This is a genomic window from Shewanella sp. AS1 (genome assembly GCF_021412565.1).
Lineage (GTDB): Bacteria > Pseudomonadota > Gammaproteobacteria > Enterobacterales > Shewanellaceae > Shewanella.
On record NZ_JAKCLJ010000003.1, the window covers coordinates 115344 to 334599 of the forward strand.

Here is a 219256-nt window from a genome sequence, read left to right on the forward strand (position 1 = left end):
TGTTCGATCCCACTCGCCCCGATCTTGAGCAGCAGCTCAGTGAAATGACCTGGATGGTGGATACCCTAAGTCAGCACAATAAAATTTTCGGGTTGCGACTGCCCACCCAAACCCTGCTTCCTGGCTGTGGCAATCATCACAGAGTCGCCTGTTTAAAGGCCATCGCTACCTATGGCACTGTCACCCAAGCTGGCACCAAACCACAAACAAAAGTTGAGCCTCAAACAAAAGTTGAGCCTCAAACAAAAGTTGAACCTCAAACAAAAGTTGAGCCTACCCCTGATGAATAGGGCCACAGCAAAGACTCAGACGAAAACTCAGGCGAAGCCTAAGCCGTCCCAGATCATCAGCCGTCATACTCTGATGTGGTTGCTTATCGTTAACCTGAGTGTGTTGCTGCCGCTTTACGATAAAATGACCCCCTGGAGCATGGCGATCTGCGCCATCTGTCTGGTATGGCGCTTTGGGATCTTCACCGGCAAGGTCGCCAAGCCGCCCCGTTATCTGGTCGCCCTGCTGGCTGTCGCCTCGGCGATCACTTTAGCCTTGGTCAGTTCCCAGATGGGCATACTCAATGGCTTGATCAATTTGCTGATTTTGGGTTACGCCCTTAAATACATAGAGGTGAGTGAGCACAGAGATGTACGCGCCGTGGTCATGGTGGGTTTCTTCCTTATCGCCATCACCTTTATTGAGAAACAGAGCCTGTGGTTTACCCTGCAACTCCTGCTGGTTGCCAGCATCAATCTCTCTGTGCTGGTCAGCCTCTATCTGGGCGGCGACAGCTGGGGGCGCACCGCCAGACTCGGCGTGAAACTCATCTTACAGAGCCTGCCGCTGGCGATACTGCTATTTATTGTGCTACCCCGTCTACCGCCGCTCTGGCTGGTGCCTAAGGCCACTACCGCCCAGACAGGCCTGTCTGACAGCGTCGCCTTTGGTGATATTGGCCAGCTGACCCGCTCGCCTGCACTGGCCTTTAGAGTCAGCTTCCAGGGGGTGAACCCCAGTAACCAGCAGCTCTACTGGCGGGCTATCGTGCTGGAAGATTATGATGGCAGCCGCTGGACTCAATCCCAGTCCACTAAGCTGTTACATCAACAACTCAAGTTTCAGAAAGGACGCAATGATTTTCGTCAGCGTCCCTTGGGAAGAAAGTTTCAGTATGATGTGATCAGCGAGCCCACCCATCAGCGCTGGCTATTCGGGTTGGATCAAGCCTTCGGCAGTCATCAGGATGTGATCAATATGCCAGACGGCAGCCTCTACTCCCTGAGCAACCTAGATCAAGAGTATCAATATCATGTCACTACCTACCCGGATGCGCCGCTGAGCCTGAATTTAAGCAGAGAGAGCCGCTGGCGTAACCTCAAACTGCCAAAAGACAGTAACCCAAAAACCGCACAGCTTGCCGAGCAGTTTACCCGCGATTATCCCGATCCCAGTGCACGGCTTAGCGCCATGATGCGGCTGTTTAATCAGTCACCCTATTACTACACTCTTCGCCCGCCCGCTGTCGGGCCCCAGCAAATAGATGATTTCCTGTTTGAAAACAAGGCAGGGTTTTGTGTCCACTATGCCAGCGCCTTCACCTTTATGGCCCGGCGCAGCGGCATACCCGCAAGGCTAGTCACTGGCTATCAGGGGGGCGAGTGGAACCAGAATGCCCAGTACCTTAGCGTCTATCAATACATGGCCCACGCCTGGGTCGAGGTCTGGCTGGAAGATCAAGGTTGGGTACGTTTCGATCCCACGGCTATGATAGCCCCGGGAAGAATTGAGCAGGGTTTCGATGCCGTGTTCACTCCAGAACAAAGCTACCTGATGAACAACCCCTTTAACAGCTTGCGCCTGCGCCAATATCCGCTGTTAAATCAGATCCGCCTCTCCCTTGCCAGCATCAATTTCTACTGGAGTAAGTGGGTGTTGGGTTTCGATAATGACAAGCAGCACGAGTTATTGGAGCGTCTGCTCGGTCAGATCAACATGACTAAGATGGTGCTCTTTGTGGGATCAATCATGGCGCTCATCGCCCTGCTGATCGCCTTCAATGTCGGCCTGATAAGCTTCTCCAGGCGGCAAGATAGCCTAGTGGCCGCATTTGAACAGATAGCGGATCTGCTGGCCAAGCGCGGCCTTGGACGAAAGATCAATGAATCCCCGACCGACTATGGCAAACGCGTCCTCGGTCAGGCTCCGCAGCTTAACATCCCCTTAAGCGCCTTTATCGACAGCTATATGGCGCTCAAATATCGGCCCTTGTCACCCGATGAACGGCAGCGGCATCTGCAGCGTTTTAAGCAGCAAGTTAAGCAGCTAGGCTCGGCCATACACAGGCACCCATGGACAAGCTAACACCAGTGGAACTTGAGATGATTACTATCTGACTTTATTGGATTAAAAATTACTCCAAGGCGCTAACTATCAGAGAGTAAAACCCTAGACATCACAGAGTAAAGCCCTAGAATAGAGGCAAAATTAGATCCCTTAACTGCGGCGCTTCGCATCCGATTAAAGGCAGCCTATGCTCTATTTAGTTCAGTCAAACCGAATGGAATCCCTAGCTAAGTTATTAGCCGATGAACTAACCACACCACTGGCGACTCAATCCCTGTTAACGAGTGAGCAGATCTTAGTGCAAAGCCCTGGCATGTCGACCTGGCTACGATTGGCCATTGCCGAGCATAACCAGATAGCCGCCGCCCTCGAGTTTCCGCTGCCCTCCAGCTTTACCTGGGATCTGTGCCATAAGTTGCTCAAAGATGTGCCCAAGGAGAACGCCTATACCAAGGCGGCCATGACCTGGAAACTGATGGCGCTCCTGCCGGACATGTTAGAGCAGCCGCTTTTTGCCCCGCTGGCAAACTATCTGCAAAATGAAACCGTGACTCAGGACAAGCACGCGCCTCACTCCCTTAAGCTCTATCAGTTAGCCGCCCAGATCGCCGATATTTTCGACCAATACCTTGTCTATCGCCCCGACTGGATCTTGGCCTGGGAGGCCAATGAGCCCCATCTGCCGCCCCATGATGATGCTCTCGAACAGGCGCAATTGTGGCAGCCTGTACTCTGGCGCGCGCTGGTGGAGTATAACGATCACCAGCTGGGATTAAGCCGCTACCACAGAGCCAACCTGATGCAGAGCCTGTTTGACCGGCTAAATGCCCCGAATTGCCCCACAGATGAGCTGCCTGAGCGCCTGTTTGTGTTTGGCATCTCCTCCATGGCCCCCCAAACCCTGCAGGTGTTATATCACTTAGCCAAGCGCATCGATGTGATCATGCTTAGCCTCAGCCCCTGTCAGCACTATTGGGGCGATATAGTCGACCCGCGCCTGCGCGCCAGAATGGCACTGCAATATGAAGGCAAGCAGCAACTGGATATCGACTGGGAAGATAAACTCGAAGTCGGTAATCCGCTGCTGGCCAACAACGGTAAGATGGGGCGGGAACTCCTGGACCTGTTACTGGAACTGCCGGAGCAGGACACCAATTTTAATCTGGAATGCTATGAGACACCGGGCAGCGACAGCCTGCTTCATTCGGTGCAGCAGGATATCTTAGATCTTACCACCCGGGGCGAAAGTCTCGGACCAGACAGCAGCCTCTATCTTAGCCTCAAGGGGCGGCGCGAACTGAAAGCCGACGACAACTCTATTAGCCTTAAAAGCTGCCACAGTCCGCTACGGGAAATGGAGACGCTGCACGATCATCTGCTCAGCCTGCTATCCCAGAAAGATAAAGCGATCGCTCCCCGGGAGATAGTGGTCATGATGCCGGATGTGGCCAGTTACGCGCCTTACATAGATGCCGTGTTTGCCGCCAAAACCGGTGAACACTATATCCCCTACGCCATCGCCGATCGCGGCGCCGCCCAGGAATCGCCACTGATCAACAGCTTTTTACAGTTGCTGACTCTGGATCAGAGCCGCTTCGCCTTGACGGAGATCCTCACCATCTTAGAAGTGCCAGCCGTGCTGCGCCGTTTCGAGATAACAGCAGATGAGCTTGAGCTTATCCGTCTCTGGCTCGAAGAGGCTGGTGTGCGCTGGGGACGCGACAGCCAGTCCCGTCTGGTGCAGCAGCTGCCCGCTTATGAGCAGAACTCCTGGGCCTTTGGTATCAAGCGCCTCATCTTAGGTTACTGTTTCAGTGATGAATCCCCTGTTTATCTGGACAGCCTGGCGCTGCAAGGGATCGAGGGCCAAGGCGCTCAGGCGCTGGGTAAACTGCTGAATTTTATCGAGGCGCTCGATGAGTGGCTCGATAGCCTCAGGCAAACAGTGCCACTCAAACAGAGAATTAGCCAACTGCTGGCCTTAGTGGAGCGCTTTTATCTGTGTGACGATGAGGAGCTGCCTCAGCTTCAGGATATCACCCAGGCCATAGGCAAATTCAGTGACGAGCTCAGTCAGGCGCAATATGAGCATGCACTCGAACTTAAGGTGATCCACAACTGGTTTGTCAGCCACCTGTCAGAGTCCCGAGTCGGCCAGCGTTATCTGGCCGGTAGCGTCAACTTCTGTACCCTGATGCCGATGCGTTCTATCCCCTTTAAGGTGGTGTGTCTGCTGGGAATGAACGATAGCGTCTACCCCAGAGTCCAGCATCCCGTTGGCTTTGACTTGGTGGCTCAGTTTGCCGCCCGTAAAGGGGATCGCTCCCGTAGACTCGATGATCGCTACCTCTTCCTCGAGGCGCTGCTGTCAGCAAGAGAGCAGCTCTATATCAGTTATATCGGCCACAGCGAGTGGGATAACAGCGAGCGCATCCCCTCTATGCTGGTCTCAGAGCTGATTGAATATTGTCAGCTGACCTGTGTGCCCGCAGGCTTTGATTGCCAGACACTCGATGACGGTAAGGCGTGTGACACAAAAATCATAGATGCCCTTGAGCAGGCTATCTTAGATAGGCTGGTGGCGCAGCAACCCCTGCAACCCTTCGATGAACGTCTCTATCAGGAAACTTCGCCCTTAAGCCAGAGCTATATAAACCAGAGCTACAACAGCCAGTGGTGCCCACCCCAGAGCAAAGCTCCTGAGAGTGAAGCTCCTGATAGTGAAGATATAGGCCAAGCCCACACAGACTTTATTACTAAGCCGCTCTCACCACTGCCAACGGATACGGCAGCGGATGAAGCCAGCTTTGATAAGGCCGCTTCCTTGCAGGAGCTGGAACTCTCTGCCCTGATCCGCTTTTTCCGTAATCCGGCGCAGTTTTTCTTCAACCGTGCCCTCAAGCTGGATCTCGCCCTGGATATTCAGGGCGATGACAACGACGAGCCCTTCAGCCTCGATGCCCTGTCCCGTTATCAACTGCAAGCTCAGCTCATAGACAATGCCATCGACGCCAAAAGCGACAGCCCTGAACAGCAGCTTCTTGGCAGACTCAAGCGCTCGGGCAAACTGCCCCTGCAGCCCTTCGATGATCTGCTGCTTAATCAGTACCTTCACGATATTGAGCCGATTGTCGGCAGAGCCAACTACCTCAAGGGGGAGCAGTCTCACACCCTGGAGATAGCGATCGCCCTGCCTGAATGTGCTACTCAGCTCCTTGGACGCATCGATGCCATCTCGGCCAAAGGGCTGGTCAATTACCGCCCCGGCACGGCCAACGCCCGGGATCTTATTCGTGTCTACCTGCGACATCTGTGCCTGTGCTCCATGGCAGACACGCCTCAGGTCGCCCCCAGTTTTATCGGCTCTATGCCGAGTTACCTGCTGGATATCGGCAATTTTTACGCCTTTGCACCTATCACGCCTGAGCAGGCCAGAAACCAGCTCAGCCTCTGGGTTAACTATTTTAATCTTGGCCAATTAACGCCGCTGCTGTTTGTGCCCCGCACGGCCCTGGCCTATGTGGAGGCCGAGGGCGATCATCACGCGCGGCTCAGCCAGGCGCGGGAACAATGGCTCAACGATCAGGAAACCCTAGGTGAAGGGCTCGAGCCTCACTATCGCCGTCTGTTCCGTTTCCCGGGCGATTTCACCGAAGACGCCTTTGGCAAGACGGCTCACACCCTGCTCGACCCGCTGGTTAGCCTGTATCACAAGGCGCGCTTAAGCGAACTCAGCAACTATGTGGAGGGCGCAGATTTTGGAGAACAGCGCGTTGATAGCACAGGCAAGGAGGCAGGCCAATGAGCCAGACACAAGAGGTGAGGAAGATGGCAAAGAGGAGCGAAAAACTTGATACCTTAACTTTGCCCCTCAGTGGCAGCAGGCTAATTGAGGCCAGCGCCGGCACAGGTAAAACCTTCACCATAGCCGGTCTCTATGTGCGTTTGCTGCTAGGCGATGAGCAGACCAGGCCGCTGAGCTGTGAAGAGATCTTAGTGGTAACCTTCACTAACGCGGCGACGGGCGAACTGAGAGACAGGATCCGCAAAAAAATTAAGCTGGCCTACCGCCGCTTTATCGGTATTCCTGTCGATGATGCGCTTATCGAGCAACTCTACCAACAGACCCCGCCCGACAAACTTGCCCTGGCGCGCAAACGCCTAGACTTAGCCCTCAAATCCTTAGATGAAGCCGCCATCTTTACCATACACGGATTCTGCCAACGCATGCTGGCGGACATGGCGTTCGAAGCCTCGCAGCTGTTTGAGTCTGAGTTCACCTTAGATGACAGCGAGTTTTTACACCATGCGGTGCGCGACTTCTGGCGGGAAACCTGTTATCCCCTGCCTGCCTATCTCGCGCAGCTGATCGGCGATAAGTTTAGCGATCCCGATGGGCTGGCGCAGCAGATCCGTCCGCTGCTCGGCGCCGCCCAGGCGACGGTTTACCCGTCGCCGAGAGACTTTACCAAGACAGCCGAGTCTCTGAGTCAGAGCCTGAGCCGCCTTAAATTGATCTGGCCGCGAGAGCGTGATGCCTTAGCGGCGAACCTTTTGCAACTGCCTTTAAACGGCCAGCGTTTTGGTAAGAAGGAGCTTGGCTACCCCAAACTTGCCGATCTGCTCAGCAGCCTGGATAACTGGGTCAGTTTTGGTCACGCCCTGCCCCCAAGCAAAGTGCTTGAACAACTGTCCCTAAACAATCTCAAGCTCAATAAGGGCGGCGTGCTTCCAACCGCCCAAGAGGCCCCCTTGCTGGCGCATATCGAGCAGCTCAATGAACTTATTGGCCAGTTTATCCCAGGTTTTCTCTTTGCCGCAAAGCAAGGCATCGCCAGACGCTTTGCCGCGCAGAAGCAGGAGAAGAATCTACTCACACCGGACGATCTGCTCAGTAAACTCGCCGAGGCGCTCAGCCAGTCAAACACGGCTGCCGATAAGATGAGCCTTGCCAGCGCCATCGCTAAGCGTTTCCCTATCGCCCTGATTGATGAGTTTCAGGATACCGATCCGCTGCAATATCAGATTTTCAGTCAAATTTATCAGCAAAAAGAGAACTGCGAACAACAGATACAAAATCCTAGCCTGCTGATGATTGGCGATCCCAAGCAGGCGATTTACGCCTTTCGCGGCGCCGACATCAACACCTATATCGCGGCGCGCAGCCAGACAGCGCACCACTATAGCCTGGATACCAACTACCGCTCCAGCCGCAACATGGTGGCCGGCGTCAATCGCCTCTTTAGCCAGCATGCAGATCCCTTTATCAGCCAGGCTATCCCTTTTGAGCCAGTCAGCCCCTCGCCTTTTGCCGATAACAAGCGCCTTATCGAGCAGACAGATAACCCCAGCGCCCTGCGGATAAAACTCTTAGGCGAAGATCCTGAACTGGGACTCAACAAGACCACGGCCAGAAAACTGCTGGCTCAGGACAGCTGTAACGAAATCGCCCGACTCTTGAGTGAATCCCAAAAGGGGCACTGTTTTAATGGCGATAAGCCACTCAAGGCCAAAGATATCGCGGTACTGGTGAGAGACAGAAACGAGGCCGCCTTTATCAAAGATGCTCTGAGCGAGCGGCAAATTGGCGCCGTGTTTCTCAGCCGTGACAGCGTATTTTCCACCCTGGAAGCCAGGGAGATGGCGCTCGTGCTTATCGCCATCGCCAATCCCAAGGATGAACGCGCCCTCAGATCGGCCATGGCCACTGAGCTGTTAGGTTACAGCGCCGAGGCGATCAACCAATTTAATCTCGATGAGGAGCACAGGCAGAACCTGTTAGAGGCGTTTGCTCAGCTTAATCAGCTGTGGCTTAAACGTGGCATCATGCCCAGCCTAATGGCCATGGCGCAGACGACTCATCTGATAGAACGTCTGCTGGCAAGCCAGGATGGTGAGCGGCGCCTCACAGATTTCAGGCACCTTGGCGAGCTCTTGCAGCAAAAGTCCACCGAGCTCGATGGCATTCACGCCCTACTTAACTGGTATCAGCAGACCCTGCTGGATAGCCAAAGCGGAGAGGAAGCCCAGCTCAGGCTGGAGAGCGAGCAGAATCTGGTGCAGATAGTGACAATCCACAAGAGTAAGGGGCTTGAATACCCTGTCTGCTTCCTTCCCTTCGTCAGTCTCAGCCGGGATTTTCGCCGAAAACCTGCGCCCATGCTCTATCACAAGGATGATGAGCTTATCTGGGATATAGAGCAGAGCGATGACGGCTGGCTGCAATATAAGCAAGAAACCTTAGCCGAAGATCTGCGCCTACTTTATGTGGCGCTGACCCGCCCAGCGCTCTGCTGCTATCTCTATATCGCCAACCACAGCCGCGTTAACAAATCCGGCATCAGCAGTCAGCTCCATCAGACCGCCATCGGCTACCTGTTAGGGATAGAGGACGCCAACTGCGATCTTGCACTGATCCAAGCCAGGGCAGCTACGCTAATCAATAATGAAATCGCAAGTGACGCAATTAGTGTTCAGACCATCAGCAGCATAGCGCCGCCTGCGCCGCTAGCAAAACAGAGCGATGAGCGGGGCCAACTCAGTGCTAAGCCATTACACAGAGCCGCAACGACACCCTGGCGAGTTGGCAGTTATTCAGGGCTGGTGAAAAATATGCCCCATGAGCGTGTCACGCCCGGCGGCGACGATGAAATCTTCCCAGAGGCAGCGCCATTAGTGTCTGAGCTTCCTCCCAGCGAATCCCGATTTAGTTTCGATCGCGGTGCCAATGCCGGGAGTTTTATGCACCTGGTATTGGAGGAGATTGACTTTACCCAAGCTGAACGCGATCTACCAATCCAGCTGCCCAGAGCGATGGAGCAATATGGTATCGACGATCACTGGCAAGCCATGCTGCTTGACTGGTATCTGGATCTGTTAAAGGCACCGCTCACAGCTGCAATGCAAACAGATAAAAGTCAAGCGCTCAGCCTATGCCAACTGTCACCCAAGCAGACCTTAGTGGAGATGGAGTTTTATATGCCCATCACGCAGCTGCAAGCCAAGGCACTAACAGAGCTGCTCGGCCAATTTGGTTATCCGATGACGCTGGAGTTCGACACCCTGCAGGGCATGCTAAAGGGCTTTATCGATCTGACCTTCGAGCATGACGGCTGCTTTTACATTGCCGACTACAAATCAAATCATCTCGGGAACGATTTTGCCGACTACGACAAGGCCGCCATGGGCCAGGCCATCGCCAGCCACAGATACGATCTGCAGTACATCATCTATAGCCTCGCCCTGCACCGCTACTTAAGGCTACGTCTGCCTGACTATCACTATGAGACCCATTTCGGCGGTTGTTATTACCTGTTTTTGCGCGGCATGTCGGCGGTTCATCCCGGTTGCGGCATCTTCTTCGATAAACCGCCCGAAGCCTTGATAACGGCGCTCGACGATCTTCTCACATTAGGTGAAGCCGTCAGCACCCATAGAAACTCTCCCGATGACGCTCCCTACCAAACGGAGCTAATGCTATGATTAAATTAAATAAGCCGCTTACTGAACTCTTGAAGGAGTGGCAGGAGCAGCGCCTGTTAACGCCGCTCGATCGCCACTTTGCCCTGCAGATGCACTCGCTACATGCAGATAGTCACGATCTCTTCACCCTGATCTGCGCCCTGCTCAGTCGTCAGCTCTCAACCCAGCACACCTGTTTGCCGCTGGATCAGATTGATCTGAGCAACCCTTTAAATGAACAGCAGTCTCAATGCCAGATCCTGTTATCCGTCGATGAAATCACAGCTGAGCTGGCCAAGTTAACGGCTGTGGGCATTGCGCCCCCATCCCATGACGCAGCGCCCCAAAATAAACCCCTTATTCTCGACGGTCACACTCTCTATCTGCAGCGTTATTATCAGTTTGAGTCCAGAGTCGCTGACAAGCTCAAACAGCTGGCCAAACCCATTGACGTTAAAAATATTGAGGACTCAGATGCAGAGCTGGCGGCCAAACGCTTAGCTTGCCTGTTTCCCAGCACAGATGAGCAGGAAAAGTCCGAAAATAACCCAAGGCTTGACTGGCAGAAGATAGCCACAGCGACTGCGCTAACACAAAAACTGGCGGTGATAACAGGTGGCCCAGGCACAGGCAAAACCACCACAGTGACAAAATTACTGCTGCTTTTGTGTCAGGAGCAAGCCATGACCATTCGTCTGGTGGCGCCCACAGGAAAAGCCGCCGCCCGCCTGAGTGAATCGATAAAAGCCTCCAAGGCCAGACTCACTAAAGAATTAGCCGCTTATGGCGATACCCTCAATCTCGATGCCCTAAATCGCATTCCAGAAGAAGCCGCCACACTGCATCGCCTGCTCGGGGTGATCCCCAAGGCGACGGGATTTCGCCATAACAGAGACAATCCACTGCGTCTCGACTTGCTCATTGTCGATGAGGCCTCCATGGTGGACTTGCCCATGATGTACAAGCTGCTCGATGCGCTGCCAGAAAACGCCAGGCTGATACTGCTTGGGGATCAGGATCAGCTCGCCTCGGTGGAAGCCGGCGCCGTACTGGCCGATATCTGTGCCGGACTAAAGGCTCCTTCACAACACCAGAGTCATAGCCAGAGCCAAAATCAGGGCCAGAGCAAACCGCACTGGCAGATGCGCTATTCGGCCACAAAGGCAGCACTCTTAAGTCAGCTGACCATGAGCGATATGAGCCCTTTCGTCTCAGCAGATGCCAAACTCGGCGACAGCTTAGTCATGCTAATGCACAGCCACAGATTCAAGGGCGATGCGGGGATCGGCATGCTGGCGAGCGCGGTGAACCAGAGCGATTTAGGGGAGATCCAGCGGGTCTGGCAGCAAGGTTTTGAAGAGCTGAACTGGATTGAACATGGGTTAAACGAACAGGGGAGCCAATCTTTACTGGCGTTAAGCGTGACGCAATATCGCCCCTATTTAACGGCTATGAGTCAGGCATGCGATCCCCTTGAGATAATCGAGCTGTTTAATCAGTATCGGATACTGTGCGCCATGCGCGCCGGTGACTATGGGGTCGATGGCATCAACCTGGCTGTAACTCAGGCGTTGAGTGCGGCCAAGTTGATCTCACCCAAGGCCGAGTTCTACCCGGGCAGGCCTATCATCATTCAGAGCAATGACTATAATCTTGGGCTGTTTAACGGCGATATCGGCCTGATCTTACAAGACGCACAGAGTCAGAGGCTGATGGCCTATTTCGTTCAGGCCGATGGAGCACTACTTAAAGTGCTGCCTGCACGCCTGCCCCAACACGACACCTGTTTTGCCATGACGGTACATAAAAGCCAGGGCAGCGAGTTTGCAAATGTGTCTCTCGTCCTGCCGCCTAAACCCAGCGTGGCCCAGCAGCAGCTGCTCACCAAGGAGCTTGTTTACACAGCCATCACCCGGGCAAAACAGTATTTTAGCTGCCTTGGCAGCCAGCGTATCTTTGAGGCGGCTTGCACCCAGGCGACCAAACGCGCCTCCGGGCTGGCAAAACGGCTATGGCACTAAGCACTTAACATTAGGCCGTTGACATCAGGCTGTTAACACTAGGCAATAGCCAATACGCATATAAATTGGGCAAACGGGATTTAAGCCAGTTTGCAACCCTTGCATAAAATGAAAAGCGCGGCATAGTGAGCAAGCGACTAACTATCCGACAGTAAACGGAGTTCCAATGAGTTCGATCAATCTTTTACTTATTTGTGGCGGCGGTGGCGACGAACACGCTATTTCCCTGTTATCTGCCAATTATTTTGAAACCTCATTGGCCAAACTGCCACACATCAATCTACTGAGGGTCGAACTGGACGGTAATGGCCATTACCTGACCAAATCGGGCGAGCGCTGCGAGCTAACCAACCGCAAGGAGATCCGCTTCGAAGATGAATCCATCACGCCCTGGCCCGTGGATTATGTGATCCCCTGTATCCATGGCTACCCAGGTGAAACCGGCGATATCCAGTCCTATTTTAACCTGATCAATCTGCCCTACTTCGGCTGTGACTCAGAAAGTTCGAGCAATTGTTTTAACAAGATCACCGCCAAGATGTGGTTCAGCGCGCTCGGCATTCCCAATACCCCTTACATCTTCCTAAACCAGTTGGATGATGCCGCAATAGCAAGCACCGAGCAGGCGTTAGCAAACTGGGGATCTGTCTTTATTAAGGCCGCCTCACAAGGCTCATCGGTTGGCTGCTACAAGGTCAACAAGGCCGAAGATATTGCCAAAACACTGACCGACGCCTTTCAATATTCGCCCTATGTGGTGGTGGAGAAAACCATCAAGGCGCGGGAACTGGAAGTGGCCGTATATCAATATCACGGCAAGACAGTCGCCACCCTACCCGGCGAAGTTATCTGCGCCAGCGATACTTTTTACACTTTCGATGAAAAATATGCAGCCAACAGCAAAGCCACAACCAAAGTGGTTGCCGAGGTTTCAGAGGAGATCGCCAGCCAAATTCAGCAATATGCGATCAAAGTTTTTGATGGCATGAAACTGCGTCATCTGTCGCGCATCGACTTCTTCCTGACCGAAGAGAATGAGATCCTGCTGAACGAGATCAACACCTTCCCAGGCCTCACCCCTATCTCTATGTTCCCCAAGATGCTCGCCAATCATGGCGACGATTTTAGCGACTACCTCAATGAAGCCATCACCCAAGGGGTGACGAAGTTGTAATTGCTAGTGGCTACCGGTTTCGACATGCCTAAGTACCGATGCGAATGAGCTATGGGCAAAATGCGCTGCTGGCCTTCGGCAACAGGAAGTTGCCGTAGAGCGTATAGGGACATATTCACAGCGTGCCCAAAAGCACGATTGCCCATATATCCATCACTTATTCATCACTGATAATGTAAGCTAATTGGGTCAAATTCCGCAAAACGCTCAAGGCGTCCCTGCTCGCTTAACCAAGGCTATCCCTGCCCTTGGATATTTGCTCCATTTGTCCCAATCAGCGTATGCAATACCTTAACCATTCGATATACAAGCCAAAAACAAAATGGGAGCCATTTGGCTCCCATTCATTTCACAATTCGAGTAATCGAATCAATTAACTGACTTATCAGTTATCCAGCAGTTTCGAGCGACTGATCTCGATTTTGCGTGGCTTAAGCGCTTCTGGGATCTCGCGTTTAAGATCGACATTCAAAAGACCATTTTCAAGGTCGGCGCCGATGACAGTCACATAGTCGGCTAGCTCGAAGGTGCGCTCAAACCCGCGCTCAGCAATGCCTTGGTAAAGGTACTTGCGCTCAGTTTCTTGAGCCGCTTTAGTGCCTTTGACCACGAGTTTGTCGCCATCGCTGGTGATATCAAGCTCATCCATACTAAAACCTGCCACAGCCATGGTAATACGGTAACGGTTTTCGCTGAGAAGCTCGATATTGTAAGGGGGGTAACCTGTGTTGCTCTTGTTCGACGCAGCATGCTCGGCAAGCTGGGCTAAACGGTCGAATCCAATGGCACTACGGTAAAGTGGAGTTAAATCATAATTACGCATCTTGTATATCCTCATATTAAGCAATATCAATTTTGTTGGCCGAATCGCGGTGAAAAGTCACCTTTCGCGCCGGGTATTAAGTGTTAACCTATCAGCCCCGAAGGCACTGATTTAACACAAGTCATTTTTTGTAAGTGATGTCGATTTGTCGTCTAAAAATAGAGCCTCATTGAGCACTCCATTATGGTTTTCGCAAACAAATATCGAAACACTTGCGACTTACAATCCAAGGTCGCAATCAGGGAGTGTTGCCCCTTGGTATTAATAAATATGTGGATGCCAAAATGGTTTTCAAGGCTTAAAAACAAAAAATCCCGAATATTTTTGTATTCGGGATTTTCTTAGGGCCAAGTCGCGCTTATTTAGATTTAAGCATCGGCCTCTGGCGTGGCGTATTTCGCCGCTGTTTCGCTGATTAAGGTTTGTAGCTCACCCTTTTGGTACATTTCGGTAAGGATGTCACAACCACCAATCAACTCGCCCTCAACCCATAGTTGTGGGAAGGTTGGCCAGTTAGCGTATTTTGGCAGTTCGCTGCGAATATCTGGATGCTGCAGAATATCAACATAGGCAAACTGGGCACCACAGTTAATCATGATCTGCGCGACCTGTGAAGAGAAGCCACAGCTAGGTAACTTAGGTGAGCCTTTCATGTAAACAATGATTGGGTTTTCAGCAATTTGCTGCTTGATCTTTTCTACAGTTTCGTTGGTTTCCATATGCTTTCCTAATATTACAACTCAAGCGATTTACACAATTGCCCCTATTGTACGCCAGTCTGGGCCAGAACAAAAACCTACTTTTTAAAGGGGCTTTGGTTACATAGAGTTATGAACGATTTAATCTAAAAAATCGGCCAAACAATGATTCACATCACAGTTTTATGAGGTAGAATAAGACCCCGTGAGCAAACAAAATAGACACATGAATGTCAATGGAGAAAAAACATGGCTTTTGAATTACCCGCCCTTCCCTACGCAAAAGATGCTTTAGAGCCCCATATTTCACAAGAAACCATTGAATACCACTATGGCAAGCATCACAACACTTATGTTGTTAAGCTAAACGGCCTGGTTGAAGGTACTGAACTGGCTGAAAAGAGCCTAGAAGAGATCATCAAGACCTCAACAGGTGGCATTTTCAACAATGCTGCGCAGATCTGGAACCACACTTTCTACTGGAACTGCCTATCACCAAACGGTGGCGGCGCAGCAACTGGTGACGTTGCAGCTGCAATCGAAGCCGCTTTCGGCTCGTTCGATGCCTTTAAAGCTCAATTTACCGATATGGCAGTCAACAACTTCGGTAGTGCATGGACCTGGTTGGTGAAAAATGCCGATGGCTCTGTCGCTATCGTTAATACCAGCAATGCGGCGACCCCACTGACAGATGAAGGCGTTACGCCACTGCTGACTGTTGATGTGTGGGAACACGCTTACTACATCGATTACCGTAACGTGCGTCCTGACTACCTAGCCCACTTCTGGGAACTGGTTAACTGGGACTTCGTTAACAGCAACTTCGCTGGTTAATCGACGTTTCTAAGCCTGTAGTTCCGATAAGCCTAAATAGGCCGAATCCTGCGCTTATACCCGCGTCAGATACTCTATAAGGAGCCCTAGGGCTCCTTTATTTTTCCTGCCTGTTTTTACCCATCTCTTTTTGGCTGCCAACAGATGCAATTATTGCAAATGCAATATTTGTCATTGTTTTTATTAATTATTTTTGAAACTTTCCTTTTGTTTTAGGTCTATTATTAAGTAAAGGTCGCAAGAAGATCTGTTATAGCAAACTGAATAATAGGCATTTTTGGGAGGCGGAATATGGGTATATTTGAGCATTATCAGCAGCGCTACGAAAAGAAACTGGATGAAGAGTATTCATTGCAGGAATTTTTGTCCATCTGTAAGGAAGACCGAATCGCTTACGCCTCGGCAGCCGAGCGTTTATTGATCGCTATCGGCAAGCCTGAGGTTATCGACACCTCGAAAGACTCTGTGCTCAGTCGAATCTTCTCCAATCGACTGATCTCCCGTTATCCCGCCTTTAAAGATTTCTACGGCATGGAGGAAGCCATAGAGCAGATAGTCGCCTACCTCAAGCATTCAGCCCAGGGATTAGAAGAATCAAAACAGATCCTCTACTTGCTCGGCCCTGTGGGCGGCGGTAAATCCTCCCTTGCGGAGAAACTTAAATCCCTGATGCAGAAAGTGCCGATTTACGTGCTCAGCGCCGATGGGGTTCGAAGCCCAGTTAACGACCACCCTTTCTGCCTGTTTAACCCCGAAGAAGATGGTGAACTGCTTAAACAGGAATATGGTATTCCTGAACGCTACCTCAAGGCCATCATGTCGCCTTGGGCGGTGAAACGTCTGCATGAATTTGGCGGCGATATTACCAAATTTAAAGTAGTGAAAGTCTTTCCCACCATCTTAGATCAATTGGGGATCGCCAAGACTGAACCTGGTGATGAGAATAACCAGGATATCTCCTCCTTGGTGGGGAAAGTGGATATTCGTCAGCTTGAACATTATGCCCAGCACGACGCCGATGCCTACTCCTATTCAGGCGCCCTGTGCCGCGCCAACCAAGGTTTGATGGAGTTTGTTGAGATGTTCAAGGCGCCTATCAAAGTGCTACATCCGCTATTAACCGCAACCCAGGAGGGTAACTATAACGGCACAGAAGGCTTATCGGCTCTGCCCTTTAACGGCATCATACTGGCTCACTCCAACGAGTCCGAGTGGACCACCTTCAGGAACAATAAGACCAACGAGGCATTTCTCGACCGCGTCTATATAGTCAAAGTGCCCTACTGTCTGCGAGTCTCAGAAGAGATCCGCATTTACCAGAAACTGCTGTTTAACTCTGAGCTGGTCAAGGCGCCCTGTGCCCCTTACACCTTAGAGACGCTGGCGCAGTTTAGTGTGCTGTCTCGGATTAAAACGCCGGAAAACTCCTCCATCTACTCCAAGATGCGTGTCTATGATGGTGAGAGTTTGAAAGATACCGATCCTAAAGCGAAATCCTATCAGGAGTACCGCGACTATGCTGGGGTCGATGAGGGGATGCAGGGACTATCCACCCGCTTCGCCTTTAAGATCTTGTCGAAAGTGTTTAACTTCGACCACAGCGAAATCGCCGCCAACCCTGTGCACCTCTTCTATGTGCTGGAGCGGCAGATTGAGCAGGAGCAGTTCCCCAACGAAACCGCCGAGCGGTACCTTGAGTTCCTCAAGGGCTATCTGACCCCCAAATATATCGAGTTTATCGGTAAAGAGATCCAGACTGCTTACCTCGAGTCCTACTCCGAATATGGCCAGAACATCTTCGACCGCTATGTTACCTATGCCGATTTTTGGATCCAGGATCAGGAGTACCGTGACCCAGAAACCGGTCAACTGTTCGATAGAGCGGCGCTCAACGCCGAACTGGAAAAAATTGAGAAACCCGCCGGGATCAGTAATCCAAAGGATTTCCGTAACGAGATAGTCAACTTCGTGCTGCGGGCAAAAGCCAACAATGAGGGCTCCAATCCCATCTGGACCAGCTATGAGAAGCTGCGCACAGTGATAGAGAAAAAGATGTTCTCCAACACTGAAGATCTGCTGCCGGTGATCTCCTTTAACGCCAAGACCTCGACCGATGATCAGCGTAAGCATGACGATTTCGTCAACCGTATGATGGAGAAAGGCTACACCAAGAAACAGGTACGTTTGCTGTCTGAATGGTATCTCAGGGTGCGTAAATCATCTTGATCAACCGGGGGAGAGTGTCTCCCCCTACGTCCTTGGGAGGTGCGCATGGCTAACTTCATCGATAGAAGGCTAAATACCAAAGGCAAGAGTACAGTCAACCGGCAACGCTTTATTAACCGTTATAAACAGCAGATCAAGAAAGCGGTCAGCGATGCCGTGACACGCCGCAGCGTCACAGATGTGGATAAAGGCGAGAAAGTGGGGATCCCGACTCGGGATATCAGCGAGCCGATTTTTCACCAGGGCAGCGGCGGCCTTAAAGAACGAGTTCATCCCGGCAACGATCAGTTTGCCCGAGGCGATCAGCTTGAACGCCCACCCCGAGGGGGCGGTCAAGGTAGCGGTCAGGGCAATGCCTCCAATAGCGGTGAGGGTCAGGATGACTTTGTGTTTGAGATCTCCAAAGATGAATATCTTGAGCTGTTATTTGAAGATCTTGAGCTACCTAATCTGCAGAAAAATCGTCTCAACAAGCTAGTTGAATATCAAACCTACCGCGCAGGGTTCACCAACGATGGCGTTCCCGCCAATATCAACATAGTCCGCTCGCTGCGCTCTTCACTGGCAAGACGTATCGCCATGACATCCTCTAAACGTGCCCTGCTCGCCGAACTGCAGGCAGAGCTTGAGCGTTTAGAGCAGACGCCGGGTTCTGAGGCCGAGAAGATTATCGCCCTTAAACAGGAGATACAGGAACTTGAAAAACGAATCGCCAAGGTGCCTTTTATCGATACCTTCGATTTGCGCTACAACAATTTTGCCAAACGGGAAGTGCCTTCCAGTCAGGCCGTAATGTTCTGCCTGATGGATGTCTCTGGTTCGATGGATCAAGCCACCAAAGATATGGCTAAGCGTTTCTATATCCTGCTGTATCTGTTTCTCACCCGTACCTATAAGAACCTCGAAGTGGTCTATATCCGCCACCATACCCAGGCCAAGGAGGTGGATGAGCATGAGTTCTTTTACTCCCAGGAGACAGGCGGCACTATAGTCTCCAGCGCGCTGAACCTGATGCACCAGATCCAGCGGGATCGCTACCCCTCGAGTGAATGGAACATCTATGCCGCTCAGGCATCCGATGGGGATAACTGGGCCGATGACTCGCCTATCTGCAGGCAGCTATTAGATAAGAAACTCCTGCCCGTGGTGCGATATTTCAGTTATATCGAGATCACCAACCGGGCTCATCAAACCCTGTGGCGCGAGTATGAACAATTACAAAAAGTACACGACAACATAGCCGTGCAGCATATACGTCAGGCCGAGGATATCTATCCTGTATTTAGAGAGCTATTTAAAAAACAGGCAGTTTAAGGGGCGCTTATGAGTACAAAAAAGATAAAAAGATTAGACGATGGGCCCGATTGGACATTTGAGCTGTTGCAAGAATACCTGACCGAAATTGAGCGTGTGGCCGAGCATTATCGCCTCGATACCTATCCCAACCAGATAGAGGTGATCACGGCCGAGCAGATGATGGATGCCTACGCAGGGATAGGCATGCCCATAGGTTATACCCATTGGTCTTTTGGTAAGAAGTTTATCGAAACTGAGCGTGGTTATAAGCGTGGTCAGATGGGATTGGCCTACGAGATAGTGATCAACTCCAATCCTTGTATCGCCTATTTGATGGAGGAGAACACAATTACCATGCAGGCACTGGTGATGGCCCACGCCAACTTTGGTCACAACAGCTTTTTTAAAAGAAATTACCTGTTTAAGACCTGGACCGATGCCAGCTCCATCATAGACTATCTGGTATTTGCCAAGAACTATATCCGCGAATGCGAAGAACGCCATGGTGTCGAGCAAGTGGAATCCATTATCGACTCCTGCCATGCCCTGATGAATTATGGTGTCGATCGCTACAAACGCCCAAGCGAGATCTCCTTTAAGGAGGAGAAGGTGCGTCAAAAAGAGCGGGAAGAATACTTACAGAGCCAGGTTAACGATCTGTGGCGTACCATCCCCCTACGCCATGCCAGAGAGAAGATAGCCCAACGGGAAAATTTCCCCCCCGAGCCCCAGGAGAATATTCTCTACTTCATCGAGAAAAATGCGCCCCTGCTAGAGCCTTGGCAACGGGAGGTGGTGCGAATTGTCAGAAAGATGGGGCAGTATTTCTATCCCCAGAGACAGACTCAAGTGATGAACGAAGGTTGGGCCACCTTCTGGCACTACACTATCCTCAATCACCTCTATGATGAGAAACGCTTAAGCGATCGCTTTATGATTGAGTTCCTGCAAAATCACACCAATGTGGTGGCTCAACCCAGCTACAACAGCCCCTACTACAGCGGCATCAACCCATACGCCTTGGGCTTTAATATGTTTATCGATATTCGCCGCATCTGTGAATCGCCGACCGAAGAGGATAAACGCTGGTTTCCTGACATTGCCGGTAGTAACTGGTTAGATACAGTGCACTTTGCCATGGAAAACTTTAAGGATGAGAGTTTTATAAGCCAATATCTGTCACCTAATATTATCCGCCAGTTTAAGCTGTTCAGTATCTTAGATGACGATCAGAAAAATTATCTCAGTGTCTCAGCTATCCATGATGAACAAGGTTATCACGATATCCGCCAGAAACTATCGCAACAGTACAATCTGTCGATGAATGAGCCCAATATTCAGGTGCAGAATGTTGCCATATCCGGGGATCGTTCTCTGCTATTGCGTTATATACCCATCAACCGTATTCCGCTTGATGAGAATTACCACGAGGTAGTGAAGCACCTGCACCGGCTGTGGGGCTTCTCGGTGATTTTAGAGGAGCTAAACGAACAGGGAGAAACCAAGGTACTGGCTACCTGCCCCGTGAGGGAAAAGAAAGAGCTGGAGCTGATTTAACCAGATTTAAAGCATAGCCTTACTTGAAGCATGAGTTTAAAGCGCATAGCGTCTTTAACAGATAGGCCCTAAATAGCAAAAAAGCGCCCTTAGGCGCTTTTTTATGACTTCAAATTCGCATTAAGCGTAAGTGAAATCCACGTGCTCGATCATAGGCTTGAACGCATGACGTTGCATAGCTTGAACGCGAACTTTAACTTCTTTACCGTCTAAAACGATAGTCAGATCAGAAGTATAGAAATCATCGTTAGTTTGGATGTTGATGATATCTTTGTGTTCAAATTCAATTGAAACAGCTTCTTTGCCCACGCCGTAGATAACAGCAGGAACTTTACCAGCGTGACGTAGGCGGCGGCTCGAACCTTTCCCTATTTCAGTGCGGGTTTGTGCAGTAATAGTGTAAGACATGATTTTCTCACTTAAATAAATAAAATTGTGTATAGCCAAAGTTTTCGACCAACCAAGGCCTCATTTAAAGCGCGCGAATATTACCATATCCCGCACACTAACACAATCATAACTTATATTCAGTGGTTACCAATGTCTGATAGGACCGGTATCCACATGCACAAAACCAGAATCTGGGTAGTAACCTACACCGCCGAGTTTCAATGACAGCGCCGCATCGCGCAGTGTCTTTAAGTGTACACCTGGGATAGCAATGTCCATCGCCATACCTTTCATGTGATAACTCTTCTTGGCCACACCACTGCTATGAGAAGACAACATATTGTTGGTCTTAGGACAACGGTAACCCGAGATCACATGGATCTCTTTATCAACACTGAGGTTGAGTGTTTGCTTCAATGTAAACAGGAGATCGAATAAGCGCTTATCCATTGGCGCTTCCAGGTTCTCACGATGATCGCGAAGAATATGGTTAAAATGATCTAAGGTGTCAGCTTGATACTGACCATCAATCCAATAGTTACCGTGTCCTCTCTCACCTGTATGTCTGTTATAAAAGCTTAAACTTTTGATCCCTGTAGTCGAACGACTGGCTTTTGCTTTTGGGGATACTAAAGAAATAACTGCTGCACCACTTAAACCTAACATAAACTGTCTACGTGAAGGACAAACTATTGACACTCAACACCACCTATTTGTTTAAAATTTAACCAGAGAGGCGGCAAATTTAAACACTTCCGGGAGAGATTGCAAGTAATAAATTTACAAAATGTGATTAATCTTTAATCTGTTTTAGTGTGTTCTGAGCATGCAATGTGCCACTAAAATCCTGATTTATATTGTATATATCGTCCCTGAACTGGGCGATATTCTGCTCATCCAGCCATGAGGTCCAATAGACTAAATGTAGTGGTAATTTATCATTAAAGGCAAACCATTGGGTTTTTGTACGTTCTATCTGCATATCGACCCAGGTCTGTTTATCGCTAACTAAGTATGAGGCCATCCAGTTTGCAAGCTGCTCGACTTTCTCGACCCGAATACAACCTGAAGAGAGCGCCCTGTCACTACGAGCAAACAGCCCTTTTTCTGTGGTATCGTGCAAATACACACTAAATTCATTAGCAAAGAAAAACTTATAACGCCCTAAGGTATTCCTCTCGCCCGGCTTTTGCACCAGACGATAGGGAAACTGCCCCTTAGCACTATCACTCCACTCCTCAGCGGTTTTCGTGACCCGTTCGCCAGCGTAATTGAACACCTCGAAATTGAGCCGACTCAGATAACTGCCATCTTTACGCACTTTAGGTAAGAGATCGAGTTTGACTAATTTTCGGGGCACATTCCAACTGGGATTAAGCACAAGACTGCTTATCTCTCCTTTAATGATCGGGGTGGGACGGTAGGGTTTACCCACTATGACTCTCGACTGCAGCGCCACTCTATCCTCATCAACCAAAACCATCTCGTAGGCAGGAATATTGATCAACAGATAACGATCGCCGACATCCGCCATATACTTTGCCCGCTCGACAAAATTAAAGGCCAGCATTCGCGCACGTTCCATGGGGGTGAAATTAAGCCAGCGCAGAGTCGCAGGGCCTATGATGCCATCAGCTTTCAGCCCATGCCGGGTCTGAAACCTCAGCACAGCATCCCGCAAGTGTTTATCGTAATAGTCGACACGATCATTTGGCTGGGAATAACCATCACGGTAATCCCTTAACCAGATAAGGCGAGAAGTGATCTCAGGAATATCGGCATGGGAATCACCGGGCTTTAACCACTTATCTGTGGTAAGCGTTTGCCAGCTCTGCTGACTTGCTAACCAGGTAAGGTAACGCAGGCGATTACTCAACCCCAGATATCCCTCGATATCAGGTTCTAACGCCGCGGCGGCAACAAATACATCTTTGTCACTTAGTAACTCAGGCTCACGAATGGCGATACCGTGTCTTTGCCAGAAGTCGCTTATCGACGCACTAAGTTCCTGTAATTCGTTGGTCGTGATTGGGGCAGTAGAAGCTAAACGGGCTTGATAATCTATCAAGTCATTATGGGGCTCAGCCAAGACTATCAGGTTTACCTGCTGTCTTAGTGACGCTATCGCCGCATCCATTCGCTGATCTGCTGCTACAAAAGGGATAAACAGCAGTGCAATCACCGCAACTATAGTTCGCATCATATTACCTCCCTTGGTAATTATGGCGCAAAGATAGGTATCTAGCCTGTGAGAGCAAAGACGGATTTTTTATAAGCTCAGATAATTCTCAAACAAAGGGGTTTTACACTCAGATGAAAACTCAGCATTCAGGGAAATCAAATACAAAAAGATGGTACCCGAGGCCAGACTCAAAGCTTGTATATTAGCGGCACGCCTTAGTGCCATTCGAGTATGGCTTTTAAAATAATTCATATGCAAAAAAGCCCCAACTTAAGTTGAGGCTCTACGCTATTCACTAAGAATAATGGTACCCGAGGCCAGACTCAAAGCTTGTATATTAGCGGCACGCCTTCGTGCCATTCAAGTATGGCTTTAAAATAATTCATATGCAAAAAAGCCCCAACTTAAGTTGAGGCTTTACGCTATTCACTAAGAATAATGCTACCCGAGGCCAGACTCAAAGCTTGTATAAAAGCGGCACGCCTACGTGCCATTCGAGTATGGCTTTTAAAATAATTCATATGCAAAAAAGCCCCAACTTAAGTTGAGGCTTTACGCTATTCACTAAGAATAATGGTACCCGAGGCCAGACTTGAACTGGCACGCTTATTCAGCGAGGGATTTTAAATCCCTTGTGTCTACCGATTCCACCACTCGGGCAAAAGTGTGTTTTAGCATTAACTAGCTCTTAAAGCTTTGACCTTAAAGCAGCTAACAATAAAACTTAATGTGGAGGCGCGACCCGGAGTCGAACCGAGATCGACGGATTTGCAATCCGCAGCATAGCCATTCTGCCATCGCGCCAAATGATGTTTATCCAATAGTTTATATATTTAAAATATTTTATATTGGAGCGACATATCGGGTTCGAACCAATAAAGAACCCATAATCTATACCTTGGAAAGGTATCGCCCATTATCTAAAAAGAGTCAACTGAGCTAATATCGCATCACTTTTAAATATTGGAGCGACATATCGGGTTCGAACCGATGACCTATACCTTGGCAAGGTATCGCTCTACCAACTGAGCTAATGTCGCATCACCAATCAAGAAATCATTTCCCCTGACTGCGGATTGGCATTCTACCGATTTACCCCTAAGTGTCAACGCTCTATTTAGGATAATGAGATCGTTTGGACACTTAGTGATCGCATTGCATTTTAATTGTTCGATTCGTCGGTTAAATCGCTCCACGCCGCCATCACATAGCTGACCATAGACCAGAAAGTGAGGATAGCGGCAATATAAAGCAGCGTCATGGCAACATAGATTAGAAAGTCGTTGGGTTGCCAGATCAAACCAATAATGGCCAGCATCTGCGCCGCCGTCTTATATTTGCCTATCCAAGATACCGCGACCGCACCGCGCTTACCTATCTCGGCCATCCACTCACGTAGTGCGGAGATCACTATCTCACGCCCTATCATAAAGAGTGCCGGTAGTGTCAGCCAGACACTGTCATACTGCTCTACCAACAGCACTAATGCTGTGGTCACCATGATCTTATCGGCGACAGGATCGAGAAAGGCGCCAAAACGGGTCGACTGTTTCAGTTTTCTCGCCGCATAACCGTCCAAGGCGTCAGTGACGGCTGCCAACCAGAAAACAAAGGCAGCAGCAAAGGGCGACCAGGAGTAGTTCGTATAAAAAAAGATCACGAAAACAGGCAGTAACACTAACCTGAATAGGGTTAAGGCTATCGGTACATTAAACGGCATGGGAAAACCAATTATCTATAAGCAGCGCCAATCTTGCCTTAATTTTGTCACCCCCGCAATGAATCATGTATTGTTTGCGCCATTTCTAAGCTAATCCCAGGCACTTTTGCCAATTGTGCCACACTCGCGCCTTTGACCTGTTGCAAGCCACCTAAGTACTGGAGTAAGGCTTTACGGCGCTTAGGTCCCACACCCGCAATCGACTCCAAGCTCGAGGTGTTACGGGTTTTCTGGCGTTTATTCCTGTGGCCGGTAATGGCAAATCGATGAGACTCATCGCGAATATGCTGAATTAAATGCAGCGCCGGTGAGTCTGCCGGCAGATGAAACGCCAGTTCATTCTCACCATAGATTAAGGTTTCCAGTCCGGGCTTACGCCCCTCCCCCTTGGCAATACCAATCAGGGTCGGCGCAACATCCAATTTAGAAAATTTTTCATTGACCACTTTCTGGGCGATCCTAAGCTGACCTATACCACCGTCGATAAACAGAATATCGGGGATCTTACCGTTTGCATCTACCTTATCGAAACGGCGACCTATGGCCTGCTTCATGGCCGCATAATCGTCCCCAGGGGTAATCCCATGAATATTATAGCGCCTATAATCCGCCTTATGTGGGCCTTCTCGATTAAAGACCACACAGGAGGCCACTGTACTCTCACCCATGGTGTGACTGATATCGAAGCACTCCATGCGCTGTATCTTCTGGGTCTGCTCAAGCGCCTCTTCCAGCAGCAGGAAACGCTGCTCGACGGTATTTTGATGAGAAAGCCGCGTCTCGACGGCATTTTTTGCATTGGAATCAGCGATGCGTAGAAAACTGGCGCGTTCGCTGCGCACCTTGGTCTTGATCACAAGATTCTTTGCCAGCGCTTCTTTTATCGCCTGTTCCAGTTCGTGGATATCATCGAACTCGCTGCTGACGATGATCTCGCTCGGCAAAGTGCGGTGGCTCTCGAAATTAAGGTAAAACTGCAGCATAAAAGATCGCAGCACTTCGCTTAGCTCAGTCTCACTGGGCACGGCCGGATAATAGCTGCGACTGCCGAATATCTTGCCGTTTCGAATAAACAGCAGATGAAAACAGGCAATGCCGGAGGCAAAATGTACCCCAATAACATCCATATCGCCCTGATTGCCTGAGACCTCCTGCTGCTCCACAACCCGCCTTAAGGCATTGATCTGATCCCGGTAACGCGCCGCATCTTCATAGTTAAGCGCCGCGGCGGCCTGCTCCATCTTTGCCACCAGACTCGCCATCACCTGTTGATCCTTGCCTTTGAGGAATAGGGTGGCCAGTTTGACCTGCTCCCGATACTCCTCATCGGAGACTTTAGCTACGCATGGGGCGCTGCAGCGAGCAATTTGATACTGCAAACAGGGACGAGAGCGCGCCTTATAGTAGAGGTCGTCACACTGACGCACGGGAAACAGCTTCTGCATCAGATTCAGGCTTTCCCGCACCGCGCCGCCATTGGGATAGGGACCAAAATATTGTCCCTTCTCCCGCTTGGCACCCCTATGGTAAGCCAGCCTAGGATGGGTGTGGTCGCTTAGGAAAATATAGGGATAGGATTTATCGTCCCGCAGCAGCACATTGTATTTGGGCATGTACTGCTTGATGTAATCATTTTCGAGGATCAGCGCATCTGTCTCACTCGGGGTGAGGGTCACATCTATGTCATGTATGTGGGAGACAAGGGCCTGAGTCTTAACATTGTTGAGGTTTTTACGAAAATAGGAGCTAAGACGCTTTTTTAAGTCTTTGGCTTTGCCGACGTAAATCACATTGTGGTCGGCGTCGTACATACGGTAGACGCCCGCCGATGAGGAGACAGTTTTGAGAAAGCGTGTCGGATTAAAAGCGTGAGCAGGCATAAAAGTGCTAAATGCTCATGACGAGCATGAATTAAAATTGACCAGTATCGAGCATCTTATAACGTATGGCCAGACGTGTCAGCTCCACATCACCGCTGATCCCCAGTTTATCGAATAAACGGTAACGGTAACTGTTAACGGTTTTAGGGCTAAGATTAAGCTGCTCGGAAATATCACTGACTTTCTCGCCACTGGTGATCATCATCATGATCTGCAGCTCGCGCTCAGACAGCGATTTAAAGGGGTTTTCCTCTGTCTGATTAAACTGGCTCAGTGCCATCTGCTGGGCAATTTCCGGTGACAGATAACGCTGACCGTGCGCCACCTGCCTGATAGCCTGTAACACTTCCGGCGGGGTTGCGCCTTTGGTCAAATAACCCGAGGCACCGGCCTGCATCACTTTAGTCGGAAAAGGATCTTCGCTGTGAACCGTCAACACGATGATTTTGGCGTGGGACTGATAACGCAGGATTTTACGAGTCGCTTCCAGGCCGCCGATCCCCGGCATATTCATATCCATTAAGATGACATCGGCCTCATTATTACGGCTCCACTGGACGGCGGTTTCTCCATCACTGGCTTCGCCAACCACTTTAATGCCGCGCTCATCCTCTAAAATACGGCGAATGCCGGTTCGGACAAGCTCATGATCATCGACTAAATATACAGATATCAACTTAATTCTACCTAAGGTTAAACGGATTGATTCCGACAATGACTTCCAACAAAGGTTAGCCTAATCTATCCCAAATACAGTGAAGAGAAAAGCAGAAATTGGACACAGCTAACACTGTGATTCATCAATCTTCAATCCATATCACAACTGGATAAAAAGCGAGCTAATTCAGAGTGAAAGCCAAATACACAGCGCCTTGTTCGATAATCCTCTCTCAATAATTCGAGAAGATAAAACAGATATAAAATAAGGGTGCCAAGGCACCCCTATTTTATATCCAGGATCGGACTCTGAGCAGCGGCAACTAGAGCGACTCAAGGGGCGGGATACACACCACACCTTGCATCAATACTCGGGCGCTGCGACTCATGCTGACTTTCGCCACCTGCCAGTTATCACCTTCACACAGGGCGCTCGCCCCGACTTTTAAGGTGCCGGATGGATGACCAAAACGCACCAGCTCGCGCTCACCACCACCGGCGGCCAGATTCACTAAAGTGCCAGGGATCACCGCCGCCGTGCCTATGGCCACAGCCGCAGTGCCCATCATGGCGTGATGCAGCTTGCCCATAGAGAGCGCGCGCACCAGCAGATCCACATCATCGGTGGTGACTTGCTTGCCACTGGAGGCTGCATAGCTTTTCGGCGGCGCGACGAAGGCCACCTTAGGCGTATGTTGCCTTGTTACGGCCTCATCCAGGCTCTTGATAAGTCCCATCTTCAACGCACCGTGGGCACGAATAAGCTCGAAACGCGCCAGCGCATCATTGTCACCATTGATCGCTTCTTGCAGCTCTGTGCCATCGTAACCAAGATCCGCAGCATTTAAGAAGATGGTCGGGATACCTGCGTTGATCATGGTGGCATCGAACGCCCCCACGCCAGGCACCTCCAGCCTATCGACCAGCTTACCCGTTGGGAACATATCCCCTTCGCCATCGGCGGGATCGACAAACTCCACCAGTACTTCGGCGGCTGGGAAAGTCACGCCATCGAGCTCAAAATCCCCCAGTTCCAGCACTTCACCATCGGTTATAGGCACATGGGCGATAATGGTTTTATGGATATTAGCCTGCCAGATCTTAACCACGGCCACGCCGTTATCCGGCACCTTAGCCTTGTCGACCAGTCCTTTGCTGATAGCGAATGCGCCAACGGCGGCAGTTAAGTTACCGCAGTTACCACTCCAGTCGATAAAAGGCTTATCGATGGCCACCTGACCAAAAAGATAATCCACATCATGATCGCCCTGAGCGCTCTTAGATAAGATCACTGTCTTACTGGTACTGGAGGTCGCGCCGCCCATGCCGTCAGTCTGTTTGCCGTAAGGATCGGGACTGCCTATCACTCTTAGCAGCAGCTTATCACGCGCCTCGCCTGGCACCTGCGCCGGAGCAGGCAGATCCGTCAATGAAAAAAATACCCCTTTACTGGTACCGCCACGCATATAGGTGGCGGGTATTTTCATCTGTTTCATTTTCTGTCCTTAAGGGCAAGCAAATGGCTTGCCCTAAGATGATAAAGTTAGACTGAATCTAGGCCTGTTTGGCTTCGAGGAAATCCTGGGCGAAACGCTGCAACACGCCACCAGCCTGATACACAGAGACTTCATCGGCAGTATCCAGACGACAAGTCACAGGCACCTTGACCGACTCGCCATTTTGTCTGTGGATCACTAAGGTCAGTTCGGCTCTTGGGGTTGGCTCGCCAAGCACATCGAAGGTCTCGGTGCCATCTATGCCATAGGTCTTACGCGTCTCGCCAGCCTTAAACTCAAGCGGCAATACGCCCATCCCCACCAAGTTAGTGCGGTGAATACGCTCAAAGCCTTCGGCAACAATCGCCTCTACGCCCGCAAGACGAACACCTTTGGCTGCCCAGTCACGAGATGAACCCTGACCATAATCGCCACCTGCGACGATAATGAGCGGCTGCTTGCGATCCATATAGGTCTCAATTGCCTCCCACATACGCATCACTTCACCTTGAGGTTCAAGGCGGGTTAACGAGCCTTGCTTAACTTCACCATCAACCACAGCCATCTCGTTAATCAGTTTAGGATTAGCAAAAGTCGCGCGCTGAGCGGTCAAATGATCGCCCCTGTGGGTCGCATAGGAGTTAAAGTCAACTTCAGGCAGTCCCATCTTAGCCAGATACTCACCGGCGGCGCTGCTGGCGAGGATGGCATTGGAGGGCGAGAGATGGTCAGTGGTGATGTTATCGCCCAATACTGCCAGCGGCCGCATCCCCTTCAGGCTGCGCTCACCTGCAAGCGCCCCTTCCCAGTAGGGAGGACGGCGGATATAGGTACTCTGTGGCCGCCAGTCATACAGCGGGCTAATCGCATCGCCGTAATCGACGCTGATATCGAACATGGGCGTGTAGATAGAGCGGAACTGCTCAGGCTTGACGCTGGCCTTAACAATCGCATCAATCTCCTCGTCACTCGGCCAGAGATCTTTCAGCAATACAGGATTACCCTCTTTGTCGGTTCCCAGGCTATCTTTTTCGATATCGAAACGTATGGTGCCTGCAATGGCGTAGGCCACGACTAATGGCGGTGATGCCAAAAATGCCTGCTTGGCGTAAGGGTGAATACGGCCATCGAAGTTACGGTTACCGGAAAGCACCGCGGTAGCATAGAGATCTCTGTCTATCACCTCTTGCTGAATAACTGGGTCTAAGGCACCGCTCATGCCGTTACAGGTGGTACAGGCGAAACCGACGATACCGAAGCCTAGCTGCTCAAGTTCAGGCAGCAGGTTGGCATCTTTGAGGTAAAGTTCAGCCACTTTGGAGCCAGGCGCGAAGGAAGATTTGACCCAGGGCTTACGGGTCAGCCCAAGGGCATTGGCTTTCTTGGCCAGCAGACCTGCGGCTATCACGTTGCGAGGGTTACTTGTGTTGGTACAGCTGGTGATGGCCGCGATGATCACCGCGCCATCTGGCATCAGACCGTCTTCATTTTCAACAACGCCCGCGATTCCTTTCTGTGCCAGCTCACTGGTGGCCACACGGCGATGGGGGTTAGAAGGCCCGGCAATATTACGTACAACGCTTGAAAGATCGAAACGCAGCACACGCTGATATTCGGCGCCCTGCATGCCATCGCTCCATAAACCTGTCTCTTTGGCATAGGTCTCGACCAGTTTCACCTGCTCGCTGTCACGGCCCGTGATGGTCAGGTAATCCAGGGTCTGCTGATCTATGTAGAACATACCGGCAGAGGCACCAAATTCTGGTGTCATGTTGGCGATAGTCGCCCTGTCGCCCAGGGTTAGATCGGCCGCGCCCTCACCGAAGAACTCAAGGTAGGCAGATACCACTTTCTGCTCACGCAGGAACTCGGTCAGCGCCAGCACTATATCAGTGGCGGTAATGCCGCTTTGGCGCTTGCCTGTCAGCTCGACACCAACGATATCTGGAAGACGCATGTAAGATGGACGACCTAACATGACGTTTTCTGCCTCCAGTCCACCCACACCAATGGCGATCACCCCAAGGGCATCAACGTGGGGGGTGTGACTGTCTGTGCCAACTAAGGTATCCGGGAAGGCAACACCCTCACGGCTTTGAATAACAGGTGACATCTTCTCAAGGTTGATCTGATGCATGATGCCGTTACCGGGCTGGATCACATCCACATTCTTGAAGGCTTTCTTGGTCCAGTTAATAAAATGGAATCTGTCTTCGTTACGTCTATCTTCGATGGCGCGGTTCTTCTCAAACGCCTCTTTATCGAAACCGGCGTGCTCAACTGCCAGTGAGTGATCGACGATCAGCTGAGTCGGTACCACAGGGTTAACCTTGGCAGGATCGCCCCCTTTGGCGGCGATGGCGTCACGCAGACCGGCAAGATCCACAAGCGCCGTCTGGCCTAGGATGTCGTGACACACCACGCGGGCGGGATACCAGGGGAAATCCAGGGTCTGTTTACCCTCGATGATTTGCAACAGGGCATCGTTCAGCAGGCTGGGTTCACAGCGTCTGACCAGGTTTTCGGCCAGCACTTTGCCTGTATAGGGCAGCTTGTCATAGCTGCCGGGCACCAGCGCCTCCACCGCACTTCTGGTATCAAAATAATCTAATTCGGTTCCAGGCAAGGATTTACGATAATCGGTATTCATAATGCTAATCCCTTCAATCAATTTCACGCCTGCGGGCTAACTTATGCCTCATGCAAGCGCCAATCGCACATCTCTACAATGGCGTCGGGCGAACCTGATCGTTCGCCCTCTTCCTTATTACTCTCTACTTCTCGCTAAATCGCGCAATCATTAACGCTGAGCAATCGGAACCACTTTGCGTGGCGCCGAGCCGGTATAATCGGCACTCGGGCGAATGATACGGTTGTTAGCGCGCTGCTCCATTACGTGAGCCGACCAACCTGTCACCCTTGAGCAAACGAAAATAGGCGTGAACAATTTTGTCGGGATCCCCATAAAGTGATAAGCAGAGGCATGGAAGAAATCGGCGTTACAGAAGAGTTTCTTGGCATCCCACATAAATTCTTCACAGGCCACCGAGATGTCATACAGGGAAGTATCACCAAATTCATGGGCCAGCTTCTCAGACCAAGCTTTGATGATGACGTTGCGTGGATCTGACTCACGGTAAATTGCATGACCAAAGCCCATGATCTTCTCTTTACGCTCAAGCATGCCAGCCATCCGCACCTTGGCATCTTCAGGGGATGTGAATTTCTGGATCATCTCCATTGCCGCTTCGTTGGCGCCGCCATGCAGTGGACCACGTAGCGAACCGATTGCTCCAGTGACACAAGAGAACATATCAGACAGGGTTGATGCGCAAACACGGGCGGTAAAGGTTGAGGCGTTGAATTCATGCTCTGCATAGAGGATCAGTGACACATCCATAACGCGTCTGTGTTGCTCTGAAGGTGTCTTGCCGTTAAGCAGCTTAAGGAAGTGACCGCCCAATGAAGCTTCATCTGTGGTGCACTCAATCTCAACGCCCTCGTGGCTGAAACGATACCAGTAGCACATGATGGCAGGAAAGGCTGCGAGCAGACGGTTTGCCGCTTTGTGCTGATCAGCAAAGCTCAGTTCTGGCTCTAGGTTACCTAGGAATGAACAGCCGGTACGCATCACATCCATAGGATGGGCATCGGCAGGGATGCGCTGCAGCACCTCTTTCAGTGCCTTAGGTAAGTCACGCAGTGACATCAGCTCGGTTTTATAGGTATCTAGCTGAGCCGCATTAGGCAGCTCACCGTTAAACAGCAGGTACGCCACTTCTTCGAAACTGGCGTTATCGGCCAAATCTGACACGTCATAACCGCAGTAAGTCAAACCCGATCCGGATTTACCGACAGTACACAGGGCCGTTTCACCTGCACTTTGACCACGAAGGCCTGCTCCACCTAATTTCTTATCAACCATGATATGTTCCTTCTGGGAATCTATTTTATCGTGAGCCCCAATAATCGGGGCATAGGGTTAGTTTCTTCTGCTTCAATCTTTATGTAGAAATAGGACGCTTACTTGTTTTTGCCTTCGGCAAATAAGCTGTCTAACTTCTGCTCATAGGCGTGATAGCCAAGGTAATCGTACAGCTCCATACGGGTCTGCATGGTATCGACAACCGCCTTCTGATCGCCATCGCGTAAGATCGCCTGATAAACCGTTTCCGCGGCCTTGTTCATGGCACGGAAGGCACTTAATGGGTAGAGCACCATGTCTACGCCCCAGGCGCCTAACTGCTCTGCATTCCACAGTTCGGTTTGACCAAACTCGGTGATGTTCGCCAGCAGAGGTACATCGATAGCCGCAGCAAAGGCGCGGTAATGCTCCTCGGTCTTTACCGCTTCGGCGAAGATGCCATCGGCGCCGGCTGCGATATAAGCCTTGGCACGTTCAATCGCGGCTTCTAATCCTTCCTGAGCAAAGGCATCGGTGCGGGCCATGATGAAAAAGTCAGGGTCGGTGCGCGCATCCACAGCCGCCTTGATGCGATCCACCATCTCTTCGGTTGACACTATCTCTTTATTGGGGCGATGACCGCAGCGTTTCTGCGCCACCTGATCTTCCATATGCACCGCCGCCGCACCGGCTTTTTCCATATCTCGAATGGTCTTGGCAATGTTAAACGCCCCGCCCCAACCTGTGTCGATATCCACCATCAAGGGCAGATCGCAAGCCGCAGTAATGCGCTGCACGTCCACCAACACATCGTTCAGGGAAGTCATGCCCAGATCCGGTAAACCATAAGAGGCGTTTGCCACGCCACCACCGGAAAGGTAGATGGCCTGGTGGCCAATCTGTTTTGCCATCATGGCGCTGTAGGCATTAATGGTGCCTACGATTTGCAGCGGCTTGTTATTGGCCAATGCTTCACGGAATTTCTTTCCTGCACTCATGGTTTACTCCTTAACTTATGAAAGCTTATGTTTGATATTATTTTTTGAATACATGATATGACGACGCATCAGGATCTCTGCCAGCTCTTCGTCGCGGTTCGCAATCGCCTGCACTATATGCTTGTGTTCATCGAATGCTGTTGTCACCCGCGGCCCTGCCATGCCCAGCTGTACGCGGTACATGCGCACTAGGTGATAGATGCCATCGAATAATAGGGTGATCAGGTGTTTGTTTTTACTGCCTAGGATGATGCGGTAGTGAAAATCCACGTCCCCGGCCTCTTGATAGTAGGATTGTCCCTGCTTCACATCTTGAAAATGACTCTGCAGTAGCGACTTAAGTTCGCTTACCTCCTCGTCTGTCATATTCTTCGCAGCGAGCCTGGCGGCCATCCCCTCTAAAGATTCGCGCACCTGATAAAGCTCGAGCAATCCCTCTGTGGTTAATGCCACGACTCTGGCGCCCACATTGGCCTTACGCTCGACGATATGACAGGACTCCAGGCGGTTGATCGCTTCACGTACCACGGCGCGGCTCACCCCATAGGTTGTCGACAATTCGGTTTCACTGAGTTTGCTGCCAGATAGGATCACGCCTTCGACAATATCTTGCCTAAGCTGATAGAAAGTCTTGTCTGCCGAAGTAATCGCCTGTTGTAACTGAAAGCTCATCGAAAGGCTCTAAAATGTGATGTTGTCGACAATATACCCACAAAATGTGACACAAGCAAACCAAAATCGGATATTTTGTCGACAATAATGCCTAACCTAGACTAAGGTCGAGTAACAAAAGGCTGCCCTAGCGGATGCACAAATAATATGCAAGAGGCAGACGGGCAGTTCTGAGCACATTAGTCAGGGACAACAAGGCGCTAGGAAAAACACGAAACATAATAGAGCCAAGATAAACTTGTGCTAACATCTGTCCATGTTTAAACAGATCCCGTCAATAATGAACGCCTATTCCATTCCGACAGCACTGCTGAAACCTGACTTTACACTCCCTGCTATCGCCGATCTTCAACCTTCCTCCCAAGCCAGACTATTAGGCCAGGCGCGCACCCTGGATGCCTTCAGCTTGCTTATCTGCAGCGATAACCAACATATGTATCTTGCGGATCAGGCCGGCATAGACAGATTCGGATTGATGGATGCCTTAGTGGCCAGCCAAAATAGCCCTGAACCTTTGTATCTCAACCGCATCCGGCTCGATCAATCACAGCAAAGGGAATCTGAGCCAGATTCAAGTGAGCCAAATACCCTAACGTCGCCTGAGCAGTTTTTCTGGCAGGACACACAGGGAGAAGCTATCGCCACAAAGGTGAAGCCGTATCGTTATCTGAGCGGACAGATCAACAGGCGAGATTTAATCGGTCATGTCGATGGCCAAACAAGTCAACACTATCATCCCGGCGCACTGGCCGATTGCCATTATCTGTTTATCTGCGCCGAATCACTATGGAAACGAGAAGCCTTATGGGAACTGCTACTGCAGATCCTCGAGCGGGGCGAATATAAAGTACATGGTCACTGGCCTGCACTGCCGCTCAATTGCAAAATTATCCTGGTAGGCAACAGCGCCCTGTACAGCCTGGCCTATGTGGAAGAGCGTTTATTTGCCAGCCACTTTCCCCTGCTTGGGGAATTGGTAGATGAGATCCCCCTTAATCAGTGTGGCGAAGCAGCATACCTGCAATGGCTTATCACTCTGGCAACGGCCCATAAAATTGAACTTGAGCAGTCCGCCATTGCGCCTTTACTGATCCACAGCGCCCGTTTAGCCGATCATCAGCGTCACCTGAGTCTGCTAACACAGCCGCTAAGCCAGCTGTTACAGCAGGCCAGCGCCTATGCCAAAAACAGCAAGTTGGATGATAAGGCAATTGAGTACGCCATAACCAAGCAGACCCAGAGGCACAACGCCTCTCAAGAACTGTCTGCCCAGAGCTTCGATGACAACTTCATCAATCTGCCGACCGAGGGCACTATGGTAGGTCAGATAAACGGTCTTACCGTGCTCGATACCGCCGAATATTGCTATGGCGAGCCTGCGCGTATTACCGCCTCGGTGCATTATGGCGATGGCGAGGTGGCCGATATAGAGCGTAAGTCTGAGCTGGGCGGGAATATCCATGCTAAGGGACTGATGATCCTCTCCTCCTGTCTATATCGCATCTTTGGTAAAGATGCGCCGCTGCACCTCAATGCCAATATTGTATTTGAACAGTCCTATCAGGAGATCGATGGCGACAGTGCTTCCCTTGCCGAGTATTGCGCCCTGATGTCCGCCATCGCCGAGGAGCCAATCGACCAGGGGATCGCCGCTACCGGCGCCATAGACCAGTTCGGTCAGGTTCAGGCTATAGGTGGGGTAAATGAGAAAATAGAAGGCTTCTTCAGTCTGTGTCAGCGCCGGGGGTTAACAGGCACCCAGGGGGTTATCCTGCCTAAGTCCAACGTGCAGCAGTTAAATCTTCATTCTGACGTGATTGACGCTATCAAACAGAAACAGTTCCACCTGTATCAGGTGGAGCACATAGATGAAGCTGTGACTATTTTGATGAAGAAGCCGGCAGGCACTCGAGATGAGAACGGGCAATTTGAAGAAAATAGCCTATATGGCCTAGTACAGACTAGACTTGAAGGGTTAGCCGGTTACCCAGACGAGCAGAGTTCATTTTTTGCCAAGCTGCTCGACAAATTGAAATTTTCTAGCTGATCGGAGTTGTTTGGCGTACACGTGTTCGCTAATCTTTGCAGCTCTTATCGCAGAGTGAAGTAAACAATGAATAAAGCAAACAGTTTCAGCAAAGAAGAATTAGTGGCTTGTGGTCACGGAAAACTATTTGGTGCCAACTCACCTCGCCTTCCTATCGACAATATGTTGATGATCGACCGCATCACCAAGATTAATGATGATGGCGGTGAATTTGGTAAAGGAGAAATTGTTGCCGAGTTGGATATCGATCCTTCACTTTGGTTCTTTGACTGCCACTTTGAAACCGATCCTGTGATGCCTGGCTGTTTAGGCCTGGATGCCATGTGGCAGCTGGTTGGCTTCTTCCTTGGCTGGGAAGGCGCTGAAGGTAAGGGTCGTGCACTAGGCGTTGGCGAAGTGAAATTTACCGGCCAAGTTCTGCCAGATGCGAAGAAAGTGACCTACAAGCTAACCATCAAGCGTAAAGTCTATCGTAAACTGGTGATGGGTATTGCCGATGCGGTAATGGAAGTGGATGGCCGTGAGATCTACTCTGCGACCGATCTGAAAGTGGGTATTTTTACTGACACTTCTACTTTCTAATCTGCTTATAATCCAGAGCCAGATACAAAAATGCCCTCAATCTTGAGGGCAACTTTATTGAGAACAAGTTTGTTCAATTTGAGTTACTTGTTAAACAGTCCATTAAGACGGCCATCGACGCCTTCGCGCCATCCCCCCAGCCATTGGGACCTTGAATCCAAGGTTGAATAAGGACAATTTTCCTTAGAGCGGCCACCAATTCCAGCCTGAAATCCTTTCGAAAAAGCTCTATCTAGACGATCTCTTTTTTGTCTTTTCATGCAAGCATCCTCTGTTCAAAATTCAAAAGAAGCCGAAGCTCCATCAATAGAAATAGAACTTTTTTAAAGCGAGATCAATCAAAAATCGACCATTTCTTTCGGCTATTTTTTAACCTGCTGAGATCCTTATTTAAAAAAAATCGAGGCAATTGCCTCGATTTATATTTCGTTTAGTTCTAACTCTGGTTATCGTTTGACGCGGCGTCTTAACCAAAGTAGCGGCAGCGCAAATAACCAGGCGAAACTGGCGGCACCTTTACGCACATAGTCCTGATCGCTGGTATTATCGTTATCATCGGGTATGGTACAGGCACTGCCTGTCGTAGTCGGCTTAAGCACCACCATACGTGGGATATAAGCCGTGACTGGCTGGCCATTGGCATTAAGCACAAACAGGGGCGACCCGTTAGAACCGAGCACCAGATCGCCATCCTCATCATACTGGTAAGAAGGCTTACGAATAAATGCGGTACCCACTATGGTGCCGTTATCATTAATGCCGTTAGCCTCAACGATACGAATATCGCTCTCATAAGATAGAGTTTCGCCGTTTCCGTCAGTGACCTGCACCTTATAACGCGACCAGTTGCCGTTGGCATCCTGCTCATAACCTTTAGACTCACACACTAACAAGTTATTCAGATCGCTAAATTCATCGCTATTTTTGTCCCATAGGAATCCGGTTCTGAATCTTGGCTTATCTTTCTCGCTGGTGCTGTCGATATAACCAACCACTTGGTCGTTATTATTGATATCCCGTGGACGTGAACTGCGATCCGATAATTTGTCGAAAAAGTCATTGGGGGTTACCACAACAGGATCGGTCGCCTTGGTATCGTAGTAGAAGAATTTATCGCGAACAAAGCCACTGATATAACGTCTGTAGCTACCGACTAAGATACCATTATCGTTGATATCATAGGCGATGGATGACAGCTGATTATTCTCCATCGGCACCCAGTTATAGTGATAATCGCCATTGCTGTCTTTCTGCCAATAGGCGGCATCCAGGGCGAACTTATCTTTATTATCCTTGCGATACACATTGGAGCGCCCCGCCACTGTGCCTTCGCTGTTTAGTCCAAACCCCTGAGCGGTAAATACACGATCCGAGGTTTGATCGAGACTCGCGGGTAACTCAAGCTCAGTTACAGTAACCTGATCGCTGGCATCGAGCTGCCAAACCATGGCGCGCGTCTGATAATTAATGTTGCGATAGCCTCTAAAATCAGGGTATTGATGCCCCTGAACACACACATCCACAGGTAGAGTCGCGTCATTCTCAATACACTTATCTATGCGCGTTGCGCTGCTTTCAACAATCTCGGTTGAGCCGAAACCTGCGATCAGGTTGCTGCTGTTAATGGCCGCTGCAACTGAAGTGCCACCAAGGGTAACATCCTGAGTATCACCGGCATAAACCGAGTAAGGCGGCGGCAGAGGAATATCTGTACCATCGACTTTCTTAACGAAACCACGCTCTTCAAATTCACGGAAATACCAGAAATCAAACTCATCGCTCTCACCTGTGTAAGTGACTTTTTGCTCTGGAGCCGTATAGGCGCCTACACTCAGGCCAGCATCGTTAATGCCATAGAAGAAAGCATTGACTGAGTTAATGCTTGAAGGCACATTTTCATCTGTATCTTTTGGCGCTGTGGTACCAAACACTGATGCAAAGGTCGGTAACCAACTACCTGCGGCGCCATTTTCATCGGAGGTAAAGGTGAAGTTGTTGGCGACTATGGGCGCAACAATCGAGTAGATCACCCGTTGCTCGGTTGGAATACCATCTTCGATATCGATGACAGTGTTATTATTATCTTCGTCGACTTCTATCTTCTTTTTACCCTTAGAGATACCGACAGACTGATCGTTTATGTTGACCGCCATACCATAGCCGTTAACTGTCGATTCTAAAGTACCGTTAAGATCGTAACTCTCTATATTTTGGATCTCATACACTGGGGCGGCATAAGCCGTTTGTAGCGCACCAATTACCCCTAGGGCCACTAACGATAAGGCTCTATCCAACTTCAACTTCATTACTTCATTCCTATTATTTTTATTGCCTATTTAAGGGCTTCAAGCTCTTCCCAACGTTCAAAGCAAACTTCCAGTTCCTGTTCCAACTCGGCAAGTTCATTTAAACGACGACTGACAACATCTTGTTCTTGAGCATAAAAATCGGGCTCATTGACCACCTTTTGCAAGGCATCGATATCCGCTTCGAGCTGCTCCATTTTACCCGGTAGCGCGTCAAGTTCCCGTTGTAACTTATAAGATAATTTCTTCTCTGATTTTGCTTTGTCTGCCTTTATCGCAGCCTTAGTCTCGGCGTTACCCGGCGCCGCAACCTTGGGTTGGACAGCACTATTGGCAACTGGTTCCTCAGAATAGAATTTTGCCCCCTGGGACACAGCATCCTGATAGCCGCCCACATATTCGCTCCAGCCTCCGTTGCCGGTAAACCACCAAGAGCTAGTAACTGTGTTGTCGATAAAAGCCCTGTCGTGGCTGACCAGTAACAGTGTGCCCTGATAATCGGTCAACAGCGACTCTAACAACTCTAGGGTCTCAATATCAAGATCGTTTGTCGGCTCATCGAGAATAATCAGATTAGCGGGACGCAGCAACAAACGCGCTAATAATAAACGGTTTTTCTCTCCGCCCGATAGTGCTTTTACCGGCGTTCTAGCCCGCATTGGCGAAAACAAAAAGTCCTGCAGGTAACTTAAGATATGCCTGTCTTGACCATTGATGGTGACCGTCTTCTTGCCTTCGCCGACGTTTTCTTCGACGGTTTTCTCAGGATCTAAGCCTTCACGGTACTGATCGAAGTAGGCAATTTCGAGCTTAGTGCCGACCTTAACTTCTCCCGATTGCGCCTCAAGCTCACCAATCAATAATTTAATTAGGGTCGACTTACCACAGCCGTTGGGACCGATAAGGGCGATACGATCGCCACGCATCACAGAGGTGCTAAAGTTCTTCACCAGATTTTTATCGGGCAGATTGTAATTTAACTGCTCAATATCGAACACCAGCTTACCCGAGCGCTCAGTGTCGGCCACAGCCATCTTCACTCCGCCCTGGCGGTTTATCCGTGCCATGCGCTCCATACGCAGCGCTTTGAGTGCGCGTACCCTACCTTCGTTACGGGTGCGGCGCGCCTTAATCCCCTGACGGATCCAGGCTTCCTCTTCTGCCAGTTTCTTATCGAACTGGGCGTTTTTCTCTGTTTCGACCCGCAGCCATTCCGCCTTGCCATCCAGATAGGTTTGATAATCGCCGGGCCAGGAGGTAACCACACCGCGGTCGAGATCGACAATTCGCGTCGCCATACGCTGAATAAAGCCCCTGTCGTGACTGATAAACACGATGGCGCCGCGATAGCTGAGCAGGAAATTCTCCAGCCATTCGATGGTATCAATATCCAGGTGGTTAGTGGGTTCATCGAGCAGCAGCAGATCCGGCTCGCTCACTAAGGCTCTTGCCAGTGCTACTTTGCGCTGCCATCCACCCGACAGGCTGGTCAAGCTGGCATCGGGATCTAACCCCAGCAACTCACAAGTCTGATTGATGCGGGTATCGAACTGCCAGCCATTGAGATGATCTATCTCCTCCTGCAAGCGCTCCATCTGTTTGAGCATACGCTCCATTTGATCTGGAGACGCCGTGGCCACATCATGGGACAGCTTATGATAACGCTCAAGCTTATCGCCTAAGGATTGCAAGCCTGCTGAGATATAGGCATAGACAGAGCCCTGCTCCGCCTTGGGAGGATCTTGCTGCAAGCGGCTCACCTTGGTGTCTGTGGCAATATTGAACTCACCGTCATCGAGCAGCACTTCGCCGCCAAGCACCTTCATCAGGCTGGATTTACCGGCGCCATTGCGACCGACAATACAGATCCGCTCCCCTGGCTCCACGGTGAAATCGGCATTTTGCAATAAGGGGGTATAACCGTAGGCGAGTGAGCCGTTGTTAATCCGAACCAGACTCAATTTAAGCTCCTGTAAATTCTTTTAATTGTGCAATATCGAACGGCCAGTCCAGTTCTAACTGATCCTGCTGGCGCAGTAACACAGGAATACGGATCCCGTAGCGCTCAACGAACGTGTCGCTATCGCAAATATCTTCTCTTGTATAAGCTACTGACAAACTATCGAGCAAAGCCTGGGCCTGCTCGCACAGGTGGCAGGCCTCAGTGTGAAACAAAATAAAGGTCTGATCCGCATTCACACTCTGTTGATCCACTCGCTTACTCATGGGTGATAAGCCAGGTATTGTGGATCTGCGGATTACGTTTGTAATCCAGCGGCAGGGTCTGATCGTCTATGTTAGTAACCTTAAGGCCCAGCGCATTGATGGCATCACTGTCCATCTTGAACTTGCGCTTATTGTTAGAGAAGACTATCTCTCCGCCAGGGTTTAGCAGCTTCACCAGACCGGTTAACAGGCTGACATGATCCCGCTGCACATCGAAGGAATCCTCCATCCGCTTGGAGTTAGAGAAAGTGGGCGGGTCGATGAAGATAAGATCGTACTTCTGCTCACACTCGGCTATCCACTGCAGACAATCGCTCTGTATAAACTCATACTGACGACCACTAAGACCATTTAAAGCAAAGTTATCCTGAGCCCACTTAAGATAGGTATTGGACATATCCACTGTGGTCACAGACTTGGCGCCGCCCAAGGCAGCATGCACAGAGGCGCTGCCGGTATAGGAAAACAGATTGAGCACCTTTCTGTCTTTGGCCTTCTGCCCCACCAGTTTACGGGTTAAGCGGTGGTCTAAAAAGAGGCCGGTATCTAAGTAATCCTGTAGGTTTAACTTAAATTTAGCGCCGTATTCCACTGTCACAAGTTCCAGCTTCTTAGTATCCAGCTTCTGATACTGATTCGTGCCCTTCTGGCGCTCACGGGTCTTGAGGATGATCTTTTCAGGATCCGCATATATCGCCTGAGGCAGTACAAGGAGAATATCGGTCAGGCGGCGTTTCGTCACAGCTTCCGGAATCGCTTTGGGCGCCGAGTACTCCTGGATGACGAAATAATCCAGATACTTATCGACCGCCACATTGTATTCGGGGATGTCGGCATCATACAGACGATAGCTGTCTATGCCCTCACGCTGAGCCCACTTGCTCAGCTGTTTCAAATTCTTCTTGATGCGATTGGCGAAGGCAGTGGCAACCTCACTGATCTCGCCACCCTGCGCCAATACCTGGCTGGGCTCGATACGGCGGGTGCTCTGGGCATGCAGCGTATAGAGATTAAAGGCACACTCCAGGGCGCCGTTAAACATCTTCATCTGCTTATCGGCTTTCAGTTTCAGGGCAGATAACAGCTCGATATCGCTGTTAAGCACGGCAATTTTCCAGCCACCAAATTCGCTCTTAAACTTATCGCCCAGCTGATAGTAAAGCTGCAGCAGTGTCGTCACATTGCCAAGACGCTCACCATAAGGAGGGTTAGTCACCAAAAAGCCCTGTTCTACCGGCGGCGTGATATTGAGTGCATTGGAAACAGAGAAAGTGATCAGCTCACCAACGCCTGCATTGGCTGCGTTACGTTTGGCTAATGCCACCAGGCGCGAGTCGATATCTGAGCCAAAAAACTTCAGCTCACAGCGCTTAATGCCTAAAGAAGCACGAGCCTTGGCTTCATCCAGCAGCGTTTGCCACACAGCGCTCTGGTGACGCAGCCACTTATCGAAACCAAATTTGGTGCGCTGCAATGCAGGGGCAATATCACAGGCCATCATGGCCGCTTCAATCAAAATGGTGCCGCTACCGCAGAAAGGATCCAGTAGATCTTGCTTCTCCTGCTGCCAGCCACAGCGAACCAGCATGTTAGCGGCGAGGTTCTCTTTCAGTGGCGCCTCCCCCGTGGTCGAGCGATAACCGCGCTGATGCAGTGCCGGGCCGGAGAAGTTAATCCCTAAGGTGATCTGACCGCGACGATAATGGGCATCAATCTTAAAGTCGGCATCCACCCGCTCCACATTGGGACGGGCAATGCCATCGTCACGGAAACGATCCACCACCGCATCTTTAATCTTCAAAGCCCCGAACTGAGTGTTATTGATAAACCCGCCCGTACCATGAAAATCGATGCTAAAACTGCTCTTATGGGAGAAATGGGTCTGCCAATCCACGCAGTAGGCTGCGTTATAAAGCTGCTCTGAGCTTTCACAGGGGCCTTTATAGATCACCAGCACGATACGGCTGGCAAGACGTGACCAGAGGGTAATACGGTAAGCAAGTTCCAGTGGCGCACTGAAATAGACACCGGCCACACTCTCTTTGATCTCGCTGGCACCGAGTTCGGCCAGTTCCAGAGATAAGGCGTATTCATAGCCTCGGGGGGCTGCAGCAAAAAAATTCAACATGGATAAGGACACACTCATAAAATCAATCCGACATTATACCTTGTCGGGCATCTAAAAGATAAAAAGTTCTGTGCTTAGATAAAGATAAATTTGTGTTCCCGCTCAATAAGTCGGCATTATGCCGCATAAATGAACGCTTAACACACAATTGGTGATAAGTGGCTTGCAATGGTTAATTCATCTCGTTATAGTTCGCTCCGCTTTGAGGCAGATGAGCTTTCATCGAGAGCAAGGCAGAAAGTAAATTACGGACGCGGGATGGAGCAGCTTGGTAGCTCGTCGGGCTCATAACCCGAAGGTCGTCGGTTCAAATCCGGCTCCCGCAACCAATTTATTTTACCTATCATCTTACGGACGCGGGATGGAGCAGCTTGGTAGCTCGTCGGGCTCATAACCCGAAGGTCGTCGGTTCAAATCCGGCTCCCGCAACCACTTCTTGATTTATACAAATTCACTACCCCATAATTTAATCGAACAGTTCAAGAATCAGCTTGATAGCTCGTCAGACTCAACTCTCTATATAAAATCATCGAAGGTCGTCGCCCAGCTTGTATAAATAGCAATCCGGCTCCCGTAAACAATTCTTTCGTAAACAGAATTAAAACAGTACGGCGTCTTTAGTCATCTGACTAATTCAACAATTCGGACGCGAGATGGAGCAGCTTGGTAACTCGTCGGCTCAACTCTCTATATAAAGTCATCGAAGGTCGTCGCCCAGCTTGTAAATAAGTAATCCGGCTCCCGCAACCACTTCTTTTTGTTATCTTTAATTATTTCCCCAAAAATATTTCATAAAAGCGCAATAAACAGCTTAATTCCTCATCGAACAGAGTTTGTCATTTAGCAGCATAATCCCCCACCAAAACTCAACATTGGCTCCTTCTGGCGTGCTTCTGCCAAACACAAAAAAGGAAGCCTAAGCTTCCTTTATTTATGTGGTTATCTTATTGATCGGGACTAAGCCGCCACGACCTGCTTACGGCGTTTGGGTGGATGCAACCTGTCGTTCATCACCTTGATACACTCGAACTGCTCCAATCGCTTATTGTCATTGAGCTCCAATCCTGGTGATAGCAACATCACAAGGGAAGATTGAATATTGCTCTCCACCACCATCACATCGGCCTCGACGCCCTGACACCGCAACTGGAACACTTTAGCCAGCTCGGAATAGACACACACGGCAGACGAATCGAAAAACCAGGAGCGAGGCATCTGTGGCTTCAACAAGAAATTGGCCGCCGTAGCATTTAGACCAAGCTGCACTTTTATGGCATCGGCGACATTCACCGACTTGCACAGGCGCTCGATAAAATGAATGTAGAATTTAGCGTGCTCGACACTAAACTCCATCACAGATTGGGCGTCTGGAATGAGCGTTTTACTTTTATAGGGAGTCAGAAATTCCATATCCGAGCCTAACGAAACGCTTAAAACACCATACGTATCGTTATTTATCCATTGCCAATCCCTTTTCGGCATCAATAACATAACGTGTACCTATATACTGTAAATACGGCTTGATAATAGATGATATTTCAAACAATATCAAAAAAATTGTCAAAATAAAAGTATAGATAACAGTATGTTAGAGTGAAATCACGCGATCAAATTGCGATCGCGCGATCTAAAAAACGATCCTTTCGCGATCGAAAAGATCATCTCACTCGATAGGCATCGACTATCTCTTTGATCAATTCAGGGCCACGATAAATAAAACCTGAATAGATCTGCACCATAGTGGCACCAGCATCGAGTTTATCCATAGCGTCTGCGGCGCTGTTTATGCCGCCCACGCCCAGAATAGGCACCTGGCCTTTTAAACAATCCGCAAGCTGTTTAATAACTTTTGTTGATAATAAATTCAAAGGTTTACCACTTAACCCGCCCGCTTCGCTAGAGTTTTGCAAGCCACTAACACCATCGCGGGTCAGAGTGGTATTGGTGGCGATAGCACCATCAAATTCATTACGGATCAGTGAATCGGCAATTTTCTCAATCTCGTCCGGTGAGAGATCCGGCGCAATTTTCAAAGCGATCGGCACATACTTGCCATGGCGCTCTGCCAGATCTTTTTGCTTGGATTTTAGTGATCCCAATAGATCATCGAGCAGATCCCCATACTGCAGCGTGCGTAAACCTGGGGTGTTTGGCGAGGAGATATTGACCGCAATATAAGCAGCATAGGGATACACTTTTTCCATGCAGATCAGATAATCTTCTTTGCCCTGCTCCACTGGCGTGTCTTTATTCTTACCGATATTGACCCCAACCATAGCGCCAGATTTAGCCGCTTTAAGGTTTTCGACCAGACTGTCGACCCCTTTGTTATTGAAGCCCATGCGATTAATAATCGCCTTGGCAGGCTTTAAGCGGAACAGACGAGGTTTGTCATTGCCAGGCTGTGGCCTGGGGGTGACAGTACCGACTTCGATATGACCAAAACCCATCGCATGAAAAGCATCAATACATTCCCCGTCTTTATCCATGCCAGCGGCAAGCCCCACAGGATTTGGAAATGTTAACCCCATAAACTCCACTGGCGCCGGGTCAAATTTTTGTGCGTAGAAACAATCCAGCGGGGAATTTGAGGTTGATTTCAGACTGCTGATGGCCAGATTATGCGCCTTTTCAGGATCCATCTGAAACATGACCTTTTGTGCGATTTTGTAAAACATGTCTTCTCCTAGACCGAAAAAAGCCCCGGCAATTGCCAGGGCTTATATTTTTAATAATTTTTACGACTGGCCTTCACAATGAAGGATCAGCAGATTCAGTTCACGTAAAGCAACTGAGAACTTCGCAAATTCATGGGTCTGCGAGGTCTTAAAATCTGCCAGCATGTGGAACCATCTCTCCAATAAGCCCTGATTGGATTCGACCCACTGTGCAATAATCGTTTCAGCATCACAGCTCGAAGTACAAGTACGTAACACAGCAGAACTCAAGGAGCGTTGTTGCCAATCCAGATCTTCTCTGAAGGCAGCTCTGGCCAGTGCCTGCCAGTGGTTAGCCACAGGCTGAGCGCTGATCTGCTCGAGGAACCAATGCAGGTCGATGCGTGCACCCAGCTTATAGTATGTCTCAGCTACCAGCGCCACAGGCTTACTTTCTAGCTCAGCTATCTGTGAAATATCCAGCGCTGAGAACAGGGTACTCATATTGACTACATCCGTGGCGACCGCTTCAGGTACGCCCTCTTTCACTAACGCCTCGATTTCACGGCGCAGTCCGTTAACTTCACTCTCGACCATATATTGATGAACATTCTGACGAAGCTCTTCAAACACCGGGCGATATAAAGCAACGGTTTGTTCAATACTTTGACTACGATTGCGATGGCGTAGGAACCAACGGCATGATCTGCGTAAATTACGGCGCAGCTGGTGCAGCATTTCACCCTGAACAATCGCAGGAATGATGCCATTAAGCGCCGTGATCGATTTAGTTAATTCTGCTAAACCAAACACTTCACGCGCCATAGTATAACAAATTGCCGCATCGGCGACTGAGGCACCTGTCTCATCTTGCATACGTTGAACAAAATTTAGCCCCATGTCGTTGACCAACTCGTTGGCCAAAGAGGTGGCAATAATTTCGGCGCGCAGCGGATGGTTAACCATACGTTCGCTGTAACGCTCCTGCAGCTGACGCGGAAAGTATTCAATCAGCAATTGACTTAGGAATGAATCATCAGTGATCTCTGGCGTCAACAGCTGCTCTTTGAGCACCATCTTAGCGTAGGCGACCAGTACTGATAGCTCAGGACGGGTCAACGGCTTACCGTTGGCCAGACGTTCGGCCAATTCATCTTCACTTGGCAGGAACTCTAAGGCTCTGTCGAGCTTATCTTCTTTCTCCAGATAATGGATAAAGCGGATCTGCTCTTTTAACTGTTCGGCGCCATGTACCTGAGTCACAGAGATAGTACGGGTCTGATCCTTACAATCTTGCAGCACGATACGACTGACTTCATCTGTCATCTCAACCAAGAGACGGTTACGCTGTTTCAGCGTCATCTCACCTTCGGCCACCATGGCATTCAGTAAGATTTTGATATTTACTTCGTTATCCGAACAATCCACCCCACCGACGTTGTCGACGAAATCTGTGTTCATGCGACCACCATTGGCGGCGTATTCGATACGACCTAACTGAGTACAGCCTAAGTTACCGCCCTCACCTACAATGCGTGCCTGTACTTCTTTACCGTTAACACGCAGCACATCGTTGGCGCGATCGCCCACTTCGGCATGGGTTTCGCTGCTCGCCTTGATATAAGTACCAATACCGCCGTTCCACAGCAGATCCACCTTCATCTTCAGCAGCTCTTTGAGCAGCTCGTTAGGTGTCATAGATGCTTTCTTAGTATCCAGCATCTTCTTGATTTCTGGGGTCAGCGTAATGGATTTCGCCGAGCGGGAGAAGACACCACCGCCTTTGGAGATCAACTCTTTGTTGTAATCTTCCCAGCTTGAACGTGGCAACTCGAACAGACGTGCACGCTCTTTGTAGCTTGCAGCCGCATCTGGATTCGGGTCGATAAAGATATGCATATGGTTGAAAGCGGTCACCAGACGGATATGCTCAGAGAGCAACATACCGTTACCAAATACGTCACCGGCCATGTCACCTATGCCTAAACAGGTGAAATCTGTGGTTTGACAATCAATACCTATCTCGCGGAAGTGGCGTTTTACCGACTCCCAGGCACCGCGGGCAGTAATACCCATCTTCTTGTGATCGTAACCGTTACTACCACCGGAAGCGAAGGCATCGCCCAGCCAGAAACCATACTCTTCAGAAATCGCATTGGCGATATCTGAGAAGGTTGCCGTGCCTTTATCGGCCGCAACCACTAGATATGGATCGTCTTCATCGTGACGCACCACATTGCTTGGCGGCACGATTTCACCTTCAACTATGTTGTCGCTGATATCCAGCAAACCACGGATAAACAGGCGGTAACACTCTTGTCCTTCGGTAAACAGTGCATCACGGCCACCTTCGGTTGGCAGCTGTTTACACACGAAGCCACCCTTGGCGCCCACAGGGACGATCACGGTATTCTTCACTTGCTGGGCTTTCACCAGACCCAGCACTTCGGTACGGAAATCTTCACGACGATCAGACCAGCGCAGACCACCACGCGCCACTTTACCACCACGCAGATGCACGCCTTCGACTCTGGGTGAGTAGACGAAAATCTCAAACTTAGGCAGCGGACGTGGCATCTCTGGAATATCAGAGGGCGAGAACTTAAATGACATGTATGGCTTGTTATTACCGTCCGGCAGTTGCTGATAGAAGTTAGTACGCAAGGTGGCATTAATCAGATCTAGATAGCGACGAATGATGCGGTCATCATCTAGGCTCGATACCTCTTCAAGGCGCATCTCGATCTGCTCAACAAACTTGCCCAGAGTACGGGTCTTAAGCTTAGGATTGAACTTACGAATAAACATCTTCACCAGCAGATCGGCAATCTGCGGATAGCTACTGAAGGTCTCTTCGATATACGCCTGGCTGAAAGTTGCGTCAATCTGACGCATATATTTCGCATAGGCGCGCAGCACAGAAACTTCTCGGCCTGAGAGGCTAGTTGCCAGCACCAGACGGTTAAAGCCGTCGTCTTCCAGCTCTTTACGCCACACCTGTGACAGCGCGGTCTGGAATCTGTCCTGACTGTCTGCCAGGTTATCTACGGCGGCGCCTTTAACAGTCATCAGGAAGTCGAGGATCCAGTAAGTCGCGCCTTCATCTGTGATCACTTCATAGGGACGCTCGTTAATGACGCGCAGACCGAAGTTTTCCAGCATAGGCAGGACATCAGAAAGATGAATTGGCTCATCCTTATGGAACAGCTTTAAGCGAACCTTATTGTCTTTCAGCACAGTTTCCTGTGGCTGATAGAAAAGCATGCCCAGCTTGTGTTCATCGTCTAAGGCTTCCAGATGCTCCACATCGACTACAGCAGAGCTAGGTAACACATCCTCTTTATAGCTGCGAGGAAACGCATTCACATAGCGTTTGATCAACAGGTTGCCTGACTCTTCACCTTGAGCCGAAAGGAGAGCGCCGCTGAGCTTGTCTTCCCATGAACGCGCCGCTTCAATAAGATTATTTTCAATCGCAGTCACATCGACATCCGTATTATTATTATCAACTTTCACAAAGTAATGGGTTCGCGCCAGGGTTGACTCAGAGAAATAAGTCGTGAACTCAACGTCGGCAGTGGTATTAAAGTGCTGCGCTAAAATTCGCTGAGTGTCCTGACGTAACTTAGTGTTGTATCTGTCTTTTGACACATAGACCAGACAAGAGAAGAAACGGCCAAAACCATCTTTACGCACAAAGAGTTTGAGTTTGTCTCTGTCTTGCATCTCAAGCACGCCGCGAGCAGTGCTAGCAAGCTCAGATTCACGGGCCTGAATAATCTCATCACGGGGTAAGGTTTCGAGAATATTAAGCAGCGCCTTGTAATCGTGTGAACGTGGCGTTAAACCCGAATCATCCAATACTCGCTGAATCTTACCGGCCAGCAATGGGATCTCACGTGGGCTGCGGTTATACAGGTTTGAGGCATACAGACCGATAAAGCGATCTTCGCCAATCACATTGCCCTTCTTATCGAACAGCTTGATGCCGACATAGTCCACATAAGCGGGACGATGCACCCGGCTCTTCTCACTGCTCTTGGTCAAAATAAGCAGGCTCTTATCCAAGGCCTCTTTACGGGCGGTCTGGGACAAAGTCGATAACATCAGCCCCTTATCTGACTTGGGTTTGCCAGGAATATTCATCAGACCCAGACTGGTATCGTTATCCGGCACCAGCTCTAAATCGCCTTCTACCTTGTTCAGGTAATAGCGGCGGTAACCCAATAGGGTGAAGTGATGGTTGTTAAGATAAGTCAGGAAATTCACCGCCTCATCTAATTCAGTTTTTTCACCGGGGAAAGGACGGTCAGCCAACTCAGCAATAGTCTGAGTCAACTTATTGGACATCGCCTGCCAGTCATTGACTGAGGCCGATACATCCACTAATACGGAAGCTATCTCTTTTTCTAATAACTTGATGTCAGATTCGCTGCTTAGGCGATCCACTTCGATTAAAAATACCGCCACCTTTTCAGCATCTTCGCCAGGCGTATTGCCATAGCTGACGTTGACAATTGACTCCCCCTCACGCTTAAGCATCATAGGAGTGTGCAGCATGATGTGCGCCGTCAATCCCATACGATTCAATGCCATGCCGACCGAGTCGACCAGGAAAGGCATATCAGGGTGAACGACCTCGATAATAGAGTGAGACGATTTCCAACCATGCTTAGACTGGCTCGGGTTAAATACCCGAATATGGGTCTCACCTACAGGCGTTTTATTAACGACATTCCAAAGACTTAATACTGCACCATAAAGATCACTGTCATTACGCGCATGCAGATCATCTTTCGACATATGTGCATAAAGGCAAGTCGCGAACTGCTCGACCTGCTTGGCTTGAGAATTAGGAACTTTGGAGTGAATAAGATTAACTACGTTTTCAAGTAGTACAGAAGACATTGCATCGTTCAAAGCCATGTTACTTGTTTCCTTTAGGTCTATGGCAGCATTTTTTATCGTTTTAGGATGCTAAAGAGATGACTGGTCAAAGTCATTGACCCAAGTCATGCGCGAAGTTTATTACTAAATGTGCCATATTTCGAGAACTATTTTAGTGGTAGATCCTCCATGTGTATCAGGCTTTCGGCCAATTTTCAGCCTAAATGAAAAAACAATCGTTAACTTAGCTTTTTTATGCAAAAAAAAGGAGAGCCTAGGCTCTCCTGTTCTATTACTGCTTTAGCTTTCGCCAAAAAAACGCACCTATGGCGGGCAATATAATTATGGCGCCTAACATATTCACTAAAAACATAAAGGTAAGCAAAATACCCATGTCCATCTGGAATTTTAGCGCCGAGAAGAACCAGGTACTGACACCAATGGCTAATGTCAGACCGGTAAAGATCACTGCACTGCCCCGCTCGATTAAGGCCTGATGATAGGCTTGCTGCACAGGCATGCCGCTTCGCAGTTTGAGTGCCATAGTCGACAGTATATAGATACCGTAATCCACCCCTATACCAACCCCTAAGGCGATCACAGGCAAGGTGCTAACCGCAAGACCAATATCAAGCCAGGTCATCAGCGCCTGTGCCAGGGTGGAGACCACATAAAGCGGCAAAATGACAGCGACAGTCGCGCGAATAGAGCGAAAACTGATCAAACAGAGCACAAATACCGCACCATAGACATAAAGCATCATAGGCAGCTGCGCATCGAAGACCGCTTCATTGGTCGCCGCCATCACCCCCACAGGGCCCGATGCCAGCTTAAAGCTCAGCTTATCATTGTCCATCTTAGCGGCCAGGGCTTTCACTTTTTCGACCACCACTTCTATGGTCTGCGCCTTATGATCTTTTAAGAACAGATACACAGGCATCACAGAGCAATCGCCATTGAGTAGCCCAGAAGAGGTCGGGATTTGGCCTACCGCCTGCACCAGACTCGCGGTAGTGCGCGGCAAAATCTGCCACTTAGGATTACCCTCGTTGAAACCGGCATTGACCTGCTTGGCTATGGACGCCAGGCTGGCGGTAGATTCCACCCCTGGCGTATTGGCCACTCGCCACTCAAACTCATCGATTTGCATCAGGGCTTCATGGTAGGTACAGGCCTCAGGATAAGCTTCGACTATGACTGTCATCACATCCGTGGTTATCGAGAAATGATCGGTAATATAGAAGGTATCCTGGTTATAACGGCTGTCAAAATGCAGTGCGGGTGCGCCACCCTGCAGATCGCCAATCTGCATCTTGCTGGCCTGCTGCAGTCCAAAACCATAGAGTAACAAGGTCAAGGCGATCACCCAGATGGCGTATTTCAGGGTCGCAAAATGGGATAAACGCAGCCACAGCTTATCAATGCCCGGATGAGGCTTAGTCTGGTCTGGCTTCACTTCAATGTAGGAGATAAGCAGGGGCAAGAGCACCAGATTGGTTAAGATAATCACGGCCACACCCAGTGATGCCGAAATTGCCAGCTCACGGATAATGCCGATATCGATGGCAAAGAGTGTCATAAAGCCGACTGTATCGGACAATAAGGCTATACCACCGGGAATAAGCAGGCTCCTGAAGGCCAGGCCCGCGGCTGCCTTGGTGCTCTCTCCTTCTGCTACCCTGCGCCGGACGCTGTTAATCATCTGCACCCCATGACTCACCCCTATGGCAAACACCAAGAAGGGGATGAGAATCGACATGGGATCGAGTCCAAAACCTATGACGGTCAACAACCCCAGCTGCCAGATCACGGCAACCAAGCTACACACAAGTGGCAGCACTGTGAGTTTTACTGACTTGGAGAACAGATAGACCATCACAGCGGTCACCAAAATCGCGATCAGGAAGAAGAGCACTACCCCTTTGGCGCCATCGGCTATGTCTCCCGCCATCTTGGCAAAACCAATAATATGGATCTTTATCTGCTCATTCTCATACTGGCCGCGCAGCTGCTGTTCAAGCTGCTGGGCGAAGACCAAGGTATCGAGTGGCTTACCTGTTTGTGGATCGAAATCCATCAACTGTGCAGTCAGCATCGCCGCCGAATAATCTTCTGCAATCAAGCGCCCCACTATCCTCGCCTTCTCGATATTACTGCGTACCACGGCCAGCCCTTGCGGCGTGGTTGAGAAGTCTGCAGGAATCACAGGCCCGCCGGCAAAACCATCTTCCACCACCTCAGTAAAACGGGTTGAGGGCGAATAGAGGGATTTCACCTGAGAACGCTCGACCCCGGGGATAAAGAACAGCTGATCATGCACCTGCTTTAAGGTGTCAAAAAAGTTGGGGTTAAAGATGTTACCACTGGTGTCTTCCACCGCCACCATGATGCTGTTTGCCCCACCAAACTGCTTTTGATGCTTAAGGTAGGTCTGCATGTAACTATGATTGAGCGGTATATTTTTAACGAATGCAGCATCCATTCTCAGCTGGCTGGCCTGATAACCTAAAAAGGCGGTCATGAGCACAAAGAGAAAAACCACCCATCCACGCTGCCTGAACAGGAGTGACTCTAATCCATTAACTAATTTATCTAGCATCTGTGGGCCTTATTATTCTTGTTTTAGCTGGACAAAGCCTTTTGTTCCAACCATCCACTGTTTGCCATCGGGCGTCTTGGCGATCGATACCAGGTTTTCTCCCTGACGCCGGGTGATCAGCTCCGCCTTACCTTCGCTATCGACATCGATAACCGCACCGGCATTACCCACTAGTCTTACCTTGGTATCACTCAGCACCAGACCGCCATTAAGGGTTGAGTCGACCGGTAGTGCTATCTCCTGCCAGGAAGCCGCATCATCTTCACTCTTAAACAGGTGTCCCCTGAGTCCCATCACATATAAGCCTTGCTTAGTTTCTAGGATATTAAACAGTGAACCATCGTAGGGAAAATCCAGTTGCTGCCAGTGCTGACCTAAGTCTTTAGAGATAGCGGCAAGCCCAAGCTCGCCTACCATCAATAAACGCTTGTCATCCAGCTGCACCACACGATTAAAATGGGGCAAAAGCGTGCTACGCTCGCTAAGATAGAGCGCCTCGTCTTCGGCTTTAAGCTCCTCTAAATAGGCAATATCCTCATCGAACAGCAGCTCCCCATGAAACTCTTCATTCCATGTTTGGCCGCCATCAGCGGTGCGATAAAACAGACCATAGGCACCGATGGCAATGCCATTTTTGTTATCGAAAAACAGCATATCCATCAGTGGCTTTTCAATCTCAGCCGAGCGCATCTGCAGTTGCCAGGTCTCGCCGCCATCATCACTATGAATAATGGTGGCGTCATGACCCACTGCCCAGGCAAGCTTGTTATCAAACAGAGTCACCTTAGTGAGTAATGAATTGGTGATTGAGGGGCGCTGCTGCCACGCCTGATGATAAACAAACAGATGCCCACGCTCGCCAACAGCGATGGCGCTATCGCCTCTCGTTGCTATATCCACAAGCAGGGATTTGGCAGCTAAGGGTTGGATCGAATTATCCTGCTCCTGCCCGCTTGCCACAAAAGATGCAACACAAAATGCCAATGGGAGCAGTCGAAGCATGCCTGACCACATACAAACTTCCTTTTATAAGAAGAGGGGCGAAAGCCCCTCATAACAACTGGATTAACGGATACCTTCACGTCTCAATGCCGCTGGAGTGAAGTTGGCTTCACTAAGCTTTGCATCGAAATTGTACATGCGACCTTCATTATCCAGCCCCATCGCCAGATAGCGACGCGATTGCAGGTCGTGGAACACTTCCAGTGTGGTCCAAGGTGTCGGTACTTCATAATAGTTGATTTCATGGGCAACACCCACACGGTAGAGCTCGTCACGATTATCATAGATATCGGTCAGGGCGATCTGCCATGAATCTTCATCCAGATAGAAGACACGTGTTTTATAGATATGACGCATCCCTTCCTTCAATGTTGCCTTCACTACCCATACACGGTGTTTTTCCCAGCGGACATACTCTGGATTGATATGACCGGGTTTTAAGATCTGATCATATTTGAGTTTATCTGAGTGCAACTTGTAATCGTTGTAAGGGATAAAGATCTCCTGCTTGCCCAGCAGCTCCCAGTTGTAACGACTCGGCGAACCGTTGAACATATCGAAATCATCTGTGGTGCGCAGACCATCAGACACAGTACCCGGTGTATCGAACGCGACGTTTGGCGCCTTACGTACCCTGCGCTGTCCTGTGTTATAGGTCCAAGCCTGACGCGGCAGTGCTTCCTGATCCATCGTCTCTTTCACTAACAGCGCCGTACCGGCAAGACGCGCAGGCTGAGTCACCACCTGCTTGAAATAGAACAGGGTATTTTCCGCTTTGAGTTTATCCAGCGTCATCTCTGGACGGGAATACTCGAAACGTATCTCCTCAGACATCTCAATCAAGGTGTAACTACCCGACGCAGTAGGCGAAGCCTGATTACGCTGGGTTTCTATGTCCACACCACGAAATCGCAGAATATGGTTCCAAATTGCCTCAAGGCCACTTTGTGGCATGGGAAATGGGATCCCTTTTTCCGCCCCTGAAATACCGTTACCATCAGCGATCAGTTCAGCACGGGTCGCATTCTCTTTGGTCGCATCATAGATATATTGAGGCACGGCGGCGCTGCGACGAGTCTGATAGACATTCATCTTAAAGCTGTCTGGATAGAGCTCAAACAGCTTGCGCTGACCATCGGTTAAGTTCGCCTGATACTTATCTTTATCGGCATTGGTGATGGTAAATTCTATCTTGTCAGCCACGTAGGGATCGGGATGATGCATCCCCTTCTCATAGCCTTCTATCGGCGCTGAGATCCCACCATTCCAGGCAGGAATAGAACCATCGGCATTCGCTGCCATCTCGCCACCCAGTGGCATTAAACTCTTGCCTAACTTATCCGCTTCGGCCTGTGAGACCTTAGCCCAGGCTTGGGAGGTGCCCAATGCCAGGATCACGGTTGCCGACAATAGTGTTAAATTCTTCATTATTATTGTCCTTGTAAATTAGATTGAGTACTTGATGTTGAAGGACACATAATCCTTGTCTGACATCTGATTGGTTGTACCAACACCACCGAAGAAAGCGTTATAGGAAATATCGGCAGCCCAGCGGCTCTGATAGTCGAAGTTAATCCCTAGCGCGAGCGACTTTTTGCCTTCGGTGAACAGGAACATAGGATCTGGAGTTATCCCTTTCACGTCGTGGGAGAAGATCATCCTTGGCGACATGTTGACCCCGGCAAACAGGTTGTTGTAATCGGCCTTAGCCACTAAACGGTAACCCCAGGCGAAATCGGTCGGGAAAGGATTGGTTTCTACCCCGTTGTGGATACCCTGAATAATCCCAGGCATATTGGGATTTCCGCCGGAGCGAGAAGTACCAGGACCGTTTAAGCGCAGCTCATCAAAACCGGGCATATCGTGGATCCACACCCCGCCCACTTCGGCCAACATGGTCAGATTGCTCATCCCCAAAGTAGGGCCAAACAGGTGCGTCAGCGTAAACTGCGCCTGAGTGGTATCGAGGCGAATAAAGCCTTCTGCAGCGTCACCCGAGCCAATGCCTTGCACCTGAGAAATACCATCAAGATCCGGACGCAGACCCGCATTAGCCAGTTGCTGCGGCATAGCGGCAAAGAGCAATTCCACATCATCTATCTGCAGCGGCTCATCCTGACGGTGAGCAACTTCACCAGCAACTGATGTATCACCTATTAAGGTATTAAAACTAAAGCCGTAAAGCTTAATATCTTCAGGGTATTCGATCTGCGCCTTAGAGAAGGTTTGCAAACCAAGTAAGATTTCCCTGTCTATGCTGCCACCTGTCGCGCCCAGCATGCCTAATGTCGCTAGGTCATTACCAATCGCTTGAGCGGTAAAGTTAGATGCCGTACCGCTGATCAAGGGGCGGCGACTGTGGTAATTCATGTAATACAGGCCAAACTCGGTTTCACCCAGTTCAGGGGCATAATAGGCCAACTTCAAACCATATTGGCCCGAATTGCTGGCACTGGCCTGATCCTGAATTAGCGTCACTTTGGTCGGGTAAGCCAGCGCCAGCGAACCTAAGGTTGCCGCATCCACCTGACCCGAAGCCACCATAGCCGCTAAGGTTTGATATTCAGAGATAAGGAAGTCCAGATTGATATCTGGGTTAGCATTAAAACCTAACTGAGCATTTTGTGCATAACCGCCATAACCGGCAAAATCGTTACTGGAGAAATAGGAGCCTGGCGTGGGTACCCAGATAGGTTCCCAGTCATATTGATAGAAGGCTTCCATCGACAGAGACTCAGTGATCCCCAATGATGCCCACACCATACCCTGAGGTCTAAAGGCTTCTTTTAGCTCGGCGCCCGGTGCATTAAGAATGTTGAGGTCAACTGGGTTAATAACCCCTATCCCGTGGGGAATCAGTGTGCTCTCCCCCCAGGAAACCACCTGATTACCCACTCGAATGGTCAGCGGATTAGCACCATCATTAAAGTCGAAATTAGCATAAACAAAGGCATCGAGCAGGCGCACATCTTTACACTGTACTTTTGAGGCATCCGAGTCATCACAGGGATCATACTCTTTGCCTGTGATCGGATCGCTATAACCATAACTGCCGTTATTAGCCTTCTGATCATAGAAATACATGCCGCGGGCAAATAGACCGTAGTTGTTGTAACTCAGGGATAACTCATGCAGGCCTTTAAAGACCATAGAGGTAATATCCCCTTTTGAATACAGCAGGTTACTTAAGTCGCCGTTGCTGGAATAAGATCCAGACTGAGCCCAGATCTGGGTCGATGTGTATTTGGTATTGCCAAAGGCTGAATAGTTAGACCAATCGAAGCGTGGATGATTAACTTTCCCTATCTGATCATCCCAGTTGCGCTCTTCAACACGCCAGCTGGCACCGGCACTGAATGTTGAATCGAACGAACCTTGCACATCACCCCAATCAAATGACACGGCATTGGCCGTTGTAGTGGTTCCAACATTCAACGCAGCAACGATCCCCAAAGCTAGCGCTGACTTATTAAAGCCATTTCTTAGGTTTTTCATTTTAGATCTTCTCCGTAACCTGCGGATTCTTTGTTATAGGAATAGCGGCTAACATCTTGTTAGCGTACAGGTAACATCATTGTTACAGTATTTATGATAGATGAGCAAGACGAATTAAAAGAAAATTACCTTGTTATTTGGATACTTAACTCCAAATTGCATCGCTTTTTCAAACAGGTGATTTAAATTAAAGGGTAAACAGAGAGGCTATAGCAGTAGAATAAATAAAAAAGTAATAATAAACAGTTGATTACCTAATGTTCTACGCTTTGAATAACTTCGAGTCAAACGATCACTCGTTTGAAGTATTAACTCTAAACTTAATGTTTCAATTTATCCCAATTCACTATCTTTATTTCAAATAGCATCCGAACAGTAAAATGAAGTGAGATCCCAAAGATTAACTTAAGCGAGTCAAACAATGAAACTGCCCATTGGAGTCCAGCTCTAATCTGAACTGGCCCGATAAACCAGCGGATGTTAAGAAAGGCCGAAAGTGACGAGCGTTGATCCACAGGGTCTTTCCCCCCTGCTCTCTTACCTCTACTTTATCTGCATGACATTGATAATAAGGTAAAAAATCTTGATAGCTTATGTTTAAATAAAAAATAAAAACCATCTTGCTCAACATTAGGACGAAGGGAATCGCATCGCCGCGGTAAAAGTGAAGTGCGATGCGCCGGGCTACTTAACCCGGCGCTCAGCTGTAATACTGCCCTGCCTGTTGAGTCAGGGCTTATTGGTTAGGCCAGCGCTAAATCAGTTAAGCTAGCGCTTTAGTCACCTTCTCATACAGATCTTTAGACAAGTCAGGCAGACTCAAAATCTCAGTCAGGCACGCTCTCATCAAGGCCTGACGTTCGGCATCGAACTTCTTAAATTGGATCAAAGGCGTGATAATTCTGGCCGCAACCTGAGGATTACGCTGGTTAAGCTCAATGATCGCCTCAGTCAGCAACTGATAGCCACTGCCATCAATGCAATGGAACACGCAGGTATTTAACGCAGCAAACATACCAAACAAGGAGCGAACACGGTTAGGGTTGCCATAACTGAAGGCACTATGCTCAGTTAAGGTGCGGATTGCCGCAACCCTGTCATCACCCGGACAAGTCGCCTCAAGACCCAGCCATTTATCCATCACCAATGGTGTGGATGACCAGCGCTGCTGGAAATCGGCAAGCAATGTCTCTCGCAGATCACTCGCCTCGCCATTAAGCGCGCTCAATGCCCCAAGACTGTCGGTCATGTTCTGTGCCTGTTTATACTGAGTTTCGGCAAAGGATTGATACTCATCGGACACTTTAAGCAGCAGAGCCAAACAAACATTCTTCAGTGCCCTCGCCGCAGGTGTGTCTATGGCTAACAATTGGCGATAACGAACGGCCAACTCATCTTCGCAATCACAGGCGAGCGTCTCCACCACATAGTTTCTGGCGCAGATAAGCGCATCGAGATCCACACTATCCACCTGCTCGACTAAGGTTGCTACACTGGGGAAACGTAAAATTTCCGCCAGCAGCTCACCATCAAGATTTTCATCCAGCAGTAAACCTCTTACCGCATCACAAAGGCGCGGATCCAGATACATGCTGCTGTGCTCACCCATATTCGCCACATTGTGCCAAACGGCCTGGCTAAACAGGGTCTGCATCGCCTCCCATTTAGCGACTTCGCTGGAGGCAAAACGGATCAGATGCAACAACTGCTCTACTGAGTATTCGAAGCTCAGTTTCACCGGCGCCGAGAAATTCTGTAGCAAGGAGGGAACGGGTTTGGCCTCGATATCGTCGAAACTGAAACTCTGCTCAGGCTGAGTGACATCCAGCACTTTAGTCAGTAGCACTCGACCATCGGCGCCTAACAGCTCAATATCGAAAGGGATATGCAGCGGCAGCTTCTGTGCTTGTTCGGCGGTGGGTAAGGTTTGCTGACTGATGTGCAAACGGTATTGTTTGCTCTTTGCGTCATACTCTTCTTGAACCGCGACCAGAGGCGTGCCCGACTGACTGTACCAGCGTCTGAACTGAGTAAGATCCACGCCACTGGCATCTTCCATGGCGGCGACAAAATCATCGCAGGTCACGGCCTGACCATCATGGCGCTCAAAGTAGCATTTCATTCCTTGCTGGAAGGCTGACTCACCGAGCAGGGTATGCATCATGCGGATCACTTCAGCGCCCTTGTTATACACAGTCACTGTATAGAAGTTATTCATTTCTATCACTGACTCGGGACGAATCGCATGGGCCATCGGGCCGCTATCTTCTGCAAATTGCTGATTTTTCATGACCTTGATTGCCTGAATGCGATTTACAGCACGGGAACCCACATCCGAGCTGAACTCCTGATCGCGAAATACCGTCAGCCCCTCTTTGAGGCTGAGCTGGAACCAGTCACGGCAGGTCACTCTGTTGCCCGTCCAGTTATGGAAATACTCATGGCCCACCACAGATTCGATGCCGTGGTAATCTTCATCCGTTGCCGACTCAGTATCGGCGAGCACAAATTTCGTATTGAAGATATTTAACCCCTTGTTTTCCATCGCTCCCATATTGAAGAAATCGACCGCCACTATCATATAGATATCGAGATCGTACTCGAGGTCAAAACGGCTCTCATCCCAAGCCATGGATTTTTTCAATGATGCCATAGCATGGTGTGCCTTATTTAAGTTGCCCTTATCGACAAACACCTGCAGCGCGACGTCCCGGCCACTCTGAGTGATAAAATTGTCTTCGAGCAGATCAAAATCGCCGGCCACAAGGGCAAACAGGTAAGCAGGCTTGGGAAAAGGATCTTGCCAGCACACATAATGGCGGCCATCGTCCAGATCGCCCGCATCCACTTTATTACCATTGCTCAGCAGATAAGGGAAAGCGGCTTTGTCGGCGCTGATGCGCACATCATAGATTGCCAGTACATCTGGCCTATCGAGAAAATAGGTGATGCGCCTAAAGCCCTCTGCCTCGCACTGGGTACAATAGGCGCCATCTGACATATATAAACCTTCAAGCGCGCTGTTCGCCTCGGGATCTAAGTGAGTCACTATCTTAAGTTCAAAGGCCTCACCGACCCCTTTAAGGCTTAGCTGGCCTTCGCTCAAACTGTAATCGAAAGGCAATCCATCGACTGACAGTGTGATAAGTTTCAAGGCCTCTCCATCGAGCACGAATTCTCTGGCATCAGGATTGAGACGTTTGACCTGACTCACGGCCGTCACTCTCGTCTGAGGGCCGGCCAATTCCACATCGAGGCTGACATGGGTAATAGTAAAATCGGGGCTCTGGTAATCTTTTAAATATTTTGCCTGAACTTGTGTCATCACAGTTCCTCTTACATGTAGATATCGATATAAAAAAACGCGCCTGCAGCGCGTTTTTTATTACAGCATTATGATTAGTTCGCCTGATTTTTGGCCACTTTATCCATATCGGCCATATCTAAGGTGATATAAACAGTTTCATCGAGGAAAGCATCCGGTGCTTTCACATCGTCCTCGGCATCATCTAAGCTCTTGATTGGCTTTAGCCCTTCAACGCTTCGACGTTCGTTAAGACGAGTTAACTGCTTGGTGTCACTCTTCTCACGCTCGGCGATACGTTCGCTTTCAACCAGAGAGACACTCTTATCCTTATGGCTCTTCTTAAACTCAGCGATATCCTGCGCAAGATAACCAAACTCCACATCCTGCTTAATACGCTGCTGGTGACGACTATCCAAGGTTGAGATCATGCTTGGTGTAATATCCTTCAGCGTGCTGTATTTAGCCACAGGCACCTGATCCCAAGGCAGCGCGTTTTCCTGCTCAGACTCACCATACTCACCAGGCTCTAAGGCACTGGGGAAAGCGATATCAGGCGTTACCCCTTTAAGCTGGGTACTGCCGCCATTGATACGATAAAACTTAGCGATTGTGTACTGAACATGACCAATAGGATGCTCGTACATATCATAGATACGGCCTAGGCCCTTATGCTGCTGGACAGTCCCCTTACCAAAGGTTGACTCACCCACAATAAGGGCGCGGTCATAATCCTGCAGCGCCGCGGCAAAAATTTCAGAAGCCGAAGCGCTGTAGCGGTCGACCATCACTGTCAGCGGACCATCGTAATAGACCTTACCGTCGTTATCACGGTTTTGCGAGACTCGGCCATTGGCATCACGGATCTGCACTACTGGCCCCTGAGTAATAAACAGGCCGGTCAACAGGGTCGCTTCGGTTAAGGCACCACCGCCGTTACCGCGAAGATCGATCACCACACCTTCAACCTTAGCTTCGTTCAGTTTTGCCAGCTCTTTAGACACATCCTGAGACAGATTCATGTAAAAGCCGGGGATCTTAATCACACCGACCTTACGCCCAGCGTATTCGCCCGTCTTAGGTTCAATGACTTCAGATGTCGCCGCTCTGTCTTCGAGGCGGATCTTGTCACGCACTATGGTGACTTCAAAAGGTTTCGCCGCTGAGCCGCCTTTATTGGGCAGCACCTGCAGTATCACTTTGCTGCCTTTAGGGCCTTTGATCAGCTCAACCACATCGTCCAGACGCCAGCCGATCACATCGACTATCTCTTCGCCTTCCTGTCCCACACCGACAATGCGGTCTTCCGGTGACAGCTTCTCACTATTGGCCGCAGGGCCGCCGACCACAAGACTCTTGATCACTGTGTAATCTTCGTCCATCTGCAACACGGCGCCAATCCCTTCTAAACTCAGGTTCATCTCCATCTGGAAACGCTCAGCATTGCGCGGCGACAGGTAGCTGGTATGGGGCTCGACCGTATGGGAGAAGGCGTTCATCACACCCTGGAACACATCTTCGCTCTTAGTCTGGCTCAGACGTTTAATGGCGTTGTTGTAACGCTTATCGAGGATATCTACTATCTCTTTCCAGTTTTTACCTGTGAGCTTTAAGTTAAGGGCATCGTATTTAACCCTTTGACGCCATAGCTCATCGAGCTCGGCTTCATCTTTAGGCCAGGCAGCATCTTCTCGGTCAAACTGATAATTGTCACCAGGAGCATTGAAATCAAATTCTTTATCAAGCAGTTGCAGCGCATAGGCGAAACGCTCATAGCGACGTTTCTCGACTAAGTCGTACATCTTATACGCCGCGTCCAGATCGCCACTTTGCAGCATGTCATCGAACTGAGTGGAATACGCCTTGAAGCTGTCAACATCACTTTGAGTCAATACATTGCGGCGGTAATCGAGTTGCTTGAGAAAGCGATCAAATACCCTGACAGAGAAGGCGTCATCGAGATCGAATCTATGATAGTGGGCGCGAGTGAACAGAGCCGTCACTCGCTTGCTGGCCACTTTATGTTGTGGCTCCTGTGTCAGTGAGGGTAACTCGCTGGATGGAATGGTAGGCGTCAATGCCCAAGCCGAGAATCCTACAAAAATGCTGGCAACGGAAGCGGCCAGAGTTAGTTTTCGCATCTACAAGTTACTCCTTTGACATTGAGACAGTTATAGCAGGATATGTTCTGCCTTTACTTTTACAGTCAATCCTGAATCTAACTGAACTTGTACATCTTCTTTCTTGATGTCCAATACCACACCCGAAACAGGCGATTTACCTAGTTTGACACTGACACGTTGATTTGGTTTCAAATCATCAAGTGCCGCGGGAGCCAACTGCTCGACAACCACTTCAGGCTTTGCCGCTTTAGGTGCTGCAGGCTTACGTTTGGTCGCTAATTTCTTAAACGGTTTTTTCTCTGCCTTAGCAGCGCCGTCTGGCTTCTTCGCCGCGACTTTAGCCATACGTTTGGCTTTCGCCTTTTCCTGACTCTCTTTTAGTGTAGCTTGTGCATGCTCTACATGCTCCTGCTCTAACTCACCACACTCATTGCCATCAAGATCGACACGCTGTACGCCTACCTTGATCCCTTTAAGGTAACGCCAGCTGCTGGTATAACGACGTAGCGCGATTCTTAATTGAGTTTTACTGACTTTAGAATCATCAGCTAACCTTTCAGCCAAGTCCTGAAACAATCCAATCTTTAGCGGTTTAGTTTCACCTTCAGCGATAAAGCACAAAGGAAATGTTTCATATAAATACGCAAGAATTGCGTTGGTGTCGGTCAACTTGTCTGTTGATTCCATCATTACTTCCACAGTTTAAAAGGGACAATCGCCTCACTCTTCAATAGTAGGCGTGTCGTTCAAATTTGTCAGTTTAACCCTATTAAACGACTGTTTCTGTTATGAGAAACGGTCCATAGTCAGGTTAATCCAACCTACCTTAACAATTACATTTAACAAACGCCAAGTATTCATTTCAACTAATGAAATGTAACTAAGCGTTTTTAGCTTTTCAAGCGGTCTATTATAAGCGTGCCGGCGACATTTGCGACTACCAATTATGCAAAATTGGTCGTAGTTTAATCAAATAGCGTGCTTTCTAAGGTTTTAATAACCGACTCCAGGCCAATTTGATCGGCCGCACTGAATCTGTCAAATAACGGACTGTCGATATCGAGCACGGCAATCACCTCGCCGTTACGACGCATCGGGATCACGATTTCAGAATTACTGGCGCTGTCGCAGGCGATATGCCCCTCAAATTGATGCACATCGGCAACCCTTTGGGTGCTGTTAGTTTGCGCTGCCGTGCCACAGACCCCCTTCCCCATAGGAATACGGGTACAGGCGACTTTTCCCTGGAAAGGACCGAGGATCAACTGCTCATCTTCTCGCAGATAGAAACCAACCCAGTTGAGATCGTGAAGATGCTCATTAAGGAGTGCTGAAAAGTTAGCCATTGCTGAAATCAGGTTATCTTCACCTGCAAACAAGGCCTCAGTCTGGCGTGCTAAAGTGTCGTAACACACAGAGGTCATATCGTTATTAATCCTTACTCTTTTACTTCTGTTTTCTTAGGTGCTTTTTTTACCGGTTTCACCGCGCCCCCTTTGAGTAGCCCCACCAGCTGATCTCTATGTTCAGCCAGGTAGAAACTGAGTTTCTCGCTTATTGTATCATCAAGTTCCAGCTCTGCCTGTGCTAAAAATGGAAGAAGATTGTCCGCAATGTCTAGCATCTTATCGTAGGCATCTGCCTCCTTCTTAGATGTGAAAGTCATCTTTTCAACCCCTTCTCTGACGACGACAAATTTTGTTATTACTGCCATGTCCACCCTCATACTGTTTTTTTATACAGTTATAGAATCGCACAAAGTTAACTTCTTATGCAAGTGTTCAAAATTATCTGATAGTATCTTGTGCTATAACCTAGTTAAGTACTTCAATCTTAGTGATCTTCTTTCAGGAACAAAGGTTTCTTAGGGAAGTTACTACACTAAAATAACGATACAGAAACAGATAGCGGCGCACAGTGTAATAGGTTTGTAATAAAGCCTTTATGGTTTACATCAATAAAGTGCACTTTTTATAACCCGCTAACACGATAGGAAGATTCCCAAGCCATTATGAAATCCCAGGTGTTGGATAAAAGTATCATCCTCTGCCATTCCTGCGACTTAGTCGTGAGGAAACGGGCACTGCCTGCCGGAGTCAGGGCCCTGTGCCCCCGCTGTCACAGCAACCTGTACGATACGCCTTACTGCTCCATCAACGGTATGCTGGCCCTTTGTCTCAGCGCGCTTATCTTCTATTTCCCGGCTAACTTTTATCCTGTGCTAGAACTGCATTTTTTTGGCAGTATCCGAACCACGACCATCTTTGAAGGGGCCATGTCGGTTACAAATCAGGGCTATTGGGTTGTGGGGCTAGCCGTATTAATCGCGGCGGTTATCGCTCCAGGTTTGCTCATCTTATCTGTGCTGGCGCAAATTTACATCGTTAAATATCGCCTGCAACAGCCATTATTTCGCAGAATTTACAAAGGGTTATTATGCCAACATAAGCTGTTAAGTCAGCTCTCTATGCTGGAAATTTACATGATCAGTATCTTCGTGTCGGTTTTTCAGCTGTCCGATTACACAGATCTCTATTTTGGTATCGGCACGTTTTGTTTTACCATGTTGTTTGTCATAGTGATTTTTTTACAGCGTGAATATCACATAGAACATATGTGGAGCCTACTCGATGACGAACACTAACAGGGATAGTCAAGTGCAAGGCGAGAAGCTCGGGCTCACCTCCTGCCCGGGGTGCGCCAACCTCTGTCAGATAGAGCAAGAAGAGTGTACCCGCTGCGGCCAGAAGATCTACAGCCGGGATAGATCCAGTATTCAAAAGAGCTGGGCGCTGCTGATCACGGCATTCATTCTCTTCTTTCCGGCCAATCTCTACCCTATTACTGTGATGACCAGCCAAGGCAAGGTGCGCCAGGATACTATTTTATCGGGCATCAAACACTTAATTCACCTCGACCTGCTGCCCATTGCCATTATTTTGTTTACCGCCAGTATATTAGTGCCTTTGTTAAAGATAGTCGGCCTCTCTATCTATCTGCTGGCCATCAGCTTTAAACTGCCCATTTCAAAACGTCTGTTAATGGCCGGATACCATATTATCGAGTGGATAGGCCGCTGGTCTATGCTGGATCTGTTTGTAATCTCCATTACTGCGGCACTGGTGAATATGGGGCAATTATTTGATGCCAAGCCCGCACCTGCAGCCACAGCCTTTGCCCTGGTCATTTTACTCACTCAGCTGGCGGCTAAAGTATTAGATACACGTTTACTCTGGGACCAATTGGAATCGAAAGATGTCAGAAATTGAAACACCTAAAGTCGTAAAGAAAAAACTCTTTTCTCCCATCTGGTTATTACCTATGGTTGCCCTTGCCTTAGGCGCTTGGCTGGGCATTAAGAGTATTCGTGAATCGGGTGTCGAGGTGCGGATCCATTTCCCCAATGCCACAGGTATCGATGTGGGTAAAACCCTGGTTCGTTATCAGGGATTAACCGTAGGTAAAGTGGTGGATATCAGTATCGATGATCAACTGCAGGGGGTGAATGTCGACCTTATGATGGATTATCGCTCTACCCCTTTCCTGCGTGAAGGCACCAAATTTTGGCTGGTAACACCTAAAGCCTCTATCACAGGTGTAGAAGGCCTCGATGCCCTGTTTTCCGGTAACTATATCGCCATTCAGCCCGGAGAAGGTCGATATAGAGATCAGTTTGACGCCGAAGATCAAGCGCCGCCAGTCATGCCTGGCAGTGACGGCCTGATGATAGAACTCACCAGCCCAAGTCTTCGCTCGTTAGACGTAGGCTCACAAGTCTATTATCGCCAAATTCCTGTTGGTCAAATCGTCAGTTACCGCCTGATCAATGACAATAGCATCTTATTCAATGTCTACATCAAGAAGCAGTATGCCCATCTGGTGAAACAGGATTCGAGTTTCTGGAATGTCTCCGGCCTCACCTTGGATGCGTCACTGTCGGGTTTGAAGCTCAAAACCGAGAGCCTTGCCGCCATTTTAGCTGGCGGCGTCACCTTCTCATCGCAAACATCATCAGAGCCCGCCTCGGCCAATCAGACATTTACTCTCTATGAAAATGAGGAGAGTGCCACGGGTGGAGCGACATTTAGCCTGCTGGCCGACAACGCCGACAGCATCAATACAGGTGCAAGCATCATGTTCCGGGGCATTGAGATAGGCCAAATAACCCAGACTCACCTGCAAGATGATGGCGTACGTTTCGATGCCAGTCTCGACGCCAAATACGCCGACTTGCTCAGTGGCACGGCGCAGTTCTGGGTCGAAGGCAGCGATATCTCTCTGAGCGGCATCAAACATGCCTCACGCCTAATCACAGGCAGCGTGATCAACTTTATGCCGGGTGTCGGTCAGGCCAAGAGCCAATACACACTCTTAGATACTCCGCCTGCACAGGCAAAAAGTCCGGTCGAGCTCACGCTGATCGCCAGCGACAACCCTGGCATCAAAGCGGGAGCCGAGGTGCGCTACAAACAGCTTCCCATAGGTAAAGTGATCGATGTCAGCTTTAAAAGCGATTTCAGCGCCATCGAATATGAGGTGGAGATCGCCGCCGAATATCAGCCTCTGCTCACCCGCAGCAGCTATTTTCTGCCGGAATCAGCACTGGCAATCGACGCCTCACTCGACGGGGTCTCGGTCAAGACACGGGATCTCACAACCTTAACCCAAGGTGCCATAAGCCTGGTTCAGGGCAGTAGCCGCGCTCAATTAAAAGCTGGCACGCCGCTATCTCTGTTTACCTCAGCCCAGCAGGCAGAACAGCTCATCGCCCAGCGATCCATGCAGCGTATTACCCTATCCAGCCCAGATGGTGCCGATCTGAGCACTCATTCGCCTGTCTACTATAAAAAGATGCAGATAGGTAAGGTGCTGGATATCGCCTGGCAATCCAAAGAGGATAAGTTTGCCGTCACCCTGGGAATAGAGAAACCCTTCGCAAGTTTACTCAAACCCGGCAGCGTCTTTTGGCGTAACAGCGCCGTGGCAGTGGATGCGAGCTTAAGCGGCATCCGAGTCGATGTTGCTCCTCTTGAAGGTGCCATTAAAGGCAGTGTTTCTTTGGGGTATGTCGAAGATGAGCAAGGGGATCAGACTCACCTCTATGGCTCACAGGCGCTCGCTTTAACTAAAGCAAAACCCATACAACTGACCTTCCCGGCGACGGCAAAACTCTCGGCTAATGCCCCAATTCGCTACTTGGGTCATCAAGTGGGCAACATAGAGAGCGTGCGCCTGGATGATAACCTGAGCACAGTCAGCGTTGAGGCTTATCTCTATGGCAATTACGCCAAGCTGTTTACCCGAGCGGATTCGCGCTATTTTCTGGTTGATGCCGAGATTTCCCTCTCAGGGATAAGCGCCGCAGAAACCCTGCTCACTGGGCCTTATGTCGCGGTACTGCCAGGAATAAGTGAGCAAAACAGCATGGCCTTTATCGGCCAAGGCAAGGCGCCTGAGCAGCTCGATGCTGAGCAATTGACACTCACGCTTATCGACAGCGAGCTTGGCTCAGTCAAAGTCGGCACCCCCATCATTTTTCGAGGCATCAAGATAGGTGAAATCAAAACCTATCAATTATCGAATGATGGCACCCAAGTGATCATGAAGGCACAAATCGCTAAACCCTATCAGCACTTAGTCAATCAGAGCAGTCAGTTCTGGGATCTCTCTGGCATCAGTGTCGATTTAGGCCTGTTTAGCGGCGCGCAGATTGAAACCGGCTCCTTAGAAACCATTCTCGCCGGTGGAATTGGGGTGGCAACCGAGCAGCCCACCACCAGCAGCAACAGCCTATCGAGCGATAACCCCTTCGTGTTACACGATAAGCTCGACCCACAATGGCTAGAATGGGCGCCGGTTCAGTCAAATTAACCCAAACTCGCGGCGACCCAACATATCAAACGCCCTCACCTGACTGAGAATTCATGGGCGGGTGACAAAGTAATAGGTCTGGCGATAACAACATATCGCCAGCGACTTTGGCCCGTCAGACTCTCGAAAGGGTAACAAGTGACTAAGGTCAGTTGTAATTCATCTGAGTCCATAAGACTTGTATCCTGCTCATCGACCACTTCAATCTGAGTGACTCTGTAGATACGCTCAACGGCGCGGCTATCTTGCAGTGCAATCAGCTGGCCATTTTGAATCATACTTAAACGCGCAAAATGGGTATCTCTATGGGCGGCAATAATGGTGTTGCCAGCCTGATTAAGGCGGTTATCGGTCAAAATCGCACTCGGGCCAAAGGCGAGATTGCGCCCCGAAGCGCCAGCGAGAATAAACAGGGGATCAGCAGCGCCCCCAGCCTGGTCGAGAAAGCTGAGCCTGGCAATGGGATGGGTATCGGCCCAGCTCCAAGGTTTATGCCACTCGCCATCATCTAAGGTCTTACGCCAGGCCTGCTCAATCAAGAACTGGGCAAAATGTGCCTTTGCCTGCATATATCCTCCTTTAGCAATCATTGCCAGTGCGAGCAGCAGGCAGCCCAGCAGAAAATATCGCCTCAGTTTCATCTTTGTGGCCTGTGATGGAAGGCACTCGCATGGAAAGCACTCGCATGAAAAGCCTTATCATTTAACGGTTTACTTGCTTTACCGAAACTCAGGTAATACAAGCCAAGCAGCAAGAGCAGCATACTGCCCAATGCCAGATAGAGACGACTGCCACTGGCGGTTTGTGGCCAAGCCATTCCCTTAACCGGCAGCACAGAACTGGCGTGAAACGCTAGGTTGGATTGAGGAGAATCGAACTGCGACGGCCCCTTATCGACGGCAACCAGACTGGTATAGGGGCTCACCAGATGATAAGTCAGCGCCAGATGGAGCACCTCCTGTTCGACCCTGTCACTATTACTACTGTTTTTATTCAGCATAAGATTCTTGATCCGTTGGCGGGCCCAGATAAGGTCTATTCCTTTTGACGGCACTCCTTTTGCAGCCACTCCTTTTGACACCATTCCTGCTGGCGCTAGCCTGTCGGCTCTGTTATCGGCTCTAGTATCCGCTGCAACAGCCTGACTGAGCGGTAAGGTCTGCTGCCAAAACTGGCCGCCTAGGGTGCCGGAGATCAGCAGTTCATCATTGGATGATTTGCTCAATGCTGGCAGTTTCACCGCCAGCATCAAGGGCTCATCGGCATAGAGATCGCCAATTTTGTTCGGCCAATAATCAAGTTTGGCCTGGCTCTTTGAGCTCAGTTCAATATCGCTTACCACAGGCTTTGCTAGCTTATCCATTAAGCCATTTATCTTGTTAGAGACCTGCTCGAGTTTACCTATGTAGGTGTAAGTTCCTCGGCCTGCGACCGCTGCGCGCTCCATAAAATAGCGATTGGGCGCGCGGCCTATCCCCACGGTAAACAAGCGGCTGTTAGCTAATTTACTGGCAATCAACTCAAACAGCTGAGCCTCATTGCTCACCGCACCATCGGTAATGAACACCACCTGCCTGAGCAAGTCGTGCTCTTTATCTTCGCCCAATTGATCCCGACCCAATGCCGCAATAAAGGCAGGTAACATTTCGGTTCCGCCATCGGCTTCCAGGGCAGCGACAAATTCATAGGCGCGATTGAGGTGACTTGCGTTGACCGCCAGTGGCGAGGCTGAGAGCTTCATCACCTGAGAGTCAAAAGCGATAATATTGAATCTATCCTCAGGCTCCAGGCTCTTTAAGGCTCGCATTAAAGCCATCTTGGCCTGCACAATCGACTCCCCCTCCATGGAGCCAGAGGTGTCTATCACTAAAATCAGCTCTCTTGGCGCCGCGGGGCGGGATTTATCCTGCGGTGGCATCAGCATGACTAATCCATAATCGGCATCTGACGACTGTGCATTTGATAAGGGTTCGACTATTGATGACTGCTCAGTGGAGCTAAGTTGCTTATCACCAGACACAAGAGGATGGGTCACGCCCTCCTGGATAAAGAGTAACGCCCGCGGTTCTTGCCCCAGTTCCACTTGCCAATTTAAGACAAAATCACGATCAGGATTGACAGTATGGGCAAGTTCAATCGCGCGTGCGCCCGAGCCAAGCTGCCTCTGCTCAATCTGATGAAAAGGCGCATCGAGATGCCGAATAGCCATTCCCGCATCCAGCACAATTCTCAGCTCTACTTGGCCCTGTGCGATATTGTTTATCCTAAGAGGCGCTTGATCAAATGACTCGTGTTTGAACAACTCTTTTTTAAACAATTCGTGCTTAAACAAGGAGGACACCTGCTGCCTTACCTCATTGAGGCTTGATGGAACACGACTTGGTGGACCATATCTGGGCGTGATAGCCATAGGAAAATGTACACTGAACTCGCCGTCATGGTATTCCACCCTTTCCTGATAACTAATCTCGACAATCAGGCTCTCACCGGGTGGCAGATGACTGACTTGAGTGGTGAACAGGTTAGGCCTTTGCTGCTCGACTAGACTTGCCTTTTTGCCCTGCACTTTGGCCTGCTCGAACTTCTCTCTCGCCCGCCGTTTCTCATGGATTTCACCGACTATGCGCCGCTTTCCTATCTGCAGCGTCATCGAGTCCACCGCGCCATTGGCAGGCAGTGGAAACTGATAGGTGCCATTGAGCCAATAATCACTCTCGTTTCTGAAGGTTTGAGTGACTGTGACCCGGTTGAGTAAACCCAAGATCTGCATCTGCACCTGAGTATCGATTGGCACCGCAAACCGATACTCGGATGTCTGCCCATTCTCATTCCCATTCGAATTGCCATAGCCACTGACCAGCTGATAGCGGAGTAATGCGCTGCCCACAGTGGCTCTCGCGTCATCAACATCCGTTGTGGCAGATGCTGAGCCGACATTCCAAAACAGTCCCAGTGCTGCCCCAAGCGCTAAATGAGTAACCCCTTTCGCCATGCTGAATAAGATGTGACACTGCCCCATAATGCCTCCTTTAAATAGCTCACCAATCGCGCTGCAGTCCCCTACCTCACTGCTGACAGTCAAGCTGTCAGCACACAGATGGCAAAGGGAAAATGCTAATTGAGTATCTTGGGTTAATTCGCCACTAGCTCAGTTTCCTGAGGTAACAGCTTGATGGTGACGCGGCGATCGAAAAAGTCGTTCTCCATACTCTGCTCGGTTTTCACCGGCAGTGATGCACCATAGGCTTTCGCGGCCAGACGTGCTCGCTCCACTCCCTGCTGCTCAAGGTAACTCCTGACCTCGGCGACCCTTTGCTCCGACAAAGCCTGGTTGTAGTTGGAATCACCGCGTCTGTCGGCATAGCCGGTCAGATCCAACTTGAGTTTTGGCAGCATCAGCATCACCTCGGCAATGTCATCCAACTGCTCCTGAAAATGGGGCTCCACCTCAGATGAGCCGGTTTTAAACTGCACATTCAGCCCCAGCGCCAACTCTTCAAACTGCATACTTTGCCGCTGTTTCAGCAGCTGCAACTCCTGTTTAAGCTGGGCCGTTTGCCCCACCTGAGATTTGAGACTCTGTTTCTCCTGTGTCAGCAAGGCTATCTGCGTCTGATCTTGTTCAAGCTGCGTCTGCAGGGACGCTATCTGCGCCTCATCGGCTACCGACTGACCTATAAACCCGCCTGTGACGGCGCCGATAATGGCTCCCACCGGGCCTGCCACCACTGCGCCCAGCAAGACTCCCGAGCCCAGCCCTATCAGGGTGGACTGCTCCTTCTCCTCGGCAAATGCATCGACCTCGGCGCCATGGGCGACAGATGCGGTTAATATTGTGGTGGTGATCAGGGCGGCAATAAGTTGTTTCTTCATCTTGTTTTCCTTTTATCCATAAATAGTGATTGGGTGTTTGTGACTTGCTGTTAGTAACTTGCTGTTAATAACTTGATGTCTATGGATAAATTAAAACCCCGATTACTGTCCTGTGCGGGGAGGAAAAATGGCACTCTGGCTATCAATTGTGGCAACAAAATGGCAATCGCTTACCTGCACTTCTATCAGGGCCAATTTGCTGTATAGTCACAACTTAAGCGTCAATGGAAAGAGTCAGGCCCTAGATGAAACGCATCGCAATCGTAGAAGATGAAACTGCCATTCGGGAAAATTATAAAGAGGTGCTGCAGCAACAAGGCTACAGTGTCCAGGCCTATGCCAATCGCCACAGTGCCATGCAGGCCTTTAACCTGCGTCTGCCGGATCTGGCGATCATCGATATCGGCCTTGAGGATGAAATTGATGGCGGTTTTACCTTGTGTCAGTCGCTACGCGCCCTATCAAGCAACCTGCCTATCCTCTTTTTGACCGCCAGAGACAGCGATTTTGATACTGTCTGCGGCCTCAGACTCGGCGCCGATGACTACCTGAGTAAAGAGGTCAGCTTCCCGCACCTGCTGGCTAGGCTAGCCGCGCTGTTTCGCCGCTCAGAGGTGCAGCACAGTCAGCAGGCGACTCAGTTAATTACCCATGGCGAACTGACCATAGATGTCAATCGCATTCAGGTTCACTGGCGACAGAGCCCCATAGAATTGACTGTGACCGAATTTTGGATGGTACATGCCTTAGCAAAACATCCTGGCCATGTTCGCAGCCGTCAGGCACTGATGCAGGATGCCAAGATCTATGTGGATGACAGCACTATCACCTCCCATGTGAAACGAATTCGTAAAAAATTTATCGCACAAGATCCTGAGTTTAACTGTATCGATACTGTGTACGGCATGGGCTATCGCTGGGATCCTCAAGGCTAGATGTTTAATCTCCCATTTGGGCTACGCACCAAAGTCGCCATACTCTCTGTGTTTCTGCTCTGCCTGCCCTGGCTGGGTTACCAATATGTGTGGGAGATGGAAAAATACCTAAGGCACGGCCAGGAAAATACCCTCGAAGGCACGACACAGGCACTGGCGACTGCTCTGCATGAAAGGCCAAAACTGTTTGATAAACAAGCAAGTTTTCTCTCTCAGGTGAAACAGGGGCGGGATCTTTACGCCTATCCGCTAAACAGTGCCATTCAGCTTGACGGTAAACTCAATGACTGGAGCCAATATCGCGCTAAGAGTCTGCACTATGGCAAAGAGCACCTGCTCTTTCAGGCCGATGAGAAAGCGCCGCTCAACTTAAGCTTCAACCATATGGTGGGCAAGTATGGCGGCTATCTCTACGGCTTTTTTGAGGTCAAAGATCCCCAGGTGATCTATCGCGGTAAAAACAGCCTAAGCATAGACAGCAACGATCACTTAGCCATCGCCACCCAGACCCCGGATGGACAGTTTCGCCGTTACATTGTCGCGACCATAGAAGATGGCTGGATAAGCGCCTTTGAGCTGCCACTAGATCCATCACTATCTACCCCAGTGACGCCAGAGGTGAGAATTCAGGGGAAATGGTTAAAAACTCAGGCCGGATACAATATTGAGCTACGAATTCCTCTGGAGATGCTGGGCAGTAAGCTGGGCTTTGCCATCGCCGATGTGGACGACCCTAAAAAGCGCAGTGTGGTCAGCATCATAGGCACCTCGGGCACCAATGATCTCGACTCACTAGGCACTGTTCTGGTGCCATCACCTGAAATTGAAAGCATAATCAAAGGGATGAGTCACAACAGCTCACGTATCTGGGTCGTGGACACCCATGGGCGTGTGCTGGCCAGATCCGGCGACATTCACAGCAGTGCCAATGTTTGGGCTCAGGCCAGTCAAGAGCCGCAAGATAGCAGTTATTGGGGACGTTTTAAGGATCATTTCCTCACGCCTCTCTACTATCGTATCCTCACTAAGCCGCCCAAGGATTTTATCGACTCTCTAAAAGATTCGACCGTGCTTGAGGGCAGCCATATTCAAAAGGCCCTTAAAGGACAGTTAGCCTCAACCTGGCGCTTAACACCAGACGGTAAAGCCGTGGTGTTAGCGGCGGCCAGCCCCATCTGGATCGATGATAAGGTGATGGGTGTAGTGATCGCCGAAGAAACCACTCACGGGATCCGTACCCTGCGTAACAAGGCATTAGAGAAGCTGTTTAATGTGATCCTGACCACTATGAGCATGGGTACCCTGGCGCTCTTCTTCTTCGCTTCCAGTATCTCTAGCCGCATTCGCAGACTCAGGGATCAGGCAGAGCACGCTATCGACAGCCAAGGGCGCATCAAACAAGCCATAGAGGCGGATAAAAACAGGGATGAGATAGGAGATCTTTCCCGCAGTTTTGCCAACATTGTCAGCCGCCTTAGCCAGTACAATCATTATCTTGAAAACATGTCATCTCGCCTTTCCCATGAACTGCGCACCCCGGTTGCCGTGGTACGCAGTTCACTGGAACACTTAGGTGCCCAGGGGTTAGGAGAATCTCAGCAGAAATATGTGGATCGCGCCCAGGAGGGAGTCAGTCGCTTAAACCTTATTCTTAACAGCATGAGCGAAGCGACCCGTCTCGAAGAGGCGCTTGCCCACGCCGAACTGAGCCGTTTTCCTCTGAAGCAGGTGATCTCCGGCTGCATGCAGGGCTATCAGCTAACCTACCCTAAGCAGCGCTTTACTCTTAATCTTTGTGATGACCCCCTTATGATGCAAGGCGTCCCCGAGTATATCGCTCAGCTGATGGATAAGTTGATCGCCAATGCCATCGAGTTTTGTGAAACAGACAGCGCCATCGAGGTCGCCCTAATGGCCAAAGGCCGCAGCGCAATATTAAGCGTCTATAATCAGGGGCCGGCGCTGCCACCGGACATGGGCGAGCAGATCTTCGAGTCTATGGTGTCGGTCAGGCAGCAAAAGAGCCAGAGCAAGCCGCACCTGGGACTGGGGCTCTATATTGCGCGCCTGATCGCCGAGTTCCATCAAGGCAGGATCACAGCCCAAGACAGCATCTCTGATAATCAGCCAATTGGCGTGGTTTTTAGTGTGACGCTTCCTTTAGACTCGGCATAACAGAGCCGAACGGCATTAGCGAGACATTATGAGCGAAAGATAATGAGTGAGACATATTAAGTGAGATAGAGATAGGCACAAAATTCGATATCGCTCTTTAATTTAACCCTTTAATTTAGCCGTTTAGATGTTAAGATGGCTAAAACCAGCAATCAGTCGTGAGATAGCCCTATGAAAAAAGAGACACAAATTGTCAGCGTAGGAAGAGATAAAAAATGGAGTAAAGGGGTGATCAACCCCCCCGTGTACCGTGCATCCACTATCGTCTTCGAGACCATGGAAGAGATGCGTTTCGCTGCCCAGAACCGCGCCAAGGGTGAGATGTTTTATGGCCGGCGCGGCACACCAACCCATTTTGCCTTTCAAGAAGCGATTGCCCAGCTCGAAGGCGGTGTGGGCACCGCACTCTATCCTTCGGGTTCAGCGGCCATTTCCGGCGCCCTACTCTCATTTCTCAAGGCTGGCGATCATCTATTGATGGTCGACAGCGCCTACGAGCCGACCCGCGACTTATGTGACAAAATGCTCAAAGGTTTTGGCATAGAAACCACCTATTATGATCCCCTGATTGGTGCAGGCATACGCGAACTGATCCGCCCCAATACTCGCGTGCTGTTTCTGGAATCTCCCGGCTCTATCACCATGGAAGTACAGGATGTGCCGACCCTCTGCCAAATCGCCCATGAACATGGGCTCACTGTGATGCTGGACAATACCTGGGCCTCTCCCATCAACTCCCGCCCCTTTGAGATGGGCGTGGATATCTCGATTCAGGCGGCAACTAAATATATCGTTGGTCACTCGGATGTGATGCTAGGCACGGCCACGGCAAACCAAGCGCACTGGGATCAACTGCGAGAAAACAGCTACCTGATGGGGCAATGCACCTCTGCTGATGATATCTATCTGGCCAGTCGCGGCCTTAGAACCTTAGCCGTGCGTATGGCGCAGCATGAACAAAATGCCCTTAAAGTCGCTAACTGGCTGGCAAGCCGCCCCGAGGTGGATCATATTCGCCACCCGGCCTTTGAGACCTGTCCTGGCCATGAGTTTTTTAAACGGGATTTTACTGCCTCAAACGGCCTGTTTTCCTTCGTGCTCAAACAGGGTAACCTTAAGTCGGTCACCGCCTTTGTCGAGAATATGCAGCTGTTTAAGATGGGCTTCTCCTGGGGCGGCTATGAGAGTCTCATCCTAGGCGTATTCGGCATAGACAAGCTGCGCACCGCCACTCACTGGGACAGCAGTAAACCCCTCATCCGCCTGCATATCGGCCTGGAAAACCCGGATGACTTAATCGCCGATCTCGAGCGGGGATTTGAGCGGTTTAATCGGGCACTATAACTTGCATTGATTTCAACTCACATTGGTTTTAACTCGCATAAATAATACGGATGCTAAGACAAAAATGAGGGCACTTAAGCCCTCATTTTTATTTGCCAAAAGCAATAAACTAATTGGCTGAGGTCTTAGCCTCAGTCTTTTTCTCGGCCGTTTGGTCCGGCGCCTGCCAGGCATCCGTGCCATACAAGGGCACGGTCGAGATGGCGTGTTTATGGCTGCCGTCTGTCTCTTTGGTCGAATAGGAAAGATAGATCAAAGTCTGATGCTCAGCATCATAAATACGCCTGACTTTCAGTACTTTAAACAGTACGCTAAGGGAAGCTTTAAACACCACTTCGCCCTGTTTGCTCTTATCTATATTGGCAAGATGGCTCGCGCTGATAGGCCCGGTCTGGCGACAGGCGATCCCCATATCAGAAGGATCGGCAAAATCCAGATTGGCCTCTATACGGCTGATATGACAGGTGACGCCGGGCACTTTAGGATCTTGCTGCGCCTCGATGATCACATCCTTAGTGGTAAACAACCCCAGACTGACCTTGCCCACATCATCGCCACAGCCGCTCAGCAATGTACCTAAAAATGCAAGCGATAAAGTCTTTACATTCAATAATTTTCTCATTAATAGTTTCATCTTATTCCAACGACATCTGCACCGCGGCAAATGCATCATCACCGACCTTAGGTTATGTAGCAGGGTTCAAAGAATATCGCAGCCCCTTATACATCAATATTACGCTTACCATCCCTTGAGTACTCATGCAAAATATCAGATCACTTTCCCGTACCATTACTTCTATACGCGTCGAGATAACCAACCGTGAATTAAGCCAGCTTGAAAAAATGGCACAGGCAACTTAAACCCAGCGGATGAGATAATCGTAGCCACTGCCGAAGGCTCCAACACACCGACGTCATTGGCATAGGCAGAACGCATCCGCTCTATCACTTCTGACGTCAGTTCTGCGCTCGACATCATGTTCATCCAGGCACTAAGTAACACCTGATACTCAGGAGAGTTGATATCGGATGCTAAATCAGTGCTTGCCAACAGACCATTGGGTTTGAGGCGACGGGCGATTTCAGTAAAGAATCCTCTGCGTTGCTCTGTATCTAACATAAACTGAGATACTAAAAAACAGGTCGCAGCATCATGTAAAACTTCGGTTGAAATCGACTCCACATAGCCCTGATAAAAATCACAGCGGAAAGTGATCCCCTCCTGCTCGGCGCGCTGACGACAAACCTCCAGCATAGGGCCAGAAGGCTCGACCAAAGTAAAACTAAATTCAGGGAATTTCTCAGCCAAATACAGTAGCTCATCTCCTGTCCCCACACCAACACAAAGGATCTTGGCCTGAGTAGGTAGTTCAGCAAATAAAGAGCCTAGAAGTAGATGTAAACAGTGACGGATTGGCGCTGTCTTGACCCATTGGTTATCATAGTTTGCCGCCTGTTGATCAAACAACGCCGTAATTTCATCTTGTGTCATCGTTTCCTCACATATAAAAATATCAGCAATTACTTCAACAGGTTAACTGCTGTGCCAAAGGCCATCACTTCTGATGCGCCCTCTGTGATGGAACTTGTGGTAAAGCGCACACCCACCACAGCATCGGCCCCTAAATCTCTGGCCTCGGCCAGCATACGCTCGATAGCTATGGTGCGGGCATCGGTTAGCATCTCGGTATAGCCTTTTAACTCACCGCCAACAATCCCTTTCAGGCTCGCCATAATATCTCGCCCCACATGCTTAGACTGCACCACATTCCCTATCACAACCCCAAGCGATGTCGTTATCTCAACCCCGGCAATGGATTCTGTAGTTGTATATTGCATCACTGTCTCCTGATTGGTCATTTTCGGCTAAAGGTAAACGGCTTAACCACAGCATTTTCCCTTAAGTTGAATTGGTGGGCAAGGCACTGAGCCAAATGAACAAAATACACAACAGTCACCGGGTAAGGGGTTTAGCCACTCACCACAGGCTTTGCACTGATAGAAAAACCAACAGCTGTCTGTTGGCATTATCTCTGTGTGCTTGTGGCCGCACTTGGGGCAGACAAGCTGCGAGCTCAGTTCCACTTTCATGGCCTGTTACCTCAAATTGTCCCTGTTTCATCCATATTTCATCTAAGCACAATAACCCGCTACTGATAAATCTTGCCATTGTGTTTTAACCAACCGCCTTCATGACGTCCTTTGGGATCATGATGAGTCCAATGTATGACGCCCCCTTTGGGGTTCCACTCATACTCACCATAAAAACTCACACTATCCCCTTCTCTGAGCCCATCAATGCGCGGCGCAAGATCAATATTATGGGCGATAAGCAAGGTCTGACCCGATGATAACCGCAAGATAAATCGCTGATGCCGGCTCCCCTGAAGATCGTCAGACAGCACGCGAGCCACAATACCCTGGCCCGCTATCTGAAGATCACTCTGTTTGGTTTGAAAGGCATGGCTCAGTTTCTGCTCGGCGAGACCGGCCTGACTGACACCCCCTATGCCCGGTTGTGGCTCATCTGATAAGGACTCTTTATCGTAGAACTCACTCTGAAAACCGTCTCGATAATCGTCATTAAAATCATCTCGAAAGCCGTCAAAATAACCATAGGCCAGCGCCACTATCAGCAAAACTATCAATAGGTTTTTCATCTCATCCCTGTCCTCAATCTTTAATCCCTGGCCTCAATCTTTAATCCCTGGCCATCATCATAGCCTTATTTACACAAGCGCGTTATTTACTGGCATCAGGTTTTATCTCATTGATAACAGTATATTCATACAGGTTATTTTGCGAGCCATAAAGGTGAGCCGAGCCGATTAAATCGAAGCCCAGTTTAACCAGTAAACGGTTAGAGGAGAGATTATCGGGCAAAGTTACCGCCTGCACCCGTTCAAGCTTGTGGTCGGCAACGCCTGCCCGTAATACTTCGGCTGCGGCCTCATGGGCATATCCCTGGCCACAAAACGCCGGCAGAAAGGCGAAACCTAAATCTGGAAATTGCAGCTCATTGCGTTTAAGTAGTCCGCACATTCCGATTGGCGTTGCACTCTCTTTAAGCTGCACCAGACTCAAGCCAAAACCATGCTGCCGATAACTGGCCAATGGACCAGTTTGCAGATAGTTAATCGCATCATCCGGCGTGCGCACGCCTTTATCACCGATATAACGGATAAAAGCGCTATCGTTTAACAAACGCACAATAAAGTCGCCATCGGTAAGCGTAAAGCGCCTGACTATCAGCCTCTGGGTTTGACACACATCCACTATCGACATTTCACCCTCAAACTTTAATTTGTGGATTTCGGATTAAAATTTGTATGGATAACGACTAGCACAGCAGCACCTAGCCATTGCACCAGCGTATATTTAACATTAAACTGCACACGCCCAACTAAACTGTGTCTGCTGCGCCTTGTTAAATTGCTGGTTGCGCGCCTAGCTAAAATGCTTCAAAAATTCAATAATACGCCCTGGATTTATTGGCTTTTGTGAACATTGCTTCTCGTGCCACAAAGATAGAATCTCCGCTTCTTTTTCGTTTGGCGCTCTACCACCACCGCCACTACCACCACCGCCACTACCACCAGTAGGACTATCACCACAAGAAAGTGTGACATTGATATTATCTAATTCGATAAATATTCTAATGTATATCGGAATACCTTCTTTTTGTCGCCCTACTATATTCTTGGTAATCCAACTAGGGTTAGTATTTGAAAAATCCGTTGTCTCACCATTGATTTCAATTTTAATCATTTTGTGACCTCGAATGTTTAGAAGCAATTTAACGCTAAGCTAAGTGGCTGCAAACACCACCAAACCCAAAATAACCACCGTAAACACTCTACCCAATTGAACCAAAACCGCTACAGGTTTGCAGTCCGGCTTAAGCGCCTTGTTAAATTTAATGCCAAGGTGGTCTATGGTTTGATATTACCAGCTCACTTCCCGTGATTTGATTAAGCATCAAATTTGGCATTTTAAGATAGAGCACCCGAACAATTCTTTCTACGAGCTTAGAACCCTTACAGTGAGATTCTAGAAAAGAAATCCATATATCTGGGAAATATCTTGATAACATACTCAATGCATAGCTAACCAAAAACAAATCAACAACTTCTGGAGTACCAATAGGTTCAGCGAAATAAATAGTTTTGTGATCCAAAGTAGTTCTAGAGTCTGGAAAAGAAAATGCCCAATTTTTATCTTTTCTTGTACTTACAACACCCGAACGGCCTTCAGCATTAAAAAGATATTCAAAGTTTACTCCTTCATCACATACAAAGCTTTCAACTACCTTAATAAACGCATTATGAGAGGGTGACGAATGAAATACAAACTCACTATATTGTTGCTTATTAATCTCATCACTATAAAAGTGGAGTTCCCCTCTTGCTCCTTCTACAGCAATACCATACCGGCCCAAATCTGCATGCAGGTCCGGTAAACGTGTAAGTAAAAACATTAAGTCTTTTTTCAGACCTTTTAATTCGGAGAAGTATGGAATGTTATAACTACCGATGTAATCCATGTTTCTCTGGGAACCATGAATAGTTCTAAGGTGCTTTATTGCAGCAAGCTTTTGAGTAGACATCAAAGTGTCATACCAGTTTGAAAAATGGCCATTTGGACAAATTTTCACGTAGCTATTATCTAGTAAACTTAGCCCCACTTTCGAACGCTTAATATCTGAAGAAAATGTAAAATCTAGTCCATGGCTTGAATTTTTAGAGTCTTGCCTTAAATAATCAAGTGATTTTCTACCATCTCCTCGAATCAGCATACAAGCAGTTGAAAGCGCCACAGAACCATAATATAGGTGATTTGGCTGCGTATATAACGAAGATACTTTAGCAGCTTCGAAATATTCTTTGGCTTGTAGAAGAGCAACGCGAGCTTGTTCTGCCTGCTTTTTATAATTAGCTAATGTTGACTTGTTAGGCTCACCATGAATTGAACCAATCGCCTCTACTGCAAGCTCGACATTCGCAAATTCCAATAGTCTACGCCAAGACTCTTCATAGGTATTTTCGCAAGTGATCCACTCCAAGTTATACTCCTTTTAAATTTAACGCTTTGCTAATGGGAAAATACTGCGTATTGGCCGGAACGGCCAGCAGTAATTTTCCCAGTGAGTTTACGAACGAAATTTAGCAACTTGTTAGGTGTTTTGAGCATGATATTTAGCGGAGTAATAAAGAGAAATTAAGCCTGCGACGACTAACCATGCAAGAGCAGCCAAACGCCAACCCCCTGCATCTGAATAATTGGGTAATTGTAAGTACATTGCTACACAGCCAAATACTATGATCCCTAATGCGGCAATTCTGGAGTTGTACAGGTAAATGAGTGCGCCAAAAAAAGTAATTATTGCGACGTCAATCAATATCGATGTATCGAAGAAAGCAAAGCCAATATTTAATGCAGCAACTACTGCAATGTTACCAACTTGATTCCTTATCTTGCCTTTGTAGCTTTCTTCACTGCTATCCATAATTGACTCAATTCCTAAAGAACACCTAACATTTTATTCGTGCGCATGCACGTTTTCCTCGTTGGACCAGTAAAAACGCGCACAGTTAACTATCTGTGTATTATGAACTTATCAGCATTTTGCTAAATATACCATCGGGAAAAACGCGCACGAATACAGGATGATAACCACTCAAAATCCTTATGATTTTAATATGACTGTATACTTATCCAGTTTTTTGATGGGAAGTAGTGAATTACATCACACGGGTATAGCGATGAAAATTGCTAGGCCTGAAAGCCCGTTCGTTACTGCTCCGAGGGCAACTTGCTAAAATCCTTTGGCACAAAATTCTTGTTAGATTGAATCACTGAAAGGCTAGTTAATATTGGCATTGTTGGTATCAGTGACCTTCTAAAACAAGGATGTTTTAGTAGAGCCCTCAGGGAAGCTTCTTTTGAAATCAAGGGGCGGCGTGTCACTGGGGAAACAATGACAATAAACACAGCTCGACAATCACTTCCTTACCACACTTTGGGGCAAATTCTTGTTAGATTTAATCGCTGAAAGGCTAGCTAATATTGGCATTGTTGCTGCCAGTGACCTTCTAAAACAAGGATGTTTTAGTAGAGCCCTCAGGGAAGCTTCTTTTGAAATCAAGGGGCGGCGTGTCACTGGGGAAACAATGACAATAAACACAGAACTATAATCACAGAGTGATAATCACTTCCTTGCATCACTTTGGGGGATAAACGTTTTAGTGCGATACCTTAAAACTCAACATGAAGTTTTATTAGCCCAAATAAGACTTTATTACTTCTAATTTCAATTGGTTAACCTTGCATTCAATACCTCTAAAGTGGCCATCTAAAGACTACCCTAAAGGCAAGCAGCTTAAGCTGATGCCATTAAGCTCATGCCGTTAAGCTCATTTGATTAAAGCTCGCCGGCAAAGCGCCTTTGTGCCCACCTTGTCAAGCCGGCTGTCACACTGCCAAAGTGATCGCCAACGACTATCTCTATGCCTGGATAACACGCTGCAATGGCGTTATAGATGGCGGGACTTTTGGCGCTGCCGCCTGTGACATAGATAAGATCCGGCTCAGTATTGGCGGGCGCCAGCGCTTGAGCCATCAGATTTTGGATCTGATTTATAGGCTGAGCAATCGCCTCGATAAACTGAGCTTGATCCACACAGGCCTCAAGTCCTGCAGCGATATAGCTTAACGACTGACGGGTTTGCTCACGGTCAGAAAGCGCAATTTTCACCTGTTCGGCACTTCTGACCATACGATAACCCAGATGGTCCCGCTGTACTTTGAGTAGCAGATGTAACAGATCGGCGCGCTCCGCATCCTTGATAAGATCTTTTATCAGGGTGGCGCTAGTAAGGGAGGAAAAATCGCGCTGTGCACTGATATCATTCACAGCGACCGCATTCCAGAAAGGCTTGCTGGGTACTGGCAGGCCATTAACCATTTTACTGTGCAAGCCCAAATGAGGCATAAAGGCCTTCATAGCAAGCGCGATATCCAGATCATTACCGCCGATGCGCTGACCGCTGTGACCGAGAAAATCATCACTTCTATCGCGCTTCTTTATATGAGATGGGCCCATCTTCACCACTGAGCAGTCAGTGGTACCGCCGCCCACATCCACCACCAGCACGGTTTGATCACTTTGAAGACTGGCTTCAAAATCCATGCCTGCGGCAATGGGTTCAAACAGAAAATCCACCTGAGTAAACCCGGCTCGATGTGCGGCCCTAGTTAAGATCTGCTCCGCCTGACGATTACTCTCTTCACCGCCAATGCCCTGAAAATTAACAGGTCTTCCGATAACCCCGTGGGTAATTGTCTCACCTTTAGCAGCAAGCAACTTATCTGCACAGGCTTTAATGTGCAGCATCATGATGGTGACTATATCCTCAAACAGCGCCACCTGATCGACCCGCAGACCCGTTGCTCCTAGAAAGGATTTCGGTGAGCGGACATAAAAGCCCTCTTCTGGCATCTCAAGATACTGTTTTACCGCCTCATCGCCGACAAAAACGGCCTGTTCATTTGGTTCAAGATCCAATGCCTGGCGGGCGGCGCGGGCGCGGCTCAATTCGGCTGAACGCAGCTTGGCATATTCTGCCTGCTGCGCTTGTGGCAGGGCACGATAGACGGCTTCGCTGATCAGATCGCGATCGAAAGCATATAGGGTCGATACCAGATAATTAGAATCCCCCGATAAAGGCAACAGCTTTACCTCGCCTTGCTCTATCACGCCAACGGCGCAGTTGGCACTGCCGTAATCGAATCCCACAAACATACTAAAAGTTCCCACAGCGAAAAAGCCGTGCAAAATAGCATATCGACATTCAAAGGCCAATCGGACTGATGGATAAATTGAGGAAATAAAAAAAGCGAGTCTTGCTTAACACAACACTCGCTCTTCTTTTTTAAAGAAGCTGATAGAGAAAACCAACGCCAACCAATACCCTATCAACCCTGCAGGAGATACAGACAGAACACCCAAACCGACCTGCCTGTAGCAGTAATTTAATTATAGCCCATAGTCCATTTTCTGCAGAAAAAATTGACTAAGATCACAAAATAAAGAGCTGGATTAGTTTTCTTTACTCTGCTGCGCTTGTTTTAATTCGAGTTTTTCACTGCGGCGCTGTTTAATTACGCTATTCACATCACTGCCGATATGGGATTCACCTCGCGCTTTTGCCAACTCAACCTGGCGCTCACGCTCGCTAAAACGCTTGCGCTGTTTATCACTCACCTTATCGATACAATGGGGACAACTGACCCCTTTAACGTAGGCGCTACTTGCCTTATCCGCCTCGGTAATAGGTAAACGACAGGCATTACACTGATCGTACTGCCCCTTTTCCAGCTTGTGATTCACCGACACCCGGTTATCGAAAACGAAACACTCGCCTTGCCACAGACTCTCTTCAGGCCCCACCTCTTCAAGATACTTAAGCACGCCGCCTTCGAGGTGATACACCTCATCAAATCCCTGCTCTTTTAGATAAGCGGTGGACTTTTCACAACGTATGCCGCCTGTACAGAACATGGCCACTTTCTTATGTTTGGCTGGGTCGAGGTTATTTTTCACGTACTCAGGAAACTCTCTGAAGGTTTGCGTCTTGGGATCGACGGCATTCTTAAAGGTGCCTATTCCCACCTCGTAATCGTTACGGGTATCGATAAGCAGCACATCGGGATCTGAGATCAGCTGATTCCACTCTTTCGGCTTCACATAGGTGCCCACCACTTTACGGGGATCTATCCCTTCAACGCCCATGGTGACTATCTCTTTCTTAAGTTTCACCTTAGTGCGATAGAAAGGCATCTCGTCGTCAAATGAGAGTTTATGGACGATATTTTCCAGGCCGGGCTGCTGCTCCAGCCAGGCAAGCAGTTCATCGATACCATTTTGTGAGCCGGCAACTGTGCCGTTAATTCCTTCACTTGCCAGCAGCAAGGTACCCTTGATAGCCAACTGCTGCATCTGCTGCAGCAAGGGTTGCTGCAAACGGGTATAGTCGGGGAGTGAAACAAACTTGTATAAGGCACAAACAACAACCTGAGACATAACTTCCTCTCTGCTCTCTGAGGCTTAATCCCCAGCGCAATAAAACATGAACAACAAAATGTGATATAAAGCACATAAATTTGCGCGAATTCTATCTAAATCACACCGCAATAAACAGGCACAAAAAGTAGGGATATTAGATTCCCTGCTTTAATCGCCCTCGCTCTTGTCTAAAACTAAAGGAAAAACTATGGCCTATCCCCTGCTGTATTCGTTTCGTCGCTGCCCTTATGCCATGCGGGCAAGACTTGGGATCTTATATGCCAGACAAACGGTGCGATTGCGTGAGATAGTGCTGAAACACAAGCCGGAAGCTATGCTGCAAGCCAGCCCAAAAGGCACTGTGCCTGTGATGATTTTAGCCAGTGGCGAGGTGATAGATGAAAGCCTGCCTATCCTTAAGTGGGCCCTTAGTCTGAATGACAGCGCCGATCTACTCCTTACCAATAGCGCAGAGCAGAGGAGCCTTGCCAAGCAGCTGATCTGGCAAAACGATAATGAGTTCAAGCCTTGCCTAGACAGATACAAATACTTTGATAGGTATCCAGAACATAGCCAGAGCGATTATCGCCGCCAAGGGGAGGTTTTTATTGCAAAGTTAGAAGCCTTACTCACGCACAATCCTCAGCTTGTGAGCTGTCATATATCTATCGCCGATATCGCCATCTTCCCCTTTATCCGCCAGTTTGCCCTTGTCGATTTAACCTGGTGGCAGCAAGCCCCATACCCTAATGTTCGCACTTGGCTGGATGCACATTTAAGCAGCGAGCCGTTTACACAGGCGATGCAAAAATACCCCACTTGGCTTAGCAGCGGCGAGGAGTTTATCTTTGGTCAATCGGATTAACAGCCATGGCTAAGCGTAATAGATGCGTGACAGAAATGGCGCTAATATGGAGGGGAAAGTTGCCCAAGCTTAGGTGAGACAACCCACAAATTTGGCCGAAATAAAACATTAGCCAAACTTAATCCAGATCCCTTACAATGACCCTCTTGCCGAAATAGGCTCCGAAATTGACTCCGTTGCAGTTGAATTCGCGGTCAAACATTATCGCCATTTTCACCTTTTTATTGATGATCCATTCGTTGTACCGAGGTATGAGTGAACAGAGCGACCAGCCAACAAACCCTTTTGACGCCTGATCTTAGGCTATTGATCCCTATGTTATCGGCGATTGTGGCCATCACGCCGCTGGCAATCGACATGTATCTGCCCGCCATGGCGACATTAGCGGACAGTTTTCACTCCAATATCACCACAGTGCAGCAGTCTTTGAGTCTGTATCTTGCGGGTTATGGCCTGGGCATGCTGACCTTTGGCCCCATCGCCGACAGAATTGGCCGCCGTCCTCTGGTGCTGCTCGGGCTTACAGGGTTTATGCTGGTCAGCCTGGCGCTCGGTTTTGTCAACAATGTCGAACTCTTCTTAGGCCTACGTTTTGTGCAGGCCTTTATCGGCGCTGCGGCTACGGTTGTGGTGCCCAGTTACATCAAAGAAGTTTACGGCAATAACACGGCCAAAGGGATGTCCTATGTCAGCCTTATCATGATGCTGGCGCCACTGATCGCCCCCACCCTAGGTAGCTTGATCCTCGAACTGGGCGAATGGCATCTGATCTTCTTTATTCTGGCATTCTACGCCTTTGCCTTACTGCTCTTGGTCTTTACTAAGCTCAAGATGCCGTCAGACAGCCAGAGTGAAACCCGCAGTAAAAAGTCTTTCTTTGGCGCCTACGCCGTGGTCTTTACTAAGCCGGGGGTCAAACTCCATATTGCCAGCGGCATGATGACCTCTTTTGCCTTTTTCTGCTATCTGACTGCGTCCCCTTTTGTCTATATGGAAGTGTTTGGACTGGATAAATCCCTGTTTGCCATTCTTTTTAGTACCAATGTCGGCGCCTTGATGCTGGCCAATATCATCAACAGCCGCATAGTGTCTCGCTTCGGTTCCCGCCGTATGCTAAGGGTGGCAACCCTGCTGGCTACCCTAGCCGGGGCGCTGTTAGTCACTGTCAATCTACTTGGGCTGAGTTACCACTACACAGTCGCGGCGCTCATCCCCTTGATGGGATTTTTAGGCATAATGTCGGTCAATGCCGATGCCATTGTCTTGATGAAATTTCAGCATGAAACCGGCACAGCTACGGCCGTGATTGGCACTCTGCGTTTTGGAGTCGGCGCATTGGCAGGTCCACTATTAGCACTGTTTTATAGCGGCACAGCCGTGCCGTTTTCCGCACTCATGTTGTCCGCCGTAGTGCTGGTTGGCGTGTTTCAACTCTTCACCGGACGATCGCGTCAGGGATAAATTGGCCAGGCATAAACTGGCCTCTCACCCTTACTTGACATACCAACTCACTTACCACTTCACATGCCACATCACATCCCCCTAACAGCACTCATGCTATGAAAACAGGATCAATCCAACAGATTGTTCCAAAAAGATAAAAAAAATCGCAACAAAAGGCTTGAATAAACATCATTTTTTTATATGATGAATTTTCGTTCAATATGAACGGTCACCCAAAGGCTCAGGCCGCTACCATAACTGGGTGAAAACGAGTTTGAATTACCCTTCAAACTTTTTTTGTAGCGATTACCGTCGCTGTATCAAGATACTGCATACCGTAGCGGTAACTTATGAGGGATCAAAAATGGAGAAGTTATCCGGCGCCAGCATGATCGTCAGATCCTTGATCGACGAAGGCGTTAAACACATATTCGGCTACCCAGGTGGCTCAGTGCTCGACATCTACGATGCACTTCATCAAAAATCCGGCATAGAACATATTCTCGTCAGGCACGAACAAGCCGCTGTACACATGGCCGATGGCTATGCCCGCGCAACGGGCAAAGTTGGCGTCGTGCTGGTGACATCCGGCCCAGGGGCAACCAACGCCATTACCGGTATCGCTACCGCCTACATGGACTCTATCCCCTTAGTGGTGTTATCGGGTCAGGTGCCCAGCAACCTGATAGGCAATGATGCCTTTCAAGAGTGCGACATGATAGGGATCTCCCGCCCTGTGGTAAAACACAGCTTTCTGGTGACCGATGCCAAAGAGATCCCCAATATCATTAAAAAAGCCTTCTATATCGCCGCCAGTGGTCGTCCAGGCCCTGTGGTGGTCGACCTGCCAAAGGATTGCTTAAATCCTCAAATATTACACGAGTATCAATACCCAGATGCGATCAATATGCGCTCCTATAACCCCACCACAAGCGGGCATAAGGGGCAGATTAAGCGCGGTCTAAAAGCCCTGCTGGCAGCCAAAAAGCCTGTACTCTATGTCGGCGGCGGCGCGGTGATCTCTGGCTGTGACAAGCAGATTTTAGCCCTGGCTGAAAAGTTAAACATTCCCGTTGTCAGTACCTTAATGGGGCTTGGCGCCTTTCCCGGCACCCATAATAACAGTCTTGGCATGCTGGGGATGCACGGCTGTTATGAGGCTAACATGGCCATGCACAACAGCGATCTTATCTTCGGGATCGGGGTACGTTTCGATGATCGCACCACAAATAACGTGGAAAAATATTGTCCTAATGCCACCATACTGCATATCGATATAGACCCCTCCTCGATATCCAAAACCATCAAGGTGGATATCCCTATCGTGGGCTCGGCGGATAATGTGCTCGATGAGATGCTCGCCCAGCTCGATGAGCACCAAGAGATGCAAAACGATAAGAGCGCAGTCAATAACTGGTGGCAAGCGATAAACCAGTGGCGAGCAAGAAAGAGTCTTGCCTATGACACCACAAGCTCGCGTATCAAGCCTCAACATGTCATCGAGACCTTGCATAAGCTGACCCATGGCGATGCCTATGTGGCATCGGACGTGGGCCAGCATCAGATGTTTGCCGCCCTCTATTACCCCTTTAATAAGCCACGTCGCTGGATCAACTCTGGCGGCCTTGGCACCATGGGATTTGGCTTACCTGCATCCATGGGCGTTAAACTGGCCATGCCGGAAGAAACCGTGATCTGTGTGACAGGTGACGGTTCGATTCAGATGAATATTCAGGAGCTTTCAACCGCACTGCAATATGACACCCCGGTTAAAATCATCAACCTGAACAACCGTTTCCTTGGCATGGTGAAACAGTGGCAGGATATGATCTACTCGGGACGTCACTCCCACTCCTATATGGATTCTGTGCCAAATTTTGCCAAAATCGCCGAAGCCTACGGCCATGTGGGTATGACCATCAGCGATCCGGCCGAGCTGGAATCCAAACTTGCCCAGGCGCTGGCCATGAAAGACAAACTTGTGTTTGTCGATATCAGCGTCGATGAAACAGAGCACGTTTACCCCATGCATATCCGTGGTGGCGGCATGAACGAGATGTGGCTAAGCAAAACGGAGAGAAGCTGATGCGTCGAATTATTTCTGTATTACTCGAAAACCAACCCGGCGCTTTGTCTCGCGTGGTAGGACTTTTCTCACAGCGTGGCTATAACATCGAAAGCTTAACTGTGGCGCCAACCGACGACATTACGCTTTCGCGACTCAATATCACCCTAGTGGCCGATGATGCTGTGCTGGAGCAGATAGAGAAACAGCTGCATAAGCTGATTGATATTCTCAAAGTCTCCAACATCACTCAGTCTAACCATATCGAGCGAGAAATCGCTCTGGTGAAGGTAAAAGCCAAGGGCGCCGGGCGCGAAGAGGTGAAACGTACTGCTGATATCTTTCGTGGCCAGATAGTGGATGTCACCGCCGAGCTCTATACCATACAGATGACAGGCACCAGCGAGAAACTGGACGCCTTTATCACAGCGATAGGCGAAGTGACTAAGGTTATCGAGGTCTCACGCTCTGGGGTTGTTGGTCTGTGCCGTGGCGACAAGGTGATGCGCGCTTAGTTTTTACAAGCCAACTTAGCATCCCACAAACGTCAGCCTAGTGCTGACGTTTTCACTCTCATCATACATCCAGACTCATCAGACATTTGCTCACACGCAGAATAAAAAATGCCGGTGAGATGAAGACCGGCATTTTGGCTTGGAGATGAAGCTAAGGTTAGAAACCTTCGACTCCTTTCATATCGGGCAGATGATGAGCAATACCCTTATGACAATCGATACAGGTTTTTTCGCCACTGGCTAATGATGTGGAGTGCATATTAGCCGCACGTGTAGACTGGCGAGTAAAGTCCATGTAATCGAAATTATGGCAGTTACGACATTCGAGCGAATCGTTAGCCTTTAGCCGCTCCCATTCATGCTCGGCCAGTTCTCGACGTTTCGCCTCAAACTTGTCACGGGTATTAATGGTGCCAAACAGTTTTCCCCATACCTCCTTTGATGCCTGCATCTTACGGGCTATCTTATCGGTCCAATTATGCGGCACATGGCAATCTGGACACGTCGCGCGAACACCACTACGGTTAGTAAAGTGTATCGTCGATTGCAACTCCTGATACACGTTATTTTCCATTTCATGGCAGCCAATACAGAAGGCCTCCTGATTGGTCGCTTCGAGCGCAGTATTAAACCCCCCCCAAAAGATCACCCCAGCAATAAACCCACCTAAAGTCAGAAAACCTAAGCTATAGTGCACACTTGGCTTATTTAATACCTGCCAGATTTTTTTCAGCTTATCTAACATATGGCAGCTCCTAGTGCTTGTTCGCGTCAGTTTTAATCAGATGGTCAATATCAATAAACTCATTCTCCACTAAGGTTTTAGCATCGAGCTGTGGCACATGACACTGGGTGCAGAAATAACGCCTTGGGGATAAATCTGCCAAAAAGTTGTTTTCCCTGTCCATATAGTGAGTCACGCTCACCATAGGCGCCTGTGAATCCCCAATGCGCTTACGCGCATGACAAGACATGCATTTATTGACCTTAAGATCTATCTGGTAATTATCTATTTTATGTGGAATAACAGGTGGTTGCATTGGGTAGTTACGCACCTGTTTAACGTCTTTATTGAGCACTTTTTGCATCACAGGTGGCGTAGGGTTCATATCCAGCGGCGCCTGTCTTAAGGTGGCAATTTTCTCTTCGGGCACACCTGCAGCACTAGTGCTAAATGCCGCACCAACCGAAAGGCTCACTAAGGTTGCAAAGGTAACAAATTTCAATGTTTTCATTATGATTCTCCTTATGCCTTAACCACTTTGACTGCACACTTCTTAAAGTCAGTCTGCTTAGACAAAGGATCGGTTGCATCCAGGGTCACCTTGTTGATCAGTTGACTCGCATCGAACCAGGGAACAAACACTAACCCCACAGGTGGCTTGTTACGACCACGGGTCTCCACCCGAGTCTTGATCTCGCCACGACGGGAGATCACCCTCACCTCATCGCCACGACGCAGGCCACGTTTCTTGGCATCATCCGGATGCATAAAACAGACAGCGTCGGGGAAGGCGCGATAGAGTTCAGGTACGCGCTGTGTCATCGAACCCGAATGCCAATGTTCAAGCACACGTCCGGTAGACAACCAGATATCATACTCATCATCGGGTGATTCTGCGGCAGGCTCATAAGGCAAGGCATAGATAACCGCCTTACCATCGGGTTTGCCGTAAAACTCAAACCCTTTACCAGGCTTGACATAGGGATCGCTTCCCTCACGGAAACGCCACTTGGTCTCTTTGCCGTTGACCACGGGCCAACGTAAACCATGAACTTCATGATAGGTATCGAAATCAGCCAGATCATGGCCATGACCACGACCGAAAGTGGCGTACTCTTCGAATAAGCCTTTTTGGATGTAGAAACCAAAGTGATTGGCCTCATCATTCATATAATGCGCGTCTATCTGTGCCAAGGGGAATTTATCCACATTGCCATTTTGATACAGCACTTGGAACAGTGTCTTGCCTTTATATTCTGGATTGGCATCCAGCACAGTCTGTGGCCAGACTTCATCGGTAGTGAAACGCTTAGAGAACTCCATTAACTGCCAGAGATCTGAACGTGACTCACCCGGCGCTTTCACCATCTGATGCCAGAACTGAGTACGGCGTTCGGCATTACCATAAGCCCCCTCTTTCTCGACCCACATAGCCGTTGGCAAAATAAGATCCGCCGCCTGAGTCGTGACGGTGGGATAAGCATCCGAGACCACAATGAAGTTTTCTGGATTACGGTATCCGGGTAAGCCCTCCTCATTAATATTCGGCCCGGCCTGCATATTGTTATTCACCTGCACCCAGTAGACATTCATATCGCCATCTTTCAGGCGACGGTTCTGCTCTACCGCGTGATAACCCGGCTTAGGCGGAATGATGCCATCAGGAATTTTCCAAATCTTTTCGGCAATCTTTCTATGCTCAGGATTGCTGACTACCATGTCCGCAGGCAGACGGTGTGAAAAGGTACCGACTTCACGTGCGGTGCCGCAGGCCGAAGGCTGTCCGGTCAGCGAGAAGGGGCTGTTGCCAGGAGTGGAGATCTTACCTGTAAGTAGATGAATGTTATAGATAAGGTTGTTACACCACACACCACGGGTATGCTGGTTAAAGCCCATGGTCCAGAAAGAGGTCACCTTCACATTGGGATCGGCGTACAATTTGGCCAGCTCGATCAACTTGTCTTCGGGTACTCCCGAGAGTTTACTGACAGAGGTCACATCATAATCGGCAACGAAGGCCTTAAAGGCATCGAAATCTATCGGAGTGGAATTACCCGCCGTCTTGACGTTTTTGGCCTTCTGCTGCAGCGGATGCGAGGGACGCAGGCCATAACCTATGTCTGTTTCGCCCTTTCTGAAGTTAATATGCTTGTTGACAAAATCCCAGTTCACCGCATCGTTTTGAATTATGTAGTTGGCGATAAAGTTGAGAATGGCAAGATCGGTTTGCGGCGTGAACACTATGCCGAGATCGGCTAAATCGAAAGATCTGTGGGTAAAGGTCGACAGGACTGACACCTTCACATGGGGGGCGCTGAGACGACGGTCGGTCACTCGGCTCCACAAAATCGGGTGCATCTCAGCCATGTTCGAACCCCACAGCACGAAAGCATCGGCGTTTTCCATGTCATCATAACAGCCCATTGGCTCATCGATACCAAAGGTGCGCATAAAGCCCCCAACGGCAGAAGCCATACAGTGGCGCGCGTTAGGATCTATGTTGTTGGAACCAAAACCCGCCTTCATCAGCTTAGAGGCTGCATAGCCTTCCCACACAGTCCACTGCCCTGAGCCAAACATACCGATCGCTGTTGGACCTTTTTTCTTAATGGTTTGTTTCCATTTTTCGGCCATGGTATCGAAAGCCGTATCCCAGCTAACAGGTGTGAATTCCCCCTGTTTGTCATATTTGCCGTTAGTCATGCGCAGCATAGGGCTCTGCAATCTGTCCTTGCCATACATGATCTTGGAAAGGAAATATCCCTTGATACAGTTCAGGCCACGGTTAACTTCGCTCTCGGCATCGCCATGGGTCGCCACCACTTTGCCATCGCGGGTAGCAACAATCACAGAACACCCAGTACCACAGAAACGGCAAGGGGCCTTATTCCACTCCAGTTTTGTTTGCTCAGAACTGGTGATCAGATTACTTGCCGTTGCCGGTAAGGCCAATCCAGCCACCGAGGCTGCAGCAACGGCTGCATTTGCCTTCATAAATTCGCGTCGATTCATCTTCATTGTTCAACCTCTTCAAGCACTTCACTCTGGTGATAGACCATGGCTGCCGACAATACGCCCTCAATCTTGTTTATCGCCTCAATATCAGCCATCAGCCCTTTTTGAGTCATGCTTTCCAACACTACGACAAGTTTGACCTCATCATTAACAGACAACTCTGCATTGTTCATTTTCATAATTGTCTGCCTGACCCTGGACATGAATTCAGGTTTAACCTGAACCACAAGACTCGTAACGTGCAGTTCATTGCTCATGATATTTACACTCTAGTTTTAGGGATATTTTTATAGGATATGTGTAATTAACCTGCACCTGGTGGACCGGTTAATATCTGGCTAAACCAGATAGCAAACCCAAGACCAGAAACGAGTAACACAGACAACAGTGGGGCAAGAAAAACGGTAAGAAAGACAAATATTCTCAACTCCAAACTTTTTTCTTCTTTCGATATGGAACTCATGCATCCTCCTAACGGATCATGCTTACTTGTGTAGCGAATAACTTGAGCTCCCGTCATGGATTGCTGCCACAACCTTGACCTCCGCTCAGCTATCCTCCTGAAATTTATGTTATCAATTCTTTTTTATCCCTCTCTATACCTCTTAATCGGTAAATAATACGCCAGCTTGATCTAAATCATCTTTTTAGTAGAAATAAAATCTGGCTCACCCTTAATGACAGAAATTTCCGATTGGAAAGACAGCCAGCCAGGTAAATTAGCTATTCATGTTTTAATGAAGCATAGTGCTTATTAAATTGATTTATGCCTTAACAGGTCATTTAAAGGACAAAATATCTCGATAGAGGTAGGCATGAGCGGCACATAAAAAAAGCACCTGTATCTGGTGCTTTTCGATTCTAGCCTTTGTATCAAGCTTCGGCGATCCGGTTCAGTATGCGTTTCTCTGAGATGGGATAGGCTGTGCCTAGCACCTGAGCAAAACAGGAGACTCGGTACTCCTCTATCATCCAGCGCGCATCGAGCAGCGCCTCTGGTGTCGGCGAAGTGCGCGGCACCTTAGCAAGCTGAGCATCCAGTGCCTGCTGCACATTGCTGATGCTGTGCAGATGCAGCCTGTCGCGGTTGGGATCGACCGGCAGTTTATCGAGGCGATTATCGATCGCCTTAAGGTAACGCACCAGATCCGGCAGACGCTGCCAGCCCGATTGCTCGACGAACCCCTTAAACACTAATCTGTCCAGCTGAGTCTGAATGTCACTCATGGCAAAGGCGATATCGAGACTTATCTTGCCCTTGAGGCGCTTCTTCACTTTCTGATACAGGGTCAGGATCTCTTCCACTATCAGGGCGAGCTTGGCCGCCGTGGGATTCAGCTCCTGTCTGACCCACTCTTTGGCCGCAATAAAATCAGTCTCACAACGTACATCTATCCCCTTCTCATCCAACAGTTGCTGCACAGCGGCAGCCAAGATATCGTCGATCAGGTATTGCACCTGGCCGAAGGGATTAAAATACATGGCCAGCTTTGCCTTGTTAGGCAGGGTGTTTTGCAGGTGTTTTACCGGCGAGGGAATATTGAGCAATAAGAGGCGCTGCACCCCGTTTCTGTGGGCGCGATTGGCCTCATTTTCATCATCGAACAGGGCAATAGAAACACTGGCCTTATCATCCACCAGCGCCGGAAACGCCTTGACCTCGAAGTTGCCGCGGCGCTTTTCATATTGCTTAGGCAAGGTGCCAAAACTCCACTCAAGCAATCCCTGCTGCTCTATGCCGGTCTCGGCCACATTACGGATGGCCTGAGTCACCTGCCCCTGCAGTTGATCTTTCAGTGTGTCTAAATTGCGCCCCTGGGCGATCAGCATGCCCTTGTCATCTTCCACCTTAAAGTTAATAAGCAAATGCACAGGAAGCAAGGACAGATCGAAATCCTCGGGAGATACCCGCACGCCGCTCATGCGCAGTAGCTGTTTGCACATGGCATCGAGCAGACTCATGTCGCTCTCGCTTGCCTTGTTTTTATTCCCTTTGCTACTCTGCTGTTGCAAATGGGCTGTGATCGCCTGCAGACAGGCTCTGGCATAATCCGGCGCCGGCACAAAATTACGTCTTAAATTCTTGGGCAAGGATTTGATCAGCGCGATGCACTTCTCCTCCCTGAGCCCAGGCACCAGCCAGTCGAACCCCTGGCTGTCGAGCTGATTGAGCAGGGCCACAGGAATATGCACAGACACGCCATCATCGCTGTCGGCGGGTTCGAAATGGTAACTCAGGCTGAGTTTCAGGTTGCCCTGATGCCAGTAGTCGGGAAAATCCAGCAAGGAGACATGCTCATCGCTGCGCTGCATCAACTGCTCGCGCGCAAAATCCAGCAGATGCGGATTGTGCTGCTTCTCTTTTTTCCACCAGCTCAGCAGTTTAGGCGCGTTATAGATCCCCTGCGGGATGCGCGGCTCATAGAAAGCATACAGTGCCTGCTCATCCACTAAAATATCGCGGCGGCGGGACTTATGCTCCAAAGCCTCAATATCTTCAAGCAGTCGGCGATTGTTAACGAAGAAGGCTTCGTTGGTGCGCAGCTCACCATCGGCCAGGGCGCTGCGGATAAAGATCTCCCGGGCCTCGACTGGCTCGACTGGTCCATACTGCACCCGGCGGCGATTGACTATCGGCAGGCCATAAAGCTGCTGATTTTCAAAGGCGACCACACTGCCCTGCTTGGCCTCGAAATGGGGCTCGAGGTAATTTTTCTTCACCAGATGTGCAGCTAGGGGTTCGACCCACTCGGGCTGGATCTTGGCGCAGCAACGGGCAAACAGGCGCGAGGTCTCAGTCAGCTCGGCCGCCATCAGCCATTTGGGGCCTTTCTTGGCCAGAGGCGAGCCTGGAAACACGAAGAACTTACGGTTTCGCGCGCCGAGATATTCATTGTCTTTATCTTTAAGGCCCACGTGACTGAGCAGGCCGGTTAACAGGGCTTTATGCAGCAGCTCATAATCGGCCGGTTCGCTGTTGAGCTTCCATTTCAGATCATGCACCGCCTGTCTGAGCTGAGCATAGAGATCTTGCCATTCGCGCACCCGCAGATAGGCTAAAAACTCCTGCTTACACAGTTTTCTGAACTGACTGGCGCTGTGGGTTTGCTGCTCTACTTTAAGGTGCTGCCACAGATTTACCCAGGCGACAAAGTCTGAGTCTTTATCGTTAAAACGTCTGTGTGCCTCGTCGGCGGCCTGCTTCTTATCCAGCGGCCGCTCACGCGGGTCTTGGATCGACAAACCAGAGACGATCACCAGCACCTCATGCAGACAGCCATACTCGTTAGCCTGCACCACCATGCGGGCAAGCCTGGGATCCACAGGAATGGAAGCCAACTGGCGTCCAAGCGGCGTCAGCTGCAGCTGTCCCTTGTGTTTTTTGACCGACTGTAACTCTTCGAGCAGCAGGAAACCATCGCGGATATAACGGGGATCCGGCGGCTGGATAAAGGGAAACGCCTCAATGTCCCCAAGGCCGATGGCGAGCATCTGCAAAATCACCGAGGCCAGGTTGGTACGCAAAATCTCAGGATCGGTGAACTGAGGTCGGCTGTTAAAATCTGTCTCATCATAGAGACGAATACAGATCCCAGGTGCGACACGGCCACAACGGCCCTGACGCTGATTGGCACTGGCCTGAGAGATGGGCTCGATCGGCAGGCGCTGTACCTTAGTACGGTAGCTGTAGCGACTGATGCGGGCTGTGCCAGGATCAATCACATAGCGAATACCGGGCACAGTGAGCGAGGTTTCGGCCACGTTGGTCGCTAGCACTATGCGCCGCCCCGTGTGGCTCTTAAAGACTTTAGACTGCTCACCGTAAGAGAGACGTGCATAGAGGGGCAAGATCTCGGTATCGCGATACTGCTGCCTGCTCAGCTGCTCGGCCACATCACGAATTTCCCGTTCACCGTTCATGAAGATGAGTATATCCCCAAGCCCTTCGCGCATCAGCTCTTCCACCGCGGCGAAGATCCCTTCCATCAGATCAAGATCCTCATCTTGATCCTGCACCAGGGGGCGATAGCGTGTCTCGACCGGATAGGTACGGCCGGAGACCTCAATCACGGGGGCATCATCGAAATGCTTGGAGAAACGCTCAACATCTATGGTAGCCGAGGTGATGATCACCTTAAGATCCGGGCGTTTTTTCAACACACTCTTAAGGTAACCTAAGATGAAATCGATATTCAGGCTGCGCTCATGGGCTTCATCTATTATGATGGTATCGTATTGATCCAGATATTTATCTGAGGTCAGCTCGGCCAGCAAAATACCGTCTGTCATCAACTTGATATAGGAGCTAGGCTTGATGGCATCGGCAAAACGCACCTTAAAACCTACCACCTCACCCAGCGGACTATTGAGCTCTTCTGCCACCCGGGTCGCCACGCTGCGCGCCGCCAAACGTCTTGGCTGAGTATGACCAATCAAACCGCGGGTGCCTAAGCCCAGTTCCAGACAGATTTTCGGTAGCTGAGTCGTCTTACCCGAGCCGGTTTCACCTGCAACAATCACCACCTGATTAGCAGCTATGGCGCGGGCTATTTCGTCGCGCTTTTGCGAAATGGGTAGCGCTTCAGGGTAGCTTATCTTCGGCAGCTCTCGTTTTCGCTGCTCCACCTTGAGCGCCGCCGCAATAGCCAGCGCTTCTAACTTAGCCAATTCATCACGCTTGTTCTCGCTGTCATCCTGTTTATTTAAGCGAAACAAGCGCCGACGGATCTTGGACGCATCAAACTGATAACATTGCTTTAAGAAGGCATTGGACAGAGGGTGATGTGGCGAAGTCAAAAGCAGAACCCAAATATGAATGAGATAAAGACGTGATCCTACCAATTAAGCTCCACTTTGGGTATGGCAAAAGCGGCTTAAGGCAACAATCCAAGGTTATTCTGGTTAATATTTAATAAAAAGGCACTTAATGGCTAAAACTTTCAAGCTATTGCCGACCAGAGGCGCCGTTGAATGCAACCCCGAGTCGGCAAGAGTCAAATGGCTTTAGGCAGGATTGAGATAGCAATGGGCCATGGACACATTGATCGCCCTTAAGACCGCATTCCTGTCGATTGTGCCCACCACTTTGCCCTGATCGACCACTGGATAGATTTTGGGTTTGGCCTGCAGCATCTGCTCGGCCAGGGTGATGATGGAGGTGTCTTTAGTCACAGTCAACACATCGGTGCGCATGCAATCGCTGACATTTGCAGTTAAATCACAATGATAGGTACTTTTTAACATCACGGCCAAACAATCCTGCTGGGAGAGAAACCCCACTAACATTCCCTGTTCATTCACCACAGCCGCGCCCAGTTTCTTCTGTGCCAGCAACTTTTCGACCGCTGCGGCTAAGGTCATGCTGGCATGTAACAACACAGGTTGGCGATCCATATAATCTACCACTTTCATCGATTCCATTACCTAGCTCCTTGTTAAATAGCTTTCACTTAAGTGTATATATATTGTGCTGAAAAACCGATTTTTTGTTTAAAAAAGCCACAAAATTGTAAATAAAGCGTTTTGTATCGCATACAAAACTGTGAAACGGCTCACCGACAGAATAAAACTTGCGACATTTTGTCCCAACCAAATTAAGAAATATGATCTACCTCATAGTGCAAGGATTACATAGTCACTGCATATCACCTCGTAGCGAAAAGCTTGACATATATCAACATTACCCCCCATTCACAGGCCTAAAATTTCTTATGACACATGCCGCAACGCATTGACAACAACATAACAAAAAGGGTTAACAATGGACACACATGCCGCCTTATACCAACAAGGTCAAGCGCGTCTAGAAATGTTACGCCGCCTAGCACCTCGAAACGCCCAATCTCTACAAGAAAAAATGGATGAACATGGCATTACCCGACGCGACTTCATGAAATGGAGTGCCGCCGTCACGGCTATGCTTGCTCTGCCGCTCCCCTTTAGCACGCTGGTCGCCGAAGCGGCCGAAATCGCCGACCGCGTGCCGCTTATCTGGTTGCACATGGCCGAGTGTACCGGCTGCTCAGAATCACTGGTACGCGCCGACACCCCTAACCTCGACTCGCTCATCTTCGACCACATCTCGCTGGAATACCATGAGACCCTGATGGCCGCAGCCGGATGGCAGGCAGAAGAGAACCTGGAACATGCGATGGAAACCTATAAGGGTAACTATCTGCTGGCCGTCGAAGGGGCCGTGCCTACCGCCAACAACGGTGCCTTCCTGACCGTTGGCTGTAAAGGCCACACAGGCCTTGAGATCATCAAACACGCAGCCGAAGGTGCGGCGGCCATAGTGTCTGTCGGCACCTGCGCCGCATTCGGTGGCGTTCAGGCCGCGGCACCTAACCCGACCGGCGCCAAAGGTGTGGATCAGGTGATCAATAAACCAGTCATCAACTTAGGTGGCTGCCCACCCAGCGAGAAGAACATAGTCGGCACCCTGATGTACTTCATCATGTTCGGCAAGTTGCCTGCACTGGATATGTTTAACCGTCCTAAGTGGGCTTATGGCGCGCGGGTTCATGATAATTGTGAGCGTCGTGGCCGTTTCGATGCCGGTGAATTTGTCGAAGAGTTCGGCGATCAAGGCGCAAAAGAGGGTTACTGCCTCTATAAAGTCGGCTGTAAAGGCCCTTATACCTATAACAACTGCCCGACCGAACGCTTTAATCATCACACCAGCTGGCCTGTGCTGGCAGGACACGGTTGTATCGGTTGCTCTGAGCCCAGCTTCTGGGACGATATGGCAGATTTCGAAAAGCCCCTGGGCAGACAGTTACTGCATGGGCTGGACGCCACCGCCGATACGGTCGGCGCTGTGATCTTGGGTGCCACCGCCGTAGGCATTGGTGCACACGCAGTCGCCAGCCTTTTTGCCAAATCGAACGAGGAATAATCTAATGAGCAAACGTGTAGTTATCGACCCTATCACTCGCATCGAGGGGCACCTGCGCATCGAAGTGGAAGTTGATGAAAACAATGTGGTTCAGAAGGCCTGGTCCTCATCAACCCTATGGCGTGGTATCGAGGTGATCCTCAAGGGCCGCACGCCTCTGGATGCGGGTCTTATCACCCAACGTATCTGTGGTGTCTGTACCTATTCTCACTATCGCTGCAGTACCGAAGCGGTTGAGAATGCCTTAGGGGTAAAAATTCCGCTGAACGCTAAGTATCTGCGCTCCTTGATGCAAACCTCCCTCTATATGCACGATCACCTGGTGCATTTCTATCACCTGCACGGTCTGGACTGGGTGGATGTGGTCTCGGCACTCAGCGCCGATCCGGCCGCCGCCGCGCAGGAGGCGTTGAAGTACACTGACAAACCGATCGCCGCCGGTGAAGGTGAGCTACGTGCCGTACAGGAGCGGGTAAAAGGCTTCGTCGAAACGGGTAAACTTGGCCCCTTCGCCAATGCCTACTGGGGCAATGGCACCTACAAGTTCACCCCTGAGCAGAACCTGATCGCCCTGTCTCACTACCTGAAGGCACTGGAAGTACAGCGTGTTGCCGCAGAGATGCTCGCCATCTTTGGTGGTAAGCAGCCCCATCCGCAATCCCTGGTTGTGGGTGGTGTCACCTCGGTGCGCGACATGTTAAGTCCAGCCCGTCTGCAGGAGTGGAAACAGAAACACGCAGTTGTCTCTGACTTCCTCCACCGTGCCTACAAGGCCGATATCGTGATGGCTGCAGCGGCCTTCGGCGGTGAGCCAAGCGTATTGGGCGGTGTGAATGTGAAGAACTTCCTTGCCACCAATGACTTCGTGTTAGCCAATGGCGAATATATGTTCGACCAGGGCGTGATCATGAATGGTGATTTAGCCAGCGTTGCGGATCTAAACCCCGATCTGATCAAGGAAGACGTGACCCACGCTTGGTACACTGCCGATGGTGAGCAGCACCCCTATGATGGCACCACAGTACCTAATTACACAGGTTTCGTTGAGCGCGATACGGTTTACGGTAAGCTGCCAACTGTCGATGGTGACGGTAAGTACAGCTGGGTTAAATCCCCTCGCTACCAGGGTGAACCTGTGGAAGTGGGACCACTTGCCAGCCTACTGGTCAGCTATGCACGCGGTAACAAGGTCGTGGTCAACGCGGTGAACAACCTGCTGGAAGTTACGGGTCTGCCTGTTGGCGCCCTGTTTACAACCTTAGGTCGTACTGCGGCGCGTATGCTGCAGACCATCATAGTCGCAGAAGAGGGTTTAAAGACTTTCGATGCCCTGCTCACCAACATCCAGAGTGATGAGAGTACCTATGTGAAACCTGAGATCGATCCAAACCGTGAATATGTGGGTCATGCCATGATTGAGGCGCCTCGGGGCATGCTCAGTCACTGGATCCGCATTAAAAACGGCTTAGTGGAAAACTATCAGGCCGTGGTGCCGACGACCTGGAACGCGGGTCCTGTGGATGGCGCGGGTAAGATGGGTCCCTATGAGGCTTCACTCATCGGACTCAAGCTTGAAGATCCGACCAAACCACTGGAAGTGATCCGTATTATTCACTCATTCGACCCTTGTATGGCCTGTGCGGTCCACGTGATGGACTACAAAGGACAAGCGTTAGGTGAATTTAGAATCGATCCTAAAGGTAACAGTTAAGGAGCAACTCATGGATACACAAAATGTACCCTATGAGAGAGCCTTTATATTCAGTGCCGCGATCAGGGCTTTTCACTGGTTGCGTGCACTCTCCATATTGGTTCTTGTCATAACGGGCTTCTACATTGCCTGGCCCTTCCTAGTGGCGCCAAGCAGCTCAGATGTCCTGGTTCAAGGCTGGGTAAGATTTGCTCATCTGATTTTTGGTTTCCTATTGTGTGCCATCACCTTAGCGCGGGCTTATCTGTTCTTCTTCAGTAAAAGTGACATCGAACGTCGCTCCTTCAAGGACGTAGTGAGTGTCAACAGCTGGATAGTGCAGCTTAAGTCTTACCTATGGATGGGTCACTTAGACAAGAAAGGCGTGTACGGGCCACTGCAATTTGTGACCTACTTAGCCGTGTCTGTGGTGGCGGCTCTGATCTGTATTACCGGGCTGGCGCTCTATGCCAATGTTTACCATTTAGGCTTAGGCGGTATGCTGGGGGATATGGCGGCTTGGCTAACGGGTGCCATGGGCGGCTTAGCTCAGTTACGCATCTGGCATCACTACTTTACTTGGGTGTTTATTATCTTTGTGGTGATCCACGTCTATATGGCGGTTTGGACCGGCATCAGATTTAAACATAACTCGGTAGATTCTATCGTCTCTGGCTATGACTACCATCCTAAGAAACACTAAAAGGTTACCATGAAAATACTGTTACTCGGTATTGGTAATGTCTTGTACGCCGATGAAGGTATCGGCGTACACTTTGTTAATTACCTACAAGAAAACTATCAATTCAGCCATCCAGAAGATCAACTCGAGATCATGGATGGCGGCACCTTAGCCCAGGGACTCATCCCCATCATCAGCAAGTATGATCACCTTATTGTCGTCGATACGGTCAATGCCAGCGGTGTTCAGCCAGGTCAGGTCTATTTCTTCGACTTCGATAAGGCACCGAGCGAGATCGACTGGCAAGGCAGCGCCCATGAGGTCGAGATGCTGCAGACCCTGATCATGATGGAGATGTTAGGTGACAGACCCAAGACCTATGTCTTAGGCTGCACCCCCACCGTACTCGAACCTATGACTCTAGGCTTGACTGCGAGAGTCGCAGCAGCGGTTCCTTTAATGGAACAAACCATGTTAAACCATCTGTCTTCTCTTGGTTTTACAGTCACTCGCGTCAAGGATGTTGCAATCGATGAACTTATCCCTGACTCTTATAAACGCGGTGTAACTGCAGATGAACACTATTAGATTTGAATTTACTTGCTCCCGACCCGTCCCCTTGTATGGTCGTTTATGTAACCGCTATTTAGCCTATGCATCCCTAGAAACCTATATCGGCTATCGGCAAATTGACCGCCTGCAGCATTGCTATTTTATCGAAGCCATGGGCGAACAGGCGCAGCTCGAAGCGCTGGCCGATGCCATTGCCAACGATTTTCTTATCTCTGTGTGGCTAACCGATTCCAATATCAGCCTGATAGACCAGATAAGCGGCAGCAAAGAGCCCCTTGCCGAGGAAGCGATCGGCCAGGAATATTGCCAGCAATGTGCACCACAGTTTGGTGACAATCAGGCCGCCAACTTCGGTGATATCGCCTTGGGCTGCGATTTTTGTCATGGCGAGCAGCGGATCGATGCCGCCTATCTTGGCTTTAGTGCAACTGAGATAAAATCCCTGTGCGATGCACTGCTCACCCAAGGCAGCATCCGGCTGCCGGGACATCATCCCATCCAGCTCAGCCTTAACCCTACAGGCGAGACCGGCCGACCACGCTTGCTGATCTGTAACCCCAACACCCTCAATGCCCAGTTCCACCTGAGCGATCGGCAGATCCTAGCCCTCTCCAGCATCGAAAAACCCTCGATCACGGCGCGCGCCATCAAGTCACATCCTAAACTAGATGCGCCGCTCTATGATCTCTGCTTCGCCTATAACAGGCTGCTGATCATCATAGGTGAGACGCTGCGTCAGCGCGGCGTCGACTGGGTGTTTATCGAAGATGGACAGCTAAATCCTCCCCTCGCCTTCATCAGGGACAACTGGGTTGAAGTCTGCAACAGACAGACCTGTACTACGACTATCGTCAGCGACGCCAAGGCGCTGCATGATGAAGCCCTGCTCATCAACAGCCAGGGCTATTTTCTGGCCAGCCAGAATAAGCAGCAGTTCAAGCTCGAACAGGCGACCGACAGTAGTAACGCCATCGCCTCCTTTGGCAGCAAGCTTAAGCCAGTGGAACTGACAGACAGTGAATATGGCCTCTGCGCCCTGCACAGTGTCAATGCCGAACATGGGCTGAGCGGCGCCAGTGCCATTGTCTACTTCAGCAAGCAGCATGGCGGCCAGATCCAGACCCTGGATGCCAAGGGACAGACAGAGTTGTTTTTCGCCCTGCCGAGCCTGCCCCAGAGCGGTTATGAGATCTATCATCAGTTGGAGCAGAGCCCACAGAAACAGGTGCTGGAAAAGTTCAAGCAGCAGTTCCCGGATGACTATGTCAGGCTGCTGAACCTCAAGCTCCCGCCCAATAGCGACAATCTCAGTTCACTCTGGGCCCTGGGCGCCCTGCTGCTGGGCTTACCCAGTCGCTCTATGTCGGTGGATGATCTCAGCGATGCCCTGATCGCCAGCGCCATGAGCCATCGCGGCAGTAACTCCCCCCGTGTCGACTATCCTTTAACCCGAGGCGAGGCTCACCGTAGCCTGAACTGGTGCAAGACCTTAGGCACATTGATGAGTTTCCGTCTGGCGGACGATGATGATAAGGCCAAGCTCGCCTTCGGCATGCATGACTCCTTAACCGACTATCTGGCGAACTGGCTCGAACACTTAGATCAGAATATCGGCCTCAAATCGGTCGCCATTGCTGGGGATGAGTGGAACAATCCTGTCCTGAGTCAGAGATTCATGCTGCGGGTTGGCAAAAATTTTAACGTGAAACACAACCAAGGAGTCGCCCTGGAGGGTAATAACTATGCTCTGGGTGCCCTGTTACTGAAAAAGCGTAGAAGATAATGTTGAGTCAGTCCGAGAAGCGAGATGGGGTGTGTCTCTGTTCACCACAGACACACAGGCGGGTAAAGCTGGAAGTCGCCGGCATAGTACAAGGTGTCGGCTTCCGTCCCTTTATCTATCGCCTCGCGAGCCGCTTGCAGTTAACAGGATTTACCTTTAACCACAGCCAAGGTGTCACCATAGAGCTTCAGGGCTGCCCTCAGCAGATATCGCAGCTGATTGAGGCGCTCAATACCACACTGCCCGCACTGGCGCGTATCGACAGTATCAGTCAGGAGTCGATTGCCCTGAAGGCAGATTGTCAGCGCTTCGAGATTATCGAGAGTGAATCGAAACAGGATGCGCTGGTGGCAGTCCCAGCCGATAAGACCTGCTGCGCCGATTGTATCGAGGAGATTAACGATCCCAATAATCGCCACTATCAGTATCCCTTTACCAACTGCACTAACTGTGGCCCGCGCTACACCTTAATCAAGGCACTACCCTATGATCGCCATAATACGGCCATGGCGGGATTTACCCTATGTGAGCGCTGCACCGAGGCCTACCATGATCCTATGGACAGACGCTATCACGCCCAGCCGGTAAGCTGTCCCGACTGCGGCCCGCATCTGCGCCTTACTACACCTGCGGGAGAGGAGATCGCCAGTCGAGGCGCGGCGCTGCAACAGACGGTCGAGCTGATCAAGCAGGGGAAAATCCTCGCCATTAAAGGTTTGGGGGGATTTCATCTGGTGTGCGATGCCACCAATGAGCTGGTCGTCGCCACACTCAGGCGACGTAAACAGCGTCCGGCCAAGCCCTTCGCAGTGATGTGCCCAAGCCTAGCTCAGGCAAAAGCTTATGCCAGCGGCAGCGAGGCCGAATGGCAGATGCTGTCAAGCGCCGAGCGGCCGATTGTTTTACTTAAACGTCAGCCTTCGGATCTGCTCGCCGATCCCACGCTCAGACTGAGTCACAGCGTCGCCCCCGGCATTGACAGACTCGGGCTATTTTTGCCCTACACGCCCCTGCATCACCTGCTGTTAGCTCAGCTGCAGCGGCCAATAGTAGCCACCAGTGCCAACCGTAGCGGCGAGCCTATTATCACCGATGCGAGAGCGATAACCACAGGGCTTGAAGGTGTGGTGGATGCCATTTTAGATCATGACCGCCCCATCCTTAATGGCTGCGATGACAGCGTGGTGCAGCTGATCGACGATGAGCTGCAGATCATCCGCCTGGCGCGGGGCTATGCTCCCCTGACACTGCACTGGCAGCATGAGGTGAAGCACCACACCCTGGCCGTCGGAGCCCAGCAGAAAAACAGCATCGCCTTCGGCCTGGGTCATAACCTGGTACTCAGCCCCCATATCGGCGATCTGTTCAGCCTGGAGGCGGAGCAATACTTTATCGACACCCTAGGGACCTTTAAGCGCCTGTATCAGTTTGAGCCTAAACAGCTCCTCTGTGATAAACACCCTGAGTATGCCTCCAGCCGTTGGGCCAAGCAATATGTGGCGCAGGCCGCTATGCCTGTGCAACAACAGAGAGTGCAGCACCACTATGCCCATCTGCTGAGCGTCATGGCGGCCAACCAATACACAGATGAAGTACTGGGTTTCAGCTTCGATGGCACAGGTCTTGGTGATGATGATCAGCTGTGGGGCGGCGAAGCCATGCTGGCAGATATTGATGGCTATCGGCGCATCGCCAGCCTGGCACCCTTTGCCCTTATCGGTAACGAGCAGGCCATTAAAGATCCGCGGCGCATCATGCTGGCCCTGCTGTTTGAACGCTATTCACTGCACCAGGTATTAGCGTTAAAGGCACAAGGATCATCGACTCACTTGTCAGCCCTGGACAGCCTGCCTGCGACCTTAATTACCAATCTGCACAAGTTGTGGCAAAAATCGGTCGCCAGTCACGACACCAGCTCAGTGGGCCGCCTGTTCGATGCCCTCGCCTGTCTGCTGGGCATGATGCAGCAGACCCAGTTTGAGGGACAGGCCGGCATGTTGATTGAGGCCGCAGCTAACCGGGTGAGTGCCGAGCAGCTCATGGCGAGCGGTATCCGGCTAGACCTCCCCCTGGTGGACGGCGTGTGGCAAACAGCATTGCTGTGGCAGCAGCTGGTCGAGCAATTGTTAACCCCACAACGACCGGCCAATCTCTGCGATCTGCTCGCCCGCGCCTTTATGGATTGCCTGGCCAGAGCAATGGCAGGCCTGGCAGCAGAATATCCCCATCTGCCTGTGGTCTGCTGCGGCGGCGTGTTCCAGAATCGCTACCTGCTCAGCTACACCCGCAGGCTGTTACAGACGCAGCAACAGCAAGTGCTCAGTCCCAAGCAGGTGCCGGTCAACGATGGCGGTATCGCCCTGGGACAGCTCTGGTATGGCATTCATCATCAAAACTAACACTTAGATCACGTTTTGACACATGAAATCTATGACCCATATCAATGAAGTAACAGGCTTCACAATAGACAATATTTGAAGAACAAAATTAACGAGAACGACTATGTGTAAAGATTGCGGATGTTCCATTACTCGACATGATCATCACCACGACCATGATCATCACCACGACCATGATCATCACGGCCATCATCACGATGCACTCCACAGCAATCCACAGTTGAATGATAAAAAGACCCTCTCTGTGATCCACAAGATCCTCGATAAGAACGATATTGAGGCGGCCCATAACCGTGAGCATTTCCAGGCCCACAATATCACGGCATTCAACCTGATGAGCAGCCCTGGCAGCGGTAAGACCACCCTGCTTGAAAACCTAAAAGAGTACACAGAGTTAAACTATGCCGTGATCGAAGGCGATTTAGAAACCTCCCGCGATGCTGACCGCCTGTTAGCCAAGGGGATTCCTGCCTATCAGATCCAGACCGGCTCTGCCTGTCACCTCGATGCCTTTATGGTACACAGTGCCCTGCACCATGTGGATCTTAAGCCGCTGGATGTCTGCTTCGTCGAGAATGTCGGTAACCTGGTCTGCCCCGCCTCCTACGATGTGGGCACCCATAAGAATATCGTGCTGGTGTCGGTTCCCGAGGGGGATGACAAGATTGAAAAGTACCCTGTGATGTTCCGCAAGGCGGATCTGGTACTAATCACTAAGGCAGATCTACTGCCTCATTTCGATTTTGATGTCGACGCGGCCAAGGCCCAGGTGAAACGTCTTAATCCAGAGGCCGATATCTTAGTCACCTCTATCAAGGATGGCATCAGCATGCAGGCGGTCGCCGACTGGTTAAACGAACACAGGAGCGTCTGATATGTGTCTGTCCATTCCCTCCAGGATAGTGGAGCTGCACCCAGAACAGAAGGCGGTCACTGTCGAAACCCTGGGCGTAAAACGCAAGGTCAGCAGTCATCTAATCAACGAGCCGCTGGCCCTGGATGATTATGTGCTTATCCATATCGGCTTTGTGATGAATAAAATAGATAAGGCCGATGCAGAGCAGAGCCTTGAGCTTTATCAGGAGATAGTGGACAAGCTCAATGCAGAGGAACAAGGCGCATGATCGAGCTAAAGCAGCTGTATCAGGGATTTCGCGACCCCGATACCATCAATAACCTGGCCAGAGAGATCAAGGTATTAGCCGGTGATTATCCAGGTAAAATCAACATCATGGAGGTCTGCGGCGGCCATACCCATACCATAATGAAGTATGGACTCAATCAGCTGCTGCCTGACAATATCCAGTTTGTCCACGGCCCCGGCTGCCCTGTGTGTGTGATGCCCAAGGAGCGTATCGATCATGCCGCAATCTTGGCTTCTCAGCCGAATGTGATCTTAGTGACCCTGGGGGATATGATACGTGTGCCCGGCTCTAAAGGCTCTCTGGCCCAGTTCAGGGCCAAGGGCTGTGATATCCGCCCCATCTACGATCCCCTAGATACATTGGAAATTGCCAAGGCAAACCCAGATAAAAAAGTGATCTTCTTTGCCATCGGCTTTGAAACCTCCACCCCCATGACGGCGGTGTTGATTGAGCAGGCAGAAGCGCAGCAACTGGATAACCTACTGTTTCATATCAACCATGTCTTAGTGCCGCCGGCCATCGATGCTGTGATGGCCGATCCTAATGCCACAGTTAACGCCTTCATCGGCCCGGCTCACGTCAGCGTGATCAGCGGCGCCAAGCTCTATCGCCCTACAGTCACCCAGTATGGCACGCCCGTGGTGGTCTCAGGCTTCGAGCCTGTGGATGTGATGGAGTCTATCCTGCGTATAGTAAAACAGAAGGTCACAGGCAAAGCCGAGCTGGACGTGCAGTACAGCCGCGCCGTCAGCGAGGAAGGTAACCTGCTGGCGCAGCAGAAGGTGGATCGCTACCTCAAAGTGCGTCCCCAGTTCAGATGGCGCGGTCTGGGCCCGCTGGCAGATTCCGCCCTGATTCTCAGAGAGGAGTTCAGCCACCGCGACGCCGAAATCATTTATGCCGATAAGCTCAATGTGGCCGATATTGACGATCATAAGGCCTGCCAGTGTGGCGATATCCTGCGTGGCATCGCCGGTCCGAAAGATTGCAAGGTGTTTGGCCGCGGCTGCACGCCAGAGACGCCCCTGGGCAGCTGCATGGTCAGCTCCGAAGGTGCCTGCAACGCCTATTACCGCTATAACGGAGTCGCATAATGTCCGATATTTTTAATACTCCAACTGAGAAGTCGGTACAGCTTAGCCACGGTGGTGGTGGCAAGGAGATGAACCGCCTGATCTCCTCCATCTTCTTTAAGGCCTTCGACAATCCTATCCTGGCTAATGAGGAGGATGCCGCCCTGTTGCATCTGGAGGGACCATCGGCCTTCACCACCGACTCTTTTACCGTCGCGCCGCTGTTTTTTGCCGGTGGCGACATAGGCAAACTGGCGGTGGCCGGGACAGTCAATGACTTGGCCATGATGGGCGCCGAGCCGCAATATTTAAGCTGCAGCTTTATCATAGAGGAAGGCTTCGCCATCGCCTCCTTGAAACAGATAGTCCAGAGCATGGCATCTGAACTACATAAGAGCGGCACCCGAGTGGTGTGTGGCGATACCAAGGTGGTGCCTAAAGGCTGCGCCGATGGCTTGTTTATCAACACCTCTGGTGTGGGCCGAATCTTAAAGCCCAATATCTCGGTGAAGAACTTGCAACAGGGTGATGCCATTATCGTCTCAGGCAGTATCGGCCGCCATGGCGCGGCGATCCTGATGGCCCGTGAGGGACTGAGTCTGGAATCCCAGCTCACCAGCGACTGCGCCAACCTCTGGCCTGTGGTCGAGCAGCTGATCGCCGCCAATATCGATATCCACGCCATGCGCGATGCCACCCGCGGTGGTTTGGCCGCGGTATTAAACGAGTGGGCTTCCGCCTCCCATGTGGGGATCCGAGTCGAAGAGAAGCAGATCCCGGTCAGCGAAGAGGTTAAAGGCCTGTGTGAACTCTACGGCTTCGAGCCCCACGACCTGGCCAATGAAGGCACCTTTATCCTCGCCGTGCCCAATGATATCGCCGAAACAGCCTTAGAGATCATCAAGCGCTATGGCCACTGCGAGCATGCCGCCATCATAGGCCAGGTACAAGCCGAACATGAGGGTAAAGTCATTTTAACTACACCCTGGGGCAGCAATCGCTATCTGGATCTGCCCCATGGGGAACTCTTGCCGAGGATCTGCTGATGCATGAATACTCGATTGTCAGCGCCCTGCTGGAACAGTGCGAGCAGCATGCCATCGACAATCAGGCCAAAGCGATCTCTAAGGTCGTGGTAAAAATTGGTGTATTAAGCGGGGTCGAACCGGCGCTTCTGGCCACGGCTTTCGAGACCTTTAAGTTAGAAGGACGTACCCGCGACGCCGAGTTTGTGATCCAACATCAGGGCATAGTGCTCCAGTGCCAGCAGTGCCTCTGCAAAACTGAGGTAGCAGAGCGCAGCGTAATTTGCCCGCAGTGCAACAGCTATGATACCCGCATCATTGAGGGCGAAGAGATGTTGCTGATGCAGTTAGAACTTGAAACCGATTAACCCTATTAGCTCTATTAAACCGATAATCTAATTAAGAGAGATGAAAATGAAAAAAGCATTATTCCTGCTAGCCAGCCTGCTTCCTGCCGCAGCTTGGGCTCACCCAGGCCACAATGGCCTTGGCTTGTTCCACCATATGAATGATCTCCTGCCTGTCATAGGTTTAGTGATCATTGTGGCGGGTCTGATGATCTGGAAAAAGCGTCACTAAAGATAAACACGTCCTAGGTGGCTCTTTTTAAGAGCCACCTTACTACTGCCTGAATTTTATTGCACAGCGTTTGTAGAAGAGGAATAAGTTCCATACTAAACAGTCAAGTAACCCTGTTCTTACCGTTTTTATTTAGACGTGACCAGAAATAGAGAAGCATACACATTGCGACTCCAAGTCTGAATTGAGCCACAAGCCAGTGTTAATGCATCATACTGGTTGTCACTCACTTTTGGACAAGAGCAGTTCTGAACTTTATCTTGATGGTGAGCTTACGTGTAGTTACTTCTGAGGCACGGTGAGTGAAGCGCAGCTTCTAGCTTACGAACGAGAGGCAAGGATGCCGAACTGGCTTTTAAACAGGGATGTTGTTCAAGTACTTCCCTGGGCGCTCCACGATTTCATCTGACCTACATGGATGTAGGGAATGCCAAAAAATATCGGGAACATTTTTGGCCCTGAAATCGAAGGCCTCAGCCGCACCTACACTCAGCTATCCATCACACCGATTAAGCCTTACGAGTATGACTCCGATAATCAGAAGCAAAATAATTTATGGACAAAACCTTGTTACGAATTTCATAAGACCGAGACGTTTTGAATAACTTCTACTAATAGAAATCATCTCCAAAGTGATGGTCAGCTTCACTCATCCACTACACCCTGTTTTATTTTCGTAAGTGTTACTGAAATGGACGTGGTTACCGTGACGCTATCAGCTAAACCTACATAGATTTTGTTTAGAAAGGCCAAGACATATTCATTTGTTGTACTTTCCGGAGTTAGCTTGACTGAAATAATATTTTCCGCTTTAGCAATTTTCTCCGCGCCTGCTTGCATTCCCAATGGACTTACGATGATGCCACCGGCAGCACCAATGTCATGTATCCGATATGCAAGAGCTGCCATTTTTTCTTGTGATTGCTTGCTAGTTGTATATCTTCGACATTCAACAATAACAAATTTATCTCTGCCATCAGTGAAGCCTTTACCGTCAATTTCCCAGTTAGTTCCGCTAATCATTCCAGAGAGTTTCTCCTTGCCACTGAACCCATCAAGCTCAAATTCGGATGCAAATTGATTTAATAGGTAGGTAGCGACTTCTTCATAAGTTTGCCATGTTGTTCCTGCCATTTTTGCTCCATAACGCTGAAAATATAACGATACATTAAAATATTTTTCTCAGTTGACTTTAGCATACACTACTAATAGACTGGTTACGCGGTGAGAGAACACCCTATCCAGCCACGTAATGGTGAAACAAACACGCTACAGAGTAAACTCTAAGAAATAGTTTTCTTGTTGGCACAACGGTTTAGTGGCAAGCCATCGCCAAATTTTTTAAGGAAATTATTTATATGCCTAATTTTAATCATCCCAACGTCATAGCTGTTAAAAAGCAAGTTCAGCTTGTACGTTTCAGCCTCAAAGGTTTCTCTCAAAAAGTAACACCAACATCCACAACATTTCTCGACTGTTGGGTTAAATGCTTTGGGTACGAGCATTGGCAGCAATTTATTCGACAAATGAATGGCAATTCAAACGAACAAAGCGAATACGCTATTGTCCACCAAGATAACTTTCATAAGGTTGCTACTCAACTACAAAGTTTTTTTCCTGTTTATAACATCAACCAAATAAAGTGGGCGCTATCTGGAACATTTCTCAATAACATCAAGGTAAATAGTAATTTAATAAAAAATTTATTGATGAGAAAGATGCCTATGTCTATGTCAGATGAATTAGCTGAATTGTTTCAATATGGACTAATTGATATTGAAACTAGAAGCATTTTAAATTCAGAAGATAAAATCATTACCACCTATATCCCAACAGAATTAGGTAGATATAAGGCCGCCATCAATTCAGAGAAGGCGCTTGAGCGATATCTAACTGAGATCGAATTAATTCAATTCGGGCTTCCTAGTAATTTGTGTAAGCTCAGGAGCATCCAACGCAACTTTACCATTCGTTACTAATATATCAACTTCTTGGTATGACTGACTAATATATAGTCAGCATTCAAAGGTGAAAATTATCTTCATGTCACGCAGCTAACTTCACATGGTTGGCTGCGAGATCATACTGATGAAGTATCCACGTTTTATCATTACTAAAATTTGGTCAACTAGCGGATTACTTGCAGAGTGCTGATGTAGTTCGAAAATCGCTTTGGGGCAAAAACCAAGTTAGCTTTTTGATCCATCTTCACACCAATCACGGTTAAAATCGAAGAGAGACAATAACCAAGTGTAAGCACACTTTTGGCCTTCGAAATCAGGGGTGATTTCGCAGAGCCCACAGGGACGTGCTTGTGGCGAGCCAAAAGTGTGTTTGCACATCCCCCGCCGGGCAGGCGTTAGATAGCCATAAGAGTACGAACTAAAATTTACCAAGTAAGAAAAGCAATACTGAAAAATGCCCTTCCTTCATTTCAAGGTTAACTCACTTTGGGGCAAATTCTTGTTAGATTGAATAGCTGAAAGGCTAGTTAATATTGGCATTGTTGATACCAGTGACCTTCTAAAACAAGGATGTTTTAGTAGAGCCCTCAGGGAAGAGTTTATGGCGTGTCACTGGGGAAACAATGACAATAAACACAGATCGACAATCACTTCCTTACCTCACTTTGGGGCAAATTCTTGTTAGATTTAATCGCTGAAAGGCTAGCTAATATTGGCATTGTTGGTACCAGTGACCTTCTAAAACAAGGATGTTTTAGTAGAGCCCTCAGGGAAGAGTTTATGGCATGTCACTGGGGAAACAATGACAATAAACACAGATCGACAATCACTTCCTTACCTCACTTTGGGGCAAAGGTATGCCAGCAGTTTTCGCCCTGACAAGCACCTGGACATTTTCGTGTTAAAGCCGTGACTCTAACCTGTCAGTTTCGGATAAAATTTCAATGGATTAACGGCTGTTAATTTGCATCCAAAAGTGATCCACCATTTGCATCGATAAGTGATCCATGCTTTTGCCGCTGAACCATCTACGACATTGGATAAATTTTTGAAAATGTGGGGCATTAATAAATGCAAATCGTGAACTTAAATGGATCATTATTGCATGCAAATCAACAACTCAGATCCTTAAATCAATTCAAAACTTATATAGCCAAAAATTAAGATTTAGCCATGCCATAACTATCCTGCAGGGAGAGAGATTTTGTGCTTGGCAATCTCCCTATTAAAGGTCGCTACACCTTGATCAGGAAGTTTGTCAGCCATATGTCGCTCAAGAGTTTCTCTTGCCTCACCATAATCACTCCAATCAATGCTTGCTGTATACGCTTGCATATTTGCAAAGACTTTGGTTAGTGTTCTGAATTTACCACTGCGAGTCGCTTGTCTTAGACCATTCAAATAACTTTCACGGTGAACGGTTGGGATGATAATTTTATGCTCTTCATTGGCTACAAGCTCTGCGTTGAGCATGATGCGAGATAACCTTCCATTACCGTCATCATGCGGATGGACTTCGGCCACTAAGAACTGCATAAAGATGGCTCTAGGTAAACCTGCTGGCAATGATTGGTATATTGGGAATGCTTGTGTAATTGTGCCTTCAACATGCTCCGGCAGTACAAACGATGTATCCCCTGCTTTATTCGGTTCGATCTTGAATTCGCCAGGGCGCTTCTCTGGGCGCTCGCTCATGATAAGGGCGTGGCGCTCTTTAAGTAGATTAATAAGTTCTTCCGCTGAAGATGGCACAACACACATTTCAGAATAATCACTCACTACACCAAATACAGATAGGACGTCATGACTATCTTGGTGACGATTGTTGATCGTCGTTTTTTCAAAAACAATCTTTTCAGCTTCGTCGATTTCAAATTCAGTGCCTTCAATGTAATTCGAGAAATAGCTCTCGAAAAAAGAGAGGTTCCTCCATCCTTGAGTGTTGTAGCTATATAGTGACGGAATTAACTCACAGCGCTGTAGATAGTCCGCTAAAGAATGGAAAAGTGTCATGCGATGATTATCAAACGGTTCTTTCTTAGCGTGAGCGATTGCTCTTGGGCTATCAAGGTTTTTAATTGGTCGAGTTGCTAGAATGCTGCCGATAATACCATTTAGCACTTTCATTTCTCGTTGCATGTTAAGGGTGATAGCACTTTTGTTTGCTAGGTCACGTAATCGATTGAGCTCATCTTCACCGTGTCTATCTAGAAATGCGCAAAGCTTTTCTTCTACCCAAACTTTGCCCAGAGACTTTATGGCGCCAGTATCACCATGGGCTATTTGAAGGTTTTCTAGTAACAGTCTTGCAGGTGCACTTCTGGATAACTCTGGTAAGAAGCGTTCGGTTAATGTGTTAACGTCGCCTGGGATGACATTGATTGTTAGTGAATCTGCTATCTTGACGTTCTTACGCACTTTAATATCTGCCGTAATGTAAACGACGCCATCAATAGGTTTGAGATATTCCGCTGTGCTGTGGCTAGCGATAGCTGTCGGGTAAAGGTAATCAACTATCTTCGACCATTGTTTGATCACCAAATCGTTGATTTCTTCATAAGGTGCATCCGTGTATATCCCCTGCCTGATGCGTTTAAGTGCGCCAGCAGCAAACTTCTTTGATAGCGCTTTGGACTCAGCAGTATCTTTTGGGAAATACAAATTAGACATAGTTACCTCAAACAAGCGAATTACTTAACATAAAACGCATTGTACAGGGAATTATTCGATATAAAAAGACAATATGGTGAATTACTTAATATAAAATGTATTGCACGGGGAATTATTCGATATAAAAAGCTAATGTGGCGAATTACTTAATATAAAGCGCATTATAGAGGGGGGTGTTCGATATTTCCCATACCAAGCCAGAAAACCCAGCAACATGTGCCATGTGCTATTGATATTAATAATAAATGCAATCAACACGGAGAAATTTTACAGCGATTTTTTTGATGGTAAGCTGTTGATTGTAAATAGTAATAAAAAATGATCCACGTTATATAGATCCTTAAGTTAAATCAGTCCAGAATTATCTGGGCTTTATAACTGCACAAAAAATCGATTGCGACTCTAACCAATTGTATATACTGAATCGCAACAGACATCGTAGACACTTTGTAGCATTACTGAAATTTGGTCAACAGAACAGTACCAAGCAGAGCTAATTCAGTCATGCGAAACAAGCTTTGGGGCACTTTTTATTTTGGAATAGTAATGCTGACAGAAAACCAAAACTGGCTTTAACGTAAACAGAAGAAAAGCAAATGCGACTTCGATGCCACCAAACTGTAATAGCATGGCAATTTCTGGAGCGAGTACCGCAATAGCTATTATCGCAATACCGATGGTGAGTTTTTGAAAAAGAGATAAATCTTCCCAGTTTTTCATATAAATCCTTTTTATGAAAAACGCTTGAAAAACATACTACCAGATGTCTCTATGCTTCGCAGTTCACAAAGCATATAGCGCCTTGCTGAGGTAAGTGTGAACAACGCAATACCTTAGCCTCCGCATAATACCTTAAACACATAACCCAACGCATAGTAAAAATGCCACGCGTTGCGAATCACTCTTAAGCAACTTGTTATACCGCTTGGCTGAGGCTAAAATGACCAACATAAAGACCATTTAAGAGACCGATTATATGACCACTAGAATTTTAGCCGATGTTGCTGCAAGCATTACTGAGTTGAAAGCTAACCCTATGAAAGTTGCAGCTAGTGCTTACGGTGAACCTGTTGCTGTATTGAATCGAAATGAGCCAGCATTTTATTGCGTACCTGCCGAAGCGTACGAAATGATGATGGACAGACTCGAAGATCTTGAACTATTAGCTATTGCGAAAGAGCGTGAATCTGAAGAGAGCATTTCGGTAAACATTGATGACCTATAAACTCGACTTTAAAAAGAGCGCACTCAAAGAGTGGAAAAAGCTTGGCTCAGCGCTGCAACAACAATTTAAGAAAAAGCTAATCGAGCGCTTAGACAACCCGCATGTTCCGGCTTCAAAACTATCTGGAGCTGACAACATGTATAAAATTAAGCTGCGCCAATCGGGCTACCGCCTCGTCTACAAAGTTGAAGACGATGTCATCATTGTAACCGTCTTAGCAGTCGGAAAACGCGAACGTAGCGATGTTTACCGTAACGCTATGAAAAGGTTAGCTGATTAATTGCGGTATAACGTCTTAGTATTGATGCCCTGTGCCGTTTGCTGGGCATCAATCGATTGTTGGACTTGGCCGCTGCCACACTTTCCCTAGTCCACAGCCAAACTGCTATTTTTCTGCCCAAATTTATCATCTGGCTTTACCGCCACGTTCCCCACTGCTAATAATCTGACACTTGTGATTCATGTTGGTAATTATTACAAATAATCAAGATGTTAATCACATATCTCAACAGCAAAATTCGGCAGAATATTGACAGTTTTCAAGAGGTTTTTTTGCTTGTATAGTAATTGTCTAAATTAGAAAAAACGGACTCATTTCATGTTTCGCTTCACCATTTATTCTATCGTCCTGTACGCGTTTTGGCTGACTTTTGTCGATGTTTCCCATTTCATGAAACAGGATTCTGGCAACATTTTTATCGAAGCGATGAAAGGGATCTGGCGGGATAATAACGAACTGGTGCAGTACTCATCTGACACACAAAGTGACATAAATGGCCAGTACTCAAGCCAGCATTCAAGCCAAGACTCATCTCAGTTATCATCGGCAGCTGAGATGGCGTCGCAGCAGACAGATTATGCTTCTGTGCAATCCGATACAAGCATATCCAACTCAAGCACATCCCATTCAATCACATCCAACTCAGCGACAGCGACATCGACTCACCTCTCCTGTGATGATTCGAGCTGCTACAGTCTGGATGATGAGATATACAGTCAAGCGGCGCTGGGCGAATAACGCAAATCCCCTAAACTCCCAGCAACCAATTTCCAGGCAAGAAAGTCCCACGGGGCAAAGCCATTAACAGCAAACCTTGAGTTAATGGCTTATTGCCGGTCAAACTAATGCCAGGGAGATTAATCTCGTTGCAGCGCCACTATAGGATCTAAACGCGCCGCCTTCTGCGCCGGATACATGCCAAAACCGACCCCTATGGTCATACACACACCGAGGGATAAAAAGATCGCAAAGGGCGACCAGGCCACGGGCCAGCCAGCGGCAGCCGAGATCACCAGCGCCAGCAATAAACCGACCAAGATGCCGATGAGCCCTCCTGTCGCCGAGATGGCGATACTCTCAATTAAGAACTGCCGGGCAATATCTTTGCGCCTTGCCCCTAAGGCCCTGAGCAAACCTATCTCGCCGGTTCGTTCCATAATGGTTGCCAGCATAATATTCATGATACCTATGCCGCCGACCAGCAGGGAGATCCCCGCCACGCAGGCCATGACTATGTTGAAAATCTGTTGGGTCTTCTGATGCTGTGCCAACAGATCTGCCGGCACTACCACCTCATAGTCTTTCTCACCGCCATGACGTCTGGCAAACAGATGATCCAGACTCTTGGCGGCCAGAGAGGGATCGACACCATCGGCGATAGCTAATTTTATCGCGTCCAACTCATCTTCCAGCGCCTTAAAATTCATCTTCTTCAGGGCAGTCGTCAGCGGGATAAACACCTGATTGCGCTCACCACCTAACTTAACTCCCTGGATTTTAGAGTTCCCCTGCTCCCCTTGAGACAGGACACCAACCACCTCAAACCATTGATGGTTTACTTTAATCAAGCCACCTATGGCTTTGCCTTGAGGAAACAGACTGCGTGCCGCCTCTGGCCCTAATACCGCCACCTGCCGATAATGGGTTTGGTCGTCATCGAGCAGAGTGCGGCCACTGGCTAAATGAAACGAGCTTAAGGCAAAATAATTAGGCGTCACCCCCATGACAGAGGCATCACTGCGCCCCTCTCGACTAAACAGACTGAAGGATTTCACCTGTTTCTGGGCGCTCCAGCCCTCGATAAAAGGCAGAGTACTGGCGGCACTTTCAACATCGCGCAAACTGAGTCCCACGCTATGTTCCCGAATCGATTTAAGGGCATCACCATCGGCGGGGCGCGCATTGACCAGGATATTTTTCACCCCCATGGACTCAATCATCTTCAGGGCTTCACGCTCGGCACCTTCACCGACACTGAGCATGGCGATCACCGCGCCCACCCCAAATACCATGCCGAGCAAGGTCAAAGAGGTGCGCAGTTTATGATGGCGCATCTCATCAAATGCCTGAGCTATCCCGGTAAGATAGCGCCCTATCACTGAATAACGGCTCATAACCGGCTCCTTTTCGGTGGTGTGGTCAAGGCGATAATATCCCCCGGGGTTAATCCGGAGAGGATCTGAGTCATATCTATACTGCGCTGACCGGGCGTAATGGCTTGTTCGATAAAGCCCTTGTCGGTTTTCAGATAGACCCAATGCCGCCCCTCTTTTTGAAAGATCGCCTGGTTGGGAATTGTGATCACATCATCAAGGGACAAGGCTTGCACCTTAGCACTGAGCTGACGTCCGGGCTGCATAATAGCCACTAAGGTGTTGTCCAGACTCACGGTAAACTGGAAATAGTTCACCGGACTACCCTTCTCTTTAGGCTTAGCTAGGGCATCCACCTGAGTCACCCTGCCCTTAAATGGCCTGTCAGGGTAAGCATCGAGATAGACAGTCGCCAATTGGCCTATGGCCAGGCCCGCCGCTTCAGATTCGAGCACATAAGCTCTGGCCTGCATGGTGGAAGTATCGGGCAGGGTGCCTATGGTAAAACCGGACCACATCATATCGCCCACCACAGGCATGACGCCATCCCAGGAGGCCTGATAGACAAACAGACCGTCGTGAGGCGCGATGATCTCCATCTGGCGCAGGTTATTTTCATAACGCTTGATCTTGGCCTGATGCCCCCCCTGCTTTAATTTGATCAGTTGCTGCTCCGCATCCGCCTGCTCATCATGCTGCGCCAGCCCCCAGTCAAAGTAGTTTAACTTGGCGCCAAGGTAATCTTGATTACGCATCTGCTCTATGATCTCTATCTTGGTGTAGACCCGCTCATCCTCGCTGAAAAATTGTTCGGCCAGCTGTTTCTCTTCGCTGGTCACCTGGGTTCCAGTGGTTAACTCCTGACTGATGGTCTTATCCTGCTGAAGCTGCATCTCGCTATCTAGACCTAGGCGATCGAAATCAAACTGCTCTCTTTCCAGCTCATAACGCTGACGGGTCGGATCCATTCTGGCGACCACATCCCCAGCTTTCACTTGCGTAAAGTTATCCAAAATCCAAGCTAAGGATTGGGGCCCCCGCAACCCGTTTGGCACAGTAACCGCGGTAGAATGGCTCGCTTCCAGCTCGCCCACTGCTGGGATCTCGACACTAAAATCCCCTTGACGGACCACCATGGTGAGTACACCATCGGTTTGCTGCTGCGAGCAGGCGCTCAGCAAAGCACTTGTCATCATTAACAGTGTGACGGCTCGAAATGATATTAAGAGGGAGTTTTTCATGGTAACAGCACCTCATCACCTAAGGCTAAGCCCTGACGTATTGAGATACGATCTCGTCCCATCTCCCCGATAACTATGGGTTGCTTACGCCGCCCAAGCCAGGTTGGACGCTCCACATAGGCCTGACCAGCCTCAAAGGAAACTGCATCGATGGCCAGCAGCAAAGAGGGAGAATCCTGCTCTATATCTATCACTATCTTGGCCGTCATCCCTGGGCGCATCAGCTCGCTGTCGGGTTCATCGATACTGGCAACGGCATCGAACACCACTAAGGGTACATCCTGATTCTTGTTGCGAAACACAGCCCCTAACTCGGTAATTTTGCCCCTAAACACCCGCTCGGGATTGGCATCCAAGCGGATCTTAATCGCCTGGCCTAGTTTTACGCGTTGGGCTTCCACCTCTGGCACTGTCATATTTACCTGCATATGGGACAAGTCTGGGATACTGAGCACGGCATCACCGGCAAACACAGATTGCCCCTCTTTAATCTTATTCCCCTGTGGATCTGTGCCATAAACCACTATGCCGGCTCGGGGCGCCTTTAATGTCATTGAGGCTATCCCCTTTTCCAGCGCCGCCACTTCCGAGGCAAATTTTTGCTCGTCACCGGCCAGCATCGCCTGACGTTGCTCGGCGCCTCGGGTTTCCAACGCAATTTTTTGCTCGATGAGACTGACATTATCCTTGGCGATCACCGCATCCCTTTGGTATTTCTCTTTCTCAATTAAGGCGACCGTTTCATCCGAGAGCTTAAATTTGCGATCCGCCTTTTCAAAGTTCATCTTAGCTTCGGCAAGATCTAACTTAAGCTGCTCTAACTTCTTGGCATTGCGCAATTTTGAGGTGGCGATATCCTGCTCCGTTGCGGCTAAATTGGCCTGACTGACGGATAATCTTTGCGTTAACTCGGACGTATCGAGTCTGGCCACCACATCCCCCTGCCTGACGCTTTGCCCCTCTGGTGCCAGCTGTTTTACCTGATATTGCCACACCCGGCGTATTGGCGGCGGCATCATAGAAACATTATCGGCAGACACCAGCTCCCCGGTGACCTCTATCTGTTGATACAATACCCCCTCTTCAACATGGGTTGTGATCTGAGGCTGGCATCCAGCCAGTAAGACGATAAACAGAGACATTGCGGATAAAAACGAGACGCTATTCATCACTCAGCTCCTTTGTCGCCACCAGAACACTCATGCCGGGTACTAGATTAATCTGACTATTATCACGATCGAAATCGATCCCCACCTTAAACCATTTACTCTGTCCCCAGGCCGCCTGGGCCATCGCCTGTTTACCTATCGATGCTATATGCCCAGCGAAAGTCACATTCGACTGGGCATCGAGGCGTAAGCTGACATTTTGGTTTATCTCAAGACGGTCAACATCCACCTCATTGACCCAGGCCACCACTTCCAGCCTATCCAGCGCCGGAATGGTGGCCACCTGCCGTCCTATCTGCACTGTATCGCCCACATCATACTTTTCATCATTAAAAGGATCGCGCCCGTAGAGTACAGGCCCGGCAAGCTGAGCTGTCAGCTCGAGCTGCTCCAACCCTTTGAGCGCCTGTGACAGCTCTAATTGGGCCTTTTGCTTATCTATGGCAAGCTGTTTTAGGCTGGCTTGCTGTTTGTCCAAGGCCTCACTCAATGCCTGTTTAGCCTTAGATAACTCACTTTTTGCCTGCATCAAAGCAAACTGATTCTCGGCATATTCTTTCGCCGCGATATAGTCGGCCGGAACATCGGCATCCAATTGGGCTTTTTCGACCTCAAGTTGCCTTTGCTTTAGGCTAAACTCTGCCTGTAAAACCGCGGCTTTTAACTCAAGTGCGCTGCTCTGCTCTTGGGCTGTGACCCGCAGCAGGCTAGCATCGAGCTGTTCAATCTGATTATTCAGCTGGCTCTTATCGAAAATGACCACACTTTGACCCGGTGTCGCCAAGGTGCCTTCGGGTAACATCCACTGGATCTGGTAACGCCAGGCATCTCCAGCCTTAGGTACACTAAAAGTTTGTGACTCGACCGAACTGATCTTGCCAGTCAGAAGCAGATCGTCAGTCAACTTAGTCGGCTCATCTGCCAAGGCATGGCAAAGCGTCAACGGCATCAATACGAGGCTCAGTGAAAACAAGCCTGTAACCCAAGGGTTTCCCTTGACTCTGACACTCATCATCCTAGGCATACCGCTCCCCTCGCGCATCCTGAGGCGCTATCTGCTTGATAACATCTTCGACGATTTCACCATCTCGCATACGGATCACCCGCTGGGCGTAGGCGGCCACTTCCTCTTCGTGGGTCACCAATATGATGGTTTGCCCAGCCCGATGCAGTTCTGTGAACAGCTCCATGATCTCCACCGATGTCTTACTGTCTAAGGCACCTGTTGGTTCATCGGCCAACAATATGGTGGGACGATTGACTAAAGAACGGGCTATGGCCACCCGCTGACGCTGACCGCCGGAGAGTTGATTTGGGCGATGATCTTGCCGTTCACCTAGACCCACACGCGCAAGCAGCTGCTGAGCATAGGCTTCACTCCCCTCATCATTTTGAGCAAAGCGTATCGGCAGCAGCACATTTTGCAGGGCACTTAGTCTAGGTAACAGATGGAAACTTTGAAAAACGAAGCCTATCTCTTTATTACGCACCGCCGACAGCGCATCATCGTCTAAAGAACTGACCTCCTGGCCATTGAGGTGATAGCTGCCACCGCTGGGCTTATCGAGACAGCCGATAATATTCATCAGGGTCGATTTGCCCGATCCTGACGGCCCCATGATAGCCACAAACTCATTGGCGTTAATGGTAAAATCCACTCCCCGCAGCGCAAGGACTGTTGCCTCCCCCATACGATAGGATTTCATCAGCTGTTTTACATTGATCATAAGCTGGATCTTTTAACCACTGGCGTTAGTTTAAATCAGTATCACTAATTTGCCTTAAACCTAAGAGAGTATGCAATTGAATTTATAAAAGATTACATTTGTACCTGTCTCCAGCCTTGAGGGCATGCAGGCGAAATTAATGAGAAAGCCAAAAAAAAAGTGCGATAAACGCACTTTTCAGGAAGAAAACACTAACTTACATGGTTGCCATTATCCAGTAATCCAGCCGCTGCTGAGGGTTAGCCAGCAACTCCTGACAGGGCTGCTTGTAGCGCCCCATCAAGGCTCCGAGGTTTTTATTACTGGGTAAGCTAGCTTGCTGTTCGGCGATCGTCTTATCGAGTAGCGCATCAACTTCAGCCTCAGTCTGATACTGTTTAGCCAATTTGACGGCATCAAGCTCAGACTGTTTCAAACGTTCACCTACCGCCTTCATCTGCGGGGCATTCATCTGGCTGATGGCACCCGATGCAATATGATAATAAGCGGCGCACTGCAACACCTCTTTGTTAAAGGCGACTTCGGCTTCCGATGCCGCCATCACATTCCCAGCTATACCGGCGACAGCCAGGATGAATATGTTCAAACCCTGTTTTAAATCCATCTCTATTTCCCAACCTTGTTGATTATCCTTCTTATTTAGCTTTAACCACTTCTACTTTAGATGCCGCTTAATATCAAGGTTGTAACTGAAAAAGTCTTCTTTTAACTCAAAACCTAAAGAATGATACAGAGCTCGAGCGTGCTGATGTTCCCGTCTGGCAGTCACCGACATACTCTCTATCTGTTTGGCTTTAGCGTAGTCGATGGCACAATTGACCAGCCGCCGACCAAGCCCCACACAACGAGCATGCTGAGTCACATAGAGATCGCTTAAGGTCAAGGTGGGTTGCGCAGAGATGGAGTCAAATGTTGGATAGAGCTGACAAAAGCCCAATCCCATTCCTCGGATATCCTGGGCAAGAAAAATAACAGCATCTTGGTTGCTAAGCCGCGCCAAAATAAACTTGGTCGCTAGGGGAAGATCATGGGGCTGCCCATAAAACTGCCTGTGCTCATCAAAGAGTTGAGCCACAAGCTGCACATCTTCTGTGGTTGCTCTTTTTATCTCACCTGACATACCTCCTCCTTGCTCTCGCCATCTGGCCAACTCAAATTCAGCCCTCATTTGGGCGGTTCAAATTGGCTCATCAAATGGATCAAGTTCTGTTTCACCGCTGGCCATTCGCTGTCTATGATGGAATACACTACTGTATCTCGTATCGTGCCATCTTTTAAAATTCTGTGATTGCGTAATACGCCATCCTGCTTCGCCCCGAGGCGAGTAATTGCCTCTCTGGATCTTTGATTATTCCAATGGGTACGAAACTCCACCGCGATAACATCCAGTACCTCAAAGGCGTATTGCAACAATAAAAATTTAGCCTCGGTGTTGATACCTGTGCGCTGGGCAGACTTTGCATACCAGGTATGGCCTATCTCGAGTCGACGATTGGCCTGATCCCAAGCCATTAGCCTAGTAGACCCTACTATTTTGCCTGAGAATTTATCCCTTACCACAAAGGCCAAGGCTTCACCTTGCTCCTCAGCCTCTAAGGCCTTATCAACGAAGGCTTTCATCTCTTCCGGGTGGGGAGCACTGGTATACCACAGCTGCCATAACTGACCATCACTCACGGCGATAGACAAAGCGGGTATATGTTCTCTGCCCAGTGGCTCCAGCACCACTAACTCACCGACAAGAAAACCAGATTGCGCCTCATTATTCATAAATGGCCCTTAAGTGACAATATCGATTGAATATGAAAAATAATGAAGCCCGAATTTAACTTGGAAGTGCGACTCTCACTCTGTTGTTACTCTCAATTTAACAGCACAGCTTATTTTATAAGCACCAAGGTAAACCACGCTACCAAAAAAAAAGAGTAAGTCCAAGTCTTTATTGAATATTTATAAGAGTAATGGACTTCACCATCGGACTTTATAATCAGATTTTCCACCGCCAGATACGGCGACAACCAGTAGATAATCTCAGCAGAAGAAGTGACAGTTGTTGAAGAAGTGACAGTGCTTGAGCGGAACTCACCGCAAAAAAATGCCCGCACAATCGGCGAGCATAAAATCACTAAGGGTGAAAACTACAGGTATAAGATCACAAGGTCTAGGGTATCGATCTTTTTCCCTGTCTACTTTGACATTTTTTACAAAAATGTAAACACGACCAAAGTCTAGAGTGATTTAGATCACAAGTATCTAACAAAGTTTTCAAACGATTTTAAAGGTTTACTCTGAGCCTCTACCGCTGGCGTCCCTAGATAGAGGAAACCCACTATCTGATCTTGCAGCCCCAAACCCAGGCTCTGATGCAGATGGCGATTAAAAGCTAAACTGCCGGTGCGCCAAATGCCGCCGAGTCCCTGAGCAAAAGCCGCCTGTTGCATCGCCATACAGGCACATCCCGCCGCAAGCTGCTGCTCAAGCGGCGGCACTTTCGGATGCTCAGTCACCTTAGCCACAACTATGATCATCATAGGCGCCCTCTTAGTCATATTGGCCACCTTACTTAACACAGCTTCCTCGGCGCCCTCACCGCGTGTCGCATCGACAAAGGCATCGGCGAGTTTATCTAAACCATCGTCCGTTGCCACAATAAATTCCCAGGGCGATAGCCCGGCATGATCCGGCACGCGCATAGCGGCATTTAATATGGTCGTGAGTTGTTGCTCATTTGGCGCTGGAGCCACTAAACGTGGAGTCGATTGGCGGGTTAACAGGAGTTCGATAGCGTCCATGAAATTGATCCTAAAAGATAAGTATGTAAAACAGAGTATCAAACTGCTTGATAAAATCCTAACAGGCAGAAAGAAAAGTTGGCCGACTTAAGTAGGTTTTCTCAAGTCAGGCGACAAAGTGCCAGCCGCAGCTATCTACTCAGTGAGTAATGCAGCGCTGCCGTCAAAGCAGTTCAGGTAAGAGGTGAACAGAGCACTTCCCTGCTTAGACTCAACTTTTTCATCCTGGCTATAGCTCGCCATTAGCAGCGCCCAGCAGCAGGCAAAATACCAATAGAGCTCAATTGCTGCAGGAATGGCGCTTAGCGCATCTGAGGTCAATTTGGGGTGTTGATGCAGATAAGAGCGGATCAAGTAATGACGCTGAGGCGTAGACAATCTATGGGTTGCCAGGATACTGGCAAGATCCACCAGCGGATGAGACAGACAAGCATACTCAAAATCGATACACCAGAGCTTATTGTCTGTGTAGATCAGGTTATGGGGATTAAGATCCCTGTGGCTAAATTGCGGCGCAAGCATGCAATCTTCAAGTTTCTCAAGCAGCTTTGTTACCCTGTCTTGCCGCTTAAGCAGCCGCCCATAACGTTCAGACCAGGCTTGCTTCAGACTCGGTGCTAAACTGTCTTTTTTCTTATCACAGATTTTTAGCGCCTCAAGATACTCATGCCACTGTGCATCTATAAAATGGCTATTTTCTGGGGCGGGTAAATGACTCAGTTGCCTCAGTAGCGTCAACAACAACTCTTCGGCCTGGGGCCAGATCTCACGATAGTCGATCAGCGGATGGGCACTGTTGGCCGTCATCAGGTGACTCCAGTCCCGCTCGCTTGCGATAAACTCACTTAAATAACAGCTGTGATCATCGGCGACATAGCGTAATCTCGGCGCCAACTGCGCCTGCTCGGCCAGACGCCAATTATTCACTTCACTTAGGCGATCACAAATACTCCCGCTTGCCTGGCTGTTGAGCCTTAAGGCAGATGGCATCTCTCCTTCGAGCAGATAGTTTTGATTACTTAAGCCTCGGGAAAGCGGAATAAGGGGCGGAGTAAGAGATAGCGCCCACTCCTGAGTACCATCAATCTCTTTAAGCTGATTAACCAGCTCCCATTGCACCGATGCACTCAGTGGCGCTAACAAGGTCTTGAGGTCTAACTCTCCGGTATATTTCACTGACAGTTACTCGCAAGCCACTACTGGTAAGAGAGTTGCCTGGATGCTTCCTCTTGCCCAAGCATCTCTTGGCGCCACATCAGATAACCCGCGACCGCCATGCCGACATAGAGCACAAACAGCAAAGAGGTTAACATCAGGCCCTTGCTAAAATAGAGGTAGATAGACACCAGATCGATAACCACCCAATAGAGCCAGTTTTCCACTACTTTTTGTGCCACCAGATAGGTGGTCATCACGGCAAAACAGGTGGTTGCCGCATCCAGATAGGCAAACGACGCCTGAGTATAGTTATCCATCACATAGCCAAGGCCAAGAGAAACCAATGTGGTAACGCAGATGATCCAGATATGGCGAGAAGGTGACCAACTGACAATCGCTAAATTATCATCGCCCTGGCGTTTCTTATCCCTTCTGCCATGACGCCAGAGCCAGAAGCCATAGACAGCCATCGCCATGTAATAGACGTTAAGCATGGACTCCATTAACAGTGCCACTTCCCAAAACAGCACAGTATAAATAATGGTGCTGAGAAAGGCGGCTGGCCAACACCAGATATTGCCGCGCATCGCCAGCCACAGATAGGCAAGTGCCAACACCACAGCAATCGCCTCCCATGCTGTCATATGCCCCATATCGACTAACGCATCGGAGAAGGTCGACAAGATCACATTGAAAAACTCTGTCATAAACTCACTCTAAGCTTCTGGCTGTTAAAAGGTTATGGCTCTTAAAAGTTAAGGTTACTGGCTATGGGAGAGGTTTAGCTCGCCACCAATAAACTTAACAACAAACACCGCCTTGCCCCACTTTTCATGGGCTGCCTGCATCTCTATGGCTAGCATATTCATCACCTCGCGATAGTCACCGCAGATCTGCGTCGCCATGGCATTGGTCTTACGTTCGATATTGCTGTAACTGTCAACGCGATCGATAAACCACTGAATAGGTTCTAAATAGTTCTCTTTAAGCGGATACATGCTGATCTCAGCCGTTAATTTCATCATTTTCTTTTCCTTTACATCTTTTAGAGTTTTTCTGCATTTGTTAGCGCATTCTTCATCTATTAGAGCTTTCGTTCACTTTTAGAGCTTTCATTCAGCTTCCAAAGCTTTTATTCATCTTCCAAAAATAGTGGGCTGAGCCGACCATTCAGCCCATGACCATTAGGCTAGATAAATTTAATACTCAAGGTGATGCCTAACTGACGGGGATCGCCATAGCGAATATATTGCTTGTCTGCCCAGTCCAGATCCGGCTCGTTACCAAAGTAGAAACCACGTACACCGTACTTTTCGTCGAACAAGTTGCGCCCCCAAAGGTATACAGACCAGAGTTCGGTTTCATAGCCAAGGCGCGCGTTATAGAGAGTGTAGGATTCAGATCTGGAATCGTTACTGTCTGAATAGTAGAAATCACTCTTCCCACTGCCATTGAGATTGGCAAACCAACCGGAATCGCTGCGATAAGTAACGCCAGCACTATAAGTAAGATTAGGCGAATGAGCCAACTCGCGGCCACTGAGATCCACCAGAGAACCATACTTATCCAGATACTGATAATCGCCATAGGCGGTTTCTAACCAGCCTAAAGTGCTATAGAGCTTGAGATTATTTGTTGCATACCAGTTAGCTTCAAGCTCGGCACCATAGTTGTGTGAACTGCCCGCATTTTCGGTATAAAGAATAAACTTTTGAGGCTCAAGGGGGTTTTGCTGTGATGCTGCCACCTGTTGATCTTGTCTATCCATAAAAAACAGTGACATACGCGTGGTTATATCGCCCTCAAACCAGTTCGATTTCAATCCCAGCTCATAGTTGTATAGAGTTTCTGTTTGAAACTCCTTCTTACCACTAAGCGCTTGCGGCAAGGACATATTGAAACCACCGGCCTTATAACCACGGGCTACACGGGCATAGGCTTGATGGCTGACATTGAGACGCTTACTCAAGGCGATATGGCCGCCCCACATGGTTTCAGCAGGCTTAAATGCATCCCCTGCACTGTCTTTATAGTCACTGTCTCTGCGCTCTACCCGAGCCCCCAGTGACAGATCATAACCACTGCCCAAATCGCTGTCGAGCTGAGCGAAAGCGGCAAGATTGGTGGCACTATACTGGGCAGAGAGTTCATCTATCCAGCCATTGTAATATTCACTGGTCTGGTTATCTTCATCGAGTTTCATCCCATAGATCCCAAGCAACCAGTCTGTACTGCCGGCAAAAATGCGTCCGGCATCCTTTGAGCTTAGGCGAAACTCTTGAGACAAGGTTTGTCTTTCCCCTAACTTGTCCCAGGTATAGTCATACTCACAGGGCGTCCCCGAGCAGTCTTTACTCTGCCAATAGGCACTGTAAGCCCAGTCTCCATCATAGCCGTAATGGGTATCGGTTTGTGCCACAGAGCTTAAGGACACAAGCTCAAAACGCTCAGCCCCAGAATAGGTCAGTTTAAGTGAGCTGCCTGTGGTACGCTGCTTGTCGACACCCGGCATATCTGTCAGGGTATCAAAACCATTGTTATCTAAGGTCCAGGCATCATAGCCATTGTTAAAATCGGCATGCATCAGATTCAAATCGACAGCAAGGCTGTCACTGGCAAACCAGCGCAATTTGACCCGCGCCATTAACTCATCACGACCATTGGTATCTTCTCTATCCAGGAAAAGATTATCGCGATAGCCGTTTTGCTCATGTTGCTGCAAAGATACCCGATACTGTAGCTTGTCACTAAGCGGACCCGAGCTGTAACCACTATAGGTGCGCAGCTGATCGTCACCCAGACTCACCTCGGCGCCATGTTCAAACACCTCTGTCGGATCGTTACTCTTAAGGTAAATCAGACCGGCTAAGGCATTTGCCCCATAACGGGTTCCCTGTGGGCCACGCAGCACTTCGACCTGCTGTAGATCGTACATGCTGGAGATCATACCTAAGCCGGAGAGATCGATATCATCGATGATAAAGCCCACAGATGAGTTGGGTGCGCCTTGATACTCCTCCTGCTCACCCACGCCGCGGATCTGGAAATATTTAGCCCTCGAACTACCACCAGACCAGTTAAAGTTGGCAATGGAGTTGAGCAGATCCTCAAAATGCCCGGCGCCTTCATCCTGGATCTGCTGCTGATCGATAACGCTGATACTCGAGGGCATCTTATCGACTGCAGATTGACGAAAATCGGATGTCACCACCATGACTTCCATTTTGTCATCAGTCACGGGGGTATCATCGGCATGTAAGCTGAGAGTGGGAAACGCGGCGCAGACGGCCAAAGCAATTGGAGATAGGGATAATGTTATTTTCATAGGACCTCAAATTAATTTTTGAGATCCGGCACTTAAAAAGCGAGAACGACTGCACAGTCAAATAGTGATGTTCAATTTGTGTGGCCCATTCCTACGCCGGTATTAGCCGGATCAGGTTCTAAGGGTTCGTCATATGACATCTCAGTGAGCTCGCTATTCATTAAATAAAACAACGGCTAACACCCCTTGGCAAGGGCGAGTATACACCAAACTCACAATTTGTTGACAACTTAAATATATTTTTTATGTAAGAGAATAAATAACCAGCAAAATAAACGGCTTAACATTGAATAGGATATAAAAAAACCCGACATCATTTTTAGATATCGGATTTATTATCAGTTGGTTATATAAGGTATCGAGTGAGAAAACAATTTTTCAGCAAATTAATTGGAGATCGCCTCTCGAATATAGAGCTCACAACGTACGGCAGTCCCTGTGGGTGAAACCGCACTCACCTGCTTTTGCTGCTTACCGTGTAGCTTCACGGGTTTCCAGCTCATGCCATCATCCTCCAGGGTTAAGCCATTGATGTCATACCAGGTAAATTTGTACTGAATATGCACATCACTGCGCTTTTGATTGGCTAGGGTTCCCGCACAGATCAGATTCTCGGCCTCACCTTGAGTAAAGACACGCCCGACAGTCACATCACCATTAAATGCGCTGTTATCGATACGCCCTTCACCGGTTGAACTTGCCATAACACCAGAGGTATTTTGCGCACATGCCGTTAATCCAAACAGGAACAGCAACACAGCTATTTTTCTCATACAGGCACTCCTTTTACCATTAAAATCACTCAATCAAAAAATGGGCTCTTGCAGTCGCGATCAAGGACTTACGATTCGTCTGCCAACAGTTAATGTTCACGTTCGCCACTCGGCGCCCCTGGCGGGTAATTTTGCACTCGGCGAAACTGTCTCTATGGTAACCCGCTCTGAGGTAATCAATCGAAAAGTCGACAATCTTGGGCACTTTAGTGGTTTGCATAAATACCATTAATTGCACAATTGCCGACATCTCCATAAAACCTGCAATCACCCCCCCATGGATAGCTGGCAAGGTTGGATTACCGATATTTTCATCTTTGGCCGGTAACTGAAACACCAACTCATCACCAAAGCGAACAACTTGCATCCCTATAAACTTAGCATAAGGCACATGCTCTAACAGGTGACTGAAATCGTTTAATTCTGTGGCTTTCTTCAGGATCTCTTTGACGTTCATCGCATTCGCTTGTTGTTCTTGACTCATTCTGCCTCTCCCATCAATGCACGACGAAATGACTCACCTATCATCTCTGGGCTAATACGCATAAATGATCCCACCGCATGAGCGATAGGATCATCAATGGAGTCTTGGTAAGCAATGGCGCGGGTAAAGGCCACTGTCGATGACAAGCGATAGCACTCTGCAAAGCCGTACACACTCTTGTTCGGCTCGGCAGGCTTCATATAATCGACCCGCAGATCTAAGGTAGGCGAAAGCTCCAATGACTTAAACTTATCAAAAATACTGCACACCACTGCACTTCCACAGGCGGTATCCATCAGAGTTGTTATCACGCCACCATGGATAACGCCAGTATCGGGATAACCGATTAATTCGCTACTGTAGGGCAGTTCGATCAACACATGATGTTCGCTGGCTTCGAGAACAGATAACTTCAAGCGACGGCATTGGACAAGCTGGTTAACAAAGCGGGTCGCTAAATCTGTCAGCGGAAAAAATTCAGGGTTAATTTTCATTGTGATAAAGACTCATTTAGCGAGAAGCAACCAAGGGACCAATATATTGACCGCCTAGCAGGTGCATATGAATATGGTAAACCTCCTGTCCACCATGCTTATTACAGTTGATCACTAGGCGGTAACCATCGTCGGCGATCCCCGCCTCGTCGGCCAATTTAGCCGCCACAGTGATCATACGCCCCAGTGCCTTTTCATCGGACGATTTCACATCATTCACAGTAGGGATAAGATGATTAGGGACTATCAGAATATGGGTAGGCGCCTTAGGTGCTATATCACAAAATGCGGTAACCAAGTCATCCTGATACAAAATATCGGCTGGAATTTCACGTCTAATAATTTTACTGAAAATCGTCTCTTCTGCCATCTTTCAATCCTCTCGGAATTATTGATGCAGACAGTATACTCATAAATTGACTGTTTGTGATCAGGACAATAATCCCCAGCCAAACAGAGACATGAAACTTGATTGGTTCAATATTGATATCGAATCGAAATGCGGCAGCACAATTTGCTGAATTATGACGAATAACGACCAGAAAACGATAAATCATGCTAAAAAACAAAACAAAATATCGCTCAATGCAGCACAGCACCCTTTTTAACGAATTGATTGGCGAATTGACTGATGAATTGATTCAAGCCAGTCTAATCTTCTCTGATTTTTGCCAGTACCCTTGCCTCTGAATGGGCTTCGAGCCAATATTTTTGCAACACAGGATTGCGTAACCCAGTGCTTTTGTCGGCCAAGTTCCAGGCGCCTTTCCAGATCCCATCGGCAATCATATGAATGACCGCAGTCTCTATCGCCGAGGCAACACACAGACTCACTGGCTCATTTGAAGTATATCCAAGTTCAGACTCCAACAGCTCCTGGGCATCGATAAACTTGAACACACCCGCAGAAACTTCCATCGAAATGATTGACTTAGTTGTGGTCACGCTGCTGAGCAGTCGTCCGGATCGAATATCGACCGCTCGTAAATTTACCGTCACTGAGTCCACCCTAAACTGAGTCGATGCTCCGATCCCTAAATAACGAGCCCCAGCGCCACCGGTACGAACATTGGTGTCATAGGCGACTATGCCCCCCTCCATTAAGATCTGCGCCGAGTTTAACTGAGGCAGTTTACTCGCGTCGCCATTTAACGCTGCACGAACAATCTTGCGTTCGGTCAACAGGTTTTGTAATCCCTCCCGTTCAACAGGGATAAACCAGCGAGAATCATTTAATGCCTGGGCAAGAAACGCTGTGCCACTTTGAGGTACGGCGGTGGAAAAGTTACTCGACGGCACAGGTTTATATTGGCCCGTTTGATCACGAAAATCATAAACTGCCGCGATAATTGCCCCTTGTGGGAGAGGAAGATTGATCAGGTCGTAGTAACTTTCTCCTTTGGGCATCAAACTTGACGAAGCATCTATGTCATCCAGTTCATTATTTGCACTGCATGCGGTGAGGCAAAGCAAGATCACGCTTAATATGCATTTTTTCATGATCAGCCACCCACTGAAGTCCCGTTACCAAGCCCACCCACTTCTATGACAGTGGTCTCGCCCGTGAGTAAATCGGTGATATGTACCAGTAAGGTTCCGTCTTCATTGACCACTTGGATCTCGTAATCTGTGGTCTTAAGGTAACCTTCACCGCCATTGGCTGCATCATTAAAAAGTTGACTCATCAGGCGCGACTCTAACGAATTAGCCAGGCGATCGAGTGCCGAGGGAGGGGTATAACTGGAACCAGAACCACCAGAATACTTATTCTGGGCCGAGGCGTTGGCCAATAAATAGCTGCCGTTAAGGTAACTTCCACCGAAATTTGGGTTTACTGGTGTATAAACCAGTTGAGTGGCAAGGCCATTAGAACTCCATAACATCAGACTGAGTATGCCTAACGAAAGGTATGTTGATCGCTTGTTCATATTAATATCCCTATTAAAACTCATCTTCTGCGAGATCGGGATCTAACCACTGAACCAACCCCGCCTGCTGCTGTGCCTGGATAAGTAATTGATTTACTCTTGCAGCTGCAAGCTCTGCCTGTTTGTCCAGGTGACGACTCGCCGGTGACACTATAGTGACAAATATTGGCCGCCGATTATGCAATATACTGATTTTGCTTCCACTTCTGGCCGTTGCCCTTTCCACAACGCTCAGGCCTGAGTGTGTGGTTATCCCGCCAATGTCACGATACGCCGCGACAAACTGACGATAAAATCTATGCCCAAATCGAGTCATTGCACGATTCAAAATTAGGCCATCAATTAAATCTGACTCTTGTTTAGGGGCATGATCACTCACATTTTGTGACGCAAATGGCGCCGACTTTTCTCCCTCTGCCGCCACTAAGCTGGGCAAAGCAAAAAGCGTAAGCAGAAAAAACCACCCAATAAATTTCACTGCTGGATCTCATGCAGATGGGTCTGAGCCCAAGCAATCGCCTGACCGCGACTGGATACACCTATTTTACGAAACACACGATACAGATGGGTTTTGATTGTGCTTTCACTGACAAACAATCGGTTAGCTATATCGATATTGGTACTGCCAGATAACAATGCTTGCAGCACTTCGCGCTCGCGTATGGTGAGGTTATCTGCACTATCTAACTGTTCATGCTCAAACTCAGCCAAAAGCTCGGCTGGAATACTCTTTTGGCCGCGCAGGATACAGCTAAGATCCCTGCCTATCTGCTCAAGCGTTACATGGCGATAAAAAATGCCAGCGGTAATTGGCGAAATTAGGAAACGGGCATCTATCTGTTCTGGATAATGGATAAAGACAACCCTCGCCGAATGGCTCTTCTCTATCTGCCGCTGTAATTGATAGGCTCGCTGAACATCTATGGTCGATAGATCGATCACAACCAAGGCGAATTCTGCACCGTTCATGACTATCTCTAAACGCTCTGGCAGTACCTTGATTAACTTGACCAAAAATTCTTGTGGCCATCGGGTTTCCAGTAGATCTGTCATTAATTGCGAGCGAGAAACAACAATCCAATTTGTTACTTTGAACATCCTTCGTACTCCATCTTGCTATTCATTAGCTAAGGTCCATTTGGTTAGGCTTATATTACCAATTCATAAAATAAATATTAACCAGAAAACCGCCCGTTTCCCTACATATATTGATATAAATAGTATGTATGACTAAGTTTTACACACTAAAGATCATATATGACTAGCACAATCCCCTTATCTACTTGTATAGCTTTGAGTAACATGCGTATTTTGCGAGCTCCCCCACTGAGAGACGATAACCCCATGCCCCGAGCCATACTGCAAAATATTCACATCATTGCTATACCCACTCTGCAAGATAAAAGCTTGATTATCATTGCCTATTTGCTCGACATTCAGCTCCAATTCACTACCGTATTGACTCGACACCGTCAGGTTGTTCATCCCCGCCTGCAGTAAATTCACTTCAATTGCGCTGCCGCTTTGCAACAAATAAGCCTGATTACTTTCACCCGCCTGGGTTAACACAAGTCGATTATCAGCACCAAGCTGAGACACCTGAGCAAGGTTATCTACCCCTTGCTGATAAAGCTTAACCTCAAGCTGTTCGCCACTCTGACTGACTAGGGCGCTCTGATTAAATTGAGCAAGTTCATCAAACTGACTGAGATCCTGGGCAAATACCAAGGAATGCCCAGCTAACGACACACAAACGCTGATAAATAAACTAAAAAGCAGTTTCCAAAACCAACTTAAGAGTCGAGTACCCGCCTTCGGGAATAACCCTTGATCATTGAGTTGCATTATTGACTTCCTTGCAGACAATTTCTGCCATTGACTAGTGGGTTAAAGTATTGTCGTAAGTTGGTTATGCTTCATCCGAAAAGAGTATGAAGTCACAATAGACAAAGTATCTAATCGTCAGACAGGACTAATACTTTCCTACTAGACCCCGACAACCTTTACTACCCGATTTATTCCTCAATCACAGGTGTTTGATTTTTTTATCCTTTAAAAACAGAAAATTAATCAGAACTCAATAAAGCAGACCACTTGCTGTCGCGTCAGACAGGCATAAAAAAACACCAGTCAGAGACTGGTGTTTTTACGAGTAAAATCGGTAGGTTATTTTTTCAGGATAGAATCCGCTGTACGGCCATCATCATGGCAACTGTCACAGGTTGGCTTGTCACCAACATTCATATCATGGGGCGCATGGCAATCGGCACACATCAAGTTACCTTCGTGTGGCTGATGCACCTCATCCATATCGGCCAAGCCACCATGACAACTTTGGCACTGCTCAAACTCATGGACACCATCTTCTGAAGGCTCACCATTAGCGTGACAAGTTTCACAACCATCACCCATTTCAGCATGCATTTCCGCCAACTCTTGTGGATCTGCAATAGCCACTGGAGAGAGCGCTAATGCAGTCAATCCAGCACCAAATAATGCACTTAATAATCTTTTGCTCACAATCATATCCTCTTTATATTTGGGCATAGTGAGGGTTTATTATTACCACCCATCTTGCCAGCATCTATTTGCACTGCTTCGGATAAAATAGCTAAGCTTGTTCAATAAAGCAAATTTTCAATTTTTAACAGTAGCTTCTGATTTTTAAAACAAATATAACCACCCCATTGCCCGGCAGAGCTCCAAAAACGACTACCCCCCCTTTAAAGCACCTCGCCAGAACACGTTGCCAAAGTGATGCCCACATATTCAACTTGCCATCGAAAAGCCCAGCGGCTCAACCCACACCGCTCACGTCACCCTATAGTGACTTAACTCGTATTAAGTATAGCCATAGGAAAGCAAATCGATCCCGAGGCAATAAAAAAGGGAGCCTAAGCTCCCTTCAATATTAAGTCAGATATTATTGCGCTTTTAGTGCAGCAATACGTTTTTCAAGTGGTGGATGACTCATCATCAATTCAGCCATCGACTTCTTACCGTTAATACCAAATGCCGCCATCTGTGCTGGCATAGCACCGGTTTCAGGGCCTTGACGCAATCTGTCCAGCGCGGCGATCATCTTATGTTTACCCGCCAGCTTAGCACCGCCAGCATCGGCTTTGAACTCACGAATACGCGAGAAGTAAGCCACAATCATAGAGGCCAGAATACCTAACAACATATCGAGGACAAAAACGACGGCCATGTAGGCAAACATCCCCATGCCTTCACCCTCTTCATCGTTACTTGCAACAAAGTTATTGATGATGCCAGCAACGACACGAGCTGCGAAGATAACAAAGGTGTTCACTACCCCCTGGATCAGGGTCAGGGTCACCATATCACCATTGGCAACGTGGCTGACTTCATGAGCAAGCACACCTTCAATCTCATCCTGCGTCATGCCATAAAGCAAACCGCTACTCACAGCCACCAGAGAGTTATCTTTACTCGGGCCAGTGGCAAAGGCATTGAGTTCAGGCGATTGGTAGATAGCCACCTCTGGCATCTTGATGCCTGCCTGCTCGGCCTGACGGGCGACTGTCTCAACCAACCAGCGCTCCATATTGTCACGAGGCGTGGTGATCACTTCACAACCCATGGTTTTCTTTGCCATCCACTTGGAGATAGCCAAACTAATGAAGGCGCCGCCAAAACCAAAGATAGCCGCAAAAACCAACAGACCTCCCATGGTAGAGGTGTTCACGCCCAGAATTGACATCACAATTGAAGCAACCAGCAAGATTGCCATGTTCGTTGCGATCAATAAAAAAATACGCTTCATTTTAGCTCCTGTAAGACACCCTTGGTGTCACCTTGTCTAGATAACGACATAATATGTCCTAAATGACAGAGATCAAGGGGGATAACGTAAAAAAGTGTATAGCTATGCTTTGGTAATAGCGCTTTGCTAATACATTCAATGATAATAGAAGCGCAGTCTAGGAGTGCTTTATTAATCCAAGATTAAATTTGATTTCAGTCCGTTGAATTTTTAAGTTACAAGCCATTGATATCCAGATAACTTGCCACCTGCGCCACATCCGGCGAATCGAGATAAGGCACCACGCCCAAACAGGGGCTGGACATCATCTCATGCAGACTCTGCAGGTTCTCCTCGGGTACACTCATCTTAGGATCGACCCGGTTTGCCACCCAGCCCGCTATCTCTAAGCCATCGGCAAGCAGCGCCTCCTGAGTTAACACAGCATGATTCAGCGCCCCCAACTTGAGCCCCACCACCAAGATAACCGGAAGCTCTAAGGCTTTTGCCAGATCGGAAAGGTAGGCGCCCTCACCTAAGGGTAAACGCCAGCCGCCGGCGCCTTCGATCAGGCTAAAGTCCACTTTATGAAAAGGAAGTGTGCGTAAATGACGCTCAATTGAGGCAACCGACAAGCTTTGCCCTGCTTGCTTTGCCGCGATATGTGGCGCGATTGCTGGAGCAAAGGCAAACGGGTTTATCTGCTCATAGGGCAGCTTCAGGCTCGACTGTGCCATTAGGCTTAAGGCATCGCTGTTTCTTAATCCCTGGGTAGTCATCTCACAGCCCGATGCGATAGGTTTGACCCCCAAAGTCGTGCCCTGCTGCTTTGCTTTATACAAGAGGGCCGATCCAATCAGGGTTTTGCCAGAATCAGTGTCTGTGCCGGTAACAAAATAGATCATAAAACGATTAACCTTTTAGTTGACCGGGAATGAGTTGCCCACTAATAAGTTGCCCGGGAATGAGCTGCCCGCGAATGAACAGGATCTGATAACTGAGTGGAATTCCCTGTGCCTCTCGCATCTGCTGCGCCCTTGCCTGCCTGTCGCGCCAATCCTCACGCCCACGCAGCTTATGTACACTTGTGCTATCGGATTTTGCCGCCACAGAAGCCCCCACCCCTTTGATTGAATAGAGTAAGGATTTCAAATCCTCAAAATGCACTGTGATGGTTTCAAGGCGCGAAGTGACTTGCCATCTCTCATCGAAACAGGCCAGTATCCCATTGTGATCTAGAAATTCATTCACCCTGAACCCCAGTTGAGTCAACTGAGGCAAGCTGCCCTTAGCCACAATCGCTAAATGGCACTCACCGCCAACACGCAGTACACGGGCCATTTCGCCAATGGCTTGGGGCAGGTTCTGACTCCACTGCAACGCCAGATTTGAGTAAATAGTATCGACAGATTGTGCCTTTAAAGGCAGAGACTGGGCATCGGCGCATACAGGCAGATAATTGGGAAATCTCGCCGACATCTGAGTCAACATGCCGGGGGCGATATCCAGGGCGATCACCTGGCCGATATCTGTGTGATTAAATGCTGTGCCAGGCCCGCAGCCGATATCGAGTAGGCATCCCTTTTCCTTAAACATCTGGCCGTTAAGCATCTGGTCTAACAGTTGCTTAGCCGACAACCTTTGCACCACATCATGCTGCTGATAATGACTTGCCGCCTGAGAAAACTGCTTAGCTATCCGCGCTTGTGAAAGCGGCTCTTGTGTATGTGGTTGTGAATGCTCGTCCGCAGGCTTTTGCGGCTGAGCCTCTGCCTGAACCTGAGCTTGAGACAACGCAGAAGCTGAACTTGTTTCATTCAGTGGCATAGTTCTGCTCCAATGCACGACTTAAGGCACGGATCAGCTGGGTGATCTCTTGCCTAGTATGATACAGATTCAAAGTGATCCTCAGCCTGGCACTGCCTGTGGGGACAGTAGGCGGTCTAATGGCCCCAACCATAAATCCCTGCTCACGCAGCGAAGTGGCGACTCGCTCAAGCCTAGCCAGCTCGCTTATCAGGACAGGTTGAATTGGCGTAAGCGAATCCGTTAACTCTATTCCTACTTGTTGACAGCTTTGCTTGAAAAAATGGATAGATTCTGCCAATTGCCTTGCCAGTTGCGGCTCGCCATCATTCGACAATTGGCTTACCAGCTCGACCGCCTTGGCCGCAACACAGGCGCAGGCAGGAGATAAGGCAGTGGAGTAAATATAATGCCTGGCATGAGCCACCAGAAAATCGATACAAGCCTGAGTTCCCAAAATGGCTGCGCCCTGACAACCGAGCGCCTTACCGAAGGTGACCACCTGAATATCGCAGTTGCTGGCATCGGCCTTGGGCAAGCCCAAACCGCCGAGCACACCAAAACCGTGGGCATCATCTATGATAAGCCAGCTGCCGTTTTGCCGACATAGCCGATAAAGTCTATCAAGGGGCGCGCAATCGCCATCCATGCTAAACACGCTCTCACTGATCACAGCCGAAGGTCGATGCTGCTCAATAAGGCGCTTAGCCGCGCTCAAATCGTTGTGGGCAAAGCGTTTCAACCTAGCCTGACTGTCCCGCAGACCATCAATCAATGATGCGTGGATCAGCTTGTCGGCCACCACAAGATCATTTTTATCGAACAGGGTTTTCATCAAGGCTGTGTTGGCACTAAAACCTGAGCAGAACAGCAGCGCAGCCTCATGGCCTGTGGCCGCGCAAAGCTGCTGCTCTAATTGACTGTGGGCGTCACTGTAGCCTGTGACCAGAGGCGATGCGCCGCTGCCTACACCATATCGCTTAGCGCCTTGATATTGAGCCTCTATTAAGTCAGGTGACTGACTTAAGCCCAGATAATCATTGTTGCTGAAATTGATATAAGTTTGACCCTGATAGTCAACTCGGTTTGCGTGAGTTGCTCTTTCATCAAGCTCAGAGGCATGAGGCTCAGAGACCTTGTGCTCAGAGACTTTTTGATCAGAGACTTTTTGCTCACAGACCTTGTGCTCACGCCTTTGACGCAGCAGCCCGGCATGGCTAGCCTGCTGCATCTGCTTGGTTATTTTATCCTTGAGAGAATTCAACACTTTCTCTTACAACTAGAGATTGACTAACGGGCTAGAGCGCGGCCGCATCATAAAACTGCTGCGTCTGTTTCGCCTTAGTCGCTTCGGCCTTGGCAAACAGGGCTTTTTCATCTTCCACTGTCGCCGCCTTGCCCTGCTCAGGATGCAAGCCTAAACGCTTAAACAGCGCCATATCATCATTCTCTTCCGGATTTTTGGTGGTTAGCAGCTTGCAGCCATAGAAAATAGAGTTGGCACCGGCAAAGAAGCACATGGCCTGCAGCTCGTCAGTCATCTTCTCGCGTCCGGCAGAGAGGCGCACCCGAGAGTGGGGCATCAGAATGCGCGCCACCGCGATAGTACGCACAAATTCCAGCGGGTCGAGATCCTCTAAGTCCGCAAACGGCGTACCAGCGACTTTGACCAACATATTGATGGGCACAGAATCCGGATGTTGCTCCATATTGGCCAGTTGCTGCAACAGTCCGGCGCGATCGCTGGCCTGTTCGCCCATACCAACAATACCGCCGGAGCAGACTTTCATGCCTGCGGCGCGCACATTGGACAGGGTATCCAATCTATCCTGATAGGTACGGGTAGTGATGATATCGCCATAGTATTCGGGCGAGGTATCGAGGTTATGGTTGTAATAATCCAGTCCGGCTTCGGCTAATTCATTGGCCTGCTTAGGAGTTAACATCCCTAAGGTCATGCAGGTCTCCATCCCCATCGCTTTGACTTCGGCAACCATGTCCTTAAGGTAAGGCATGTCACGCTCGTGGGGATTACGCCAGGCGGCGCCCATACAGAAACGCGATGCACCCGCAGCTTTGGCGGCGCGGGCCTCGGTCAGCACTTTCTCAATCTCGATTAAACGCTCTTTCTCTAACCCGGTATCGTAACGGGCGCTCTGGGGGCAATATTTGCAATCCTCAGGACAGGCGCCGGTTTTAATGGATAACAAACGACTGATCTGCACTTCGTTAGGATCATACACCTGACGATGAATAGAGTGTGCCTTGAACAATAAATCATTCATAGGTAATGCAAAAAGTGATTCAATTTCATCACGTTGCCAATCATGACGTAATGTTATTTGAGACATTGATAACTCGCCTTTCTCTGAATATGATCCCGATAGACACTGGTTGCTATCGCTATTTAATGCTGATTAGCATACCCTTAGCCCTTAATCTGTCAACGCCAACCAGTTACAAAGGTTGACTAAAGGTTAAAATTTAACCAGATAAATTTGAGGAGATCTGATGACGTCCAAGGCCGCTATCGACTACGAATTTGATAAACAGCATATCTGGCATCCCTATACGTCTATGACCCATGCCCTGCCCACCTTTGGCGTGGTTTCCGCCCAGGGCTGTGAACTGACTCTGGATAATGGCCAGCGTCTGGTGGATGGCACCAGCTCCTGGTGGGCCTGTATCCACGGCTACGGTCATCCGAGTATCCTTGAGGCCATGCAGACACAACTGCACACCCTAAGCCATGTGATGTTTGGCGGCATCACCCATCACAGCGCCATTGAGGTCAGCAAGAAACTGCTGGCTATGACCAGCCCGAGATTAACCAAAGTGTTTCTCGCCGATTCAGGCTCTATCGCCGTCGAAGTGGCGATGAAGATGGCACTGCAGTACTGGCAGGGACGCGGCAAACCCAACAAACAGAAAATATTAACCGTAAAACAGGGCTACCATGGCGATACCTTCGCGGCCATGAGCGTGTGCGATCCCGATAACGGCATGCACACCCTGTTCGGCGATGCCGTCACCAAGCAGCTGTTTGTCGATGCGCCGCAAATCCCCTTCGGCGAGGGCGTGTCACAGGACGCGTTAGAAAAAGATATCACCCTGATGCGCGCCGCGCTTAAGCAGCATAGTGACAGCATAGCAGCAGTGATCATCGAGCCTATCATGCAAGGCGCAGGTGGCATGCGTTTCTATAGTGCCGATTACCTGAAGGCCCTGCGCAATTTGTGCGATGAGTTTGATGTCTTACTGATCTTAGATGAAATCGCGACCGGCTTTGGCCGCACAGGTAAGCTGTTTGCCTATGAGCACGCCCAGATTGAAGCCGATATACTCTGTGTCGGCAAGGCCTTAACCGGCGGTTATATCTCTCTTGCCGCCACCTTGTGCAGCGATGAAGTGGCTTTTGGGATCAGCGACTCCCCCTCAGGCGTCTTTATGCATGGTCCTACTTTTATGGGCAATCCGCTGGCCTGCGCCGCCGCTTGTGCCAGTTTAGATCTGATCGCAAGCAATGACTGGCAAGAGCAAGTCTCCCAGATTGAGTCCCAGTTAAACGCCGAACTGGCTGGCGCGGCCAGTATCCCAGGGGTTAAAGATGTGCGGGTACTAGGCGCCGTCGGAGTGATTGAGATGCAGACTGCGGTGAACACGGCCAAACTGCAGCAGGCCTTCGTGGATCTTGGGGTGTGGATCCGCCCCTTTGGCAATCTTATCTATATCATGCCACCCTACATCATAGATGAGCTACAGCTAAGTCAGCTGACCCATGCGATGAAGCTGGTGGCGAAAATCGCAGGCGAAGATGGCGCCCAAGAGGAGCCGCAGTTTATCAGTCACGGCTAGCTTGATTAGCCTACTCTTTGCTATTTGCATAAACAGAAAAACCAGCCTTCGCTGGTTTTTCTATTTCTGCACTGACGTTTTGGATCTTGCTGGAGGTTTAAGCTTAAGCGCCCTGCTTTAACCAATCGCTCAGCCTCACCATGCCTTCATCAATAGAGACGAAGGGCTGATAACCCAGATCCCGCTTGGCGGCGCCGATATCGAAATAATGACTGGTGGATAACTGCCGCGCCACAAAGCGTGTCATTATGGGTTCATCCTGCTTACCCAAAATACCGTAGACAAATTCAAGCAGAGCACCCACGGCATAGGCCAGCCTCGCAGGCACCCGCTTGGTGACAGGCGGCAGGTCGGCGCAGGATAAAATCTTATTGAGCATAGACGCCATGGTAATGGGCTCATCGTTACTGAGAAAATAAGCCTTGCCGGCACAGGGAGAGTTAGCTTTAACGAGTTGATTTGCAGCTAAAATATGCGCGTAGGCGGCATTGGCGATAAAGATGGTATCCACCAATTTATCCTTTTTGCCCACCAATTTAAGCCGCTTGCTTCTGGCGCGCTCAAGTACCCTTGGGACCAGGTGAGGATCCCTCGGCCCCCAGATAAGGTGCGGTCGCAGGGAGACAGTTTTTAGCTGGTCGCCATTACTGAGCGCCCGGCCATTGGCGGCCATCACTCGCTGCTCGGCTATCGCCTTGGACTCGCCATAATAGTTAAGATAGGTTTCGGCGTAAGGTGCAGACTCATCTATGCCCGCCTCATCGACACCGGCAAAGGTCACGCTCGGGGTGCTGGTGTAGACTAATTTACTGATATTATGCTCGATGCAGGCCTGAATAATGTTGTCACAGCCGCTGACGTTGGGCAGATAGAAACTCGCTTTATCGCCCCACACACCGGCCTTTGAGGCCACATGAAAGACCAGATCGCAGCCCGATAGAGCCGCACTAACACGCTTGCTGTCGGCGATATCACAGGGGATCATCTTCACCCCCAAAGTATGCAAGTCGGGATAATCCCCCCGGGCCAGGCCAATCACCTCTATCCCAGCAGACAAGAGTCGCTCACAAATCGCGCGGCCGAGAAAACCGCCAGCGCCTGTTACTGCTACGCGCCGACAGTTTGCGGCCAATTGCGTCAGCGCCTCAGTTTCTTTTGGATGCAAATCAAGTTGCAAGTCAGCTTTCGATCCAACTAAAAAGTCACTCTGCAACATAAGCCCTTATTCCTTATGTTCCCTCTGGGCCCAGATTGCCAGTTTTTCTCTGAAAATCTTGGCGTTATGGCGAATGTCCACGGGGAAGTCGGGGTGAATAAGATAGCGGCAGATCCCCTGGGTCTCTTTATGCGCCTCGGCAAGGGCATTTAACTCTTGGTAAAGTTGGGCTGAATTATTGCAAGTAATGCCTAGTTCAAGCTCCAAACAGATCAGCGGCGTGACCTTGCCCTTAACTGTGATCCCAACGAGCGCCGAGCGTTTCACCTGAGGGTGAGTATTAAAAATCCGCTCACAGGGAATGGAAAAATAGCGTTTCTCTTCACCGCTGCCATCACTATCACTATCACTATCACTAAGCTTTGCATCCACCCTGTGAGCCTTACGGCCGCACATCCACAGCTGCCCGGCATCGTCTAAGTAGCCCAAATCCCCCATGCGATGATAAACATTGTCATCATCGCCATAGATCTTGGCGTTATGGGTGGCGCTTGGCCGCTGATAATAGCTGCGACTCACCATAGGGCCTCTGACCACTATCTCGCCTATCTCACCGGCTGGCAGGCGCTGTGCATCATCCCAGCGGCTAATCGCCTGCTCGCTGATGGTAATGATGGCGATATCGACACCTTTGATAGCCTGACCGACACAGATCCCGCCGCCATTATCGGTAATATCTGTGGTGGCAAACAGCTCTCGACTCGCAATTTTACTGATGGGCAGCGACTCGGTCGCGCCATAAGAGTTGAGCACATCCACATCGGGTTTGAGCATACGGCTAAAGCGCTTAATTGAGCTGATGGTCGCCGGGGCACCGGCCGAGATCACCCGCTTCAGGCTGGGCATCTTAATGGTTTGATCTTGCTCTGCAGCCTCGCCCAAGCGCGCGATAAGCGCAGGATTAACAAACATATTGCTGCACTGATAACGCTCAACTGCGGCAAAAATATGTGCAGGGTCGGCGGTAATAGGCTTGCTGGCATCCATATCCGGCACGATAGATGCCATGCCAAGCGCCGGACCGAAGAGGGAAAACAGCGGAAAGGTCGCCAGATCCCGCTCACCGGTCACAATCTGATAATCATCCCTTAATGCGGAAATTTGCGCCTCAAACATCTGGTGCGAATAGACAACCCCTTTAGGTGTGCCTGTACTACCAGAGGTAAACAAAATGGCGCACATCGCATTTTTATCCAGCAGAGCCATGGGATAAGGCGCGCTGCTCGGCGTTTGGCGAAGCAAACTATCTAAAGATGCGCCGCCCCACAAGCCTGAGCCGCCCACTGTGATTTTTTTCTTCACCGTCTGGCTGCCCCAGCCAAACAGGCGTCTAGCAAGGTGCGCCTTGGGGATGCCGATAAAGGCATCGGGTTTGGCTTCAATAAAACACTGCTTCAAGTTTTTAATGCCCATGCCGGGGTCGACCAGAATTGGCACTATACCCGCTTTAAACAGGGCAAAAGTCAGGGCAAAGAAGTCGATGCTTGGGGTTACCATCAACACGGCTTTCATGCCGCGCTTGATGCCATAGTCGTTAAGCGCAAAGGCGATGCGATCGCTCAATGCGTCTAACTGTTTGAAGTTGAGTTCGTGATAATGAAAAGATTTAGCAGAAAAAAAAGGCTTTTTCGTCTGCTGCACCGCCACAGCGAGGGCATCTGGGGTTTGCTTAGCCGCCAGTGTCAGATGGCGACAGAGATTTGCGCCACTCAGCCCATCTTGGGACCCTAGGCCAGAAACGGTTTCATCAAGCATCAAGTCTTCCCTTCGCTGCACTCAAACTGTAACTCAGAGCTAGCTGTTACTCAGAGCGGTTACCCTGAGTATTATTTAGCCATAAATTGCTGAATATGCCCTAACACTTCATCGCTGGCATCTTCCAGAATGTAATGGCCGCAATCGCTAAAAGCGTGCACCTCAGCATCGGGGAAGCGGCGCTGCCACTCATCGAGGAAATGCTTATCGAAAACAAAGTCCTTAAGTCCCCAGCAGATAAGCACAGGCAGAGAGCCGAACTTATCCAAGCTCGCAGCAATATCCGATACCAATTGATAGTTTCTATCGCCCTCTTTTAAGGGGATATCTTGTACAAAACGCAAGGTTGAGATGCGATTAGCCCAAGAATTAAAGGGCGCAACATAAGCCTCGCGGGTCGCCTTGTCCATCGGCTTACGCTTCACCCCAACATAGGAAGCGATAGAGGAAAAGGCATTAAAACCCCGTACCAAAAATGTACCAAGCTGTGTGTCGCGGCAGATCCGCAGCGCCCATGGGAAAGGCTTGGCCTTCGGCAGGTGAAAGGCGCCGGTATTGAGGATCACCAGTTTTTTAATGCGCTCAGGATGACGCGCCGCAAAGCCCATGCCTATCATGCCGCCCCAGTCGTGCACCACTAGAGTGATATTGTCTTTGACTTCAAGGTGTTCTAGCAGTGCTTCGAGATCGTCGATACGATTTTTCAGTGTGTAGTCATAACCCGCGTCGCCCGGTTTATCCGACAGGCCACAACCTATATGATCCGGCACGATACACTGGTGATTATCCTTCAGCGCCGACACCAGATTACGATAGTAGAATGACCAGCTTGGGTTACCGTGCACCATAACCACAGGCTCGCCCTGGCCTTCATTGATGTAATGCAGTTTGTTACCGTTTCGGTCGAGAAAATTGCGCTTAAAGGGTAAAAGCGAATCGAGCATGGGTATTCCTATTTCCAACTGTCCTGTGTCATTTGCACCGCATAAATCTGGGCAAATTTAGAGGTAGCACTCAGGCTACCTCCGCTTGTTCTTGTTTTAGTTCTTGTTTTAGTTCTTGTTTTAGTTCTTGTTCTAGTTCTTGTTTTAGTGCTTATTCTACATCTGGCGAATTACCACTTGAGGCCCAGCATCATGCAGTTCAGTCCACTGCCTATACCGAGAAAACTCACCTGATCCCCTTTACACAAAAAGCCCTGATCGTGTGCCAATGCCGCGGTGACAGGCAGAGAAACTGTGCCCATATTGCCCAGCAGCTGATAGGAAGGAAACTCTTTCTCTTCGGGAATATTCAGCGCGCTCAACACCTGTTTGCGGTTGGATGCGCCGACCTGATGGCAAATCACCTTATCAACCTGCTCCACCAGCCAGTTACGCTGCGCTAAAAAATGTGCCCAGGTGTGACGGGCCAGCTCGACCCCTTCTTTAAGCAGGGCAACACCATCGGTACGCATAAACTCGCGATAGAGTTGAGTACCCGCTTCCTGCAGTCCCCACTGACACAAATTATGATGCTCGGGTGCAGAGAGATGGCTCGCGCCGAGCAGTTGATGCTCTCGTCCGCCCTTAAGGTTCAAGCTGCCATCTGTGATCAGCACAGCCACGGCGCCAGAGCCGCCGGTCAGAGTGGCCAGTGACTGGGCATAATTTTGCATGGTCGGCTCGGCAAGCATATTATCGATCGTGATATCGACGATATGACGGGCAGATTCACAAGAAACCACTAAGCCGGCTTTAATCTGTCCAAGCTCGATACGGTTCGCAATATCGAGGATCCCCGACAGCACCCCAAGACAGGCATTACTGATGTCGTAAATCGCCGTGTCTTTCGAGACACCCAGCTCGGCCGCAATGCGACAAGCCGTCGCTGGCTCATGTTGATCCCGGCACACACCTGTGTAGACCACGGCGCCAAGATCGCTGACATCGATACCGGTTTCTGCAATCGATTTACGCGCCGCCACTAAGGCGCCATCGGACAAGCGGTGCCCCTTGGGCCACCAACGCCGCTCCTGGATCCCAGTTAACGCGGCAAGCTGCCCCATAGGGATACGAAACTTTTGATATAGGGGAGCCAGACGTGACTCAAGCTCAGCACTGGAGACCACTTCAGGTGCCAGCTCATAGGCCAGGCTATTGATAAAAACGCGAGAATATTTCATGCGACCCTGTGTTTCGCTCAAGATATCGGCCAATTTTACGCCAATATTGATTATTATTCAGTGATAACCCGATATTTGAACAAGAAAAGTGGTTTGATTCAATAAAAAACCGTAACACACAGTGATTTTTGCAAACTCTGTATCAATCAAGCGAGCAGGCTTAACTTGCCAGACCAGTGAAAAAATAGCACTTAAGCCATGATAAACAGGCTGTTAAAGGTAAAATAAGTCACTAAGGGCTAAAACTTCCCCTTTAAGTGAATCTAAACGGTTTAACCGTTTTTCCTGTTAGCCAAAATAAAGCCGTTTCTCGGGGTGATATGTTTTGGGCAAAACTGACTCAGTTCGACCTGGTATCCGGCTTCTTCTAAATAGCAGACCCTGTCGAGCAGCAGCCATTGCTCAAGACAATCACGAAACAGGTGCGCCACCAGATCGATGCGTCTTGTCAGACGCTGACGCGAAAGCCCCTGCTGCAGATAATCTTCGGCAGACCAGCTTTCAGGGAGTGCCAGCTGTTTTTGCGCCGCGGCCCAGAGGCAAAAATCCCTGAAGCTGCCGCTAAGCTGACTCTGCTTTATCGAAGGCACAGGCAAATAATGATCGCAGCCCCTAACCTTTCGCTGCAAACTATCAAACCCAAGTCGCCATGCAATCTCTTGTAATCGCAACTCTCTTGCCTTGTCGTTGGCTATCACACTCTGCTGCAGCGGCAGTTGCAAGTCGTGACGACTTAACTTGAGTTCACTTCCCTTTGCCACACTCGACAGTCCCTGATAATGCTTATCCTCAATGAGATGATAACAACAGGGGGACAAGGCCACACAGGCGGTTTTGGCAGCCGTTGCATGGCGCAACATGCGAATATGCAAGTCGCCACAGGCATGCAAGGCCACTACCTGCTGATCCGCTTTAAACAGGCTTGCCACCTGAAGATCAAAGGCATCGCCACAGATAAAACGCTGGGACAATGCCCAACGTTTGGCAAAATCATCTCCGGCATCACACAAAGCCTGTTGCCACTCCAGACTCACCACTTTACGCTGCTGCGCCTTGGCAAGGAGCCGACCTAAATGCCCCTTACCGGCGCACCATTCCAGCACCTCGCCTCTGTTTGCGCTCTCTTTCGTGGCACTCTCATTGGTGGCGGTATCTTTGGTGGCTGTCTCTTTGTTTGAGGTCTCTTTGAGTCTTTGGGCGAAAGCCACAATCTGCTGCCACTTACGCCCTTTGATATGGGCGCTGAAATGGGGCAGCTCGTTTGCATTGAGCCCGATGTCATTATCTTGCTCATGCTCAGAGTCATCAGTCGTCGCAGGCTGGGTATACTGGCTGAGCAGCTCAAGGGGCCACTGCTGATCCTGTTGCTGCAGATCTTGTTGCTTTAGATCTTGCTGCAAGGCAGGCAGCAAAGTTTCGAGCAGTCGCTGGCTATCGGAGTCGATGGCCTCAATCTCATCATCATTAATTTGCCAGACACAGGCCGCAAGCGCTGGAAAACCTGCCTCCCAGGGCAAAGCCACTGATTCGAACGCCTTCACCTGCCATAGGCTGCGGCTCGCTGTCAGTAACTTGTCCAGTAACTGCATCTGCGCTTGGTAAGCCATGCCTCTCCTTAGAAGCGATTAGTCACTATTTGACGGTTTGACTAGTTGATTATGTCAGTACGTGACTATTTAACAGTGTGAGATTGAGTCCAAACCCTTGCTACCGTAGAATCGGCCAAACAAGAATAAAAGGACCTTAAATTAACCGGAGATGCCATGCAATCCCCCTGTGTTGCCCGCTGTGGACTCAATGATGATGAGATCTGTATGGGCTGCTTTCGCCATATCGACGAGATAGTGGCCTGGAGCCAAAGCGATAATGGGCAAAAACAGCGAATCCTGGACAAACTGCCCCAAAGACGGAGCCATTATCTGGGGCAGCAAAACAGCCAGATCCTCAGCAGAGAAAAGTGGCTGGCCGCCGAGAAACGCCTTGAAGATACAAAATAATATCCGCCAGGCTTATTTACTCTTCATCATGCTTTTAAGATCGGCGAAAGGATTATAGGTTGCCGCTTCCATCTTGGTTTCCGAGGTGGAGCCATACTGAATTAGCTCTTCATACTTGGCATGTTCATTGTCGTGACAGTAGAGGCAGAGCAGCTCCCAATTCGAGCCATCACTGGGATTATTATCATGATTATGATCCCTGTGGTGCACCGTCAGCTCTCTTAAGTTCGCGTGGGTAAACTCCCGGGTGCAACGACCGCAGATCCAAGGGTACAGCTTTAACGCCTTCTCGCGATAACCACTCTCACGTTTCGCCTTATACTCGCGCGCCTCGGCGAGCACTCTATCTAATTTACTTTGACCTTGATTGCTGGACATGATGCTTCTCTTCTCTCAGGCTGTGCCCTGATACTTATTATGACAGCGAAATATACCCATAGTTGGCATAAAAAGAAATGATCCTTACCAGCTATGGTTATCCAAAAATAAAAAAGGCCTGAATCATCTCAGGCCTTTTGCTTTGCAGGGTAACTTTTAGTTGCAGGGAAAAAGTTAACCCAGATAACTAGTATTGATGTGCTTCTGCCATTTGAGCTGGCGAGTGACACACACCGCAAGCTTCCGTCACAGGCGCAGGGTCAAACAGATTATATTGTCCACTCTCCCCTTGGTGTACAGCCGCTGGCGTGACTGGGATGTTAAAGTCACCCCCTAAGTTGGCCATATGCATCTTAGCTGAGTCAGTGGTATGACAGGTCACGCAGTTAGCCGCAATAGGCGTAATACCATAGACGTTATTCTCATCTACCCCAGTTAACACTACCGCAGGAGCAACATTATCCAGCTCGATATCACCCGTATGGCAGGCAACACATTCCACTTTCTTGTTTTTGTCTGTGGTTGGCATCTTGCTTAGGCCACGGGTCTGGTTATAGTCACCAAAGTGGATGTTATGGACAAACGGTCCCCAAGCCATAGGGTAATCTTCACCGTTCTTGGCAACTTCCCAGTTATAGGCGCTGTGACATTGTACGCAGGCATCACCGCCCAGGTCGAAACCGCCCCTTTGTCCGCCATGCCCCTGAAGACCTTCTGTATGGCAAGTTAAACACTTCATGCCATCTGAGCTGGTGCGGCGCACATCTTTGACATTGGACACAGAAATAGGTGCATTACCCGCGGCGTATGCGATACGTCCATCGACACCGCCCAGTAGCACTTCATCCGCGCTATAGGCCATCGCATGCTCAATCACATAGGTGTATGAACCATCAGCATTGGTTTTTCCACTGATGGAACGCGCCACATGGCCAGCATCACGACCTGGAAGCACGGCTTCACCATGCTTGACAACCGTTGCCCAACCCCGTGGCGTGGCATCGCTGATGCTAGCAATATCCACCGCTTTACCATCGGCATCTGTGGCTTTCGCTGTCACCTCGATTGTCGCTTTATCTGCAGAGCGAGCCACTGAGACCAACTCAAACTTATAACGATTTAACGCTTCATCGCGCTCTGCACCATCTTGATGCTGATAGGCAAAAGTCCCTTCGCCATGACAGTTTGAACATGACCCATCGGTAAACCCGGCATGGGGTATTGCTGCACTGCTGCTGGCATCGAGCAAGTCCGAATGGCAAGTCGTACAACCATTAATTGACGGGGTAAAGACAACATCATCTTGGTGACAAGTTGAGCAACGCTTCATGTCCATGGAATAGTTAGTCCAGAGGCTGGCATGTCCTTTTGAGACCCTGCCACCTTGGCCATCAGACATGGTGCCGTGACCTATCATGGCCATGGTATTGTTGGCCCAGCCGCCATTTTGTTTCTCAGTTTGAGTGTGGCAAGTGATACAGGACTCGACAATCACAGCTTGTTGATCGTTGTCGAGTGCGTAATGGTGCTGATGCCATCCCCAGGCCGAATTAGCCGTTGCTGCGCTAAATTCACCGTGGCAGGACACGCACTTGGCATCCTCGGTTGTGGTCACTTGGGCATAGTGATCCGTTTTGGTCAACATCACGCGCATAGTGCGTGGCATGCCATTGTTGCCATTACCTGGACGAATATAACCAACCCCCATAGACTCAGGAGTCACCGCCGCATGGGGCATAGTCAGCTGATAGATCCCCTCACCTGTGTGGGTCAAAGTACCCACTGAGTTTTCATCCCCTTCGAAATAGGTCACATCAACTGTGTCGGCCAACATGCCAAATTCATTGGTTAGGGTTGAGAAGAGTTGTACTCGGTCGAGATCTTCAATCGCAATGCCGTCCTGATTTTCTACCGAGAACTCGACACTGATCTCTCCCTCGCCATATTGCCAATCGAGTACCTTAGCCACACCCGATGTTGTCACAATCGGTGCTGAGGCCCCAGGTGCGCCGGGAGCACCATCGGCTCCATCATTACCATCCTTACCATCACTGCCACAGGCAGAGAGTCCCATTGCAGCGGCAACGCACAGAGCCACTTTATATTTAGTTATATTTTTCATCATTTTTCCCTGAAATTAATCGCGATGCCATCCAGGCAGGCATCTGACGCTCAGGGTATAACTAAGCGTTAATTTACAATGTAAACCCGATCACAAAACCAACAGCCAAATAAACGAAAAAACATTAAATTTCATTACTTTAAAACACCTATCAAGTAAAAATTAATCCAGGCTGAATCCGAAATTAACCCAAGATTGAATAGGACTTAACCAAGACTTAATCAGCCAGAGAAACAAGATTAATGACTAAATATCCATCAAATTCAGTGAAAAAATTGGCAAATCGATAAAATTGGGCTGGATTCGCTTGTAACAGGGATACCGTAAAATAAATAAAATTCAGACCTAACTCACACGAATACAGACACTCGCAAATACAGACACTCGTATATACAGGCACTCGCAAATACAGCTATCGTTTCGAAATACGAAAACTCTTGCACTAAATGATCGAGCGGAACGATAAAGCGAAACCATGAAGCTAACAGCAAAAAAGCAGCCTAGGCTGCTTTTTATGGAGATGACTGAGCTAGTACAGCTGAAAAGCTGGGTTAGATTTTCTTCATCTCTTCATAGCTGGTGTGGCGCACATCTTTACCTTTCACATAGTAGATAATGTACTCACAGATGTTTTGGCAGCGATCCCCGACCCGCTCGACGGCGCGGGCCGCCCAAAGCACATCGAGCACCTCAGGGATAGAGCGTGGATCTTCCATCATATAGGTCATCAACTGACGGATAATCCCCTCATATTCGCTATCGAGCTTAAGATCGTCCTTATGCAGCTCCATAGCAACATCGGCGTCCATGCGCGCAAGCGCGTCCAGAGTCGAGTGCAAGGTGCGCGTCGCATGACGCCCCATATTTTCGATACTGACCAGCAAAGGCTGCTGATTCTTAAGGCGCTTATCTAATGCCGCTTTCGCAATCTTGACGCAGGCATCACCGATACGCTCGAGATCGGCAATCGTCTTAGAGATGGCGATGATCAAGCGAAGGTCGCTGGCCGCAGGCTGACGCTTAGCAATAATGCGGGTACACTCCTCATCGATCGACACCTCCAGGCCATTGACCTTGTGGTCGCCTTCTATCACTTGCTGCGCCAGCTCAGCATCCAGACTCCCCAAAGCGTCGAGCGCCTGCTCCAGTTGCTGCTCAACCAGGCCGCCCATGGCCAGTACCCGGTTACGAATATCATCAAGCTCAGCATTGAACTGACCCGAGATATGCTTATTTAAATTCATGTTTTCCATCGACATTCAACCTTATCAATTCAAGCTATTTGGCTCTTGGGGCTTACTCTCGTTCAGCCCTTTTCCTCAATCTTTGCGATATGCACCCGCTTAACACTATTCGCAGTCTTAACCATAGCGGCCTGTGATGTAATCTTCGGTCTGCTTCTTCGAAGGCGTGGTGAATATGGTATTGGTATCGGCGTACTCAACCAGCTCACCCATGTACATAAAGGCCGTTTGATCCGACACCCTAGCCGCCTGCTGCATGTTGTGGGTCACTATCACCACAGTGTACTTGGATTTAAGCTCGGTTATCAGTTCCTCGATGGTCAGGGTCGAGATAGGATCCAGCGCCGAGGTGGGCTCATCAAGCAACAAGACTTCCGGCTCGATAGCAATCGCGCGGGCGATAACCAAACGCTGCTGCTGACCACCAGAGAGACCAAAGGCGTTATCGTGCAGACGGTCTTTCACCTCATCCCAAATGGCGGCGCCGCGCAGGGAGCGTTCGGCGGCTTCATCCAGCTCGCGGCGGTTATTGATCCCCTGCAGGCGCAGGCCATAGACCACGTTTTCATAGATAGACTTAGGGAAAGGGTTTGGACGCTGAAACACCATGCCCACGTTACGGCGCAGAGTCGCCACATCGATGCGTTTATCATAGATATTTTGCCCGTGCAGCAGGATCTCACCTGTGATATTGCAGCTTTCAACCAGATCGTTCATGCGGTTAATACAGCGCAGCAGGGTCGATTTACCACAGCCACTGGGGCCGATAAAGGCGGTTACCTGGTTTTTCGGTATCTTCATCGATACATCAAACAGCGCCTGCTTATCACCATATTTCAGGTCTAAATTACGGATCTCCAGCGCCGTTAGCTCATCACTCAGATTAGCCAGGTCCACTGTTTCTGTTTTCATTACCGAACTGTCTATCGAAATCATCTCTATTCCTAATTCATTCAGGATATTCGCCCGAGCCAGGCTCAGGCGCCATTGGATCTATTATTAATGCTCGAGTGAGCGATACTTCTCACGTAAATGGTTACGCACCGCAATGGCCGTCAGGTTCAAGGCTACAATCACTGACACCAACAGGAAAGAGGTGGCGTATACCAAGGGGCGAGCCGCCTCCACATTGGGGCTCTGAAAACCCACATCGTAAATATGGAAACCTAAATGCATGAATTTACGTTCTAAATGCACAAAGGGGAAATTCATATCTATAGGCAGGGTCGGCGCCAGTTTCACTACGCCCACCAGCATCAAAGGCGCAACCTCACCGGCTGCTCGGGCCACAGCCAAAATCAAACCCGTCATAATCGCCGGACTCGCCATGGGCAAAATAATACGCCACAGGGTTTCCGCCTTGGTGGCGCCTAGGGCAAGACTGCCCTGACGAACCGAACTTGGAATACGGCTCAATCCCTCTTCGGTGGAGACGATCACCACAGGCAGGGTCAGAATCGCCAGCGTCAGCGCCGACCAGATCACCCCAGGTGAGCCAAAGGTGGGCGATGGCAAGGCTTCTGGGTAGAAGAGCTGATCGATAGAGCCGCCCAGCATATAGACGAAGAAGCCTAAGCCAAATACCCCGTAGACGATAGAAGGCACACCAGCTAAGTTGATCACCGCGATGCGGATCATCTTAGTGATGGGGCCTTTCTTCGCGTATTCATGCAGATAAACCGCGGCAATCACACCAAATGGAGTCACTATCACCGCCATTAAGAGCACCATAAATACAGTACCGAAAATCGCCGGGAACACCCCGCCTTCGGTGTTGGCCTCTCGGGGATCGGCGCTGATAAAGTTACCGACACCGGCAAACCAGTGGCCGACCTTACCCATCAGCCCCAGGCGGTTGGAATAAGTCACGCCTAAGATACTGTCGAGTTTCAGCGTCACTTCCTGACCGCGCATATCGCGGATGATCACAGCATCCCGCGCCGCTTCACTTCGCAGGGCAAAGAAGTTTTTTTCCAGCGCCTGATATTCAGTGTGCAGCTTTTCACGCTCGCTAGCCAGTGCCTGCTTTTTGCTGTCTGTCAGGGCATTTTCCAGCTCATAGCCGCGCTCTTTTAAACGCAGATTCTCCAGCTGATAGTTAATTGAGCCGATATCGCCTTTCTGCAGAGAGACCGCTTTATCACTGATGGCCACAGCGCGCTCGATATGTGCCTCTAACGAGTGCTCGATATCATCGAGTGCCAGGCGTTTGCCATCTTCGATAATGGCGATGGGATAACCGTAAAAATCACCGTTTTTACTGCGCTCCAGCTTAGCCACATCCAGAGGCTCACTGCGCGACACTATATCAGTCGCCAAAATCCAGCGAAAATCGAGCGAGACAAATTCGCGGTTACCGGTTTTCACCAGATAACGGGTCACCATCTCACCGGGATCGTTATTAAATTTGTGCCCCGCCGCTTTTAGCCGCTCCGTTGGCACCTCTTCTCTGTCGTAAATCTCACCAATCAGAGTCGACTTGACCCCTTGTTGATCCACCAGCTCCCACTGATAGATAGGTGCTGGCCAGAAATAACTTAGACCACGCCAGGCAATTAACAGCAGCAGGCCCAATACGGCGATCAAACTGATACTGACCGCGCCACCTGTCATCCAGATCCAGGGGGAACCCGATTTAAACCACTTACCCATTACATAAGCCCCTTAAGGTCGCAGGCAAAAAATAGAAATATGTCATCTTGCTGTTCTCCATTAGAGTGAGCTGTAGCGTTCGCGCAGACGCTGCCTGACCACTTCGGCTATGGTGTTAAACAGGAAGGTAAAGATAAAGAGCACGAAGGCCGCCAGGAAAAGCACCCGATAATGGGAGCTGCCGATGGCCGATTCTGGCATCTCAACGGCTATGTTGGCCGCCAAGGTTCGCATCCCCTCAAACACGCTCCACTCCATGATGGCCGTATTCCCTGTGGCCATCAGCACTATCATGGTTTCACCAACGGCGCGGCCAAGCCCCATCATGACGGCAGAGAAGATCCCAGGGCTTGCGGTAAGCAGCACAACCCGGGTTAGGGTCTGCCAGTTGGTCGCCCCCAGCGCCAGACTGCCGTTCGACAGATGACGGGGCACAGAAAACACCGCATCTTCGGCAATCGAGAAGATGGTAGGAATGACGGCAAATCCCATGGCGATCCCCACCACTAAGGCGTTACGCTGATCGAAGGTGATGCCAAGCTCGTTGGTGATATATAAACGGGTATCGCCGCCGAAGAAAGCCACCTCGACGATGGGGCTAAGATAAAAAGCCAGCCAGCCAATAAAGATAATCACAGGCAGCAGCATCAACTCCTGATACACCTCGGGCAGACGCTGTTTCCAGCGACCCGGCAGCTTATACCAGGCAAAGGCGCTGAGCAGTATGCCGACGGGCAGCATCAAGATCAGCATCACTATCCCCGGCAGGTGATCTTCTATCAAAGGCGCCAGCCAGAGCCCGGCCAGGAAGCCTAAGATAACCGTCGGCAAGGCCTCCATGATCTCGATAGTAGGCTTAACCACAGAGCGCACCTTAGGCGACATGAAATAGGCGGTATAAATCGCACCGGCAATGGCCAGAGGCGTGGCAAACAGCATGGCATAAAGCGCCGCCTTCATTGTGCCGAACGCCAGTGGCATCAGGCTGAGTTTGGCCTCGAAATCATCCGAACCGGACGTGGACTGCCACACATATTGCGGCTCAGGGTAGCCCTCGTACCATACCTTGTCCCACATGGCGCTCCAGGAGACTTCCGGGTGACTGTTTTCTACGCTAAACAGATGCAGCTTGTCGCCAGCTTCGACCACAAGGCCATTAGAACGGGGACTAAACCCCATGGTTTTAGGCTGCTTAATATCGAAGGTCTCGGAGAAGAGTCTGCGCTGACTCGTGGTATAGAGCAGATCCAGCTCCCCAGAATCGCTGATGGTGGCAAAGCTCTTGCGGTAAAACTCACTGGCGATGCCTTTAACACCTTCGCTATTTTTAAATTCGCGGATCTGCTGGTATTGGCGGCCATTTTCACCATTAACCTGAAAATATTGCAGGATAAGGCCGTTATCATAACTGACCAAGATTGAGCTGGCACCGGCGAGCAGCGCCACATGGGTGACTTTGGTTTTAGCGCGCTCAAGTTCTATCACCTGATGCAGCGACACCTCATCGGCATAGCTAATATCGTAGATAAACAGACGACCGCCCGAACGCAGCAGCAATTGACGCTGATCCGGCGTCATCAACTGCTGCAGCACATTTTGCGGTGCGCCTTCGATAACCTGGGTGGTCGACTCCCACTCCACCTCTTCTGTCATCATGTTCTCCTCCCCGTTCTGGCGGGTGAGATACCACAGACCGTTATCGGCGCGATAGGCAAAGCTCATCTTATCTGAGGTATAGACAAAACCCAGTTGCTTGAGTGCAAGCCCATCAGGGGACACCTGCAGAGGCGTTTCCCCCAGAGGGAAGCGTAAACTTGGGGTGATGAGTCGCTTATCGCCAGGATAGGTGACGGAAAAATGAATTCCAGCAATGATCACGCTGCCATCGGACAGACCAAAGGCGAAACGCTGCTCACTGGGCACGGCGGCCACGCTACTGACGATAGACACGCCAGCTGATAGCTCGATGCTCTCTTGTTTTACCAACTGGCCGCTCAGGGCGCTGTAAAACGCCACTTGGCCATTGGTCATCACCCGATAGAGGATCTCGTTTTGCTCATCGCTGCCCACCATCAGGGTCGGTACATCCTGAGTCTGTAGCGCTGAGCTGTGCAGATCTATGCTAGTCACAGGAGAAACATGGGCACCATCAAAAATCGGCTTAACCACATAGAGCAGATAGAAAAAAATCAGTAATAGTGCAACAAACACCATGGTACCGCCGAGCGTAACCCCGTATTGAGTCAACTTATCCCTCACCAGACGTCGGCTAGATCCTTGACTCATCAGTAAGTTTGTTGCCCTTGAACCAGGTTGAGAGACCTGAGTTGCCATTAGAACCTCGTTAATTATTGTTCCGTATAATTTTCGCTGGGATTGTCGTTTCGGCTATGTTAACTATAGTGAAACAACTGCCCATTTCTGACCGTCGAGATTATATGACGCAAAGATGACACTATTGTTACAGACAACGCATCTAACCGCTAACTTAAGGAGTTTTTAATCACATGTTACGCTACTTAGTGACTCTGCAAGTCAAAGATAGAAGAGGATTAGTCGAACAGATCGCCCATATTGTCAGCCGCCACGGTGGCCATTGGCTCGACTCTGAACTGCGTCATCTCGATGGCATCTTCGCCGCCATCTTACTGCTGGAAGTCCCCGCCGCCAATTGGGATACTTTGCTGGAAAATCTCGAATGTATCGAAGGCCTTACCCTCACCTATGTGAAAACCAGCCACAGTGCGCCGCAAGCCCCCTGTAAACGTTACTCAGTCGTGGCCTACGACAGACCCGGCTTAGTGCACGAGATGTCAAACAAGATAAGCGACTTAGGCATCAATATCGAAAAACTCTCCACCAACTATGAGAGTGCCAGCCACACGGGCGTGCTGCTATTTCGCGCCAGTTTCAGCCTCAATATCCAGGATGAAGCCACAGAGCAGGCATTGACTCAGGCGCTCTATAGCATAGGGGATGATGTGGTACTCGACAGGCTGGATTAGTGGGCCATCCGCGACTAAGCCAATAATTCACACAACAGCTCGCCCGCAGCATTGATGCGGGCGAATGCTGACAATCGAAAAAAGCGTTCAGGATAGCTCAGCAAATTCTGATATACTCCCATCTATTATAAGTAATCACCTGAATTAGTAATCATCTGAATTAGCTTGATTTTTACCCATCAGTTTTAGTCCTTCAGGTAAACAAAAACACTGGAAGCTCCCATGCCAAATACCCCTGTCACAGGAAATATACGTAAGATGCGCGCCAGCCTCGGCGCCGGTGGACAAGTCAATTACCAACTCCCTCTGTCTGATGCCTTAGTCGAGATGAATCCGCTTATCGGCCAGCAAGTGACGCTTACTCACACAGGCAATATCCACTGCTGTCACTGCGGCAAGAAAACCAAGAAAAGTTTCTCCCAGGGTCACTGTTTTGTCTGCATGAAAAAACTGGCCAGCTGCGACATGTGCATCATGAAACCTGAGACCTGCCACTACGCCCAGGGGACCTGCCGCGAGCCACAATGGGGCGAAGACAACTGCTTTGTGCCCCACTATGTGTATCTGTCCAATACCTCCGGCCTCAAAGTCGGCATCACACGTCATACCCAGCTGCCGACACGTTGGATAGATCAAGGTGCAACCCAGGGACTGCCGATTTTAAAAGTCTCCAGCAGGCAGCTATCTGGCTTAGTGGAAGTGGAGCTGGCGAAAATGATCGCCGATAAGACCAATTGGCGCACCATGTTAAAAGGCGATGCCGAGCCGCTTGATTTAACCGAGCATGCAAAACAGCTGCTGCCGCAAATCGAGACCCGCCTGCATGAGCTGGCGATGGAACATGGCGAGTATGCCATTGAAAAGCTGGATGAAACCATAGTGGAGATAGACTACCCTGTAGTAGAGTACCCTAAGAAAATCGCCTCCCACAACTTCGATAAAGATCCCGTTGTCAGCGGTAAACTGCTGGGCATAAAGGGGCAATATCTGATCTTCGATACCGGCGTGATTAACCTGAGAAAATTCACCGCCTATGAGATAAGCATAGAAGCGGCCTAGTAGCGAGTGGCGGGCTCGCTTCGGCTTGTTCGCCGCTCGTTCCCAAGGTTATTGTTTACTCAACAGGAACTTACGCAAATCTCTCTCTGCACGCATAACAAACAGAATAAAAACTTTGTCATCCTCTTGTTTATAGAAAACACGACACGGATTAACGACAAGTTCACGATAACTTAAGTGTTCCAGTTCGGGCGGAATGCGACCCGATCCAGGGAATGCTTCTAGACGTTCAACTTTAGAGAAGATCGTTTGAACCAATTGCTTTGCAGCTACGACATTTTCAAGTGCTATGTACTCAGCGATATCATTAAGGTCAGATAGCGCAGGTTCGGTCCAGATTATTTCAGCCATTTTGACATTTTGCCTTTGGCTTGCTCGTGACTTAGCACTTTACCGTCAGCTAATGCGCGTTCGCCTCGTGCAATGCCCTCCAGAATCGCCAAACGATTTTGCATAAACTCATAGTCATCAACATCAACAAGATATGCGGATGGCTTACCATGTTCTGTAATTAACACTGGTTCTTTCGTGTCGTGGAGATCGGCAAGGATCTTAGTTGCTTGGCGTTTGAGAGATGTAACTAATTCTACTTTCATGAGAGCTGCTCAAAAGGAATACTAAAGTGATACTATTGTATCACTTTGAGCATAGCAAGCGACATGACGGCTAACGCCTCACTCACCGGAATTTTGGGAGCGAAGCGAGTAAAATTTCCGCGTGAAGTGACTTGTTATACGCTTTCGTAAGCATAACTCAATCACGACACCTGATACTTCTTTAATGATTTTTCAGAAACAAAATACAAATTTCCTTTTGCCCTGGTGCAAGCTACATACAGCTTGTTTTTTGTGATTGGATTAAGTTGACCTAGATTAGCATTATCAAAAGCCTTTAAGGTTGTCGGGTTTAGCACGACACATACATCTTGGAAGTGATCTAATCCTTTTGTATTTCCCCAGTTAGCAGTGTTTCCTGCATAACTATCACTTTTTTGATAAAAAAGTTTAACAATGGAGTCATTATTGAAAATTGAATCAACCTCATCAACATTGTCAACATACCCTACCACGACCTCATCTTCTCGATGAGACAAAATCTTGATTCCTATATTTTCAGATACAAAGGCACAAACACTAGGGCTGCAGCGATAACTGTTTGATAGCGATACTAAATCTACCTCAAAGCCTGATTTTTTTAGTTTATCGCAGTATTTATCAAAACATTCATGCAATGATTTTTGAGTGTTTCCATCACGACTGGTGTCGAAAGTATGCTGATAAAAATCTCCCACCAATCGCATTTCTACATTTGCCATTGCCAAGGCGCAAATGAGGTTGAAATCGTTTGCAGCGAAATCTTGAACTTCGTCAATAAACACCGAGTCATAGAACTTTTCAATTCGTTGTATTAAATCAGGAACAACATCAAATTCAATTAGTAGTTTGGCTATACGGTTTGCGTAAAGCCGCCCATTCTTATCAATATAATGCTCTCTCGTATCCTTTCTAGAACGTTGTGCGTACTGAGGTAAGGGAAAATTGAAGTTAATCCCCTTGGTTTTCAGCTCATATCCGCATAGGGGCCTAAAACAAAATGAATATAAAAATGTAAAATAGCTATATATCCGAATCCCGACTGGGATCTCTCCAAACTTATCAATTACTCTATTTTTTAGGTGTCGGGTATTGTTTTCTGTATATGTAACAATTAAACACCGGCTATCCGCATTAAGTGAATCAATGATACTCGATGTTTTCCCTGATCCTGCAACGGCAAATACTACTCGTTTATCCATTGTATCGCCTGCTGAATATATTCCGGAGAGTCCAAGTCCTCTGAATGATTTTCGACAAGTCTGAGTGAACTTTCTGCCTTATTACTCAGCATGAAATCGAGAGGCTCTTTTTGTATGTTTCCTCCAGAAAATAATGCGTCGCATATTGCTTTATTCTTACGATAAAGACAGACCTCAAAGGTATAATTATTATCATCAGTATCCGAGAAGACCTTAATATTTCCTGCCGTATAATCAGCATAATTATCTATACAAGTTTCTTGGTAATTTCCGTCATTATCGCGAATTATAGCTGCTCTAATATTCAGAGTTTTTGCTAGCTCCATGTAGCGTTTAAAGCTGGTTCCACCGACTGAAATAACATGTACTTCATCTTCTTCTAGAGTCCTTCCGGTTGACCTTTTGTATAGTGAGTCAATCAACATGTACTCTGCATCCCCTTCAACAAGAATAACTTTTCTTGATAGCACGAACTCCAGAATATTATTGTCTGGAGCTTTCATGAAAAATTTTGAAGTTGATGGCGATAGATCATTTAGCTTAAGCGGCTTATCACTGCTGCTATTTAGAAGTATAGATTTTCTTAAATCTAATCGAGTACTTATTAAACTACTGTGAGTTGCGATAATTATTTGATTTTGATGGGACTCTGATATTTTTGAAATAAGCCTTTTCATATTGCTGTGGCTAAGGTGATTTTCAGGCTCTTCTAAAAGGAGGGTATCTAACGTATTATTCTCAGCGTTACGATTCAGAGCGAATTCAGTTTTAATGAAGCACTGCTGCCCTTGCCCTCTGGCATCTATGGGAATATCTCCTTGAGTCAGAGTGATGTCAGCTTCCAGATTGTATTTTGACCCTGAACGTATGGCCAGCTCGTAACTGCCTAATCCAGCATTGATATCTTTGAGTTTATTCTCTTTGAATTGTATTTTTTGTAACCGATATTCGTTGCTAAGGCTTACTCTATTTGCATGCTCTACAGTGGAATCATAGACTGTTCTTATGTATTCATTGTTTGCATGTTCGCTATTAATTTTTGAGCTATCTATTGTTAAGCACTTAAGAAATCGGCGATATCCGGAATATGCTTCGCCATTAAAAGTAATGAATTTAACAATATAAAATTCAAATGGAAAATTTCCGTTATTCAATGCTAAAACCTGATTGATTTCATTGATTAATTCTTCATTGGGAAGACAAATCATATGCAATCCACTAGCATTGATATTTTTCGAATTATGCTTTCCGAAAAGATCGGGGGTTGTTTCATCACTCAAATAAACTTCGACATGAACTTCAGGTAAGTTCTCAAACGTCTTTTCACCCGCTAAAAATTCAGCTATCGATACCTTATTAAGAATGGACTCAATACCTATAGTCTCAACTTTATGCCTGCTTCCACTGGAAAGCAGTTCAATTGCTTGTAATATTGAGCTTTTGCCCGCCTCATTATCTCCAATGATAGTATTAATCTTCGAATTAAAATCGACTTCAAAATCTTTGAATCTTTTAAAGTTAATGAGCTTTAGTTGTTTTATATGCTGCATGATTTCCCTTTCCAGTTCTGTGGAAATGCTAGTAGATTAAACTGTGCGTATAACACTTTATTAGCGAGACCTTGCAAGGTACGCTAGCTTGTAAGGTTGGAATCCAAGCCCGCATAGACACCCTAATAATCCTCATAAAATTACAGTAAATCATACAGTAAAGTAAATACTGCTCCAGGACAATGCGAACTGAGTGTTCTGTCGGTTCAACGCATTCCTGAGCTTATTAGGGAGAAACTAGAATCTAGAATCTAGCTTATGGCACTTGCATAGCCTGCTCCGTCTTTCCGCTATTCAACTATCTGTTTCTCATCCATCTATTAATCGCCTTTCCGCTATTCAAGAACAGGCAGCGGGGCCAACATCTTGGCCATCAGATGGTGTAATCGGTCGGCGCTTTCATCCAGGTGGTGTTTGATATCGGTAAAGCCCTGAGCAAGCACTTTCCAGCGCGGGCTCATCTCATTGGCGGCAAATAACATCAACAACATAGTGCTTTTATCGTATTGCGTCATATCGACACCGGTTTCGGAGAGGCCAGCTACCATGCCAGTGTCCTGTAATAGCTGGGCATCACTGACTTGTGACTCAAATGCCACACCGTAGCCGATTAAAAAGTCTGGAAGATCATCACTATCGACATGCTGATAGCCTTTAGCCACCATGGTATCGACTATCGCTTCTTGTATATGTAAGGCGAGTGCCTGAGGGTCTACCGTATCATCCACGGACAAAGTGTTAAATTGGGGATGAAAGGCGAAACGCTGACGCTCAGGCGTGATAAAGGCAAGGTTGCCACTGGCCACAGTCATTATACGTTCTGTCTTAGGGGCAACCCCTTGTCTGGCGACAGGCTCGGTCACACAGGCGCCAAGCAGAAACAAGATGCAAAGTGTAACGGCAGCTCTAATCATAACAATATCCCTTTATTTAAGGTGTTCCTGGCCATAAATTGATAAGTGCAGACAAGGAATTTAATGAGGTGTAAAACCGACTCGGGCTATGGCAGACCCGTTCCCGCTTCCTTTTTACAAAACAAAAGTTACAAAACAAAATGTACAAAACAAAATGTACAAAACAAAATCATACCATCATTTGCGTATCATCGAGCAAGCCCTATTTTTTACTGGCAACCATGGCCGTTCTCATGGATGATATACCCCATATTTACAGTTAAATTACCCACTCAATGGAACTTATCTTAGCCATCGCGCTGTTTGCGTTTTCTTCTGGCATCACCCCAGGCCCAAATAACATCATGTTGATGACCTCAGGAGTCAACTTCGGCATCAAGCCCAGCCTGCCCCATCTGGCGGGGATCTGCATCGGCTTTCCCTGCATGGTGCTGGCTATCGGTCTTGGGCTAAGCGCCATTTTCCAAAGCTATCCCATACTGCATCTGCTGATTAAATATGTGGGAATAACCTATCTGCTTTACCTTGCTTGGCTTATCGCTAACAGCAGCAGTAAGATGGAGGGCAAACAGACGAGTCGCCCATTGAGTTTTATCCAGGCCGCAGCGTTCCAATGGGTCAATCCTAAGGGCTGGATCATGGCGGTGGGTGCCGTTGCGACTTTTACTCAGATAGATCAACCGCTGACTCCGCAAGTGATCACCATCGCCTGTGTGTTTTTAAGTGTGGCCTTTCCCTGCGCCCTGGTTTGGCTGGGATTTGGTGTCGCCCTGAAACGCCTGCTTAAAAATCAGCGTCAGCAGCAGATATTCAATATCAGCATGGCATTACTGCTGGTACTCTCTATCATTCCTATGATCGCGCCCAATTAGCATTGAAGACCCTAATTAGCCAAGAAAATAATTAGCCAAGAAAATAAGGAGCTCGCCGTGAGTCTGCAGCGCCCAGCCCAGGATAAAGATAATCAAAGCATCGCCAGTCAGATGCAGGCCTGGGTCGAACAGGTGGTGATGAAATACAACATCTGTCCCTTCGCCCGCAAAGAGGTACTGGCCGACAGTATCCGTTATCAGGTGATCGAACATCACAAGCTTGAGCAAGTGTTAACGAGTCTTATCGAAGAGTGCCAGTTTCTCGATAATCACAGTGAAATCGAGACCACACTCTTCATTCTTCCCCGAGGATTTGAAGGGTTTTATCTCTATCTGGATCTGGTGGATATCGCCAATGATCTGCTGATAGAACAAGGCTACGAGGGTGTCTATCAGCTGGCCAGTTTTCACCCCGATTACTGCTTCGATGGCGAGAGCCAAGATAGCGCAGCCAACTACACCAATCGCTCGCCCTATCCCGCCTTGCATATCATTCGTGAGGCCAGCATGGAAAAGGCCCTAGCCGAATATAATGAGCCAGAAACCATTCCCGAGCGCAATATCGCCTTTGCCGAACGTAAAGGCAGTGATTTTTTCATTGAGTTGTTAAAGCGCTGCAAACACGCATCAGAATCCAAGGAGTAGTATGTCTAGCAAATATTATGTGGTGTGGGCGGGGAGAAAAACCGGCATTTTCACCAGCTGGCCAGAAACAAAGGCCCTAGTGGATGGTTTTGCCGGTGCCAGATACAAATCTTTTAAAACCGAGGCAGAAGCCTGTGCCGCCTTTAAGGGCCAGCCAAGCGGCGGGCAAAAACCGATTAACAAGCTAAAGCAAGCGCCAAAGTCTGCGCCAGCTACGGCAAATAAAACGAACGAAAGCGCCCAACCCGACAGCGATCTGGACATTTATACCGATGGCGGCTGTGAGCCAAACCCAGGCAAGGCAGGCTCAGGGCTGGCACTCTATCGCAGCGGCCAGCTATCTGAGCTCTGGTATGGCCTATTTAACCCCAATGGCACCAATAACAGCGCCGAGCTGAACGCCCTCTATCAGGCACTGATTATCGCTCAAGGTGCCCTTGAACAGGGAAAAATCGTACACATTCACAGCGATTCCCAATACGCTCTGAACTGCGTGACTAACTGGGCTTATGGCTGGAAAGCGAAAAACTGGACCCGTAAAACCGGCGAGATAGCCAACCTTGAGATAATACAGCAGGCTCACGAATGCTATGATCAGTTAAAGGATAAGCTTAAAATCAGCCATGTGGCGGCTCATGTGGGGATTGAGGGCAATGAACTGGCCGATCGCATGTCAATTTATGCCATAGACCAACAAGCGCGCGACTTTTGCCGCTATAGTGAGCCCCTTGAGATAGAGAAGATCCTCGCGCTGCGCACTGGCTAGTCTGAACTGCGCTTCTTTATGAAATAAAAAAAGCTGGCCCACATAGGCCAGCTTTTTCAATGGGAGCATGTAACCAAAACTTGCTCCTCATTCTATTCAAGATTAATCCAGCATATAAGCACGCATTGTGGTCACTTGTGCAGAGCTTGACACTTCATCGCTGATATTGACTCGAAGGTGAACAAACTCACCGGCAGCAGCGGCGTTAGGCACAATCGCCACCCACTCGCCGTTAACTTGCGTGACTTCAGCATCGACCCAAGCATCTTCAGTAAACTTAGCCGATACTGGGCAGTAGATGGAGGTTGAAATGTAACTCACAGCACACTCCTGACCATAACCATACTGCAGACTCACCTCTGATAGATTGACATTGTCGATGCCATCCATCACACCAGAGAGTTTAATCATCGCAGGTACACCCGCCGTCATAGTGTTTTGCATATCGACAGGGATATCAATCATAGGCACTAAGACTTTCTGTGCACCTTGCAGGGTTTCATCGGTAGTGAAGTTGTACAGTGCCTGAGACATCGAACCTAAGTGATCCTTTACAGGTGAACGTTCACCCACACCACGAGCGTAGCTCAGCAGTTCAATACCCACTTCAGCAGTCTCATCTGGCACAGTCAAAGTACCGTTAGACAGGTAAGTTGACTCACCATTTAACACTATCTTATAAGCAGAACGAGAGTTCATACCACTGAGGCCATCGTGACCATCAGAGTCACCATAAACAGGTAGAGTCATGGTGAGCACATTGGTATCACGATAGGCAATCGGGCGACCACTGGTCGACAAACTGCCACCTTTAGGACCTTTAAACCAGCTATTGGCTGACTCGGCACCGACTGTCATGAAGCGTGGACCATCAAAATAACCACCGTTGGTACTTAATGTAACGTGTGGCATCACAATGTTGGTCCAGGTATTCTTAGGCGTTGCGGTGTAATACTCTTCACGCACCACAGGGGCTATTAGCATTTGTGGACTTCCGGTCGAGTAGAACTCGCCCGTGCTGTTGGTTTGCGTCAGGGTGTCTTTAAAGACAGGACGCTCATCGTTATTTTGTGAGTAGTATGATGAAGTAAACTTATGCAGCTCGTTATCATGCACACGCACTAAACCGCCTTTGATACTACCGTCGGTAATATGGTGTAGCTCGTAAGTGTAAGGGGTTCTATCAACTGCAGTCCCTTTCCAACTCACCACATTATTACCTTGGCTGATCTGCTCAAGCAGGGCTTCGCCTTGCTCTGTGCTAAGGCCCATCACAGGTGAACGAGGAATCCCCGTCAACAGAGTCTTATAACGACCATTAGCTCCAGGACGATAAAATAGCACCGCAATGGCACCATTCTTAACCGCATTATTCACCATATAGTTAGTGATATAGTACGGGTTTTGTACTAGGGCAATCTTGCCCGCTAAGTCAAATTGGCTCCAATCTGTGCTATAACCTGCATCGCCTACAGGTACCACTTCAGCGCTGCCTTCACCATCAAAACCGACCGCTAAGCTTTGAGTCACAAGCTCAAGCTCAACGCCACTTTGCATGGTCATTACCGTCTCAGGTGCGGTTGCGTGCGTCGATGCAAATGAGCGGAAACGATCATCATGACCCTGGGACCACAGGTAGAGACTATTAACATAATCAGGTGCTAAATCGATAGCTGCAAGCTTTGCTAACTTATTGTCGTCAAGGGCATAGGTGAAACCAAATGAGAAACCTTGGGTTTCAATCGGCTTATCGGTCTTGAACTCTAGTTTTTGAGCCGTTTGCGCATCGAAATTAATCGACTCATCGGCCGCGATTTTCTTATTGAGATAAGCCATCTGGGTAGCAGACTCAACTAAGCCACTGGTAGTAAAGTCATTATCATAGGTCATGATATGGGCAACTATGGTGTAGTTACCTTCATCCACCTCAACAACGGCTTGACCATTGCTCAGCGATACATATCGACCATAATCATCTTCTTCATTGATCAGATAAATTTTTGATGGACTGCTCGCTGGCATGCCACGTTGGTCAGTTGCGCTTAGCGTTAACTGCACTTGTGGTGGCTGGATCCAGAAAGACACAGGCACAGTGATCTGCTCATCCTGCTGGCCTTTTGAGCGACCTTCAATACGACCAGTGATCGCACCATAAGCACCACTGCGTAGGCCAACACTAGGATCGATCCAAACCGGAACATCAATTGAACTATTTGCTGGGACCGTTACCGACTTCACTCCTAAACCAGCAAGAGTGGCAGGCATACGAGTGATACCATCTTCACCGATAAGCTCCAATGATAGGCTGTACTCCACATCCGTATCAGAGAGATTGTCAAAAGTAACAGTGCGCTCAACCACTTCTGAATTATTGTCATAAGGGAACGAACCTAACTCAACGTTGGGCTGGGCAATCACCTTTTGCACCATAGCGCGGTTAACGTCCATTGGGCCTGCACCTTGTTCGAGTACATGCTCATCATTTTCAACCACAGACGAAGTCAGTACTTTTTTCAGCTGCATTGGCGTCAGTTCTGGACGCGCCTCTAATACTAAAGCCGCACCACCAGCAACATGAGGCGCTGCCATTGAGGTACCGGAAAGCGCACGGTAAGCAGTGACACCATTACCACCAGAAGCGGCAGCAACCACATTGACCCCTTGAGAACCGATATCTGGCTTAGCACTATGACCGTCAGGCGATGGACCACGAGATGAGAAAGAGGCAGTTTGATTGTCTCTATCGATTGCTGCCACAGTTAATGCACTTGGCGCACAACCCGGAGAACCCACTGTTTGACGAGAAAAGCTGTTACCGGCTGAGATAACAAATAGCGTCTTCTCGCGCAACGCTTCAACCAGCTCAACCATAGGGCCTTCACATGAGGTCGCTGAACCACCTAAAGACATGTTGACAATGTCGGCACCATTATTGGCCGCCCAGATCATGCCATTTAAGATACCGTAAGTGCTACCGCCGCCGGTATTACTCAGCACCTTACCAATCAGTAAGTCGGCGCCTGGTGCCATACCGACCCACTTTCCATTAGACTCTTTACCCGTACCGGCGATGGTCGATGCAGTATGCGTACCGTGACCATTTAAGTCATCCACCCCATTTGATGAATAGGTAAAGTCGGCAGACATCAAAACTCGCCCAGTAAGATCCGCGTGCTCAGTGTCATAACCCGTGTCCAGTACCGCAACACGCACCCCTGCACCACTATAATTAATCGCATTTGCGCCTAAGGCACCAGTAAAGGGCACCGTTGGCACTAAGGTGTCAGCCACATCTTGCTTGTGGCCAAACACCATAGCATCGAGCCATACCCCTTCGATGCGCACATCTGAAGTCAAGGCCGAAAACACTTCTGCCGCTTGATCTTTGCTAATGCCGAAAGCGGCACTGTCAATAATCTCGATTTCACCCGTCAAAGACATACCCGCCAGTTCTGCCGGTGTTGCAGAGCCTTCTAGGGCGCCATCAGGATATTCCACGATAACCGGCAGTTTATCTGTCGAAGCATCATCATATCCAGATTGATACAACTTACTGATGTTAAACAACTCTTTATCAATAACTTTATTATCAACAAATTGCTGCGCACTTTGTGGAATAACATAAGTATCATTACCACGCTTAAAAATACTGGTGACGACATCGCTGCCATCTTTACCCATCATGCGAATGCCCGCGAGCGAACCATCAGTTTTCACCACAGCGCTAACCTTATCGCCAGTGATCAGAGTAAACTCCACCCCTGCGGCTTGTTTCTCAAATGACACCAGCTCATCACAGAGCGCAGGAAGCGATAAGGCTCCACCCAATAGCGCAATGCAATGGGCCGCTAATTTGCTAACCCGAAAATGACTCTTCATACAATTTCCTAATTTTTTATTTATTCTGGTTTTTACTTATAAGCAAAGTAAAAACGGTTCACCCACATCATTGCAATTGTGACGGGGATAGAGGTACGCCCCTTATTTACTAGAGAATGAAAGCTGAGTACATAGGTTGATTTTTGAACAGACAAAGAAAACAACTCAGGCTTTGAAATATTTTTGTAACAATTTCAATCTGATTGCGTCGCTATTGAATTAGCAGATCAAGATGTAGCTTTTTGTAGCGGATGATTTTGAGAAAACAAAACAAACTTAATTAAAATTCATTTCAAATCAATTACTTTCAACGATCAAGTGACAGGTGCCGAAGTCAAGTAAATGGCCAGAGTCAAAAGCGTGACACGCTATCAGTAGGAGGAGAAAATAGGATCGCCCGCCTGCAAAGCAACATGCAAACTACATTTAAATAACAAAAGCCGTGACAATAAAAACAGCACTTGAAGGCGAGCCATAAACAGTCATGACGGGGTGAAAAATGCAAAAAAGGGGGGCAAATAAGCACTCATTTTCTGAAGCCTCAACTGGCTCAAAATAAACATCAAGCCGCGATCAACACCAAGTCGAGAGTTTGAGAACAGCAAAATAGTGAGTCTTAGCGTAAAAATGAAGTAAACAGCTCGCCTTAGCCCATGCAGGAACTACGCTCCTGCATTAAAAGATATGCGTTAAGATCCAGTTGTGAGACAATCACGCCATGAAAATTTATCGCAAGTTACATAAAGCTCCGGTAAGGGTGATACGTATCGGGCGCAAGCGTTTTACCCTGCGTCTCAAGCGTGACATGTTGGTGCTCAAAGATGCGCTCTCCCAAGAGAAACAGGAAACCAAAGAGATGTTGGTGGCCTACAGCCGCTATACCCGCAATCAAGCGACCAAAGAGGAGATCAAACAAGCCAACGAACAACTGGCCGATCTCATTAAAGGCCTTGGCTTAGGCGTATTTGCCATCCTTCCTTTCGCGCCTATTACTATTCCTGTGGTCGTAAAACTGGGCAAATTAGTGGGCGTTGATGTGCTGCCCAGCTCCTTTAATAACCTCTCCGAGCGTAAAGCCAATCTGAGCCGTATTGCTCAGCAAAACAAACAACAGCTTCAGGCCAATGAAATAGATAAACCCGACAATAATAGGTAATTCTTGTCCCACTCGATTCAACTTATTTTGTCCCCATGTTAGTCTTAAGCCAACTTTGATCACCAGGAAGAAAGTGGCTTATGACTCAACTATTACTCACCGGAACCCAAGGTATTCCCCTTCACCTTATTCATGCTCAAGATTTCGACCAATGGCTTGAAAAACAACCAGAAAACCATCAAAACTGGCTCAAGTCGACCCGCTTCTCGGGCGAAGGATTAAGCCTGCTCCCAAGCAGTGATGGCAGTTTGGCGCAGGCTATCTATGTCACCGAAACACCGGACAGCTACTGGCTGTTTGGCGAACTGGTCAATCAGCTGCCTAGCGAACCGTTTTTCCTCGATGCCGATGAGCAGACCCTGAAACTGGCGGCTTTCAGTTGGGTACTGGGCGCCTACAAATTCGATCGCTACAAAAAGAACGAAAAAGCCTATCCACAGCTGGTGATCGACAGCAGCGAGATAGTTGACCAAACCCTGATCTTAACCCGCTCAGTCTCTTTAGTGCGGGATCTGGTTAATACTCCGGCGGCCGATATGATGCCCCAGCATCTGGGTGAGATCATGGAAGGTTTGGCTAAAGAGTTTGGTGCCAAGGTCACTCAGATTGTTGGCGATGAACTGCTGGCACAAAACTACCCCACCATCCACATGGTGGGCCGCGCCAGTGCCAACGCGCCGCGCCTTATCGATCTCACCTGGGGTGATGAAACTGCGCCTAAGGTAACCTTAGTGGGTAAAGGGGTCTGTTTCGATTCGGGTGGATTAGATCTCAAGCCCGGTGCAGGCATGCGCCTGATGAAAAAAGATATGGGCGGCGCCGCCCATGTTATCGGTCTGGCGCACCAGATCATGGCCGCAAAGTTGCCCGTCAGACTGAGAGTCTTAGTGCCTGCGGTAGAAAATGCCGTCTCTTCCAATGCGTTTCGCCCCGGCGATGTGATCACCACACGTAAAGGCTTAACCGTTGAGATAGAAAACACAGACGCCGAAGGTCGCCTAGTGCTCTGTGATGCCTTAGCCGAGGCCAGCGATGAAAAACCTGAGCTGCTGATCGACTTTGCGACCCTGACAGGCGCCATGCGTATCGCCTTAGGCACAGAGCTGCCGGGCTTTTTCAGTAACGATGATGAAGTGGCCGCAGGTTTCACTGCTGGAGGGCTCAAAGTTGAAGATCCCGTCTGGCGCATGCCACTGCATCAGCCCTACTTTGCCCTGACCAAGAGCGATATCGCCGATTTAGCTAACTGTGCTTCAGGCCCCTTTGGCGGTGCGATCACCGCGGCCCTGTACCTAGAAGCCTTCGTGGATAAGGATATCAGCTGGAGTCACTTCGATGTGATGGCCTGGAACAACCGTGCCCTGCCCGGTCGTCCTGTGGGCGGTGAGGCCTTTGGCATACGCGCCGTATTCGACTATCTGCAGCAGCGTTTCGCCAACTGATTTAGCTCAGCCAATCAATCGAGCTAGTTAATAAAGTCAGTCAATCAACTCTGTAAATAAACAAAAAGCCCGGGTCATCATAGACCTGGGCTTCTTTTTAAGGACGTTAAAGCGGCAGATTAACCTTCGATGCCTTTACTCGCCAGGAACTCATCGTAATTGCCTTTAAAGTCGTTCACACCATTAGGTGTGATCTCTATGATGCGGTTCGCCAAAGAGGAGACGAAGGCGCGGTCATGGCTGACAAACAGCAAGGTGCCTTCATAGAGTTCCAGCGCGTTGTTGAGTGACTCAATCGATTCCATATCCATGTGGTTGGTCGGCTCATCCATCACTAAGATATTAGGCTTTTGCATGATCAGCTTACCAAACAACATGCGACCCTTTTCACCACCGGAAAGCACACGAACCGATTTTTTAATGTCATCCGAGCTGAACAGCATACGGCCAAGGTAGCCGCGCACACTCTGATCGTCATCTTCAGGTTTACGCCACTGGCTCATCCACTCGAACAGTGTCATATCATTTTCGAAATCTGACTCATGATCCTGGGCATAGTAACCAATCGCGGCATTTTCAGACCAATGAATGGTGCCAGAATCTTGCGGGATATCATGAACTAAGGTGCGTAGCAGCGTGGTTTTACCCACGCCGTTTTCACCTAAGATAGCGATGCGCTCACCCACTTCGACAATCAGGTTTAAGTCTTTAAACAGCGGGCCTTCATCGAAGCCCTTAGATAACTCTTCCACCACTAAGGCGTTACGGAACAGCTTCTTCTCCTGCTCAAAACGGATGAATGGATTCACCCGGCTGGAGGCTTTCACCTCATCTAACTTAATTTTTTCAATCTGCTTGGCACGGGATGTTGCCTGCTTGGCCTTAGAGGCGTTTGCAGAGAAGCGGGCAACGAAGCCTTGAAGCTCGGCGATTTGTGCCTTCTTCTTGGCATTATCAGACAGTAAACGCTCACGGGCCTGGCTGGCCGCTGTCATATACTCATCATAGTTACCTGGGTAAATTCGCAGCTCACCATAGTCCAGATCCGCCATATGGGTACAGACAGAGTTAAGGAAATATCTATCGTGGGAAATGATGATCATAGTGCTGTTACGCTGGTTAAGCATATCCTGCAACCAGCGAATGGTATCGATATCCAGGTTGTTGGTCGGCTCGTCGAGCAGCAGAAGATCGGGATCGCTAAACAGCGCCTGAGCCAGCAGCACACGCAGCTTGAAACCTGGGGCGATTTCACTCATCAGACCGAAATGCTGTTCCAGTGGAATACCGACACCTAACAAGAGTTCACCGGCGCGACTTTCTGCGGTGTAACCGTCCATCTCGGCAAACTCCATCTCGAGTTCAGCCACCTTGATGCCATCTTCTTCGCTCATCTCAGGCAGAGAATAGATACGGTCGCGCTCCTGCTTCACCTTCCACAGTTCTCTGTGGCCCATGATCACTGTATCGATCACGCTGAACTCTTCGTAGCCAAACTGGTTCTGGCTCAGTTTACCCAGACGCTCATTCACATCTAAAGAAACGTTGCCTGAGGTAGGTTCAAGCTCGCCGCCCAAAATCTTCATGAAGGTCGATTTACCACAGCCGTTTGCACCGATAAGGCCGTAACGATTGCCGCCGCCGAATTTGACTGAGATGTTTTCAAACAGTGGCTTTGAGCCGAACTGCATTGTGATATTCGCTGTAGTGATCAATGTGATATTCCGAAACTTAATTAAGCGAAGCGCTGCCCATCGGCAGACGATTAACTGTCAACAGATAGCAAGTATAGCCACAGGCGATGACAGCCTGATGAAAAACCACGCTAAGGGAGAATTTAAAGCGCGCCACTATAGCCACTTTTTGCTGTTTTATCAACCTAGGCCAATCAAATAAGGCGTCAAATTAGCCACTCAAAAAAGTCTGCCAAAACACAGGCTTTGCTGAGAAGCAATTTATTTAGGTTTGCGCCAGAAGAGCAATTTTTGTTGCAGCCATAACAAGGTGTTAAGTTGCTTTTCCTGACTCAGGCCAAAATAGATGCAGATCCAGGGGGAGAGCAAAATATACCAGGGCAAGATAGCCTCATCCGGGCGAGTAAACAACAGATAGAAGAAGCCAAAGTAGATCACCACGACCCCAAGGACCCCCACCACTAACAAGAGTTTTTTGGTGAGCTGTTCAAACCATTCCAGCTTATTATTCTGCCCCATAGGATGGATCTATCCTCTCCTGCTGTCTCAATAAAAAACGGGCAAAAGCTGCCCGTTTTTGACCAAGAGGCCTTAAATTTAGATGCGTATACCGCCATCAATTTCAAACACACGGCCATTCACATAGTCATTTTCTATGATAAATTTCACCGTTGATGCTATCTCTGAGGCTTGTCCTAAGCGTCCTACAGGCACCATCTTCTCAAGGCGCTCTAAGGCTTCAGGTTTCATTGCCGCCGTCATCTCAGTTTCAATCACGCCTGGTGCGACTGCCGCGCTGCGGATATTGTGACGCGCCAACTCTTTGGCCCAGCCCACAGACATGGCCGCCACACCGGCTTTGGAGGCCGAGTAGTTGGTCTGTCCCATGTTTCCCGCCTTAGCCAGACTAGAGATATTAATAATAACCCCTGGCTGCTTGGATTCAATCATGGCAACCGCAGCTTCACGGCCACACAGGAAAGAACCTGTCAGGTTAACATTGATCACTGACTGGAACTGCGCCAGCGACATACGATCGCTAACCACGCCCTCTTTCGCCTTAACCAGCATGCCATCACGCAAGATACCGGCGTTGTTCACTAAGACGTTGACCTGACCGAAATCTTCCAAAATGTAACGGAAACCGGCAACCACATCCTCTTCATCGGTAATATCTAAGGCATACCCCTGAACTTCTGTGCTGTCACCGATATCGGCGCAGGCCCGCTCGAGTTTCTCTTGATCGACATCGATAAGCGCCAACTTGGCCCCCGCGGCGGCTAACTCTTGTGCCATAGCAAAACCAAGACCACCGGCACCACCTGTGATGACTACAACCTTATCTTTTAAATCCATCAATCTACCCTTTCTTATTAAACTGCTCAAAAATACTGGAGAAATCCCGCGCCCCATTGCCTTTTCTAGCATGGTTCACATACAGGCTGCGCGCCAATGCGCCCATGGGGGTGCTTGAGTTACTCAGCAGGGCCGCTTCCTGGGACAGGCCTAAGTCTTTCACCATCAGATCGACCATGAAACCACCCTGGTAATCATTGGAAGAGGGAACGTTTTCCATCACCCCAGGACAGGGATTATATTTATTCAGCGTCCAATTACCACCACTGCTGACCTTCATGATCTCAGAAAGTACCTTAGGATCCAGGCCATGATCTATCCCCATCTGAATAGATTCACTGGTAGCGACCATCAATACCGACAGCAACATGTTGTTGCAGATCTTAGCAACCTGGCCTGCGCCCGAGTCGCCGGCATGGAACAGATTCGCGCCCATGGCATTGAGCACGCCCTGTGCCTGACTAAAGCCTACATCGCTGCCGCCACAGATAAAGGTCAAGGTTCCCGCCGCCGCGCCAGCCGTACCACCAGACACAGGCGCATCGACAAACTCTAGCCCCTTTTCCTTTGCCTTAGCGGCAACGGTGCGGGCACTGTCTGCATCTATGGTGGAGCAGTCGATAAGCAAGGTGCCCTCACCAACCACATCCAGCAGGCCTTTTTCACTATCACTGCCCAGATACAGACCGCGAACATGTTTGCCCGCGGGTAGCATGGTGATCACCACATCTGCCGATGCGGCGGCCGCGCAGGCACTCGGAGCCGGAATCGCCCCCTGCTCTGTCACATGGCTCAATGCAACGCTAGAAAGATCGAAAGCTTTTACCGTAAAGCCAGCTTTAACTAAGTTGATGGCCATTGGACCACCCATGTTTCCTAAACCAATAAACGCCACTGTGCTCATAATTTGCTCCTTAAATAGAGACCTAACGCCTTAATTCCAATTTATTCTTGATGGCTATCGGCCTAACTGCGCCAGAGGATGTGAGTCCTGCTCCCAGGGCGAGGCGAGTAGCTGTTTCACAACCGACTCGGGCACCGTCAGGGCGCTCTCATATTGCCACTTAGGCTGACGATCTTTATCCACCAGAAGTGCTCTCACCCCTTCGACAAAATCACCTATGGCGCAGCACTGACAGCTCAGTCCCAGTTCAAACTGGAACACCTGCTCAAGGGACAGTTCAGTGCCCAGACGCGACTGCTCATAGATAAGCTGTATGCTGAGCGGGCTGCCCGCAAGCATTGTGGCCAAAGCACGCTCAAGCCAGGGCTGCTCAGTCTGATAATCCTTGGCGCGCGCCATGATCTCAGGCAAGGTGCCTTGCATCAGAGCATCGAGCTCGCTCTGGTGCTGCTCAAGCACACTGGTTGCCATTGGGATCGCGCTGCGGCTGCTCATCCCTTCAAGCAGGGAGTTAAGCTTGCTGTGATTGGCACCTATGTCCGACTCCCAGTCCACACTGGCCAGTGCATCGAACAAGGGCTCTTTATCATCGCTGTTAAGATAATGATTACCCAAGCCAACAAAGTAGGCATCGGCGCCGCTCATGTTATAGGCTGTCATACCCAAAAACAGGCCTAACTTGCCAGGCATGCGATTGAGGAAATAGCTGCCGCCCACATCGGGATAGAGACCGATAGTCACCTCAGGCATGGCGATGCGTGAACGCTCGGTCACGACTCTGTGGCTGGCGCCGGCCATCAGACCTAAGCCGCCGCCCATCACGATACCGTCACCCCAAACCAACACTGGCTTATCGAAGGTGTGCAGCAGGTGATCCAGATAATACTCTTCACAGAAGAAAGACTGAGCTAAGTCGGTGATCTTACCTGGGTTGGCCTTAGAGATATCATGCAGCGCGCGCACATCCCCACCGGCGCAGAAGGCTTTCTCTCCCGCACCATCGAGCACTATCATGGCCACAGTATCATCTTCGGCCCAGGCCTTGAGCTGAGTGGTTAACAGGTGGATCATCTCTAGGTTAAGTGCATTAAGCGCCTTTTCCATATTCAGGGTGGCCACACCGACCAATTTGCCAGACAGGGTCCCTAAGGTCTGAAAAATTACGCTGTTTTTCTGTTCGGTACTCATTAGCTGTTGGTCCATTTCGCTGGGCGCTTTTCTAAAAACGCGTTAACCCCTTCTGCCTGATCTTGGGTATCAAACAGACCCACAAACAGTTCCCGCTCAAGGGGAAGCGCCTGAGTACGTGGCATAAAGCGACCCGCCTGGATCAAGGTCTTACACACAGTCACGCTGCTCGGGCTCTGTTTTGCGACTTTCTCGGCTAGGGTCATGGCGGCATCGAGCGCGCCACCCTTAGCCACAACCTCTTCGACTAAACCAAGAGAAAGCGCCTTGGTCGCATCGACACGCTCGCCACATAAGATCATGCGTTTTGCCCAGCCCTCGCCAACTAACGCGGTCAGGTTTTGAGTCCCGCCGGCACAAGGCAATAGACCCACTGTGGCTTCAGGCAGCGCCATCACGGCTTGCTCTTCGGCAATGCGGATGTCACAGGCAAGGGCCACTTCCAGACCGCCGCCCATGGCGTAACCGTTAATGGCCGCGATGGAGACACCACGAAAGCCGCTTAAGGCTTCGAAAGCTTCACCAAAATACTTGGCCATAGAAGCGGCGTTACCTTTGTCGCCATCGGCGAACAGTTTAAGATCGGCACCGGCGCTGAAAAATTTCTCCCCTTCGCCAGTGATCACTAAGGCATAGATATCTTTATTGTTATTGAGCGCCGTGACAGTCTGCTTAAGCTGGATCAAACTCTCGGCAGTCCAAGTGTTCGCGGGTGGGTTGTTCATGGTTAGCACGGCAGTATTGCCAACAATTTTTTCTATAATCGCGGTCATCGATTAACTCCTTCAGAAACGTTATAAGATGGGGCTGGCGCTTTCATCGAGAAGACGGCGGGCAATGATAAGACGCATGATCTCATTGGTTCCCTCCAAGATCTGATGTACGCGCACATCACGGAAATGGCGCTCGAGTGGGTATTCACGGATATAACCATAGCCACCATGCAATTGCAACGCGCTGTCACAGACCTTAAACCCTATGTCTGTGGCAAAACGCTTTGCCATGGCGCAGTAGGCTGTGGCTTCTGGATCGCCCATATCCAGCTTAAATGCAGCAAGACGCACCATTTGGCGTGCGGCAACCAGCTCGGTTGCCATGTCGGCCAGCTTAAATTGCAACGCCTGGAACGCCGCAATCGGCTTACCAAACTGCTTACGTTCATTCATGTACTGCTGGGCTCTCTCCAGTGCGGCCTGGGCGGTACCCACTGAGCAGGTGGCGATATTGATCCGCCCGCCATCTAAGCCTTTCATGGCGAAGGTAAAACCCTGCCCCTCTTCACCGAGCAGGTTAGTCACTGGCACACGCACATTATCGAAGGTGATTTCGCGGGTTGGCTGGGCGTTCCAGCCCATCTTAGTTTCCTCTTTACCAAAGCTGATACCCGCGCTGTCGGCAGGCACGGCAATGGCTGAGATCCCTTTAGGGCCTTCCTGACCTGTGCGGCACATCACCACCAACATCTCGGTAGAACCTGCGCCAGAAATGAACATCTTGGCACCGGAGATCACATATTCATCCCCTTCGCGTACCGCTTTGGTTTTCAAAGAGGCCGCATCGCTGCCCGCCCCCGCTTCGGTAAGACAGTAAGAGGCCAGTTTCTCGCCCGTGGTTAAGGCTTCTGACCAGGTATCACGCAGGGTTTGTGAACCAAAACTGGTGACCATCCAGGTCGCCATATTATGAATGGTCAACATGGCGGTGGTGGCGGTACAGCCCATGGCGAGCTGCTCAAAAATGATGGAGGAATCGAGACGAGACAGTCCCATTCCGCCCTCAGACTCTGGAGAGTAGAGAGAACAAAATCCAAGCTCACCGGCTTTTTGAATCGTCTCTTTCGGAAAATAATGCTCTTCATCCCATTTAGCGGCAAAGGGCGCTAATTCATCGTTGGCAAACTGCGTCGCTAATTCCGCGAACTGACGCTGATCGTCATTCAGATTGAAATCCATCTGATGCTCCTTGTACAACTGTTGATATGCCTTGCTTAATATCAGGCTTTATTATTCTAATAATTAACTTTTTATACTGCGGCAATGCCGCGTCACCAAAGACAGGCCTTAAGGGAAAACTTAAGGCCTGATGGTTTTATTTCAACGCAATTGTCATGTTAGGTGCATGATGTTCAGCTTCGGTGATGTCCGACTCAAACCAACGGGAAGTGATGGTCTTAGTCTCAGTGTAGAAACGCACCGCCTGCTTGCCGTAGGCATGTTGATCGCCATAGAAGCTGCCTTTCCAACCGGTAAAGGAGAAGAATGGCAGTGGCACTGGAATTGGCACATTGATACCAACCTGTCCCACTTCGATATTGTGCTGGTATTTACGAGCAGCCGCGCCGCTGGCAGTAAAGATAGAGGTCCCGTTACCATAAGGGCTGGCGTTGACTAGCTCAATCGCCTCTTCCAGGGTTTCAGTCTCCATACAGCAAAGTACAGGGCCGAAAATCTCCTCTTTATAGATGCTCATATCTATAGTGACATTGCTGAACATGGTCGGGCCGACCCAGTTGCCGCTTTCGAAACCTTCGACGCTAAAATCGCTGCCATCGAGCAGACACTCGGCGCCTTCCGCCTTACCTTGCTCGATAAGCTTAAGAACACGCGCCTTGGCTGCTGGGCTGATCACCGGGCCATAGGCCGCATCTTTATCATCCCAAAGACCCGGTCTGACTTTCGCAATGGCATCACGCAGCTCAGGGATCCACTGCTTGGCTTCGCCAACAAACACGGCAACAGACAGCGCCATACAACGCTGACCCGCCGCGCCCACAGAGGCACCGACCAGGTTATTGATCACTTGCTGTTTATTCGCATCAGGCATGATGACGCAATGATTCTTAGCACCGGCAAATGCCTGAACACGCTTAAGATTATCAGTGCCTGTCTTATAGATATATTGGCCGACACCGACAGAGCCAACGAAAGAGATAGCCTTAATATCTGGATGAGATAAGAGCACATCTACGGCAGTTTTATCGCCGTGAACCAGCTGCAATACGCCTTTAGGTGCGCCCGCTTCTTCAAACAGTTCGACCAGACGTTGAGGCGTCATAGGATCTTGCTCAGAAGGCTTCAGCACGAAGGTGTTACCGCAGGCGATCGCCAGTGGGAACATCCACAATGGGATCATGGCAGGGAAATTAAAGGGGGTAATACCGGCACACACACCCAGAGGCTGAGTGTAGCTGTAGGTATCTATGCTGCGCGCCACGTTCTCAACGGTTTCACCCATGATGAGACTGGCAATGTTACAGGCATGCTCGGCGACTTCGATGCCGCGCCAGACATCGCCCTTGGCATCTTCAAATGTCTTACCGGTTTCCTTGGCCAAAATGGTTGCGATTTCATCATGATGCAGTTTAAGCAGATGCTGATAACGGAACATCACTCGGGCACGCTCAGAGACAGGCACCTCTTTCCAGGTGCTAAATGCCGTCTTGGCACTGGCGATTGCCGCTTCGACTTCTGTTGTGGTTGCTGCATTGATGCTGGCAATCACTTCGTTATTAGCAGGATTGGTGACTTCAATCTGATGACTGCCTTCGCCCAGCACAAATTGACCATCTATATAATGTTTAACTTGAATCGTCATATCTCTTTCCTAAATCTACTAAAAGGCCACATCACTGTGGCTCTTGTGAAAACAAATAGGGTGAAACCTTTGTTATAGTTCGATGGCCATAGCCGTCGCTTCACCGCCACCGATACAGAGTGACGCCACACCACGCTTAAGCCCTCTGGCTTTAAGTGCATGAATTAAGGTCACCAGGACTCGGGTACCTGAGCAACCGATAGGATGGCCTAATGCACAGGCGCCACCATTGACGTTCACTTTATTTTCATCCAGACCCAGCTCAGAAATCGCCAGCATAGTCACCATGGCGAAGGCTTCGTTGATCTCAAACAGATCCACATCCTCTTTGGTCCAGTTCACTTTATCCAGCAGTTTGCCCATCGCGCCCACCGGCGCCGTCGTAAACATAGAAGGCTGCTGAGCATGAGTTGTGTGGCCTTTGATTGTCGCCAGCACGGTTAAGCCTTTGTCTTGCGCCTGCTGACGAGTCATCAACATCATGGCCGCCGCACCATCGGAAATAGAGCTTGAGTTTGCTGCCGTAATAGTGCCGTCTTTAGCGAAAGCAGGACGCAGAGAGGGGATCTTATCAGGGCGCGCATTACCCGGTTGCTCATCGGTATCGACCACAAGATCACCCTTACGGCTCGCTACAGTCACAGGCACTATCTCTTCATTGAAGGCGCCAGTTTCGATTGCCGCACAGGCTTTTTGCAGTGAACTTAAGGCGAAGTTATCCATCGCTTCTCGGGTAAGACCGAAATCATCGGCGGTTTTCTGGGCAAAAGTCCCCATGGCGCCGCCTGTATAGGCATCTTCGAGTCCATCGAGGAACATGTGATCCAGCACCTTGCCATGACCCATACGCATGCCGCCACGCGCCTTATCTAACAGGTATGGTGCCTGGCTCATGCTTTCCATGCCGCCGGCGATAACGATATTGGCACTGCCAGCTTTAATCAGATCGTGCGCCATCATCACGGTTTTCATGCCTGAACCACACACTTTATTGACTGTGGTTGCGCCCACAGATAGCGGCAGTTCTGCGCCCAGAGTCGCCTGACGTGCCGGTGCCTGTCCTAAGCCTGCGGGTAACACACAGCCCATCAGCACTTCATCGACATCGCTGCCTGCAACGCCTGTGGTATCCATTAACCCTTTGATTGCCACGGACGCCAAAGTTGGTGATGGTACGCTGGACAGCGCGCCTTGAAATCCACCCATAGGGGTACGCTTTGCCGCTACAATCACGATATCTTGTTGGGTTTGTTCTGTTGTCATCTTCCGCTCCATTTAAGGTACTTACGCGTTCCTTTCTGATTTATAAGCCATCCTTATAAACCAACGAACTGTGATCCTGTTCAAATTACTCCCACTGTGACGTTTACGCGAACGTAAAGCAAGTGTTTCTCGGTTAAAATTAGTTAACTTTAGTGCAACGTCTTGTCAGGTTGGATTTACACTCAAGCCCGCCTGCAATACTTAAGACGGCAATCAATATCTACACAAAAAATGAGCAGAGTTAAAATGGCTCAAACTTCTTCGCCATCGCTGCAATACTGGCCAGACTCACCCCATGCTGGTTGCGCTCGGCGCATTCCATTTGATGCTCTCTATCGAGGGGATCGCCAATCAAGACCTCACGAACCTGATAGCCCAAGGCTTTCGCCGCGGCCTCATAGGCCATGAACTCCCAGCGCGCCATGTTGGTGTTATCGCAGATAACCACAGGCTGAGATTGAGCAAGCGATTGAATAAAAAGGGTTAAATTACGTTGGTGGTATTCTGCTAACCGGGCGGCATCGAAGCGGTATTCCCCTTGCACAGTGAAGAGTGCATCGGTGGAGAAATAGCCATGGCGTAAAATGGTCTTAGCCAGGCTCGGCTCCTGGGATTGGATAAACTGTGCCACCCAATGACTCTTACCGCTGCCGGGCAAACCGCGCATGATAATGGCAAGCCTGTTAGACAGATTGAATGTGTCTGAGTCGAACATACTCGCTCCCTACTCTAATCCAGCACGGGCTACTAACCCCGAAGCGGCATGTCGAACGAGTCATTGCCTATGGATTTATCACTGAGAATAAGCTCAACTACCTTAGGCATGATCTCACTGGCTTTTCCCTGCAGGTGACATTGAAAGTGACTGCGTTCATCGGCGGGCAATAGGTTTATCTCGACGGTATGAGCGCCATGATGATTAGCAGTGTCGACAAATCCCGCGGCGGGATACACAGTGCCAGAGGTGCCGATGGCGATAAAAAGATCGCAGCTATCTAAGGCATGATGAATACGATCCAGCCCAATGGGCATCTCACCAAACCAGACGACATGGGGGCGCAGACGCTGTGCGGGAATACAACAGGTGCAGGTATGATTGACGCCAAAGTGATCGGTTAACAGGAAGGTCTGTTGAGAACGGGGACAACGCCCCTTGGTTAACTCGCCGTGCATGTGCAGCAAGCGTCTTGAGCCTGCCCGTTCGTGCAGATCGTCGATATTCTGAGTGACCACAAGCAGCTGGCCGTCAAACTCTTTTTCCAATCTGGCCAGGGCGATATGCGCAGGATTTGGCTCGACCTTACCGCTGTGCAGCTGCTGCCAACGCTCATTATAGAAACGTTCCACCATTTCAGGATCCCGCTGATACCCTTCTGGGGTCGCCACATCTTCAATCTTATGCTCTTCCCACAGGCCATCTTGATCCCTGAAGGTCCTTAACCCCGACTCGGCTGAGATGCCTGCACCTGTTAAAATCACAATCTGACGATACATCGGCGTTCCTTGTTATTTTTTTGGCCAACCCTAGTTGCCTCACTCTGCCAGAATCTATTCTGGCTGGCTATTGGGCATTAGTATAAATAACAGTACAAAATGTAATGACACATTTCAGCATTTATTGCCCATCTAGGTGTATTTTCAAGCAATTTTTTTATAACTAAGCGCAATAAGGCAGATCAAAGGTTTAAGTTTTTAAATTCTAACCCTATAATGGTTTCAACATTAACAACGAACCCCTATGCCTTGGCTAGTGGTTCTGCAATCAAGAGACTTATAATGACAGATGGAAATCAAGCGCTGAAAAAAGCGGGATTAAAAGTCACCTTACCACGAGTCAAAATCCTCGAACTGATGCAAGAGCCCGAGAACCAGCATATCAGTGCAGAAGACCTCTATAAAAAACTGCTCGATATTGGTGAAGAGATTGGCCTGGCAACCGTGTATCGCGTGTTAAACCAGTTTGACGATGCAGGCATAGTCACCCGTCACCATTTTGAGAGTGGCAAAGCGGTATTTGAGCTTTCAACCAGCCACCATCATGATCATCTTGTTTGTCTCTCCTGCGGTAAAGTGATTGAATTTTCTGATGAGGTGATCGAACGTCGTCAAAATGAGATCGCCATGAAACACAATATCAAGCTGACTAACCACAGCCTGTACCTTTATGGTGTTTGCACCAACGATGAGTGCGATCACGGCGACGCCTAATTAGCGCCTTCAGCACACGTATAACAGCCCGTTAAGGGCTGTTTTTATTTGTGGCTTTCACCCCTTTTGCGCTTTTATCGAATAGACTAATGGCACCTGCTGGCCTTGATGTATCATCTGATAGCCCTGCCCCTCGACATATTCCAGCCCCTCAAAACAGTTATAGGGACTGTAGGCATGTTCATTAACCTCAAGCAAAGTTAGCCCAGCCTTTAGCAGCGCAGTGAGCACTTCACTGAGTGAGTGTGACCAACAGACAGTGGTGGATTTCTCCCCCTGACAATTTTCGGTATAGGTGCCCTCTTGCTCGACATCGCCCTGACCCTGGGGGAAATAGGCGTAGCCACTAAGCAGATCGACTATGGGGTGAAACTCAACAAGATGAAATTCACCTTGCGGTTTTAATGCCTTAGCAATGAGGCTGGCCCAGGCATCGAGATCCGGTAACCAACACAAAGCACCATAAGAGCTAAATACGAGATCAAATTCTTGCTCATTGTGCTGACCGAACTGATACAGATCGCTTTCAATAAAGCGCGCATCGAGCCTTAACTTATCGGCTAACCAACGCGCTTTTTCGATGGCTCGGGATGATAAATCAACACCTGTGACGCTAGCGCCCAATCTTGACCAAGATAAACTGTCGAGCCCGAAATGACACTGCAAATGCAATAAACTTTTCCCTTGCACCTCACCAAGCTGCGCTAACTCGATTGGGTTGAGTGAACTCTTACCATCAAGAAACCCTGGGACATCATAAAACTGAGACTCAAAATGCACAGCAGTGCGTTTATCCCATGCCTGTTTATTGATCTCGATATAGTCCATAGTCTTACTCTCGTGTCTTACTTTCGTTTGCAATTTTGATGATTAACTTAACAGGATAACTGCTAACTTAGCATTTATTGGTATAGGCAGCAGGATTAATTAAATTTATTAATGGGCTAACTTAATATAATCATTGGTTTAACCCTGTTAGTATCGAGTCTTACAACAGGGAAAGCAGGATAAATATATGACAATCATGCAGCGGGTATTTTGGCTTATCGCCACTGTGGGTAATGGTTTCTCTCTCTATCTGCTTTTCAGCTATGGTGGTTTTGGAAACGCCGCTCTGGCCCTGCTCACTGTCAGCTACACCTTGGTGGGGCTATACGATCTCTACATTGGCTCTCACACACTTAACCGACTCTATCCTGTGGTGGCCTATCTGCGTTATTTTTTGGAATCTTACCGAGTCGAGATCCAGCAATATTTTATCGCCAACGACACCGAAGAGGCGCCCTTCAATCGCGAGCAACGCTCACTTGTGTATCAGCGCGCCAAGAATGTGCGCGACACCATAGCTTTTGGCACACAGCACGACCTCTTAGAGGAGAACTACCTGAGCCTGTGGCATTCGCTCTCCCCTAAAACTATCCATGACGATGAAAAACGGGTACGCATTGGCGGACCAGATTGCAGCGCCCCTTATGATGCTTCCTACTTTAATATCTCCGCCATGAGTTTTGGCTCATTAAGTAGCAATGCCATCGAGGCCTTAAACTTGGGCGCCCTCAAGGCGGGTTGCTACCACAATACCGGAGAAGGCGGCGTTAGCCCTTACCATCTGAAACATGGCGGCGATCTGGTGTGGCAGATAGGCTCTGGCCTGTTTGGCTGTCGTGATAGTCAAGGGAACTTCGATAGCGAGAGTTTCGAGCAGATGGCCAAATTGCCCCAGATAAAGATGATCGAAATCAAACTGAGCCAAGGCGCCAAACCCGGTCACGGCGGCGTGCTGCCTAAAGCCAAGATCACCCCAGAGATCGCGCAAATCCGCCATATCTCCATGGATAAAGACTGTATCTCACCTGCGGTGAATCCCGAATGCACCACCCCTATCGCCCTGCTGGAATTTATCAAACGTCTTAGGGAGCTGAGCGGCGGCAAGCCCGTGGGCTTTAAACTCTGTATCGGTAATCCTGCCGAGTTTCTCTCTATCTGTAAGGCGATGTTAAAGACGGGCATCACCCCAGACTTTATCACCATAGATGGCGCCGAAGGCGGCACAGGCGCGGCTCCCGTCGAGTTTACCAACCGTTTAGGCATGATGTGTCTGGAGGGCGTTTACTTCGTTAACAATGCGCTGGTCGGTGTTGGTCTTAGGGATAAGATCACCTTAATCGCCTCGGGCAAAACCGCCTCGAGTTTTGACTTACTGTGTAAGATCGCCATGGGCGCGGATCTGGTGAATGCCGCCCGAACCATGATGTTGTCTCTGGGCTGCATTCAATCACGCCACTGTAATACCAATATGTGCCCAACTGGCATCGCCACGCAGGATCCCGCCCGCTCCAAGGCGCTGGATGTCTCAGCCAAGAGTGAGCGAGTCAAGAATTTCCACCACAACACCTTAAAGAGTTTCTATGAATTGGTGGGCAGCATGGGACTGGACAGCCCGAGCAAACTGACGCCTCAGATGATCAAGAAACGTTCCCCCTATGGCCTGCTCATCTCAACCGGCAGTCTGGTGGCGCCGCTCAAACCCAACGCCATTATCGAAGAACGAGTCAATGATACCGCCTGGGCCTCCTGGTGGCAGCAGTGCAGCGCCAAAACCTTCTTCTGTGAAGATACCTATATCCTCACACCGGCGGAGTTTGGCCTTAACCGCAAACAATAGGCTTAAGGGTAACTTCCCGCCCATTTTAATCAGCTCATTGACCTTTAGACCATGCTCCCTACCGCGCATTTTGGCAAAAAACTGTGATTTAAGTTTCGTTTAAGAATATTCAATTTGATTAAAAATTAAGCATCACGCATAGTACGCCTCGCTCTGCAGCCACTCAGTCACACTGAAGTAAGGCTCCTGATGCCAACTTACGGCCTAGAGCCTCTTGTTTATTTTTTAAAAATTGGAAGTTTAAGCGATGAAAAAAGTTTTAATGCTTGTTGCGGCGTCTGCATCTCTCCTGCTAGTAGGATGTGGCTCAGAGTCAGAAGACCAAGCGAATGGGGCTATCTCTGCGTCTCAAAGCTACAATGCTAATACTAATGCTGCGTCTACGTACACATCTACATCTACGTACACATCTACATCTACGTCTAACGGCTATGACGTTAATGTGGCCAAAGATGATGCCCTCGCTATCGCTCGCCAGTTCAAAGCGATTGCCGCAGAAATTGCTCTGCCCATTACGCAAAGTGGTGTAAGCCTGTTTACAGGTCAACCTTATGAAACGGCAGAGGGTTGTAATCAAAATGCCTGGGGACAGATGGAGCACGACAACGGGCTAACCCCTACCGCCCGAGTTAACATTACAGGTATCGGTTGCCGTGATGATCAAGGACATCCGTTCTTTACCATGATCCCAACCGGTGATGGTTTTCCGATAGGTAATGATCCGCAGCGGGTGATTGCGCATAACACCATTACTTTTGATGCACAAGGCGTGGCTTTGCTCAATGATGGCGATACAGATGTGGCTGCTGTGGTTAATTACACCGTTAATTACAACACTAAGTATTATCTGTTCAAGACCGCTAACAATGGCACTGAGTTACAAGTCGTGGCTCAGACTCAAGCAACGCCACACTACCATGGCGACAAAACTAACTCGGTTAACTTCTGGAAAGATGGTTTTGCGCAAACTGCCTCTGATGATGTCGTTATTAAGATTGATTTAGTGAACCTGTAATTAGATTGCTTACAGACTACAAAAAAGGCGCCTAAGGCGCCTTTTTTAATAACCAGACTAGATGTAATTACCAGCCAGTCTTAGCACGCAGTGCACTGCCGATGTCGGCCAGTGAACGCACTGTTGTTACACCTGCTGCTTCGAGGGCAGCAAACTTGTCTTCAGCGGTACCTTTACCACCGGCGATAATAGCACCGGCATGGCCCATACGCTTACCTGCTGGTGCAGTCACACCGGCAATGTAAGAGACAACAGGCTTAGTCACATTAGCCTTGATGTAGGCCGCCGCTTCCTCTTCAGCAGTACCACCAATCTCACCTATCATTACGATAGCTTCGGTCAGTGGATCGTTTTGGAACATCTCCAACACGTCGATGAAGTTAGTACCTGGAATTGGGTCACCACCAATGCCCACACAAGTGGATTGGCCGAAACCTTCATCGGTAGTCTGCTTAACCGCTTCATAAGTCAGAGTACCGCTGCGAGAAACGATACCCACTTTACCTGGCTTATGGATGTGGCCTGGCATGATACCGATTTTACATTCACCTGGCGTGATCACACCTGGGCAGTTAGGACCAATCATGCGAACGCCGGTTTCTTCCAGCTTCACTTTCACTTCCAGCATATCCAGTGTTGGAATACCTTCTGTGATACAAACGATAAGCTCAATACCGCCGTCGATAGCTTCTAAGATGGCATCTTTACAGAAAGGTGCAGGTACATAGATAACAGTGGCAGTTGCGCCAGTCGCGGCAACGGCATCTTTCACTGTGTTAAATACAGGCAGACCTAAGTGAGTCTGGCCACCTTTTCCTGGCGATACACCGCCAACCATCTGTGTACCGTAAGCGATAGCTTGCTCAGAATGGAAAGTACCTTGACCGCCGGTGAAACCCTGACAGATAACCTTGGTATCTTTGTTAATTAATACAGACATTATTTGCCCTCCGCAGCAGCTACAACTTTAACAGCAGCGTCGGTGAGTGACTCGGCTGCAATAATGTCAAGACCAGAGTTGGCCAGAACTTCGCGACCTAGATCGGCGTTTGTCCCTTCCAGACGCACCACAACTGGCACTTTAACACCCACTTCTTTAACCGCGCCAATGATACCTTCGGCGATCATGTCACAACGTACGATACCACCGAAGATGTTCACCAGAACCGCCTTCACGTTAGCGTCAGACAGGATGATCTTGAATGCTTCAGCAACACGCTCTTTAGTCGCGCCACCACCTACGTCGAGGAAGTTAGCTGGCTTGCCGCCGTGCAGGTTAACTATATCCATAGTGCCCATTGCTAGGCCAGCACCGTTTACCATACAACCTACGTTACCGTCTAGGGCAACATAGTTCAGCTCAAACTTAGCAGCGTGCGCTTCACGGGCATCATCCTGAGATGGGTCATGCATGTCACGGATTTTTGGCTGACGGAACAGTGCGTTGCCATCGATACCTATCTTACCGTCGAGACAGTGGATGTTACCTTCAGTGGTAATAACCAGAGGGTTGATCTCAAGCAGAGCAAAATCATGGTCGGTAAACATCTTAGCCAGACCCATGAAGACTTTAGTGAACTGCTTCATCTGAGTTGGGTTCAGACCCAGCTTGAAACCAAGGTCACGTGCCTGATAAGGCTGAGGACCTGTCAGTGGATCGATAATCGCCTTGTGGATCAGCTCTGGCGTCTCTTCGGCAACTTTCTCAATCTCAACGCCACCTTCGGTAGACGCCATGAAGACAACGCGACGGGTCGCACGGTCAACAACGGCACCTAGGTACAGCTCGTTTGCGATATCAGTGCAGCTTTCGACTAGGATCTTAGCAACTGGCTGACCTTTTTCGTCAGTCTGATAAGTTACTAGGTTCTTACCTAACCAATGCTCAGCAAATGCTCGGATCTCTTCTTTATCGCCGGTAACTTTAACGCCACCTGCTTTACCACGGCCGCCTGCGTGTACTTGACACTTAACAACCCACATATCTCCGCCAATATGGCCAGCCGCTTCTACCGCTTCTTGAGGGGTATCACAGGCGTAGCCTTCTGACACTGGTAAACCATATTCGGCAAATAACGCTTTTGCCTGATACTCATGCAAATTCATGATGATCTATCCATACTTCTTGTTCTAAATTCAACCAGCTCACTGAACTGGTGGCGAGGGTCATGCCTATCTCAGAGATAGGCATTCAATCAACATCGTCTTACAGGTCTAATAGCAGACGAGTTGGGTCTTCCAGGAAGTCCTTGATGGCAACCAGGAAGCCCACAGACTCACGGCCATCGATAATACGGTGGTCATAAGAGAGTGCTAGGTACATCATAGGTAGGATTTCTACCTGACCATTGACTGCCATAGGGCGATCTTTGATGGCGTGCATGCCTAAGATAGCGCTTTGTGGCAGATTAAGAATGGGCGTTGACATGAGCGAGCCAAATACACCGCCGTTTGTCACGGTAAAGTTACCGCCAGTCATATCTTCAACGGTCAGCTTACCGTCACGGCCTTTAATGGCCAGATCACGGACATTCTTCTCTATGTCAGCCAGGCTCATGGTGTCAGTATCACGCAGTACTGGGGTTACCAGACCACGAGGAGTCGATACTGCTATGCTCACATCGACATAGTTATGGTAAACAATATCATCACCATCGATAGAAGCGTTGACTTCTGGGTAGCGTTTCAGTGCTTCGGTCACGGCTTTCACATAGAAAGACATGAAACCAAGACGGATGCCGTGCTTCTTCTCAAACAGCTCTTGATACTGCTTACGAATATCCATGATGGGCTTCATGTTAACTTCGTTGAAAGTAGTCAACATGGCGGTTGAGTTTTTCGCTTCCAGAAGACGGTTAGCGATTGTCTTACGCAGACGTGTCATAGGCACACGCTTCTGAGTGCGATCGGCCATTGGCTCAAGGGCAGCAACGGGTGCAGACTTAGCCGCAGGCGCCGACTTCACAAAGGCTTCAACGTCTTCTTTAGTGATGCGACCGCCTACACCTGTACCCTTCACTTTTGAAGGATCCACATTGTGCTCGGCAATCAAACGGCGAACCGATGGGCTCAGAGCATCGCTTGACTCTTCGCTAGCCTCGGCTGCGGGTTTCGCAGCTTCAGCTTCGGCTTTGGTCACTTCCTGACCCGCAACGGCACCGGCAACAAACTTAGCGATAACGGCTTCAGCCAGAACGGTATCACCCTCTTCGGCCAAAAACTCAACGATTGAACCATCTTCAGGTGCAACCACTTCCAATACCACTTTGTCGGTTTCGATATCAACCAGGTTCTGATCACGAGTCACTTGCTCGCCAGCTTTAACATGCCATGTGGCGATAGTTGCATCGGCAACAGATTCTGGCAGTACGGGTACCTTAATTTCGATACTCATGGAAAGCTATCCTTTTTATAAAATGTCTAAACTACAGTTTTAATGCGTTATTAATTAAAGATTCTTGCTGCTGTGCGTGCAGTGATGGATAACCACATGCCGGTGCTGCCGAGGCTTCGCGACCCGCGTAGGTTAGCTGAGCACCTGCCGGGATCACAGACCAGAAGTTATGCTGGCTGCAATACCAAGCGCCCTGGTTTTGTGGCTCTTCCTGACACCAGACAAAATCTTTAACATGTTGATATTGTTCGAGTACCTTAGTCATATCATCGTGCGGGAACGGATAGAGCTGCTCTACACGTACCAGGGCGATATTATTCAGATTCTCTTTACGGCGTTTTTCCAATAGCTCGAAATAGACCTTACCGCTACAGAACACCACTCTGTCGACCTTGCTGCTGTCGAGTTCATCGATTTCAGCAATCACATTCTCAAATGTGCCTTCAGCCAGCTCTTCCAGCGTGGAAACCGCCAATGGGTGACGCAGCAGGGATTTTGGCGACATGACCACCAGAGGACGACGCATAGGACGCACCACCTGACGACGCAGCATGTGGTAAACCTGAGCCGGAGTCGATGGCACACACACCTGCATATTGTGGTTAGCACAAAGCTGTAGGAAACGCTCTAAACGGGCGCTTGAGTGTTCTGGACCTTGACCTTCATAGCCATGGGGTAACAGCATAGTCAGACCACAAAGACGGCCCCACTTCTGCTCACCGGAAGATAAGAACTGATCGATCACCACCTGGGCACAGTTAGCAAAGTCACCAAACTGGGCTTCCCAAATGGTCAATCCGCCAGGCTCGGCCGTGGCATAACCGTATTCGAATGCCAGCACAGAGGCTTCAGAGAGCACAGAATCAGAAATATCGATTGGACCTTGACCTTCATCGACATTACGCAGCGGCAGATAGGCGGTTGCATCGTTTTGATTGTGCAGTACTGCATGACGGTGGAAGAAGGTGCCGCGGCCCGAATCCTGACCTGTGATACGCACACGCTTCTTGTCTTCAAGAATGGTGGCGTAGGCTAAGGTCTCGGCAAAGCCCCAGTCCAAAAGCTTATCACCGGTGGCCATGGCCACGCGGTCTTTGTAAATTTTGGCAACCCGAGATTGCAGCTTATGACTCTCTGGCACGTAGCTTATCTTGTCGGCCAGATTCTTTAAGCGCTCAAGGGAGGTTTGGGCTGGATAATCTTCATCCCATTCACGGTTTAGGTAAGGCGTCCAGTCTACCGTATGTAGCGTCATTGGACGCCACTCTTTGACCACACAATCCCCTTTATCCAGCGCGTCACGGTAATCATTGATTAATCCGGTGACATCGTCAGCCGCTAAGGTGCTTTCTTCGATAAGACGATCGGCATAGATCTTACGCGGTGTTGGGTGCTTCTTGATCTTGGCATACATGAGTGGCTGAGTCGCACTCGGCTCATCGGCCTCGTTATGGCCGTGACGACGGTAACAAACCAGATCGATCACCACATCACGCTTAAACTCGTTACGGTAATCCACCGCCAGCTGCGCCACAAAGGCAACCGCTTCTGGATCGTCTGCGTTAACGTGGAAGATAGGTGCCTGCACCATCTTAGCGATATCGGTACAATACTCGGTCGAACGGGTATCTTCGGTCAGGTTAGTGGTAAAGCCCACCTGGTTATTGACCACGATACGCAGACTGCCACCCACTTTAAAGGCGCGGGTTTGAGACATGTTAAAGGTCTCTTGTACTATGCCCTGACCCGCCACGGCGCTGTCACCATGGATGGTGATTGGCATCACCTGCAGGCCAGTCTTACAGCCGCGGCGATCCAAACGCGCTCTCACCGAGCCCATCACCACAGGGTTAACGATTTCAAGGTGCGATGGGTTAAACGCCAGCGCTAAGTGAACATTACCGCCTGGGGTTTCGAAGTCAGATGAGAAACCTTGGTGGTATTTCACATCGCCTGAGCCACTAAGCTCATCGCTGTGCTTACCAGCGAACTCGTCGAACAGTTCAGAGGGTTTTTTACCTAAGATGTTAACCAGCAGGTTTAAACGACCACGGTGCGCCATACCGACTACCATCTCTTTAGTGCCGGCTTCGCCGCCACGATAGATGATCTCACGCATCATAGGCACTAGAGCATCGCCCCCTTCCAGAGAGAAACGCTTGGCACCGGGGAATTTGGCCCCTAAGTATTTTTCCATCCCTTCGGCGGCATTCAAGCCTTCGAGGATACGCACCTTAGTGGCTTTATCGTAACTGGCTTTACCTAGAGAGGGTTCGAGACGCTGCTGTATCCAGCGCTTCTCGTCGGTATCGGTAATGTGCATGTACTCGGCGCCGATGGCACCACAGTAAGTTGCCTTGAGTGCCGCCGCCAGATCACGCAGCTTCATGGTGTCACCACCATAAGCGAAAGAACCTGTGTTGAACTCCACATCCATATCTTCGCCGCTCAGGCCGTGGAAGGCGGGATCTAACTCAGAGACTGTCTCACGCTTCCAAATACCGAGAGGATCTAAGTTAGCGTTTTGATGACCACGGAATCGGTAAGCGTTGATCAACTGCAATACTTTAACTTGTTTTGCATTAACATCGGGATCCGTCGTGCGAGCCGAGCTCTTATAACGTCCCTCTAATGCAAGAGCGCGGAAATATTCACGAACTTTAGAATGGGCAGCTTCGGGGACATCTGTCGCACCGTTCACATATGGTAGGTTATCAAATACCGCACGCCAGTCATCACCGACCGACTCTGGGTTTTCTTGATAGGCTTCATACATCTCTTCTACATAGGTCGAGTTCGCCCCATTTAAATGGGAGGACTCGAGCCAGGCTTTCATGATGCCTTGGTGCATTTCTATTCCTTTCAAACTTGATACACGTGTTTAGCCGAAATCATCTTAATACAAATGTAGTTAAGCTCACTACATCGCACATTATTGCCACCCTGGGAATCCAGATTTCACACATTGTCATCCATTACACAAAAGAGCCACCCTTCCAATCGGAAAAGTGACTCTCGAATGAGCTAGATCAAAATTAATCGCTCAGGTGATGGCATTTATACTGCTCGCTTTAGCAACATGGACTTAATATGACCAATGGCTTTAGTCGGGTTAAGGCCTTTAGGACACACATCCACACAGTTCATGATGCCATGGCAACGAAATACGCTGTAAGCATCGTCAAGTTCAGACAAGCGCTCTTCGGTGGCGGTGTCACGGCTGTCGATAAGGAATCGATAGGCGTGTAATAGACCGCTTGGGCCGATAAACTTGTCTGGGTTCCACCAAAATGATGGGCAAGCTGTCGAACAACAGGCACACATGATGCACTCATACAGACCATCGAGATGCTCACGCTGCTCGGGCGATTGCAGATGCTCACGCGCCGGGGTTCTCTCATCGTTGATCAGGTATGGCTTGATCTTCTCATACTGTTTGTAGAACTGAGTCAAATCGACGATCAAGTCACGCACAACCGGCATACCTGGCAACGGACGTATCTCTATCTTCTTACCCTTAAAGGTTGAGATAGGGGTGATACAGGCAAGGCCGTTTTTACCGTTCATATTAACGCCATCACTACCACAAACCCCTTCGCGGCATGAGCGACGGAAGGCTAGCGTAGGATCTTGTACCTTTAGCTGCATCAACACATCCAGCACCATCATATCGGTACCTTCTGCAACTTCCAGCGTATAATCCTTCATGTAAGGCTTAGTGTCTACTTCAGGATTATAGCGATAAATAGCTATCTTTAAATTCATCTTATCTTCCTTAGTAGGTACGCTTGATTGGCGGGAATGCGGCACGCAGCTTAGGCTCCATGTTCACATCACGCTTGAGCATCTGCTCAGTCTCAGGGTCAAACAGGCTATGACATAACCAGTTATCATCATCACGCTCAAGGTAATCTTCACGTGAATGCGCACCACGACTCTCTGTACGGAAGTTTGCCGCATAGGCGGTAGCGATTGCGGTCGCCATCAGGTTGTCTAACTCCAGACACTCGATACGCTGGGTATTGAACTCTTTAGAGTTATCGGACAGCTTGGCATTGGCCAGACGCTCACGAATAGCCTTAAGCTGCTCCAAACCTTCTGCCATGGCATCGCCGCTGCGGAATACCGAGAAGTTAAGTTGCATACAAAGCTGCAGGTCTTTACGAATTTGCGCAGGATCTTCGCCGTCTTTGTTGTTTTCCCAGCGGTTAAGACGCTCGAGTGATTTGGCAATCTCAGCCTCTGTTGCGACTTTAGGCGTTGCGGTTTCATCCAGCGCCTTACCTAAGTGTTGACCGGCTGCGCGGCCAAAGACGACTAAGTCTAGCAATGAGTTACCACCTAAGCGGTTAGCGCCGTGTACCGATACACAGGCGATTTCACCCACGGCAAACAGACCAACAACATCGCTTTCGCTGCCATCGTCATTCTTGCGAATAACCTGACCACTCACCTTAGCTGGCAGACCACCCATCATGTAGTGACAGGTTGGCAATACAGGGATTGGACCATCGGCCGGATCGATATGTGCAAAGGTACGTGACAATTCACATACGCCTGGTAGACGCGCTTCTAAGGTCTCTTTGCCTAAGTGATCCAGTTTGAGTAGACAGTGTGGGCCCAGTGGACCATCGAGGCCGCGACCTTCACGGATCTCAGTCATCATTGAACGGGCAACGACGTCGCGAGAAGCAAGATCTTTTGCGTTTGGCGCATAACGCTCCATGAAACGTTCGCCGTCTTTGTTCAGCAGATATCCGCCTTCGCCACGACAACCTTCGGTCACCAGTACACCGGCGCCGGCAATACCGGTTGGGTGGAACTGCCACATTTCCATGTCCTGCATCTGCACGCCGGCACGCATCGCCATACCAACACCATCACCTGTGTTGATGTGAGCGTTAGTGGTAGAAGCATAGATACGACCCGCACCGCCTGTCGCTAGAATGGTTGCCTTAGACTTGAAATAGACTATCTCGCCAGTTTCGATTTCGATTGCAGTACAACCGACAATGGCACCATCTTCATTTTTAACCAGATCCAGCGCATACCACTCAGAGAACACCTCTGTCTTATGCTTAACGTTTTGCTGGTATAAACAGTGCAGCAGCGCGTGACCCGTACGGTCAGCCGCTGCGGCAGTACGTGCCGCCTGCTCGCCACCAAAGTTTTTCGACTGACCACCGAAAGGACGTTGGTAGATCTTACCGTTTTCGAAACGGGAGAAAGGCAGACCCATGTGCTCAAGCTCAATAATGGCTTCAGGACCGGTTTGACACATAAACTCGATAGCGTCCTGGTCACCGATAAAATCGGAGCCCTTAACGGTATCGTACATATGCTGTTCCCAATGATCTTCGTGAGCATTACCTAGTGCAACAGTAATACCGCCCTGAGCCGATACCGTATGCGAACGTGTTGGGAAAACTTTAGATAATAGCGCGCAGCTCTTACCTTCTTTAGAGATCTGTAGTGCAGCTCGCATACCCGCGCCACCAGCGCCGATAACGACTGCATCAAATTCACGAACTGGAATACTCACTTAAACACCCCACACAATAACAATGCCGGCAGCCAGATAAGAGAAAGCGGCTACAACGAAGACAAACTGCAATACGCCACGCAGACTGACACATTTCACATAGTCAGTTAACACCTGCCAGACACCGATCCATGAATGGATAAGCACGGCCACCAGCGCCAGAAGCGTAAAGACTTTCATCGGCAGAGTGCTGTAGAGCCCGTGCCAGATGTCATAAGTAAGTGGAGCACTAGCGGCAATAAACCCAACCAGGAAAATGGTGTAGCAGGTCAGAATGATTGCACTAGCACGAATAAGAATAAAATCATGAACGCCACTGCGTCCAAGGCTTGCTGCGTTAGTTACCATACCCAAATCCCCGCAGTAATTGATAATGCTGCTGCAATAACAAAAGCAGCCTTGGCTGATGCGTTACCTGAGCTTAACTCTTCCCAACGACCTGTATCCATGATGATGTGGCGCAAACCAACAACCAGATGGTAACCAAGGGCGGTCAGAATTCCCCAGACGACAAACTTAACCAAGAAGTTATCAAAAAGAGATTGGACACCGGCAAAACTTTCGGCTGAGGCAAGCGACTCGCTTAACAACCAAATAAGAATGCCGACGGCAAATAACATGATGACACCGGATACACGGTGAAGGATTGACGCAATCGCTGTTGCAGGAAAGCGAATGGTCTGCAGATCTAGATGGACAGGTCTTTGCTTTTTCACGTTCTGCTCACTCTGCTCCATTGAGCATTATTTTTGTTATTGAACCTCTTCCGAACGAAATTTGACCAGCAAGCAAACTTACCACCTCCTTTCGCAACAAAAGAAAAGTTGAAACAAACAGTTAACTAATTCAAAAAACACTAATTTAGTATGTAAAAAAATGGTTTCTAAATTGAGTTGTTTGCTGCTCTATCGAGCCGGTGGCTAGTATACGCCTGCAAAAAGTCAAATACAAACATCACATTCTTCAAATTTTGTTTTTTGCTAAAAAAATAGACAAAACATCAATATTGACAATTAGTTGTAAACATTTAAGACCATAGTCTAAGAAATTTAAACGGTTAATTGAATTGAAATGTGATCTAGATTCACTGTAAAGTATTGTGCGTTTGAGATAAGCCGCACTCACATAAGAATGAAGTAAGGAGAACGGGGTATGGCTGAGCATATAGCCAAGTTAGAACTACCAGGGAACGATTCGATTGAACTGCCTATTAAAAAAGGAACGGCAGGTTTTGATGTTATTGACATCAGCAAACTCGGAAGTAAAGGTCATTTCACATTTGACCCAGGATTTTTAGCGACCGCATCCTGCGAATCAGCCATCACTTATATCGATGGTGCCCAAGGTATACTGTTACACCGTGGATACGCAATTGACGAGCTTGCCGTCGAATCTGATTATTTAGATCTTTGTTATCTTTTACTTTATGGTGATTTGCCAAGCAAAGCGCAATACGAAAAATTTACCCATACAGTAAAAATACATACTATGGTTCACGAACAGATCGCGCATTTCTTCCGCGGATTCCGTCGTGACGCTCACCCCATGGCAATGCTGTGTGGCGTAACAGGAGCCTTGTCTGCTTTCTATCAAGACTCGCTCGATGTTAATGATGAACATCACCGTGAAATAGCTGCTTTCCGTCTAGTATCTAAGATGCCAACCATAGCGGCCATGTGTTACAAATACTCGGTTGGTCAACCTTTCATCTATCCACGTAACGACCTAAGCTACGCGGGTAACTTCCTCAGCATGATGTTTGCTGTGCCTTGTGAAGACTATAAGGTAAACCCAATTGTTGAACGCGCGATGGATCGTATCTTCATCCTCCATGCGGATCATGAACAAAATGCGTCAACGTCTACAGTGCGTCTAGCAGGCTCTTCGGGTGCAAACCCATTTGCTTGTATCGCCGCGGGTATCGCCTCACTCTGGGGACCTGCACACGGTGGTGCAAACGAAGCCTGTCTGAACATGCTCGAAGAGATAGGCTCAGTCGATCGCATTCCTGAGTTCATCGCTCGCGCTAAAGACAAAGAAGATCCATTCCGTCTGATGGGCTTTGGTCACCGCGTCTATAAGAACTTCGACCCACGTGCCAAAGTGATGCGTGAAACCTGTCATGAAGTGCTTGCTGAGCTAAAAGTGGAAGATCCGCTACTCGATGTGGCCATGGAGCTTGAACGTATCGCATTGGAAGATGAGTACTTCGTTTCTAAGAAGCTCTACCCCAACGTTGATTTCTACTCAGGCATCATAATGAAGGCCATTGGTATCCCAACCAGCATGTTTACTGTGCTGTTTGCACTAGCACGTACCGTTGGCTGGATTGCTCACTGGAAAGAGATGTTAGATCAACCAGGTCACAAGATCAGTCGCCCACGTCAGCTGTATACCGGCTCACCTGAGCGTGACTTTGTCAGCTTAGACAAACGATAATCTCCTGTAATGGGGAATCCCCTTTCCCCAAATAGATAAAAGGCGCTTTAGGCGCCTTTTTTATTCTAAAAATCCAAATTCTCCCACCATTATCAAATACAATTCTCCTTAGAGGCTCTGCCTCCCCACACGAAGAGGAACACCATCTGTTAGTGAAAAACATCAAAAATTAAACATTATCACTACATTTGTTGATTTTACGTCTTCAATCTAAAATAAAATAAAACTAAATATCTGATAAATAACAAAAATAAAAGATGGCACAGCTTGTGCTTTATAAGAGCCAATTGGAAAAATAATTCAGGTATGTTCACATGGAATCTTGGTCAAAATCAAAACTCACCTACTCACTGCTATTTGTTACCCTGTTGAGCGCCTGTGGCGAAGAACAAACAGTCAAAGAGGAAGCGCAATACGCTATTCCTGTAGAAACGGCTCACGTTACTAAAGGCGATGTTTCCTCTTTTTATAGCACCACAGCCACCCTTGAGGCTCCCGAAGAAGCCAACGTCACCTCCAGAATCGCGGGTCTTATTGAAAACATCAAAGTGGAAGAAGGCGATCGGGTCACTAAAGGACAACTGCTGGCTGTTATTGATGCTAAACGCCAACGCTATGATTTAGCCCGTTCGCAAGCGGAAGTAGAGATTATCGAACAGGAACTTAATCGTCTTAAAAAGATGAACAACAAAGAATTTGTCAGTGCCGACTCCATGGCAAAACTTGAGTACAACCTGCAAGCTGCAATCGCCGAACGAGATCTCGCCGCCCTGCATGTAGAGGACAGCATGGTGCGCTCCCCTATAAATGGAGTCATTGCCAAACGCTATGTGAAAGTTGGCAATATGGCCAAAGAGTTCGACCAGCTTTTTTATGTCGTTAATCAGGATGAGCTCTACGGTATAGTCCATCTGCCTGAAATTCAGCTAAATCAGCTACGCTTGGGCCAGGATGCCGAACTGTTTCTCAATCAGAAGAACCATGAGAGCATCCACGCTAACGTACTGCGGATCAGCCCGATTGTGGATCCCCAAAGCGGTACTTTCAAAGTAACCCTCTCCGTCCCCAACCAGGAGGCCAGACTCAAGGCCGGCATGTTTACCCGGGTCGAACTGCGTTATGACACCCACAGCAATGTGATCACTGTGCCTTATAACGCCATCGTCAATCAGGATAATCAAAATGCCTTGTATGTTATCGAGGGTAATAATGCCCTGCGTCGGGAAGTCACCTTAGGCTACCGCCAAGCCGATACAGTCGAGGTGATCTCAGGTATTCAACCCGGTGAGCAAGTGGTTATTCGCGGCCAGCAAAACCTGAAAGATCAATCCCTGGTGGAAGTTATAAGTGCCCTGGATGTTGCAACGGTAAAACAGGAACGGAAATAACATTATGTCTTTAATCAATACTTCCGTTAAACGGCCGGTATCTGTGTGGATGTTTATGCTAGCAGTGATCTTGTTTGGTATGGTGGGCTTCTCCCGTCTAGCGGTCAAATTATTGCCGGATCTTAGCTATCCCACCATCACGATTCGTACCCAATATGAGGGCGCGGCACCTGTTGAGGTTGAGCAGTTGATTTCTAAACCCATAGAGGAATCGGCTGGCATAGTTAAAGGACTGCGCAAGATCAACTCTATCTCTCGCTCAGGCATGTCCGATGTGGTGCTCGAATTTGAATGGGGCACAGATATGGATATGGCCAGTTTAGAAGTGCGGGAAAAACTCGATACCGTTGAACTGCCGTTAGATGTGAAAAAGCCCCTTCTATTGCGCTTTAATCCCAATTTGGATCCTATCGTTCGCTTGGCATTAGCGGTACCCGAGAGATCAGAGTTAAAACCGATGCGCACCTTTGCCGAAGAGGAGTTAAAACGTCAGCTCGAATCCCTGACCGGAGTGGCCGCAGTACGTCTTTCCGGCGGGCTCGAACAGGAAGTTCATATCCTGCTCAATCAAGAGAAGCTCAGTCAGCTTAACCTCAGTGCCGATAAGATCCGCGAGCGTATTGCCGCCGAAAATATCAACCTTTCTGCCGGTAAGGTTGTACAGGGCGATAAAGAGTATCTGGTTAGAACCCTGAATCAATTTAACTCCTTAGATGAACTTGGGCAGATCATTGTCTACCGGGATCAGCAAACCTTAGTACGTCTATTTGAGGTGGCCGATATCATCGACAGTCATAAAGAACGCAACGACATTACCCGCATAGGTTCAACAGAATCGATTGAACTTGCCATTTATAAAGAGGGTGACGCCAATACCGTGGCGGTGGCAAAAAAAGTGATTGCTAAACTCGAACAACTTAACAAACTGAATCCTAAACATCAGTTGAAAGTGATCTACGACCAATCTGAATTTATTCAGAGTGCAGTCAGCGAGGTGACCTCGGCCGCTCTCATAGGAAGTCTGCTTTCCATGCTGGTTATCTACTTGTTTTTAAGGGATATAATTCCTACCCTTATTATCTCTATCTCTATCCCCTTCTCAGTTATTGCCACCTTTAACATGATGTATTTTGCCAATATCAGTCTTAACATCATGTCCCTTGGCGGGATCGCTCTCGCGGTAGGGCTATTAGTCGATAATGCCATTGTTGTATTGGAGAATATCGACCGCTGTAAGAAAATGGGCATGAGTAAACTCGATGCTGCGGTCACTGGCACCAAAGAGGTCGCAGGGGCCATTTTTGCCTCGACGTTAACCACCTTAGCGGTATTTGTGCCTTTGGTATTTGTCGATGGCGTTGCCGGAGCCCTCTTCTCCGATCAGGCTCTTACGGTTACTTTCGCCCTGCTCGCTTCATTACTGGTGGCGCTCACTACTATTCCTATGCTGGCATCCCGTGAAGGCTTTAAAATCCTGCCACACTTAGTCAAAAAGCAGGAAAAACCCGAGCTGAACACTAAGTTGGATAAAATTAAGTACTACGGGGCTACAGTATGTTCTTTCCCCTTTGTTATTTTGTTCAGTTACTTACCTTCCTTGATACTCACCTTAATCTTGATGATAAGCCGTACACTATCTTGGCTTGCAGGTCTTATCATGCGCCCTATCAGTCAGCTCTTTAACTGGGCTTATCAGTTAATTGAACGTATCTATCATCTGCTGCTCAAGCGAGCCCTAAAATATGCTTGGCTTACGCTAAGCCTCGCCGTCGTCATGACAATCACCACTATGAGTTTGTTGCCCAGATTGGGGATGGAGCTGATCCCTCCTATGAATCAGGGAGAATTCTATGTTGAAGTGTTACTACCGCCAGGAACAGAAGTCAGTGAAACCGATCGCGTATTACAGACACTTGCCCTGTCCATTAAAGACAGAAGCGACGTAAAACACGCCTACAGTCAAGCAGGCAGTGGCGGGCTGATGACCTCAGACACCTCTCGTGGCGGTGAAAACTGGGGGCGCTTACAGGTCGTGCTTGCTGATCATCAGGCTTTTGATGCTGTCACCCATGTACTGCGTACAACAGCGATGAGTATTCCTGAATTGGAAGCGAAAATTCAACATCCTGAGCTCTTTAGCTTTAAAACCCCCTTAGAGGTTGAGGTAATAGGATACGATCTTGACCAGCTCAAACAGACCGCAGATAGCTTAGTCAGTGCCCTGTCAGATTCTGACCGTTTCGCCGATCTCAATACCAGCCTACGAGACGGACAACCCGAACTCAGTATCCACTTTGACCATGCCCGTCTTGCTGCGCTTGGCATGGATGCCCCCAGCGTCGCTAACCGTATCGCTCAACGCATTGGCGGAACCGTCGCCAGCCAATACACCTTAAGGGATCGAAAAATCGATATCCTTGTTCGCAGTAATTTAGATGAAAGGGATCAGATCAGCGATATCGATTCAATGATCATTAATCCAAGCAGTGATCATCCGATCTCACTGAGCGCTGTTGCCGATATCTCGCTTAATTTAGGACCTTCAGCTATCAACCGTATCAGTCAGCAGCGAGTCGCGATTGTGTCAGCCAACTTGGCCTATGGCGATCTCAATGAAGCGGTAACAGAGGCGCGCAATATTATCGCCAAACAACAGCTACCCACCTCGATTCAGGTACGTTTCGGTGGCCAGAATGAGGAGATGGAACACTCCTTCCAGTCACTACAAATTGCCTTGGTGCTAGCGGTATTTCTGGTATATCTGGTGATGGCAAGTCAGTTTGAATCTCTGATACATCCTCTGCTGATCCTGATCGCTATCCCTATGGCCGTTGGTGGCAGTATTTTAGGCCTGTTTATCACACAAACCCATCTAAGCGTCGTGGTGTTTATCGGTCTTATCATGCTTGCCGGCATAGTGGTTAATAATGCAATTGTGCTCGTAGATCGTATCAATCAGTTACGTGAGCAAGGCGTAGAGAAGTTGCATGCCATCGAAGAAGCCGCAAAATCCCGTCTGCGTCCTATTGTGATGACGACTATGACTACGGCTCTGGGCCTGGCACCCATGGCCTTAGGGCTGGGTGATGGTAGCGAAGTTCGCGCTCCGATGGCGATTACGGTTATCTTTGGTTTAACACTTGCGACCTTACTAACTCTAGTGGTGATCCCCGCACTCTACGCCCTGTTCGATCGTAAACAGTTTAGCCCCAAACCAAGCCCTGTAATTACGGGGGATGCAGTATGAATATGACCCATTTAGCCATCTCAAGACCTGTCACCACTAGCATGTTTTTTGTGGCTATCTTGTTGTTTGGCTTGGCCTCGAGCCGATTACTGCCTCTTGAGATGTTTCCCGGTATCGATTATCCACAGGTACAGATAGAAGTCCCCTATAGTGGCTCTACTCCTGCAGAAGTAGAGCGGGAAATAACCAATGTTTTAGAAGAATCTTTAGCCACTATGGGCGGTATCGAAGAACTGAGATCCCGCTCATCACAAAATGGGGCAGAGATTCAACTGAGAATGAAATGGGGCGAAAATGTCTCTACTAAGAGCCTAGAAGCAAGGGAAAAAGTCGATGCCATACGCCATCTGCTACCTAAAGATGTCGAGCGTGTATTTATACGTCAATTTTCCACTGCCGATATGCCCTTGCTTACGATACGTATCTCCAGTGAACGTGAGCTTTCAGGGGCGTTTGACCTACTCGATAAACAACTAAAAAAGCCACTAGAACGCGTGGAAGGTGTATCACAAGTCAGGCTCTATGGTGTAGAGCAAAAGCAGATAGAGATCCGGCTAAATGCCGACAAACTCGCCGCCAGTGGACTTAATATTCAACAACTGCAGTCTCGCTTACGCCAGGAGAATTTTATCGTCAATGCTGGTATCTTGCGAACAAATGACAGAGTTTATCAGGTTTCTCCTAAAGGCGAGTTTCACGATCTGGAAGAAATTAAAGCACTCGTCTTAATTCCCGGCATCACCTTAGGTGATATCGCGAGCATACATTACGCCTTGCCAGAACGCGTCGATGGTCGCCATCTAGATAAAAATTATGCAGTTGGACTGGAGGTATTTAAGGAGTCTGGTGCCAATTTGGTAGATGTTTCAGCGCGTGTGCTTAAGGTCATAGAAGCCGCAAAACAAGATCAACAGTTTCATGGTATCAAGTTATTTATCATGGAAGATCAGGCTGATGGAGTAAAATCCTCCTTAGCAGATCTATTAGCGGCCGGGTTAATCGGCGCCCTGCTCTCCTTTATCGTACTTTACCTGTTTTTACGCAATCTTAAGATGACGCTGGTCGTTGTATCATCCGTGCCCATCTCTTTATGCATGACCCTTGCAGCCATGTATTTCCTTGGTTACAGCCTCAATGTACTTTCTATGATGGGATTGCTGCTGGCAGTGGGAATGCTGATCGATAATGCCGTGGTGGTCTGTGAAAGTGTGCTGCAGGAAAAACAGCGGTCACAGAATATCCCTGCCGAACAGGCTGTCTTAACCGGCGTAAACAAAATCTCCCTTGCCGTATTAGCCGGCACACTGACCACAGCGATCGTATTTTTACCTAACATTTTTGGGATTAAGGTCGAAATGACCATCTACCTCGAACATGTGGCCATTGCTATCTGCATTTCACTAGCGGCATCACTTCTTGTTGCTAAGACACTTATTCCACTCATATTAAGCAGGATTCACTTCGAGATTGATGAACAGATCAATCCAAACCGGCTGGCACGTTTCTATCAAACAAGCCTTAACTGGACTTTGCGTCATCCCAAAATATCTGGCTTGATTGCCTTACTACTTCTAGCCTCTACGGCTTTACCTCTTAGCATGGTGAAACAAGATCAATCCGATGGTGAAGGCGAGCAGCGCCTTTTTATAAACTATCAGGTTGAAGGACGTCATAATCTTGCAATAACCGAAGCTATGGTCAATAAAATGGAAGCCTACCTTTATGCCAATAAAGACAAGTTTTTTATCGACTCCGTTTATAGCTATTACGCCAGCGACGATGCTCAATCGACCCTGTTATTAAAAGAAGATGCCGATATTGATATCAAAGCACTCAAACGTGAGATCCGTGCTAGCTTTCCCAAGTTTTCAATCGCAAAACCACAATTTGGTTGGGGCGGTGATAATAGCGGCGTTCGAGTCACCCTAACCGGACGTTCCACCAGTGAATTGATTGACCTCAGCGAAAAAGTGGTGCCCTTGCTTTCGCAAATCAAGGGTCTTACCGATGTTCGTTCTGAACTTAACAACACCCAGCAAGAGGTGTTGATTGAGTTGGATCGAACCATGGCAGCAAGATTGGGAGTGAGTTTAAATGAACTTGCACAAAATGTAGCAACCGCACTAAGAGGAGCGCCACTACGCTCTTTTAGACACGACCCCAGTGGCGAATTAAGAATCGAACTGGCGTTCGATAAACAGTGGCGTAACTCGCTGGAGCGGTTACAACAACTCCCCATCATACGCCAGAATGAGCATGTTTATACCTTACAGAGCCTTGCGGATATTATTATCCAACCCAGATTTGACACTATACGTCACTATGATCGTCAAACAGCGCTCTCCATTGGCGCTAATCTGGACGAGCTCACCACCCAGGAAGCGCAACAAGCGATTGAAAAAGTGATGAATGCAGTATCTTTTCCAACCGGGTATAACTATTCACTACGTGGTGGTTTCCAACGTCAAGATGAAGATCAGGCCGTTATGATAACCAATATGATCCTAGCCGTTGCCATGATCTACATAGTGATGGCGGCAGTATTCGAGTCACTATTGCTCCCCACAGCCATTATCACCTCGATTCTCTTTTCGATAACGGGTGTTTTTTGGGCGCTGCTATTTAGCGGTACGCCCATGTCCGTCATGGCTATGATTGGTATATTGATCCTGATGGGGATAGTGGTTAACAACGGCATCGTCTTAGTGGATCAAATCAATCAGAAAACGCCTGAGCTTGATAAATTATCAGATACCATCAGCCGAGTGTGTATCACCCGCTTAAGACCCGTCTTGATGACAGTCTCAACCACAGTGCTGGGCTTGATCCCGCTGGCGATGGGCGATACTCAGATTGGGGGCGGCGGACCACCTTATGCACCCATGGCGATTGCCATCATAGGCGGGCTGAGTTTTTCTACTTTGACTAGTCTCTATCTGGTTCCCTTGTGTTATCAAGCCCTGTATCGGATGAGGCATCAGGCGGCCATTAAGCTTGGCAATGCCGACAGATTCACCCGCCGCGTCATGCCCTGGGCACACGACTAATTCGCCCTGAACAATAGGGTATGAACAATAGACGCTGAAACCATGACCTAGGCTGCTTGTTGCAGCCTAGTTTTTTACGGTTATGTTAAAGCAACTCATTAAATCAAATCACTTTTATAAAAAGAGCACACAATGCCAAGATTATTCCCTTTCAGTGCCCTGCTGCTTTGCAGCCTCTTCGGCTCACAGAGCCTTGCCGCCGACTCACGCTTCGACAAGGTGAATATCACCCCGGTCAAACTCAGCGAGCATAGCTATATGTCCAGCGGCGCCGGCGGTAATATAGGTGTGTCTGTCGGTTAAGATGCTTTCCCCCTATTAAACCTTATTCCCTTCCTTACAAGTTTCCCTACAAACTTCCTTATCCCCTGTCTCTTTAACTCTTTCGATTAATCCCTTTCTATTTGCACCTTTCCATTAGCATCAGAGTAAATTAGAAAATCATAAATAAATGTCAAAGTGCCCTGTGTTCACCATCAAAGCTTCTGCCCCGCGCCTTGATAATCTGTGTGCTTTTCCTAAAATTTAAACCATCTCCAATGCAGTTCTGACGCAAGCAGAGGCAACGTGAGCGATTCAAAAACGAGCAATAACCACGAGCAGTCACATGTACTCGTACTTAACCTGACAGATAAAAACCACTTCGATGATAGCGAGGCTATCCATTGGCGCTTTATACACGTCAACTGTCTGACATCAGCAACAAAATCATTAAAAGATCACAATTACAAAGTGGCGATAGCCATCATAGATAAAGCCAGTCTGCAGCGGGTGATCAAGATAATCAAACAATTGGAAAAACAGCAATCTCCTCTCCTCTGGATAGCCATTACCCTAGATGGCGAAAAGGCGATGAAAGCCTTAGATGGCCCTGTTACCGATTATTTTTTGGATTATCATCACCTCCCCTTGGACTGGCAAAGACTCGATCACACCCTAGGTCACCTGCTCGGACTTGCGAATATTAATCAGCAGAAAAAAGTGCAGGACACCAAGAATGCATCACCACTCTATTTTGGTCAGTCGCCGCAGATGCAGCAGCTAAAAAGCAACTTAGAGAAGGTGGCGCTCAGCGATGAAACTTTACTGATAGGCGGTGAAACCGGCACGGGTAAAGGTCTCTGTGCTGACTATATTCATCAATTATCGTCACGGAAAAATGGCCCATTTATCACAGTCAATTGCGGCGCACTGCCTGCTAGCCTTATTCATTCCGAGCTCTTCGGCCACGAAAAAGGCGCCTTCACAGGCGCAGATAAACAATATATCGGCCATATAGAACGCGCCAATAAAGGCACACTGTTTCTCGATGAGATTGGCGATCTGCCACTGGAGCTACAGATAAATCTGCTCCATTTTCTCGAGGAGCATTACATCGAACGACTAGGCGCAACCAAAACCACCAATGTCGATTGTCGTGTGATATTTGCTACCCATGTGGATCTGGAATCTTCCGTAGAAGAGGGGCATTTCCGGGAAGATCTCTACTATCGCATCAATACCCTACAAATTGATGTTCCCAGCCTGAGGCAACATAAAGTCGATATCTGTATTTTGGCTAAAAGCTATTTGGAGAAGCTGGCACCTGAAACCCGCCAGTTTCATTTCAGCAAGGCAAGCCTGCTGGCCCTGGAGCAATATCAATGGCCGGGCAATATTCGCGAACTTAAGAATCGTATACAAAGAGCGATTGTAATGAGCGACAGCGGTGAAATAACCCCGGAAGACTTAGGCCTTAAGACGGTTATTGCCCCCGCCCCCGAGGTCGTCGATTTGGCTCAGCATAGAACCGAGATAGACACTGAGTTACTGCTCAACGCCATCAAACACAATAACCACAATATCTCAGCGGCGGCCCGTGAACTCAACATCTCACGAACAACTTTCTATCGCCTCATCAAGAAGTGCAAGATAACGCTATAGACAAGGTCAGTGGCACCAAACGAGGATCGACTTATGCCATCTACTCATTCAACAGTGATAGTCTGCCTATCTTTGCTGTTTTTTACTGCTGCCTGTCAGCAAAAAAGTGACGACAAGTTAGAGCAAGAACTCGCCTACCTGAAACAGGAGGTGGGTCAACTACAGCAACAAGTGGACATCATGGGCAGCCAGATCGAAGAGATACACACAGTAGTGATGAGAGGCCAGAAGCTTAAAAATCGCAGCCTGCCTACGCAAACTAACCCTGACGAAGATGGTAAACTGCCCTCCATTGGGATGGCCACGGCGCAAATCGCAATAATTGAGTTTTCAGACTTCCAATGCCCCTACTGCAAACGATACATGGACAACACCTTCACCAAGATCAAGAGCGCCTATATCGACACCGGCAAGGTGAAATATATCGCCAGAGACTTCCCATTAGGTTCTCACCCTAAGGCTAAAGGCGCAGCCATCGCCGCCAACTGTAGCCTGCAACAAAATGCCTATTGGCCCATGCGTGATGCCCTGTTTAAAAATATGAGGCAACTGGGGGACAAGCTCTACCAAGATACCGCAACCCAGCTTTCGCTAGACATGACGAAATTCACCGCCTGCCTAGAAGATCAAAACATCACCAATAAGATAGATCAAGACATAAGGTATGGCGCATCGTTAGGTGTTCGAGGCACGCCAAGTTTTCTGATTGGAAAACTAGAAGGCAATCGTCTGATCAAACCCAAAATGATTGTCGGCGCACAAAGCTATGACACTTTTAAAGCGGCAATCGACGCCTTAGAAAAACAGACCCAGACCAATTAACTGAACTAACTCAACCAGCTCAAATGTGAAGTCATAAAGCACTTTTCTAAAGGCATTTACCTAGAGGCACTTGCTGGCGCTTTAACTTCCCCCACCAACAAAGTTTTTCACCGGTATCTGATGCTCATCTATTCGTAAACATCTCATCTGCATCAAGAGTCATGTCCCCCTTCATTTGGACAATGCACACTGCTACACATATGTAACGCATATGTAACACATCTACGATTATCATTATCAGCAAAACAAAATAAATCATTGATATCAAAAACTTACAGCATTGGCCTAATGTTTGCTGTTATTAGGCCATCTATTTGGATGCTGCACTGTGAGGTTCCGTTTTATTCGTCATCAGTGCAGCCATTAAGAGCAGCATACGCTGAACAAGTAGTAAGCCTAAGTAAACACTTTTGAGAAAATGAACCTAGTTTGGATGGCAAAACAGTGGCCATAACAACAAGGAACAGAAGTCTCAAATTTGTAGGAGATACGATTATGAGATTCAATAAATTTGCAATCATGTGTTGTGCAGCCTGCTTTACCGCTGCCAGCGCATTTGCCGTCGTTGATAAACTCGAACTCGACGGTAACGTGAAAAGTGACGGTATGAATGACTGGGAGCAAGTCCTCGAAAATGGCGCAGGGGCAATTGCCATTTCAGTTGATAGAGAAACTGGCATGGCCGGCGTTATACCAGATCTTCCTCCAAAAACAATCTTCTGGAAAGGGGGTTCGAAAGACATCAACGACGTCACCCAATGGTGGTATAAAGACGGTTCGGTTCCCGATAAAGATGACATCAGAAACGGTATTGCCGCAGCCTATCGTGACGGTACTGGTGATCTCATTTTCTACTTCGGTGCTGACCGTTATGCCAATAGTGGTGATGCTATCTTTGGCTTCTGGTTCTACCAAGCAGATGTCGGCCCCGATGGTAATAATCAATTTACCGGTCATCATACTAATGGCGATCTATTTATTGTGATGGAGTATCCACAAGGCAGCAATGCTGAGCCATTTGTACAAGTCATGGAATGGATGGAAGGTGGCGGAGATGTGTCTGCCAATCTGAAAGTGCTCTATGACTCTGAGAACGATGACAGCCACAGTGCTAAGTGTGACGCGGAAAATGTCGCCGAAGAAGCTTGTGCAATCACCAACCAAGGCGACTCGCAAATGACGATATGGGACTATATGGCAAAAGATGGTTCAACTGCTACTTATCCCCATGAGTCATTTTTTGAGGGCAGAGTGAATGTTACTGAGATTCTAGGAGATAATATCCCATGTTTCAGCAGCTTCTTAATTGAAACTCGCTCCTCACGTTCGGAAACCGCACAGCTTAAAGACTTCATCAGCGGTGAATTCCCACTGTGTAGCATTATGGTCACTAAGACTTGTAAGGTAGAAAGACTAGCCCTAGCCAGTGATCCAACAGACAAGACCTATGTCGCTTCGTTTGAGGCAACCGTTACCAATGATGGTTCTGGAGCTTACGATAAAGACTTGTATATCGAGATTGTTGATGATTCCGGAACACCTAATGACACGAGCGATGACGTTAGCACTGCCGCCAACACTACCGTTGGTGACCTTAACGGCGGACAAGGACTCCCAGGTGGAGAATCATTCACTTATTCTGGTACCTTCTATACCAATGACAATCCGCCAATGAACACTATTGAAGCAACGGTCAACTTTGGTAACTCTACAGCCACCGACGAGTTTACTATTGAATGTGCCCCTTTGGATCTCAACCCCGCCATTGACTTAACGAAAGTCTGTACATCAGAGTTAGTCGAAGATGGTGGCGAGGTCGTATTGAGTGTCGATTACGATATCGTCTCTTGTAACTTAGGTGATGTACCACTAGACGCAACCATTACTGATGCGACTGTAGGCCTAGATGCAGTTCCTTACCTACTGGACATCGCGCAAGCTTGTGAGATCGATGATGACTGCTCCGTCGGTAGTTGTGACAATGGCTTATGTCTTGAAGCGCCAGGCCTGGTTTACGAGGGAGATGTTTGTGCAATCATATCTAACACTTACAGACCTAGCACGCTACCTACTGGCAATAGACTAAATTCTCAAAATACAGTATCTGTTTCTGCATACTCTGTATTTGACGAGAGTCAGAGTGAAGAATTGACCGATGAGGTAACGGCAACCTGTCCATTATGCCCATTGCAACCTGAACCTGAACCTCAACCTGAATAGAGGTTTATGCAAGTTAATAACAAAGCCACCTGCTAATCCAGGTGGCTTTTTTCATTCACTATAAGGGCACTTTGAAATTGGTTGTGAAAGTTAGCATTGAGTTTATACTTTGTTTCCCAAACCCACTTGCAGCCCCAAATTTCTTCTACCTAAAAGAACCTCACTTTAATACTCCCGTTCAGGGAATCCTGTGAATGTGAGTCAAGCAGCAAACGCCGAAGTGGGGCTTAGCACCCGATTACAAAAAATTCCTTTTTCTTGTTAAAAATACTATTTGGAATTATTTATTTTTTCCATTACCGCCAGGCTTTCCACCACCGGGCTTTCCACCATCGTCAGAACCGCTCGATAAGGTTACGTTAACCGTTGCTGTTGCCTGCAATTCACCGTCACTAATTGTATAAGTGAAGCTATCGCTCGACTTAAATGACTTAGCTGGTATATAGGTAATAGTATTATCACTGTTGATTACGACACTTCCCTTCGCCGCTGAGCCAACAGCAACAACGGTAAGCAGATCACCATCTGCATCGCTATCATTGCCTAATACGCTAACTATGCCACTTGTCTTGCTACTAAGCGTCAGTGTATCCGCCTGAGCAACTGGTGCCGTGTTAGTAATAGACTCTTCAACTGTAACGGTTTGCAGCAGCTCAGCATTCGTCATTCCGTTACTTGGCGTGGCAATCAAAGTAAGCTGCTGAGCACCAAGGTCACCGTTAACTGTCAAGGTAAAATTAACGGTAACTGTTTGCTGCGGCGCAAGTGTCATTACGGTTTGATCCCACTGGCCACCCCATCCAGTTGGCAGAGCCGCTGCAAGCGAAACATCGTTGCTTGCACAACCTGCAGAATCATTATTAGTTAACTTGTAACTTAGTCTCTTTTGTTCCCAGGTTTGCATACTACCCGAAGACATAGCGGTTAAGCTCGGTGCCTTGGCAACACAAGAGGTTGCATTTGAATGACTAATACCTACGGTTGCTTGATAACCATCGGCCGCCAACAGTTCGATTGTCACACCATTATCTGCATCGTAAAAAGTCTGACCGACCTTTATGGTGCTATCAGACCAGTCACTGCTGGTACTCATAGGTGTACTATCGAGTAGATAGCTGCTACCAGGCGTATTTTCTGTCCCCTCGCGCAAAATAATTGAATCTGTCAAATTGGCATATTTGTCGAATAAAAACGTATTGAAACCTGTTGGAGTACGATACTCCAAGTAATAGTAGCGCGCATTACCATTGGCATCGTTACCGAGGTAAATTTTTGCAGCAAGGGTACTGTTACTATCTGTAGATTCGTAAGCATCTAAGGTGATCACTTGGTCATTAGTAACAGTAGTAACTTGGTTATTTAACCAACCTAGGCGTTCTTTTTGGAAAGCATTGAAATGAGCACCTTCATCGGCTCCCCCCATTGCATCGTAAATATCACCATAGTCAGCAACTATACAAGTACCTTCACTAACTGACTCACCACAATCTTTGCTATGGGAATGATGTAACCCAAGGTTATGGCCAAGTTCATGAACTACGGTTTTAATTTGGAAGTTTTTTATCCAAGTACGCCCAGGGTAACCAGCCACAGTACCCTGACCAGACCAACGACAACCTAGACTCGCTTGAATGACATACATTACGTGGTCATAGTCATTTGGCTCAAAACCTTGATCACGAGCCAATATATCGGCTTGATTCCCAATAGCTGTGGTATCACAGTTATTTTTATCCAGCGGGACAGTTAAATAACCTATGGTATCGCCACTTAAACTGACTTTCCCGTTTGAGTTTTCTAGGTAGAATTCATTTCCTTGGTTAAAAACCAGATCATTAGCCTCTTCAACACTGGCGTAATCACTTAAAGAGTTTTCAAATTTCACCAACATCACTAACACACTGCGATCGCCAGTCACTGTGATCGAATTCAAACTGCTAGCGGCAGCTGACGTTGTACTTACTCCACCATCAAATAAAGTAATTTGTTCTGGATAAAGATTCGGGTTTTTAAGCACGCTATTTGGCAGCGTAACTTCCTGAGCATTTTTTAGTTTAAGATTCTTCCCGACGATATTAAAAGGCAGGACCCTGCCGTCGTCTAGCGTCACCTTATGATGTAATTCTGGGAGTTTTTCATCTTGATAGTCGGTGTATTCAACACTCAGAACACCTTTTAGTTGATGTGCACCAACTTTAGTTTGAGTTGTTGATATTGATGAATGAGGTTCAGCATAAACAGGCATGATAGCCGACGCCGACAATAGGCCTACGCCCATTAGCTCCAAACCAAGGTTTTTTAGGAAAGTAGAATCGGTACGCGCAACAGCGTAATGAACAGAACTCATATTTAGGCTCTCTCAAAGTCAACATCACTTCGAAAGCTCCAAGTACAAGTACTAGTCTCTTTCAACGCTCTTTCGGTAGTCCAGCCACCCTCTTTGTAGTGGTCAACTAAAATTGGCCACGGTTTTGTATTCAAGCCAATATCTTCGCTCTGACTCATTGGGTGTCAGCCCACCGTTATATTGATGTGGTCTCAGCTGACTGTAATACCCCGTCACATATC

The 219256-nt window shown here is 48.9% G+C and carries 179 protein-coding genes, 6 tRNA genes and 1 riboswitch (1 of these 186 running past the window's edge); of the genes, 60 read left to right on the plus strand and 125 right to left on the minus strand.

From position 1 onward, the window contains the following. The 6 genes from LZP69_RS06430 to LZP69_RS06455 all read left to right on the plus strand — a co-directional run. Positions 1-290 carry the final stretch of a DUF58 domain-containing protein gene (locus tag LZP69_RS06430; RefSeq protein WP_234199369.1) on the plus strand. The gene continues 787 nt to the left of window position 1, outside the view, so the window shows 290 of its 1077 coding nt (coding positions 788-1077); its start codon lies beyond the left edge, outside the window; its stop codon occupies positions 288-290. Then, positions 283-2355, plus strand: coding sequence for a transglutaminase TgpA family protein (locus tag LZP69_RS06435; RefSeq protein ID WP_234199370.1), 2073 nt, complete (start codon positions 283-285; stop codon positions 2353-2355). The genes LZP69_RS06430 and LZP69_RS06435 overlap by 8 nt, the downstream gene beginning before the upstream one ends. 169 nt (positions 2356-2524) lie before the next feature. Then, entirely contained in the window at positions 2525-6142 is a 3618-nt protein-coding gene (gene recC, locus LZP69_RS06440; RefSeq protein ID WP_234199371.1) for an exodeoxyribonuclease V subunit gamma, read from the plus strand. Further along, the gene (gene recB / locus LZP69_RS06445; protein ID WP_234199372.1) at positions 6139-9819 is read left to right on the plus strand and encodes an exodeoxyribonuclease V subunit beta; all 3681 of its coding nucleotides are present in this window, start codon (positions 6139-6141) and stop codon (positions 9817-9819) included. The genes recC and recB overlap by 4 nt, the downstream gene beginning before the upstream one ends. After that, positions 9816-11819, plus strand: a complete 2004-nt coding sequence (gene recD, locus LZP69_RS06450) for an exodeoxyribonuclease V subunit alpha (RefSeq protein ID WP_234199373.1) — start codon at positions 9816-9818, stop codon at positions 11817-11819. The genes recB and recD overlap by 4 nt, the downstream gene beginning before the upstream one ends. Before the next feature lie 166 nt (positions 11820-11985). Continuing rightward, on the plus strand, positions 11986-12993 hold the full coding sequence (locus LZP69_RS06455; RefSeq protein ID WP_234199374.1) for a D-alanine--D-alanine ligase: 1008 nt from the start codon (positions 11986-11988) through the stop codon (positions 12991-12993). 385 nt (positions 12994-13378) lie between these two features. On the opposite strand, the gene LZP69_RS06460 is transcribed toward LZP69_RS06455, so the two are convergent. After that, a complete protein-coding gene (locus tag LZP69_RS06460) occupies positions 13379-13816 on the minus strand; it encodes an Hsp20 family protein (RefSeq protein WP_234199375.1) in 438 nt (145 codons plus the stop codon). Between the two features lie 368 nt (positions 13817-14184). Then, entirely contained in the window at positions 14185-14535 is a 351-nt protein-coding gene (locus LZP69_RS06465; protein WP_234199376.1) for a Grx4 family monothiol glutaredoxin, read from the minus strand. A 228-nt stretch (positions 14536-14763) separates the two neighbouring features. On the opposite strand from LZP69_RS06465, the gene sodB reads away from it, so the two are divergent. The 4 genes from sodB (at position 14764) to LZP69_RS06485 (ending at position 20427) form a co-directional block, all read left to right on the plus strand. Beyond that, positions 14764-15348, plus strand: a complete 585-nt coding sequence (gene sodB, locus LZP69_RS06470) for a superoxide dismutase [Fe] (protein ID WP_234199377.1) — start codon at positions 14764-14766, stop codon at positions 15346-15348. A 291-nt stretch (positions 15349-15639) separates the two neighbouring features. After that, on the plus strand, positions 15640-17574 hold the full coding sequence (locus LZP69_RS06475) for a PrkA family serine protein kinase (protein ID WP_234199378.1): 1935 nt from the start codon (positions 15640-15642) through the stop codon (positions 17572-17574). A gap of 45 nt (positions 17575-17619) precedes the next feature. After that, positions 17620-18888 (plus strand): YeaH/YhbH family protein, encoded by a 1269-nt coding sequence (locus LZP69_RS06480; protein WP_234199379.1) that lies wholly within the window; start codon positions 17620-17622, stop codon positions 18886-18888. Between the two features lie 9 nt (positions 18889-18897). Beyond that, complete coding sequence (locus LZP69_RS06485) at positions 18898-20427, plus strand: SpoVR family protein (protein ID WP_234199380.1); 1530 nt, start codon at positions 18898-18900, stop codon at positions 20425-20427. A 120-nt stretch (positions 20428-20547) separates the two neighbouring features. Here the strand turns inward: LZP69_RS06485 and rplY are convergent, their stop codons facing one another. The 15 genes from rplY to LZP69_RS06560 all read right to left on the minus strand — a co-directional run bounded on the left by rplY (position 20548) and on the right by LZP69_RS06560 (position 34326). Beyond that, entirely contained in the window at positions 20548-20835 is a 288-nt protein-coding gene (rplY, locus tag LZP69_RS06490; protein ID WP_234199381.1) for a 50S ribosomal protein L25, read from the minus strand. A 126-nt stretch (positions 20836-20961) separates the two neighbouring features. Continuing rightward, a complete protein-coding gene (locus tag LZP69_RS06495) occupies positions 20962-21483 on the minus strand; it encodes a DUF882 domain-containing protein (protein WP_267962009.1) in 522 nt (173 codons plus the stop codon). Positions 21484-21610: 127 nt separating this feature from the next. Continuing rightward, positions 21611-23020, minus strand: a complete 1410-nt coding sequence (locus tag LZP69_RS06500) for a L,D-transpeptidase family protein (RefSeq protein ID WP_234199383.1) — start codon at positions 23018-23020, stop codon at positions 21611-21613. 553 nt (positions 23021-23573) lie between these two features. Then, positions 23574-23659: transfer RNA gene (locus LZP69_RS06505), tRNA-Leu, on the minus strand. Positions 23660-23729: 70 nt separating this feature from the next. Beyond that, a tRNA-Cys gene (locus LZP69_RS06510) sits at positions 23730-23803 on the minus strand. Positions 23804-23848: 45 nt separating this feature from the next. Continuing rightward, positions 23849-23948: transfer RNA gene (locus tag LZP69_RS06515), tRNA-Gly, on the minus strand. Between the two features lie 15 nt (positions 23949-23963). Further along, positions 23964-24039, minus strand: a tRNA-Gly gene (locus LZP69_RS06520). Positions 24040-24161: 122 nt separating this feature from the next. Continuing rightward, on the minus strand, positions 24162-24719 hold the full coding sequence (pgsA, locus tag LZP69_RS06525; RefSeq protein ID WP_234199384.1) for a CDP-diacylglycerol--glycerol-3-phosphate 3-phosphatidyltransferase: 558 nt from the start codon (positions 24717-24719) through the stop codon (positions 24162-24164). Between the two features lie 47 nt (positions 24720-24766). Further along, entirely contained in the window at positions 24767-26599 is a 1833-nt protein-coding gene (gene uvrC / locus LZP69_RS06530; RefSeq protein ID WP_234199385.1) for an excinuclease ABC subunit UvrC, read from the minus strand. Between the two features lie 31 nt (positions 26600-26630). Continuing rightward, positions 26631-27275: a UvrY/SirA/GacA family response regulator transcription factor gene (gene uvrY / locus LZP69_RS06535; RefSeq protein WP_234199386.1), complete on the minus strand. Its 645-nt coding sequence runs from the start codon at positions 27273-27275 to the stop codon at positions 26631-26633. A gap of 304 nt (positions 27276-27579) precedes the next feature. After that, the gene (prpF, locus tag LZP69_RS06540) at positions 27580-28752 is read right to left on the minus strand and encodes a 2-methylaconitate cis-trans isomerase PrpF (RefSeq protein ID WP_234199387.1); all 1173 of its coding nucleotides are present in this window, start codon (positions 28750-28752) and stop codon (positions 27580-27582) included. A 58-nt stretch (positions 28753-28810) separates the two neighbouring features. After that, positions 28811-31402: a Fe/S-dependent 2-methylisocitrate dehydratase AcnD gene (acnD, locus tag LZP69_RS06545; RefSeq protein ID WP_234199388.1), complete on the minus strand. Its 2592-nt coding sequence runs from the start codon at positions 31400-31402 to the stop codon at positions 28811-28813. A 150-nt stretch (positions 31403-31552) separates the two neighbouring features. After that, the gene (prpC, locus tag LZP69_RS06550; RefSeq protein ID WP_234199389.1) at positions 31553-32677 is read right to left on the minus strand and encodes a bifunctional 2-methylcitrate synthase/citrate synthase; all 1125 of its coding nucleotides are present in this window, start codon (positions 32675-32677) and stop codon (positions 31553-31555) included. 98 nt (positions 32678-32775) lie between these two features. Continuing rightward, complete coding sequence (gene prpB / locus LZP69_RS06555) at positions 32776-33654, minus strand: methylisocitrate lyase (protein WP_234199390.1); 879 nt, start codon at positions 33652-33654, stop codon at positions 32776-32778. A gap of 15 nt (positions 33655-33669) precedes the next feature. Beyond that, positions 33670-34326 (minus strand): GntR family transcriptional regulator, encoded by a 657-nt coding sequence (locus LZP69_RS06560; protein WP_234199391.1) that lies wholly within the window; start codon positions 34324-34326, stop codon positions 33670-33672. A gap of 280 nt (positions 34327-34606) precedes the next feature. On the opposite strand from LZP69_RS06560, the gene LZP69_RS06565 reads away from it, so the two are divergent. Beyond that, positions 34607-36373, plus strand: coding sequence for a S16 family serine protease (locus LZP69_RS06565; RefSeq protein ID WP_234199392.1), 1767 nt, complete (start codon positions 34607-34609; stop codon positions 36371-36373). 66 nt (positions 36374-36439) lie between these two features. Next, positions 36440-36955: a bifunctional 3-hydroxydecanoyl-ACP dehydratase/trans-2-decenoyl-ACP isomerase gene (gene fabA, locus LZP69_RS06570; protein ID WP_234199393.1), complete on the plus strand. Its 516-nt coding sequence runs from the start codon at positions 36440-36442 to the stop codon at positions 36953-36955. Between the two features lie 83 nt (positions 36956-37038). On the opposite strand, the gene rmf is transcribed toward fabA, so the two are convergent. The 5 genes from rmf to rlmKL form a co-directional block, all read right to left on the minus strand. Then, positions 37039-37215, minus strand: coding sequence for a ribosome modulation factor (gene rmf, locus LZP69_RS06575; RefSeq protein WP_234199394.1), 177 nt, complete (start codon positions 37213-37215; stop codon positions 37039-37041). Positions 37216-37401: 186 nt separating this feature from the next. Further along, positions 37402-39261 (minus strand): DUF3466 family protein, encoded by a 1860-nt coding sequence (locus tag LZP69_RS06580; protein WP_234199395.1) that lies wholly within the window; start codon positions 39259-39261, stop codon positions 37402-37404. 26 nt (positions 39262-39287) lie between these two features. Continuing rightward, positions 39288-41222: an ABC transporter ATP-binding protein gene (locus tag LZP69_RS06585; RefSeq protein WP_234199396.1), complete on the minus strand. Its 1935-nt coding sequence runs from the start codon at positions 41220-41222 to the stop codon at positions 39288-39290. A 1-nt stretch (position 41223) separates the two neighbouring features. Next, positions 41224-41487, minus strand: coding sequence for a glutaredoxin family protein (locus tag LZP69_RS06590; protein WP_234199397.1), 264 nt, complete (start codon positions 41485-41487; stop codon positions 41224-41226). Continuing rightward, positions 41480-43615 carry a bifunctional 23S rRNA (guanine(2069)-N(7))-methyltransferase RlmK/23S rRNA (guanine(2445)-N(2))-methyltransferase RlmL gene (gene rlmKL / locus LZP69_RS06595; protein ID WP_234199576.1) on the minus strand — a complete coding sequence of 712 codons (2136 nt, stop codon included), beginning with the start codon at positions 43613-43615 and terminating at the stop codon, positions 41480-41482. The genes LZP69_RS06590 and rlmKL overlap by 8 nt, the downstream gene beginning before the upstream one ends. A gap of 252 nt (positions 43616-43867) precedes the next feature. Between rlmKL and LZP69_RS06600 the strand changes: the two genes are divergently transcribed. Continuing rightward, positions 43868-43944 (plus strand) — tRNA-Met (locus LZP69_RS06600). A 26-nt stretch (positions 43945-43970) separates the two neighbouring features. Then, a tRNA-Met gene (locus LZP69_RS06605) sits at positions 43971-44047 on the plus strand. A 525-nt stretch (positions 44048-44572) separates the two neighbouring features. Here LZP69_RS06605 and LZP69_RS06610 read toward each other — a convergent pair. From LZP69_RS06610 to LZP69_RS06670, 13 genes are all read right to left on the minus strand, one after another. After that, on the minus strand, positions 44573-45106 hold the full coding sequence (locus LZP69_RS06610) for a cell division protein ZapC (protein WP_234199398.1): 534 nt from the start codon (positions 45104-45106) through the stop codon (positions 44573-44575). A 167-nt stretch (positions 45107-45273) separates the two neighbouring features. After that, positions 45274-46293 carry a quinone-dependent dihydroorotate dehydrogenase gene (gene pyrD, locus LZP69_RS06615; RefSeq protein ID WP_234199399.1) on the minus strand — a complete coding sequence of 340 codons (1020 nt, stop codon included), beginning with the start codon at positions 46291-46293 and terminating at the stop codon, positions 45274-45276. A 60-nt stretch (positions 46294-46353) separates the two neighbouring features. Further along, positions 46354-51198 (minus strand): NAD-glutamate dehydrogenase, encoded by a 4845-nt coding sequence (locus tag LZP69_RS06620; protein WP_234199400.1) that lies wholly within the window; start codon positions 51196-51198, stop codon positions 46354-46356. A gap of 253 nt (positions 51199-51451) precedes the next feature. Next, positions 51452-53758: an efflux RND transporter permease subunit gene (locus tag LZP69_RS06625; RefSeq protein WP_234199401.1), complete on the minus strand. Its 2307-nt coding sequence runs from the start codon at positions 53756-53758 to the stop codon at positions 51452-51454. Between the two features lie 12 nt (positions 53759-53770). Beyond that, entirely contained in the window at positions 53771-54772 is a 1002-nt protein-coding gene (locus LZP69_RS06630) for a YCF48-related protein (RefSeq protein ID WP_234199402.1), read from the minus strand. Between the two features lie 51 nt (positions 54773-54823). After that, on the minus strand, positions 54824-56188 hold the full coding sequence (locus LZP69_RS06635) for a DUF1329 domain-containing protein (protein ID WP_234199403.1): 1365 nt from the start codon (positions 56186-56188) through the stop codon (positions 54824-54826). 18 nt (positions 56189-56206) lie between these two features. Then, complete coding sequence (locus LZP69_RS06640; RefSeq protein ID WP_234199404.1) at positions 56207-58255, minus strand: DUF1302 domain-containing protein; 2049 nt, start codon at positions 58253-58255, stop codon at positions 56207-56209. Between the two features lie 400 nt (positions 58256-58655). After that, the gene (locus LZP69_RS06645) at positions 58656-58874 is read right to left on the minus strand and encodes a DUF2835 domain-containing protein (protein ID WP_234199405.1); all 219 of its coding nucleotides are present in this window, start codon (positions 58872-58874) and stop codon (positions 58656-58658) included. Positions 58875-59018: 144 nt separating this feature from the next. Continuing rightward, the gene (gene pepN, locus LZP69_RS06650) at positions 59019-61580 is read right to left on the minus strand and encodes an aminopeptidase N (RefSeq protein WP_234199406.1); all 2562 of its coding nucleotides are present in this window, start codon (positions 61578-61580) and stop codon (positions 59019-59021) included. Between the two features lie 74 nt (positions 61581-61654). Beyond that, positions 61655-63700, minus strand: a complete 2046-nt coding sequence (gene prc / locus LZP69_RS06655) for a carboxy terminal-processing peptidase (RefSeq protein ID WP_234199407.1) — start codon at positions 63698-63700, stop codon at positions 61655-61657. 30 nt (positions 63701-63730) lie between these two features. Continuing rightward, positions 63731-64369: an RNA chaperone ProQ gene (gene proQ / locus LZP69_RS06660; RefSeq protein ID WP_234199408.1), complete on the minus strand. Its 639-nt coding sequence runs from the start codon at positions 64367-64369 to the stop codon at positions 63731-63733. A 278-nt stretch (positions 64370-64647) separates the two neighbouring features. After that, positions 64648-65106 carry a GAF domain-containing protein gene (locus LZP69_RS06665; protein WP_234199409.1) on the minus strand — a complete coding sequence of 153 codons (459 nt, stop codon included), beginning with the start codon at positions 65104-65106 and terminating at the stop codon, positions 64648-64650. A 14-nt stretch (positions 65107-65120) separates the two neighbouring features. After that, complete coding sequence (locus LZP69_RS06670) at positions 65121-65396, minus strand: YebG family protein (RefSeq protein ID WP_234199410.1); 276 nt, start codon at positions 65394-65396, stop codon at positions 65121-65123. A 297-nt stretch (positions 65397-65693) separates the two neighbouring features. Between LZP69_RS06670 and LZP69_RS06675 the strand changes: the two genes are divergently transcribed. From LZP69_RS06675 to LZP69_RS06685, 3 genes are read left to right on the plus strand one after another with little or no spacing between them, the layout of a single operon-like run. Further along, complete coding sequence (locus LZP69_RS06675; protein ID WP_234199411.1) at positions 65694-66326, plus strand: paraquat-inducible protein A; 633 nt, start codon at positions 65694-65696, stop codon at positions 66324-66326. Then, positions 66313-66951: a paraquat-inducible protein A gene (locus tag LZP69_RS06680; protein ID WP_234199412.1), complete on the plus strand. Its 639-nt coding sequence runs from the start codon at positions 66313-66315 to the stop codon at positions 66949-66951. Before LZP69_RS06675 ends, LZP69_RS06680 begins: the two co-directional genes overlap by 14 nt. Further along, entirely contained in the window at positions 66938-69553 is a 2616-nt protein-coding gene (locus LZP69_RS06685; RefSeq protein ID WP_234199413.1) for an MlaD family protein, read from the plus strand. The genes LZP69_RS06680 and LZP69_RS06685 overlap by 14 nt, the downstream gene beginning before the upstream one ends. A gap of 35 nt (positions 69554-69588) precedes the next feature. Here LZP69_RS06685 and LZP69_RS06690 read toward each other — a convergent pair whose 3' ends face one another. From LZP69_RS06690 to pdsO, 3 genes are all read right to left on the minus strand, one after another. After that, positions 69589-70194: a class GN sortase gene (locus LZP69_RS06690; protein ID WP_234199414.1), complete on the minus strand. Its 606-nt coding sequence runs from the start codon at positions 70192-70194 to the stop codon at positions 69589-69591. Next, positions 70191-72572, minus strand: a complete 2382-nt coding sequence (locus LZP69_RS06695) for a marine proteobacterial sortase target protein (protein ID WP_234199415.1) — start codon at positions 72570-72572, stop codon at positions 70191-70193. Before LZP69_RS06695 ends, LZP69_RS06690 begins: the two co-directional genes overlap by 4 nt. A gap of 113 nt (positions 72573-72685) precedes the next feature. Further along, positions 72686-73426, minus strand: coding sequence for a sortase-associated OmpA-like protein PdsO (gene pdsO / locus LZP69_RS06700; protein ID WP_234199416.1), 741 nt, complete (start codon positions 73424-73426; stop codon positions 72686-72688). 245 nt (positions 73427-73671) lie between these two features. Between pdsO and pdsR the strand changes: the two genes are divergently transcribed. The 3 genes from pdsR to LZP69_RS06715 all read left to right on the plus strand — a co-directional run bounded on the left by pdsR (position 73672) and on the right by LZP69_RS06715 (position 77880). Continuing rightward, a complete protein-coding gene (gene pdsR / locus LZP69_RS06705; protein ID WP_234199417.1) occupies positions 73672-74361 on the plus strand; it encodes a proteobacterial dedicated sortase system response regulator in 690 nt (229 codons plus the stop codon). Beyond that, the gene (gene pdsS, locus LZP69_RS06710) at positions 74362-76536 is read left to right on the plus strand and encodes a proteobacterial dedicated sortase system histidine kinase (RefSeq protein ID WP_234199418.1); all 2175 of its coding nucleotides are present in this window, start codon (positions 74362-74364) and stop codon (positions 76534-76536) included. A 171-nt stretch (positions 76537-76707) separates the two neighbouring features. Continuing rightward, a complete protein-coding gene (locus LZP69_RS06715) occupies positions 76708-77880 on the plus strand; it encodes a cystathionine beta-lyase (RefSeq protein WP_234199419.1) in 1173 nt (390 codons plus the stop codon). A 109-nt stretch (positions 77881-77989) separates the two neighbouring features. On the opposite strand, the gene LZP69_RS06720 is transcribed toward LZP69_RS06715, so the two are convergent. The 11 genes from LZP69_RS06720 to trhO all read right to left on the minus strand — a co-directional run bounded on the left by LZP69_RS06720 (position 77990) and on the right by trhO (position 86962). Further along, entirely contained in the window at positions 77990-78502 is a 513-nt protein-coding gene (locus LZP69_RS06720; RefSeq protein ID WP_442800670.1) for a CreA family protein, read from the minus strand. Between the two features lie 174 nt (positions 78503-78676). Then, entirely contained in the window at positions 78677-79372 is a 696-nt protein-coding gene (locus LZP69_RS06725; protein ID WP_234199421.1) for a class I SAM-dependent methyltransferase, read from the minus strand. A 29-nt stretch (positions 79373-79401) separates the two neighbouring features. Further along, the gene (locus tag LZP69_RS06730) at positions 79402-79719 is read right to left on the minus strand and encodes a heavy metal-binding domain-containing protein (RefSeq protein WP_234199422.1); all 318 of its coding nucleotides are present in this window, start codon (positions 79717-79719) and stop codon (positions 79402-79404) included. A 42-nt stretch (positions 79720-79761) separates the two neighbouring features. After that, positions 79762-79971, minus strand: a complete 210-nt coding sequence (locus LZP69_RS06735; protein ID WP_234199423.1) for a GDCCVxC domain-containing (seleno)protein — start codon at positions 79969-79971, stop codon at positions 79762-79764. Between the two features lie 59 nt (positions 79972-80030). Next, a complete protein-coding gene (locus LZP69_RS06740; RefSeq protein WP_267962010.1) occupies positions 80031-80540 on the minus strand; it encodes a DUF3465 domain-containing protein in 510 nt (169 codons plus the stop codon). A gap of 82 nt (positions 80541-80622) precedes the next feature. Next, positions 80623-81165 (minus strand): GNAT family N-acetyltransferase, encoded by a 543-nt coding sequence (locus LZP69_RS06745; protein ID WP_234199424.1) that lies wholly within the window; start codon positions 81163-81165, stop codon positions 80623-80625. A 162-nt stretch (positions 81166-81327) separates the two neighbouring features. Next, positions 81328-81648: a hypothetical protein gene (locus LZP69_RS06750; protein ID WP_234199425.1), complete on the minus strand. Its 321-nt coding sequence runs from the start codon at positions 81646-81648 to the stop codon at positions 81328-81330. Between the two features lie 148 nt (positions 81649-81796). Then, the gene (locus LZP69_RS06755) at positions 81797-82942 is read right to left on the minus strand and encodes a YaaC family protein (RefSeq protein ID WP_234199426.1); all 1146 of its coding nucleotides are present in this window, start codon (positions 82940-82942) and stop codon (positions 81797-81799) included. A 111-nt stretch (positions 82943-83053) separates the two neighbouring features. After that, positions 83054-83386, minus strand: coding sequence for a hypothetical protein (locus LZP69_RS06760; protein WP_234199428.1), 333 nt, complete (start codon positions 83384-83386; stop codon positions 83054-83056). 915 nt (positions 83387-84301) lie between these two features. Further along, positions 84302-85681: a molecular chaperone gene (gene yegD / locus LZP69_RS06765; protein ID WP_234199430.1), complete on the minus strand. Its 1380-nt coding sequence runs from the start codon at positions 85679-85681 to the stop codon at positions 84302-84304. 297 nt (positions 85682-85978) lie between these two features. Continuing rightward, positions 85979-86962: an oxygen-dependent tRNA uridine(34) hydroxylase TrhO gene (gene trhO / locus LZP69_RS06770; protein ID WP_234199431.1), complete on the minus strand. Its 984-nt coding sequence runs from the start codon at positions 86960-86962 to the stop codon at positions 85979-85981. Between the two features lie 190 nt (positions 86963-87152). Here trhO and LZP69_RS06775 point away from each other — a divergent pair, with 190 nt between their 5' ends. The 4 genes from LZP69_RS06775 to ilvN all read left to right on the plus strand — a co-directional run bounded on the left by LZP69_RS06775 (position 87153) and on the right by ilvN (position 91832). Then, a complete protein-coding gene (locus tag LZP69_RS06775) occupies positions 87153-87809 on the plus strand; it encodes a glutathione S-transferase (protein ID WP_234199432.1) in 657 nt (218 codons plus the stop codon). A 315-nt stretch (positions 87810-88124) separates the two neighbouring features. Beyond that, positions 88125-89270, plus strand: a complete 1146-nt coding sequence (locus tag LZP69_RS06780) for a multidrug effflux MFS transporter (RefSeq protein ID WP_234199580.1) — start codon at positions 88125-88127, stop codon at positions 89268-89270. 346 nt (positions 89271-89616) lie between these two features. Next, the gene (locus LZP69_RS06785) at positions 89617-91338 is read left to right on the plus strand and encodes an acetolactate synthase 3 large subunit (RefSeq protein WP_234199433.1); all 1722 of its coding nucleotides are present in this window, start codon (positions 89617-89619) and stop codon (positions 91336-91338) included. Then, positions 91338-91832 (plus strand): acetolactate synthase small subunit, encoded by a 495-nt coding sequence (gene ilvN / locus LZP69_RS06790; protein WP_234199434.1) that lies wholly within the window; start codon positions 91338-91340, stop codon positions 91830-91832. The genes LZP69_RS06785 and ilvN overlap by 1 nt, the downstream gene beginning before the upstream one ends. A 157-nt stretch (positions 91833-91989) precedes the next feature. On the opposite strand, the gene LZP69_RS06795 is transcribed toward ilvN, so the two are convergent. The 7 genes from LZP69_RS06795 to LZP69_RS06825 all read right to left on the minus strand — a co-directional run bounded on the left by LZP69_RS06795 (position 91990) and on the right by LZP69_RS06825 (position 100992). Continuing rightward, on the minus strand, positions 91990-92577 hold the full coding sequence (locus LZP69_RS06795; RefSeq protein WP_234199435.1) for a cytochrome c3 family protein: 588 nt from the start codon (positions 92575-92577) through the stop codon (positions 91990-91992). Positions 92578-92587: 10 nt separating this feature from the next. Further along, a complete protein-coding gene (locus LZP69_RS06800; protein WP_234199436.1) occupies positions 92588-93067 on the minus strand; it encodes a nitrate reductase cytochrome c-type subunit in 480 nt (159 codons plus the stop codon). Between the two features lie 11 nt (positions 93068-93078). After that, positions 93079-95568, minus strand: coding sequence for a nitrate reductase catalytic subunit NapA (gene napA / locus LZP69_RS06805; RefSeq protein WP_234199582.1), 2490 nt, complete (start codon positions 95566-95568; stop codon positions 93079-93081). A gap of 2 nt (positions 95569-95570) precedes the next feature. Further along, a complete protein-coding gene (locus LZP69_RS06810) occupies positions 95571-95828 on the minus strand; it encodes a chaperone NapD (RefSeq protein WP_234199438.1) in 258 nt (85 codons plus the stop codon). 47 nt (positions 95829-95875) lie between these two features. Beyond that, positions 95876-96034: a periplasmic nitrate reductase, NapE protein gene (locus tag LZP69_RS06815; RefSeq protein ID WP_234199439.1), complete on the minus strand. Its 159-nt coding sequence runs from the start codon at positions 96032-96034 to the stop codon at positions 95876-95878. 410 nt (positions 96035-96444) lie between these two features. Next, the gene (gene hrpA, locus LZP69_RS06820) at positions 96445-100368 is read right to left on the minus strand and encodes an ATP-dependent RNA helicase HrpA (protein ID WP_442800666.1); all 3924 of its coding nucleotides are present in this window, start codon (positions 100366-100368) and stop codon (positions 96445-96447) included. Between the two features lie 207 nt (positions 100369-100575). Next, a complete protein-coding gene (locus LZP69_RS06825) occupies positions 100576-100992 on the minus strand; it encodes a CBS domain-containing protein (RefSeq protein ID WP_234199440.1) in 417 nt (138 codons plus the stop codon). Between the two features lie 340 nt (positions 100993-101332). Here LZP69_RS06825 and hyaA point away from each other — a divergent pair, with 340 nt between their 5' ends. From hyaA to LZP69_RS06885, 12 genes are all read left to right on the plus strand, one after another. After that, complete coding sequence (gene hyaA / locus LZP69_RS06830) at positions 101333-102469, plus strand: nickel-dependent hydrogenase small subunit (RefSeq protein WP_234199441.1); 1137 nt, start codon at positions 101333-101335, stop codon at positions 102467-102469. Positions 102470-102473: 4 nt separating this feature from the next. After that, on the plus strand, positions 102474-104180 hold the full coding sequence (gene hyaB, locus LZP69_RS06835) for a nickel-dependent hydrogenase large subunit (protein ID WP_234199442.1): 1707 nt from the start codon (positions 102474-102476) through the stop codon (positions 104178-104180). A 10-nt stretch (positions 104181-104190) separates the two neighbouring features. Beyond that, positions 104191-104862: a Ni/Fe-hydrogenase, b-type cytochrome subunit gene (cybH, locus tag LZP69_RS06840; protein WP_234199443.1), complete on the plus strand. Its 672-nt coding sequence runs from the start codon at positions 104191-104193 to the stop codon at positions 104860-104862. A 9-nt stretch (positions 104863-104871) separates the two neighbouring features. Continuing rightward, a complete protein-coding gene (locus tag LZP69_RS06845) occupies positions 104872-105429 on the plus strand; it encodes a HyaD/HybD family hydrogenase maturation endopeptidase (RefSeq protein WP_234199444.1) in 558 nt (185 codons plus the stop codon). Continuing rightward, positions 105416-107197, plus strand: a complete 1782-nt coding sequence (locus LZP69_RS06850) for a NiFe hydrogenase (RefSeq protein ID WP_234199445.1) — start codon at positions 105416-105418, stop codon at positions 107195-107197. Before LZP69_RS06845 ends, LZP69_RS06850 begins: the two co-directional genes overlap by 14 nt. After that, a complete protein-coding gene (hypF, locus tag LZP69_RS06855; protein WP_234199446.1) occupies positions 107197-109596 on the plus strand; it encodes a carbamoyltransferase HypF in 2400 nt (799 codons plus the stop codon). The genes LZP69_RS06850 and hypF overlap by 1 nt, the downstream gene beginning before the upstream one ends. A gap of 103 nt (positions 109597-109699) precedes the next feature. Next, a complete protein-coding gene (gene hypB, locus LZP69_RS06860) occupies positions 109700-110470 on the plus strand; it encodes a hydrogenase nickel incorporation protein HypB (RefSeq protein WP_267962011.1) in 771 nt (256 codons plus the stop codon). A 1-nt stretch (position 110471) separates the two neighbouring features. Then, complete coding sequence (locus tag LZP69_RS06865) at positions 110472-110720, plus strand: HypC/HybG/HupF family hydrogenase formation chaperone (protein ID WP_234199450.1); 249 nt, start codon at positions 110472-110474, stop codon at positions 110718-110720. Next, complete coding sequence (gene hypD, locus LZP69_RS06870) at positions 110717-111835, plus strand: hydrogenase formation protein HypD (protein ID WP_234199451.1); 1119 nt, start codon at positions 110717-110719, stop codon at positions 111833-111835. Before LZP69_RS06865 ends, hypD begins: the two co-directional genes overlap by 4 nt. Continuing rightward, a complete protein-coding gene (gene hypE / locus LZP69_RS06875; RefSeq protein ID WP_234199453.1) occupies positions 111835-112860 on the plus strand; it encodes a hydrogenase expression/formation protein HypE in 1026 nt (341 codons plus the stop codon). Before hypD ends, hypE begins: the two co-directional genes overlap by 1 nt. Next, on the plus strand, positions 112860-113207 hold the full coding sequence (locus tag LZP69_RS06880) for a hydrogenase maturation nickel metallochaperone HypA/HybF (protein WP_234199455.1): 348 nt from the start codon (positions 112860-112862) through the stop codon (positions 113205-113207). Before hypE ends, LZP69_RS06880 begins: the two co-directional genes overlap by 1 nt. A 46-nt stretch (positions 113208-113253) precedes the next feature. Then, complete coding sequence (locus tag LZP69_RS06885) at positions 113254-113418, plus strand: hypothetical protein (RefSeq protein ID WP_234199456.1); 165 nt, start codon at positions 113254-113256, stop codon at positions 113416-113418. Positions 113419-114063: 645 nt separating this feature from the next. Here LZP69_RS06885 and LZP69_RS06890 read toward each other — a convergent pair. Then, entirely contained in the window at positions 114064-114552 is a 489-nt protein-coding gene (locus LZP69_RS06890; RefSeq protein ID WP_234199458.1) for a restriction endonuclease, read from the minus strand. A 224-nt stretch (positions 114553-114776) separates the two neighbouring features. Between LZP69_RS06890 and LZP69_RS06895 the strand changes: the two genes are divergently transcribed. After that, on the plus strand, positions 114777-115397 hold the full coding sequence (locus tag LZP69_RS06895; protein WP_234199460.1) for a hypothetical protein: 621 nt from the start codon (positions 114777-114779) through the stop codon (positions 115395-115397). A 1167-nt stretch (positions 115398-116564) separates the two neighbouring features. Here LZP69_RS06895 and LZP69_RS06900 read toward each other — a convergent pair. After that, the gene (locus LZP69_RS06900) at positions 116565-118052 is read right to left on the minus strand and encodes a Fic family protein (RefSeq protein ID WP_234199462.1); all 1488 of its coding nucleotides are present in this window, start codon (positions 118050-118052) and stop codon (positions 116565-116567) included. A 498-nt stretch (positions 118053-118550) separates the two neighbouring features. Next, positions 118551-118772 (minus strand): hypothetical protein, encoded by a 222-nt coding sequence (locus LZP69_RS06905; RefSeq protein ID WP_234199464.1) that lies wholly within the window; start codon positions 118770-118772, stop codon positions 118551-118553. A 256-nt stretch (positions 118773-119028) separates the two neighbouring features. Between LZP69_RS06905 and LZP69_RS06910 the strand changes: the two genes are divergently transcribed. The 3 genes from LZP69_RS06910 (at position 119029) to LZP69_RS06920 (ending at position 120295) form a co-directional block, all read left to right on the plus strand. Continuing rightward, positions 119029-119277, plus strand: a complete 249-nt coding sequence (locus tag LZP69_RS06910; RefSeq protein WP_069544518.1) for a type II toxin-antitoxin system Phd/YefM family antitoxin — start codon at positions 119029-119031, stop codon at positions 119275-119277. Continuing rightward, on the plus strand, positions 119267-119557 hold the full coding sequence (locus tag LZP69_RS06915) for a type II toxin-antitoxin system RelE family toxin (RefSeq protein WP_234199466.1): 291 nt from the start codon (positions 119267-119269) through the stop codon (positions 119555-119557). The genes LZP69_RS06910 and LZP69_RS06915 overlap by 11 nt, the downstream gene beginning before the upstream one ends. Positions 119558-119875: 318 nt before the next feature. Beyond that, positions 119876-120295 (plus strand): hypothetical protein, encoded by a 420-nt coding sequence (locus tag LZP69_RS06920; RefSeq protein ID WP_234199467.1) that lies wholly within the window; start codon positions 119876-119878, stop codon positions 120293-120295. Positions 120296-120414: 119 nt separating this feature from the next. Here LZP69_RS06920 and LZP69_RS06925 read toward each other — a convergent pair whose 3' ends face one another. From LZP69_RS06925 to bioB, 28 genes are all read right to left on the minus strand, one after another. Continuing rightward, the gene (locus LZP69_RS06925) at positions 120415-121671 is read right to left on the minus strand and encodes an ABC transporter permease (protein WP_234199469.1); all 1257 of its coding nucleotides are present in this window, start codon (positions 121669-121671) and stop codon (positions 120415-120417) included. Next, positions 121668-122846: an efflux RND transporter periplasmic adaptor subunit gene (locus LZP69_RS06930; protein ID WP_234199470.1), complete on the minus strand. Its 1179-nt coding sequence runs from the start codon at positions 122844-122846 to the stop codon at positions 121668-121670. Before LZP69_RS06930 ends, LZP69_RS06925 begins: the two co-directional genes overlap by 4 nt. A 41-nt stretch (positions 122847-122887) precedes the next feature. Then, entirely contained in the window at positions 122888-124060 is a 1173-nt protein-coding gene (locus tag LZP69_RS06935; protein ID WP_234199471.1) for an efflux RND transporter periplasmic adaptor subunit, read from the minus strand. Further along, the gene (locus LZP69_RS06940; protein WP_326490251.1) at positions 124053-125084 is read right to left on the minus strand and encodes an HlyD family secretion protein; all 1032 of its coding nucleotides are present in this window, start codon (positions 125082-125084) and stop codon (positions 124053-124055) included. Before LZP69_RS06940 ends, LZP69_RS06935 begins: the two co-directional genes overlap by 8 nt. Further along, positions 125077-125787, minus strand: coding sequence for an ABC transporter ATP-binding protein (locus tag LZP69_RS06945; RefSeq protein WP_234199472.1), 711 nt, complete (start codon positions 125785-125787; stop codon positions 125077-125079). The genes LZP69_RS06940 and LZP69_RS06945 overlap by 8 nt, the downstream gene beginning before the upstream one ends. Positions 125788-125983: 196 nt before the next feature. Continuing rightward, the gene (locus LZP69_RS06950) at positions 125984-126391 is read right to left on the minus strand and encodes a hypothetical protein (RefSeq protein ID WP_442800667.1); all 408 of its coding nucleotides are present in this window, start codon (positions 126389-126391) and stop codon (positions 125984-125986) included. Between the two features lie 51 nt (positions 126392-126442). Further along, the gene (locus LZP69_RS06955; RefSeq protein ID WP_234199473.1) at positions 126443-126907 is read right to left on the minus strand and encodes a GNAT family N-acetyltransferase; all 465 of its coding nucleotides are present in this window, start codon (positions 126905-126907) and stop codon (positions 126443-126445) included. Positions 126908-126951: 44 nt separating this feature from the next. After that, positions 126952-127557 (minus strand): GNAT family N-acetyltransferase, encoded by a 606-nt coding sequence (locus tag LZP69_RS06960; protein ID WP_234199474.1) that lies wholly within the window; start codon positions 127555-127557, stop codon positions 126952-126954. A 473-nt stretch (positions 127558-128030) separates the two neighbouring features. Then, complete coding sequence (locus LZP69_RS06965) at positions 128031-128579, minus strand: NAD(P)H nitroreductase (RefSeq protein ID WP_234199475.1); 549 nt, start codon at positions 128577-128579, stop codon at positions 128031-128033. Between the two features lie 135 nt (positions 128580-128714). Then, positions 128715-129755 carry a phosphotransferase gene (locus LZP69_RS06970; RefSeq protein WP_234199476.1) on the minus strand — a complete coding sequence of 347 codons (1041 nt, stop codon included), beginning with the start codon at positions 129753-129755 and terminating at the stop codon, positions 128715-128717. A gap of 20 nt (positions 129756-129775) precedes the next feature. Then, positions 129776-130444, minus strand: a complete 669-nt coding sequence (gene pnuC / locus LZP69_RS06975) for a nicotinamide riboside transporter PnuC (RefSeq protein ID WP_234199477.1) — start codon at positions 130442-130444, stop codon at positions 129776-129778. Positions 130445-130498: 54 nt separating this feature from the next. After that, positions 130499-130759 (minus strand): YkoF family thiamine/hydroxymethylpyrimidine-binding protein, encoded by a 261-nt coding sequence (locus LZP69_RS06980; RefSeq protein WP_234199587.1) that lies wholly within the window; start codon positions 130757-130759, stop codon positions 130499-130501. Between the two features lie 167 nt (positions 130760-130926). Beyond that, positions 130927-133062 carry a TonB-dependent receptor gene (locus tag LZP69_RS06985; protein ID WP_234199479.1) on the minus strand — a complete coding sequence of 712 codons (2136 nt, stop codon included), beginning with the start codon at positions 133060-133062 and terminating at the stop codon, positions 130927-130929. 71 nt (positions 133063-133133) lie between these two features. Next, a riboswitch (TPP riboswitch) is annotated at positions 133134-133259 on the minus strand. Positions 133260-133448: 189 nt separating this feature from the next. Next, positions 133449-133835, minus strand: a complete 387-nt coding sequence (locus tag LZP69_RS06990) for a YcfL family protein (protein WP_234199482.1) — start codon at positions 133833-133835, stop codon at positions 133449-133451. A gap of 25 nt (positions 133836-133860) precedes the next feature. Continuing rightward, the gene (locus LZP69_RS06995; RefSeq protein ID WP_234199483.1) at positions 133861-134319 is read right to left on the minus strand and encodes a PaaI family thioesterase; all 459 of its coding nucleotides are present in this window, start codon (positions 134317-134319) and stop codon (positions 133861-133863) included. Further along, positions 134316-134813 (minus strand): PaaI family thioesterase, encoded by a 498-nt coding sequence (locus LZP69_RS07000; protein WP_234199484.1) that lies wholly within the window; start codon positions 134811-134813, stop codon positions 134316-134318. Before LZP69_RS07000 ends, LZP69_RS06995 begins: the two co-directional genes overlap by 4 nt. A 16-nt stretch (positions 134814-134829) precedes the next feature. After that, positions 134830-135183 carry a purine nucleoside phosphoramidase gene (hinT, locus tag LZP69_RS07005; protein WP_234199485.1) on the minus strand — a complete coding sequence of 118 codons (354 nt, stop codon included), beginning with the start codon at positions 135181-135183 and terminating at the stop codon, positions 134830-134832. A 281-nt stretch (positions 135184-135464) separates the two neighbouring features. After that, a complete protein-coding gene (locus LZP69_RS07010; RefSeq protein ID WP_234199486.1) occupies positions 135465-136313 on the minus strand; it encodes a CsgG/HfaB family protein in 849 nt (282 codons plus the stop codon). Positions 136314-136315: 2 nt separating this feature from the next. Further along, the gene (locus LZP69_RS07015; RefSeq protein ID WP_234199487.1) at positions 136316-136741 is read right to left on the minus strand and encodes a curli assembly protein CsgF; all 426 of its coding nucleotides are present in this window, start codon (positions 136739-136741) and stop codon (positions 136316-136318) included. Positions 136742-136754: 13 nt separating this feature from the next. Then, positions 136755-137219: a curli production assembly/transport protein CsgE gene (locus LZP69_RS07020; protein WP_234199488.1), complete on the minus strand. Its 465-nt coding sequence runs from the start codon at positions 137217-137219 to the stop codon at positions 136755-136757. Continuing rightward, positions 137216-137839, minus strand: a complete 624-nt coding sequence (locus LZP69_RS07025) for a LuxR C-terminal-related transcriptional regulator (protein WP_234199489.1) — start codon at positions 137837-137839, stop codon at positions 137216-137218. Before LZP69_RS07025 ends, LZP69_RS07020 begins: the two co-directional genes overlap by 4 nt. 177 nt (positions 137840-138016) lie before the next feature. Then, complete coding sequence (locus tag LZP69_RS07030; RefSeq protein WP_234199491.1) at positions 138017-138586, minus strand: curlin; 570 nt, start codon at positions 138584-138586, stop codon at positions 138017-138019. 321 nt (positions 138587-138907) lie between these two features. Further along, positions 138908-139261: a tetraheme c-type cytochrome CctA gene (gene cctA / locus LZP69_RS07035; protein ID WP_234199492.1), complete on the minus strand. Its 354-nt coding sequence runs from the start codon at positions 139259-139261 to the stop codon at positions 138908-138910. Between the two features lie 403 nt (positions 139262-139664). Next, positions 139665-140528, minus strand: coding sequence for a protease HtpX (gene htpX / locus LZP69_RS07040; RefSeq protein WP_234199493.1), 864 nt, complete (start codon positions 140526-140528; stop codon positions 139665-139667). Between the two features lie 215 nt (positions 140529-140743). Next, positions 140744-141409 (minus strand): dethiobiotin synthase, encoded by a 666-nt coding sequence (gene bioD, locus LZP69_RS07045; protein ID WP_234199588.1) that lies wholly within the window; start codon positions 141407-141409, stop codon positions 140744-140746. A 10-nt stretch (positions 141410-141419) separates the two neighbouring features. Then, on the minus strand, positions 141420-142334 hold the full coding sequence (locus LZP69_RS07050; RefSeq protein WP_234199494.1) for a methyltransferase domain-containing protein: 915 nt from the start codon (positions 142332-142334) through the stop codon (positions 141420-141422). Then, positions 142321-143580 carry an 8-amino-7-oxononanoate synthase gene (locus LZP69_RS07055; RefSeq protein ID WP_442800668.1) on the minus strand — a complete coding sequence of 420 codons (1260 nt, stop codon included), beginning with the start codon at positions 143578-143580 and terminating at the stop codon, positions 142321-142323. The genes LZP69_RS07050 and LZP69_RS07055 overlap by 14 nt, the downstream gene beginning before the upstream one ends. Positions 143581-143611: 31 nt before the next feature. Further along, entirely contained in the window at positions 143612-144664 is a 1053-nt protein-coding gene (gene bioB / locus LZP69_RS07060) for a biotin synthase BioB (RefSeq protein ID WP_234199496.1), read from the minus strand. 160 nt (positions 144665-144824) lie between these two features. Between bioB and bioA the strand changes: the two genes are divergently transcribed. Then, positions 144825-146168 carry an adenosylmethionine--8-amino-7-oxononanoate transaminase gene (bioA, locus tag LZP69_RS07065; protein WP_234199497.1) on the plus strand — a complete coding sequence of 448 codons (1344 nt, stop codon included), beginning with the start codon at positions 144825-144827 and terminating at the stop codon, positions 146166-146168. Between the two features lie 103 nt (positions 146169-146271). Here the strand turns inward: bioA and oleD are convergent, their stop codons facing one another. The 5 genes from oleD to LZP69_RS07090 form a co-directional block, all read right to left on the minus strand. Beyond that, entirely contained in the window at positions 146272-147384 is a 1113-nt protein-coding gene (oleD, locus tag LZP69_RS07070) for a 2-alkyl-3-oxoalkanoate reductase (protein ID WP_234199498.1), read from the minus strand. Positions 147385-147390: 6 nt separating this feature from the next. Next, positions 147391-149139 carry an olefin beta-lactone synthetase gene (gene oleC / locus LZP69_RS07075; protein WP_234199499.1) on the minus strand — a complete coding sequence of 583 codons (1749 nt, stop codon included), beginning with the start codon at positions 149137-149139 and terminating at the stop codon, positions 147391-147393. A gap of 71 nt (positions 149140-149210) precedes the next feature. After that, the gene (locus LZP69_RS07080; protein WP_234199500.1) at positions 149211-150083 is read right to left on the minus strand and encodes an alpha/beta fold hydrolase; all 873 of its coding nucleotides are present in this window, start codon (positions 150081-150083) and stop codon (positions 149211-149213) included. Between the two features lie 170 nt (positions 150084-150253). Then, positions 150254-151303, minus strand: a complete 1050-nt coding sequence (locus LZP69_RS07085) for a 3-oxoacyl-ACP synthase III (protein ID WP_234199501.1) — start codon at positions 151301-151303, stop codon at positions 150254-150256. A 272-nt stretch (positions 151304-151575) separates the two neighbouring features. Then, positions 151576-152910, minus strand: coding sequence for a methyltransferase (locus LZP69_RS07090; protein WP_234199502.1), 1335 nt, complete (start codon positions 152908-152910; stop codon positions 151576-151578). Between the two features lie 156 nt (positions 152911-153066). Between LZP69_RS07090 and LZP69_RS07095 the strand changes: the two genes are divergently transcribed. After that, complete coding sequence (locus LZP69_RS07095; protein ID WP_234199503.1) at positions 153067-153300, plus strand: DUF1289 domain-containing protein; 234 nt, start codon at positions 153067-153069, stop codon at positions 153298-153300. A gap of 12 nt (positions 153301-153312) precedes the next feature. On the opposite strand, the gene LZP69_RS07100 is transcribed toward LZP69_RS07095, so the two are convergent. The 6 genes from LZP69_RS07100 to LZP69_RS07125 form a co-directional block, all read right to left on the minus strand. After that, on the minus strand, positions 153313-153678 hold the full coding sequence (locus tag LZP69_RS07100; protein ID WP_234199504.1) for a YajD family HNH nuclease: 366 nt from the start codon (positions 153676-153678) through the stop codon (positions 153313-153315). A 187-nt stretch (positions 153679-153865) separates the two neighbouring features. Continuing rightward, entirely contained in the window at positions 153866-155800 is a 1935-nt protein-coding gene (locus LZP69_RS07105) for a multiheme c-type cytochrome (RefSeq protein ID WP_234199505.1), read from the minus strand. A 551-nt stretch (positions 155801-156351) separates the two neighbouring features. Beyond that, positions 156352-157053: a phosphate signaling complex protein PhoU gene (gene phoU, locus LZP69_RS07110; protein ID WP_234199506.1), complete on the minus strand. Its 702-nt coding sequence runs from the start codon at positions 157051-157053 to the stop codon at positions 156352-156354. Between the two features lie 108 nt (positions 157054-157161). Beyond that, positions 157162-157980, minus strand: coding sequence for a phosphate ABC transporter ATP-binding protein PstB (gene pstB, locus LZP69_RS07115; protein WP_234199508.1), 819 nt, complete (start codon positions 157978-157980; stop codon positions 157162-157164). A gap of 63 nt (positions 157981-158043) precedes the next feature. Next, positions 158044-159696 (minus strand): phosphate ABC transporter permease PstA, encoded by a 1653-nt coding sequence (pstA, locus tag LZP69_RS07120; protein WP_234199510.1) that lies wholly within the window; start codon positions 159694-159696, stop codon positions 158044-158046. Between the two features lie 60 nt (positions 159697-159756). Next, positions 159757-162030 (minus strand): ABC transporter permease subunit, encoded by a 2274-nt coding sequence (locus LZP69_RS07125; protein WP_234199512.1) that lies wholly within the window; start codon positions 162028-162030, stop codon positions 159757-159759. Positions 162031-162203: 173 nt separating this feature from the next. On the opposite strand from LZP69_RS07125, the gene LZP69_RS07130 reads away from it, so the two are divergent. Further along, positions 162204-162701 (plus strand): glycine cleavage system protein R, encoded by a 498-nt coding sequence (locus LZP69_RS07130; RefSeq protein WP_234199513.1) that lies wholly within the window; start codon positions 162204-162206, stop codon positions 162699-162701. Between the two features lie 222 nt (positions 162702-162923). Beyond that, positions 162924-163760 carry a DUF2797 domain-containing protein gene (locus tag LZP69_RS07135; RefSeq protein WP_234199514.1) on the plus strand — a complete coding sequence of 279 codons (837 nt, stop codon included), beginning with the start codon at positions 162924-162926 and terminating at the stop codon, positions 163758-163760. Between the two features lie 48 nt (positions 163761-163808). Here the strand turns inward: LZP69_RS07135 and LZP69_RS07140 are convergent, their stop codons facing one another. The 5 genes from LZP69_RS07140 to LZP69_RS07160 form a co-directional block, all read right to left on the minus strand. After that, the gene (locus tag LZP69_RS07140) at positions 163809-164111 is read right to left on the minus strand and encodes a type II toxin-antitoxin system RelE/ParE family toxin (protein WP_234199515.1); all 303 of its coding nucleotides are present in this window, start codon (positions 164109-164111) and stop codon (positions 163809-163811) included. Next, on the minus strand, positions 164099-164356 hold the full coding sequence (locus tag LZP69_RS07145) for a type II toxin-antitoxin system Phd/YefM family antitoxin (RefSeq protein ID WP_234199516.1): 258 nt from the start codon (positions 164354-164356) through the stop codon (positions 164099-164101). Before LZP69_RS07145 ends, LZP69_RS07140 begins: the two co-directional genes overlap by 13 nt. A 161-nt stretch (positions 164357-164517) precedes the next feature. Further along, positions 164518-165555, minus strand: coding sequence for a DNA helicase UvrD (locus LZP69_RS07150; protein ID WP_234199517.1), 1038 nt, complete (start codon positions 165553-165555; stop codon positions 164518-164520). Next, positions 165540-167105 (minus strand): ATP-dependent nuclease, encoded by a 1566-nt coding sequence (locus LZP69_RS07155; RefSeq protein WP_234199518.1) that lies wholly within the window; start codon positions 167103-167105, stop codon positions 165540-165542. The genes LZP69_RS07150 and LZP69_RS07155 overlap by 16 nt, the downstream gene beginning before the upstream one ends. 335 nt (positions 167106-167440) lie before the next feature. After that, entirely contained in the window at positions 167441-168019 is a 579-nt protein-coding gene (locus LZP69_RS07160) for a DUF4136 domain-containing protein (protein ID WP_234199519.1), read from the minus strand. A 275-nt stretch (positions 168020-168294) separates the two neighbouring features. On the opposite strand from LZP69_RS07160, the gene LZP69_RS07165 reads away from it, so the two are divergent. The 3 genes from LZP69_RS07165 (at position 168295) to LZP69_RS07175 (ending at position 170302) form a co-directional block, all read left to right on the plus strand. Then, on the plus strand, positions 168295-168891 hold the full coding sequence (locus tag LZP69_RS07165) for a LysE family translocator (protein ID WP_234199520.1): 597 nt from the start codon (positions 168295-168297) through the stop codon (positions 168889-168891). A gap of 111 nt (positions 168892-169002) precedes the next feature. After that, entirely contained in the window at positions 169003-169536 is a 534-nt protein-coding gene (locus tag LZP69_RS07170; protein WP_234199589.1) for a DUF1415 domain-containing protein, read from the plus strand. A 1-nt stretch (position 169537) separates the two neighbouring features. Continuing rightward, the gene (locus LZP69_RS07175) at positions 169538-170302 is read left to right on the plus strand and encodes a ribonuclease H1 domain-containing protein (RefSeq protein ID WP_234199522.1); all 765 of its coding nucleotides are present in this window, start codon (positions 169538-169540) and stop codon (positions 170300-170302) included. Positions 170303-170404: 102 nt separating this feature from the next. On the opposite strand, the gene LZP69_RS07180 is transcribed toward LZP69_RS07175, so the two are convergent. Then, positions 170405-174181: a S8 family serine peptidase gene (locus LZP69_RS07180; protein WP_234199524.1), complete on the minus strand. Its 3777-nt coding sequence runs from the start codon at positions 174179-174181 to the stop codon at positions 170405-170407. Between the two features lie 718 nt (positions 174182-174899). On the opposite strand from LZP69_RS07180, the gene LZP69_RS07185 reads away from it, so the two are divergent. Together LZP69_RS07185 and LZP69_RS07190 are read left to right on the plus strand one after the other, a co-directional pair. Next, positions 174900-175337 (plus strand): LETM1 domain-containing protein, encoded by a 438-nt coding sequence (locus LZP69_RS07185; protein ID WP_234199526.1) that lies wholly within the window; start codon positions 174900-174902, stop codon positions 175335-175337. An 80-nt stretch (positions 175338-175417) separates the two neighbouring features. Then, a complete protein-coding gene (locus tag LZP69_RS07190) occupies positions 175418-176779 on the plus strand; it encodes a leucyl aminopeptidase family protein (protein WP_234199528.1) in 1362 nt (453 codons plus the stop codon). A gap of 119 nt (positions 176780-176898) precedes the next feature. On the opposite strand, the gene LZP69_RS07195 is transcribed toward LZP69_RS07190, so the two are convergent. The 11 genes from LZP69_RS07195 to cobB form a co-directional block, all read right to left on the minus strand. After that, positions 176899-178494, minus strand: coding sequence for an ABC-F family ATPase (locus tag LZP69_RS07195; protein WP_234199530.1), 1596 nt, complete (start codon positions 178492-178494; stop codon positions 176899-176901). 240 nt (positions 178495-178734) lie between these two features. Continuing rightward, positions 178735-178992 carry a hypothetical protein gene (locus tag LZP69_RS07200; RefSeq protein ID WP_234199531.1) on the minus strand — a complete coding sequence of 86 codons (258 nt, stop codon included), beginning with the start codon at positions 178990-178992 and terminating at the stop codon, positions 178735-178737. Positions 178993-179070: 78 nt separating this feature from the next. Next, positions 179071-179829 carry an SDR family oxidoreductase gene (locus LZP69_RS07205; protein WP_234199532.1) on the minus strand — a complete coding sequence of 253 codons (759 nt, stop codon included), beginning with the start codon at positions 179827-179829 and terminating at the stop codon, positions 179071-179073. A 4-nt stretch (positions 179830-179833) separates the two neighbouring features. Next, on the minus strand, positions 179834-180733 hold the full coding sequence (gene mmsB / locus LZP69_RS07210; protein WP_234199534.1) for a 3-hydroxyisobutyrate dehydrogenase: 900 nt from the start codon (positions 180731-180733) through the stop codon (positions 179834-179836). 54 nt (positions 180734-180787) lie between these two features. Continuing rightward, positions 180788-181921 carry an enoyl-CoA hydratase/isomerase family protein gene (locus LZP69_RS07215; protein ID WP_234199536.1) on the minus strand — a complete coding sequence of 378 codons (1134 nt, stop codon included), beginning with the start codon at positions 181919-181921 and terminating at the stop codon, positions 180788-180790. Next, positions 181921-182694, minus strand: a complete 774-nt coding sequence (locus LZP69_RS07220) for an enoyl-CoA hydratase (RefSeq protein ID WP_234199538.1) — start codon at positions 182692-182694, stop codon at positions 181921-181923. The genes LZP69_RS07215 and LZP69_RS07220 overlap by 1 nt, the downstream gene beginning before the upstream one ends. Before the next feature lie 21 nt (positions 182695-182715). Next, complete coding sequence (locus tag LZP69_RS07225; RefSeq protein ID WP_234199540.1) at positions 182716-183873, minus strand: acyl-CoA dehydrogenase family protein; 1158 nt, start codon at positions 183871-183873, stop codon at positions 182716-182718. 136 nt (positions 183874-184009) lie between these two features. Next, on the minus strand, positions 184010-185515 hold the full coding sequence (locus LZP69_RS07230; protein ID WP_234199541.1) for a CoA-acylating methylmalonate-semialdehyde dehydrogenase: 1506 nt from the start codon (positions 185513-185515) through the stop codon (positions 184010-184012). Between the two features lie 72 nt (positions 185516-185587). Then, the gene (locus tag LZP69_RS07235) at positions 185588-186778 is read right to left on the minus strand and encodes a thiolase family protein (RefSeq protein WP_234199542.1); all 1191 of its coding nucleotides are present in this window, start codon (positions 186776-186778) and stop codon (positions 185588-185590) included. 241 nt (positions 186779-187019) lie between these two features. Then, complete coding sequence (locus LZP69_RS07240; protein WP_234199543.1) at positions 187020-187493, minus strand: AAA family ATPase; 474 nt, start codon at positions 187491-187493, stop codon at positions 187020-187022. Between the two features lie 32 nt (positions 187494-187525). Next, entirely contained in the window at positions 187526-188272 is a 747-nt protein-coding gene (cobB, locus tag LZP69_RS07245) for a Sir2 family NAD+-dependent deacetylase (protein ID WP_234199544.1), read from the minus strand. 282 nt (positions 188273-188554) lie between these two features. Between cobB and fur the strand changes: the two genes are divergently transcribed. Further along, positions 188555-188986 carry a ferric iron uptake transcriptional regulator gene (fur, locus tag LZP69_RS07250; protein ID WP_234199545.1) on the plus strand — a complete coding sequence of 144 codons (432 nt, stop codon included), beginning with the start codon at positions 188555-188557 and terminating at the stop codon, positions 188984-188986. Between the two features lie 57 nt (positions 188987-189043). On the opposite strand, the gene LZP69_RS07255 is transcribed toward fur, so the two are convergent. After that, on the minus strand, positions 189044-189814 hold the full coding sequence (locus LZP69_RS07255) for a class I SAM-dependent methyltransferase (protein ID WP_234199546.1): 771 nt from the start codon (positions 189812-189814) through the stop codon (positions 189044-189046). A gap of 187 nt (positions 189815-190001) precedes the next feature. Between LZP69_RS07255 and LZP69_RS07260 the strand changes: the two genes are divergently transcribed. Beyond that, the gene (locus tag LZP69_RS07260; RefSeq protein WP_234199548.1) at positions 190002-191651 is read left to right on the plus strand and encodes an FMN-binding glutamate synthase family protein; all 1650 of its coding nucleotides are present in this window, start codon (positions 190002-190004) and stop codon (positions 191649-191651) included. A 247-nt stretch (positions 191652-191898) separates the two neighbouring features. Then, positions 191899-192666: a hypothetical protein gene (locus LZP69_RS07265; RefSeq protein ID WP_234199550.1), complete on the plus strand. Its 768-nt coding sequence runs from the start codon at positions 191899-191901 to the stop codon at positions 192664-192666. Between the two features lie 67 nt (positions 192667-192733). Here LZP69_RS07265 and sucD read toward each other — a convergent pair whose 3' ends face one another. From sucD to sdhC, 8 genes are all read right to left on the minus strand, one after another. Beyond that, the gene (sucD, locus tag LZP69_RS07270) at positions 192734-193606 is read right to left on the minus strand and encodes a succinate--CoA ligase subunit alpha (protein ID WP_234199551.1); all 873 of its coding nucleotides are present in this window, start codon (positions 193604-193606) and stop codon (positions 192734-192736) included. Beyond that, positions 193606-194772 (minus strand): ADP-forming succinate--CoA ligase subunit beta, encoded by a 1167-nt coding sequence (gene sucC, locus LZP69_RS07275; RefSeq protein ID WP_234199552.1) that lies wholly within the window; start codon positions 194770-194772, stop codon positions 193606-193608. Before sucC ends, sucD begins: the two co-directional genes overlap by 1 nt. Before the next feature lie 100 nt (positions 194773-194872). Next, positions 194873-196060: a 2-oxoglutarate dehydrogenase complex dihydrolipoyllysine-residue succinyltransferase gene (odhB, locus tag LZP69_RS07280; RefSeq protein WP_234199553.1), complete on the minus strand. Its 1188-nt coding sequence runs from the start codon at positions 196058-196060 to the stop codon at positions 194873-194875. A 31-nt stretch (positions 196061-196091) separates the two neighbouring features. Beyond that, positions 196092-198911: a 2-oxoglutarate dehydrogenase E1 component gene (sucA, locus tag LZP69_RS07285; RefSeq protein WP_234199554.1), complete on the minus strand. Its 2820-nt coding sequence runs from the start codon at positions 198909-198911 to the stop codon at positions 196092-196094. 206 nt (positions 198912-199117) lie between these two features. Next, complete coding sequence (locus LZP69_RS07290) at positions 199118-199825, minus strand: succinate dehydrogenase iron-sulfur subunit (RefSeq protein ID WP_234199555.1); 708 nt, start codon at positions 199823-199825, stop codon at positions 199118-199120. Positions 199826-199835: 10 nt separating this feature from the next. Further along, positions 199836-201602: a succinate dehydrogenase flavoprotein subunit gene (sdhA, locus tag LZP69_RS07295; protein WP_234199556.1), complete on the minus strand. Its 1767-nt coding sequence runs from the start codon at positions 201600-201602 to the stop codon at positions 199836-199838. Continuing rightward, positions 201603-201950, minus strand: coding sequence for a succinate dehydrogenase, hydrophobic membrane anchor protein (gene sdhD, locus LZP69_RS07300; RefSeq protein ID WP_234199557.1), 348 nt, complete (start codon positions 201948-201950; stop codon positions 201603-201605). Continuing rightward, entirely contained in the window at positions 201944-202339 is a 396-nt protein-coding gene (gene sdhC / locus LZP69_RS07305) for a succinate dehydrogenase cytochrome b556 subunit (protein WP_234199558.1), read from the minus strand. The genes sdhD and sdhC overlap by 7 nt, the downstream gene beginning before the upstream one ends. Positions 202340-202754: 415 nt before the next feature. On the opposite strand from sdhC, the gene LZP69_RS07310 reads away from it, so the two are divergent. From LZP69_RS07310 to LZP69_RS07345, 8 genes are all read left to right on the plus strand, one after another. Further along, complete coding sequence (locus tag LZP69_RS07310; RefSeq protein WP_234199559.1) at positions 202755-204041, plus strand: citrate synthase; 1287 nt, start codon at positions 202755-202757, stop codon at positions 204039-204041. 314 nt (positions 204042-204355) lie between these two features. Further along, a complete protein-coding gene (locus LZP69_RS07315) occupies positions 204356-205429 on the plus strand; it encodes an efflux RND transporter periplasmic adaptor subunit (protein WP_234199560.1) in 1074 nt (357 codons plus the stop codon). A gap of 4 nt (positions 205430-205433) precedes the next feature. Beyond that, positions 205434-208676, plus strand: coding sequence for an efflux RND transporter permease subunit (locus LZP69_RS07320; RefSeq protein WP_234199562.1), 3243 nt, complete (start codon positions 205434-205436; stop codon positions 208674-208676). Then, on the plus strand, positions 208673-211723 hold the full coding sequence (locus LZP69_RS07325; RefSeq protein WP_234199564.1) for an efflux RND transporter permease subunit: 3051 nt from the start codon (positions 208673-208675) through the stop codon (positions 211721-211723). Before LZP69_RS07320 ends, LZP69_RS07325 begins: the two co-directional genes overlap by 4 nt. Positions 211724-211855: 132 nt before the next feature. Then, positions 211856-212026 (plus strand): hypothetical protein, encoded by a 171-nt coding sequence (locus LZP69_RS07330; protein WP_234199565.1) that lies wholly within the window; start codon positions 211856-211858, stop codon positions 212024-212026. A 264-nt stretch (positions 212027-212290) separates the two neighbouring features. Further along, positions 212291-213646: a sigma-54 dependent transcriptional regulator gene (locus LZP69_RS07335; protein WP_234199566.1), complete on the plus strand. Its 1356-nt coding sequence runs from the start codon at positions 212291-212293 to the stop codon at positions 213644-213646. A gap of 33 nt (positions 213647-213679) precedes the next feature. Continuing rightward, a complete protein-coding gene (locus LZP69_RS07340) occupies positions 213680-214468 on the plus strand; it encodes a DsbA family protein (protein ID WP_234199567.1) in 789 nt (262 codons plus the stop codon). Positions 214469-214963: 495 nt separating this feature from the next. Beyond that, positions 214964-216688 (plus strand): hypothetical protein, encoded by a 1725-nt coding sequence (locus LZP69_RS07345; RefSeq protein ID WP_234199568.1) that lies wholly within the window; start codon positions 214964-214966, stop codon positions 216686-216688. A 280-nt stretch (positions 216689-216968) separates the two neighbouring features. On the opposite strand, the gene LZP69_RS07350 is transcribed toward LZP69_RS07345, so the two are convergent. Continuing rightward, positions 216969-219035: an Ig-like domain-containing protein gene (locus LZP69_RS07350; RefSeq protein WP_234199569.1), complete on the minus strand. Its 2067-nt coding sequence runs from the start codon at positions 219033-219035 to the stop codon at positions 216969-216971. Between the last annotated feature and the right edge of the window lie 221 nt (positions 219036-219256).

What these genes read in the sequence shown, in the direction of transcription:
- LZP69_RS06435 (WP_234199370.1), top strand. Translation starts at nt 283, where the DNA reads ATGAATAGGGCCACAGCAAAGACTCAGACGAAAACTCAGGCGAAGCCT.
- recC (WP_234199371.1), top strand. Translation starts at nt 2,525, where the DNA reads ATGCTCTATTTAGTTCAGTCAAACCGAATGGAATCCCTAGCTAAGTTA.
- recB (WP_234199372.1), top strand. Translation starts at nt 6,139, where the DNA reads ATGAGCCAGACACAAGAGGTGAGGAAGATGGCAAAGAGGAGCGAAAAA.
- recD (WP_234199373.1), top strand. Translation starts at nt 9,816, where the DNA reads ATGATTAAATTAAATAAGCCGCTTACTGAACTCTTGAAGGAGTGGCAG.
- LZP69_RS06455 (WP_234199374.1), top strand. Translation starts at nt 11,986, where the DNA reads ATGAGTTCGATCAATCTTTTACTTATTTGTGGCGGCGGTGGCGACGAA.
- LZP69_RS06460 (WP_234199375.1), bottom strand. Translation starts at nt 13,816, where the DNA reads ATGCGTAATTATGATTTAACTCCACTTTACCGTAGTGCCATTGGATTC.
- LZP69_RS06465 (WP_234199376.1), bottom strand. Translation starts at nt 14,535, where the DNA reads ATGGAAACCAACGAAACTGTAGAAAAGATCAAGCAGCAAATTGCTGAA.
- sodB (WP_234199377.1), top strand. Translation starts at nt 14,764, where the DNA reads ATGGCTTTTGAATTACCCGCCCTTCCCTACGCAAAAGATGCTTTAGAG.
- LZP69_RS06475 (WP_234199378.1), top strand. Translation starts at nt 15,640, where the DNA reads ATGGGTATATTTGAGCATTATCAGCAGCGCTACGAAAAGAAACTGGAT.
- LZP69_RS06480 (WP_234199379.1), top strand. Translation starts at nt 17,620, where the DNA reads ATGGCTAACTTCATCGATAGAAGGCTAAATACCAAAGGCAAGAGTACA.
- LZP69_RS06485 (WP_234199380.1), top strand. Translation starts at nt 18,898, where the DNA reads ATGAGTACAAAAAAGATAAAAAGATTAGACGATGGGCCCGATTGGACA.
- rplY (WP_234199381.1), bottom strand. Translation starts at nt 20,835, where the DNA reads ATGTCTTACACTATTACTGCACAAACCCGCACTGAAATAGGGAAAGGT.
- LZP69_RS06495 (WP_267962009.1), bottom strand. Translation starts at nt 21,483, where the DNA reads ATGTTAGGTTTAAGTGGTGCAGCAGTTATTTCTTTAGTATCCCCAAAA.
- LZP69_RS06500 (WP_234199383.1), bottom strand. Translation starts at nt 23,020, where the DNA reads ATGATGCGAACTATAGTTGCGGTGATTGCACTGCTGTTTATCCCTTTT.
- pgsA (WP_234199384.1), bottom strand. Translation starts at nt 24,719, where the DNA reads ATGCCGTTTAATGTACCGATAGCCTTAACCCTATTCAGGTTAGTGTTA.
- uvrC (WP_234199385.1), bottom strand. Translation starts at nt 26,599, where the DNA reads ATGCCTGCTCACGCTTTTAATCCGACACGCTTTCTCAAAACTGTCTCC.
- prpF (WP_234199387.1), bottom strand. Translation starts at nt 28,752, where the DNA reads ATGAAACAGATGAAAATACCCGCCACCTATATGCGTGGCGGTACCAGT.
- acnD (WP_234199388.1), bottom strand. Translation starts at nt 31,402, where the DNA reads ATGAATACCGATTATCGTAAATCCTTGCCTGGAACCGAATTAGATTAT.
- prpC (WP_234199389.1), bottom strand. Translation starts at nt 32,677, where the DNA reads ATGGTTGATAAGAAATTAGGTGGAGCAGGCCTTCGTGGTCAAAGTGCA.
- prpB (WP_234199390.1), bottom strand. Translation starts at nt 33,654, where the DNA reads ATGAGTGCAGGAAAGAAATTCCGTGAAGCATTGGCCAATAACAAGCCG.
- LZP69_RS06560 (WP_234199391.1), bottom strand. Translation starts at nt 34,326, where the DNA reads ATGAGCTTTCAGTTACAACAGGCGATTACTTCGGCAGACAAGACTTTC.
- LZP69_RS06565 (WP_234199392.1), top strand. Translation starts at nt 34,607, where the DNA reads ATGAACGCCTATTCCATTCCGACAGCACTGCTGAAACCTGACTTTACA.
- fabA (WP_234199393.1), top strand. Translation starts at nt 36,440, where the DNA reads ATGAATAAAGCAAACAGTTTCAGCAAAGAAGAATTAGTGGCTTGTGGT.
- rmf (WP_234199394.1), bottom strand. Translation starts at nt 37,215, where the DNA reads ATGAAAAGACAAAAAAGAGATCGTCTAGATAGAGCTTTTTCGAAAGGA.
- LZP69_RS06580 (WP_234199395.1), bottom strand. Translation starts at nt 39,261, where the DNA reads ATGAAGTTGAAGTTGGATAGAGCCTTATCGTTAGTGGCCCTAGGGGTA.
- LZP69_RS06590 (WP_234199397.1), bottom strand. Translation starts at nt 41,487, where the DNA reads ATGAGTAAGCGAGTGGATCAACAGAGTGTGAATGCGGATCAGACCTTT.
- rlmKL (WP_234199576.1), bottom strand. Translation starts at nt 43,615, where the DNA reads ATGTTGAATTTTTTTGCTGCAGCCCCCCGAGGCTATGAATACGCCTTA.
- LZP69_RS06610 (WP_234199398.1), bottom strand. Translation starts at nt 45,106, where the DNA reads ATGTTATTGATGCCGAAAAGGGATTGGCAATGGATAAATAACGATACG.
- pyrD (WP_234199399.1), bottom strand. Translation starts at nt 46,293, where the DNA reads ATGTTTTACAAAATCGCACAAAAGGTCATGTTTCAGATGGATCCTGAA.
- LZP69_RS06620 (WP_234199400.1), bottom strand. Translation starts at nt 51,198, where the DNA reads ATGGCTTTGAACGATGCAATGTCTTCTGTACTACTTGAAAACGTAGTT.
- LZP69_RS06625 (WP_234199401.1), bottom strand. Translation starts at nt 53,758, where the DNA reads ATGCTAGATAAATTAGTTAATGGATTAGAGTCACTCCTGTTCAGGCAG.
- LZP69_RS06630 (WP_234199402.1), bottom strand. Translation starts at nt 54,772, where the DNA reads ATGTGGTCAGGCATGCTTCGACTGCTCCCATTGGCATTTTGTGTTGCA.
- LZP69_RS06635 (WP_234199403.1), bottom strand. Translation starts at nt 56,188, where the DNA reads ATGAAGAATTTAACACTATTGTCGGCAACCGTGATCCTGGCATTGGGC.
- LZP69_RS06640 (WP_234199404.1), bottom strand. Translation starts at nt 58,255, where the DNA reads ATGAAAAACCTAAGAAATGGCTTTAATAAGTCAGCGCTAGCTTTGGGG.
- LZP69_RS06645 (WP_234199405.1), bottom strand. Translation starts at nt 58,874, where the DNA reads ATGGTTTTTATTTTTTATTTAAACATAAGCTATCAAGATTTTTTACCT.
- pepN (WP_234199406.1), bottom strand. Translation starts at nt 61,580, where the DNA reads ATGACACAAGTTCAGGCAAAATATTTAAAAGATTACCAGAGCCCCGAT.
- prc (WP_234199407.1), bottom strand. Translation starts at nt 63,700, where the DNA reads ATGCGAAAACTAACTCTGGCCGCTTCCGTTGCCAGCATTTTTGTAGGA.
- proQ (WP_234199408.1), bottom strand. Translation starts at nt 64,369, where the DNA reads ATGGAATCAACAGACAAGTTGACCGACACCAACGCAATTCTTGCGTAT.
- LZP69_RS06665 (WP_234199409.1), bottom strand. Translation starts at nt 65,106, where the DNA reads ATGACCTCTGTGTGTTACGACACTTTAGCACGCCAGACTGAGGCCTTG.
- LZP69_RS06670 (WP_234199410.1), bottom strand. Translation starts at nt 65,396, where the DNA reads ATGGCAGTAATAACAAAATTTGTCGTCGTCAGAGAAGGGGTTGAAAAG.
- LZP69_RS06675 (WP_234199411.1), top strand. Translation starts at nt 65,694, where the DNA reads ATGAAATCCCAGGTGTTGGATAAAAGTATCATCCTCTGCCATTCCTGC.
- LZP69_RS06680 (WP_234199412.1), top strand. Translation starts at nt 66,313, where the DNA reads ATGACGAACACTAACAGGGATAGTCAAGTGCAAGGCGAGAAGCTCGGG.
- LZP69_RS06685 (WP_234199413.1), top strand. Translation starts at nt 66,938, where the DNA reads ATGTCAGAAATTGAAACACCTAAAGTCGTAAAGAAAAAACTCTTTTCT.
- LZP69_RS06690 (WP_234199414.1), bottom strand. Translation starts at nt 70,194, where the DNA reads ATGAAACTGAGGCGATATTTTCTGCTGGGCTGCCTGCTGCTCGCACTG.
- LZP69_RS06695 (WP_234199415.1), bottom strand. Translation starts at nt 72,572, where the DNA reads ATGGGGCAGTGTCACATCTTATTCAGCATGGCGAAAGGGGTTACTCAT.
- pdsO (WP_234199416.1), bottom strand. Translation starts at nt 73,426, where the DNA reads ATGAAGAAACAACTTATTGCCGCCCTGATCACCACCACAATATTAACC.
- pdsR (WP_234199417.1), top strand. Translation starts at nt 73,672, where the DNA reads ATGAAACGCATCGCAATCGTAGAAGATGAAACTGCCATTCGGGAAAAT.
- pdsS (WP_234199418.1), top strand. Translation starts at nt 74,362, where the DNA reads ATGTTTAATCTCCCATTTGGGCTACGCACCAAAGTCGCCATACTCTCT.
- LZP69_RS06715 (WP_234199419.1), top strand. Translation starts at nt 76,708, where the DNA reads ATGAAAAAAGAGACACAAATTGTCAGCGTAGGAAGAGATAAAAAATGG.
- LZP69_RS06720 (WP_442800670.1), bottom strand. Translation starts at nt 78,502, where the DNA reads ATGAGAAAATTATTGAATGTAAAGACTTTATCGCTTGCATTTTTAGGT.
- LZP69_RS06725 (WP_234199421.1), bottom strand. Translation starts at nt 79,372, where the DNA reads ATGACACAAGATGAAATTACGGCGTTGTTTGATCAACAGGCGGCAAAC.
- LZP69_RS06730 (WP_234199422.1), bottom strand. Translation starts at nt 79,719, where the DNA reads ATGCAATATACAACTACAGAATCCATTGCCGGGGTTGAGATAACGACA.
- LZP69_RS06735 (WP_234199423.1), bottom strand. Translation starts at nt 79,971, where the DNA reads ATGAAAGTGGAACTGAGCTCGCAGCTTGTCTGCCCCAAGTGCGGCCAC.
- LZP69_RS06740 (WP_267962010.1), bottom strand. Translation starts at nt 80,540, where the DNA reads ATGAAAAACCTATTGATAGTTTTGCTGATAGTGGCGCTGGCCTATGGT.
- LZP69_RS06745 (WP_234199424.1), bottom strand. Translation starts at nt 81,165, where the DNA reads ATGTCGATAGTGGATGTGTGTCAAACCCAGAGGCTGATAGTCAGGCGC.
- LZP69_RS06750 (WP_234199425.1), bottom strand. Translation starts at nt 81,648, where the DNA reads ATGATTAAAATTGAAATCAATGGTGAGACAACGGATTTTTCAAATACT.
- LZP69_RS06760 (WP_234199428.1), bottom strand. Translation starts at nt 83,386, where the DNA reads ATGGATAGCAGTGAAGAAAGCTACAAAGGCAAGATAAGGAATCAAGTT.
- yegD (WP_234199430.1), bottom strand. Translation starts at nt 85,681, where the DNA reads ATGTTTGTGGGATTCGATTACGGCAGTGCCAACTGCGCCGTTGGCGTG.
- trhO (WP_234199431.1), bottom strand. Translation starts at nt 86,962, where the DNA reads ATGTCTCAGGTTGTTGTTTGTGCCTTATACAAGTTTGTTTCACTCCCC.
- LZP69_RS06775 (WP_234199432.1), top strand. Translation starts at nt 87,153, where the DNA reads ATGGCCTATCCCCTGCTGTATTCGTTTCGTCGCTGCCCTTATGCCATG.
- LZP69_RS06780 (WP_234199580.1), top strand. Translation starts at nt 88,125, where the DNA reads ATGTTATCGGCGATTGTGGCCATCACGCCGCTGGCAATCGACATGTAT.
- LZP69_RS06785 (WP_234199433.1), top strand. Translation starts at nt 89,617, where the DNA reads ATGGAGAAGTTATCCGGCGCCAGCATGATCGTCAGATCCTTGATCGAC.
- ilvN (WP_234199434.1), top strand. Translation starts at nt 91,338, where the DNA reads ATGCGTCGAATTATTTCTGTATTACTCGAAAACCAACCCGGCGCTTTG.
- LZP69_RS06795 (WP_234199435.1), bottom strand. Translation starts at nt 92,577, where the DNA reads ATGTTAGATAAGCTGAAAAAAATCTGGCAGGTATTAAATAAGCCAAGT.
- LZP69_RS06800 (WP_234199436.1), bottom strand. Translation starts at nt 93,067, where the DNA reads ATGAAAACATTGAAATTTGTTACCTTTGCAACCTTAGTGAGCCTTTCG.
- napA (WP_234199582.1), bottom strand. Translation starts at nt 95,568, where the DNA reads ATGAATCGACGCGAATTTATGAAGGCAAATGCAGCCGTTGCTGCAGCC.
- LZP69_RS06810 (WP_234199438.1), bottom strand. Translation starts at nt 95,828, where the DNA reads ATGAGCAATGAACTGCACGTTACGAGTCTTGTGGTTCAGGTTAAACCT.
- LZP69_RS06815 (WP_234199439.1), bottom strand. Translation starts at nt 96,034, where the DNA reads ATGAGTTCCATATCGAAAGAAGAAAAAAGTTTGGAGTTGAGAATATTT.
- LZP69_RS06825 (WP_234199440.1), bottom strand. Translation starts at nt 100,992, where the DNA reads ATGGAATCGATGAAAGTGGTAGATTATATGGATCGCCAACCTGTGTTG.
- hyaA (WP_234199441.1), top strand. Translation starts at nt 101,333, where the DNA reads ATGGACACACATGCCGCCTTATACCAACAAGGTCAAGCGCGTCTAGAA.
- hyaB (WP_234199442.1), top strand. Translation starts at nt 102,474, where the DNA reads ATGAGCAAACGTGTAGTTATCGACCCTATCACTCGCATCGAGGGGCAC.
- cybH (WP_234199443.1), top strand. Translation starts at nt 104,191, where the DNA reads ATGGATACACAAAATGTACCCTATGAGAGAGCCTTTATATTCAGTGCC.
- LZP69_RS06845 (WP_234199444.1), top strand. Translation starts at nt 104,872, where the DNA reads ATGAAAATACTGTTACTCGGTATTGGTAATGTCTTGTACGCCGATGAA.
- LZP69_RS06850 (WP_234199445.1), top strand. Translation starts at nt 105,416, where the DNA reads ATGAACACTATTAGATTTGAATTTACTTGCTCCCGACCCGTCCCCTTG.
- hypF (WP_234199446.1), top strand. Translation starts at nt 107,197, where the DNA reads ATGTTGAGTCAGTCCGAGAAGCGAGATGGGGTGTGTCTCTGTTCACCA.
- hypB (WP_267962011.1), top strand. Translation starts at nt 109,700, where the DNA reads ATGTGTAAAGATTGCGGATGTTCCATTACTCGACATGATCATCACCAC.
- LZP69_RS06865 (WP_234199450.1), top strand. Translation starts at nt 110,472, where the DNA reads ATGTGTCTGTCCATTCCCTCCAGGATAGTGGAGCTGCACCCAGAACAG.
- hypD (WP_234199451.1), top strand. Translation starts at nt 110,717, where the DNA reads ATGATCGAGCTAAAGCAGCTGTATCAGGGATTTCGCGACCCCGATACC.
- hypE (WP_234199453.1), top strand. Translation starts at nt 111,835, where the DNA reads ATGTCCGATATTTTTAATACTCCAACTGAGAAGTCGGTACAGCTTAGC.
- LZP69_RS06880 (WP_234199455.1), top strand. Translation starts at nt 112,860, where the DNA reads ATGCATGAATACTCGATTGTCAGCGCCCTGCTGGAACAGTGCGAGCAG.
- LZP69_RS06885 (WP_234199456.1), top strand. Translation starts at nt 113,254, where the DNA reads ATGAAAAAAGCATTATTCCTGCTAGCCAGCCTGCTTCCTGCCGCAGCT.
- LZP69_RS06890 (WP_234199458.1), bottom strand. Translation starts at nt 114,552, where the DNA reads ATGGCAGGAACAACATGGCAAACTTATGAAGAAGTCGCTACCTACCTA.
- LZP69_RS06895 (WP_234199460.1), top strand. Translation starts at nt 114,777, where the DNA reads ATGCCTAATTTTAATCATCCCAACGTCATAGCTGTTAAAAAGCAAGTT.
- LZP69_RS06900 (WP_234199462.1), bottom strand. Translation starts at nt 118,052, where the DNA reads ATGTCTAATTTGTATTTCCCAAAAGATACTGCTGAGTCCAAAGCGCTA.
- LZP69_RS06905 (WP_234199464.1), bottom strand. Translation starts at nt 118,772, where the DNA reads ATGAAAAACTGGGAAGATTTATCTCTTTTTCAAAAACTCACCATCGGT.
- LZP69_RS06910 (WP_069544518.1), top strand. Translation starts at nt 119,029, where the DNA reads ATGACCACTAGAATTTTAGCCGATGTTGCTGCAAGCATTACTGAGTTG.
- LZP69_RS06915 (WP_234199466.1), top strand. Translation starts at nt 119,267, where the DNA reads ATGACCTATAAACTCGACTTTAAAAAGAGCGCACTCAAAGAGTGGAAA.
- LZP69_RS06920 (WP_234199467.1), top strand. Translation starts at nt 119,876, where the DNA reads ATGTTTCGCTTCACCATTTATTCTATCGTCCTGTACGCGTTTTGGCTG.
- LZP69_RS06925 (WP_234199469.1), bottom strand. Translation starts at nt 121,671, where the DNA reads ATGAGCCGTTATTCAGTGATAGGGCGCTATCTTACCGGGATAGCTCAG.
- LZP69_RS06930 (WP_234199470.1), bottom strand. Translation starts at nt 122,846, where the DNA reads ATGATGACAAGTGCTTTGCTGAGCGCCTGCTCGCAGCAGCAAACCGAT.
- LZP69_RS06935 (WP_234199471.1), bottom strand. Translation starts at nt 124,060, where the DNA reads ATGAATAGCGTCTCGTTTTTATCCGCAATGTCTCTGTTTATCGTCTTA.
- LZP69_RS06940 (WP_326490251.1), bottom strand. Translation starts at nt 125,084, where the DNA reads ATGCCTAGGATGATGAGTGTCAGAGTCAAGGGAAACCCTTGGGTTACA.
- LZP69_RS06945 (WP_234199472.1), bottom strand. Translation starts at nt 125,787, where the DNA reads ATGATCAATGTAAAACAGCTGATGAAATCCTATCGTATGGGGGAGGCA.
- LZP69_RS06950 (WP_442800667.1), bottom strand. Translation starts at nt 126,391, where the DNA reads ATGGATTTAAAACAGGGTTTGAACATATTCATCCTGGCTGTCGCCGGT.
- LZP69_RS06955 (WP_234199473.1), bottom strand. Translation starts at nt 126,907, where the DNA reads ATGTCAGGTGAGATAAAAAGAGCAACCACAGAAGATGTGCAGCTTGTG.
- LZP69_RS06960 (WP_234199474.1), bottom strand. Translation starts at nt 127,557, where the DNA reads ATGAATAATGAGGCGCAATCTGGTTTTCTTGTCGGTGAGTTAGTGGTG.
- LZP69_RS06965 (WP_234199475.1), bottom strand. Translation starts at nt 128,579, where the DNA reads ATGGACGCTATCGAACTCCTGTTAACCCGCCAATCGACTCCACGTTTA.
- pnuC (WP_234199477.1), bottom strand. Translation starts at nt 130,444, where the DNA reads ATGACAGAGTTTTTCAATGTGATCTTGTCGACCTTCTCCGATGCGTTA.
- LZP69_RS06980 (WP_234199587.1), bottom strand. Translation starts at nt 130,759, where the DNA reads ATGAAATTAACGGCTGAGATCAGCATGTATCCGCTTAAAGAGAACTAT.
- LZP69_RS06985 (WP_234199479.1), bottom strand. Translation starts at nt 133,062, where the DNA reads ATGAAAATAACATTATCCCTATCTCCAATTGCTTTGGCCGTCTGCGCC.
- LZP69_RS06990 (WP_234199482.1), bottom strand. Translation starts at nt 133,835, where the DNA reads ATGAGAAAAATAGCTGTGTTGCTGTTCCTGTTTGGATTAACGGCATGT.
- LZP69_RS06995 (WP_234199483.1), bottom strand. Translation starts at nt 134,319, where the DNA reads ATGAGTCAAGAACAACAAGCGAATGCGATGAACGTCAAAGAGATCCTG.
- LZP69_RS07000 (WP_234199484.1), bottom strand. Translation starts at nt 134,813, where the DNA reads ATGAAAATTAACCCTGAATTTTTTCCGCTGACAGATTTAGCGACCCGC.
- hinT (WP_234199485.1), bottom strand. Translation starts at nt 135,183, where the DNA reads ATGGCAGAAGAGACGATTTTCAGTAAAATTATTAGACGTGAAATTCCA.
- LZP69_RS07010 (WP_234199486.1), bottom strand. Translation starts at nt 136,313, where the DNA reads ATGAAAAAATGCATATTAAGCGTGATCTTGCTTTGCCTCACCGCATGC.
- LZP69_RS07015 (WP_234199487.1), bottom strand. Translation starts at nt 136,741, where the DNA reads ATGAACAAGCGATCAACATACCTTTCGTTAGGCATACTCAGTCTGATG.
- LZP69_RS07025 (WP_234199489.1), bottom strand. Translation starts at nt 137,839, where the DNA reads ATGTTCAAAGTAACAAATTGGATTGTTGTTTCTCGCTCGCAATTAATG.
- LZP69_RS07030 (WP_234199491.1), bottom strand. Translation starts at nt 138,586, where the DNA reads ATGCAACTCAATGATCAAGGGTTATTCCCGAAGGCGGGTACTCGACTC.
- htpX (WP_234199493.1), bottom strand. Translation starts at nt 140,528, where the DNA reads ATGAAGCGTATTTTTTTATTGATCGCAACGAACATGGCAATCTTGCTG.
- LZP69_RS07050 (WP_234199494.1), bottom strand. Translation starts at nt 142,334, where the DNA reads ATGCCACTGAATGAAACAAGTTCAGCTTCTGCGTTGTCTCAAGCTCAG.
- bioB (WP_234199496.1), bottom strand. Translation starts at nt 144,664, where the DNA reads ATGTCTCAAATAACATTACGTCATGATTGGCAACGTGATGAAATTGAA.
- bioA (WP_234199497.1), top strand. Translation starts at nt 144,825, where the DNA reads ATGACGTCCAAGGCCGCTATCGACTACGAATTTGATAAACAGCATATC.
- oleD (WP_234199498.1), bottom strand. Translation starts at nt 147,384, where the DNA reads ATGTTGCAGAGTGACTTTTTAGTTGGATCGAAAGCTGACTTGCAACTT.
- oleC (WP_234199499.1), bottom strand. Translation starts at nt 149,139, where the DNA reads ATGCTTGATGAAACCGTTTCTGGCCTAGGGTCCCAAGATGGGCTGAGT.
- LZP69_RS07080 (WP_234199500.1), bottom strand. Translation starts at nt 150,083, where the DNA reads ATGCTCGATTCGCTTTTACCCTTTAAGCGCAATTTTCTCGACCGAAAC.
- LZP69_RS07085 (WP_234199501.1), bottom strand. Translation starts at nt 151,303, where the DNA reads ATGAAATATTCTCGCGTTTTTATCAATAGCCTGGCCTATGAGCTGGCA.
- LZP69_RS07090 (WP_234199502.1), bottom strand. Translation starts at nt 152,910, where the DNA reads ATGGCTTACCAAGCGCAGATGCAGTTACTGGACAAGTTACTGACAGCG.
- LZP69_RS07095 (WP_234199503.1), top strand. Translation starts at nt 153,067, where the DNA reads ATGCAATCCCCCTGTGTTGCCCGCTGTGGACTCAATGATGATGAGATC.
- LZP69_RS07100 (WP_234199504.1), bottom strand. Translation starts at nt 153,678, where the DNA reads ATGTCCAGCAATCAAGGTCAAAGTAAATTAGATAGAGTGCTCGCCGAG.
- LZP69_RS07105 (WP_234199505.1), bottom strand. Translation starts at nt 155,800, where the DNA reads ATGAAAAATATAACTAAATATAAAGTGGCTCTGTGCGTTGCCGCTGCA.
- phoU (WP_234199506.1), bottom strand. Translation starts at nt 157,053, where the DNA reads ATGGAAAACATGAATTTAAATAAGCATATCTCGGGTCAGTTCAATGCT.
- pstB (WP_234199508.1), bottom strand. Translation starts at nt 157,980, where the DNA reads ATGATTTCGATAGACAGTTCGGTAATGAAAACAGAAACAGTGGACCTG.
- pstA (WP_234199510.1), bottom strand. Translation starts at nt 159,696, where the DNA reads ATGGGTAAGTGGTTTAAATCGGGTTCCCCCTGGATCTGGATGACAGGT.
- LZP69_RS07125 (WP_234199512.1), bottom strand. Translation starts at nt 162,030, where the DNA reads ATGGCAACTCAGGTCTCTCAACCTGGTTCAAGGGCAACAAACTTACTG.
- LZP69_RS07130 (WP_234199513.1), top strand. Translation starts at nt 162,204, where the DNA reads ATGTTACGCTACTTAGTGACTCTGCAAGTCAAAGATAGAAGAGGATTA.
- LZP69_RS07135 (WP_234199514.1), top strand. Translation starts at nt 162,924, where the DNA reads ATGCCAAATACCCCTGTCACAGGAAATATACGTAAGATGCGCGCCAGC.
- LZP69_RS07140 (WP_234199515.1), bottom strand. Translation starts at nt 164,111, where the DNA reads ATGGCTGAAATAATCTGGACCGAACCTGCGCTATCTGACCTTAATGAT.
- LZP69_RS07145 (WP_234199516.1), bottom strand. Translation starts at nt 164,356, where the DNA reads ATGAAAGTAGAATTAGTTACATCTCTCAAACGCCAAGCAACTAAGATC.
- LZP69_RS07150 (WP_234199517.1), bottom strand. Translation starts at nt 165,555, where the DNA reads ATGGATAAACGAGTAGTATTTGCCGTTGCAGGATCAGGGAAAACATCG.
- LZP69_RS07155 (WP_234199518.1), bottom strand. Translation starts at nt 167,105, where the DNA reads ATGCAGCATATAAAACAACTAAAGCTCATTAACTTTAAAAGATTCAAA.
- LZP69_RS07160 (WP_234199519.1), bottom strand. Translation starts at nt 168,019, where the DNA reads ATGATTAGAGCTGCCGTTACACTTTGCATCTTGTTTCTGCTTGGCGCC.
- LZP69_RS07165 (WP_234199520.1), top strand. Translation starts at nt 168,295, where the DNA reads ATGGAACTTATCTTAGCCATCGCGCTGTTTGCGTTTTCTTCTGGCATC.
- LZP69_RS07170 (WP_234199589.1), top strand. Translation starts at nt 169,003, where the DNA reads ATGCAGGCCTGGGTCGAACAGGTGGTGATGAAATACAACATCTGTCCC.
- LZP69_RS07175 (WP_234199522.1), top strand. Translation starts at nt 169,538, where the DNA reads ATGTCTAGCAAATATTATGTGGTGTGGGCGGGGAGAAAAACCGGCATT.
- LZP69_RS07180 (WP_234199524.1), bottom strand. Translation starts at nt 174,181, where the DNA reads ATGAAGAGTCATTTTCGGGTTAGCAAATTAGCGGCCCATTGCATTGCG.
- LZP69_RS07185 (WP_234199526.1), top strand. Translation starts at nt 174,900, where the DNA reads ATGAAAATTTATCGCAAGTTACATAAAGCTCCGGTAAGGGTGATACGT.
- LZP69_RS07190 (WP_234199528.1), top strand. Translation starts at nt 175,418, where the DNA reads ATGACTCAACTATTACTCACCGGAACCCAAGGTATTCCCCTTCACCTT.
- LZP69_RS07200 (WP_234199531.1), bottom strand. Translation starts at nt 178,992, where the DNA reads ATGGGGCAGAATAATAAGCTGGAATGGTTTGAACAGCTCACCAAAAAA.
- LZP69_RS07205 (WP_234199532.1), bottom strand. Translation starts at nt 179,829, where the DNA reads ATGGATTTAAAAGATAAGGTTGTAGTCATCACAGGTGGTGCCGGTGGT.
- mmsB (WP_234199534.1), bottom strand. Translation starts at nt 180,733, where the DNA reads ATGAGCACAGTGGCGTTTATTGGTTTAGGAAACATGGGTGGTCCAATG.
- LZP69_RS07215 (WP_234199536.1), bottom strand. Translation starts at nt 181,921, where the DNA reads ATGAGTACCGAACAGAAAAACAGCGTAATTTTTCAGACCTTAGGGACC.
- LZP69_RS07220 (WP_234199538.1), bottom strand. Translation starts at nt 182,694, where the DNA reads ATGACCGCGATTATAGAAAAAATTGTTGGCAATACTGCCGTGCTAACC.
- LZP69_RS07225 (WP_234199540.1), bottom strand. Translation starts at nt 183,873, where the DNA reads ATGGATTTCAATCTGAATGACGATCAGCGTCAGTTCGCGGAATTAGCG.
- LZP69_RS07230 (WP_234199541.1), bottom strand. Translation starts at nt 185,515, where the DNA reads ATGACGATTCAAGTTAAACATTATATAGATGGTCAATTTGTGCTGGGC.
- LZP69_RS07235 (WP_234199542.1), bottom strand. Translation starts at nt 186,778, where the DNA reads ATGACAACAGAACAAACCCAACAAGATATCGTGATTGTAGCGGCAAAG.
- LZP69_RS07240 (WP_234199543.1), bottom strand. Translation starts at nt 187,493, where the DNA reads ATGTTCGACTCAGACACATTCAATCTGTCTAACAGGCTTGCCATTATC.
- cobB (WP_234199544.1), bottom strand. Translation starts at nt 188,272, where the DNA reads ATGTATCGTCAGATTGTGATTTTAACAGGTGCAGGCATCTCAGCCGAG.
- fur (WP_234199545.1), top strand. Translation starts at nt 188,555, where the DNA reads ATGACAGATGGAAATCAAGCGCTGAAAAAAGCGGGATTAAAAGTCACC.
- LZP69_RS07255 (WP_234199546.1), bottom strand. Translation starts at nt 189,814, where the DNA reads ATGGACTATATCGAGATCAATAAACAGGCATGGGATAAACGCACTGCT.
- LZP69_RS07260 (WP_234199548.1), top strand. Translation starts at nt 190,002, where the DNA reads ATGACAATCATGCAGCGGGTATTTTGGCTTATCGCCACTGTGGGTAAT.
- LZP69_RS07265 (WP_234199550.1), top strand. Translation starts at nt 191,899, where the DNA reads ATGAAAAAAGTTTTAATGCTTGTTGCGGCGTCTGCATCTCTCCTGCTA.
- sucD (WP_234199551.1), bottom strand. Translation starts at nt 193,606, where the DNA reads ATGTCTGTATTAATTAACAAAGATACCAAGGTTATCTGTCAGGGTTTC.
- sucC (WP_234199552.1), bottom strand. Translation starts at nt 194,772, where the DNA reads ATGAATTTGCATGAGTATCAGGCAAAAGCGTTATTTGCCGAATATGGT.
- odhB (WP_234199553.1), bottom strand. Translation starts at nt 196,060, where the DNA reads ATGAGTATCGAAATTAAGGTACCCGTACTGCCAGAATCTGTTGCCGAT.
- sucA (WP_234199554.1), bottom strand. Translation starts at nt 198,911, where the DNA reads ATGCACCAAGGCATCATGAAAGCCTGGCTCGAGTCCTCCCATTTAAAT.
- LZP69_RS07290 (WP_234199555.1), bottom strand. Translation starts at nt 199,825, where the DNA reads ATGAATTTAAAGATAGCTATTTATCGCTATAATCCTGAAGTAGACACT.
- sdhD (WP_234199557.1), bottom strand. Translation starts at nt 201,950, where the DNA reads ATGGTAACTAACGCAGCAAGCCTTGGACGCAGTGGCGTTCATGATTTT.
- sdhC (WP_234199558.1), bottom strand. Translation starts at nt 202,339, where the DNA reads ATGGAGCAGAGTGAGCAGAACGTGAAAAAGCAAAGACCTGTCCATCTA.
- LZP69_RS07310 (WP_234199559.1), top strand. Translation starts at nt 202,755, where the DNA reads ATGGCTGAGCATATAGCCAAGTTAGAACTACCAGGGAACGATTCGATT.
- LZP69_RS07315 (WP_234199560.1), top strand. Translation starts at nt 204,356, where the DNA reads ATGGAATCTTGGTCAAAATCAAAACTCACCTACTCACTGCTATTTGTT.
- LZP69_RS07320 (WP_234199562.1), top strand. Translation starts at nt 205,434, where the DNA reads ATGTCTTTAATCAATACTTCCGTTAAACGGCCGGTATCTGTGTGGATG.
- LZP69_RS07325 (WP_234199564.1), top strand. Translation starts at nt 208,673, where the DNA reads ATGAATATGACCCATTTAGCCATCTCAAGACCTGTCACCACTAGCATG.
- LZP69_RS07330 (WP_234199565.1), top strand. Translation starts at nt 211,856, where the DNA reads ATGCCAAGATTATTCCCTTTCAGTGCCCTGCTGCTTTGCAGCCTCTTC.
- LZP69_RS07340 (WP_234199567.1), top strand. Translation starts at nt 213,680, where the DNA reads ATGCCATCTACTCATTCAACAGTGATAGTCTGCCTATCTTTGCTGTTT.
- LZP69_RS07345 (WP_234199568.1), top strand. Translation starts at nt 214,964, where the DNA reads ATGAGATTCAATAAATTTGCAATCATGTGTTGTGCAGCCTGCTTTACC.
- LZP69_RS07350 (WP_234199569.1), bottom strand. Translation starts at nt 219,035, where the DNA reads ATGAGTTCTGTTCATTACGCTGTTGCGCGTACCGATTCTACTTTCCTA.